The organism is Zeaxanthinibacter enoshimensis (assembly GCF_004362865.1).
Lineage (GTDB): Bacteria > Bacteroidota > Bacteroidia > Flavobacteriales > Flavobacteriaceae > Zeaxanthinibacter > Zeaxanthinibacter enoshimensis.
In genome coordinates this window covers 230,686-461,371 of record NZ_SNYI01000001.1, presented here as the reverse complement: position 1 = coordinate 461,371, position 230,686 = coordinate 230,686, and the positions used below count along the sequence as shown (strand labels likewise).

The following is a 230,686-nucleotide window of genomic DNA, read 5'->3' as shown; positions in this document are numbered from 1 at the left end:
TAATTTTCCTGCAGATCTTTCACCAGTTCCTTGATCTGGTCGGCGGCGGCAATGGCATTCTTACCTGCTCGTTTTTTTATGTCGAGCATCACCACGTTCTCCCCGAATTCCCTGGCATAGGTGGTCTTGTCTTCTTCGTCAAAGGAAACCGAAGCAATATCTTTCAGGTAAACCGCATTGCCATTCTCTGACTTTACTACGAAATTCTCCAGCTCTTCAGGGTTTTCAATCTCCCCCAGTACCCTGATGGTACGTCTCTGGCTCGCGGTTTTAAGGTTGCCGGCAGACATGGTCATATTCCCGTTGGCAATCGCCTGTATGACATCGTTAAAACTCACCTTGGCGGCCATCATCTTGTAGATATCAACGGCTACTTCTACCTCTTTGTCCTGGGCACCCCGGATATCTACTTTCTTGATCTCTGGCATATCCTCGATCTCGTCTTCCATGTACTCGGCGAATTCCTTGAGCTTCTCTACCGGGTAATCACCGGTAAAATTGATGTTCATGATGGGATATTCCTCTGAGATGTTCAGGTCGAACACGTTGGGTTCTACCTTGGCCCCGTTGAATGTCGGCCAGTCTTCGCTGGCCTTTTCCGCATCTACTTCATCCTTGACCTTCAGTTTAGCCGCTTCCACGGAAATATCCTCGTCAAACTCTACGGTGATGATAGAATAATCTTCCTGTGAAGTGGAGGTGATCTCTACCAGGTTACTGACATTTTTCAGCCTTTCTTCGAGAGGGTCGGTGATCAGCCTTTCAATGTCCTCCGCAGTATTTCCCGGGTAGGGGGTGCTGATATATACCTTGGTCTCCACGATCTCCGGGAAATCTTCCCGAGGTAGTGCATTGTAAGAACTGATCCCGATAAACAGGAACAAGCCGATCATGACATAAATTACCGAAGGGTTATCTATGGACCAGGAAGACAGCCAGAATTCCTTATTAGCATTCTTTTGTTGTTTGCTCATCTATTCCTGGTTTAATAATTCTACTTTCTGCCCATCCTTGACACTGCGCGCACCTTCTTTAATAACCCTGTCCCCGTCTTTTAATCCGCTGAGCACTTCAACTTCACTCCCCTGGGTAAGACCTGTGGTAATGATGGATCTCCTGGCGATAGCGATACCGTTTTCAGGATCGGCGGCGAGGTAGGCATATTGCTCTCCCTGGGCATTTTCCGAGATAATACTCTGGGGAATAAGGATTGCTTCCTCGTTAGTGTAATCATTGATCATTACCCTCGCGGTCAGGTTGGGTTTTATCTTTCCATTCTTGTTAGGAACCGGGATCTCTACCGTGAACGAACGGTTATTGGGATTTATGAAATTACCGGTGGTTCTTACCTGGGTGGAAATGCTGTCTCCAAGTACAGGAAAGTATACTTTTACTTCTTTACCCTCGCTTATGCTCCCTACATAGCGTTCGGGAACTTCTACCTCGATGTACATATCGGAAAGGTTAACGATACGGAAGACTTCGGAGCCGGGTCCGGGAGAAACCACGGTACCCTCATCCTTGATCACATCATCCACGATGCCCGTGAAAGGGGCGCGAATGGTAGCTTTACCCAACTGGCTTTCTGCCTGTGCTACCGCATCTTTTTGTGCTTCATAATTTGCCTTGGCCTGTAGATACTGGATCTCGGAACCGATCTTCTGATCCCATAGCCGTTTCTGTCTTTCAAAAGTTGTTTTAGATAACTCGGCCTGTGTCCGGAGTTGCGCCAGCTGGCTGGACATTCCGCCGTCATCGATACGAGCCAGCAATTGCCCTTTCTGGACCCGTTGTCCTTCCTTGACCAATATCTGGTCCAGCGTACCGGCCATTTCGGGGTATACCAGTACATTCTGCCTGGTCTTTACATCTCCCTGCAATTCCAGGAAATGGTTAAAGGGAGAAACTGTGGCCACTATAGTGGATACCAGGGGATAATTCTCTTCGTCCGAGAGCAGGGCAATGGCAGAATCCAGTTTTTCAATATCGGTTTCCAGCATTCTCTGCTGCTCAGAGATCGAACTGCGACGAGCACGGAGGGTCTCCAGGTCGGCACCGGAGATAATTTCTTCTACCGATTGGTCCTGCTTGTCTCCACATGCAGCGAGCAGCAGAAAAGCAAGTGAGATATATAATACGTTTTTCATGTTGGGTAATTTATGTATCAAAGGTTCAGTATTGTTTCTAGTTCTATTTTTTTGTTGATCACTTCTACCATGGATTGCAGGTATTCCTGCTGGGTGGTGTAAAGTTGAAGCTGGGCCTGCCGCAGTTCAAAACTGCTGGCAATCCCTTCCTGGTATTTCACCTGGTTCTTGTGTTCTATTCGTTCCGCCAGGGCCAGGTTACTTTTGTTCGTCTGGTAATTCTCGATGGCCAGGATATAATCGCTCTTTGCTTTATCCAGCTGCAGCCTCAGTTGGGCCGAGGTTTCCTTCAGCTGGTTCTTGGCCTGTTCCAATGCGATCTTGGCTCTCTGGGTGCTCGCACTCCTTTTGAAGGAGCTGAAAATCGGAATACTGAGATCTACTCCAAAAACAGAGGAGTCGAACCACTGCTGGTCGCTGTCTAAAAAAGTAAAATCGTCACTGAATGCGGCTGAGCCATAATTGACAAATGCGTTCAGGGTAGGCAGGGCTCGACTTCGGGCGAGCTTCCACTCGTAGTAACGTTGGTGGTTGAGGTTGTTCACTAACTTATAGTCAACGTTGTTCTCCAGGTTAAATTCACTCTCCAACAGTTCCGGAGAAATACCGGCTGCAACCAGGTCGTCCAGGTCCTCGGTCAGCCCGGTAGGGTGTTCCAGGGGTAATCCCATGACCACGTTCAGCATCTGTAAAGTGATTTCCTGCAGGCGTTCAGCATTTTTCAGCTGGCTCTGTATCGTGGACAGCGTGATCTGTAATTGCTCCACACTCTCTTCATCTCCCAGGCCGTTCTCAAAGATCTTCCGGGTTTCAAAAAGGTTCTTTTCCAGGGTGGCGGCATTCCTGGCGAGAATGTCTGTGCTTTGACGGGCCAGGAGAACATTCCCATAAGCATCAACAACGGCTTTACGCACATCCTGCTCGGTCTTTTCCCTGTTGTTCTGGCTGTAACTGAGAAAAGCCTTGGTCGCCTGAACACCGACAATATAGGACCCGTCAAATATCTGTTGCTTCAGGGTCGCCGTGGCAGAAGCCTGTTGTGGCTGCCCGAATACGATAGGTTGAAACGTGCCGGGTTCCCCTCCGAAAAATTCGGCCGGGATCAGGGAAACAGGTTGCTTTAACTGGTTTTGGTAACTGACACTGCCGCTGATCTGTGGGAGACCCGTAGCAATGGTTTCCCATTTCTGTTTCTGTGCATCTTCAATTTCCAGGGTCGCATTCAGGCTGCTGTAATTGTGCTCAAGAGCAAAAGCGACCGCCTCTTCCAGGGTAAAGGAAGTTGTGGTCTCCTGTGCCTGTAATAACAGTCCGAAAAGAAGGCTGAGTAATAATAGGAGAAATCGCTGCATTTATAGTTGATTAGAATTGATAATTTCATTTAAGATGTTCCGGCCTTTAGGAGTGATTATTCCCCGGAGATGGTATTCCAGGTAGATGTCCATAATTTCCCGGGCAGTGAATAGATCAGCCGGGAACAGGTTAGGATCTTTAATGCTGTTAACTCCCGAAAAATAGATGCGGGCTACGAACTCGATGTTGATGTTTTCGCGGTAGATACCCTGTTCAATGCCGATCTTCAGGTTCTTTACGACGCAATCCTGCATCAGTTCAAATTGTTTTTTGCGAACTGTTTCAAAAATGGCCGGGTAGTATTTCTGAAGTTGATATTGGGGAGAGGACTGTTCATCCTTCAGGTGGGTCATGGCAAATTTCTTGATCTCGTAAAGTTCTTCGATCGGGTTCTTGCCCAGGCTGCATATATGCTCTATTCCTGCAGCGATCTGGTCAAAAAGCTGCATTACACTTTCTTTAACGATCTGGGTCTTGTTGCTGAAATGGGTATAGATCGTTTTTTTCGAGATGCCCAGTTCTTGAGCCAGGTCGTCCATAGTTACGCTCTTGAACCCCCTGCTCAGGAATAACTCCGTTGCTTTATCTAGTATTTTTTCTTTCATAGGAGCGGCAAATATAGGATAGGAAACTACAAAAACAATAAAAGTTTCCCAGGTTTTACAATATGTTAACAAAGAGGCTGATACAGGATTTGGTTTTCATCTTTTTGGTTGCGTCCATTTAATGTATTTTTGAGAAAAATTGCACATTGAAAAGTCTGTTACAATACAAGAGCACTATAGATAATTTCCTGGAGCGCGGGATACAGACCGGGGAACCGGAAGGCTTGTACGAACCAATGCACTACATCCTGGGACTGGGAGGCAAACGCCTCAGGCCTGCGCTGACCCTGATGGCAGCGGAAGCCCTGGGAGGGAATGTGGAGGATTCCATGGAGGCGGCAGTGGCGCTGGAATTATTCCACAACTTTTCCCTGGTCCATGACGACATCATGGACAATGCCCCGGTAAGACGCGGACAGGTTACTGTTCATGAAAAATGGGACCTGGCCACTGGTATACTTTCCGGTGACGCCATGCTGATCCTTTCTTACCAGCTATTTGAGAAATATGAAGCCGGGAAATTTAAATCGCTTGTAACACTTTTCAGCAAAACTGCCCGGGAGGTCTGTGAAGGACAGCAGTATGATATGGAATTCGAACAGCAGGATGAAGTTCCAATCAGTTTGTACCTTACAATGATCGCCAATAAGACCGCAGTGTTGGTTGGTGCAGCCATGAAGATGGGAGCTATCCTGGCAGGGGCATCAACGCAGGTTCAGGAGTCTTGCTATAATTATGGTCTAAACCTGGGGATCGCTTTCCAGTTACAGGATGATTACCTTGATGCCTTCGGGGATCCTAAATCATTTGGAAAGCAGGTAGGCGGTGATATTATTGCCAACAAGAAAACCTATCTCTACCTGAAATCACTTGCGCTGTCTGACCAGGAGCAACGGACAGAATTACAACACTTGTTCTCTATTAAACCGGGTAAATCTGACGCCAAGGTAAAGGCAGTGAAAGATATTTACCTGGAAAGCGGGGCTGCAGACGACATCAAAAGGGAGATAAAATCCTATACCGAAAAAGCATTCGCGCAATTGGAATCTTCCGGGATAAAAGGAGAATCCCTGCAGGCCTTAAAGGCTGTAGGAGAGGAACTGATGTTCAGGACAGTCTAGAACATCCTCCCTAACAGGGCTTGCAGGAAAGGGCGTTTGGGACAGGCTGCTATCACTTGCAGATCCTCAGCAATACTGCTATCCTCGTCGAGGAACTTCAGGATAAGTTCCGGCTTGCATTTGCGGAACATATTTTCAAACAAGCGATGCCCACTGCCATTATGCTTGTCCAGGACATCGAGCAGTAACAGATCGTAATACCAGAAACGATTTCTTTTTGCAAAAGCAGATAGCGGAGATCCTGATTTGAGGAAGGAAACCAACTCTTGAACCTTCTTGTGGGTCCGCATAAAAGTATAGCCGGTACTGGCTTTAGCCCATCCACCCGCCACCCCGATAAAAAGCTGACGGTCCGTATTCCTGGACCAGAACTTATAAGAGGTCATGGGAATCTGCCCTGACTCTGTCTCCCGGATGGTATATTGCCCCGCTTCTAAACGGGTTTCCAGGTAAAGCCGGAGGGCATCCTCGTACTCCTCCTTTGGGAGCAGTTCTTTTGAAAACAAGGTGTATTCTACGAGGGCTTCCCGGTCAGAGAAAGGCAAGACATACATGAAACGGGTATTTCCCTCCTGGGGAATGGAGAAATCCATAAAGGTCGCCGTCCCCGGGTCAAAGACAGGATTTTCCGTATGTACTATCCAGCCCAGGAAGTGTTGTTTTAAAACCGGGTATTGCTGTTGTGAAGACATAGCTTTAACATCCAGGATGCTGTTAAACACTTTCAGACCTCGGTAACTCTGCTTCTCTGTATGAACCCGCACAGCATCTTTTTCCTCCAGCACCGATTGTACTGTCCCGGTGGCAAATGTAATATTGGGGTAGATCTTTAACCTCTCCAGGTATTCCCGGTAAAAATCGATTCCCCGGATCATTTTATAGGTATAGGGGCTTAGGTCTAGTTGCTGCCCTCCATGCTGGCTGCCAAAATAAATTTGGTCCCAGTGATTGTGAATTATAGAGTCGAACTCACCTTTTCCTTTTTCCCAGAAACACCAGGTCCGGTCATTGGCATCTTTTTCACGTTTATCCAGCAGTAAGATCTGCTTATCCCGGAAATAGGAGTCTTTACCCAGCGCGTCGGCCAGCAGCAGCCCGGCAGCACCGGCCCCGAGAATGATCATGTCATAAGTATCCATAGGCAAAACGCACAATCTCAAAGGTACAAAGAAGAGCTGTATAGAATGGTAAAACAAATTATGATTGACCGAATCACCCCTGTATTGTTACCATACCCGGCAGAAGTCCATCGAACCCCCGGAACACAAATCATTTTTAGGCGATTCTAAAAATTTGTTTTATGAATGAAAAATGTATTTTTGTATAAATTCTAAAACCAAGTGACGCATTCCGAGGAAAATTACCTGAAGGCCATATTTCACCTTTCAAGACAGGGGACGGGCACCATATCGACCAATGCGATTGCCGAGCAGATGGATACCAAGCCATCCTCGGTAACCGACATGCTGAAGCGGTTGGCGGATAAAGGATTAGTCAATTATAAGAAGTACCAAGGCGTGTCCCTGACAGAGAGTGGTCGCTACAGCGCCCTGGCGATCATACGCAAACATCGTCTCTGGGAGGTTTTCCTGGTTGAGAAACTTGATTTTACCTGGGATGAAGTTCACGAGATCGCGGAGCAGTTAGAACATATAAACAGTGAAAAACTGATCGACCGCCTGGATGCATTACTGGGGCACCCAAAATTTGATCCCCACGGTGATCCCATTCCCGGGAAGAACGGGGAATTCAAGGAAAGGGATAAAGAACTGCTCAGTAAACTGCCGGTAGGCAGCAAAGGGGTATGTGTGGGAGTAAAGGATTCCTCCGCGACCTTTCTAAAATTCCTGGATAAGAACAGCATTGCCCTCGGACAGCAGATCGAAGTGCTGGACAAGGAAGAATTTGATAATTCTATGCACATCCGGATAGGGGAAGAGCAGCTGCTGGTTTCACATCAGATTGCCTCTAACCTCTACCTAAAACCTTCAGAAGACTCATGAACGTTATTATAGATTATTTCCAATCCATCGATCCTATTCTCGCCGCTTTCCTGGCGACACTCTTTACCTGGATCCTGACCGCTGCAGGGGCAGGGCTGGTCTTCTTCTTTAAAACGATGAACAGGGCCGTACTGGATGCCATGCTTGGCTTTACAGGGGGTGTCATGGTTGCTGCGAGTTTCTGGAGCCTGCTGGCGCCGGGTATCGAGATGAGCGAAGGCGAGGGGTTCGTAAAAGTAATTCCGGCTGCCGTTGGGTTCTTAATGGGAGCGGCTTTTATTTTCGCCCTTGACAAGGTATTGCCTCACCTTCATATCAACTTTAAGGAAAGTGAGAAGGAAGGGATAAAGACCCCGTGGAGGCGGACAACCCTGCTTACCCTGGCAATAACCCTTCACAATATCCCGGAAGGCTTAGCAGTAGGGGTACTGTTCGGGGGAGTGGCTGCTGGTTTTGAAGGTGCCAGTATAGGTGGTGCAGTAGCCCTGGCCCTTGGTATCGGGTTGCAGAATTTCCCGGAGGGATTCGCGGTGGCCATGCCCTTAAGGCGGCATGGTTTAAGCAGGTTCAAGTGTTTTGCCTACGGGCAGGCCTCGGCCCTGGTCGAGCCGATCGCGGCAGTGCTTGGAGCCTGGGCCGTACTAACCTTTGAACCCATCCTACCCTATGCGCTGTCTTTTGCGGCAGGGGCAATGATCTTTGTCGTAGTGGAGGAGGTGATCCCGGAAACCCAGCAGGATAAGTATACAGACCTTGCTACCATGGGGTTCATCGGGGGCTTTATTATAATGATGACCCTGGATGTTGGGCTTGGGTAATCTTCTGACGATAAGGCGCATTTAATTATTAGCTATATTTAAAGCAAAAACTAAAGGTGCTGTATCTGCGTTACTTTTTTGGGATTACCATATTCATTTTATCCTGTTCTAACTCGGATAGGTTGGAGCACAGTGATGATCAGGTTATCGATCCACCCCGGGATTTCCGTCAGGATATGCGTGATCTGGTTCAGAATATCAGTATGTATGCTAAGAATGTAAACCCTGATTTCTCAGTGGTGCCGCAGAACGGTATTGAACTCGTTACTACCTCAGGGAATCCGGATGGTACGGTGGAAACAGGTTATCTCTCCAGTATTGATGCCAATGGACAGGAAAGCCTGTTCTACGGTTACCGGAGTGATAATAAGGCGTCTCCACGAAAAGAAACCGAGTACACCATGGAGTTGTTAGAGATCTCGGCTGACTACGGGAATACAATCCTTGTCACTGATTATGTTTCTACTCCCTCAAAAGTATTAGACTCTTACGAAAGGAATGCCCAGCTCAACTTTACCTCCTATGCAGCAGACAAGCGGGAATTGTCTTCTATTCCTGACTTTCCGCGCCCGATTTATGGAGAGAATGCAGACTCCGTTAATCATTTGCGTGAGGCGTCTAATTTCTTGTACCTGATCAATTACCAGGAATTTTCATCTAAAAGTCAATTGCTGGATAGCCTTGGGAATACTAATTACGATATACTGATCCTGGACTTATTCTTTAACGACACTGACGCTTTGGATTTAAATGATCTGGAGTTTTTAAAGCAGAAAAAGAACGGGAGTAAACGGATCGTACTCTGCTATATGTCCATAGGAGAGGCCGAGGACTATCGTTATTATTGGTCGCCGGAATGGAAGACTAACCCACCGGAGTGGTTAAGAGCCGAAAATCCTGATTGGCCTGGAAATTACAAAGTACAGTATTGGAATCCCGAGTGGCAGGAAATTCTTTTTGGAAGTCCGGCAGCCTATCTGGACAGGATTTTGGAATCAGGATTTGATGGAGTTTACCTGGACATCATAGATGGATTCGAATATTTTGAGAATAATTGAGTAAATATTCCAAATTATTTTATGTTATTTTTTCAGTCTTTAAGTGCAGTTTACAGATTATCTTGGCCGTTAGGCTAATTCCTTTACTCTCAGGGTGGTTTCAAGGAATTTTCGAGTTAAATTAGGAGTAGAGCCTATAACCATCAGACTTGAAAAGACCAATTTCCATTTTACTCATAACGGAGGGAACATATCCCTTTCATGCCGGGGGTGTTTCCACCTGGGCTCACCAGTTATGTGAGAAAGTGAAGCATGCGGAATTTTCAGTGTATTCCATTAATGCGGGCGTGGAAGGTTTGCAGGGATTCCAGCTCTCCGGTAAGGTTAAGGAACTGGTCCAATTGCCTATGTGGGCCCCCGATGAACCGGGGGATTGTATGACCTTCCAAGGGTCATACAGTCAAAGAATAGTTCGAAAAGAAGCGACCGGCGAAGGGGCGGTCTCAGCAGGTTTTATACCTTCATTTAAAAATTTTTTAAAAGCTGTCCTTGTCGGGCACCAGGACCAGGAGCTACTGGACCAGTACTTGTACGGGATGTGGAGTTATTTCCGCGAGTTCGATTACAAGGATACCATGACAAGCCGGGCAGTCTGGGAATGTTATAAGGAGACCGTGTCCGTAGCGCTTCCGGAAGAGGAATCCCAAATGATCACTTTGGAAGATCTCACAACAGGCATGAGATGGTTATACCGTTTTATGATGCCTATCTCTCTTGAACCTCCCAAGGTAGATATTGCCCATATGACTATTGCAGGTATTGCATTGTTCCCTGCTCTTTCACTTAAGTATCGTTATAATACTCCACTTGTACTTACGGAACATGGAGTTTATATACGTGAACGATTAATATCTCTTGGGAATTCTAATTTTAGCCCCTTCCTTAAAAAGCTTTTGATTAACCTCTCGGAAACCCTCACGCGCTTGGTGTACCATCATGCCGATATAATTACTACAGTGAGTAAGTTCAATATCCGCTGGGAAAGATACTATGGGGCACATCCCGATAAGATCCGGATAATCTATAACGGCGTTGATACCGGAATTTTCAAGCCCAGGCCAAAACCACCACACTTACAGCAGGTTCCTACAGTTGTTGCAGCAGCGAGAATCTTCGAATTGAAGGATATAAAAACAATGATAAAAGTCTGTTATGAAGTAAGGAAAAAAATCCCTGAAGTTCATTTCCTCGTGTATGGGAACAAAGATGCTGTACCACAATACACATTGGAATGTGAATCCTTGGTGCAGAAACTCGGGGTTGAAGATAATTTTTCTCTGAAAGGATTCCACCCCTCTCCGGAAGCAATCTATTGCGAAGGTGATATTTCTATACTCACTTCCATTTCCGAAGGGTTTCCTTATACCGTCCTGGAATCCATGTCTTGTGGTGTTCCAGTGGTTGCCACGGACGTCGGTGGTGTGTCAGAAGCCCTGGATCTTGATTCCGGGTTTTTGTGTAAACCAAGGGACCATATAGCACTCGCTGACCGGGTCATTAGGCTACTCGAAAATAAAGAGCTCAGGAGAAGCATGGGGATAAATGGGAGGAATCAGGTCCTGAAGAAATTTACCATCGATCATTTTACCCAGGCTTTTGAATGTGCCTATTTGTCTATGACAGAGAATAAATATACCCAGGCCATCCCCGGGTCAAAAGAAATGGTTGCCAGGTATGGGAAGAAAGGAACTTAATTTTCTGGAGCTACTTGCCCTGCTGAAAGAGAGAATAGGACCACCTGCCAATTTGATGGTCGTCCTGGCTACTCTTGAATCCTATGGATTCCAAGATGAAGATGCCCAGCAGAAATACGGTTACAGGAGTCTTTATGCCCTGGCAGATTCCCTCTTCGATGATCTAACCATTCGCAAAACGGAAGATTCAGAATCTCTGAAAAGAGATCTCTCAAAAAAAGATAAACTTTCATTGTATCCTGTCTCGGATTATATGTGGGTGAAGACCAATTTGTTCCTGAAACACTATCCCCGCGGTTTGTTTTATCTCCTGCCGATATTCCTTCAGGTGGCAGCGATTGTAGTGTTTGGATATTCCTTATGGGCTTACCTAAGTTTCAATATCATTCAATCTACAGCTGTTGTTCTGGGGGTAATATTAGGATTAGTTATTTCAGGAGGATTCATACAGGTGATCGGGCACCAGGCTTCATTTTACTGGCATAATGAGGAATTTGCCAAAACAGAAAGGGTGATCTGGCAACTACTTAAGACGGCATTTTTCGGATACCTGTGCTGCTTTCTGATAATCGGCCTCATTAATTTCATTTTTAGCTTTTATCCGACCTATTTTGTTGGGGTAGTATCGATGTATTCTATTCTGATCGGAATTCTGCTATTGATCTGTGCCCCCTTTCATACGATTGAAAAAAGATGGGTTATATCATTGATAATTAGCCTGGCCACTCTCTTTGCAATTATTTTAAAACTATATACCGATCTGCACATCTACCTGACTCACTGGTTAGGAATAAGTTCAGGTATAATTGCTGGATTAGTTATCCTGCAATTCTTCTTTAAGCACAAAAAGAAAAGCAAAGTTCAAAAAGATTCTTTTGTTAACCCCCAGATGATCGTGGCAAAGAATTACAGGTTATTTGTTTACGGTACTTTGCTGTATATTTTGATTTTTACAGACCGCATACTAGCATGGTCAGCTGATACCGGTATTACGCATGATTATCTGTTGCTTTATGAAAAACAGTATGAAATTGGAATGGACCTGGCAATAATTATCTTCTTTCTGCTTGCTGGGGTAATGGAGTATGCTGTTGCATCTTTCTGTCGATTTATGAATAGAGGGCAGGAAGTGACCAAAATGAAGGATATCACAGCTTATAATGCACAGTTTATTGGTATATATAAGGAGCACTTAATTTGGTTATTTATTACAGCTATCGCTGCTGCCTGGGTAGTTTTCCTCCTTATAGACAGGCCATGGGGTTACTATGCGGTTTTCGGAGAACCTTTGCCTAGTATGAGCCTATGGGTATGTATCTTAGGGGGGGTAGGATATTTCTTTCTTGCCTGGGGAATGCTCAATGCACAATACCTTTTTACCCTTAAACAACATTCTGCCCCTTTGAAAGTACTTATCCTGGCCGTTCTGGTCAATTTCATTACAGGAATTGCATTTAGCAGGTTTATCAGTTTCGAGTATAGTGTATTGGGAATGCTCCTGGGCGCTATGATTTTCGCAGCAGGTACTTATCTGCAATGCATGAAGTTCTTTAAAACTCTGGATTATTACTATTATGCGGCTTATTAAGATCCTATACTTGTGCACGACTTCGGTTGCACTTACTCAACAAGATGATCCCCAGGTCTCCCCCCGGGAAGAACTGTATGTCTGCTATGGTAAGATTCCTGTTGAACAGATCAGTGGTTATAAATTAGTTGTCGTTGAGGCAGCTCATTATAGTGGTACTGAGGTAAAGGCTTTAAAACAGCAGAATGAGAAAGTAATTGCTTATATCAGTCTGACGGAAGTTAACAGACATGCACCTTTTTTCAATGAGATGACGCCTTACCTGCTAGGTAAGAACCCAAATTGGAATAGCTATTATTTAGATATTGCGAGTTCAGGAGTAAGGCACGCGATAATTTCCTTGGCACTTACCTATAAAGCGAAAGAATTTGATGGCTTGCTATTAGATACTCTGGATAATGCTGGTCCCTGGGGTCCATTAAACCATTTAGAGGAAGCTTTACATTCGTTGGTAAGGGAATTGGCCGAGCAATGGAGTTCTCCCTATTTGATACAGAACGGGGGGCTGTTCCAGAAAACATTACCCACTGAAGGAATATTACTGGAATCGGTGGTAAGTAGCTATGATTTTAAAACTAAGATTTATACTATCCGTCCCGCTGCAGAGCAGGAGAAATTGTTAAATTCTCTTGAGAAAATTGAAAAAGACGTTTTTCTGCTGGAATATGCCGATACGCAGTTGAAACGTAGTGAGATATCTGAAACCTTGAAGAAGAGGAAGATACCTTATTCTATTGCTAACATAGAGTTACAGGGGGTCCCTGTTTTTAAAGAAAACCCTAAGCAATGATAGACCCTGTACTCATAGGACCCTTGAAATGTTTTTTATTGCTGGCCGCTTCCGCGTTAGTCTATAGTCTTGTACATAAACGGGCAGTATTTTCTGGGAAAAAGGATCTGAGAATGCGAAACGCTATTCTTATGGGGTCTTTTTTGCCTTTTATCGTGTTTGTCCTTTTTCTATTTCACCTCTACGACAAGTTTATCATATTGGTGATCATTACAGGAGCAATACTAACTCCGGCCAATTTTTGGAATAGCAGAAGAATATCTGTAGCCGCACAATTTAGAAGTTGGAAAAGAAATACGCTCTTAAAGATCATTTCTATTCAGCAGGGGGGCGGAAAAAACTACCTACAAGGGTTAAAAGATGTATTTACTGTCAAAAAGGGCTGGGATGCAGGAATTTTATTAATGTGGATAGGGGCATTCATCACCCTGTTCTCGCGTTACCATATCCGGGAAAGTGACAATTATACGCTTTCGGAACTTTGGTTGGAAAATCTGAAAATGGTCCGGGGTATTAATGAGGGAACGTGGTATATAGGAAACAATATTATACCTGCAGAATTGTTCCTTGTTAATTTATATCACAGGCTTACCGGGATAGGGGAAGAGATGGCTTTACATACATTCGGGTTGATTGAGAATTTCCTGATAGCCATATTATTATTTTGGTGCGTTGCTAAAATCTCGGCTTCCCGTTACCTGATTCCATTTATAGCAGTTCTGTTTTACGCATTAGCATATCCTCTTCTACCGATCAATATTTCACTGTTCTTGGAACATAATTCGCTCAACCTGGCAATTTGCCTGGTATTAGCTTCGCTCATTTTTCTTATCTATCCTTCCACGATGTATAAGAATAACCGGAAATACTTTGGCAGTCTTGTTTTGATCTTCGCAGCTACAAGTATTTTTCACTTGTTCACTGCTCTGATCGTTATTCCGTTAATACTGTTGTGTACTGTACTCTTCATCAAAAAGCGGAATTTACAATATGTTGGCAGTGCTGTACTGGCATGGCTCACTGCATTATTTATCATTAGCCTTGTGTATGCTGGAATATGCTGGACAATGCATTGGTCATTCTATGAATTCATCATGAAAGAAATGATTACTGTAAATGCCTATCAAGATCTCTCCCACCTCTGGGTGCCAGTAGACGACTTGTTTAACTTGTATCGTTGGTTATTTTACATTACACTTTTTTTACTTGCTGTAATATGGTGGAAAAAAAAATATATCCCAAGGGCTTTACTTATCTCCGCCACTGCATCCATTATTATGATTGCATTACCGAGCCAGGAACTGCAATTCCTGGACCAAGCTATGTTGTTTCAACTCACGAGTATCTTCCTCGTATTAGCAGGGGCAAGTTTCCTGGGAGCCATTCAACAATTAACTCCGAAGCCGGAAAGATCTCAGGGGATGTTATATCCATTGGGCTTAGGCGTAATGGGACTGATAGTGATGTTTGCCAGTATCTTCACTCTTCCAGTAGAAAAGTCAACCCATCACACATTAAATAAGGAACTGTTAGGGGTCTACGAAGACCTGTCAACCTCACACCTGCCCTTCACGTATGCCGTAGTAAATGCCAACTATGGGCTAAATCTCAGTATTTCAGAACATCATTTTATAAGTTACTCCAGTTTTCTGGATGGTTATAAAGAAAAAGACTCACTGTATTATCATTATAGATCAGATACAAAATATCTTAAAAACAATCCAGGCCTGATCCTTCCAGAGAGTGTATTTGTAATTATCACTGATTCTTCAGATGAAAATTATTCTGACCGCCTGATGACTTCCAAAGTTGATCGTATAGCAATTGAAGAAATATTGAAAGAACTTAAGAACAGGGGACGAACAGTCAGGGAGCATTTCAGCGGTTCATATCTAAAGGTGTTCGAAATTATTAATACCCCAAGGGCATCGGAGGTTCAACAAATGGTTATAGGATGATGAAAGGGATAATTAAAATATTAAAAATCGCGGTAGTGTTCTTCCTGATTACAGCTTGTCAGAGTGGTTTGTACACATTCGAGGAAGGTTTTGGCATACCCCAACGAAGTAAGGAACAGCCATTGGTTCATTTCATCATGGACCAGGATCCTGTAAAAGAGGATGACCTTTCCCACTTCATAAAGACATTGGATTACGCAAAGATTCCGTTGATACATAGTTCGGTACCTGAAATGAATAGATCTCCACGAATTGGTAAGGCAACCAGGGTTATATGTCTGGGCGAAACCTGGGATCTGAGCCAGGCGGTAATCGACAGCATTACAGTATTTGTAGCAAGGGGAGGAACTTTACTTGTTGCAGAGCGGAACTGGGATGAACGGATGGCATTTTTACTGGGACTTACCCCGGATTTCGATCTGCGAATTGATGATAAAGCCAGTGGAATGTTTTTTAAGTCCGATATCCTGCCCGGTTTTAAAGGCAAGAATGCACCCCATTTCGGAACAACCCATAAAGGACTGGCGAGCAATAATTTTAAAAATGATGTGAGGGTGCTGGCTACTGCAGCCAATGACAAAACCTTTCCCTTGATCACAGAAAACCTTTTGGGTCATGGTCGAGTACTCCTGTATAATTCTGTGAACAAATTTGGTAAACCGGGACGTGGTATCTTCTTCAGTATGTTGCTGAACGGATTAGAGGGGGTTCCTTACCCTATAGTGAATACTGCAGCGATCTTTTTGGATGATTTTCCTGCACCCTTATATGAAATTGATAAAGAGCCGGTGAAAAGCGAAATGGGCAAAAATGTTGCGGAATTCGTAACAGATACCTGGTGGCCGGATATGAAAAAAATAGCTAATGAACATGGTATTAAATACACGGCTTATGTCACATTTGATTATAACCGGCGGGTGAACCCACCGTTTATGTTCACGGAATGGGATCGAAATATGTTCCAGCGGAATGGAACGACCCAGTCCAAAAGTACTTGGTTGGGACATGATATACTTGCATCGGGGCACGAACTGGGATTTCACGGTTATAATCATGTCTCGTTACTAGCAGGAGATTGGAAGAGGGAGGAGAACATATTGGCCGGGCTGGAGGCAGCAAAGAAGAAATGGATAACTCTTGATTTTGGCTCTCTGCCAGTCTCTTATGTGCCTCCATCGAACTATATAGATAGCCTCGGGGTGATTTCTCTGAGTAAGGCTATGCCTAGTCTTAAATATATTCAGAGTACCTATCTGGGAGATTTCGAAGAAGGAGGAGACCGGGAATTTGGCCCGGAACCCTGGAGTGGACATTTCTTTTCCTTTCCCAGGATTAGTAGTGGGTTCATCTTTAGTCAGGAAGATTCTTTCCAGATCGCGTCAATGTTCTTGTATACAGGTGTATGGACCCATTTTGTGCATCCTGATGATGTATATCAGATTCCTGACATGAAGAACATTCAAACAGCGGGCGACTTTGATTTAAGGAACCCTAACCGTCTGAATTGGAGAAACGGGAGTGGGAAGAAAGGGATGTTAGACGTATTTATAGAAAATTTAGAAGCAATTAAAAAAAGGCAGCCACTCATGAGATTCATGACGGCTACCGAGGCTGCCCGGCAAACAGCTCATTGGCGTTATGCCTATTTTGAGCATTTAATGTTCGAAGATCTTTATACCGTGGCAAGTGATTATTACAACGATGATCCATCACATGAACAGTTTTGGTCATTATTTGCCAGAAATAATAACCAACCCGAATTAGAGCGATTTTTGGTGGATCAGGGAGCATCATTCAAAAAAACTCCCTTTTCAGATGGTCATCTTTATACCATAAAAACACAAAAAGCATTTCTATCTGTTCAGGATATCCATAAAATATCAGGTTATAAAGGTGTAAAGGATGCTCTGGCACCAATGGTATGGAGCTGGCGTGATAAATTTAACCAATCCAGGGAGAAAATTCTTCCGATAAAGCTCAGGATCGGAAAGTATGTGCAGACCGGTAATATTGTCGAGGCGATAAAATTATTGGAGAACCATATCCGCAATGGAGAGGGTGTCACCGATGAACACTGGAAAGAATACCTGAAATATCTACAATGGCAGGACAGGGGCCCCGAGGTGTACCACCTGCTCGAAGAAACTTATCGCATACAACCCAGCGCCGAAGTAGTAGCTCTGGCAAAACAAATTGATACAATTGAGGCTTATCCTACAACGGAATTTCATAAGAAATGGCTTAAGAGACAAATTGACTGGAAACTGGCCGGTGAAAAAGAGTTATTGGAATATCTGGAGCTTTTTAAAGCGGCAGATGAAAAATTTTATGTTGCACAAGTGCATAAAGAATTATTAAAGAATTTTTACACCCCGAAACGGCAGTTATCCCTTGTAAAACATTTGCTGGATTATGAAATGGAGGAGCTCTTTGATGTGCTCCAGGATATATCTCCTTGTTCTGATTTGTACAAAGAACTCTCCTATGGAATTGCCTGGGCTTATGCGCATCGGAAGGATTATGATAGAGCGCTGGATTGGGCAGAATGCACCTCGGCCATTGACCAGGATTCACGAAATTTCTGGATTATGCAGTCCGGGGCCTTACTTGCATTAAAAGAATCAGATATTGCAGTGTATTTTGACCTCCTGTTAACTAACGAACCTTTAAAAGCGGCTGAAGAATTAAGGACATTCAAAGGTTGCTTGCCCGAATTGGAGCCCTTGGCATCAAAGATCGCCACTACCCTTGCAAATTACGGGCATTATCAAAATGCTGTCTCCTGGGCTCCATGTGCCATGAAAATCCCCATAACAGATTTATTACTATGGCACTACGAGGTTGGAGATATGCCTCAGACCCGGGCCATATACAGTGACCATATTAAGAAGTATCCTGACGACGTTGCGGTGAAACAGGTAATGTCTGAAATTCTCCTGTATAAGGGGGAAGTTAGTGCTGCAGCGGCCATAGGAGAATCTCTAATCCCTGGTAAAGAGTACCAGGCAGTAAAACATAGCGTTAATAAGTCGGTCCGCAGCCTGGATCTGAATAATAAACGGGAAATACTCAAATTACACCCTTCCATCCTGTATGCAAAAACCAAATCGGATATCCTGGCAGAGGTCCGTGCGGAAAGAGGTAATTCATTGGTGTTTCGCGCTGATGCTATGAATGATAAATTGGATCCTACTGTCCTTACTTTTAAAGCGGGCTATGACCTTATAGACAGAAAGTTTAATATCCACTCAGTGAATGCTATAAGGAATTATGCATATCCTATTAATTTTATTGCAGATAACAAACAGAATACCGGCAGTGTTCTGATGGGTCTCGAGTATGAATTCATGAGTCGTTACAGAAATGAAAGATCCTATAAATTACTGGGGAGGTTAGAGAATGATGAAAGAGGTAAAACTTTCTTTCATCTTGGAGCCAGCCTGGATATGAATAATAAAGAAAATTTTCATGGATATTCATTGAAATACGCTCCCGTTCAGACCGGCCCCGGTTACAATACCGGGATCTATAGGTTGCACGCACAAACACATCACCAATTTAAAATCACAACAAGATTGATGCAGTCCGTATCCCTTGAAGGAAGTTATTATACAGATGAGGTGCAGGGAGCAGAAATAGTCTCCAGATCTAGGTTTTCGATTATTAAACAAAAAAATTGGACGCTTGGACCGCTGGCTGAATTTTCCTATTCACTTGCTTCCTCGGACCGGAGGGATGGTTTTCCGTATTGGATTGCTGATAACCGCTTATTTGCAGGTGGCGGGATGCAACTTGACATAGGAAAAATGGGAGATGGTCTCTTCGTGGAAGCCTCCGCATCGCATTTCTATGAAAACCAAGGTGAACCGAGCTTCGAGCGATATACGGGAACGGTCCATATGAGAATCAAGAAATATACCATTCTTAATTTATCTGCTGAAGTATACACCATTCCCCGATTCTTTTCTAACTCCTTTGGCTTTGGTTTAATTCATAACCTTAAATAGTAGGTTGTAGATAGCATTGTATTTATGTAAGTTTAGTGTTTGTAATAAAACTTTCTATACATGCACCTGAGATTATTCTTCCTTGTTGGCCTGCTGAGCCTTTTTTGTAACGGGCAGGCAGAAAAACCGGCTTTTTCATATTCCAATGTTTTTGATCTTCAGTATGTGACCGATCCCCAGATCTCACCGGATGGAGAAAAGATAGTCTACCGCCGTATGCGGATGGATATCATGAATGACCGGGCGGTGGGAGATCTCTGGATAGTAAATAGCGATGGGAACAAACATCAGAAACTTACATCGCGGGATACCAACGAGTCCAGTCCCCGCTGGTCCCCATCGGGAGACCGGATAGCTTTTGTAAGCAGCAACGATGAAGGATCGGAACTGTTTATCTATTGGACGGACAGCGGCCGGGTCGCACGGATCTCACAATTGCCATCTTCTCCGGGTTCTATCAGCTGGTCTCCTTCAGGAGAGGAAATAGCATTCACCATGTTCGTGAAGACAGATGCCCCGGTGATCGCCAAAATGCCTAAAAAGCCGGAAGGGGCTAAATGGGCGGAAAGCCCGAGGATAACAGACCGACTTTACCATGAGGCCGATGGTCGGGGCTATATAGACCCGGGTTTCAGCCAGATCTTCGTGATTCCTGCCCTCGGCGGACCGGCAAGACAGGTGTCTTCCGGGGATTTCCAGCATCGCAGCAGCCTTTCCTGGTCCCCTGATGGCAAGACCATCTATTTTTCTGCCAACCGGAATGAAGACTGGGAGTACGATTTCAGGAACAGCGAAGTCTATGCACTAACCCTGGCAGACGGGTCGATCAGGGCACTGACCGATAAACCCGGGCCGGACCATGACGTACAGGTGTCCCCGGATGGCAAGTATATCGCCTATGTGGGTTACGAGGATAAAGTGCAGACCTACCAGGTACGAAAGGTCAGGATAATGGACACGAGTGGGAACCCCGTTTCAGAACTCGCTGTTGATCTTGACCGGAGCATTGACCAGCTTATCTGGGCTGCCGATAGTAAAGGTCTTTATATTGGATACGATGACAAGGGAAACAGCAAGATCGGGTACCTGTCCCTTGATGGGAAGGTCCGGAAGATCGCGGATAACCTGGGAGGGACCTCTATTGGTCGCCCGTATGGCGGAGGTTCATTCAGCGTTTCAGAGAAAGGAGATATTGCGTATACCTACACCACCCCGGAACATCCGGCCGAGTTAGCTTTGGTAGCAAAGGGAAAGGCCGTTAAGAAATTAACCTCCCTCAATAAGAGCCTGATGGAATCAGTAGCGCTGGGGAAAGTGGAGGAGATCTGGTATACTTCTTCCTTTGACCAGAGAAAGATACAGGGCTGGATCGTATATCCGCCCCATTACGACCCATCCAAAAAATACCCATTCATGGTAGAGAATCACGGGGGTCCAATAGCAAATTACGGGGATAGATTTTCTGCGGAAATGCAGCTCTATGCCGCGGCAGGATATATTGTATTCTATCCCAATCCCAGGGGAAGCACCAGTTACGGGGAGGAATTTGGTAACCTGCTCTATCACAATTACCCGGGGGAAGACTATAACGACGTGATGGATGGGGTGGATTATTGTATCGCCAAAGGAATTGCTCATGAAGACCAGCTCTATGTCACCGGGGGTAGTGCCGGGGGAATCATGACGGCCTGGATCATCGGGAAAAATGATCGTTTTGAAGCAGCGGTAGTTGCCAAACCCGTGATGAACTGGATCAGCAAAACTTTAGTGGCTGACAACTATTTTGGATATGCCAATACCCGGTTCCCGGGGCAGCCATGGGAAAATTTTGAGGCCTACTGGAAATTTTCTCCTCTTTCTCTCGTTGCTAACGTAGAAACCCCGACCATGGTCATGGTTGGGATGGATGATCTGCGTACTCCACCGAGCGAAGCCAAGCAATTGTACCATGCTTTAAAGCTCAGGAAAATTGAAACGGTACTGGTAGAGATCCCGGGGGCAAGTCATGGCATTGCCAACAAGCCCAGTAACCTGATCACCAAAATTGCCCATACCGTGGCCTGGTTTGATAAATATGCCAAGCCAGGAAATGAAGAGTAGGGGACGTTATCATCCGTAAAGCCATAATTTTCGTAATTAAAAAAGATGAAAGGGAAAAAGATACATTGGGGTTGGAACGTACTGATTGTCGTTACAATACTTATATGTATTGCTGCTTTTATAATCCATTATAAGAACTGGGTTCGCGTAAAACCGGAAAAACTCACTGTACTGTCGGGCATCTATTACCGGGAACTGCCGTTTGCCGACCTGGACAGTGTTGCAATGGTGGATCGGCTTCCTGAATTGGAACGAATTCACGGCTTTTCGGCCTGGAGTGTGGAAAAAGGTATTTTCCTTGATTCTATTCACCCGGATAACGAGATCAGCGTGTTCGTAGATAACCTGAGGTATCCTAAGATCAGGTTGGTGCACAAGGATTCGTTACTGATGTACCTGAATTTCAGGGACACGGTGGAAACCCGTAAATATTATGATTACCTGCTGGATAAATTAGCAGCAGCCGAAGTTGAATTGCCTGTTGAAGATTAACTTTTTAATATTTGAACAAATAAAAATTCCCTCTTATGAGAATTTTGGTCCCAATTCTGTTCCTGCTTCCCTTTACCCTGTTCTCACAGAACAAGATCTCTATCACGGTTGATGGAGTTAAGACCTCTAACGGGCATATCAGTGTGGCGGTTTACGATAAGTCGGAAAGTTTCCTGAAGTTTGACCGGGTCTTTAAGAGTGACAGCACCCGGGCCAAGAAAGGCATCACGAAGATAGATATTGATAATCTTCCTCCAGGGGAATATGCCCTGGCCGTTTTTCACGATGAAAACGGGAATAATCACCTGGACACCAATTTCCTCGGCGTTCCTACAGAGCCATTTGCATTTTCAAGGGGGAAGATGAGAACCTTCGGCCCTCCGAGTTTCAAGGATTGTGTCTTGAGTATCCGGTCAGACCAGGAAGTTCATATCTCGTTCTGATACCTACTGTCTGGTAGTGATAATAATAACGCCATTGGCACCCCTGGATCCATAGAAGGAAGCATCTGAGCCGGTGAGTGCCTCTATACTTTTAATATTGACATTCTCCACAAGCCCGTTGAGGGATGAAAAGGAATTACCCACAGTATACCCATCCAGAATATAAAGTGGTTCAGAAGACCGCGCCGTACTTATCTCAGAAGTGGCTTTTACAAATACGGGAACACCATTCCGGATGATTACCCCCGGTAACCTCCGTATTTGCTCGATCAGGGGAACGGTCATCCGGTTCTTCCCGGAGAGCGTCTCTTTTACCCCTGTATTGCTGCCCGCCGTACTTTTACTGTTTCCACAACCGGTAAGAACAATTAATAGTAGCACAGAGAACAATAGAAAGCTTTGAATAATCTTCATATACATAGTTTTGTATTAATAGTCAAATTCCATGCCTAAGCCGGGGGAAGAGTCGCCGGAACTATCCGGCAGGAATTGTATCTTGCTCAAAAATGGCAATATGATATTACTCGTGCAGGTTACAGCCGCACTCCTGGGCATGTTAGGAGTTGTCTTTGGCGCTTTTGGGGCACATCGCCTGAAAAACCGGCTGGATGCAACCGCGATGAAGAATTTTGAGACAGGGGTGAAGTACCAATTCTACCATGCCCTGTTGCTGTTAATGTTAGGCTTTAACCTTGGGTTCAATTCGCCCATGGAGACTTATATGGCATACTGTTTTATAGCAGGAACCATCCTTTTTTCATTCAGTATTTATGCTTTAGCGCTGGGAGCCCGAATTGGAAAGGACAGGAATTATCTCGGGATCGTTACGCCCATCGGAGGTTTACTGCTGGTAGCAGGCTGGGGCTTATTACTCTACTCTTTTGTGGATCACATTGTATAAGTCAGTGACAACCACAGTTGTTGTCCCCGCATTTACTGTTCCTTTTCTTAGAAGCAAAAACAGATTTCGGAAGAAAGAATTTACGGGTGAGGTATGCGGCCGAAAGGCCTACTACTACATACATTAAAATCGTCTGTATCACAATATTTTATTTTAAGATTTGATAAGCGATCAACGCTACAATATACGCAAAAAGGCTCATAAATACCAATTGATACATGGGCCATTTCCAGCTGTTGGTCTCCCTTTTTACAATGGCCAGGGTACTCATACACTGCATGGCAAAAGCATAAAACAACAACAGGGATATTCCCGAGGCCAGGTTAAATAATGGCTTCCCGGTATCGGGCCAGCGCTCTGCGGCCATCCTGTTCTTGATGGTCTCTTCTTCATCGCTTCCCACACTGTAAATAGTGGCCAGGGTGCCTACAAAGACCTCCCGGGCTGCAAAAGATGTAAGTACAGCAATACCGATCTTCCAGTCATACCCCAGGGGTTTAACAATGGGCTGGATAGCTTTTCCCAGGTAACCAATATAAGAGTGTTCTAATTTATAACTTGCAATCTCCTGTCCTATGACTCTTTCCTGGAGATCGTCCCGCTTTTCTTCCACAGCCAGGTCGATCACCATGCGGTTCGCAGCGGGAAGACTGTCCCGGAGTTGCCGGCTGTAGGACTCCAGTTTTTCATCGATATAGGCTTCGCTGGGGTCAGATAATCCCTTTTCGGCGATGCGCTCTGTTACAATGCTTTCGGCGTTCTGGAAATCATCAGAATAGCCATTGGAGCCCAGGAACCATAGTACTATGGAAATAGCGAGAATGATCTTACCCGCACCGTACACAAAGCTCTTGGTCTTTTCGACCACGGTATAAAAAACATTCTTGAACAGCGGGATCTTGTAATTAGGCATTTCTACCACGAAGAAAGACCTGCTCCTGATGTTGAGTACCTTGTTGAGGATCATGGCGGATAAGATCGCAGCAGCAAAACCAATAAGGTAGAGCGACATCAGCGCCAAAGCCTGGTAACCCAGTCCGAACAACCGTCCTTCCGGGATCACGAGGGCGATGATGATGAGGTAGACCGGTAACCTGGCAGAACAGGTTGTAAAGGGAGTGACCAAGATTGTGATCAGTCGCTCTTTCCAGTTCTCGATGTTTCGGGTAGCCATGACCGCCGGGATGGCACAGGCTGTCCCGGAGATCAGGGGAACCACGCTCTTCCCGCTGAGTCCGAACGGTCGCATGACCCTGTCCATAAGGAAAACCACCCGGCTCATATAACCCGATTCCTCGAGCAGGGCAATAAAAAGGAAAAGGAAAGCGATCTGGGGGATGAAGATCACGATGCCTCCAATCCCAGCCAGTATCCCTTCGGCGATAAGGTTGGTAAACACTCCCGGGGGGAGGGTATCCTTAACCCATTCGCTTGCGGCAGCGAATTGTTCATCGATAAAGTCCATGGGGTAACTGCTCCAGTCATATATTGCCTGGAAGATCAGCAATAGGATCATGAAGAAGATGACGTAACCAAATACCTTGTGGGTAAGAATTTTGTCCAGGGTAGCCCTGAAACCTTTTGCCGCTTGCAGGTCTACCTTATAAGTCTCCTTAAGGATCCCGTTGATAAACTGATACCGCAGTATGGTTTCCTTCTGCTGCAGGCGCTTTAATTCTGATTTTGATTTAATATCAAAGGAAGTCTCCTCTTTAAATCGTTTTTTCTGGATAGGCATGAAGTTTACATCCTGGGTGATGACCAGCCATAGCTTATACAGGTCTTCATTGGGGAAAGTCTTCTTCAGCCTTTCAAAATAATCGGGAGCGATCAGGGAAGCATTAACATTGGGCTCCCTGCTCAGGTTCTTGTAATCCGCGATCAGTTCTTTGATGCGCTCTATTCCTATATTCTTACGCGTACTGACCAACGCGATCTTGGTGTTCAGCTTCTCCTCCATCAGCTCGATATCCAGGCTGATACCTTTACGGGACATGCGGTCGGCCATGTTGATCACGAGGATAGCAGGAATCTTTAAGTCTTTGATCTGGGTGAAGAGCAAAAGGTTCCGTTTCAGGTTTTCCACATCGCTCACTACCACGGCAACATCCGGGTAATCCTTATCATTTTTGTTCAGCAGTAATTCCACCACCACACTTTCGTCCAGCGAGGTGGTATTAAGGCTGTAGGTACCCGGCAGATCAAGGATGTGTGCTTTAACTCCCCTGGGGAGTTTGCAGATACCCTCTTTTTTTTCCACGGTGATACCCGGGTAATTCCCGACTTTCTGTTTTAATCCTGTAAGCTGGTTAAAGACGGAGGTTTTACCGGTATTCGGGTTGCCAATAAGGGCTACATTGATGTTTTTACTCATCGGGCCGAGAAGTCTTCTAGGAGATCCAGCGCTATATGGCGGGCCACTGATCTGCGGATGGCGATATGCGAACCGTTGACATTGATGTAGAGGGGGTCCCTGAAAGGGGCTTGTTGTACTAACTCCACTTCGTTCCCGGGCAGGCACCCCAGTTCCAGAAGTTTAATGGGAAGTATATCCATGGCAAAATCCTTGATAATGCCTCTCTCTCCACGTTTCAGATCTGCGACAGTGATTTCCAATTCTTATTTAGATTGAATTTAATTAAGGGCAAAAATACAGGAAAAAGATGAAGTTACACGCCAATTTAGCTGAAAAGTCTGCATGAAGCAGCTAAGGATCAGCATGAATTAGTCATCATAGCTCTCCCGGAGAATTTCTACATCGGCCAGTAAGCGTTCCATATCTTCCTTTTTGGTGCCATCGTAGGTGCCCCTGATCCTTCTTTCTTTATCCACCAGGACAAAATTTTCGGTATGTATCATGTCAAACGGGCCTCCATCGCCATCCTCCTGGACCACGAGGTAAGATTTCCGGGCCAGCTCATAGATATCTTTTTTAGGGCCTGTCAGCAGGTTCCATTTCTCATCGATCACCCCGTTTTCCAGGGCATAGGCTTTTAACCTTGGTACAGAATCGATCTCCGGGGTAACGGAATGGGAAAGAAGCATTACGTCTTCCTGTTCTTTGAGTTCTTCCTGCAGATCTGCCATATTCCTGGTCATGATGGGGCAGATACTGGGACAGGTGGTAAAGAAAAAATCAGCGATATAGATCTTGTCCCTGTAGTCTTCCTGTGTGATGGTCTTGCCATTCTGGTTCAGCAGGGAGAAATCGGCAATTGTATGGTATTTGCGAACCAGTTGTATGCTGCTGTCTACAAGCTTGGCATCAAAATCGGTGGGCTGGTATACCGGCAGGGTTTGTTCAGGTTTCAGTGCACTGTAGAAGAGCGTGACGATGATCGCAGAAAGCAATAACATCACCAGGGCAAAGGTCTTGTATTTGGAAAAAAACTCCCGCATGATAATTTTTTACAAAGGTACAGCAGCACGAAGTAAGGGTCAAAATTCTTTTCAAACTACGGCTGCCAAATGTTTCATAAAATCCCTGTATGTATAGATTTTATGCTTTTGTAAGCGGGTGTAAAAGTGTACTTTTGTGCGTTAAAATATAAAAACCATTCCATGGGATTGTTCACACAAATTGTCATGTTCGTCTTAATCATCTCTATTCTGGTGATCCTTCACGAACTCGGACATTTTCTGCCAGCTAAATATTTTAAGACCAAGGTGGAGAAATTCTACCTCTTTTTCGATGTCAAATTTTCGCTGATCAAAAAGAAGATCGGGGAAACGGAATACGGGATAGGCTGGTTGCCCCTGGGGGGATATGTGAAGATCGCCGGTATGATCGACGAGAGTATGGATACCGAGCAGATGGCCAAGGACCCTGAGCCCTGGGAATTCAGGAGCAAGCCGGCATGGCAGCGACTGATCATTATGCTTGGGGGAGTAACCGTTAACTTCCTCCTGGCCTGGTTGATATATTCTGCCTTACTTTTCAATAATGGCGATACTTATATTCCGGCAGACAGTCTTAAGTACGGGATACAGGTAGACAGTGTGGGTGAAAAATTAGGATTACGGACCGGGGACCAGATCCTCGCAGTGGATGGAAAAAGAACCAAAAAGTTCAATGAGGCCACCCTGGGCATTATCCTTGGGGATGAAGTTACGGTGAAGCGAGACGGGCAGGAGATGACCATCCCTCTGTCTGATGAGGGGAAGGCCGAGGTCTTTGCCACCCAGGGGCGGAATTTCATGACTTACAGGACCAAGGCCCGGCTGCTCGAGATCGTGGAGAATTCTGCAGCCAGTAAGGCAGGCCTGCAGGCAGGCGATGAGATCGTCGGTATAAACGGGGAGCCGGTACAGTATGTACAGGAATTCATGCAGGTGGTAGGATCTTCACCGAATAAGGAGCTTACCATAAGTTACAAACGTGATGGCAGGGTGCAGCAGACCAGCCTGGTAGTTCCGGAAGAAGGGAAGATCGGGGTGTACCTGGATTTTGACGACCTGCGCGTTACCGAGGAGTACGGATTCTTTGAAGCCATTCCGGCCGGTTTTTCAAGATCTATCCAGGTACTGACAGACCAGGTAAAACAATTCAAGGTTATCTTTAACACCAGTACGGGAGCTTACAAGCAGGTAAAGGGACCAATCGGGATCGTTGAAATGATGCCGGAGAGCTGGAACTGGACCTTTTTCTGGAATTTCATGGCGATGTTCTCTGTATGGCTTGCCTTTTTAAATGTACTGCCGATCCCTGCATTAGACGGGGGCCATGTGATGTTCCTGTTGTACGAAATGATCTCTGGTCGAAAGCCCAGCGAAAAAGTACTGGAAACCGGGCAGATCATCGGTTTCGTGATCCTGATGGGGCTTATGGCGGTAGTTTTTGGTAACGATATCTGGAACATCATCAAGAAGTTTTTATAGGGTCTAAAAATTTAATTTTTTATTGGGGGATTATATAGAAACTCCTATATTTGCAACCTCAAAAATGAGGAAACACTCCTCCTTAGCTCAGTTGGTTAGAGCATCTGACTGTTAATCAGAGGGTCCTTGGTTCGAGCCCAAGAGGGGGAGCATAAACAGAAAAAGCCACCGCGAAAGCAGTGGCTTTTTTTTATGGAGTTATTTCCGGGTTATTTAGTGGATAAAATAGCTCAAGGGGTTAGAGTCCCGCACCTGCGGGATTAATCAGAGGGTCCTTGGTACGAGCCGCGCCCTGGTCCCGGGAGCGGGGCCATCCGGGAAAAGCAGATGCTTTTTTTATGATATTTTATATTTACATATTGTACTCAGAGACTTCAGACAAGTATTATGTAGGTTCTAGTCAAGATCCATGGAATCGCTTAGTGCAACATAATCAAACCTCCTTAACCACATTTACATCTAAGTATAGGCCATGGATCCTGAAGGCTGTGTTTAGAACTAATCTCGGTAGGGGCGATACGCAAATATTGGAACGATTTATCAAACGCCAAAAAAGCAGAACATTACTCGCCAAGATGATTGACCCCGATTTTATTCTTGTGGGCAGATTAGCGAAGTTGGTTAGAGTCCCGCACCTGCGGGATTAATCAGAGGGTCCTTTGTTCGAGTCGCGACCTGGTCCCGGGAGCGGGGCGATCCGGGAAAAGCAGTGGCTTTTTTTATGGAATTATTTCCGGGTTTATTAGTGGGTAGAATAACTCAGTGGGTTAGCGTCCCGCACCTGCGGGATTAAGCAGGAGGTCCTTAGTTCGAGTCACGCCCTGGTCCCGGGAGCGGAGCGATCCGGGAAAAGCAATGATTTTATTATGGAGTATTTCATATATATTATTCAATCTGAGATTACTGAATCTTATTATATAGGGTATTCATCTGCTCCATACAGGAGATTGAAGGAACATAATGAAGCTACTTTCAATACTTTTACTTCAAAATATAGACCTTGGATTTTAAAAGCATTATTCAATGTTGGCCGAGACAGGGGAGTAGCTGAGAATTTAGAGTGATTTATTAAAAATCAAAAAAGTCGATCCTTATTAGAAAAGTTGATTGATCCGGACTTCACTCCTTTTGGGAAATTAACTCAGTTGGTTAGAGTCCCGCACCTGCGGGATTAATCAGAGGTCCTTTGTTCGAGTCGCGCCCTGGTCCCGGGAGCCGAGCGATCCGGGAAAAGCAGTGGCTTTTTTTTATGGAGTTATTTCCGGGTTTGTTCACTAGTGGGTTTGTACACTGCATGCTTCCTGCAGTGAACCCGTTTATCTTGAGATCGGGGTGGGGTTAAGAACCCCTATTTCTTATCCCTGGAAATTTGATCCTTGTGAAATTGATGACTCAATTTGCCACATGTTTAATGATCTGAAACGTCTGGATCTGTTCTCCCTGGAAAATGGTGCGGTATAAAAATGAGGATATCTCCGGGATATAGGAATATCCGTAATTGGACCATTCGTGGGTGCCCTCCGGGTCTATCACACATAAAAAAGGATTTTCATTGGTGCGAAATTTTTCCGTTATCGCCAGTGGTCCGGATAATATAAGATAGCCTACGTTGGTGGGTCCGCAACTCCGGTGCGGTCCTTTCCCAACCAGCAGTGTCCGGTCTTTTTCACCATGCATCATCACTATCGGTACCGGTTTCTTGGACCGGAGGTATTCCGAATCGAGCATCGCCCCGGAGAAACTGATGGCTCCGACAAAATTGGTGTTGCGGAATTCAATATCCCGGAATTCGTAATGAGACCTCATAAAAAGTGCATTCAGGATGGTGGAAGCTCCTGCACTGCTGCCTGCCAGGATCACCTGGTTAAGATCGATCTTAAGATCTACTTCCCGGGAATGTAGAAATTTCAATGCCTTTCCAAGATCCTGCATTGCGGCACGGTAGGTTGCAATCTTCTCAGGCACCGGACAATCACAGCCAAATGATTTGTTCTTGCGTGTTAAGCGGTAACTGAGCGATACCACTGCATAACCTTTTTCAGCCATGGCGGTACAGAATTTCTGTTCATCCCGGCCATTTCGACTTCCCTTGGCGAAACCTCCTCCGTGCATCAGGATGATCAGCGGTTTTTGGGTCACTTTATCTTTAGGGGCATAATAAAAATCTAGTTTTAAGGTATCCGAATAGGTGTAGGTGCGCGTGTTGATAACTTCGAAGACCTTGTCCATATAACGGGTCTGGCCACGAACCGTAGCTATGGTCAGGCAACATCCTATCAGGAACAAGAGTAAATTATGTCTGGATATCATTATTACATTCTGGGCCCACAACTGCGAGCATTATCCTGTATCATTTTTTTATGGGCAACACGATCCTGGAAGCATATTTCCGGCTGTGATGAACTTTATTGTGGGCAGTTACCCCCTCCGATTCGTCAAAATTGTCACCCCCGGTGTTGAGGTTCCGCGCAAAACGCGGGAAATTACTGCTGCTCACCTCGATGCGGATCCTGTGGCCTTTTTCGAAATAATTAGAGGTGGCCATATCCGGGAGCCTCAGTTCATAGACCTTGCCTTCCTCCATGAATACTTCCTTGTCATATCCTTCACGATAGCGCGCTCGCTGTATGGTCTCGTCCAGGTTATAAGCGCGACCATCAGGATAAACATCGATCAGTTTAATGGTGAAATCAGTGTCTTTTGCATCTGAGGATACATATAAGGTAGATTCGATAAATCCGCTGACCTCCATCCCTTCCGATAAGGGTTCGGAGGTATAGACCAGGATATCCTCACGGGTTTCCATTTCCTGCTGGTCAAATGCTCCTCCCTGTATCGCATTGCCGGTACAGCATACATTGCCCCCATAAGAGGTTACAGGGTTAAGCGGATCGTAAGTAAAACTGTCCGGGCTGTCCGTGCCCGACGGTTTTCTTGTACTCAGGGTACCATCACCATTCAGGGTGTTGGCTTTTCCTCCGGATTCCAGGTAATAGGTCTTTGATTTCACATGTTCCGGGGGCCAGGTTTCGGCTGCCTGCCAGATATTCTTGCCCATAGTATAGTACTGAACCCGGGGGGTCTTTTCCTTAAAGTCGTTATCTGCGCCTTTCAGCCATAGATCAAACCAGGCGTAGATCTGATCTTCGTAATTAAGCCTGGCATCACCTACAGAACGCTCGCCGACTATCGTATTTTCGGTTGCCCGGGTATAGGCGCAATGCAGGGTAGGAGCTATGACCAGGTACTGGTTATCCCGCGCCTCTTCAGAAGTTGCATTTTTCCTCAGGTGCCTGAATAATTCCAGGTTGGGGCTTATGGATACATCATACCAGGAGGCAAACCAGAAACTGGGAATATCAAACTCCATCGTATCATGGTAGAGTCCACCTTCATACCAGGCCGGGTCGTTGGGTTTACGCCTCACCATTTTATCAAAGATCTCCTTTTTCCCGTTCATGTTCTTAAGCATGTCCGTAATCGGTAAATGCCACAGGGCCTCAGACATATCCACTTCCGGGTTATCGGGTGCCAGGTCGTAATACCTGGAAATCCTCAAGAGGTCTTCCTGTGTGGCTCCTTCCGGGATACGCGGTTTGTAGATATCGTGTTCAACACCGTATAACCAGGCGAAGAACAGCAGTTGTTCCGCACCGCCGCGATACCAGTTTCCCTGCTCTGTGAAATCCCCGACTGTACCTATTCCTGCGCCAAAGCCTTGTGGGACCATCGCGGCATGGGAAGGATGGTCCAGGGCTGCTACCGCCATCTGCCATTCCGCGGTGGAAGAACAACCAAGGGTTCCAATTTTTCCATTAGACCATTCCTGTTCGGTGAGCCAGCTAAAGGCATCGTAACCATCGGTAAGCGGTACCCCCAGGATGTCCCATTCTCCTTCCGAGAAATAGCGACCTCTTTCATTCTGCACTACGTAAGCATAACCTCTCTTGACGGCCTGCAACGCACTTTTGATATGACGGTCTTTGAACTCACCTTCCTGCCAGGAGTCAAAATTGTAAGGCGTCCTGGAAAATATGACCGGTACTTTTTCTTCCGTCTTCGGGCGGTAAATATCAGTGGCCAGCCGGATTCCGTCGCGCATCGGCATCATTACTTTTTGTTCTACAACGGCAATAGCAGTCAGTTCCTTTACCAGTGGGTTATCTTCTGGCAGGTTATGCTGAGCGGTGGAACTAAATATTCCGAGTAGAACGAATGAAAGGAAAAAGAGTAAGATGTGGCGGCGATCAATAATTTTCATATGGGTAAATTTCCTCTAAAACTACAACAATTAGAGATAATACCGGGCCTGTAAAAAAGGGTTGGTGACTGGTTTTTATTTTTTTGGTTACGGAGATCCTGCAGCTGATAAACTAAGAATCGGATCATTCCCTCGTAGGATGGAAAATCCCCAGGAGAATGGACAATGTTCCGGCAATGCCGACAAAGGCAAGGGTAATTGGGAGCCAGCCCATGCCTTCCAGGATCCACTGGTAAACAGCCATAATAACCAGGTAGATGAAATAGAAATGCCAGAATATCTTCTGGTACCATCTTCTTTTAGCCGGACTGAGATCGTATATCGTCATCATAGTCGAATGCAACAGGGTAATGACTATGAAAACAATGATAAAAAGCAGCAGTCCTTTTGCCATGTGTATAGCTCTCTTGAGGTTAATTTAAAGTTAACTTATTTTGGTAAGGTAATTTCCCGGACAATATCGGGAATTATATTGATTCATCAGTTCATTCCTATTCTCCAAGAGAAAATAGTTTACGATCCGGGCAATAAATATTCCACAGAAAATAAATTACCTTTAAATCTTGATCCTCTAAACCTGCCCTACAGTGAATAAGGACCTGTCCTACGGTTGATCGCCTTTAGGTGACGGATCTAAAGCATTAGCCTTCGTCGGGAATATTTGGAATTCCGTTACGCTCCAAGATCAGGCGTTAAGCCATAAATTTCTTCAAAAGAGAACGCTATATCTGCTAACTTTAATCAAATTATTGAAACATGCAAAAACCGAATAAAAGGTTAGTGGGGCAGACCTGTATCGTCACCGGAGCCAATTCGGGCATCGGTAAAGCTGTGGCCCTGGCACTGGGCCAGGATGGGGCTAATGTAGTGGTCAATTATCACTCACGGCCCGAGGATGCCGAGGAGATCGCCCACCGGATAAGTAAAGACAACATCAGCGGGGAGGCAATTGCCATTAAATGTGATGTCTCTAAGGAAGACCAGGTGCAGGCCATGTTTAAGAAAACCATAAAACATTTCGGGACCGTGGATATCTGTGTTCCCAATGCGGGTCTTCAACGGGATGCTCCGCTGCACGAAATGACCCTGGAGTACTGGCAGGAAGTGATAGATGTTAACCTTACAGGACAGTTCCTCTGCGCCAGGGAAGCGATAAAAGAATTCCTGAAAAGAGGTATGCGCCCCGAAATTTCGAAATCGCTTGGTAAGATCATCCACATGAGCTCTGTTCACCAGATCATTCCATGGGCCGGGCATGCTAATTATGCGGCTTCCAAGGGTGCCATAGTGATGCTGATGGAGAGTATATGCCAGGAATACGCCTCACACAAGATCCGCTGTAACAGTATTGCCCCGGGAGCGATCAAGACCAAGATCAATCAATCGGCCTGGGAATCGGAAGAAGCGTTGGAAAAACTTCTTAAGCTGATTCCCTACCAACGCATCGGAGTGCCCGAGGATATCGGCAGCGCCGCGGCCTGGCTCGCTTCAGACGAATCAGAATATATTAATGGAACCACGATCTATGTAGACGGGGGAATGACCTGCTACCCCGGGTTCACCACAAACGGATAGGAAACATGACCGAACAAACCGAAGAAGACCTGCGGATACAGGCATATAATGAAGGTAAGGAAGACTGGTTACACTGGGGACCTTACCTCAGCGAGCGGCAGTGGGGAACCGTTCGGGAGGATTATAGCGCTAATGGGGATGCATGGGGGTATTTTCCCCATGACCACGCACGAAGCCGGACCTATCGCTGGGGAGAAGATGGGATGGCCGGAATCTCTGACCGCTACTGCAATATCTGCTTCGGGATCGCTTTATGGAATGGAAAGGACCCCATCCTCAAGGAAAGATTATTCGGACTGACCGGTCCGCAGGGAAACCATGGAGAGGATGTTAAGGAGCTGTATTATTACCTGGAAAATACCCCCAGCCATTCCTATATGAAACACCTCTATAAATACCCCCAGGCAGAATTCCCGTATGCTGCCCTGGTGGCTGAAAATAGTAAGAGAAGCAGGGAAGAACTCGAATACGAATTGCTGGACACCGGGATTTTTGACAAGGATGCTTATTTTGATGTGTTTACTGAATACGCCAAGCAAGGTCCCGAGGATATCCTGATCCGGATCACTGTGACCAACCACGCCGCGAAGTCGGCTCCTATCCATTTACTGCCCACCCTTTGGATAAGGAACTTCTGGAGTTTCCGCGAAATGGAGGTCAAACCCCAGATCCGCCTTGATAAGAATTCCGGGGAGGTCGTTAACATATCACATGAATATGTTGGGGATTACCAACTGTACTTTGAGAAGGCAGACCGATTGCTTTTTACCGAAAACGAGTCCAACAGGGAACGGGTTTACGGGGATAAGAATAATCACCCGTTTAAAAAAGATCTTTTTCACGACGCTGTTACACAGGGAGATTATACCCTGGCAACAAGGAACAAGCAAGGTACCAAGTTTGCACCGCAATACGTACGGGAGCTGGCTCCGGGTGAAAGTTGTACGATTCGCCTGCGATTAAGTAAGGAGAGCATAGATGACCCGTTCGGGTCCGGCTTTGAAGCTGTGATGGAGGGGAGACGGAGTGAATGTGATGATTTTTACAGGAAGATCGCTGTTAAATGCACGGACGAGGAATTCCGGATCCAGAAACAGGCCTTTGCCGGGATGCTGTGGACCAAGCAGTACTATAATTATGAGGTTGAACGATGGTTAGAAGGGGATAAGAAAAATTCTGTACCGCCCCCGGAGCGATGGTATGGCCGCAACCACAGTTGGAAAACACTGAGGAGTCACGATATTATGTTGATGCCCGATGCATGGGAATATCCCTGGTATGCGGCCTGGGATTCTGCGTTTCACTGTGTTACCATGGCTATGATCGACGCGGAATTTGCCAAGAAACAGCTGTTGTTGTTTACCAAGGAGTGGTATATGAAACCCAATGGGCAGATCCCTGCCTATGAATGGTCTTTCAGTGATGTAAATCCTCCCGTACAGGCCTGGGCTGCAATAGAGATCTACCAGATAGACCGGCGTAAGACCGGGAAAGGAGATATTAAATTCCTTAAGAGGATGTTCAATAAACTGGCCCTGAATTTTACCTGGTGGGTCAACCGACTGGACAGCAGCCAGAAGAACGTTTTTGAAGGAGGCTTCCTGGGATTAGATAATATAGGAGTGTTTGATCGCAGCAAGGGAATCCCCGGGGGAGGGATCCTGGAACAGGTAGACGGAACCTCATGGATGGCACTGTATTGCCTGAACATGCTGGAGATGAGCCTCGAGATCGCTATAGAGGATGATGCCTACGAAGACATGGCGACCAAATATTTTGGACATTTTATCTTCATTGCAGAAGCCCTGAATACCCGAAGCCGGGAAAATGAAGGTACCTGGGATGAGGAAGAAGGATTCTTTTATGATAAACTGATATTGCCGGACGGACGCTTTGTCCCCATCAAGGTGCGTTCTATTGCCGGGATGTTATCCCTGGCTGCCGTGCTGTGTATCAAGAAGCAAACATTAGATAAGCTTCCTAAATTCAAAGCCAGTGTCGGCTGGTTTAAAAGGTACCGGCTGGAAACCATGAAATTCCCTGTAATACAGGAGTACGTAGAAGGGGATGACCTCCTGCTCTCCCTGGTGCCTAAGGACCGGATGCCAATCCTGGTAAAAGTTTTACTCGATGAATCCGAGTTCCTGAGTCCCTACGGGATTCGCTCGCTCTCCAAAAAACACGAGGAACCATACTCGATTGATATTGAAGGCACTACCTATAGTATTAATTATGAACCCGCGGAATCATCTGTGCCTCTTTTTGGTGGCAATTCAAACTGGCGGGGACCGGTCTGGTTCCCCATGAACTATCTTTTTATCAATGCCCTGAGAGAGTATTATTCCTATTGCGGGGAGGATATGAAATTCCAGTACCCAACAGGCGCAGGGGAAGAACTGGACCTGCATCAAATCGCACACAGGATCAGTAAAAGACTAGTGCGCATTTTCAAGACAGATACACAGGGATCCCGGGCTGTTAATGGCCTGCACCAGGAACAATACCAGAAAGAACATTTCAGGGACTATATTTTATTCTATGAATACTTCCACGGGGACAACGGTCGTGGAGTGGGAGCTTCTCATCAAACAGGATGGACGGCCCTGGTGGCTAACCTGATCGCGGATATTCACAAGGGCAGTTAAATGCAATCCTGTATTTTTGGAAAAACGATTTTTCACATGGATACATTTGCCGGCCGGGTAAATCATTTCAACAGTGTGCTTAATCCACAACTGTCGCTGCCAAGGGATATCAGGATAATGAATCCTTTCAGGGAAAACCCGGAGATCCTCGGGATTTCGGAGAAGTTTTATAATAAATACTATAACGATGATAAAGAACGGACTCTTATTCTCGGCATAAACCCCGGAAGGCTGGGTGCGGGAGCAACCGGTATCCCGTTTACCGATACCAAGAGACTGGCCACTGATTGCGGGATCCGGATCGATTCCTTCAATTCGCACGAACCTTCATCAGTTTTTGTATACGAGGTGATCCGGGCGTACGGAGGGCCCGGGGAATTCTACAAGGATTTCTTTATCAATTCCATGTACCCCCTGGGGTTCGTGATCCGCAATAAGAAAGGCAACTGGGTAAATTGCAATTATTACGATTTCCCCGATCTGTACGAAGCACTGAGAATCCCTATCACTGATCACCTTAAGGAAATGATCAACCTGGGGATACGGCAGGATAAATGCTTTGTGCTGGGAAAAAAGAATGCAAAGTTCCTGCAGGAGATCAACAAAGAGGAGCAGTTGTTTGGTGAACTGGTGGTGTTTGACCACCCCAGGTACATTGCCCAGTATAAATCCAGGCAGACTCCCCTCTATATTGACCAGTACCTGGAAGCCCTTTCCAAATAATTTGGATTAGACCCCAGGCTTATTTAAAGATATTGACAAACTCTTCGTTCCGGGAATTCCTGAAACCCCTGTACATGCCTTTGGTATTAAAGGGCATAACGATATTTCCCTGAAGGTCTATTCCAATGAGTCCGCCTTTCCCACCCATTTTGGGCAGAACGTGCATGACCACATGTTCCGAGGCTTCTTTCAGGGATTCATGTTTATGGAGCATCCGGGCGGATACTTCATGAGCCACTACTGCCCGGATAAAAAATTCCCCATGACCGGTACAGGAGATCGCACAACTGTTATTATTGGCATAGGTGCCTATCCCTACCAGGGCGCTGTCCCCGATCCGACCGTATTTCTTATTGACCATCCCACCGGTTGAGGTGGCTGCTGCGAGATTCCCCTTTTTATCCAGGGCTACGGCACCCACGGTTCCGAATTTCTTGTTCAGTTCCTCGTCATGGTCCAGGCTTACCTGGTCTTTAGAAGCCACTCTTTGCCATTGCTTGTAGCGGTATTCGTCGTAGAAATAGTCTTTGGGAGCAAATTCGAGACCCTGTTCCCTGGCGAATTCCCGTGCCTGGGGGCCACTGATGATCACATGTTTTGAGTGCTGCATAACGGCCCTGGAGAGCAGGATGGGATTCTTTATGCCGCTGACCCCGGCTACTCCACCTGCCTTTAATTTCTTACCATCCATAATGGCAGCGTCCATCTCGTGTTCACCCTCATGGGTGAAAACCGCACCCCTGCCCGCATTGAACAGGGGACTGTTTTCCATTACGATAACGGCTTCGGTGACAGCATCCAGGGAGGTTCCTCCTTTGTGCAAGGTAAGATACCCCACGGTATAGGCCCGTTTAAGGACCTGCCGGTAGGCTTCGGCCTTCCATTTGCTCATGTTGGTCTTGGAAATGGTTCCGGCTCCTCCGTGAATGGCTATTCCGTAATTTTTCATACTACTGCCAGGCGTTTCTTATTGCGTTTCCTTGGTGTTGATAAGATATCAAACAATTCCTTAGGGTCTACATTCAGGCTGTTAAATACCGGGATATCTGTGTATTCGCTCAATTCCCTTATATGTAGGGGAGAACTTGAACAAACGCCGGAAATTGCATCAGGTACCAGGCCGAACTTATTTTTCAGAACATGCAGTCCTCCAATCGCACCGAAAGAATCAGCGGCGCAGAAGATCAGTTTATGGATACGTTCCCTAACCGCCGGTGACTGTAATAACATGGCGGTTTCACGCTGGTTGATCCCATCAGCAAATTCCACCACCCAGTAGTTATCTTTATTGTTGGCGTATTTCAGGTCCAGTTTATTAAAGATATCCAGGATTTCCTCCTCCTCGATGAGATAGGTGGAAGGATAGCCCAAGAAAGTAAAATCTGAATAATGCGCTGCGCCTGCATCGTTCATACTCAGGATATCCTTAAGACTTGCGGTCCCGGTCACCTTGGATGCTCTGACTTCCTTATCATGTACGGACAGTGCATAAACACATGCAGTAGCGGCAGCACTTTTGCCCGCGTTCATAGCTGTCCCGATATTCAGGATGAGTTTGGCTCTCGGCGATTTCTTCTCCGTAGCCTTAGGGTTGATCAGGCTGTAATCCCTTGTGTTGATCACTTTACCTTCATTGTCACAGGCGTAGCCCAAAGGTTTGATCCGGGTAGGGGAGATCACCATCCCGCTTTTGGACAGCACCTTTCCCACGAGCCCCGAACGGGCAAGGAGATCAACGCCGGTAAAATCACTCTCGGAAGGGACGATTCCCTCGTAATAATCGGGGGCATAACGGTTGCCGAAGACAAAGATAGCGTGGGTGCCATGGTGAATGGTATGGATACGCCCCTCTTTATTTTCCAGTGATTTATGCTGGCCGATAGTTTCTACAACCCCGTAGAGTACATCCCCTACTTGTGGGGGGCGGTCTATGGCCTTGTAACGTTTAATGGCTTTACGGGGCACAGAATAGGCTGCGCTGGGCATGGTAAAACCCTTGTGTATTTTTTTCATAAGATGGATAGAATTAGAGATAAAAATTCCCGTGGGGGATCCTTGTATTATCAGTGAATTATTGGTGCTCAGAATTTTAAAAAAGCGGGCGAATATAGTGTATAAAATGATTCGCAGGCAGCATTGGTAAAAAATTTGGCATTTTTTTAATCCGGCCCCGGTAATGCCTTTATTCTGCGTGAATTACCCAGGGGTCTTGGATTCTATTGAGAACTGTTTTACCTTGGTGAGCAGCCAATATAAAACCTAAGCTGTATGATAAATTTTTTGTTCCGTTTTACCGTATGTTACCTGCTCTTCATTTCTTTTCTTTTTGGTCAGGATAATATAGTACCTGAAGACCGTATCGCTGAAATGGGGATCAGTTTAAAAGATCCGGGCACCCCCTCGGCAAATTTTGTACACGTAGTCCGTAGCGGGAACCTGTTATTCCTAGCCGGCAAAGGTCCCCGGGATGAAGAGGGTAATACCATTACCGGGAAGCTGGGTTCGGAACTCACGGTAGAGCAGGGGTACGAAGCAGCTAAAAGGGTAGGGGTTGCCCAGTTGTCCGTGCTTAAAGCTGAACTGGGTGACCTTGGTAAAGTGAAACGTATTGTAAAGGTATTGGGAATGGTAAATGCTCATTCTGAATTTACTGAGCATTCTTCCGTTATCAACGGTTTTTCCGACCTGATGGTAGCCGTTTTTGGGGAAAAGGGGAAACACGCCAGGGCGGCCGTTGGGATGGGCTCACTGCCCGGAAACATCGCGGTGGAAGTTGAATTGATCGTGGAAGTCGAACCCGAATAGGAAAGCGGCAGAGAAATTATCCCGGACAGTTCTTTGCACTTGGAAAAAAATCTTATTTTTGTGCTCCCATTTTAGCGGCCTCGTAGTTCAATGGATAGAATAGAAGTTTCCTAAACTTTAGATGCAAGTTCGATTCTTGCCGAGGCTACAGATAAACACAAAACGCCTTTGCGATCAGCAAAGGCGTTTTTTATTACCGTTAAGCCGGGGAGATCAGTTTACTGATCAGTCCCGGCGGCGGTAATAAATACGGCTATGAAATAGCCGGTGTTTTGTATTTTCAGGATGAGCTTCATTCAAGAACAGCGTAGCTATCTCTTGCCCTGCGTTAGGGTGTTATTTTCAGGTCATTCCCGGCGGCGGTAATAAATACGGCTATGAAATAGCCGGTGTTTTGTATTTTCAGGATGAGCTTCATTCAAGAACAGCGCAGCTATCTCTTGCCCTGCGTTAGGGTGTTATTTTCAGGTCAGTCCCGGCGGCCGTAATAAATACGGCTATGGTATAGCCGGTGTTTTGTATTTTCAGGATGTGCACTGGGTAACAACAGCGACGCTGTCGTAGGGTTTGTAACTTAAACTTAGGGTTAATAAAATGAATCTAAACCAAATTACTATTCCTTCATTGGATCTGACAGTATCAATCCCTTTTTACGAAAAACTGGGATTAAAGTTAATTGTGAAATCACTTCCGGAGTATGCAAGATTTGAATGCCCAGATGGAAATTCGACTTTTTCAATTCACCAGGTAAAGAAACTGCCAGAAGGAGAAGGGATATTTGTTTATTTCGAATGTGAAAACCTTGATGCACAAGTTGAAGAATTAAAGGAAAAAGGAATTGAATTCGACCAAGAACCTACCGATCAAAGGTGGCTGTGGAGAGAGGCCAGGTTGAAAGATGTTGATGGTAACCAGCTGGTACTTTATTTTGGGGGTGAAAACAGGCTAAATCCCCCCTGGAGAATACAAAACTTACAATAGCATAAAATTTATAGCAACTAAATATAGTATTTGGTTAAAGCATAAATATAGGGAGTGCCTAAATATAGGGAGTTCCTAAATATCTTCAGCCAAGCAGCTTATCCTCCTCAGCAGCATATTGGTATATTTAAAGCGGAGCGTTTGAAAAAAAATGCATCAAAAAAGCCTTGCCACATTCAAAAGATTCAATAATTTTACACCCGGTTAACAAACCAAAGGCGGGAGTAGCTCAGTTGGTAGAGCGTCAGCCTTCCAAGCTGAATGTCGCCGGTTCGAACCCGGTCTCCCGCTCAAAGCACAGCCCCAGGCTGTGCTTTTTTTATGTAGTCAATTGGTACACCAATGCGTCGAGTGTTTCTGTAACCATATCGGGGTAAATTCCGCCTGGGTACAGTACCTTCCCCTCCCTTTTTAAAAATCCCGTTTTGCATCCTGCGCGCTGGGCGCCGAGGATATCCCAGGCATGGGCTGCTACCAGCATGGTCTCGGAAGGCTTATATCCCTCACTTTGCAGGACGTAGTTATAAGTTTCCGGGTGAGGTTTAAATTTCTTTACTGCCTCCACACTGTAAAAAACATCAAAATATTCCTCCAGCCGGGCATGCTGCATCTGTTGTTTATGGGTCCGGAGCCCGCCATTGGTCAGGGTAACCATTCTATAACCCGATTCTTTCAGTTTCTTCAATGCGGCGGGAACTTCGGGATGTGGGGGTAAAGCGCTGATATGTCCAAGTAGTTGGTCAGCTTCTTCCCTATGCAGATCTTTACCCAGGTTTTGAAAGGTCATCTCCAGGGTATGCTTACCGATTTCACCAAAATCCCTGTAAGGACCGCTCAGGCTTTCGGCCATGGCAAATTGGAGTAATGTTCTAAACCAGTTTTCAAAGGCGCCTGGCTCCCCTGCAGCAGTATTAATAGCAGATTTCATTGCAGAGAGGTCCAGGAGGGTTTCATTCACATCAAATACAATGAGTCGTGGTTTTTTCATTATTAAGGATTTAAGCCTACAAGATAAAATAGTCCTGCTCTTCTCCCGGGGAGGATAAGCATATTTATTGCCCTGATAAGCAATGGGAAAGCTAAACTTCCTTACCTAAAATATGTCCTTGCCATAGGGCAAACCTAAAATCTTCTTTACCTTCGTAAGAAACGACCCAAGGATGGAAAAGACTGCTATAAAAAATGTCTTTGTTGAAGGAGCGATCAGCCCCGAGTTCATAGCCCGATCGATTGCTAAACACCAGTCCAAGACCGGCATAGGTGCCCATGATATATTCCTGGGCCAGGTCAGGGCGGACGAGATCGGCGGGAAGACCGTCACTGCTATAGACTACAGTGCTTACGAACAGATGGCCAACCGGGTATTCCACGAGATCAAAGAGACGGCTTTCCGCGATTTTGAATTGAGCTGCCTCCATATTTATCACAGTATCGGGAGAGTAAATACCGGCGAGATCTGTCTCTTTGTATTTGTTTCATCGCCCCATCGCAAGCCGGTTTTCCAGGCCTTGCAACAGGTGGTCGAGGAAATTAAGGCCAAGGCACCGGTGTTCGGGAAAGAGTGTTTCGAAGACGATTCTTATCAATGGAAAGTAAATAAGTAATACAAAAATGGTAGATATTACAGCAAAAGACAGTACCCTCAGGACCGCTTTGGCACAGGCCGTGGTAAAGGTGGGCTCCATGGAAACAATCGAAGCTATCGAAAAAGGGAAAGTCCCGAAGGGGGATGTCTTTTCCATGAGTCGCGCTGCAGGGTTTCTCGGGGTGAAAAATACAGCTTTACTTTTGCCGGACTGCCACCCGTTGCCCATAGAACATACCCGGATAGATTACGAGATCTCCGGACTTGAGATCCGGGTGCTGATCACTGTGAAAACCCATTATAAGACCGGGGTAGAGGTTGAAGCCATGCATGGGGCCAGTGTTGTTGCACTGAACATGTACGATATGCTCAAGCCTATCGATAAGAACGTGGAAATTCTGAATATCAGGCTGCTCGAGAAGACCGGGGGTAAATCAGACATTAACCGTACCGCCTGAACTTCATTCCCATTTTGCCCAAATCTCGTAAAGAGGCTCCCCCCTGCTGTTTAATCCTGTGTGGTGCCAATCCTTCCCTTTAAGTTCATAGTTAAAATCGAGCCGTGCTCCCACACGCTCTGGATCCCTTGAAAAGTAACGGATCATTTCCATATACTTCCCATCCTTTGCCCGGTAGGTTCCCCCTCCGGTTCCAAAGAATTCAAATGTCCGGCTATTAAAAGCGATCCACTGGAAATATCCATCCTGTAAGATTTTAAGGGTCTTCCGTGGATTTGATGGTCCCCGTCTCTCCTGTCCTTCGTCCGGTCCCCTGGTTGCAAAGAGCCACGCTCCGTCCAGGGCCTGCTCTTTAGACTTGACCTTTTGAAAAGACAGGGGTAGTTCCCCTTCAAAATTCAGATTACCTTCCCTTAAGCGGAAAGGGATAGCCCGCTTTTCTATACCGTCATTCGCGTGGTTAGAGTTGAAATCGAGGTCCCATTCTATAACGCCATCTTCAAGGCTAAAGGGACCGCCCAGGGTTTTTATGAATTTTGGCGGGTTAAGCTCGTAAACACTGTGAACCATATACGCCCCTGTAATTTTCAGTTCATGGATGATACTGTCCCCGGATTGCTCCTGTTTTGCAAAATAGACCCCGGGATTGACCTGTGCCTGTACTGAAGCGGAAAAAGTTGAAAAAACCAGCAGGAAGATAAAGTTGTAAAAGCCTTGACAACTATGGATTCTGCCTGTATTTTTGGAGGTGTGCTGTTTCATGATCATGGATTAATAACTAGTTCATATGGATGCAGGAATATTCCCGGGTAAAGTGGTGGTTAAATTTTTTTCAATTTAAGCTTTTTTCCATTTTTTTTGATTTCATTTACGCCCCGAAATCGGGATTCCCTTTGTTTTTTTATAATTTAGGGAAATGAGTGTTTGCCAGTCTATTGAACAATAGTATTCTTTAAGTGGATACCGGGAATAAATAGCGGGGCGCCCAACGATAAAGGTTGGTCCATGACCGATCATTAAAAATTTTAATAATGCTTCCCGGGTTTCCGGTGGGAAATGAAGATGGAGGTGAAAGGAAATAAAAAATACTATGAACGTCAAGTACAGCGATCTGATAGATCAGACCTATTACTTTCCCCAGGAGGAGTTCCGCCTGGAAGAGGATAACTTGTTATTCCACGACATCCCTTTACAGAAACTGATCGAAAAATATCAGAGTCCGCTCAAATTCACATACCTGCCTAAAATTTCTACCAACATCCAGAATGCAAAGGGCTGGTTTGCGAAAGCCATCGAGAAACACGGCTATAAGGGCAAGTATTACTACGCTTATTGTACCAAAAGCTCACATTTCCAGTACGTACTGAACGAAGCGCTGAAGAATGATATCCATATAGAGACTTCCTCGGCCTTTGATCTGAATATAGTACAGAACCTTAAAGCCGAAGGCAAAATCAAGGATGATACCTTTGTTATCTGCAATGGCTTTAAAAGGTCACAGTATGTGGAGAATATTGGTAAGCTGATCAATAACGGCCACCGCAACTGTATCCCCATCATCGATAACTATGAAGAGATCGATTTGCTTTCAGAAGTGATCGACGGGGATTATAAAGTAGGGATCCGAATCGCGTCCGAGGAAGAGCCAAAATTTGAGTTCTATACCTCCCGTCTCGGGATAGGATACAAGGACATAGTTCCCTTTTACGAAAGACAGATCAAAGAGCATTCGCAGGCCACCCTTAAAATGCTACACTTCTTTATCAATACCGGGATCAAGGATACCGCATACTATTGGAACGAATTACATAAATGTCTCCGGGTATACGTTCGCCTCAAGAAGATATGTCCTTCCCTGGACAGCCTGAATATCGGCGGAGGGTTTCCGACCAAAAATTCCCTCTCCTTTGAATATGATTACGGGTATATGATCGATGAGATCGTAAACCAGATCAATATTACCTGTAAGGAAGCTGATGTTGAAGTGCCCAATATCTTTACGGAGTTCGGGAGTTACACCGTGGGAGAAAGCGGGGGTGCCATTTACCAGGTGCTCTACCAGAAACAACAGAATGACAGGGAGAAGTGGAATATGATCGATTCATCTTTCATCACCACCCTGCCTGATTCCTGGGCCATCAACAAGCGTTTTATACTATTGCCTATCAACCGTTGGCATGATGAATATGAACGGGTTCTGCTCGGGGGTCTTACCTGCGACAGTGATGATTATTACAACAGCCTGCAGGACATGAATGCCATTTACCTCCCCAAGTACAGGCGGGACAAACCGCTTTACATCGGGTTCTTTAATACCGGCGCCTACCAGGAATCAATTGGTGGTTTCGGAGGATTACAGCATTGCCTGATCCCACATCCCAAGCATATCCTGATAGACCGGGACGAAGACGGGAACTTAGTAACAAGTGTATTTAGTGAACAACAGAAGGCAGAAGAACTGCTTCAAATTTTAGGTTATGAAAACAACTCGGAATTACGCCGGGATCCCGGAAGAATTCGCTCAACTGGAGAAAGCCAAAGTAGTATTAATACCTATACCCTATGACGGAACCAGTACCTGGGGTAAAGGAGCAGACAAAGGACCTGATGCTTTTCTCGAAGCATCGGAGAACATGGAGCTGTATGATATAGAAACAGAAACAGAGGTATATAAACAGGGTATTTACCTGGCTCCTCCAATCGAAGAGGATTCCAGCCCGGAAGCCATGGTGAAGGCAGTTTACTCGACCACCAAGGACTATATCAAGCGCAATAAGTTTGTTACCCTCTTTGGGGGCGAGCATTCCGTGTCTATAGGAAGCATCCGGGCATTCAATGAATGCTTTGACGATCTGACCGTATTACATATAGATGCACATGCGGATCTGAGGGAATCATACGACGGGACACCTTATAACCATGCCTGCGCAGTATACGAAGCCAGCCAGACCACGAACCTGGTGCAGGTAGGTATACGCAGTATGGACAGTATTGAGACCACGATTATGGATAAGGAAAAGACATTCTTTGCCCATGAAATGGTGAATGATGAATACTGGATGGATAAAGTGATCGATCTGCTGACCGACCAGGTCTTTATCACCTTTGATCTCGATGCACTGGATCCTTCTATAATGCCCTCAACAGGAACCCCTGAACCGGGAGGTCTATTTTATTACGAGACCTTGGATTTCCTTAAAAGAGTATTTGAGGAAAAGAATGTAGTTGGTTTTGACATAGTGGAATTATGTCCTAACCCACAGGAGAAATCCTCCGACTTCCTTGCAGCCAAGCTCTATTATAAAATGTTGAGCTATAAATTTGAAGAAGAGGCTGTTGAGGATGATTATGACAATACTTATATTGCCGGGAGCGGTTCCGGCAATACGATAAAAAAGTTTACCGATAATGACGAAGAATAAAGGAGAGATCACCCGATTCATGGAGCGCTACTACCTGCATTTTAATGCAGCTTCTGTAGTAGATGCTGCCAAAGCGTATGAAGAGCAACTGGACAAGGGAGCCAAAATGCTGGTTTCCCTGGCCGGGGCCATGAGTACCGCTGAGATCGGGAAGATCTTCGGGGAGATCATCCGTAAGGACAAAGTACAGATTGTTTCCTGCACAGGAGCCAACCTGGAGGAAGACATTATGAACCTCGTAGCCCATTCCCATTATAAACGGGTACCCAATTACCGAGACCTGACCCCCCAGGACGAGTGGGAATTACTGGAAAAGGGACTGAACAGGGTGACAGATACCTGTATTCCTGAAGAAGAGGCCTTTCGCCGGATACAGGAACATATCGTTAAGATCTGGAAAGATGCAGAAGCTGCGGGTGAGCGTTATTTCCCCCATGAATATATGTATAAACTGCTGCTGTCCGGTGTTCTGGAGGAACATTACGAAATTGATGTAAAGGATTCCTGGATGTACGCTGCTGCTAAAAAGAACCTGCCTATTGTCTGCCCGGGATGGGAAGACAGTACCATGGGTAATATATTTGCCTCCTACGTGCTGAAGGGAGAGCTGAAAGCCAGTACGGTAAAATCCGGGATCGAATACATGACCTTCCTGGCCGACTGGTATACCGATAACTCTGAGAACGGGATCGGTTTCTTCCAGATCGGAGGAGGAATCGCCGGCGATTTCCCGATTTGCGTAGTACCGATGCTCTACCAGGACATGGAACGGACAGATACTCCTTTCTGGAGTTATTTCTGCCAGATCAGTGATAGTACCACCAGTTATGGCTCTTATTCCGGTGCTGTTCCGAACGAGAAGATCACCTGGGGCAAGCTGGATCTGGATACCCCAAAATTTATTATCGAGAGCGATGCAACTATTGTAGCGCCATTAATTTTTGCTTATCTTTTAGATATGTAACTATGGACAATTTAAAAAGAGTAATTGTAGATTTTAAGAAACTTACCCCCGAGGTGCTGAAACTACTGGTAGAGCGATATCCGGACGGGTATGACGATCGTAATATCATAACTTTTAAAAATGCCCAGGGAGAAAGGATCCAGGCCGTTGAGGTGCTGACCGAGGACACCAAATACCTGGTCAAGATCAGCCAGAAACTGGAGATCACCATGGCGAATTATGACGAGGAAGATTACGAGGATTACGATGAAGACGATCCGGAAGCTATTCCTGACTTCGAGGTCCAGGATGAAGATTCCGAAGATTCATAATATATATTCCAGGAGATTAAAGCAGCCGGCCGGGAACTTGCAGAAAAGTGACCGGTGCTGCTCTTCCCGGGAAGGACAACTTAAACCATCCAGCAATGAAAAACTTTCCTTTCCACCTATCCCTTCCTTGTTATAGTATCAGTAAGACAAGGGAATTCTATGTCGAAACCCTGGGCTTGACGACCGGGCGGAACACCACTTCCTGGGTTGATATAGACCTTTTCGGGAACCAGGTCACCTTCACCAAGACAGGTGCTTTTAACTTCGCTTATAAGTCCTATAAATTTGGAGATTCTGTATTGCCGGCTTTCCACATCGGGGTGGTGGTCGACTCCGCTACCTGGGATGCCCTGCATAAAAAACTGAAGCAAAGTTCAGCAGAGATTACCCTGGAAGGCAGCTTCCTCAAAGACAAAAAAGGGGAGCATAAATCCTTTTTTATCGAAGATCCCAATGGCTACATGGTAGAGTTCAAATGCTTTGCAAAACCGGACGATATCTTCGCCCTCTGAAATTACTTTAAGTTCGTCAACATTTCCCGGGTGGTTTTCTCCAGGTCGAATTCCGGGGACCAGCCCCAGTCTTTCTGTGCCTCGCTGTCATCAATGCTGCTGGGCCAGGAGTCGGCAATAGCCTGCCTGAAATCAGGTTCATAATCGATTGAAAAGCCGGGAATGTGTTCCCTGATACTTGCCGCCATATCGGCCGGACTGAAACTCATGGCAGCAAGGTTATACGAAGACCGCACCCTGATCTGTTCCGCATCGGCATCCATAATGGCCAGGGTAGCCCTGATCGCATCATCCATATACATCATTGGGAGACGGGTCTCTTCGGATACAAAACAGCTATACTTACCTTCTTTAATAGCCTGGATATAAATATCAACCGCAAAATCGGTTGTTCCCCCGCCAGGGGCCGTTTTCCAACTGATCAGGCCGGGATACCTGATACTCCTGACATCCACCCCGAATTTTTTGTGGTAATAATCGCACCAGCGTTCCCCGGATTGTTTGCTTACCCCGTATACCGTACTGGGTTCCATAATGGTGTGCTGCGGCGTATTTTCTTTAGGGGTATTTGGGCCAAAGACGGCAATACTGGACGGCCAGAATACTTTCCCGATCTTCTTATCCTTTGCAAGGTTGAGCACATTAAAGAGCGAATTCATATTCAGGTTCCAGGCCCGCATCGGGAATTTTTCCGCTGTGGCACTCAGCATAGCGGCCATCAGGTATACTTCTTCTATCTCGTAATGCATTACCACATCTTCCAGTGCCCCGTAGTTGGTAGCGTCCAGCATTTCAAATGGTCCGGATGCCATCAGTTGTGCACTGCCTTCTCGGATATCGCTGGCGATGACCTGTTGATTTCCGTAACGTTCCCTGAGTGCCAATGTGAGTTCAGTGCCGATCTGTCCGCAGGCACCAAGTATGAGAATAGATTTATGCATGTTGTAATTATTGATAGGGCCCAAAGATAGCCTTTATTAAAATTTGTACCTTCGTTCCATGCCAAAGATATTGCTGATTTTCCTGTGTCTTCTCTCGCTGTTGAGCTGTAGGGAAGGAGAAGAAACCACCTTGCCGCAGCGGGAGGAATTTACTGTTTTTTCCGCGGATTCACTTCCCCGGGTTATCCCTGTAAACAAAGAGGTGGAAGGGATATTACTGAACTGGCCGGAGTTCCGGGAGCTTGAAAATGCTTTCCAGCGTGTTTACCAGGCGGAGAACCGGGAAGACCTTGCCCTGAACATCGATGAGCTGATCGAAAAACAGACCGCCCTGGAGGGTGCTGACTATCCTCCGAAATTTGATACCCCTAAAATAAAAAGCAGGCAAAAAGTGCTCAAAACCTATATCCTTAAAGTAAAAGGCGCTTTAATATACAGGCAAGACCTGGTAGAACCAACTGTGGATATGCTGGAGGCGTATAACGCCATGCGTAGCCAATTTGAAGTAATCGTGAATAATAAACTGGAAAACGAATTGATCCTTGATGAATAGAATTGTATTAATACTCGCCCTTATCCTTCTGAGCTGTGGCCAGCTGATTGCCCAGGAAAAACCGGAAGAAAATATTAACAACGTGCTGGACAAATGGCACCTGGCGGCAGCCCGGGCAGATTTTGATTCCTACTTTGAATTGATGACCGATGATGCTGTATTTATCGGCACCGATGCCACTGAACTTTGGGGGAAGCCGGCTTTTAAAGAATTTTCCAAACCCTATTTTGACAGGGGGAAAGCCTGGAATTTTACCTCCCTGGAACGCAATATTTACCTGGGAGCTGATGGCAACTTTGCCTGGTTTGACGAATTACTGGATACCCAGATGAAAATTTGCCGCGGCTCCGGGGTGCTGAAAAAAGAAGACGGTCAATGGAAAATTGCACATTACGTCCTCTCTATCGCCGTCCCCAATGAAGTCGTAGACGAGCTGGTACAGTTAAAGCAGGAAAAAGACAGCCTGCTTACAGAGCAGCTGCGTAAATCCCGGAAAGAATAGTTATTCCTCGGGGTTTTCTGCTTTTTGTTTCCTCGATAAGAGCGCCTGCTTGCTCAGGCTCGCCAGGTTAAAGTTAGGATCGATGGCCAGAGCTTCATCCATAAGGGCGATCGCCTTATCGATGTTATTCTTATTCATATTGTACTGTACGAGTCCTTTAAGGTGCAGAAACGCAGCTTTCAGAGGTACCTGGTAGGGCTGTTGTCTTTCATAAAATGCATACATCATATCATCAGTGGCATTCGCAATCCCGTAAGTGATGTATTCCAGCGCTTCACCATCCCCGCCGGTTTGGATCCTGAGATCCGCAATTTCGTACGCCAGGTATGGGTCAGCCTCACGATTATAAAGGATCCGGTACTGCTCTAATGCCCGTTTAGGCTGGTTAAGCGCCTTCAGTGAAATGGCTTTAACCTGTACGGCCAGGTCAGAAGCGTTCTCATCATTCTCTATCCCAATAGTATTCAGGGCCTGCATATGCTGGTTGTTGTTGGCATAAACATAGGCCAGGGTGTCCCGGCGCTCCTGGCTGGGGGCCAGGATATTCAGGTGGGTAAGGGCATTGATGACCCCGTTGATGTCTCCCTGTAATTTCATTTCGTTGTAAAACTCCTCGTAGTGATCTTTTAGATCTGAAGTGTTCTGGGCGTACGCACTAAAGCTTAGAGCCAGCATTAAGCCGAATAGTATCCTTTTCATTTACCTGAATTTTGTGGGCCAAAACTATTATTTTTTTTAATAAGTCTGCCTCAAAAACCGTTTAAATCGTTAGGGTTCAATGAAAAAAGGATGCCTTGTGGGCATCCTTGTTACTTTATTCGTTTTCCCGGCCCTCAGACCATGGTTAAAGGAACCTCCTTATTTGCATGCGAACGCAGCAGCCAGGCGTAGAAAGAAAGGCTGTTCCTGTCGCTCTCGATGCAGGAATTCAGAAACTCCCGTAAATTCCGGAACAGGATATTGGCATGGAGTAAAGGCAGCTTCACGTTAACCTCTTTAGGGTCGTAAGCGCCGTCATCCATTACGATGTCCATGGCTATCCTTTTCCTATGGTAGTCGATCTTTACATCGGTCGCATTATAATGTTTTTTAATAATCACTTCGTGCAGGCACTTGTCCCTTTCCGTGGCGTTTCCCCGTTTGCAGCTTTGATCGATCAAAGCCTTGGTATCTGTAAGTATTTTCCCTTTTATATTTAATCTTTCCATGATGTTAGTAGAATTTGTGATTCAATTAAATTTACGCAAGAATCATCAGGAAGGCCGTAAAACCGGGGCTTATTTAAGATTTAAACGCCCGGTTTGTTGTGAAAGTGTATAAAAGTGTGGTGAACTAGCTGAAAATAGATGTCAAAAATACGTACGTATTATAAGGAAAATACTTACAATCTACCTGTTTTCCTGGTTTTCCCTCTGCAGAGGGCTGGTATTCAGGAGGTAAAAGATTTCGTTTCAGGGCTTCTGAACGGTAGTATTCCTGTTTTGTCGGATGTTCTGGTGCAACTCCATTTATAATTACATCCCAGTGATCTTTATGAATAATGAACTGTAACAGCGAAACAGCATCGGTCTGATGGATCAGGTTCACAGGGTGATGCCCATTGCGGAGATCGGTTCTTCCGGCCAGCCGCGAGACCGGGTGTCGGTCTTCGCCTATCAGCCCGCCAAAGCGGATGATAGTGGTTCTTAAGTCCGGATCTTCGCGGAACAGGTTTTCCGCAGCCAGTAACTGCCTGCCTGATTCGGTCTGTGGGCTGGGAGGACTATTTTCATCCAACTGGCCTTCCTGGTCGCCGTAGACCGAAGTGCTGCTGGCAAAAATGATCTTTTTTACCCCGGATTCCCTGACTTGTACTCGCAGGTGCTCCAGCTTATGCAGGTAATTCTCACCTTCCTTTCCCCTGAGCCTGGGGGGCACGTTAATAACGAGAATGGATACCCCCCGGAGGAATGCCTGGATGTCCCCTTCAATTCCTCCGGGACTCAAGCGGATCAGAAAAGGGGTGATCCCTGCTTTATCCAGGGATTCTAACTTATCCTCAGAAGTAGTGCTTCCATGTACAGTATACCCGTCTTTCAGTAAAGCCTGGGCCAGGGGAAAGCCAAGCCACCCACACCCCAATACCCCAATGGTCTTACTCATAGCGTACCTTTTTCATGATCACCGTAGCATCGTTTATTACAAATGGCATGGGAATCTCGTTTTCCGGCCTAGAAGGTACAGAGAATTCCGGGTGGGATAACAGGTCGTTCGCCGATTCAAAGAACGAAAGTTCCAGTACGGTGTTAGCAGGCAGGCTTAGCTCCAGTTGAGTAACATCATTCTCACTGATATAATGGGTCAGCAACCGGTTGCCCCGTTTGCCCAGGTATTCCTTTTCCAGGGTCACCCCGTTGACTTTAGCGCTGTTTAACCGGATTGGATTTGTGTAAATGTCTAACCGGTTTACAGCCCTTTGGGGGCGGTATAGAATTTTGAGAATTCTCTCTCCGCCTACCATCGTGTCCTTTAATTTTTCTACCTGGGGGACAGCCAGCTTCTTTACCGGTGCCGTGGCGATCTTGCTAAAAGTTGAATTGTATTTACTCCGGAAGACCGGAATATCATCCTGATCCTTCCCTTGTTCCTTCTGGAAATACGAACTATTCCAAGGGCTTAAACGGTGATTATAACTAGCCCAGTAAGCTTTTTCAGAATCAGCATCAAGAAGGTATACCAGGCTGCTGGGATGCGGTTGCTCCTCAGAATACCCTGATCTGAAATGGGCCGAGGTCATCATGCCCAGGAATAGGATAAAAGCGAGGAACGCTAATTTCCGGCTCAACCTGATACTGCCGAAAAATGGCAACATCAGATAAAATAATAAAGAGGTAAACAAGGTAGTGGTCACCAGCATTTTTAATCCCAGGCCTACTGGGAGGGCCTCAATAAAGGGAGTCAGTATCCAGATAGCCGGGATACATAATAATGCTAAAACAAGCGGGTCGGATTCCTTTGGGTGCAATACCACGAAGAAACCTGCCAAGAGTGCATAGACCGGCAAAACAAAAAAGGCTGCCCCCGCGAGGAAGTAGGAAAGGGCTCCACATAAGAGCAACCAGACCAGAATGGCGGCAGGAAGTTTATTAGCGACAGAGATCTTATCAAATTGGGCGTAGACGCCGAAACAAACCGCAGATGCCAGGGCGGCCATTGACCCGATATACCAATACCCATTATAGGGGAACCCCTGTAATATGTCCCGGTAATCCGGGTAAAGCAATAGTAGAAAAGACCAGATAAAATACCCTGTGGCGATATTAATGACCAGTGAGATCAGTGCCGGCAGGAATCCTTTGGCTATTGCGCCCCAGGAGAGTACTTTTTTATGGAATCCGTACCATAACAGTGCTGTAAAGATGAGCACAGCAATGACGAACATGGACCAGATCCACGAATAGGGATAGGTGATAAGTCCAAGGAACGGGATATTCATATAGACCAGGTCGCGGTCATCACCCAGGGCCGGGAGCTCCGAGTTGCCCAGGTGATAGAGCAGGGGAAGAAGGTAGCTTCCCTGGTGTGCAAGGGAGGCAGGATCTAACCTGTCATAGCGGTCGAGTGCGGTGTGGTAATTAAAATGGTCGTCGATGAAAGCAAAATTATACCCCTGTATTCCTCCATCTTCCCTGAACACGGTAAGATCTGTATCATTGGGCAACAACTTGTATACGCTGTAAGCGAGGGAATTGGCAGCCGGGTAGCCAGGATCGGCTTGCATGAACCCCTCGATAAGTGACCGGTTGCCTCCGTTGGTCTCCAGGAACATATAGGAGGGTCCCCCGCTGCCCCTGGCCTCGAAATTAAGTGCCAGGCCAACATCTTTTGCCCACGGATGCTGGTTGACAAAAAGGTCGGCTCCGTTCAGTCCCAATTCTTCGGCATCTGTAAATAAGACTATAATATCATTACCGGGGATATTTCCTGTTCCAAGGTATGCTCTCAGGGATTCCAGGATAGCAGCCACACCGCTTGCAGCATCACTTGCTCCCAGAGAGGAATGTGGGTTACTGTCGTAATGTGAGAGTAGCAAGAGCGCCTGCCCATCTCCTGATCCTTCAAGGCGGGCAATAATATTGGTAGCCCTGCTCAGGTTCCCCGAGTCTCCGGCCGTATAGCCTTGTTGTAATACCGGCTGCATCCCAAGCGCTTCTAATTGCTGAAGCAGGTAACTGCGGACCTCTTCGTGGGCCGGGAAACCAACGGCATGAGGCTCTTTACTCATCGCTTTTACATGTTGCAGTGCCCGTGCTGTGGAAAATTCTGTTTCGGAAGCCGAATTCCCATAGGATTCTGAAGGCATTCGTGTGTGGAAAACCGCGAGGAAAGCCAGTAAAAGCAGGAAGAGACTGAGCAAAGGAAGATATCGCTTCATTCTTGTCAAATTATTCGATAAAATTATAAAATTATGACAGTCTTTAGGTGTTTGGCGACTTTATTTAAATTATCCGCAGAATTTACCTATATTTAAAATTAACCGATTTACAAACAGACGACTATGGGAATCAAAAGTTTTCAGGGCCGGAGGGCCAAACCCGACACGAAAAAAGAATACGATGCCCCCATCCTGGTGGCAGATTATATGACCACTAAACTAGTCACTTTCAGACCTGACCAGTCTATCCTGGAGGTAATGGAACTATTTGCTAAACATCATATTTCCGGGGGACCTGTGCTGGATGACAATGGATTTTTAGTGGGTATCATCTCTGAAGCTGATTGTATGAAACAGATATCCGAAAGCAGGTATTTTAACCAGCCTATACTCGATAAGAACGTGGAGCGCTTTATGACGGAGAAGGTAGAGACCATTGAGCATGATATCAGCATATTTGACGCTGCCGGCATTTTCCATAAGAATAACAGGCGCAGGTTACCGGTGATGAGAGAAGGATTACTGGTAGGGCAGATCAGCCGGAAAGATATAGTGATCGCCGCATTGAAATTAAATTCCCACAATTGGAAATAACGAAATTACTTTTTATACCAGGACCCGGCTACCAGGCCGGGTTCTTTGTTTATTATACCAGCCTATTCCCTCTTTACGATCATAAAATAATCATTATCAAGAGGGAGGTAGCCCAGATCGTACAGGAAAAAATAGGTTGTTCCTTTTTTAGTGGTATACAGGTGGGTGATATATTCAAAGTTGAACCCTTTATCCAGTAATCTTGATTTGGATGTCCTGGTCTTCCCGTCTTTGAGCGGGAAACTATCAAGGACCCTGTAATTCTTGCGCAAGCGGTTGTTAATATTCCGCAACAGGTTTTTGGAATCCTTGTTCAACTGATTGTGATACGCATTGCGGCAGTAATCCGAACAGAATATTTTATCCGCCCTGCCTGTAACCGGCTCATTACACTCCCTGCATTTTCTTCTCACCATGATACTAAAATAAACCCCCAGAATGCCAAAATCATGCAGTAGCCCGAGCTGGCCGGCCTGGTGAAAAAGATCAATTATCTGTTTACAAATAATTACAAAGGAATATAGACGTAAGTAAGTGCGTCGGAGACAAGTATCCGGCCCCGGGTATCCTAGGTTTGTATGGTCGGGAAGGTCCTGATGGCAATAGACGTATTAATTTAAAAAACAGAGTGATGAACGCATTAAGAAACAAAGTGCAGTTGATTGGTAACCTGGGCCAGGATCCGGAGATCGTAGCCCTGGACAACGGGAGTAAACTGGCAAAATTTTCAGTGGCCACGAATGAAATCTACAGGAACGGGAAAGGAGAGAAAGTAACGGAGACACAATGGCACCAGGTAGTGGCCTGGGGCAAGACCGCTGAAATAGTTGAGAGTTATCTTCATAAGGGCAGCGAAGTAGCCGTGGAAGGTAAACTGATGCACCGTAGCTATGAAACCAAGGAAGGTACCAAGCGTTACGTGACGGAAGTGCGCTGTAACGAGTTGCTGATGCTGGGTAAAGCCTGAAGATCTCCCGGATTTGGGCTCCTCCGGGAGCCCTTTTTTTATATGAAAATGTGTCCTGTGAAATAGTGTTATGGGATTCATCTACCGAGGCCTGAGGTCAATGATAATAGGGGTTAACAGTATTTTAACTATAAATTTCACCTCCAGAGGCGTATAGGCCAAGAACCCTTTTTATATAGCACACTTTTTGAAGACAGGCTTGGTATTTTTGTAATGCAGTTCAGGAGGAATCCCCCGCTTTTTCCGGAAGTCCTTTCACCCACGGGGTGATCGTTCAAAAACCGGAAAAACAGTCCAAATTACAGGTTTTTATCTCGAGGTGTAATTTATCGGGCAACAGTGGTATTTCGACTCGATTTGCATCGATAAATCGCTGATTTTTTGTAACTTATATAAACATCTTTTGCCATCATGAACTACCGTGTATCCAAATACAGAAACAACTTCCGACCCTTGCGGTATATCGCATGGATGTTGTTTTTTGTGCTATTGGTTGCACCGGCCAAGGTTGATGCACAGGCGATCCGGAGTGAAGCGCCTACGGAAGATTTTTACAGGGAACGTGCTGCTGCAGATGCAGAACTGGAACACCAGCTCCGTTGGAAATATGAAGAAGACGAAAAAGACTTCTGGATGGACCAGCGCAACTTTGAGAACGATCTGAAAGCAGAGGATCCCCTCAACTACCACGTTTATATGACCGGTAAAAGACTGGCCTATGATTACCAGGAAACACAATGCACTGCAGCCTGCAATCACGGCAAGATCTACAAGGCACAATCTGACCTCTACCTGCAGTATAGTGAAGGAAGTGAAAATCTTGCAGACGCGGTCAACGGCGAAGGCAAAACTCCTGTCGTGGCTTCCGGGCATGAACGCCGCTAATCTATAATCATTTCTGTTTGTTCTTACTTCCTGGATCTCAAATATTTACGTTTTTTATTAAGCATCTTAGTAGGGTTTCGGCTCCCTTGATTGTTCTTAATACAACAGAATCTAAAATGTTGTAACCATGAATAAGAGCACTCCATTTAAAAGTTTCCTCCTCTTTATTTTAATTTTTGCTGGCTACCAGTCTACCGCAGTGGCCCAGGAACAGACCGAAGAAGACCGGCTATCGTACTACGAGCAAAGAGGCCGGGAAGATGCGGCATACGAGCAGACACTCAATACCAAGGAAGAGGCAGACGAAGCTGATTTCTGGGAAGACCAGGAAGCCTATGAAAAAGAACTTAAGTCCAGGGATTCCAAAGCACACAGGGCGTATATGAGAGGTAAACGTGATGCCTATAAAGAACACTATGCACATTGTGATCATCACTGCCATCACGGCTCACATTATTACAGCCACGCTTCTTTCTATTACCATGGCTATTACAGGTCTTATGACAGGCCATCGAGAACCAGGATAAATACAGGGGTCCGGATCGGTACTCCCAGTGTGAGAATCGGACTGTAACCAAAAAATCGCCCTTGCGGCGATTTTTTTATGAAGCAGGTTTATATTAGGCATAAGGGCCCATTAACTTGTCGCTATACTATTTTTTGGAATTGTTCACTTCCCATTCAGAAGCTGATGACCACTCCTACATTTCCAGGTCCGAACTGCAGGTCCCAACTCAGTTGTTTGTCCTCCTCAGTGTATTTCTTATCGTATCGCCTGTCGAGATACCGATCAATAGATTCTACGGTGACTATACTGAGAGCAACCCCGAAGGCAATATCGCTTAACCAGTGCTGCTGGTCCCACAGGCGGCTCGCCCCCGGAACAAGTCCGATGGCATAAAAACCTGCTTTTACCCAGGGGCTTTTAAATTGCTTGGCTATAGCATAGGCATTCGTAAAGGCTAGGATGGTATGACCCGAAGGAAACGAATGAAAATTCCTGGAACTGTTAAAAGGGTCAAAGGTGTCTTTACCCAGGCCGCTTACCGGCCTTGCACGGCCTACAACCGATTTCGCGACCTGTTGCAGGACTCCTGCGGCACTGGCAGAAGCAATCAGTAAGACCCCTGTTCTCCTCAGTTTTTCATCCTTGGCAATTAAGCCGGCCAGGTAGACCCCGGAAGTCAGAAGGTAATTATTCTCCGGACTGCCGTATAATTCGCCGTAGTCACGGACGAATTTAGGAATACTCTCTCTTTGGATGCTTACGAAACGCGAGGTTTCATCATCCACAAGATAGATAAGACCGGTGCCCGCGGTAATACCCCCCAGGGTAAGCCATTGCTTCTTTTCCCAATGTAAAGGCCTGCTGTAGGCAAAACCAATACCCCGGAAGACACTCCCAACATCGTAGGTCAGCATCTTCCAGCGGGTGTCCTGTAACTCGGTAGAGTCCTTCTGCGCAAGGACAGCTCCCGACAAGAACAAGGAAACCAGCAGTAGCAGGGATGTTTTTGCTATTCCTTTCATTAGTTGATCGTTGTCCCGTTACCTACTCCGGCTTCGGCAGGAGATACAAAAACCAACTTGCCTTCTGAATTTTCTGTCATCAGGATCATACCCTGGCTCTCTACCCCGCGCAGTTTCCTGGGGGCAAGGTTCACCAGGACGGTAACTTGTTTCCCGATGATATCTCCGGGATCAAAACTTTCAGCAATACCCGAAACGATGGTCCTGACATCCAGTCCTGTATCTACTTTCAGCACCAGTAATTTCTTTGTCTTAGGCATCTTCTCTGCTTCGAGTATGGTCCCTACCCGGAGATCAAGTTGGGAAAAGTCTTCAAACTGAATAGTGTCTTTCTGTGGTGTCACTGCGGTTTCTTTGTTTTCGTTTTGTTTCCTGGTAGCTTCCAGTTTATCAATCTGTTGCTGTATCTCTTTATCCTCGATCTTCCTGAACAACAGTTCCGGACTTCCCAGCTGGTGACCTGGAGGCAACAGTTCCTGGATGGAATTCGTTGATATCCATAGGTTGTTTTCAGCATCCCGGTCTTCAAAATTCAGCATCCTCCTGAGGGCTGTGGCGGTAAACGGCAGGAAAGGCTCTGAAAGCACCGCCAGGCCGGCTGCGACCTGAAGGGCCACGTACATAATTGTTTTAACCCGTTCTTCGTCTTCTTTAATGACTGTCCACGGTGCCTCGTCTGCCAGGTATTTGTTCCCACTCCTGGCCATATTCATCAGCTCCTGGCAGGCTTCCCTGAAACGATACCTCTCCAGGGAATCGGTCAGGGTTTCCGGGAAACTATCCAGGGTTGCCAATACTTCTTTATCTGTTTCCGTCAGGCTTGTCGGTGCCGGAACTACTCCGTTGTAATATTTCTGGCTGAGTACCAGGACCCGGTTGATGAAATTCCCGAAAATTGCCACCAGTTCGTTGTTATTCCGGGCCTGGAAATCCTTCCAGGTAAAATCATTGTCCTTGGTTTCCGGGGCATTCACCGTAAGTGTATACCGAAGGACATCCTGCATATCCGGGAATTCCTCCAGGTATTCATGTAACCAGACAGCCCAGTTCTTACTGGTGGAAAGCTTCTGTCCTTCCAGGTTCAGGAATTCATTTGCCGGGACATTGTCGGGCAGGATAAAGGATCCGTGCGCCTTCAGCATGGCAGGGAAGATGATGCAATGGAATACAATATTATCCTTCCCTATAAAATGAACAAGCTTGGTGTCTTCATCCTTCCAGTAGGTCTCCCAGTTCTTCCCTTCCCGGGCAGCCCACTCCTTGGTTGCGGAGATATACCCGATCGGGGCATCGAACCATACATATAATACTTTGCCATCGGCACCTTCCACGGGAACGGGGATACCCCAGTCCAGGTCACGGGTTACTGCCCTTGGTTTTAAGCCTTCATCGATCCATGATTTACACTGCCCGTAAACATTAGGCTTCCAGTCGTGTTTGTGTGATTCCAGTATCCATTCGCGAAGAAAGGGTTCATAGCGGTCTAAAGGAAGAAACCAATGTTTCGTTTCTTTCAGGCTGGGAATGGCGCCACTCAGGGTAGATTTTGGATTGATGAGATCTGTCGCATTCAGGGATGAACCACATTTTTCGCACTGGTCACCGTACGCTTCCTCGTTCCCACACTTTGGACAGGTCCCGGTTACGAATCGGTCGGCCAGGAATTGCCCGGCCTGTTCATCGTATAGTTGTTCCGTGGTCTCCTCGATAAAATCTCCTTCTTTATACAGTGCTTTAAAGAAATCTGATGCCGTTTCATGGTGAACCTCGGCCGATGTCCGGGAGTAATTGTCGAACGAAATCCCGAAATCCTCAAAAGACTTGGCAATGATCCCATGATACTTATCGATAAGTTCCCTCGGACTGATACCTTCCTTTTTTGCTTTCATGGGGATGGCAACACCGTGTTCGTCACTTCCGCACACAAAGGCGACATCCCGGCCTTTAAGACGAAGGTAGCGGCTGTAAATATCTGCAGGTACATATACCCCTGCCAGGTGACCGATATGGATGGGACCGTTGGTATAAGGTAAGGCTGCTGTAATCGTGTATCTTTTCGGGCTTTTGGACATCTAATTTGGATTAAGCCACAAAAATAACCAATTTTTCAGGCCTTGGAACAAGCGGGAGGATGAATTTAAAAACCCCCTTGCATGCGCGGGTTCTGGGGGAAACTTTTGCGCAGCGCGGGGGATTTCATTGCCAGGTAGGAAGCTGTCAGGAAATCAGTACCGATTTAGACATTTTGCGGTCCTGTACCTGTATCCTGTAAATATATTTCCCGGTAGCCAGGCCCATAGGCATCCGTTCCCGGATATCTATCTCTGCCGTACCCTCGAACATGAATTCATTGTATATGGTCCCAACATTCTGTCCAAGTATATTGTATAGCTGAATATCCACATGGGCACTAAAAGGCATTTCCACGTAGATCCTTGGAGAGGACGAATTCGGGTAAAAAGGTTTGTGTACAATAGAATCCAGTAACTCCGGGCTCGCAGCTTCCTCTGTGGGTTCTTCAGGAGTGGGGGGAACAGGCGGGTCATCGTCATAGGCTATGTCCGGGAAGTGGACCCCACTGCAATTAAAGCCAAGATTCACCGGGGCATAGGGATGATCCAAAAGGTGTTGTTCTACCAGGGGAATAGGTACACAGAGCCATTCGGCCAGTACGGTAGCATAAAGATCCCTGAAATCCATGGTGTATTCAAGATTTCCCCTGCTGTTAGGGGCATCAAGGCTGGGGTGTTCTCCCACGAAAGCACTGCCCTGCAAGCCTGAACCGAAAAACAGCGTAGGTGCCGCTTTGCCGTGGTCGGTTCCATTGGAACCGTTTTCGTAGATACGCCGGCCGAATTCTGAAAAGGTCATACTAAGTACCTTTTCATCCTGTTGCGTAAAGGCCAGGTCTTCGTAAAAATTATGAACCGCTATAGAGAGGTTAGACATCAGTCGCTCGTGTGCGAGGGGTTGGTTGCCATGGGTATCAAAACCGCCCAGAGAAATCATGTAGACCTTGGTTCCCAGGTTGCCTTTGATCAGCCGGGCAAGGAGAGCCAGTTGCCTGGCAAAACCGTTATCCTGGTACTCTACCTGGTTCTGTCCTCTTTCGTATGCTTCGTGAATAAGCCCCGAGTACTCATAGGTGGTATTGGCCACACCCCTGAGGAATTTTAGCTGGTCCCCGTACATACAATCGTTAAACAGGGAAGGGTCCAGGCTGTATTGTACCCCTGTTTCAGCGATCTGCTCCAGTTGATCAATATTTGAAGTGACAAAGGCGTAGTTGGTCTCTTCTCCTTCAAAGATAAGACTGCCAAAATTTCCTATCTGTATCGCGGCTGGGGATGCCGGGGGATTGATCAGGTAATCCGGGTAAAGGTTTTCAAAATAGCGACCCATCCAACCGGTATCCAGCCCGCTGAATCCCGTGGTGGTCAGGTCGGTATTGGCATAAATGTCTGATCCAGTAAAGTGGGAAAGACTTTGATTCTCATAGCCAACCCCATGAACCGCTTTGAACTGGCCGTTGCCCCACATAGACTCCAGCGAGTTCATATAGGTGGGGATCCCAAAATCGTCAGTCAGTTTAAGGACCTTACTTTCAGGAATATAAATATTAGGCCTGGCATTGGCATACAGATCGTATTGCTGAATGGGGATAACGGTGCTTAAACCGTCGTTTCCGCCCGAAAGACGGATAAGAATGAGGATATTATCAGATTCTGCATTGGCAATGGCAGACGTAAGGGGCGATGGGGCAGAGGCCGAAAGCAGGTTGCTGCCTAACATCATGGATCCGGAACCGGCAATCCCTAAGGCCTGTAAAAAGGAGCGCCTGCTCCATTTCTTATGTTCTGCATCGTGGGCCTCTTTGTTCTTATTGGGGTGGTGGGGATGATTACACATGGCAGGCTTATTTAAGTTGAAATTCGGGTTGTCTGGAGATATGCATCAGGAGAAGAAATACCTGTTGAGGGACTTCCGGGCTGATCGATAACATCCACAGCCCTAGTCCGCCCGGAATATAGTCAGGCCCGTAGTAATTCTCGGGAACGTCTTCGATCTTAAAAACGGACAGGGCGTTTTCAAAATCCTGTGTCGTGAGAAGTCCTTTTGGGAGCAGGTGATCCACAATGGCCTGAACTACAATTTGCGGATTGCTGGTATTACTCTCGGCACTTCCCACTGCAGCAACGGCATAGGCTCGGAACTGTTCAGCGTCGGCCTGGAAAGCTGCCTGCAGGAATACTTCTACGGTAAGCCATCGGCCGATCAGGAAATTGGTGTTGATCCAGCTGCGATCCCGCTGCCACCCGGCTACGTCCCTAGGGTCAAACAGGGATTGCCCCAGGAGTCTGCTGGCATCTACTACGTTAACCAGGACGCTGTCGTCATAAGAGAAGCCGGTCTCGTTCAGCATGTTGAGGTAAATGTCAAAGGGACTTTTGATGATGACACCCAGGGCTTCCTCGTCAAAGAAATGCTGACTTTTAAAGAGTTCAGAAAGAACGGGTGCAAGCTCAAAGTTGTTGGCCAAAAATGTGGAAGCCATGCCCGAGATAATGGATTGTGCATTTCCTGCGTCATCAGCACTGTCAGGGTGGACAAAGAATTCGTAAAGTTTTTTGCAGATAAAATCAGCAATTTGCTGGGACCTTTCATCAAACAGGATATCGATCACATCGTCATATCCCCAACTACCTGTCCTGCCGAGGATGGTTTTTGTGCCGGCATCAAACCGGGCAGAATTAAAGGTAACCGCGGTGCATCCAACCTCGCCACGTTCCACATAGCCGGTCAGTGCCCGGGCAGTTTCTACTATATCCTGCTCCGTGTACCCGTTTCCTTCGCCCAGGGTGAAAAGCTCGTAGAGTTCACGTGCATAGTTCTCGTTGGGGTTATTGCCATTATTGTACACACCATCCAGGTAGTACAGCATGGCACTGGTAAGCCCTATCTCGCTGACAAAGGTTTTAAAGTTACCAATGGCATTGCGTTGAAGACAGTTCACATATTCATAGAGAAAAGAATTACACTCGTAAATATCTATCTCGGTAACAAAATGATTGCTCCAGAAAAAACTGAGACGATCCCGGAGGTTGTTGTCCAGTAAGGCGCGGGTATAGCTTACCGCCCATTCCTCACGTTGTGTGCGGACCAGCTGCCCGGCCGCATCATCGTCTGCAGGATAATTGTCACGGTTCCAGTTGGCCCAGGTGGGTGCCGCCAGGGGAGGCATTGCTAGGGCTTCAGCTATAAGGTTGTCTACCAGGCCGGCGGCATTCTGCCCCGTCGCCTGGTCTATTGTTTGTTTTGAGGCACTGAAACCAAGCCTTCGGTACAGGTGTGCCGCCCGGGTCGCATCCAGGGGCGTTGTGTAGGGGGCTAAGGTCGCAGTATTACAATTAATAAAGTACTCCATAGAATCTCGGGCTTTAAGAATCTTCATGTGTTTAGGATGGAATGAATTCTTAATGCGTTGAGTATTGAGTTTTTAAGGCAATACGCGTATCTTATGGTATAGAGCGAACGAAAGTACCATCTTAGTATATAATGAGTCGATTAAATGCTTGTTTTTTCGACGAACTGCCAAGGTTTTTATCGTTTTAACAATTTTGAGACAGCAAAACAGGGAAATAGGGAAGCGTGCAGAAGCCAGGGCGGTGACGTACCTGGAAAAAAAAGGGTATACCATCCTGGAAACCAACAATTACTACAAGAGGGCGGAGATCGATATCATCGCAAGGAAAGCGGGGGTGCTTGCCGTAGTGGAGGTAAAATTCCGGAGTTCTGATTATTTCAGGGAAACAGTTGCCACGGTAACCTCTAAAAAGATAAAATTGATGGTCATGGCCGCAGACCATTATATACAGCAAAACGAACTGGACCTGGAGACTCGTTTTGATATCATTACCTATCTGGAAAAATCAGGCAAAACAGAAATGCAGCACCTCGAGGACGCTTTTTATCATTTTTAAATATTTGTTTTATTTATAACAAAAAGTTATTTTTGGCTTTTTACTAATATGCCCATGAAAACCATTTCATCTGTCGTAGAGCAGTATATCAAGAAAAAGCCTTTCCTCCAGAGTGCCCTCGCCCAGGGAATCATTAATCTGACATCGCTATCCAGGATCGTGAAACCCGAGATCGAGGAGGAGCTAGGCAAGGAAGTTCGGAATGGGGCGATCGTAATGGCGCTGAAACGCCTCTCCGGGGATATGGAATTCCGGGCCACCCACAGGATCATCAAAGTGCTCAAGGAGATCGGGGAGATAACCGTCCGTTCTTCCCTGACAGATTTTACTTTCCTGGTGTCGGATAGTATCCTGGAGAATCAAACCGAGCTACTCGAAACGGTTAACAGGAATAAAGATGTATTCTATACCTCTTCCAGGGGGGTAAACGAACTGAATATAGTGGTCAGCAATACGCTGGACGATACAGTGGAACAATTATTCAAGAACGAGAAGTGCACACAGAAATCTGAGAACCTCTCCTCTATCACGGTAAAACTGCCTGCAGAAAATACCCAGGTGCCGGGGATCTACTATTTTATTTTCCAGCGACTTGCCTGGGAAGGGATCGTCCTCTATGAAGTGATCTCCACCACCAACGAATTCACCATCCTGGTAAATGACGACCAGGTTGATGTAGCCTTTAAAACGATAAAGGATCTGAAAATGCTCTAACCGGCAGTGCTTGCCATTGCACTGGCCTCTAATGGCCTGATAGCCTGCAGGGCCTTTGAGATGGTGGGAACCTTGTCAAAGACCAGCAACAGCCGCAGTCCTTTCCGGGTTTCTTTTTCCTTGATCTTGCATTGCTGGGAATGGGATTGTACAAACTGCAGTACACTTGTAAACCTGTCAGATTGGTAAAAGCCCGATTGCTGGTCCGCGATGAAGTAACCGATCAGTTTTGACTTTTTCATCACTACCTTTTCCAATCCGATCTCCTTGGCGATCCATTTGATCCTGACCGAGTTCAACAGGTCGTCTACCTGGGCAGGGATTTCTCCAAACCGGTCGACAAGTTGCTGTTCAAATTCGGCCAGCGAAGATTCGTCTTCTATATTATTTAACTGGGTATACAGGTTCAGACGTTCGGTGGTACTGTTTACATAATCGTCGGGGAACAGCAATTCAAAATCTGTATCGATCTGTACGTCTTTGACATAATCGCGCTTAGGACCTTCCACTTCTTCGTACAGATCCTTGAACTCATTTTCCTTGAGCTCGTCGATAGCTTCGGCCAGGATCTTCTGGTAAGTCTCAAACCCGATATCATTGATAAATCCACTCTGTTCTCCTCCCAGCAGATCACCGGCACCGCGTATCTCGAGGTCTTTCATGGCGATATTGAACCCGCTGCCCAGTTCGGTGAACTGTTCCAGGGCCTGTATACGTTTCCTGGCTTCAGAGGTCATAGCCTCGTAGGGTGGGGTTATAAAATAGCAGAATGCTTTTTTATTGCTACGACCTACACGACCCCGCATTTGGTGCAGGTCGCTCAGTCCGAAATTGTTGGCATTGTTAATAAAAATGGTGTTGGCATTGGTGACATCAAGCCCGCTTTCCACAATGGTAGTAGAAACCAGTACATCAAATTCACCATTCATAAAAGCCAGCATCAGGGTTTCCAGTTTCTTACCTTCCATCTGCCCGTGGCCCACACCGACCTTGGCATGCGGAACCAGTCGCTGTATCATTCCTGCTACTTCCTTGATGTTCTCTATCCGGTTATGGATAAAATATACCTGCCCGCCTCTTTCAATCTCGTAACTGATAGCATCCCTGATGGTTTCTTCGTTAAATCCGATCACCTGGCTCTCTATGGGGTAGCGGTTAGGAGGGGGGGTATTGATCACTGACAGATCCCGGGCGGCCATAAGGCTGAACTGGAGGGTCCTTGGAATAGGGGTGGCCGTCAGCGTCAGTACATCTACATTTTCCTTTATCGATTTCAGTTTATCTTTGACGGATACCCCGAACTTCTGTTCCTCGTCCACGATCAGTAGTCCCAGGTCCTTGAATTTCACCTGCTTGTTCACCAGCTGGTGCGTACCTATTACAATATCTACTTTGCCTTCTTTCAGGCGTTCAAGAACATCTTTCTTCTCTTTTGCCGTCCGGAAGCGGTTCAGGTAATCCACGGTCACCGGCATCTCTTTCAGGCGTTCCGCGAATGTACGGTGATGCTGGAATGCCAGGATGGTAGTGGGTACAAGTACAGCTACTTGTTTCCCGTTGTCAACGGCTTTAAAAGCGGCGCGGATCGCTACCTCCGTTTTACCGAATCCTACGTCCCCGCATACGAGTCGGTCCATAGGTCGTTCGCTCTCCATATCGCTCTTAATGTCGTCGGTAGCTTTGCTCTGGTCGGGGGTGTCTTCGTATATGAAGGAAGCCTCTAGTTCGTGCTGCAGGTAACTGTCCGGGTGGTACTGGTAACCCTTTTCCAGGCGGCGTTTGGCATATACCTGGATAAGATCGAAAGCGATCTTCTTTACCCTGGACTTAGTCTTTTGTTTCAGGTTCTTCCAGGCTGCAGATCCCAGCTTATAGATCTTGGGGCTTGTTCCGTCCTTGCCGTTATACTTAGAGATCTTGTGTAGCGAATGTATGCTGACGTAGAGGATATCTCGGTCACTGTACTGCAGTTTGATCGCCTCCTGCATTTTTCCCTCTACCTGTATTTTCTGCAGGCCACCAAATACTCCTATCCCGTGGTCGATGTGGGTAACGTAATCCCCAATCTCTAATTTGTTCAGTTCCTGCAGCGTTATGGCCTGTTTCTTGGCATAGCCGTTCTTCAGGTGGAATTTGTGGTAACGTTCAAAGATCTGGTGATCGGTGTAACAGGCTACTTTAAGCTCATCGTCAACAAAACCCTGGTATATCGGGAATACGAGGGTCTGGTAATGCACGTGCCCGTCTACTTCTTCAAAAATATCGTGAAGGCGTTTGGCCTGCTGTTCTGAAGCACAACAGATGTAGTTCTGGTAACCTTTCTCATCATTCTCGTTGAGGTTAGCAATGAGGAGGTCAAATTTCTTATTGAACGATGGCTGGGGTTTGGTCCGGAATTCAACCTCGGTCATTTCCTGGCCCAGTTCTTCCCATTCGGCCTTCATACTTTTAGTCTCTCCCGGGGTGGCATCCCCGAACTGCAGGTGTTTAAATTCCCTTAGTTCTTTTTTGAGCAATTGCGAATCCAGGAATAATTCCGCCGGCGATAGTCGACGTACTTCCCCCTGCTGTTCCCGGAACGATGCTTCTGCTTTCTTGTAGAAATCATCAATCCGTTCAAATACGGCCTGGGGCCTCTGGATCATGATCACGGTCTTATCCGATATATACTTCAGGAAGCTTACCCGTGATTCTGTGAGTTGTTTATGTTCAACATTGGGAATTATGGTGATCTTCTTTGCGGGTTCCGTGGAGAGTTGTGTCGCAACATCAAAGGTCCGTATGCTGTCTACTTCGTCCCCAAAGAATTCTATACGGTAGGGCTCGTCATGGGAAAAAGAGAAGACATCTACAATCCCTCCCCTTACAGAGAATTCACCGGGTCCCGATACAAAGTCCACCCGCTGAAAATGGTATTCAAAAAGGACCTCGTTCAGGAAATCCAGCGACAGCTGGTCTCCTATTTTTATTTTAAGGGTATTCTTGTCCAGTTCTTTCCTCGTGACCACTTTTTCGAACAACGCATCCGGGTAGGAGACTATGATCGCCGGTTTCTTCCGGGAATTGATGCGGTTAAGGACCTCAGCTCTCAGCAGAACGTTGGCGTTGTCTGTTTCTTCGATCTGGTAAGGTCTCCTGTAGCTGCCGGGGTAGAATAATACCTCGTTCTTCCCTACCATGAGTTCAAGGTCGTTCAGGTGGTAAGCCGCTTCCTCCTTATCGTTAAAGATCAGCAGGAATGGGAGGTCGCTCTCTTTGTAAAGTGCGGCTGTAAGGAAAGATAAAGAAGACCCGGTTAATCCCTTGACCCTTATGGGGTGTGGCGGAAGGCCAATAGCATCCTTCAGCATCCCGACTTCGGGCGACTGGCGGTATAATTCCTTGATACTTGATTGGGTCAACGGAGAAAATTTGTGCAAATATAACTGCTAGGCAAGGGCTTCCAAAGCCCTATATCATAATTTTATGACTTGATCCTCAGCAATCGCGAATACTTCGTTATCATTTTTCTGTTCCAGGGTGTGCATCCCGGTGAAAGTGCCAAAGGCGGGCAGGATCATCTGCCGAGGGCTTTTAAAGAAACAGGGTAACCTCATGGATTGCCTGCCTTCACCACAAATTCTGACAGCAGGGTGGATGTGGCCGGCAAAATTGAAAAATCCTTCCCGCTCTTCCGGGTGATGGGTCAGCAAAAACTGACCGATGAGCAGTTCCGGGACCACCTTAATGTCCAGGGCTTCATATTTCAAGGGGGAGATGATGTCGTGATTACCCGCTACCAGGATTATCTCTGCACTGGTACGTGAAACCCATTCCCTGAAAAGTTCCCATTCGCTATTCAGATGAGAATGGAAAAGATCGCCCAGGAAACAAACTGTTCCTGGGAGGAAGTCTTGCAGGGTGGAATCGAGTAACCGGAAATTAGCGGCAATTGCTTTTTGTGGTACTGCGGCCCCATATTTGCGAAAGTGCGAAACTTTGCCAAGATGCACGTCACTGATAAGCAGCATCGATTGCTCTTTCCAGTAAAGGGCACCGCTGGGGTGAAGTTCAAAATTGGACTGATGGATATTTAGGGGGCGGGTCATGCGGCAAAATTATGGCAGAATGGGGAACCCTGCAACCCTAATCCGGGAACGGTTTTATCCAGGTCATTTCTGGAGTTTAGCAATCATCCGCTGGATGCGGTCGGCCAGTTTTTCGCTCGATAATTTTTCCCGCAACCCATCCGTGATAATAGGGAAGGAGAGTGGAGTAGGTTGTTTGCAGGCTTTCCACACTACCTGTTGCCCTGCTATCCGCTCCAGGGCTATGCGTAGCCTGCCCTCCTCCAGCTGGTGTTCAAAAGTCTCCCTGAATGCCTGTTGAAACAGCAGGTTGTCGGGCTCGTAATCCCGGAAAACATCAAAGAGCAGCTGTGAATTACTTTGCAGGTGTTTCATTTTAATCCCTTTATTGGGATAGCCGGTAAATACCATCCCACTGATCACCGCGATATCCCTGAACTTCCTCCTTGCCATCTCGGTAGAATTAAGGCTGTTCTGCAGGTCCTCATGCATATATTTTGTGGTGAAAAGATCATTGTCCAGCACTTGCTGCATGTCTACAGGCTGGTCAGAAAGCAGTTCAAAACCATAGTCGTTAAAGGCCAGGGAAAAAGTGATGGGACTCAGCAAGCTGATCCTGTAACTCAGTAAACTCCCCATGGCTTCGTGCACAAACCTGCCTTCAAAGGGATAGAAAAGATGGTGGTAGCCGTCCCTGGTCTTGAAGGTTTCTATCAGGAACTCACTGGGCTTAGGTACAATACTCTCTTTCCGCTGTCTTTTGAAAAGAGATTCCAGGGCGCGGATCTCCTCTGACTGCTGCCCGGCGGGTTCCCCTGCCGTATAAAGTGCTTCCCGGAGCAACTCGGACATCTGGGAGGTCAGGGTAAGCCTGCCGCCCATCCAGCTGGGAGTTTTAGTGGACTTGGCTTTTGAATTCCGAACCATGGCCTGCATTTCCTTGACCCGGATAAATTCGAGCGTCCTTCCGGCGAAGGTAAAGACATCGCCGGGCGTCAGTTTGGAGATAAAAGATTCTTCAATGGTACCGATGTATCCGCCTTTCTGGTATTTTACAGAGATCTGGGCATCCCCGACAATGGTTCCGATCTGCAGGCGGTGGCGCATAGCAACCCCCCGGTTGGTCACTTTAAAGACCCCGTCTTCTACTTCTACCTTTTTGTATTCATCGTATGATTGCAGGCTCTGGCTACCCATTACCAGGAAATTCAGCAGCCATTGCCACTGTTCCTCGGGCAGGTCCTGGAAACAAAAGGTACTCCGGACTTCGGGAAAGATCTCGGCCGGCTTAAACCCGTCGGATACGGCCAGGGTAGTCAGGTACTGCAGTAAGACATCAAAGCTGTACAGGAAAGGCAGCCTGTCTTCAACCGTTTGAGTTGCCACGGCGGCTTTCAGGGCAGAAGCTTCTACAAGTTCAAGTGCATGTGTAGGAAGGAAATAGATCACACTTTCCTGACCGGGCCTGTGGCCGCTTCTTCCGGCCCGCTGCATAAAACGGGCCACTCCCTTAGGCCCCCCGATTTGTACCACTGTTTCAACCGGGGCAAAATCAACCCCGAGATCCAGGCTGGAGGTGCAGACCACCGCTTTAAGGCGTTCATCCCTTATGGCTTCTTCCACCCAGATCCGGGTTTCTTTGCCTATACTGCCATGGTGCATAGCCATCAGGCCGGCCAGCTCCGGGTGTTTCTCCAGCAGTCTCTGGTACCAGATCTCGCATTGTCCCCGGGTATTAGTGAACAGCAGGGTAGTCCGGCTGCGATCTATGATCGGCATAACATCTTCCATAAGATGTAAACCCAGGTGACCACGCCAGGGGAAATTATCCATCTTCTCGGGAATGATACTCTGTACGCGGATTTTCTTTGGAATATTTGCGCGTATAAGCACGGAATTCATAAGGGCTTCGGAACCGGGTCCCAGCAGTACTTCCCTTGCCTGTTCCAGGTTGCCGATAGTGGCGGATATACCCCAGATCCGGAGTCGGGGAGCGACTGTTTTCAGGCGGGAAAGACCAAGCTCAATCTGCACCCCTCTCTTGGTTCCCAGCAGTTCGTGCCATTCATCTACCACTATGGCTGAACAATTCCGGAATTGTTTGTCGTAGCCTTTGGAGGCCAGCAATAACTGCAGGCTTTCCGGGGTGGTAATAAGCAGGTCGGGCATGTCTTTTTTCTGTCTCGCCCTTTCTTTTACAGAGGTATCCCCGCTCCGGATACCAACGGTCAGTGGTGTGCCCAAATCCCTGATCACCCGTTCGGCAGACTGTTTGATCTCCAGGGAGAGTGCCCGTAGCGGAGTGATCCAGACCGCTTTTAAACCTTTTGGATGTTTTTTCTGGTAATCGGGATTGTCTTTAAGATATTGTAATACGATAGGGAACCACAATGCATAGGTCTTACCGCTCCCCGTGGGAGCATTCAGTAATCCGTGTTTGCCTTCAAGGAAAGCTTTCCATGCCTTGGTCTGGAAAGGAAAAGGTTTCCATTGCTGCTGCCGGAACCAGTTTTCCGCAATCGTATACAGCTCCTTATCCTGTTTTGTTTTACTGATCGCCATCAGGGGATAAGGTTTTTAAGATCATCCAAAGTGTTGGCCTCCTCAATATTCTTATCTTTTCTCCACCTGAGAATCCTCGGGAATCGGGTAGCTACCCCGCTCTTATGCCGCGATGATTCGGCAATTCCCTCAAAGGCGATCTCGAATACATGGTGGGGAGTTACACTGCGGACCGGGCCAAATCGCTCCAAAGTATTCCTTTTGATCCAGGCATCTACCTTGCGGAATTCTGCATCGGTTAATCCCGAGTAGGCTTTTGCAAAGGTGACCAGTTCCCGTTCCCCGTCTTCTCTCTCATCCCAGAGGGCAAAGGTATAGTCGGTAAAGAGGTTACTTCGTCTTCCATGCCCCCGCATGGCATAGGTCAGGACGGCATCTACGGTCAGGGGTTCTACTTTCCATTTCCACCAGTCGCCTTTTTTTCGTCCTACCAGGTAAGGAGAATGATTGTGTTTTAACATCAGCCCCTCACTTTTTACCGCCCTGGAGTGTTCCCTGGCTTTTGCCACAGCCTCCCATGACTGCAGTTGCAGCACCTCAGAAAGGTGGAGGGGTAGTCCTTGCTCCCTGGCGGTGATAATTTCAGGACTTTGGAGCAGGTTTTCCAGTAGTTTCCGTCGTTGGGAATAAGGCAGTTGACGGATGTCCTTGCCCTCCCATTCCAGCAAATCGTAAACTTTCAGGATCACAGGAACTTTCTTTAGCAGGGCGGCGGTGATATTTTTCCTGCCGATCCTGGTCTGCAACATATTAAAATCGCCGATCTCCCCATCCGAATAAGCAAGTATTTCCCCGTCAAATACTGTACCGTCAGGGATGAGTCCTATGAACTGTTCAAATTCCGGGTAGCGGTCTGTTACCAGTTCTTCTCCCCTGGTCCAGGTAAACAAGGTACGCTGGCGGATGATGACCTGTGAACGAATTCCATCCCATTTGTATTCGGCAGACCAATCCTCGATATTACCGAGATTCACTACATCACCCTCGAGGGCATATGCCAGGTAAAACGGGTAAGGCCGGGATAACCGGTCACCTTCTTTCTCTTCGAGAATTAGTTCCCTGAAACTGGTTTCTGAAGGATCCCAGTTTCCCATGAGTTTGTAGGCCAGCAGATCTTCCTCCAGACCGGTGGACTGAGACAGGGCTCTGGTCATCAGTTTCTGGCTGACCCCGATCCGGAAACCCCCGGTAATAAGTTTGGTAAATACAAAGCGCTGGTAATAATCCATCCGGGTCCAGTGCGTAACCAGGTATTCTTTTTTCTCCTCGTCGGTGCGTGCTTTCAGCCAGATCATATCCTCCAGGTACTGATGCAGTGGCTTATCAACAGTGTCCTCCCCGGGAGGGGCCACCAATGCTATGGTCTCGGCAAGGTCCCCGACGATATGGTAACTTTCTTCAAAGAGCCAGAGCGGGATGTCGGCCAGCTCGGAAGCCCATTCCCGGAGTAACGTGGTATTCACGGGCCTTGGGGGTCTCCTGTGCGAAAGAATTGCTATTGCCCAGACTTTATCTGCGTCGGTCGCGGTATTAAAATACTCGGCCAGCGCGCTTACTTTTAAGGTAGTCTTGTTGGTGCTGTCCAATGTCTTAATAAGAGCGGCAAAATCTTTCATCAGTGATAATTAAATAAATAGCGTATCAGTTTTGATCGTTCCCTGCAGGGTTTTCCCTGTCTTCTTCAGTACTGCTATTTCCCATTTCGGCTAATTCACCTTCGTACTGAGTCTCAGCCGTACGTGCATCATAGCCTTGTTCGCAAAGATACCGGGCAAAGATCTCTGAATACCCATGGGTGCAGATGACCTTTTCTGCCCCGCTGGCTTTAATGCTAGCCAGTAACCCCTGCCAGTCACAGTGATCACTGAGGACAAAGCCCCTGTCTACGGCCCTGCGTCTCCTGGCTCCCCTGAATGCCATCCATCCACTTGCCGTGGCAGAGACATACGGCACCATTTTCCTGATCCACGGGCTGCCATGTGCACTTGGCGGGGCTAAGACCAGGTTGCCGGCCAATTCCTCCTTTTTAGTTTCCCGGGTAATTCGTACTGTAGGGGGTAGAGGGGTTATTTCCCTGATCACCTGGTTCATATTTTCGATGGCGCCATGCGTGTAGATCGTTCCCACCTCTGTGTCCAGGTGCTTTAGCAGTCTTTGTGCTTTTCCCAGGCTGTACCCGAATAAGACTGATGTTTTCCCTTCGGCTTTATTTTGGGACCACCATTCATTGATATCGCGAAAAACTTCTGCCTGGGGCAGCCATTTAAAGGCAGGAAGTCCAAATGTACATTCGGTTATAAAAGTGTGGCAGGGTACATTTTCATAAGGCGTGGAAAGGCCGTCATTCTCTGTCTTATAATCCCCTGAAAAAACCCAGACCTCACCTTTATACTCGACCCTTACCTGGGAAGACCCCACGATATGCCCGGCAGGATGAAGGCTGAACTGCACCCCGTTCCGTGAGAAGGTTTCACCCCATTCTACTCCGTTTACAGAAATTTCTCCGAGACGATGGCGGATGATGGGGACATTTTTATGGTGGGTGATATATTCACCATGGCCATAGCGACTGTGATCGGCGTGCCCATGGGTGATGATGGCACGCTTTACGGGTTTCCAGGGATCCAGGAATATATCGGCCTGGGCACAATAAATACCGGTATCTGTAAATTCCAAAAGGGGACTTTTCATAGCAGCATGAAAATAAGCAATAATTATGTATTGCCCGGAGAACCGGGACATGGGCCTGGGTGCCTGGCCCGTTGTTTTATAAAAGACCTTCTGCATTGAGAAATTTTCACCCGGCCTTCTGGTTCCTATAGTTTAAAATTGAACAAGAGGTAAAGGGGACAGATCTATTTCGTCTTTCACCTACTAATTTATTCAATGAATTCGGCGGGCAAGACTGGTAAAAAATTTATATTTACCTCGTTAAAATACAGCGAATATGGGATTTTTAGATTTGTTTGACAGTGGATTCAGACGACGCAACCAGGATCATTTTGCGGCGATTGTAAGGGTGGCAATGAGTGACGGAATAATCTCCGGGCAGGAAAAAATGTTCCTGGACCGGTTGGCAGCCAATCTCTATATTTCTGAAGATGATTATAAGCGGATCCTGAAAGATTACGCGTCCCACCCGATAAATCCACCTAACAGTTATGACGAACGTTTGGAAAGGCTATATGACCTGGCCAGGATGGTATACGTGGATCACCACCTGGGGGACAAGCAGACCGCCATGCTCAAGCGTTTTGGAGTAGGACTTGGATTTACTCCTGCCAACGTTGGCTATGTAGTGGATAAAGCGCTGAAACTGGTGCAGGCCGGGGTAGACCTGGAAACCTTCACCAAGGAGATAAAGTATATGAACCGTTAAGGTTTTATACTCCTAGTTGTCTTTTGATTGGGCATGCAGCGCCATGAATTCCTCTGCCTTTTCGACCATTTTCCTGCTGCCGCAGAAAAAAGGAACCCGTTCGTGTAACTCGGTGGGCTGAATTTCCAGTATTCTTTTGAATCCATCGCTGGCTTTACCTCCTGCCTGCTCCGCCAGGAACGCCATAGGATTGCATTCGTACAGCAACCGCAGTTTCCCGTTAGAAGCCACGCTGCTTTTCGGATACATATAGATGCCCCCTTTGATCATATTCCTGTGGAAATCGGACACCAGGGATCCTATATACCTCGAAGTATATGGTCTGTCATCTTCCTCTTTCTGGCAATACTTGATATAATCCTTGACCCCTTGCGGAAAATGGGAATAATTTCCTTCGTTGATAGAATAGATATTACCTGTCTCCGGGTATTGCATATCGGGATGTGAAAGGTAGAAGGTTCCGATAGCCGGGTTCAGGGTAAAACCGTTCACCCCGTAACCTGTGGTATAGACCAGCATGGTAGAAGTCCCGTAGATAATATAGCCGGCAGCAACCTGGTTGACCCCGGGTTGCAGGAAATCCTCCATGGTCACCGGGCTCCCGATAGGGGTAACACGGCGATAAATAGAGAAAATGGTTCCCACAGATACATTTACGTCGATGTTCGAGGAGCCATCCAGCGGGTCGATCAGCACCACGTACTTATTCTGGTTCTGTTGGTTGTTGCTGTTGACCTGTATAAAATGGTCTTCTTCTTCTGAAGCTATCCCGCAAACGATCTCCCGGTTTTTAAGGGTCTGAATAAACTTATTGTTGGCCAGGACATCTAACTTCTGCTGTTCTTCTCCCTGGATATTAGTATCCCCTACGGCTCCCAGGATGTCTATTAGTCCGGCTTTATTTACTTCGTGGTTTACCACTTTTGCCGCCAGTCGGATGGCGTTTATAAGTTTAGATAGTTCTCCGGAGGAGTACTGGAACTGTGCCTGGTGTTCGATTATAAATTCACCAAGGGTTTTGTTCTTCTTATCCATTCAGGCTTGTTTATTTTGGGCACAAATATCGGGTATTTTGTGAAACTACATCGTTTTCGCCGGATTAAGTTTTTTTCAGAATATAACTTTGTGTTATGTTTGTAACAATTATGAGTTATACCATACGCGAAGCAAAACGTTCAGACGTTCCTGCCATCCTCAGGTTGGTACAGGAACTGGCTGAATATGAGAAAGAACCGGAGGCAGTAGAGGTCAGTGTACAGCAAATGCAGGAAGATGGATTCGGGAGTTCCCCGAAATTCCACTGTTTTGTAGCGGAAAGTGAATCGGGGATCATTGGAATGGCCCTGGTCTATCCCCGCTACTCTACCTGGAAGGGCACCGTTCTGCACCTGGAAGACCTCATCGTTACGGAACAGGAGCGGGGCAGTGGTGCCGGGACAGCATTGCTCAATGCCGTAGTAAAATATGGGTCCTCGTTAGGAGTTAAGCGGATCAGTTGGGAAGTGCTGGATTGGAATGATCCGGCCATAGATTTCTATGAAAGCAAAGGTGCCAGGGTCATGCGAGACTGGGATGTGGTGCAATTGGATGAAGAGGGGATTAAAAATTACATGGACAAATTATGAGGGTATTTAAATTTGGTGGGGCATCGGTAAAAGATGCAGATGGAGTTCGGAACCTGTTAAAAGTTTTGGAAACAACGGGTCATGACAACATCTTCCTGGTGGTTTCTGCCATGGGAAAAACAACCAATGCCATGGAAAAGGTAGTCGATGCCTATTTCCGCGATAAAGATTCGGTAGCTGCTGAACTGGCAGGGGTGAATGATTATCACCAGGAGATCATCCGGGATCTTTTCCCCGCGATGAATCATACCATCTACAAGCAGGTAAAAGCTTTGTTTGACGAGGTCCAGGGCTTTCTGATGTGGAATAAGTCGCCCAAATATAATTTCGTGTACGACCAGGTTGTCGGCTACGGGGAATTGATCTCTTCCACTATTGTCAGTGCCTTCCTTAATGAGTCGGGCATCACCAATACCTGGATAGATGTCCGCGATTATATTAAGACAGACTCTAACTACCGCGATGTGAACGTGCAATGGGAAAAGACCCAGCAACGTGTGAGCGAGCGAATAGAAAAAGGTAAACTTTACATTACCCAGGGATTCCTGGGGAGCGATGATAACAATTTCACGACCACCCTGGGCAGGGAAGGTTCTGATTATACGGCGGCCATCCTCGCTTTTTGTCTCAATGCCACCTCGGTCACCATTTGGAAGGACGTTCCCGGGGTGCTCAATGCAGACCCCCGCTACTTTGAGAAAGCCGGCCTGTTGAACCGGATTTCTTACCGGGAGGCCATTGAGCTGGCGTTCTACGGCGCATCGGTCATTCACCCTAAAACCTTGCAACCTTTGCAGCGAAAAGAAATTCCTTTGTATGTAAAGTCGTTCCTGAAACCCAGGGACCCGGGTACCATGGTAGGCAAAGGTGAAGGTATAGAGCCCGAAGTACCTTGTTTCATAGTAAAGAAGAACCAGGTGCTGATGCGCCTTTCTTCCCTGGATTTTTCATTTATAGTAGAAGACAGTATTGGTGAGCTGTTCAAATTACTGCATGACCATAAAATGAAAGTAGACCTCATACAGAATTCTGCGATCAGTTTTTCGGTCTGTGTAGATAATAAGTTCGGGCGCCTGCCGGAGCTGTTAGAGCAGTTACAGGGGAAATTCAAGATTACCTGTCATGAAGATGTCTCTCTTTATACCATAAGGCATTTTGATGCCGAAGCGATCGAATCCCTGCAGAACGGTAAAGAAGTACTGTTGGAGCAGCGCGGGAAGGAAACCATACAATTAGTGGTAAAATAGGCAGCTATTCTCAAATTGTAGTATACTTAGGAAAGCTCTTATAGTGATTTTCCTATATTTACTGATGAAACAGTAACAGCAATCAATGGGTCTAGTCACCGCCAAAGAAGTAGCCAAAACCATTAACCTGGATCGGTATGGATTCGTCGGAACCTTTATGGGTTGGTTATTGATGAAGGTCACCCGGATCTCTACGATTAACAGCTTCTACGACAAACACAAGCACTTGCCCGGCCCTGAATTCCTCGAGGCCATCCTGGAGCACTACCAGATCAAGTTTGAAGTGCCGGAAGAAGATTTTAAGAGACTACCCAAAGAAGGGGCATTTATTACCATCAGTAACCATCCCCTTGGAGGGATAGATGGGGTTCTCCTTTTAAAATTATTATTGCAGAACCGCGAAGATTATAAGATCATTGCCAATTTTTTACTGCACCGGGTTGAGCCCCTGGCGCCTTATATCATGCCGGTAAATCCTTTTGAGAGTCATAAGGAGGCGAAAAGCAGTGTGGCGGGATTCAAAAGTGCACTTACCCATCTGAGGGGCGGCCACCCCCTGGGTATCTTCCCTGCAGGGGAGGTATCTACTTACAGGGATGGAAAACTGATCGTTGACAGGCCGTGGGAAGAATCGGCCATTAAGCTGATCCGTAAAGCCGAGGTGCCCGTGGTGCCCATTTACTTTCATGCCCGGAACAGCCGCCTGTTCTATTACCTCTCCAAGATCGATGATGTCTTCCGAACAGCTAAGCTGCCGTCCGAGTTAACTTCCCAGCGCAGCCGCTCTATAAAGGTGCGGATCGGGCACCCGATCTCGGTAAAAGTACAGCAGGAACAGCAGAATCTCGAGGAATTTACGGACCTGCTGAGAAGAAAGACATATATCCTCTCTAATGCCTACGAGAAAGAAAGGCTGATCGATAAAGTACCCACCACCTTGAAGATCCCTAAACCTCCAAGGAAAATTGCTTCGGCTATCCGCAAGGAAGTGATCCTTGGGGAAATTGAGAAACTCAGAGAAAAGGATTGCCGCCTGCTGCAAAGCAAGAATTACGAGGTTTTCTTTGCCCAGGAAAAAGACATGCCATTTATCGTCCAGGAGATCGGAAGACAGCGCGAAGTAACCTTCAGGGCCATAGGGGAGGGGACGAATAACGCGGTAGACCTGGACAGGTTCGACTCCTTTTACTACCATCTTTTCCTCTGGGATGACGACGCACAGGAGATCGTCGGTGCTTACCGGATGGGGCTTGGCGAAGAGATCTTTGAAAAATATGGGATAGATGGGTTCTACCTGCAAGACTTGTTCCGCTTTGAACCGGAACTCTATAAGATGATGTCCCAATCCATTGAAATGGGGCGCGCTTATATTGTAAAGGAGTACCAGCAAAAACCCATGCCTTTGTTCCTGCTCTGGAAAGGGATAGTACATACTACCTTACGCTTTCCCAACCACAAATACCTTATCGGGGGAGTCAGCATCAGCAACCAGTTTTCCAATTTTTCCAAATCCCTGATGATAGAATTTATGAAATCTAATTACTGGGATCCCTATGTGGCACAGTATGTTCGGCCTAAGAAAGAGTTTAAGGTCAAACTTAAGGATGCCGATAAGGAATTTGTCTTTGATGAAACGGAGGCTGACCTGAATAAATTTGACCGTATCATCGAGGAAGTAGAGCCGGGTGCGCTGAGGTTACCCGTGCTGATCAAAAAATATATCAAGCAGAATGCTAAGGTCGTAGCCTTCAACGTAGATCCATTATTCAATAATGCAGTAGACGGGTTGATGTATATCAAGATTGCTGATCTTCCTGAAAGCACGGTAAAACCCGTGATGGAAGAATTCCAGGCAGAGCTGGAGAGGAAACTATCAGAAAATAACGATGCTTGATGCAATTCCGAGCTTTCCGGACATGTGGAGCGATATACTTTTCAGCCTAATCAATGCCTACCTTGGTGCTTCGTTTTTCAAAGACCAGGTTGTCATACCAGGTTCCTTTTAGTTTAGCCACCTTTTCCCTTCTGCCGACCAGGCGGAAACCGAGCTCTTCATGCACATGGATACTGGCCTTGTTCTGTTGGAATATCCCGGATTGTAAGGTCCATATACCGTGCTCTTCACTTGCCCTTACCAATTCGGCCAAAAGCTTACGACCAATGCCCTTGCCCCTGGCTGTATTGCGGACATAGACACTTACTTCGGCCACCCCTTCATAAACACAGCGGCTGGATACCGGGGACAAGGCGGCCCATCCCTGGATCTCTTGATCAATTTCAGCGATTATTCTGCAGAAAGCAAGGTGTTTTTTATCCCAGGTTTCATAAGCCGGTACCGCGGTTTCAAAAGTGGCGATCCCTGTAGCTATGCCTTGCCCGTATATTTCAGCCACCTCTTCCCAGTCTCCTGCTTTCATGCTACGTAGTTCCATGGCCAATAATTTTAACAGCAGCCGCTGCCGGGTTCGCAGGTCTCTTGCTCTGGGGTGTTGCTTTCCACCGGGATGCCACAGCTTTCTTTGGCTTTGCAGTCTGTCAAAGTCACCCCAAGCTGCATCCTTAATTCGGAAGCCCCGATCTCAAAAGAGTTCACATGCAATTGGGCGGTGTGGAATTCCTGGTTTCCGTATTCAAATTTCAGGACTGCTTCCCGGTCCATTTTGCGTAAACGGTCTACTTTCTTCAGGATACCATTTGCTTTATATACACTAAGGTATTCGGTTTTCCCAAGTTCGGAAGGACTCTCCCACAATTGTATGACCGTCTCGTTCCATCGGTCAGTCCCTGTACCGCAGTCCACAGAATCGACTATAATATTCTTGACCTCCGTAATATGGTAATTAGCACCAACCAGTTTCCCGGGAGCATATTCGAACAACAGGCTCTTGTCCGGGTGTTGTCGTAACAGTTCTAAGAATTCTTGAGTTTTCATAATATTCGATTAATTAACAGCAGGAGTTTCCGCCGGTCTCAAAAAATGAATGAAATTCGTCCTGCAGGCTTTTCCATACCTCGGCATTGATGCAGTAACATATCTTCTTTCCTTCCACTTCTCCCTGAATCAGGCCCACCTGCTTCAATTCTTTCAGGTGTTGGGAAATAGTGGGTTGGGCAAGCCCGATCTCTTCGACAATATCATTGCAGATACAGCCTTCCTGCCGGCTGAGGAACTGCAGTATGGCTATACGCGCAGGATGTGCAAGAGCTTTGAACTGCCGTGCGAGCCTGTTCTGAGAGGGTGAGAAGATCTGTGTTTTGGAAATACCCATGTCATATTTATATATTGCAATATTACGATAATAAATTGATCAAAAAAAAGCCGGGTTAAAATTATTGCCCGGCTGTATCTCAGAACCAGGGCTTTCTGCCCACCTGGTACGTATTATAGAATTCTTCATCGGACTTAGTAAGATAAATGATACCTTCAATGAGTCCCACCAATCCCGTTGCCATACAAATAAATGCCCCGACCACCACGCAAGAGAGCACTATTCCTATCAGGGTGATCACTAACAGGATGATCCCTTCTTTCTGGTATCCCAGGATGAATTTATGAATACCGAATCCTCCCAGGATAATTGCGAGAATCCCGGCTACGATCTTCTTGTTATCACCGGTAGCACTTTTAAAACCTTCGGAGAATTCATTCGCCGTTTTCTTAGCTTCTTCCTTGAAACTTTCTGCTGATTCTTTAGCGTCTTTCGCAGCGTCATCTGCAGCTGCCTTCGCTTCTTCAGCCGCTTTTTTAGCCTTATCCTGGTTATCTTCAGACATGGTTTTTTGTTTAGTTGGTTAATAATGAATTAAATGTAGGAAAAAAAACGATTAGAGAAACGCTTTGTCTACAGGTTCCCACAACTCCAGCTTATTCCCCTCAGGGTCCAGGATCCAGCCGAACTTCCCATAATCATATTCTTCGATCTCACCCACGACAGTGACTCCCTCCTTTTTAAGTACTTCCAGTAGTTCAACCAGGTTCTCTACCCTGAAGTTCATCATGAATTGTTTTTTACTGGGCTCAAAATATTTGGTTTCCTGGTCCATCGGGCTCCACTGAGTCATACAGTCATTCCCCTCCTTATCCTTCCACCAGAACGAACAGCCGTAATTGTCTACAGGTAGCCCCAGGTGTTCTTTATACCATGATTTCATCTTATCCGGGTCTTCTGATTTAAAAAAGAATCCCCCTAATCCAGTAACTCTGTTTTTCATTTTTTCCTGTAGTTTTTTATTTGGTTTTCATAGGTAGATATCCATTCCTCTACGCTTACTTTGGAGCACAATTCCCCTATAAGGTCATATGGGATCTGTTCCGGTTTTTTAAAGCGGATACAACTTTTGCCCATATCCAATCTGGAAGGCACCCTGTTCTTATACTCCGCCACCCACCAATCGTGTAATTCCGGGTTGGCATAGATGCCCATATGGTAAAGGGCGAGATTATTCTTCTGGGAGGCGATACTGAGAAACGGTAATGGTAATTGAGGATTTACATGGTAGCCCGGCGGGTATAATTCATGAGGTACCACGTACCCGATCATCCCGTAACTCATTTCTTCCCTGAACCCTTCAGGCAGGTTCTTCAGGATGGTATCGCGAAGCTTGTGCATATATGGTTTACGTTCTTCAGGAATTTCCGCAATATACGCTTCAGGCGTTGTAGCATCTGATGTCATCTTGGTCTTTTTTTTCTTAATAATATTGCCGTTCCCACAGCGACAATTATCCCGGCTGCCATTACAGTCAGGAACATGATAGCCGCCATAAACCCGCTGCCGTAATCCGGAATTTCTCCTTTATAGCCCTGGGTTCGAAGGTTGGAGGAGTACTCAGTGAAGAAGTCAGGGTTGATAAGTGTGAGATAGATGAAATCGGCAATGGCAATTCCGATACCGCTGAAGGTGGCGATCAACAGGCCGACCAGTGTAGCCTTGCGGTACCCGATATGGCCACCTTGTTTTTCATCCCTGAATTTTTTAACCCCCGGATAAATGAAAGCCAGGGAGATCAGGATCACGGAATAACCCACCATTTCCTGGGCACCGAAACTCAGCCCGCTCCCCAGTCCAAGCACGAGTAAGAACAGAATAATTCCTGTAAGCAGCCCATACACGCCGTACCTGATAATAATTGACTTGATCTTCATTGGTTATTTAGTTTTGGTCGCCTGCCGGGTCCCGGTACAGGGGGAAGTCTAAACAAGATACCAAATTTTCACTAAAGCATTCCGGCTATAGCAATAGGATTGGTGGTGTTAGATTTACGTTTGGTTGTGAAAATGTCGATGCACCTTATCCACGATGGTCTGGGCCAGTTTTTCTTTACTTTCCACGGTCCAACCTCCCACATGAGGGGTCAGGAGTACTTTATCGGAAGCAACCAGGTAACGGAATGCTTCGGGCATCTCATCGCCTTGGAATAATTTTTCAAAAGAAGCCTTTTCATATTCCAGGACATCCAGCCCTGCACCTAGTATTTTTCCGGATTCAAGAGCATTGACGAGGTCTTTGGTAACTATACACTTACCCCTGGCGGTATTGATGATCCAGAAGGGATGACGGAAGCCATTGATAAACCGGGAATCAACCATGCCGACGGTATCCGGGGTCTGTGGTACGTGGAGGCTCAGGACCTGGGCTTTGCGTCGCAATTCATCCAGGCTTACCTGCCTCGCATTCTCATCGCCCACACCCGGTTTAATATCGTAACAAAGCACCTCTACCTCAAATCCTTTCAGTTTCCTGGCAAATGCTTTTCCCATATTACCATAGCCTATAATACCCACGCATTTTCCATCCAGTTCCAGCCCGCGATTACCTTCGCGGTCCCAAACACCCTGGCGGACTTCACGATCGGCCTTATTCAGCTTGTTAAATAAAGACAACAACATTCCCAGGCTGTGTTCTCCTACTGCATTCCTGTTGCCTTCCGGTGCGGCGGCGAGGAATACTCCTCTGGAGGTGGCATAAGCGGTGTCAATATTTTCCAGTCCTGCTCCCACCCGCCCGATGAATTTCAGGTTTGTAGCCTTATCCAGGAAGTCACGGTCTATCGTAAACCGGCTGCGGATGATGATACCGTCGTACTGGTGAATCCTGGATTCAATTTCCTCCTTACTGCCTGTATAGTCCTCATGGTTCTCATAGCCCATCTTTGCAAATTCGCTGATCATCAGGGGATGATTTGTATCGAGGTGTAATAATTTCATTGAAGATCAGATTTTGGGGTACTCTGTCACAGTTCGTTCGTCCTTAATATTGCCGGTATGTGAAATGCCGATCTTTTCAAAGAGCAATACCTGCACTTCTTCGTTATTCTTTGTCATAGGACAGTGTTCTATACCTTTTGGAATTACGATAAGTTCTCCTTCCCGCACAACTTCTGTCCGGTCCCTGAACTGCATGTACAGCGTGCCTTTGATCACCTGGAAGAGTTCGTCTTCCTCCTGGTGGGCATGCCAGACAAACTCGCCTTTCAGGCGCGCCAGTAATACCTGCATACCATCCACAACGGCTACCTGGTGGGGATGCCATTGTTTATCAAATTTTTTGAATTTTTCGGATAGGTTAATCGCTTTCATCAACTTCTTTTTTCATGGGTGGCTGATCCTGGATTTTCAGATCAAAAATATCATTCCTCGCATAATGGCCGGTGACGTCAAAATCTAAACTCACTTTCTTTATTTCATCTAAGTCTAACTCTGCAAGGAGTACCCCGCTATCATTCCAAAGGGGTCCTGCAAGGATTTTACCAGAAGGTGATATGATCACACTACCTCCGGGACAAATTTCTTCCGGTGTTTCGGGGAGTAGATCACGGTATTTCCGGGGATACATTTCCCGGGTAAAATACTGGTTACATCCCAGTACAAAGCATCGCCCTTCCAGGGCTATATGTTGCATGCTGCTGACCCAGGAATCCCTCGCATCTGCTGTCGGGGCCAGGTAGATCTGCACACCCTGCTTATACATTGCCATCCTTGCCAGGGGCATATAATTTTCCCAGCAGATAAGTCCGCCTAATTTCCCTACTTTGGTATCAAAGGATACCAGGCTTTCCCCTCCGGCTTCACTCCAAACAACTCTTTCCGTGCCGGTAGGCTTTATCTTCCGGTGTACGCCCAGCAGACCATTTTTGGGGGAAATATAAATCATGGAGCAATAAAGACTTCGCCCTTTAGCCTCGCGCTCTGTAGCGCCGATCACCAGGTAAACTTTATATTTGGCAGCAATCTTTTCCAGCCGTTCCCTGTCTTCATCAAGGGCAATGCTGTTATCGAGGTATTCGGCATAGAGTTCCCGCCCCGCTTCATCCCTGCTCCCAACCGAGGCACCGAAAGTAAATCCCCTTGGGTAACCCGGTATAAAGGACTCCGGGAATAAAAGCAGCCGGCAGCCCTGGGAGGAATATTCTCTCACCAGCTTTTCCAGTTTCTGCAGCGTTTTTTCCTTGTCAAAAAATACAGGTGCATGTTGTATCACTGCTACCTTTACCTTCATACCTGAATAAGATTTTTACCTTCCATTGCGTTGGAAGCTCTAATTTAAGGGATTTCTGTTAGCTTAAATCCCTAAAAGCATCTTGGCAATGGTGAAATAGATCAGGATGCCGAAAATATCATTGCTGGTGGTGATAAATGGCCCGGTGGCAATTGCCGGGTCTATCCCTCTTTTATGAAGAAAGAGCGGGGTGAAGGTACCTATGATTCCGGCCACTATGATCACAGCGATCAGGGAGACGGAAATAGCCAGGGAGGTGATAAAGCTTCCCTGCCAGATCCAGGTAAAAAATAACAGCACCAATGCCAGGATCACCCCATTAAGTGCCGCCAGGAGCATTTCCTTGATCAATCGCTGGCTTATACTGCCTTTGAGGTCGTCATTAGCCAGTCCCTGTACAATAATAGCGCTGGATTGCACCCCTACATTCCCGGCCATCGCAGCAATAAGCGGGGTGAAAAAGAAGAGCAGGGCATGCTGGCTGATCAAATCTTCGAAACCACCCATAATAGCCGCTGCACAGACTCCGCCTAAGAGGCCCAGGAATAACCAGGGAAGTCGGGCCCTGGTCAGTTCCCATATACTGTCATCAGCTTCTACCCCTTGTGAGATACCCGCAGCCATCTGGTAATCCTTATCCGCCTCCTCTTTGATCACATCCACGATATCATCAATAGTGATACGGCCTACCAGGCGTCCTATCTCGTCCACGACCGGGATCGCTTCAAGGTCGTATTTGGACATGATCTTGGCCACCTCCTCGGGTTTTTCATTTACGTTGACCGAATCTACTTTTGGAATGTAGACATCTTTAATATGGGTAGTTGTTGCCGTAGTAAGCAGGTCTTTAAGGGACAACCTCCCTTTCAGTTTATCTTCATCGTCTACCACGTAGATAGAATGAACGCGAGTTACGTTCTCTGCCTGTGTCCTCATCTCTTTGACACAGGTAAGTACATTCCAGTTCTCGTTCACTTTGACCAGCTCTTTGGCCATCAGCCCTCCGGCAGAATTGACATCGTAACGCAACAGATCCACAATATCCTTTGCGTGTTCCCTGTCCTCGATCTCGGAAATAACCTCCTGTATGATTTCATTGGGAAGTTCAGCGACAATGTCTGCCGCGTCATCGGTATCCAATTCCTCGAGCTCCCCGGCGATCTCCTTTGCTGACAGCTTGTTCAGGATCCTCTCCCTTACATCTTCATCCAGCTCGGTTAGCACGTCGGAGGTCTGGTCACTGTCCAGTAATTTGATGAGGTAGGTGGCTTCTTCCGGATTCAGCTCGTTGATGATCTCTGCCACGTCCGCATAGTGCACCTCTTCCAGCAGGGACAGCAGTTCTGCGTCCTTTTGGTTGTCTATCAGCAACTGGATCTCAAGAACCAGTTCATCTGTGAGTTTAAAGGGTGTCATGCGCGATCTTATTGGTAAGCGCTATGAACTCTGCTACTGACAATTGTTCAGGGCGCCGATCAAAGATAGCATCTTCTTTGAGATTATCGGAAAGCTCAAATACTTTTAGACTGTTCCTCAAAGTCTTCCTCCTTTGGTTAAAAGCGGTCTTTACTACCCTGAAAAATAACTTCACATCGCAGTCGAGGGATGGGTCTTCCTTTCGCACCAGTCTCAATACGCCGGACTGTACTTTCGGGGGAGGATCAAAGACCTCAGGATGTACTGTAAACAGGTAAGTGGCATCGTAAAAAGCCTGTACAAGAACAGAGAGAATACCATAGGTTTTGCTGCCTTCTTTTTCGCAAATACGCTGTGCCACCTCTTTCTGGAACATCCCTGAAAATTCAGGGACCTGGTCTCGCCATTCCAGTAATTTAAATACGATCTGGGTAGAAATATTGTATGGGAAATTCCCGGTGATTCCAAAAGGCTCATCTCCGAACAGCTGCCCCAGGTCGTAATTCAGGAAATCCGCCTGGACTACTTTAAAATTCTTGTCTCCGGACAATAATTTGGAATGCTCAAGGGGAAAACTGTGGTTCAGGTAAACGATGGATTCCTCGTCAATATCCATAGCGACTAGCGCAATATCACGTTGCAGGAGGTATTTGGTCATTACCCCGGTACCCGGCCCGATCTCGAGAACATTACGGTAACCATTCAATTCAAGAGTATTCGCAATTTTACCCGCGATCTCTTCGTCTTTAAGAAAATGCTGACCAAGGTACTTCTTCGCTTTAACCGGGCTCTGAGGTTCCTGATCTTTGTAGGTCTTAAATTTCCTGGATGATTTTTTTTTCTGGCCCTTTGCCGACATGTGCATGTGATTTATCGGCTCCCTGTTTCCACATAGAGCCATGCATTAATTCCTGATTTCAGTTTTACCGTTATCCTTTCATAAGATTCCCCCTCGTAGGTATCGGCAATGGTGAGTTCTTCTTCCTTTACGGCCAGGGCATAACCCGGTACAGAATCCTGGGGATTACCTGTCCGTTCAACCACCAGGTACCGGCCATACATCTTCTTTTCCGCGATCCGGTACCCGGGCAATACGTCGGGGGTATTTTCAAGGCTCCGGTGGAACAGGGCTTTCTGTACCCTGTCATCGATCAGGGTTCCATAACTGAAGATGTAATGGATAGAACTCAATGCTGGTGTTCACTGATAATTTCCAATTCTGTCCGGAAAGCCACCACTTTCTCTCCAAATAACCGGCTTACCTCTGTACGCAGCCGCTCCGCATCTTCCCGGTAATATTGCTGCAAGGTATCCTGGTCCGGGGTGGTATACTGGATGGCATAGGTATAGCCCCCGGTCTCCTCGGTCACAAGAACGCGGCACATCCTGGCATTTGTGAATTTGCCGGTAGAAAGTACATCGGGAATATGGGCTTCCTGCATCCATTTCAGCCATTCCCGGTGAGCGCCTGCTTCAACATTTACGGTTACGTTATAGATATACATAATGATATTTTTAATTTACTGGATCTCCCCGCAACATACGGAATTTCTTCCTGGCTTCGGGGAAGTGGTAGCTGTCCTGGTGATTGTAGATGATCTTTTCATATAAGGTCATCGCAATTTCAGGTTTGTTAAAATGTGTACGGTATAGCTCAGCCAGGGCATAAATGGCATCATCAGCCAGGATGTCTATCCCGTAGAATTCGATTATTTTTTCATAATTAAAGCGGGCAGCATCGTAAGACCCGGCCTTTTCCAGGAGTTCTGCCTGTTTAAAAAGGGCTTCGTCCTCGATACTTTCCCCCTTGTGTTGTGTCAGAATCTCATCCAGTAATGCTATGGCTTCAGGATCTTTATTCTGGTATGCAAGCAGATCTGCCCGCGCGTATTTTTTTAACGCTGTCTGGGTGGAATCCTCCAGTGAATTATCAGAGATCAGCAAACTTAATTGCATGGCATCGTTGGCGATCAACTGTGAAGTTGACCCCCGGAGCACCTCCAGTTGCGTCAGGGCCCATTCAAAATCTCCTTTATAAAAGCTGGTCTGTGCTACTTTAAAACGGGCTTCCTGTCCCATCACATCATTTTTCAGGCCTTTTTGTACCTGGGAGTACTGGATAAGGGCTTCATTGAACCTGCGGTCAAAGACAAGGATGTCCGCCAGGGCCATTTTTACATACGCCTGGGCGTATTTAGCCATGGGGATCTCAAGACAATTCTTTAATATGGCAATAGCGTCCCGGGGTTTATCCCTCCTGAACGCCAGGAAATTTGAATAGGCTACCTGTAATTGGAGTGTTTGCCCCTGGTAGCCATATGTTGATTGCAGGGCTTCGAATTGTTGTTCGATGGCATCCAGTTGTTTCGGATCAGCATCCTCCAGGGCAATCTCTATCAGGAATAATCTTGCGTTCAGAATACCCACAGGATCCTTGCTGTTTTTCTCGATATATTCAAAAATCTCACGTGCCTCTTCCTTTGCCTCTTTTTCCAGCGCCAATCTTCCAAGCCCTTCCAAACGTTCCAGGGTGCTGCCTTCTGCTCTCTTATAGATGGCTCTTTCCTGGCTAAAGGCACTTCTGTATTGTTCTTGCTGTACGAACAGCCAGCTGAGTAGTTCATTCCATAGAATGTCCGGTTCCTGTTGCGCTCTCTTCAGTAAAAGTTTTTTCAGGACCTGGTTGTTCTCGTTGTCACCGTCAGAAGTTATGAACTCCTCAACATTCCTGAGCACGTTCGTTTTTGCTGCCCTGCCTTTGGCAACTATGTCCAGGTAAGCACCGAACATGTCTTCTATCTTTCCTTGCTCCCCGTAGATGCGGGCCATCTGGAATTTATAATCGAGCTGCGGATTTAGTTCCATCGCACGGTTATAGGCCACCAGGGCATGGTCCAGCATGGTATATCGCTGGAACCGCAGTCCGATGCCGTACCCGTAATTGGGGTTTTTTTCTATAGTTTCCAGGGCTTTGTCAAAATACCGCTTTGCCTCATCGTGCTTTTCCTGAAGCCGGTAATTATATCCAAGGTCAATATACATGGTAGGGTAGGGCGGACCGGTCCTGATCAGTTCTAACAGGAAATTTTCAGCTTCCTCGTAGCGTTCCAGTTGCTGGTAAGTAGCGATAAGACCCTCGGCGTAATCCGTTCTGCGCGAATTCTTTTCTACGAGTTTCTTATAGAAGATCAGTGCTTTTTCAAACTTCCCTTCATTGAAATACTGTTTCGCCAGGAAATCTTCCTGGGCAGTGCCCACCTGGATCAACAGCAGCGAAATAAGTAGCAGGAGAAATCGCAAAAGCTCTTTTTTCCAAAGATACACAGATTGGACCAAGTGAGTGTTAAATGGCCAAACAGGAAATTACAGTTAAGCTTAATTGATCAGGTCAAAACCGGTATAAGGTACCAGCACCTCCGGTACGCGGATACCTTCCGGGGTCTGGTAGTTTTCCATAATACCCGCCAATACTCTAGGAAGAGCCAGGGCACTTCCGTTCAGGGTATGTGCGAGCCTGGTCTTTTTATCTTCATCCCGGAACCGGAGTTTTAATCGGTTGGCCTGGTAGGTCTCAAAATTGGATACCGAACTGATCTCCAGCCAGCGGTCCTGGGCAGTAGAGAAAACTTCGAAGTCGTAGGTCAGAGCCGAGGTGAACCCCAGGTCGCCCCCACAAAGTCTAAGGATCCTGTATGGCAATTTCAATTCGCGGAGGATGGTTTTAACATGTTCTACCATTCCATCAAGAGCCTGGTATGAATGATCAGGGTGCTCTACGCGCACGATCTCTACCTTATCAAACTGGTGGAGACGGTTCAGGCCTCTTACATGTGCCCCGTAGCTTCCTGCTTCCCTCCTGAAACAGGGAGTATAGGCAGTATACCGTACAGGGAAATCACTGTTGTCCAGGATGGTGTCGCGCATCAGGTTGGTCACAGGAACCTCTGCTGTAGGGATCAGGAAAAGTGGATCTGACGCCAGTTCGTACATCTGTCCTTCTTTGTCCGGTAATTGCCCCGTCCCGAAACCAGAAGCTTCATTGACCAGGTGGGGCACTTGTAATTCGGTGTACCCGGCCTCGGTATTCTTATCGAGGAAATAGGCAATAAGGGCACGTTGTAAACGGGCACATTTCCCTTTGTATACAGGAAAGCCTGAGCCGGTGATCTTAACACCCCACTCAAAATCGATCAGGTCGTATTTTTTTGCCAGTTCCCAGTGGGGAAGGGCATTTTCTCCCAGCACAGGGATGTCTCCTTCCCTGAAAACCTCCTCGTTATCTGTATCGGAGGAGCCGGCGGGAACGCTGTCATGAGGGACATTGGGTATCAGGTAAAGGGCATTCTCCAGATCTGCAGCTGCTTTGGTTAGGCGTTCGTTCAGGCTTTTTGATTCTTCTTTTAGCTCGGACGTCCTCGCTTTCATTTCATTAGCCTTTTCAGTTTCTCCTTTCTTAAAGAGTTCCCCTATGGATTTGGAAAGACTGTTCGATTCTGCTAATACGGCGTCTAACCGGGTCTGCAGGCTCCGGCGTTCTTCATCGAGTTTCCGGACATTCTCCAGAAGGGGAGCGGCATCCAGGTTCCTCTTCTTAAAAGCTTGCTCTAAACTTCCCTGGTCATCTCGTATTACCTGTAATTGTAACATCTTTCCTGATTTTGACGGCAAATTTAGCTTTAATTCCGCTAGAATTCAATCATAACCTGCATCAAATCCATGGCAATGGAACAGTCAACGGGCAGAGGACAGGGAATAAGCGCTAATCTCTCGTTTTGGGTCTTTGAATTTTTAGTTTGGAGGGTAGTATCCACTCGTGATGTCTCAGGTGAGACCATTTCTCCGCAGCGAGATCGGTATTGGGATCGATCAGTCTTCTGAGCGGCCGGCCGTTTACGCTGACCAGGGCATTGGCATATACGGCCACATCTTCTCCTTTGGATGCATATTCATGTTTAAGCCGTTGTGCGAACTGCCAGATAAAATCCGGGTGGGTGGCCAGCATTCTCTTTTGTTTCCGGGTAACATAATCATCGACAGAAATGGCGGTGGATTTTCCATTTGCCTTGTTCACCACCTTGAAGCTTATATTGCCTTTCCGGCTTCGTAACATCATCCTCCAGCTCAACCGGTGTCCTTCTTCCGTCCACAGTACATCATCTTTAAAAAAGTGGTGCCTCACAGGCAGCAGTAACTGTACTGTAAAATAAATTACGCCTGCAGCTAGCATCCAGCAGTGTTTGGAGGGAATCCTGATCTCGTTAAGTGTATAAGCCACTTTCCGTGGGAAGAATAATCTGCGGATAGTTTCCGCCTCAAAAAAGAAGACAGTAAAAGCCAGGGCGAGGTATGGGAAAATACCTATCTGGAATACATAAGAATTGAAGAGGTGAAAAAAGATAGCGCAGATAAATGCGAAAACTCTTGTCCTGTGCCATAGTAAAGCGGGTATGATCAGGAGGTCGAAAGCAATACCAAAAATACGGATAGAATGGATGACTATGGGATGCTGAAGCAGCTCTCCAATGAGCGGGCGCGATTTTTTGGCTGACATCAGCAGTTCGATGAAGGTCGTGTCCAGCCAGTCGGCATAACATTTAGCCAGCGCAGCATAGGTATATACGATCAGCAGTTGCAATACAAAGATCCATTTCACGTAGGCATAAATGGAATCTGTTTTCAATTCCGGGTTACGCCGGATATCCAGCGAGTGACTCCTGCTGGCGGGAAAGAAGCACATCAGGAAAGAGATGAGGATAAGCAGGTAATAATGATTGTTATAGGATGATTTCTGCATCAGGTAAACTCCTGTCCACATAATGGTGAAGGCAATCATGCTCCAGCGATATCGGTAGCCCAGAGTGATCAGGATTCCCAGGGTACCCATTATGAAAAAATAGAAGTACATGCCATTACCAGGCAGGGGTTGCAGCCACTCAAACCCAATAAAAGTGAATGTGAAATCTGGTTCAACCAGGACTCTCCGGATCCACCCTGTCACAATAGCCCCGTAACATTCCAGGCTTATAAGGATACCGAAGAAGATCCTGAAGATGATCAGGGGGGTGTTGTCTATTCTCCGGAACAATAGCCTGTTCAGCATTTATGTGTTGATTATGTCCAGGGAAGTTTTCTTGTCTTCTGCCAGTTGTTTCTTAAGATCGGCCAGAGATTTAAACTTGTGTTCATCCCTGATCCTGTCAAGGATTTCTACTTGCAGCCGCTTTTCATACAAGTCCTCTTCAAAATCAAAGAAGTGGATCTCAATGGTTTTGGAGGTGCCGTCTACGGTGGGATTAAAGCCGATATTCATCATCCCGTATATTGTCTCTTCCCCAAGAATGCTCTTCACCACATAAACTCCGTTCTTTGGGATCAGTTTATAGGTTTCGGGGATATGCAGGTTGGCTGTCGGGAAGTCAAGTTCCCTGCCGAGTCCTTTCCCCTTCTTAACAATGCCGGTAAGCATGTATTCATACCCAAGAAAGGAGTTGGCTGTTTTAATATCTCCGGAGGTTAATGCTTTGCGGATCTTGGTCGAACTGACCGATACTTCATCAATCTCCTGGGCTGAAATTTCTTCGACCTCAAAATCGAGTGCATTTCCAAAGGCGATCAGGTCATTGATATTGGCTGTCCTGTTCCTGCCGAAACGATGATCATAACCTATAATCACCTTTTTAGCCCTCAGATCGTTAACAAGGATATCACGAACAAATGCAGTTGCTGAAAGTCTCGAAAAAGTTTTTGTAAAGGGATGGATGATCAGGTAGTCCAGGCCGATCTTTTCCAGGATCTGAATTTTTTCATCCAGGGTATTCAGTAACTGTATGTCAGCATCTTTCTGCAGTACCATCCTGGGGTGAGGAAAGAAAGTCAGAACGGTAGACCTGAGTTCCTGGGCTTTTGCGGAATTGATAAGTCTTTCAAGGATCCTGCGGTGGCCAATATGCACTCCGTCAAAGGTCCCAATCGTGATGGCGGTCGGGTGCGCTTTATCGTATTTAGAAATGCTTTGGACTGTAACCACCTAAGAAAAAATAAAAAAGACTTACTTTTAAACTCTGAAAAATTCCCTTGATGAACACAAAATTACGGCTTGTTTTATCAATAACCATACTATTTCTTTCCTTTTACGGATCTGCGCAGCAGGGTTACTGGAAACAAGCAGCAGGTGGCATGGAGACTCTGCCGTCCGCAGAACAGAAGGTCAGGGGAGACGATGTTAGAGTTTTTACCCTCTCAGAATCAGAATTCCGGGACAACCTGCAACAATTGAGGACAACCAGGAACAGCAACCTGGTACTTCAGATACCTGGGAAGCAAGGAGAAATGACCCGGTTCAGGGTCCGGGAGAACCCGGTCCTAGCCCCATCGCTTTCTGCAAAATACCCGGGCATACGTTCATTTATAGGGTATAGCCTGGATAATGAACATGAAAGGATAAGGTTCAGTTTCTCTCATAAAGGGTTCCAGGGAATGATCATTGGCGCTGATGAAAAAAAGACGGTATTCCTGGAAAAGGTACGTGGTTCCGCGAATAAATACCTCTTATACAACAGGGACGACCTATCGGATCAGGACCAGGAGTTCCTGTGTTATACCGAGGACGAATTCAGTAAACAGCAGGGGAAGACCTTTAAGTTGGTTGATGAGGGTCAACTTAGGACCTTCCGGATCGCGGTGTCGGCTTCAGGTGAATATACCCAGTACCATGGAGGAACTATCGAAGATGCCCTGGCGGCGATAAACGCTACCCTTACAACCGTGAACGAAGTTTTTGAAACGGATTTTGCAGTACACCTGGAATTGATCGCGGATACAGACCTGGTGATCTATGCTGACCCGGATAAGGACCCTTACGGGGCTAACCTCAATGTAGAGGTGCAGAATACACTGAGCAGCCTGATAGGAGAAGAAGATTATGACGTAGGGCACCTGTTCCACAGGGATAACGACTCGGGTAATGCCGGTTTCATTGGGTCTGTATGCAAGGATAACCAGAAAGGGAGCGCATATTCAGCAGCTTTAGTTCCCCAGGGACCGGTGTACGATCTGGATTTTGTCTCCCATGAACTCGGCCATCAGTTTGGTGCCAACCACACCTGGTCCTTTGAATCAGAAGGAACCCTGGTCCAGGCGGAACCCGGAAGTGGCACTACCATCATGGGTTATGCAGGAATCGTGGCAGGGAACAATGTTCAGCGTAACGGGGATGATTATTTTCATTACTACAGTATACTCCAGGTCATTAATTACCTTAAGACCGTAAGCTGCGGCACCTTGACTGCGCTTACTAACAGTCCCCCGGTCATTACGCCAAGCGGGGATTTTGTAATTCCCAAGTCTACAGCCTTTGTGCTCACAGGAACCGCAACTGATCCGGATCTGAATGATGTGCTGACCTACGCATGGGAACAGATCGATAACGGGGTGGTTACTGCCCTGACCTTTGGGCCGACGAACCCGGGAGGTGCCAATTTCCGGTCCCGTCCGCCTATAACTGACCCTTCCCGGTATTTCCCGCGACTTACTGAGGTGGTCCAGGGAAATCTGACCCAATCAAACCCGGAAATTGATTCGGCCTGGGAAACAGTGTCCAGTATAGAAAGGGAACTGAATTTTGCCCTGACCGTTCGAGATAATGCGGAAGGAGGAGGGCAGGTGGCATCAGACCTAGTAAAGGTTACCGTAAGTAGTGATGCCGGCCCTTTTACTGTGTTGTCACAGGCAAGCTCCCAGGTTTACCAGTCAGGATCCGTACAGACCATTAACTGGGATGTTGCAGGCACCAGTTCAGGGGAGATTAATGCCCAAACTGTAGATATTTTCCTGTCGGTTGATGGGGGACTCACCTATCCTTTCCAATTGGCGGATGCAGTTCCGAACGATGGTACCCACGACGTGCTGTTGCCCGGGGTAGCAACTACAGAGGGCAGGTTTATGGTAAAAGCGGACAACAATATCTTCTTCGCAATAAATGCTGCAGATTTCAGTATCCTGGAATCCCAATTTGTCCTTGCCTTTGATGGCCTAGCGTTTGAAGTATGTCAGCCCGCTGATCTGCAAATCCCTTTCAATTATTATAGTTTTGGCGGATTTAATGAAGAGGTGACCTTCTCAACGAGCGGACTTCCCCCTGAATTGACCTCCGTTTTTACCCCGCCTACTGTGATGACGGATAGCACGGCAGTTACCCTGGATATCTCTAATATTAACGGTGTAGCTACCGGTACTTATCCTTTTACCGTTACGGGAACATCGGCCAGCATATCCCGCAGTATAACGCTTGAGCTCAGGGTGCTGAATAATACCTACGCGGATATCACGCTGAATTCCCCATTAGACGGAGCGACCGGCACCAGTGTGCAAGTACCTTTGGAATGGGCAGCCGACCCGGGTAATTCCAGTTATGAACTGGAAATTGCAACCGATTCGGGGTTTAGCAATATCGTAGAAACAGCCGAAGTAATATTTCCCAGTTATTTGCCACAGAACCTTGTGCCTTCTGAAACTTATTTCTGGAGAGTAAAAGGAAAAAATTCATGTGGGGAAGGTAGTTTTAGTGCAGCTTTCAACTTCTCTACCATTGCCATTTCATGCAAAAGTAAATCGGCTACAGGTCTCCCACTTAATATTTCTGCTTCGGGCACCCCGACCATTACATCAAGCGTGACCTTCCTGGAGGATCTGCCGGTATCTGACGTTGATGTATCCCTGGATATAGATCATACCTTCCTGGGTGATCTTATCATCAGCCTGCAATCCCCCGGGGGTACTACTGTGGTGCTGGTATCAAATTCCTGTGGTGAATTCAGGAATATGGAGGCTGTGTTTGACGACGACGGTGAGACCCTGGTCTGTGGTAATAATCCTGCTATCAGCGGGAGGGTAAAACCGCTGGGTTCTCTTTCCTCTTTTAATGGGGAATCTATAGTAGGCACCTGGACGCTTACCGTATATGACAGTGCCCCGGCAGACGGGGGAGCCTTAAATTCTTTTACCCTGGATATGTGTGTAGAAGGTGAATTCCGTCCCGATGCTGACGGAGACGGCGTTTTTGACGACGGGGATGACCTGTGTCTGGGCACTCCTCCCGGTGTGGAAGTGGATACGGATGGCTGTGCGGTTTATCGTTTACCCCAGGATAATTTCAGGCTAAGTGTCGACAGTGAAAGTTGTATAAACAGTGATGACGGCAGGTTATTCGTTACCGCTGAAGCTATGTTAGACTACCAGGTTACGGTGGTTGGTAACGGCGTAAACGAGTCTTCGTCCTTCACATCGAATTATGAACTGGGTTCGCTGTCAGCAGGGACGTACGAACTTTGTATACAAGCAACGGACGGCCCGATAGAATACGAGGTCTATTGCTTTGAAGCCGTGGTAAGTGAGCCTCTGCCACTTTCCGTATTATCTCAACTGAATGCCGACGGAAGCAGGCTGGATTTGAAGCTGGAAGGGGCAGAACTGTATAATGTGGAAGTGAACGGCCTGATTACGCAGGTTACAACCGATAATTACAGCATAGCCCTGAAGGAGGGTAATAATGTGATAAAAGTATTTACGAATAAATCGTGCCAGGGCGTATACGAAGAAGTGATCTTTGTGCCGGGGCCTGACCTGGTTTATCCAAATCCGTTTTTTAATCAAACGGCTATCTATGTTGGCCGTACACAGGAGAGGACACATCTTTCGATCTTCAATGCGAATGGAAGCTTGCTTAAACAAGGATATTATCCTGTACATGAAGGGGAAGTGGATATAGATCTCAGTGGTTGGCCGGCAGGAATCTACCTGGTTCGTGTTGAAGACCAGCCTAAGCCCAGAACCTATAAAATTGTGAAGCGATGAAACAGACTATAGTGTTCCTGATGGTGATTTTACTGTGGGCATGTGGTAAGGATGATCCCAAACCTCCTAAGCCGGCCAACCTTATCTTCCCTCTTGAAAATTCAGAATGTACCGAGGGCAGAGTGCTCTCGGATCTTACCAGTGAAGTAGAATTTCGATGGGGAGCAGGGTCAAATACCAAGGATTACGAATTAAGGGTAGTAAACTTACTGACCAATGTGGGGCAATCCCTGCGGACAGAGCAGTTATCTGCCAAACTCCCGCTATTAAAGGGCACACCCTATTCCTGGGTGGTCATTTCGAGAAATACTCAGACCGAGGTCAGCGCAACAAGTGCAACCTGGAAATTCTACAATGCGGGAGCTCAAACTAATTACGCCCCCTTCCCGGCAGCAGTCATTAGTCCGAAATCCGGTGCTTCCGTGGTTCGGGATATCAATAATGAGGTAACATTAAGGTGGGAGGGTGCCGATGTGGACAATGATATTTCTTTATTCGAAATATATGTTGCCGAAACTAACCTCCCGGAAGCCCTGGCAGCTTCACTGGGGCCTGCTACATCCAGTTTCAAGGTTTCGGTATCCGCCAATACTGTTTATTACTGGAAAGTTGTGACAATAGACCGGGAAGGGAACCGCTCGGAATCGGGTGTATTTAGTTTTAAGGCACTTTAGTCTAAGTATTGTTGAATTCGTTCATGGTGTTTTTCACCCCTGCCCTGACGAAGGAAAGCAGTAATTCCACGCTCCGGTCGATGCGCTCTGGCAGGGCCTTTGCTTCGTCTTCACCCCATGTTCCGAGGACATAATCTACCTGTTGTCCTCTCTGGAAATCTGATCCAACTCCGAAACGGAGCCTGTTGTAATTGGTGGTCTGCAGGATCTGTTGTATGTCTTTTAAGCCATTATGCCCCCCGTCACTTCCTTTGGTCTTGAGTCGTAATGTTCCGAATGGGAGGTTTAGATCGTCTGTGACTACCAGCACATTTTCAAGGGGGATATTCTCTTTATCCATCCAGTATTTTATCGCTTTGCCGCTGCGATTCATGTAGGTGGATGGTTTCAGCGTGATAATGGTGCGTCCTTTCAGCTTAAAACTCCCTACCTCGCCGAGCTTGGCAGTTTCCATGCTGAATTCTTGTTTTCTTGCCAGGGCGTCAATGATCTGGAAACCGATATTGTGTCTGGTGAGGGCGTATTCTTCCCCTATATTGCCGAGTCCGGCAAAGAGATATTTTTTCATAGTAGTTGAACTTTCTGACCGGGTATTACGCTGCCCGAAAAGTGAATTTAAAAATGAACGCATAGAATTGACCTGATAGGTGCAAAAATAAAAAAGCATCCTGATAACAGGAACAATTCTCATTGCCCGTCCAGGATGCTTTTGGATTGTTAAAGAGGAAGATTATTCCTGTCCTTCAGCAGCAGCTGCTTCGGTAGTTTCTTCTCCTTCTGCGGTAGTTTCCTCACCTTCCAGTCCTTCTTCGTCCTCATCGTCCTCAACTACGATCGCTGCTCTTGCGGTCTTAACCTGAACAACCAGGGTAGAATCTGGGTGAAGAATAGTAAAGTTATCCTGTTTCAGTGATTCCACGGTGATGTATTCTCCGATCTTCAGCTTAGAGATGTCTACGTTGAAGAAATCGGGAAGGTCCTTAGGCAGGGCCCTGATCACTAATTTACGTTTTCTGAATAACAGACGACCACCATTTCGTACTCCGGGAGCGTTTCCTTGAAGCCTTACCGGGATTCTCATAGTCACTTCCTTGTCATCGAATAACTGGTAGAAGTCGATGTGCAGGATCTGGTCAGTAACCGGGTGGAACTGGATATCCTGCATAGCAGCGTGAATTTTCTCGCCGCCTTCCAAATGAATATCAACGGTGTGAGCATTTGGAGTGTATACCAAATCCTTGAACGCAATCTCTTCTGCTGCAAAATGAATTGGTTTCTCCCCTCCGTATACCACGCAAGGAACCATTCCAGCATTACGTAGGGCCTTCGTTGCCTTCTTGCCCACGCTTTCTCTTTCTGATCCTTTAATTGTAATTGATTTCATTGTATATAAATAATAGTTAAAATACGTATTCAGTCTCCGGCGTCCTTATCCTTACATCAGGAATTTAGAAGCGATGGAGGTATTGTGATGTACCCTGTGCATTACATCGGCAAACAGATCAGCGCAACTGAGTACTTTGATCTTTTCGCTTTGTTGTTTCAGCGGAATGGAATCAGTGACGATCAATTCCGATAATTGAGATTTTTCGACCCGCTCATAGGCATTGCCGGAAAGCAGGGCGTGAGTCGTTATTGCGCGAACACTGAGAGCTCCGCGTTCTATCATCAGGTCTGCAGCCTTGGCAAGGGTGCCTGCGGTATCTACCATGTCATCTACCAGGACCACGTTCTTATCCTTAACATCCCCGATCAATTCCATATGGGATATCACATTGGCTTTCGCTCGCTGTTTGTAGCAAATTACCACGTCACTCTCTAACGCTTTGGAATAAGCGTAAGCCCTTTTGGATCCACCCATATCCGGGGAGGCGATCGTCAGGTTATCCAGGTTTAAAGACCTCAGGTAAGGCAGGAAAAGGGTAGATGCGAATAAGTGATCTACCGGCTTTTCAAAGAATCCCTGTATCTGGTCAGCATGCAGATCCATGGTGATGATCCGCGTGGCACCTGCTGCTTCCAGCATTTTGGCTACCAATTTGGCAGCAATGGGGACTCTCGGTTTATCCTTCCTGTCTTGTCTTGCCCATCCAAAATAGGGCATGACAGCAGTAATATGCCTGGCCGAGGCGCGCTTGGCGGCATCGATCATCAGGAGCATCTCCATCAGGTTTTCAGAACTCGGGTTGGTAGACCCGATGATAAAGATCCGGGTACCGCGAATAGACTCCTCGAAAGAGGGCTGGAATTCCCCGTCACTGTAACGGGAAAAAATTACGTTCCCCAGTTCAGCGCCATAAGAGGCAGCGATCTTCTCTGCCAGGGCCATGCTCTGGGTACATCCAAAAATCTTAGGTTCCGGTACTTGATACGGCATACTTAAGGTCTTGAGTTTTACTTCCTTAGAAGTCCTTTTGACAAAGGAGGTGCAAATTTAGGAATTTATTTGTGTTGCTAAAGGAAATAGCGGTTGAATTTTAGTAAGGCAAATAAAATTTTTTATAGTTTTGCAGTCCTGTTTGCCTCGGTGGCGGAACTGGTAGACGCGCTGGATTCAAAATCCAAATTTCGAAAGGCGCAATAAAATATGCCGAAGTGGTGGAATTGGTAGACACGATGGATTCAAAATCCATTGCTCACAAGGCGTGCGGGTTCGATTCCCGCCTTCGGTACGAAAAAAGCTGAGATGAAAATCTCGGCTTTTTTTATGCTCAGGTACAACATAGGTACAACATTTTGTCTTTTTTCAGAACCAAATTGGCTTTAATACTATATCCTTTCATTTGATGCCAAATACTATTTTCTGTATTGAGGATTAATAAATTTTAGGTTATCTCAACCTCTGTACTTCGTAAGAGGGGTTTATTATCATACAATATACACGCAAGGTAAACTCGTAAAATACTTCCATCAAAAGACTACGGCATAAAGCCAACGCTTCTTCCCCTACTCATTTATTCCGTTTCCTTTTGAGCCAAGATTTTATCTTCCGTTTGGTTTCTGCTCAAATATTGTTTAATCAAAAATTTGAGTATTATGACAACAAAAGCGAGTACCACAAAGAAGCGCAGTAGAGCGAAATCTACTGTCAAGAAAGAAGTAAACGGAAAGAAATCATCCGCACTTCAAATTCAGAACTTACCATTGGGTAAAATCAAGCCTGACCTTGAACAGCCGAGAAAGACCTTTAACGAGGATGCGTTAAAGCAGCTTTCTGAGAGTATCGAAAAGCACGGTGTGTTGCAACCGATTACCGTCAGGCAACTAAATGGCCATTACATCATCGTGATGGGCGAACGCCGATATCGTGCAAGTAAATTAGCAGGGAAAAAGACTATACCCAGTATCGTTAGGACTTATGAGAACAATGATATTCTGGAAGTTCAGATTATCGAGAATTTGCAAAGACAGGATGTCGAGCCTACCGAAGAAGCCGAGGCGATTGCTTACCTAAGCGAAAAGTATTCAGCATCTGAAATCGCAAAGCGGTTGGGTAGAACGGATAACTTTATCAGACAACGACTTAAACTGGCTGGATTGATTGATGGTTTTAAGAACTTTGTCCGTAATGGCGAAATGACCATATCATTGGGTGTCGGTGTTGCGCTCTTTGAACCTGAAGAACAGCTAATGATGTTGGAAACAATGGGCGAGGATTTTAGTGCACATCAGATAAACAGGATGATTAAAGACCAGACCTATGACTTGGAAAAAGCATCTTTTGATGTGGCCGACAAAAAATTGGTTCCGAAAGCTGGGTCTTGCGTTGAATGTCCTTTCAACGCGGCAAATCAAGGCAATCTGTTCGGCGATGGTAAAATGGTCTGCACGAAAGCAGCCTGTTTTGAAACGAAGAAAAATAAATCGTTCTTGAACCTGATTGAGAAATCCAAGAAAGAGAACATCTTATTAATTCCTGAAATACGACAGTATTGGGTAGATGACGAAAACAATCAGCTCATTATATCGCAATTGGAAAAGAACGGATTGAAAGTCTATTTACTGGATGATGTTGAAATTTTAGAGAATCCGATTGAGCCAACAATCGAAGCTATTCAGAAAGAGTATCAGCATTATGATTATTCTGAAGATGAATTAAAGGCAGAATTCGATGAAGCTATGCAGGATTATAAAGAAGCATTGGAAAAATTTAATTCAGCAAAAGAAGATGCATATAAGAATGGCATTATGTTTCATCCAGATTCATTCCAGCACAAGGAAATCTTTGTTAAGATTGTTGAAAAATCCAAAAATGATTCTACGGAATATTCTGCACCATTGACCAACAGAAAAATGGCAGATTGTACGCCTGAAGAACAAATCGTAAAAATCAACGAAAGGGAAATCCGTAAGAAGCAAATAGAGAACAACAAGCAGTTTGAAGAAGTTGTGCAGATGATTCGTGAGACCAAATACATTGATACGAAGAAGACACTTTCAAAAGATGAAATGGTCGCATTCTCAATATCGCTATTTGAGAACAATGTGGACTATATGAGTCAACAAAAGTATTTCTCAAAATTCTTAGGGGAAACTTCAAAGATGACCAAAGTTGAAATGGTAGAGAATTTCAAGAAGAAGTTCAAAAAGGAAATCTTCCATAAGTTGATACGGTATATGCTCACAAAGCAAGTGCATTTTGGCGAAAGCAATCACGTCAATAATCTGACGAACATTTCATTTTACAACGCAATGCAGGGATATTACAAATCCAAGATTGTTAGCATAGAAAAGGAATATGCCGACAAAAGGAACAAGCGTGAAGCACGTTTGAAAGAGCGCCTTACTGTTCTTGAAAAGCAAATTGAGGAACTCAACGATTAGCTTTTGTTGTTTGAAGAAGGGTCGGCATTCGTGCTGGCTCTTTTTCTCAATATCTGATTCTGTAAATAAATAGTATATTGACTGTTTGATTAAATACGAAATATGAAAATTAAACTTGGTGTTACATTTGAAGCTTGCTTTCCAAAAGAGAATCGAAAATCTATTGATGAATATTTGAGTGGAATAAGTCGTGATACCTTATTGAAAACAGGTTCTCACTTTCTTGGATTTGATACAGAAAAATCAAAATATAGTGATGTAATCGCCTTTATGAATATGTTCTTCTCGCAAGGTAATCAGAATTTTGCCAATGAAGCATACCAGAATCTCTTGAGCTACGTAGCAGAAGCAGACTATGATATATCTGATTACGAAATTCCGTATGTAGGTAGTAGCCTTCTGTTCTTTGAATATATCTTTGACAATATTTCCGAGGATGTTGAAACAGAAAAGACCAACGAGGAAATGGAGCGTGACATATTTAGAGCTTACCTGCACCTTAATCAGGTCTCATTTACCGATAGGGGAATCGAACAAAAAAAAGCCGATGAAGAATCAGGCTTACAGTTTACTGCTGCTCAAGCAATCCTAATGTTGCAATTTCACAATTATGAATTAATAAACTTTAGAACCGATAAAGTATTTACCTGCCAGTTTCTGCGTGCGGTGTCGTATTTTGAATTTCTTTCTGGTATTGAGCAATGCGGGCCGTTGTTAAATGCCTTTTACAAATATTATGGCGTTGAGAATTACAATGAATACCTACGTCGCCTTTTAGGTATCACTTATTCAGTTTTAATGAAGGATAAGGAAACTCATACAGAGATACATCTCGAAGACCCTGTCCACGAAGATTTTATAGACAAGCATATTCTATCCCCAGATGATATAGCTGCAGAGCTGGATTTTGTGACTTTAAGAAGTAGGCCTCTGTACAAGATTGAAGAATTAAAATACCGTATTATATCGCCATTATTTGTAATAGAAATGATATACAATGGACTATATTTTAGGTTGAAGCTAATCAACGATGAGTTGCCAAATGACCAAAAAGTTAAAGGTTTATATGGCCTTAAAACATACGAATATAGTGAGCAATACGCACTCGATACATTATTAAGAGAAATATTCGGAAAACGATATTTTCAAAAATCAGGAAAGGAACTTGATGAATTGATGGATGGAGCGCCAGACTATTATATCAGAAATGGTAAACGAGCAATGCTATTTGAGTCTAAGGATATATTAATATCTAAAGAATCAAAAACAAGTCCTGATTATACAGTACTTGAAGCCGAGCTCAGGCTAAAGTTGTTTGAGAACGAGAAGGGAAAACCTAAAGCAGTTCGACAATTGGCAACAAATATTGAAATTTTACTCAAAGGTAAAGCAGATTATGACTCACAGTTTCCTTCGAAAAAAGGTATTATCAGGCCGATATTGGTTGTACATTATCGAATGTTTAACACAGCAGGAGCAAATGCCATTCTCAACGGTTGGTTTCGGGATGAACTTGTCAAATTGGAAGAAAATGGTTTAGATATTTCCAGAGTCCAAGATTTGGTTATCATAGATATTGATACACTAATGTTCAATAAAGAAGCTCTTCAATCAAAAAAAATGAATTTATGGGATATCCTATTGGAGTATCAGGAAGATTACCTAAGATTTGAGTTGTCAAAGGCAAAACCGCAACCTCGTTCTGAAGAGGAAGGTATTGCAATGTTAAAGTCATCGTATAAGCCTTTTTCCTTCTTTGTGGACAATAAAGTTGAAAAGCTAAATCTCACGAGAACACCAAAAGAATTATTAGAAAAAGCAGCACCACTATTCCCTGAATAAATAAATCTTAGCTAAAATACCCCTCAGCACATTCCCCTACATTCCACGCTCGCCTGCTGAAAAAGCAGGCAACCACTTCACTTCGGGAAAGAGCTTCACTACATATCTCTTGGACACAATCCCCAATTTCAGCTTTCCATTCCGCTAACCCTTCCCGTCCCGAAACTTCGGGACTGGGAAGGAACACTACATTCCTGAGCCAAAATCGTGAATTAAGTCCGCTTTTCTAATCGGAAAGCCATCGCCTTGATTTTCTTGACAGGATTTTCGGCACGGTCTTCTTGAGCCCTCACTCGAAAATCCTTAAAAACCAAACCGCTGTCTTACACATTTTAAGGGGTTTATAATGGATAAAGCCTTTCTTGTTTTTCGGGGCGTCGAAAAACAGGCACGACATAACCAATTCTAATTTAACCACAGCTACTTATCTCGCTTAACTGTCGGTACGCTCAAACGCAACTGCGTTTAAAAGAATTGCTAATGCCCTTATGGAACTTGTCAAGACTGTACAAGTTTTAGTGAAAAATAAGGTTTCTACTTCCTTGAAATTCCAAGGAATTTACTACGTCGCAAACACACCTGATTTATTCCCAAAAAGTCTTGACAAAACCCACTCTATCCATTGTGCGGTGCACGAAAGAAAAGAACAAACACCCCTTAAAATTTAATCTGTTTTAAATCAATAGGGTAAATATAAATCACTTAAATATTTTATTATGAGTACTATTAGAAATCACGTACAGTTAATTGGAAACGTTGGACAAGAGCCAACAATCACGAACCTTGAAAGCGGTAAGAAAGTAGCCCGCTTCTCACTCGCTACAAACGAGTATTACAAAGACAGCAAAGGCGAAAAGCAAACGGACACCAACTGGCACACCGTAGTGGCTTGGGGCAAGACTGCCGAAATTGTGGAAAAGTTTGTCGAAAAAGGCAAAGAGGTTGGAATTACAGGGAAACTAAAGACCCGAACTTACACCACCGATGATGGCAACCAACGCTACGTTACAGAAGTTGTAGCCGATGAAATCCTGTTACTTGGAAGCAAAGACGACAAGTAATCTTCAAAAACAAAGAGGGCGTTCCTCTCGAAAGTTGCGCCCTCTTTTCATTATTCACACATTTAAATATATGCACAATGAAAGCACAAGTTAACGAAATAAAGATTAGCTACAAAGGCGGGTTAAAATCATCAATGTGGCAGAAAATAAGTAATTCACAAGATGCGGCAGAACTGCTCTTTGAGGATTGGGATAAAGATACAATCGGCATACAAGAAACCTTCAAAGTTGTTCTGTTGAACAACAGCAATAAAGTGAAAGGTGTATATCAACTTTCGCAAGGTGGAATTACAGGTACATTGATAGACCTACGAATTTTGTTTGCCGTCATTTTAAAATCCTTATCGGTAGCTATAATTTTAACGCACAACCACCCAAGTGGAAAATTAGAACCAAGCGATGCAGATAAAAGGTTAACGAACAAGATTAAAAAGGCATCCAAACTATTCGACATTACCATTCTTGACCATTTGATATTTGCACCAGATGGGGATTATTATAGTTTTTCTGATAACGGAATTTTGTAAAATCTAAAGCTATGGTATATCTCAATTTTACAGACTTGAGCGAAGAAGCTCAAAACCGACTTTTGGAAACTTCCAAAGAAGATGTGAAACGAAAATTTGGGGATAGCATTCGCAAATACGTAAAAGAAAATTATGGTTGTTTTGAAACGATGATTGAGGAAGAAGCTCTTCGGAATTTATATTCCTATACATACGTTTTCAATATATAATTTTGGCAATTTTTAAATCAGAACACCTCTGAATTTTTAGAGGTGTTTTTCTATGCAATTAATATATAGTCAAGAAAAAAACGTATCTTTATTTCGCTGAAATTCAGCATTCAATTTTACGTAAGGTTATCCACTTTTCGACTTTCGCCGATAACCGTACACATCGGAAAATAACATATCGGAAAATCATTTTCCCTGAAAATGGCAATCGGCTTTTTAGCCGGATTGTATGGATTTTTGTCACGCTTGCGCGTGACGAAAAGGAATAGCAAGAGGGTAACACGCTGCGCGATGTTTCGGATTCCTTTTCGTTTTCAAATTGCTGATAACCAGCGATTTGAATATGTTTTAAATTCTTGACAATCAACGATTTGCGACAAACGGGCTGGAAACGCCCATTTTTAGGGAAGATTTTGCGACAAATCGGCGAAATATGGACTCATTTACTGGAATTAGATTTAAAAAGGAAACCGCAAAACGTTTCCAAACTTTCTCACGCACATACTTCAAATCGCACACCGAGGCGATGTCCACGATGCTCGATTTTTTCTTCTACAACGAAATATCGCCAAAGGAAAAATTAGGACCAACAGGGCGAACCATCGAAGCTAAATTACTCAAAAGAATCAATGCGGTTATTGCCATAATGCGAGATGTAGAAAAGACACAAACCAAACCTACGGTGGCTATGATTCAGTCCCTTTTTGAGACCGAAGAGCCAACCAAAAAACCGCTGATTGTAGAAAAGAAATATGCGGAAGAAAAGAAGGAAGTCCGTTTTCGAGAAAAGCAAAACACAAGTAATCAACTTTAATTTTTTGAGCTATGTATATCACAATCACACCTCAAAAATTAGGCAACAATTATTCACAAAGTTCAGCTGATTTTGTGGGCTATTTGGAAAAGGAAAATCAAGGTTTGGAACAGCGGGATATGGAACACTTTTTTAACCACTATGGCGATGAGATTTCCGCTGAAGAAGTGGTCAAAGAAATTGATGGAAACACCGCAAAATTAAAAAAGAAAGAACCCAAGTTTTATTCGATTACGGTTAGTCCTTCAAAATATGAATTGCGAAAACTTCAGAACAATAGTCAAGATTTAAAAACCTACACCCGTGAGCTGATGAAAGATTATGTTGCCGGTTTCAATCGGGAAATAAACGGGCGACCTATAACCATCGATGACATAAAATATTATGCGAAAATTGAACACCAAAGAACATTCAAGGGAACAGATTTTCAGATTAAAGAAAACCAACCTTTTGCTACAAAAATTCTTCAGCTGAAAACCGAAATCAGAAACATTCAAGAAGGGCGAGCTGAAGGGAATATTAAAAGGATGGAAAAGGAAATTGCCAAATTGGAACGCCAAGCACCACACCAGCAAAATGACAAACGGATTGTCCAGGGAATGAAAAAGGATGGAAACCAAAGCCATATCCATATCATCGTGAGCAGAAAGGATGCTTCCAATTCGGTCAGTCTTTCCCCAGGAAGTAAACACAAAGCTTCCGAAGTTGAAATGCACGGCAAAAAGGTAAAGCGTGGTTTTGATAGAGATGCCTTTTTCGCGAAAGCAGAAAAAACGTTCGACAAAACTTTTGGCTACAAACGCAACTTTGCCGAGACCTACAAAGCAAGAAAGGATTTTATAAAAAACCCCAACTTGTATTTCGCCGCCTTGATGAAATTACCAGCGAACGAAAAAGCATTAGCGTTTAAAATGATTACCAAATCAGGATTACCGATAGTGCCAAGTATTCCAGTTAGTCAAGCACAAATTGCACTTCGGGTTTTCAAGCGGTTAAGACGTGGTGCAGAAGTGGCAATCAAATCAAGTTCAATAGGAATTTAGGGTATGGAAATAGACAATCTCATAACGATACTTTCAATTATTGCTGTGGCCAGTATCATTTCCTATGCAATGTTTCGAGTGAGCAAGTACGCACTATTCTTGAATTTCACAATGCTTTCTTGCTTGGTTATCTATTTAACCCAAGTGAACGAATTAGTATCGATATTGCTGTATCTGGTCTGCCCGCTAATGCTAATTAATATAGGGTTGTATGTCTTTCTGCATAAAACTGAAACCGTACAGAATGGCGATAGCAAGTACCGAGTCAATTTTGTAACAACCAAAGGAAATTTCAAATTAGATAATATCAAAAGGGGCGCATCCATCATCGGTTCTGCCGGAAGTGGAAAGACCGAAAGTGTAGTATATGGATTTTTAAAACATTTCTGGAAAGAGCGCTTTTGTGGAATCATTCACGACTACAAGGATTTTGAATTAACCGAAATGGCGTATCCGCTTTTCAAGGATAGCGATATTCCGTTTAAGGTCATTTCCTTTGATAAAATCATCCATAGGGTAAATCCTATTGCGCCACGCTATTTAGAGAATGAGGAAAGCGTAAATGAGGTTTCAAGGGTGCTGATTGAAAACCTTTTGGAACAAAGGGAAAGCGGGACTACTGGAACAACAAAATTCTTTAACGATGCCGCTGAAGGCTTGATAGGTGGATTGATTTGGAAACTGAAAACCGACTATCCCAACTACTGTACGCTTCCACATTTGATAGCCATTTATCAAATACTCGATACCGATAGCCTTATCCAATTTCTGGAAACCAACACCACATCGAGAGCAATGGCAGATGCATTTATTAGCGGTAAGGATTCAGATAGACAGACAGCTGGTGTTAAAAGTACTCTGGCAAATGCGCTAAAACGAATTAGTACACAGCGGATTTTTATGGCACTATCCGCAGATGAAGTGCCATTGAATATCAATAGCGAGGAAAATCCTGCAATCATTTCTGTAGTGAACAACCCTAAATATGAAACATCCTATTCGCCAGTAATTGCCACAATCATTCACACCATTACTAAACAAATGAGTGTAAGAAATTCCAAACCGTCATTCCTGTTGATGGAAGAAGCACCAACGATTCGCCTGTTGAATATGCACCGAATTCCGGCAACACTTAGAAGTTATGATATTGCCACCATTTACGTAATGCAGGATAAGATTCAGAACGATATGATGTACGGCGACAAGGCAAGCAAAGCGATTTTGAGCAACCTATCCTACCAGTTCTTTGGCAAAGTCAACGACCCAGACACCGCCAAATACTATGAGCGCTTTTTTGAAATCATCAAAGACCCAACCAAAAGCATCAGCCGAGGCCATAATCTCGATTTTGATACGCGAATCACAACGGGCGAAAAAGAAATCCCGAAAATTAGAGCAGACGTTTTCTTTCGATTAAAACAGGGCGAATTTATAACCTATGCTGATGGTAAGGATAAGAAAGTGCAGTTTAAATTGTCAAGAATTCAGCGGCAGCTTCCTGAAGAATCCAAGCAATTTTCTCAGGCGGATTTAGCGGCTAATTTTGAGCGGGTTTATGATGAGGCGAAGTCTATATTTAGTTAAATTAAAAGCCGTATTTATCCTTTCTAAGTCTAAATGCCTTTTCACCACCTTCCATTACTGAAGTAATTTCGTTTTTTATTTTTTTCCTATCAATTGCGCCTTCAGCTTTTATAACACCTCTGGTTTGCGAGCTTGCATCTTTATAATCACAGCATATTACTAATTCAGCGTCACCATTTACAACTAAGTTGGCGTTATGGCTTGTGAAAATCAACTGTCTTTTCTTTTTAGCATTCCAAATGTTTTTGATTATTGCATCAATCGCTCGGTTATCAATGTCATCCTCTGGCTGGTCTATCAATAAAGGTATTCCTGGTTGATTAAGTAGAACTGTAAGAAGTGCAGTAGCTTGTTGTCCAGCAGATGCATCTCGAAAAGGAATTTCGTCCCCAAGCTCATTATTTGTTGTATAAAAGAATTCTGGATTGAATTCCAATTCCGTTGCTGTTAATTGCAACCAATCATCAGTAGAAATTTTGGATTGAATTTTTAGCTTATGGTCTTCAGAAAATCCTGCTGAATCCAAAATTGGTGTTGCAGGTAAATCTTCTGGATTATCTTCATCCAGCTTGAATTCAGCCAATAGTCGTAGTTCTTCTGAAACAGCTATAAATTGGGTAATAGGGTCTGCTTTACTGCGAATATTTTCCAACAATGCATCTATTCGTTCTTCCCTAATTCTTGTTCCTTCAAGAATAGAACGAAATTTTTCTTTGAAATTTGCAAGATTGATGTTCTTAGTGACTATTGCTTTTATAAGGTTGTTTGACAAATCCGTAAAATTTGTTGCTTGGTCGTTCAAGACACCGACTTTTTCAATGTGTAAGTTTTTCCATTCTTCATTATGGATGTTATAATCAACTTCAGGATTTCCAAGCTTTTTAATAACAGATTTTCTTTCGGCAACTAAACTATTGATTTCAGCCAGACGGTCTTCCAGCTTTTTTATGTTTGATAATTGCTCTTGACTTGATTGAGATTTGCCCTTGGCTGCCTCATATTCAGAATTGAATGCGGCTTCCTTTTTTTCCCATTCTTCAATAATTTCATTGTATGCCTTCAATCCACTTTCACTAAAGACATCCTTTAATTTTTGAACAGCATCGTTGATGTTCTTGAATTTTGAATTGATTTCGGTATCAAGTTTAGCTATTAATTCCTTGTTTTCGACATCTTCAAGGAAAGGCTCAATAGGTTCTGGGTACAACTTCAATAGTTCAAGAAGTTCATCTGTTTTGGAATCAAAAAGGGTCAGTTCAGATTCAGTATTTTCTATAATTGTCTTTTCTAACTCAAATTTTGATTTTTTATCAATCGTTTTTTGGTCGTCTTCCGAAATACCTTTTAAGGATTCACGAATACCCTTAACCTGTCCTTTAATAGAACTACCTTCAATATTAAAATTGGCAATCTCGTTCTGTACCTTTTTCTTGCGCACCAGTTGGTTATAAGCATTTTTTAATTTAAGATTTGTTTCATCTAACTTATATGAGATACGCTCTAAGCTGCTTTTTATAGGTTGCTCTATGAATCGTTTAAGTTCTTCAGTCTTAACACCTACATCACTTAGTTGTTTCTGACTGTATGATTGGATGGGCAGTACCTTACGGATATCCTCTTCACTAACTTTTTGAAATTCCCCATCCCCAATCTTCAAAAGTATTTCCCTGCTTGAAGAATTTCTTTTAACGATATGCCGTACATCATTTTTGACCATTGTTATTCTTACCTCACCGCTAACAGCGGTTAAGGTTTTCTTTATCAGAGTATCTCGACGATTCTGAATGATATCCAGCTCTTGGTAGTTGCCAATTTTTACGGTTTGGTCGCATAGTCCCCATCTGATGTATTCCAATATGGTTGACTTGCCCGTTCCTCTTCCACCTATAAATGCATTATATTGACGATTGAATCTAATATTAAAACTTCCCAAAAATTTTGAGTTTGTAACATCGATTGCTTCAATAAATATTTGTGGCATTTCTGGTTCGGCTTGGGATATTCTGGATTCCTTGGCTAAACACGCCTGTCTAATTGCCTCTGCAGTAGGTTCTGCCCATTTTACCCAAGTAGAATATTTTCCAAACTCACGTCCATCTTCATACCTATTATCAGATGTGGATACAAGACCTATACTTTTATTACCATAATTTACATCACCACCATTAATTTTATTTTGATATCCAGATTCAGACGATATTTCTTTATCGACATAACCGCCAACACAGGGCATTTTAATATAATGCTCTTGGAAACCTTGGCGTATGATTGAATGCTGACCACCTTTACCAACATTTGGAAGAACGATATACCTACCTTTACAATAATTTACTTCATCCAAGATTTTGTGAAGCTGGGAAAGGTTGCTGATGACTTCTTGAGAAATTCTTTGAGTTTGAACTGTCTGTTTATCATATTTGTCTGTAGCCTGAATACCGAGAAAATTGAGAACAGAATTAAGACGTGCATCTTCGAAATCAGCATCAAAAATAATTATGACCTGACTGGCTGGATTGGAAAGACTAAGTTCAATACCCGGAAATACTGTTACAATTTTTTCTGGTTCGCCCATTAATTCGTGTATTTCGTTCTGCTCTTTGGCGACTTTTCTCAAATGCTGGACGAAGACCACATCGTGATGGTCAGTCATTGCGATAGCATTGATTCCAGCACTACTGATTTTATCTAAGTATTCCTTGCAAAATTGTTCGCGATTCTCGTCGATTTGTTGCTTTTCAGCTTCTGATAAATTTGCTATTTGTTCAGCGTTTACACCAAAACGAACACCTGTCCAATTAATATCTCTTGGACTGTGTACTTGAAAATCACATCTATAAAATTTTGCGCCTTTATCCATAAAATATAGTTTTTACAACCACCAAAGGTAATTAACATATTCAGGATTTTAACATTTCAAAGCAGTTTAGTTTTAACAAACATTTTCCTGCATTCGGTATAACTGTAATCTTATTGTAACCGTTTATATCTATTCCCACAATTTAATATCATTATCTTTACTGTCCGATTTTAATTAAATAATGACCGAAACAAACCGCATAGAATACAAACGAGAACTGTCCGATGGACTTGAAAAAGAGGTCATTGCTTTTTTGAACTATCGTGAAGGCGGCATTATCTATATCGGTATTGATAAGGAAGGGAACACTTACGGTCTGGCTGATGCGGATGGCGACCAATTGAAGATTAAGGATAGATTGAAGAACAATATCCGTCCTTCAGCTTTGGGTTTGTTTGATATTGTGAGTGAGGAACGAGATGGTAAAAACATCCTGAAAGTTATTGTGGCGAGCGGTCCTGAAAAACCCTATCATCTCAAAAAATATGGGATGAGTGAAAAGGGTTGTTTTATTCGCTTAGGTTCAGCAGCTGAACCGATGCCACAAAAAATGATTGACGAGCTCTTTGCCAAGCGCACCCGAAATTCCATCAGCAAAATTAAAGCGGGTCGTCAAGATTTAAGCTTTAGCCAGTTGAAAATCTACTACGAGGAATCGGGTCATACCCTTGGTAAAGCTTTTGCAAAGAACTTGGAACTATTGACCGAAAACGGCGCATTCAATTATGCCGGCTATCTCTTGGCAGATAAGAATAACACTTCAATTAAAGTAGCCAAGTATTCGGGCAAAACCCGAACAGACTTGATAGAAAGCAACGAATATGGTCACGAATGCTTAGTAAAAGCGACAAAACAAGTCATTGATAAAATTGCCGTAGAGAACCGAACCAACACAAAAATAACGGCCAAAGAAAGACAACAAGCCAGCCTTTGGAATCCCATCGCATTGCGCGAGGCCATCATCAATGCCTTTGTACATAATGATTATACCAATGAGATTACCCCAAAGTTTGAAATCTTTGCTGATAGAATTGAAATCACATCGGCAGGCGGTCTTCCGGAAGGATTGAGCAAACAGGAATTTTTCGAGGGCTTTTCAGTTCCACGTAACAAAGAACTGATGCGGATTTTTAAGGATTTGGAACTCGTGGAACAATTGGGTTCTGGCATCCCTCGTATTTTGGAACACTATGGCAAAGAGAGTTTTGGCTTTTCAGATAACTTCCTTAGAATGACTTTTAACGCTAAAGAAACTGCTGTTGAAGAAGGTGGTCAAATAGGTGGTCAAATAGGTGGTCTAATGGGTGGTCAAAAAGGTGGTGTAATAGGTGGTGTAATAGGTGGTGTAATTGATGCGACTGAAGCTCTAACTAAAAGACAAAAAGAAGTTCTTAAACTTATTGCGGCTAATCCTTCCATAACCTATAATGAAATAGCTGAAGCTTTGGGTATTAATGAATCTGCTGTTGGTAAGCATATTACAGCTATCAAAAATAAAGGCTTTTTAACGCGTCAAGGCGATACACGAGGTTATTGGGAAATCAATCTCGATAAAAATTAAGAAAAATCTTTTAAAAAGGCCCTTTTTCCCTCGGACCTTTACTGGTCACTTTCCATTGACCGTTTTCCTTAGTCAGTTTAAAAATGCCTGTTTTTCCATCATAGGTCGTGCTGTATTTTACCCAGGCAATTTCGCCATCAACAGCTTCGTCTAAAATTTCTACCTTGATATCTTTATCAGAATCTGGCATCATATTCTGTAAGGTAATCAAACTGGCATAGCCTTCAGAAGTGGTATGCTTTTTTAAAGCTGATTCATCTTTTGAGAAAAAGCTTGACGCAACAACTTTGGCAGTTTCAGAAGGGGATTTTGTTGTGCTTTCTGAACAAGAAAGGAACAACAATACAAGCGAGCAAATGACTAATCTTTTCATAACAGTATTAATTTGGGTTATTGATATATCTATGCGATAGTTTCATTTCTATGTTCCGTTCGCCATCTTTTTCATTCAATTCCAAAATTGCCCTACGGTCATCGGATAATGAAAATTTGGGCAACACATAAACAAATCGAGCCATTTCATTTTCCTTAATCTTGGACGGCAGACTATGTTTATATATCGGTTCTTGATACAGTCGTTGCAATGATTTTCTTTTCCCTTTTTGTCTCGTTTCAATAGACAGGTTCAAGAAATTCAAATCGTAATCCAACGTAGAATTATTTTCAATCTCGATAACGAAATAGAGTTCATCCTTATCAAAAACAATGTTCTCTACGGTCAAGATAATACCTTCGTTTCGTTTCTTGATTCGCGCTATGCGCTGTTTTCTATTGAGAAGATATGAGCAGAATTTCTGGTAATAATAGGTGCTGTTATCTACAAGTTCTTCAGAAGATTCAACAAGAACCGAATCCTTTACAAACGGCTTTTCATTACCGATACTATTGGATAGCGGAATGAAATAATTGAGCTTAGAAAGCTGTTTTTTATACCTTACAATATACGAAAAAATTGAACCATTTCTATTGACTACCAGCAAATTACTTTCCTTCCCAGGTGTTGCTTGAAGAAGCCCAAAATACTGTTCTTTTTCACGGTTGTATGTAAAAACAAAATTGTCTGAACCAGTTATGCCTTGACGGATTGGCTCAGGAAAAAATAGCGCAACGTTTTTGGTATCGTTTGCATAAATAGTGTCGAGTGGTATGGGTTGCTGTTGTGCTTTCGCGGAAGCGGAAATCAACACCGCCAATATTAGGATAAATGTTCTCATAATTTAGGTTTTAGAATTAATCTGTAATTGTTCAATACCGTAACTTTCACGTTTCGGTTGCTTCGCCTTAACACTTTTGTAACACCACCTACTTGCGGTACTGTGGGTATGTTGATATCGCCAATAATATCGTCCAAGACTTCGGTGGTGGCTTCTGCCCGAAAATTGTTCTCTACGTAGATGCCTTCACTACCATCAGACAAATCAAAAGCTTTGAGTTTTGTGGGATGGTGCTTTATGTTTTCAATTTCAATTAAAGCCCGATTAGGCTGAAAGCTGATAAATCCAAACACAGGTGTATTCTTGAGCATCAGCTTACCATTGATGGTAGCAGCTTTGGTCAGGCGCATTCGCAATCTGGTATTCGCTTTTACGACTTGGTCGCCATCCACAACTACGTAAATAGTTTCATCTGTATTTCCGATTATTGAAATTTCATTGGGTTTCGGTGCAGCAGCGAAGAACAACTGATGTTCCAAGCCCAGTTCTTTAGCTTGGATTTTTTGTTCCCGCTTTACTTCAGCAGAATCTATTGTTGATACCACTTTGCGAGCAGTTCTTTTCTGTCCCAAATTTTGGTATCGCTTTTCGGAATATTGAATTTTGCCAGCTTCATAGATACTATCTACGATACGTTCTTTTTCCCGTTCTGGTAAATCTGGGTCGTAAAATCCCAAGGAATCAATCAGCTTTTCATCATAGATGCTGGGTGCATTGTTTTCACGTACTTTTTTCAAGTCGTTAATTGCATCCAGTTTGGAATCATACTCTTTTTGGTCTTTTTCCAAATCGGGAACTAATGTCTGTTTAAGGTTTTCCGTTTCACTTTCATCATCGCCCATTACCATTACCGAATAGGAAATAAGGAATATGAAAATCACGGCCAATACCGCTGCAAATACAATCTTGTTTTTTTCTACTTTCATAAGAGTGAGTTTTTAAGTGCCGATTACCTGCCTGACGGTAGGCAGGTCGGCTCAGTTTTCATCTGATATTTTCTTTAAGGTGTTTTCGAAATAGTTGGTAATCAAAAGTCCGTGTGGATTGTTGGGAAAGTTTCGGTCAACCATAATCAAGTTTCCGGTAGAAACCAGCTCGTAGGTGTCGATTATTGAACCTCTATTGATTTCAAAAATGGTAGTCGTCGTAAAACCATACGAACCATCATTTTCAGATATTCTTGAATCGATGCTCAGTACTTTTTGAACCAATGAATATTGCAACAATCGGTTATAGACACCATCGGCTTTTTTCTGGCGGTAGAGATTGTCCACGGAACTATTGCCCAACCACAACGCCTTTTCCAAGTTCCGTTCGTAATTGCTGGCATCGATGTTATAGAAGTAGTTATGGAACAGATCCAAATGTGCTAAAGCTTCAACCCTAAAATTTTCCTTTTGGGTCACGAGCTTCAGCGGAATGATACTGCCATCGGTATTGATGGCAAAGGCGCTATTGAGCGCTTTTTGATTGGTGTTGAATACCATCCAAACTGAAAATGTACTGGACAGCAACGCACACACAACAACCGCCAAAACGATAAATCGATTCAGCTTTAAGACGTTGTAAATATTCTTGTATGGTGTTTTCATATTTTTGTTTTTAATCTGCCTTAGGCAGTAAATAGTCTGAGAGTGAATGACGTGGCACGTTTATACAGTTTGAATTTCAAGAAAACGATAAATCCAACCGAACCTAACTGAACAACAGGCGCAAAAAAGCCTTGACCTGTATCGGTTCCAAAAAGGTTGACCCAAAAATTGGTGTTGATTTCCGTATAAATGGCATTGATAAATACATTGACCAAAAAGAACGCTGGAACGAGCATATACACGGCTGCATATAATTTGAAGAACGTATAAGCTAACGAACGGAACTTTTCAAAGACTGCAAGGCTAATGACCAAGGGAAAAAAAGTTTGCATTATTCCGAGTAGAAAAAACCGTTCTGCCAAGAATAAGGGGTAGATGAACAAATCCAATATCCAGAGGAACAGGCTAATGATGAATGCAAATATTTTGAATCCGTAAAGCGGTGTGACCAAGGCTTCATACAATAGTGTCATAGCAGCTTGGGCAACCTCTATTATGCTAACGTCCTCTTCAATGGGAATATCTTGCATCTGTAAAGGCAATAAAGCAGGTGCTGTGCCACGATATTGTCCTTCAATAGCCACCAAGATTCCATCGAAAAAGCCTAACACCTGTGTCGAGAATATGACCAAAATGACAATGGCAAAATTCTTGGCAAGTTCGCCTGGACTCAATCCCCAAGTGTAACCATCCTTATCTGCAATGCCTTCATTGTATTTTTTGAGAATGTTGACCAGAAAGAACAGGACAGCGAGCGTTTTCATTCCCGCAATCGTATATTGCGAAAAGTCGCTGGCCTGTATGGTCTGGAAAACGGTATCTATATATTCCAGCCCAATTCCTAAGAGAATGGTCGCCGTCATTTTTAGTATTCGGTTTCTCGGTTATTGACTTTATCCTGCATTTTTCTGAAGGAAATAATATCACGATAGCGTTTTGTTTTTGTAGTGATGTTGGAAACCATTTGTTTGGATTCCTTCTCTTTTGCTTTAAGAATTTCAGCACGTTCGGCATCGCTCATTTTTAGGTAATCGCTGGATAGGACTTCATCGATAAAATCTACCGTGTCCAATGAATTTTGAACTATGGCATCGAAAGATTCCACAACCCTTGAAACTTCATCGGGTTTGATGTAGGGCGAATTCAAAATATCCTGCAAATCATTTTGCATTACGTTGATAAGACGCTGATTATTCTGTCCAATTTCCTCAACTGCTCTCAGTTGCTCAACAACGCTTGATACTTTCTCTATTGCCTCTTTTGCATCTTTTAGGAATTTTACAGACTTAATCATCTGAGCTGTCTGTTTACCTGATTCTATAAGTTGTTTTACCAAACTGATAAAATTGGTGTTGTCATAAGTGGGCATTCCTTGTGCGGTAGCATTACCTGACATAAACAAGGTCAGGGCTACAGTCATTACTAAAATTTTAATTTTTGTTTTACTCATTGTAAAAAAACTGTTTTGGTATTCGTGAATCTTCGATTTCATAATATTATGTTTTAGATGTGAATTGAATTATTGCTTTTTGCATATCGTGATGCTCGTTGTAGAGCTTCATTATTTCTTCATTTTCCTGTCCATCGGTCAAGTAAGCTGCATATACTTCCTTCGGAACTTCGAGACGGAAAATGTTGCTTTCTCTACCTATCTTAATAAACATTTCGGTGTACTTGCGTGGACCGGAAAGATTGTTTTTGATTGATTTCAGTTGGTTAAGGTCGTGGCTGGATAAGTTGAGCCTTTTGACCAGTTCATCATATCCTTTTTCATTGTTCAGACTATAAATGACTTGCGTGTTTTCGAGAATACTCGCAGAAGTTGAATTGTTCGGAAGCTGATTTATGGATTGCAGAATAATCCCAATCGCACCATTTTGTTTACGGATGGCTTGATAGTAGAATTCTACACTTTCCAGTACGTTTTCAAACTTTAGTTGTTTGGCAAACTCATCAAATAGGATGATACCCTTTTCAGCTCTGTTTTTCCAAATCGTTCTTTGGATTGCGGACTTAATGAGCTTGAGCATCACGGACAGGATTTCCTTGTTGTCCTTTACTTCATCCAGTTCAAAAACTATCAAACGTTTGTCCTCGATTTTGTAAGTCTGGTCCTCGCTTACTTCAAACAGAAAACTATATAGACCATCGCCGACATATTCGGACATTACGTGCAAAAAGCTCGTGACATTGAAGTAGTCGGGATGGATTTTTAGGGTGTCCAGAAGGTCTTTCTGATTCCTTTCTATAAAACTGTAAAAACCATCCAACGAGTGATTTTCTGAAGTGCTATCGTAATAATGGCGCAGTATTTTTTTGACCGATACTGATTGTGCTTTGGTCACTTTTAAATCCGAAGCAAATAACTCAAACAAAAAGACGGATAGGTCTTCCAGTCGTTCAGGTGTGAGGTCATTAGTATCACTTATATAAAATGGATTGATACCTAAGTTTTTTCCACTTTCGTAGCGAAGCACGGTGTATTTTTCAGGATAGAGTTTGGCAAATTTGGTGTAGGATCCACCGAGGTCTATGATGACCAAGCGAACGCCGTTCTCAAAATATTGGCGCAATATGTTATTGGCCAAAAAAGACTTGCCCTCGCCTGTTGGCGCAAAAATGGCGAAGTTTCTTGCCTTGATGCGTCTCTTCTTTTCATCCCAAACATCCTTTAAAACAGGAATGTTATGCTCACGGTCATTAAAGATGATTCCGGTGTTATCACTTTTGTAATTGGTGTTATTTATAAACAGACAGAGCGCGTGTTTTAAATCGGTTACATATAAATCGTTGTTTGAGAAATTGGAAGAGAAACAGCAGTAACTATTTAGGATATAATTCTTACGTTCTTCGCCTCTTGGATAATACGGGATGATATCCAATTCCTTAAATTCTGTTTTGATTTTTGAGGTTATTTTATCGAGCTCTTTAGCTTCCTTTGCCCAATAGACAATATTGAGATGACCACGAATAATTCGGGCATTATCATCGGCATTGATTTGGTCGAGAATGTGCTGGATTTTGCCAAGCACTACTTTATTCTGCGAACCAAAATTTGAACTTTTGTTCAGTTCTTCAATTTTCTTATCCAATAGCTTGCGCCACTTCTGTTTGTCATCTAAATACAAAATTTGATTAACAATATGATTTTCGTTAAGCGTAAGCCCTATGCCATCAATAAACCCTTGATGAAACACAAAATCGTCTGAAGTGAATTTCTCATTGGTTTTGCTACTCTGTACACTTTCGCCAAAGCACAGTTCACTATTGATGGCAAGGGCATCAAAATGGTTTTCGCCAATATTGACGTTTGTCTTATCCAGTAAAATATCAGTATCATAGCCTTCATTAAAGCCGTTGAAATAGGAATTAGTCAGTTGTTGTATTTCTTCCGCTTTAAGCGAAACAAAATCCATCTTTCGGCTATTGTTGATAAAGGAAACCGAATCACTTACTGAGTTTGCGAAGCTCTTTATGTTATCATCCAGTTCCTGTACGATACCTTTTGAAACTTTTCTGAAAGGGTTGACATATTTAGGATTGTTGAGCGCCTTATTTTTAGTCAAGATGAAGAACAGATAGCAGCTGTGCTCGATATGTCCACGACCTTTAAAATGCTCGTGGGTAGCTTTTTCCAAAAAGGTGGAATTCGGAAGTTGTTCTGAAGTATAAGATTTCTTCAGGTAGATATCTTGTTTGTGAACAACGGTTCCGACAGGCAATGACTTCAAAGCTTGAAACCAAGCACCGTGCATATCCTCAAAATCCCTTTCAGATAAGGAATAGATTTCTGGTAGATTACCTTTGTAGCACAGAATAACATTGCCGTTGTTGGCAAATACGATATTGTCCTGAATATCTACGATGGGTTGATATGCCGAAAGGTTAATCTTGTTCATAATCGAAGCCTGAATTTCTTTTGTTACTGATAATTTTTGGAAAAGCCTTAGCCATTTGGAATAGTTGCGGATTGTGGGTTATTCTTGTCAAAGCCACATATAGGGAAGCATTGAAGACCAATACACCTATTATTATCCCAAAGCTGAAAGAGAAGATGATGATGAGCAACGAAGCCAAAACGGAAACCATCATTAAGGCAAACAGGGAAATTGGCAGCCCAAATATGACTGCCCTTTTCCTGATGTTTTTATAGACCTCGAACCGTTTCATTTATACTACGATTCCTATTAAGTATGTGAAGATGCCCACAACTGCGCCAGCAATCAAAACAAATACAAGTACTCTGGTAATCCCTTTTTTAAGGTCAGCATTTTCGCCAAAGAAGTGTCCCGCATTAAAAAGGAAGCCTACCAAGAAGATGACACCTAATAAAATTGGAAATATGGTCCTGATGGTATCGCCTACATCGTTAACGGAATCTTCAATGCCACCAATTTGAGCAAAAAGCGAAGTGGATAAGAGCGAAAGAATTGATGCTAAATAGTGTGATTTTTTCATATCGGAAAAGTTTAAATTTTTAGTTCATTTTCGTTATTGGAAATTTACATATATTTGAATATAAATAACTGAAAATCAAATATTTGTGAATAAAATATTATTTGATATAGATTGAATTCTGTTGCTGTTATTTGACATCAAATCCTATGGATTTTTGAAGTGAAGTTGTTGATAACCCGAAAATTGAAAATGAAAAAAGTGCTCAAAAACGTCAGTTTTGTGATTTTGTTTCTAAAAATGTGTGTCATTTTTGGACAAGAAACGGATGCTCAAAAACGAATTGTTATTGACGTTGGACACGGCGGAAAAGATTCTGGTGCAATTGGTATAAATGGCATCCAAGAAAAGGATGTGGTTTTGTCCATTGCAAATGCCATTTTAAAGCTGAATAAAGAAATGGATAAGCCTTTGGATATTTATTTGACCAGGTATAGTGATACGCTTATTTCTTTATCAGACAGAACAAAGCTGGCCGAAGCCTTGAATGCTGATTTGTTTGTGTCTTTGCATTGCAATCATTCCGATAATCCAGATGCGAGAGGTATAGAGGTTTATGCTTCAAGAAAACAAAAGGAATTCTCAAAAGCATCGGTTCTTATAGGTTATCAAATTGAACGAGCCCTTTGTGAAGCCATTGCTTATGAAAGTCGAGGTGTGAAGTTTGCCAACTTTCAGGTACTTGGGGAAACTGTTGAGTATTGCGCCTCATTACTATTGGAATTGGGTTTTTTGAGCAATAAAGATGAAGGCAGCTATATTTTGGATAATAACAATATTGAACGCATTGCACTATCGATATTATTATCCATTCAAAAATCAATAGAATTATGAAAGATATTTTTTTAGAGTTAACGAAGAGCTTGAAGGACATTGTTTTACAATGTGTTTCAGAAGTTATTTTACTGTACAAATCCTTTAGAAGTTAGATTACCTAAGTTTATTATCTACACATTATAAAAAACAATTTATTCAATAGTGTATTTAAGTATTTGCTTAAATAATATAATAATGATATATTTGTGGCCACTTTAAATCAAAAAAGATGAGCTTGGAAATAACCTGTACACGGAACGAAGCAGACAAGAAGCAAATATCGAGATGTAAGGAAACCATAGAGAATTCTTCAGGTAGCTTAGAAGCAATAAGCAAAATTTTGTCTCTTGCGGGAAGCGAGGTACGACTGAAAATTCTATTTCTATTGAACATAGAGAATGAACTGTGTCCTTGCGATATTGCTGACATTCTTGAAATGAGTGTTCCTGCCGTATCCCAACATATCCGTAAAATGAAGGATGCGGGAATTATTACATCGAGACGTGAAGGGCAAACATTGTATTATTCGCTGGTAAAGAGTGAGGACAATGTTTTGAATGGAATTTTCAATTCAATTTCAGCAAGAAAGAAAACAGCTTAGAAAGTTTACATTATGGCACCGAATAAAACTTCAAATACCGCGGCCTATACCGGCATTTTTACCGCAGTTGCAGCATCAATATGTTGTATAACCCCTGTCTTGGCATTAATTGCTGGAACAAGCGGAATTGCATCTACATTCTCTTGGGTCGAGCCATTTAGACCCTATCTTATCGGCTTGACCATTATTGTTTTGGTCTTTGCCTGGTACCAGAAACTACGACCGAAAACACAGGAAGAAATAGATTGCGCCTGTGAAGATGATGCGAAACCATCGTTTTGGCAATCCAAACGGTTCTTATTGATAGTAACACTATTCGCCGCATTGATGCTGGCCTTCCCGTACTATTCCAATCTATTTTATGCACAGCCCGCCAAGGATATCGTCTATGTCTCTCAATCCAATATCAAAAAACAGACTTTTGAAGTCGCTGGAATGACCTGTGCAGGTTGTGAGGCACACGTAGAAAGCGAAGTCAATAAATTGGACGGAATTATTTCTATCAAAGCCAGCTACGAAAATGCTAATACCATAGTGGAATTTGACAAGACCAAAACCGATTTGCCCACAATCCGAAAAGCTATAGAAAGCACGGGGTACAAAATAATAGAATAATGAAGATTCAATTAAAATCTACGATTACCTGTCCAGAATGCGGCCACAAAAAGGCTGAAGAAATGCCAACCACCGCCTGTCAATTCTTTTATGAATGTGAGAATTGCAAAACGGTTCTGAAACCAAAAGAAGGGGATTGTTGTGTATTCTGTTCTTATGGTACTGTGGCTTGTCCGCCGATTCAAGAAAATAAAAATTGTTGTTAAAAAGCCATACCTTAAATTCACTTCCGTTTATCCCCAGCTTTAGTATCAAAAGCAATCAAATTAAAAAGTTCTCGCATTCGGCTACGCACACGATTACCATAGCGTTCTTCCAGTTCTTCAGCATTGAGATTGGTTGTGGCGTGCGTCTTGATTTTGTGTTTGGTTTGTAAGTAAAGCTCGTATCGGGATAAGAGCACTTCGCCCATTACGTTCAAATCCTTTCCGTAGAATCTACCAGATGGTTCCACACCTAAATCATCAAAACAGTAAAATTTGGTATTACCATACTCTTCAACCGTTTTAAACCCAAGATGGTTGAAACTGAAGGTTACATTCCGGCAGGGAATCATTTCGTAAGGTCTTTGTAGTGGAACCAAATGGCGCAACAATTTCATCAAACTGGTTTTGCCGCAGCCAACGGGTCCGGAAAGTAGAATGCCTTTGTCAATGTCAATACCATAAGTCTCACAGTTGTCTTTATCCTTGATGAAGTAGGAACAGAGCTTCAGCAAAATATCCTTGTCTTCATCATATATCCTAAACTTTTCGCCAAACAAAAGTTTGCCTTTGGCATTCAGGTAAATCAAGATTTTTGGAAAATCATAGATCACACTTTTACCATCAAATTTTCCGAGCGAATATTCCACGCCACCTTCGGTTATTTTAGAGGGGTTGTCCATAATCTTTGTTTTTAGTGGTTCGCAAGTTGTCCTTGATTTGGGACGCTTGTTTTTTGTTTGGTTTGTTTTCCTCGTCGAATATTTCGGTTCTGTCCATCCAGTTGATGGCTACGGCTCGCCAATCTCTGATTTCCTTGCCATCGCCAGTTTGCCAATTTCTGGTCTGGTAATGCTCATAGAATTTTTTAGCTTCATCAGCATCAAAACCTTTTTCTTCAAAAAAAATAAAAACGGCCTGCCAGCCCTTTGGTTGTTTTATATAGTTTTCTTGTTTGATATTGTTTGTATTAGATACCAATGCTTGTCCATCTATGGGACGGTGCTGGTTCGCAACCTGTCCATTTTTGGGATGGTGGTGTCCCTCAAGCGGTACACCTCTGGGATGGTACTGTTCCGCAAGCTGTTCTAAAATGGGATTGTACTGTCCCACAACCGGTTCATCGCTTGTCCCAATAATGGCCATCTTTATTTTGCTGCCTTTGTAGGGATTGTTGGAAGGGAAATAGGTTAAGTATTGCCAAGAATCTAACTCGACGATGCATCTGTGATATGTAGACTTAGAACCTATTTTAGCACATCGCATCAAATCGCGACGGTTTACATAAAATTCATCCATAAAGCGGCAACTGTTCCATTCTTGGAATAGCGCCATATACAAACTGATATGGGATGGGTTAAGGCGGTCATCAAAATAGAACTTTTCAAAAGCCGCATTAAGTAGCTTTATATAGTTCATCGCTTAAGAATTTAGACCGTGGTGCACACGGTTGGCATCCATAACTTTTTGAATTTCCTCGGTATCGTAATAGATAATGCCACCCACCTTGGTGTATGGTAATGTGCCATTGATACGAAGATTTTGTAAAGTGCCTGGACTTACTTGTAGCAAGTCCATAACCTCAGAAGATTTGAGGTATTTTTTGAGTTTCCCGCTGGCTTGTCTGGTAAGTAATTGTTTAATGTCATCGAGCAATTCCATTTTGAATTCCCGAAGGTCGTCTGTGGTAATAATACTTGTTGGCATAATAGAACGGTTTTAAAAGAAAGGGACTATCTGGGTTTATGATTTTAAATGATAGTCCCTGACCTGATTTGACTTTCGTTCTACAAATTTGAATAGGTTTATTGGATTTTATTCCCCAGTACGACCGTACTACGGTCAAAATTTAACATTTTGAAATTTGATGGGTTTTGTAGTATTATGGTGCTTCTAAAGTGGAAACGGTGTGCTAAATCATATCAAATTATATGAAGACGCCTTCCAAAATAAAAAGACCGTAGGTCAACCGTAGTACGGTCTTTTGTTAACAGTAAAATAGCTTGTTATTCTTCGCTTTTGTCCATTTCTATCAGTAACGAGGTGGAAAGCTCATCGAGAAATAGTGTCCTACTGTTCTTGCGGTTTTTGATGTCCTGATAGGTTTTGTAGATGTCCTTTGGCTCAATATCGAAAAGCTGTTGCATTTTTTTGGAAACCTGCATTATGGCTTGATTATCCTGTTTGCCCAATCCCTTTGAGCAGAGTGCATAAACGAGTTCAACATAATCTGTATTTGAAAATGGCCAATGTATCTTTTCAATTGGTTTAGCACCATTTAATTTGCCGTTCAATCCTTTCCGAATTCGATGCTTTTTTTCATCCAAATATATCACTAACAAATCATACGCCTTGTATTTGCCAAGTAGCATATCCCTTGGTGTGCAAAACTCTGGGTCTTGAAAGTAAAATTTGGAAGTTGTTATATGGAATGTTTCGAGATAATCTCTGGTGTAGTATTCCTTGTCAAAATGGGTAGCACCGGAATTTACATAACGTCCAAAATCGATATTGTACAGGAAAAAGCGATTTATTTTGCTGATTTTCTTTTTAATCGATTTTAGTTGGGCATCCTTATCGCCCTTTGGAAGTTGAATTTCAAAGGAATGTATTTCTGAAAAGTAGATGAGCCTTATAAGAGGAACCTGCTTTACCTTTTTAAAGAAATTTATTTCATCTTGTATCGTCTGAAATTTAGTGTCAATGATTTCCTTTTTGTAAGAACTCAATAGTTTGCGACAGGCTTTGATGGAAAGATATGCCTGTTCTAAAATATTTCCATTCTGAATTTTAAACTCATCCAGATCCTTTAATAATTTTTTTGATTGTAATTGCGAATTCATAAGCAGGAACTTTAACGTTGTAAACCATAGAAATGGGATTTAGTTGATACGATTTATTGGTGGTTGTCATAGTCCTACAAAATGATGTAAATGAAAGTCACGGAACATAAAATTTGTGGCTCATTGTTGTATTTTAGGGAACTATGTGTAAAGTAGCTTTACTTTGTAATTGTACAAGGAAAACGTGCCGTATATAATTACGGAATAGTCCGTATTTTTCTACGGATTATTTGTTAGGTACTGCAAATAGTGGTTTTTATATAAACTCAATTTACTTACTTTTTCTTCCGAAATCGCTTCAAAAATTCACGCCTATTCTTTACGCCCGTTTTTTTGAAGATATTTGATGCGTGTTTTGATACGGTACTTTCTGCAATGAATAAATCTTTGGCGATGTTTCTGTAGCTTAAATTACTTAAAATTGACAAAGCCACTTCGATTTCTCTACGGGTCAAATCTTCATAGATGATTTTGCGCTCGACCGATTCGTCACGTTGTTTTTTCTTCAACGCAAAGACCTCATACATTCGGTTATTGTTTTCTATGAAGTACAAATACCTATCTGCTTCAATGGCGGTTATGGCAAAGAAAGCCAAGTTCATTACGGTAAATGTTATCCATTGATAGTCGCCGATGACTGTGCAGATAGGTAACAGGGCAATACTTGCTACACTTACCATTGAGAGTTTGTTTCGTCTTACTATGAAAGGATTTGGATTGCTGGGATTCGATATGCGACGATAGAAAATAAACAGAAAAACAAAAGCGACAGCAGATATAGGAATGGTAAATAGAAAACGTGCAGAATTAAGTGAATCTGTCAGGAAATAAGGGATAAGAAACAGCACTACAAAACTCACGCTTGCGAGTATAGCAAGGTTTCTTATGGATGAGTTGAATTTTAAAACGACAATATCGTACTCTTTGTAGAGATAATAAACGATATAAACACACAAGGCGATGGCAACACCATAGGTAATAATATACTGCAAAATAAAAGGACCTGGGAAGTTGTCAATTGGTAAAAAACCACCAGTAGCATTATAAGCAACAAACAAGATTCCGAGGTAGAGGAAACGCCTTAGACTACTACGCGTTTTCTTTCTGGAAAAGTAGAGTGTAAGCAATACTATGAACGTATCTATTAATAGATAGAAAAAAGTCGTCCAATGTATCGAAGTACCAAACATCTATTTTACTACTCATTGCGCTCAAATTTGTTGGTTTCTAAATTCTTGGAAACATTGTTCCAATTAAAAATTTGTCCGTTCATAGCAATATAAACATCCGGTTTTAGAAGCTGTAAAGAGCTAATTGCATACCCTAAATTAAATGGTGCATCTGTCTCTGCAGATGAACCTAATATGAAAGCCCCAACCAAAACGATTGTTTTGTTCAAATTGAGTTTTCCTATATATTTTGCAGTATCTTCCATTGTGAAAGTACCGTGGGTAATCAGTATCTTAGTCGCATTAGTTTCCTTTATCTTGCTCGCCAACAACTTTCTGTCATCATCTGTTATGGCACGACTGTCTTTTTTGAAAACACCTTCTATGGTATATTCAAAATTTATATTTGCTTTATCCAAAAAATCTTCAATCCCTACGTCGGATGACATTATACCACTATCATCAATATAGTCCAGCCCCTCGATTGTGCCACCTGTTGTGAAAATGTGAATCATTGATTAAGACTTATTCTGACTTATAAAGATAGCTTTAATTTATTTGAAACTACTTTCATTTGCTCGGCCGTAATAAGCGTTCTAAGAATCCTGCCACTTCATTTTCTGCAATCTGACGGCATTGAGGATAGCAAGCAGCGCAACACCTACATCTGCAAAAACGGCTTCCCACATTGTTGCGAGACCACCTGCCCCGAGAATGAGGACTATAACCTTTACACCAAAGGCAAGCCCAATATTCTGCCAGACAATTCTTCGCGTTGAACGACCAATTTTAATCGCTCTTGCAATCTTACTGGGTTGGTCGGTCTGTATGATAACATCGGCTGTTTCTATAGCAACGTCGCTACCCAAACCACCCATTGCAATACCTACACCACTTGCTGCCAAAACGGGTGCATCATTAATACCATCACCAATAAATGCAACTTTGGTTTCGGGTTGCTTTTTGAGCTCTTCCACCTCATTCAGTTTATCTTCGGGTAACAACCCACCTTTTGCCCAATCGATGTTCAGCTCTTTTGCAACCTGTTGTGTAATTGAATCTTTGTCGCCTGATAGCATTATGATTTTTGAAATCCCTGCATCTCTAATTTGTTTAATGGCTTGGTGCGCATCATCCTTCAATTCATCTGCAATGGTTACATAACCTGCAAAATTTCCATCAATGGATACCATTACGATGGATTCTACAATACCATCTGTTTCTGAAGGAACTTCTATGTTGTTTGAAGTCATCAAAGCTTTGTTGCCTACCAACACCGTTTTCCCATTAACTGTTCCCTTCAATCCCTTTCCAGCAACCTCTGAAACATCAGTCGCTTCATAATCCGAACCGTCTGCTTTGTATTCGAGAATCGCTTTTGCAATAGGATGGGTAGATTGCTCTTCCATTGCCATCAAGTACTTCATAAATTCGGCTTCCTCAAATGTGATGGAATTGATTTCTTTGATTTTAAAAACCCCTTTGGTAACGGTTCCTGTTTTGTCCATTACGACCGTGTTTACTTGGGTCATTGCATCTAAAAAGGATGCACCTTTAAAAAGAATACCATTGCGCGATGCCGCACCCAAACCGCCAAAATAGCCGAGAGGAATAGAGATGACCAACGCACAAGGACACGAAATCACGAGGAATATCAATGCTCTATATAGCCAATCCCTAAACACGTAGTCATCTACAAAAAAGAAAGGTAGGAACGTAAGTCCGATGGCGAGGAATACAACAATAGGCGTATAAATTCGTGCAAATTTTCTAATGAACAATTCGGTCTTTGATTTTCTGGCAGTTGCATTTTGCACCATATCCAGAATTCGTGCAATGGAACTATCCTTAAATTCTTTAGTGGTTTCAATCTCGATTACACCATCAAGATTTATGCTTCCTGCAAAAACAGTATCACCTTTAGCAATCGTATCAGGTTTGCTTTCGCCTGTCAAGGCAGCAGTATTAAAAGAACCCTTTTCAGAAAGCAGAATACCATCAAGCGGAACTTTTTCGCCTACACGTACCTGTATCTTTTCACCGATTTCAACAGTCTCGGGATTTACTGAAACAAAGTCGCCATCACGATAAACCAAAGCTTCATTTGGTCTTACATCGAGTAAGGCTTTTATATTTCCTTTCGCACGGTTAACGGCCGCATTTTGGAAGAGTTCGCCCACAGCATAAAACAGCATTACGGCAACACCTTCGGGATATTCGCCAATGGCAAATGCACCTAAAGTGGCTATGGACATTAAGAAGAATTCCGTAAAAAAATCACCATTTTTAATACTTTTCCAGCCTTCTCTTATCACCGGAAAACCAACAGGGATATAGGCTACCGTGTACCATACTACGCGAATCCATCCTTTGAAGAAAGGAAACGCATCAAAGTAATCAATAGCGATTCCTGCTATCAACATCACAAAGCTGAAAATAGCTGGTAGATAGGTTCTAAAATTTGAAATTTCTTCAGGGCTGCTATGGTTATGGCCGTCATCGTGACTGTGCTCGCCTGAATGCTTATTAGTGTCTATATCCCGTAGGTTTATTTTTTTCTTTTTCATATTGTAAAATTCTTTAAATTAAGTATGCAACGGAAGTACATTGATTATCCACTACACTTCTCGCAAATACCTTTGAGCACCAAATTGGCATCTTCGGCGACATAACCATCGGGTAAGTTGATATGCGGGATTTTTTGTTCCGTTAAACAAACCGTTTCGTCACAGTTAGTGCAATGAAAATGCAAGTGCAAATCTTGTTCAAGTTCACAGTTGCAACCCGGTTCGCACAATGCAAATTTCGAAATATGGGTGCCATCATCTATCTGGTGTACGATACCTTTTTGCTCAAAGGTTTTGAGGGTGCGGTACAGAGTAGTCCTGTCCGCTTTCGCGAAAACGTTCTCGATATTCGTGAGCGCAACCGCAATTTCTTTTTCGGCCATATACTTATAAATCAATATGCGCATTGCCGTGGGGCGAACCCCATTGTCATTCAATCTTTTTTCTATTTCTTTCATTTCTTATCGATGCTGTTTTTGATTTTTTGTGCCTTGGAAAATGCTTTCAAACCCTCTTTTGCCGCATATGGCACTATCAACAATGCCGCAACGGGGTCGGCCCACCACCAGCCCAGCCATTTCACGAGCAATAGGCCTATTAGTACTACTACGGTTTGATATAGACAGATAAAAGTATCCTTGGCATCTGCAAGCAGAGCAGGGCTATCCAGTTTATGTCCGTACTTTCTTTTGTAATAAATCAAAAATGGATTTACCACTAAGGAAACTATCAGTATACCAATACCCACCGTAGACCAAGATGCCGTTTCTTGACTTATTAATTTTGAAATAGAATCATAGGATATGAAAATGCAGATGAGGGCAAAGGATATTGCGATGACATAAAGGGTTGTCATTTTTCTTTGCTCTACACGCTTTTCATCCAGACCCTTGATTTCGCCGTGCAATCGCCAACCGAGCGTTCCTGCACTAATGACTTCGATGGTGCTGTCCAATCCCCAGCCTATTAATGCTGAACTGTTTGCCGTGAATCCGGCTATAAGCGATACGACCACCTCGATAATGTCATAGATGACATTCCATATCTGAAGCGTTCTTGCTTCCTTTAAATTTTGTTTTCTTTTTTTGTCCATTTTTTAATGTCCTTCTTCCTCGTTTTCCCCTTTTTTCATTTCTGCCATTAAGTAGTAGGCGTTATTAAAGGCATACTTAGTATTTGGTTCTTGTTCCATTAGAAAATCAATGGCAATCCAATCGCCATCGTGAGTTCCTTTTATGATTTCCACGGGCATAAACTTCCAATCCTCGCCTTCCTTTTTTGCTGAAAACACAAAGGACTTTTCGCCATCGGCTGCAATGGCACTTTCAGGAATAGCCGTGGTCATTGTATTGTTGGTTTGGATGCGCCCTTGAATATACATTCCTGGTATCAGGTTGCCTTCCTTGTTCTCGATTTCGGCGTGTACGTGTATCGCTTTGGGGTTCTGCTCAAAAGTTTTTCCTACGGAATAAATTTCCGCTGTCAGTTCCTTTCCCGGAATGGATTGGACATTGAACCGCACGGTTTGTCCTTCCTTTACTTTGTACACATCCTTTTCAAACACCATCAAATCGGCGTGTACGTGATGGGTGTCCACGATTTCCATTAGGTCGGTTTGAGGTTCTACATATTGTCCTGTTTTAACCTCTACTTTTTCCACAAAGCCTTGAATAGGACTTCGTAGCGCAACCCTTTGATAAATAGTGCCATTTCTCACACCTGATGCACTAACATTTAATTGTTGTAATTGTGCTTCCAAACCGTTCACCATACTTCGGGAAGCTTGATATTCCGCTTCTGCTTTTTGGAAATTGGCACCGCTGCCCACACCTGCATCATAAAGAGTTTTTTGGCGTTCGTATTCCTTTTTGAGAAACTGACTGTTACTATATGCATTGAGGTAATCCGTCTGTTTCTGAATAATATTGGGATGTGACAGATAGGCCACCGTCTGACCTTTGTTGACCTTATCGCCCTCGATGACCTCTATAGAAACCACGTTCGCACCCACTACTGTAGTGATGGTCGCTTCATTTTGTGGCGGAACTTCCAATTGACCGTTCGCTTCTACGTATCCGCTCATATTGCGCTGGGCAAGCGTATCGACTTCCATTTGTAGGACATCATACTGTTTAGCAGTAAGTGTTACTATTTCATCTTCTTTAGAGTGATTTTCTTCTGTTTCTGAATGTGTTGCATCATCGTGGTCGCTTTCGGTTTTTGACTCGCCACAACTAATTATTGTCAATGCCATAAGCATTGCGGTAATCGGTATATATTTTAATTTTTTCATCTTTTTAGTTTTGAAAGTATTGTAGTTCAAACAAGGCATCTAAATAATTGTCAAGCGCATCGAGCGCATCCATTTCGGTGTTTATGGCATCACGTATAATCTGCGTGAATGCAGCATAATCCACCGCACCTTCCTTGTAGGCAAGTAACGCACCCTTACGCTGTTCTTCTGCAAGTGGCAGAGCTTTATCCCTGTAAAACTGCCAAGATGTTTTCCATTTTTGATAGGCTTGTACTGCCTGCTGAAATTCAGATTGTAGTTGGCGTTGGGTATAGTCCGCATTTGTCTTTGCGATTTCGCTATCGATTTTAGCGGCTTTGGCTTGACTGCGCTGGGTGCCCGAAAACAACGGGACGGAAATCCCTGCCTGATAGGTATAAAATCCGTTATCGCCATTGACCTGTTGCAATCCACCTTGAAGGTTTAATTTAGGAAGTAGCTCGGCACGAGCGGCATTATAGTTTGCTTCGGCTTCATCGATGCGCCTTTGTGAAAGTTCCAACTCTGGATGTCTTTCTAAATTCGCACCCAATCCCAATACTGCCACCTCATTTTCTTCAAACGAATCTGGTACAGAATAAAAAATGTCAGTTGCCAGCCAGAGATTTAGCTTTTGCAGGGCAATGGCATAATCGCTTTCGGCCTGTTGCAGTTTGTTACTTATTTGCAATGCTTGGTTTTTAGCCGATGAATATTCCAATCTGGAAATGGCTTCTACTTCAAAGTTGAGTTGGATTGCGGTTTCAAACTGTGAATAAATGGAATCCAGCTCGCGGTACAGTTCAAATTTCTGTCGCTGTTGGTATGCCTGCGACCAAGCCTTTTTCACTTCCTGTTCCACTTGCAATTCAGACAGGTCGAGAGCGGTTTCGGCCAAAGCTATTCGTTGTTTTTGAAGTCGCTTTTTTGCACCGATACCCAAGAGGTCTAAATTTTGTTGCCCTACACCAACTAAAGTATATATACCTTGACCATCTGTTATTTCTTCGCCACCCGTAAAAACTTGGGTGTTCCCAAAATCATAAGCAATACCTTTAAGTGCGTTCTGTCGTTGAATTTCCAACTGTTTCGTTTTCAATAACGGATAGTTTTCCTTGGAAATTTCTACTGCTCTTTCCAATGAAACAATTGGTAAAGAATCTTGAGGTTGGACTTGTTGTGCTTTCGCGAAAGCGGAAGTGAATAAAAGGCAGACCACGGCTGTTGCGGTAACAAATTTTGGATTGAATTTCTTCTTCCGTTCCGACCGTTTTTCGACCCATTGGTAAAAGATGGGAAGGATAAAGAGCGTCAGAAGCGTTGATGTTATCAATCCACCGATTACCACGGTCGCCAAGGGTCGCTGCACTTCAGCACCTGCCGAAGCTGATATCGCCATCGGAAGAAATCCTAAAATATCGGTAAAGGCCGTCAGCATAATGGGACGTATTCTGCGTTTTGTACCTTCAATTATTCGGTCTTTTAAATTGGTCACGCCTTCTTCCTTCAATTCATTTAGACCGCTAATCATTACCAGTCCGTTCAGGACGGCAACACCAAAGAGGACGATAAAGCCGACCCCTGCGGAAATACTGAAAGGCATATCCCGAAGCCATAGTGCGAATACACCGCCAATGGTCGCCATCGGGATGGCCAAGTAAATCATCAAGGTCTGCGGAAAGGATTTTAATGCGAAATAAATCAAGATAAAAATCAACAATAAAGCAATCGGGACCACAGTCTGTAATCGCTCGCTTGCTCTTTCAAGATTTTCAAATGCACCACCATACCGAATAAAATAGCCTGGTGGTAATTCAAGATTTGCGTCCAGTTTATCCTTAATCTCGTTAACTAATGATTCCACATCACGTCCGCGCACATTTACACCCACGTAGGTTCTTCGGTTGGTATTGTCCCGGCTTATCTGCATCGGACCTGGTTCGTATTCGATTGTGGCCAGTTCTTGAAGCGGAATCTGCGAGCCGTTAGGCAAATTGATGTACAGATTTCTGATGTCATTGATGTCAGTACGGTTCTGCTCGTCGAGCCGAACCACTAAGTCAAAACGCTTTTCGCCTTCAAAAATGACCCCTGCATATCCACCCGCAAAAGCGGACTGTACCATTGTATTGAGTTGGTCGATACTCACACCATACTGTGCCAGTTTGTTGCGATTGTATTTAATGGTCATTTGGGGCAATCCAGAAGTTGCTTCTGCCCTCATATCGCCTATACCTTCAGTACCCGCTATGATTTTTGTAATCTCATCGGCCTTTGCAGCAAGTACGTCTATATCCTCACCATAAATTTTAATGGCAACATCTTCTCGAATACCCTCTAACAGTTCATTAAAGCGCATTTCGATTGGTTGGGTAAACTCATAATTTACGCCCGGGATAATGCTTACCGCTTCCTTCATTTTATCAATAAGTTCATCCTTATCATCGGCAGACACCCATTCATCTTGGGGTTTTAGAATAACAAATACATCAGCGAAATCCATTGGCATCGGGTCTGTGGGCACTTCGGCCACACCGATACGGCTTACAATTTTCTCAACTTCCGGAAATTCGGCCTTTATGATACGCTCAACTTTAGTAGTGGTCTCAATCGTTTCGCTTAGTGAGCTTCCGGGTTTAAGTATGGTGTGAAATGCAATATCGCCTTCATCCAGTTGGGGAATGAATTCGCCACCCATTCTTGTAAACATAAAAACGGTTAGGGCAAATATGGCGACGGCAATACCCACAATCCATTTTCCCTTGTTTAAAGTCTTGACCAAAAGTGGTTCATACTTCCGCTGTACCCAATGCACGAAACGGTCGCCCCAAGATTTTTTTTCCGTCTTGGGTGGTTTTAAAAATAGTGCGGACATCATTGGAACGTATGTCAGGCAAAGAAACATAGCACCAATCATTGCAAATATGAATGTGAGCGCCATTGGTTTAAACATTTTGCCCTCGATGCCTTCCAAAGCCAGTATGGGCAAGAACACAATTAGAATTATCAATTGCCCAAAGAAGGCGGCATTCATCATTTTCTTTGATGCATTTGCGGCTATCTCATCACGTTTTTCCTTGTTTAAAGACTTCTTTTTTAGGATGTAGCTTCCCATTAAGAATACGCTGGCTTCCACGATGATGACCGCCCCATCTACGATGATACCAAAATCGATAGCACCTAAACTCATCAAGTTCGCCCATACGTCAAAAACGTTCATTAGTATAAAAGCGAACAATAGCGATAAAGGGATAGTCGAAGCCACAATAAGACCACCACGCCAGTTTCCTAAAAGGAAAACAAGTACGAAAATCACGATAAGCGCACCTTCGAGTAGATTGTTACGCACCGTGCCGGTTGTTTCACTTATAAGCTTACTTCTATCCAATAAGGGCTGAATGACAACCCCTTCAGGAAGGGATTTCTGTATTTCGGCCATCCGGTCTTTCACACGTACAATAACCTCGTTTGAGTTTGCCCCTTTGAGCATCATAACAAGACCGCCAACGACCTCACCTTCGCCGTCCTGCGTCAAAGCCCCATAGCGCACGGCAGAACCAAAGCGCACATCTGCAACATCACTTATGGTAATGGGCACACCATTTTCATTTTTGATGACGATTTTTTTAATATCATCAAGGCTTCGCACCAAACCTTCACCTCGAATGAAGTTCGCCTGATGGTTTTTCTCAATGTACGCACCACCTGTATTTTTATTGTTCGCTTCCAATGCTTCGAACACATCGGTAATAGTAAGGCCGATTGCCTTTAATTCATTAGGGTCGACGGCCACCTCATATTGCTTTATTTTTCCGCCGATGGCATTAATTTCTACAACACCAGGCACCATTGCCATTTGCCGTTGCACAATCCAATCTTGCATTGTACGTAAATCGGATAATGAATATTTATCTTCAAATTCAGGTTCTACCTTTAAGGTATATTGGTACACTTCCCCCAAACCTGTTGAAATTGGCCCCATACTTGGCTGTCCAAAACCCTCTGGGATTTGTTCACGTACTTCGGTCAGTTTTTCAGAAACAAGTTGACGCGGTAAATAGGTACCCATATCATCGTCAAAAACGACGGTTACTACGGAAAGGCCAAAGCGGGACACCGAACGAATTTCCTTTACATTGGGCAAGTTGCTCATTGCAACTTCGACGGGATAGGTTACGAATTGCTCAATATCTTCCGTTCCCAGATTAGGGGATTGTGTGATGACCTGTACTTGGTTATTAGTAATATCCGGCACGGCATCAATGGGCACTTGGGTCATACTATATATACCAGCACCAATCAATGCCAGCGTGAGCAGACCGATTATAAATTTGTTATTGATTGAAAAATCAATGATTCTATTAATCATAGATAAGGGTGTTAATTCAGTTGAAATTTTGGTTCTATACATTGAATTAAATGCAATGCACAATGTTGACGAATCCAATAGATGGACACGTCAAAACAGGATATAGTTATCCTATTAAAACTGAATTATGCCTTAGGGGGCTGAAAAAGGGAATGGGGAATATCTTTGCCGAGGTCATCAAAATGGACAAAGAATTCGTGTGGAATAGCAGGCTGTAGCGGTTGAAATGCAACAAGCCCAAAATTTATCGTGTGAACGTGGCAGCAATGACATTGGCAAAAAGGCGAGCATAACTCACAGTCTTGGTCGTGGTCGCCATCAATATCTATTACCGTAACAACTTGGGTGTCATCGGCACTATTTGTCGCATCGCTACAAGGCACTACATTGAGTGCCAAGAAATAAAACGATAAAATGATTGCTACAACTTTCACAATGCAAAGATAAAAATATTTTGGTGCAACTGTGTTGCAAATGATTTTTACAACGAATCAATCACACTTCCGCAAGTCAACATTGCATCGCCATAGTATGGATTTCTTATTTCTTCTTCCATACTTAACCATACCGCACCTTTATTGTTATTTGCCATAGGGCATTTCTGAATGTAATAATTTGTCGAGTTTTCTATGCTCATTGCAATAGGCACGATATTCTCGTTTAGAATGACGAAGTGAGCGCGCTGGTTTTCCAGAATGTCATTGTTTGCAATGGCATCCAGCATCTCAATACTTTTGGTTAAATGTTGTTTTTCCATCGTACCTAAATCATCAGTCGATATTGCTTTTAATTTTTCTGATGTCGCTTTCGCGAAAGCGGAAACTTGACTTGCATCGCTTGCTACAAGGGCATCTTTCATTTTGAGATATGATGGTAATGCTTTGTCGAAATCAGAACTAAACGCATCGCTGAAACTCATTTCCATATCGCCGATCATTGCTGATTCGTCCTGCATCATTTGCTGATTCATCATTGATTTTTTACCCTGTAATTGTGCTGCTGCATCTACCGTGAAAGTTCCATTGGTTACTATTTCATCGCCATTATTTAATCCGGAAGATACTTGGTAAGTTTCGCCAGAGCGATTGCCCAAGGTCACTTCGCGCATTTCAAACACAGGCTCGTTAGGATTGGTTTTAACATATACCAATGAGCGCTCGCCTGTCCATAGTACAGCACTTGCAGGTACGGCAAGTGTATTTTCCATAGTTTGCGTTGCGCCTTTAACCTTACCTGTAACAAACATTCCTGGTTTAAATAGGTCGTCTCTATTTTGAAGGGTTGCACGTACCGTTACCGTTCGTGTCGCATTATTTAAAATTGGGTCAATAAATGAAATTGTTCCCTCAAATTCTTTATTTGGATAGGCATTGGTCGTGATGTTGATTTTTTGCCCAATATTGAACTGTGCTATCTGATTTTCATAAGCATCAAATTCTGCCCAAACCGAATTCAAGTTGCTCAACTTCACAATAGGCTGTCCTTGATTTACATAATCGCCCTGTGCTGCCATTACTTCTGATACCGTTCCGGAAACCGTTGCATAAATCGGAAAGTTCTCACGCACGCTGCCACTTTCCTCAATAGCATTGATTTGTGTATCTGAAAGTTTCCAGTTTTTTAACTTGTTGCGAACGGCTTTGTATAAAGCGGGTTGCGATGCTTTGAGCGATGCTGCGGTAATCAGTTCCTGCTGTGCCGCTACAAGGTCTGGTGCGTAAATGGTTGCCAATAGCTGACCACGGTTTACTTGCTGTCCTTCATAGTTAACGTTGAGTTGTTCTATCCTTCCTTTAAAATAGCTGGATTGTACGGTATTGTTTTCTTCGTTTGCAGCTATTTTTCCCGAAAGGAAAATCATCCCGTCATCATCGCTTGTTTCTGCATTACCCACAATGGTAGTTTGAATATTTGCTAATGCCATAGCATTTTCGGTCATTTTTATCTCGTTTGCTGCGAGACCTTCTGCACCAGTTTCAGCAGGGATTAAGTCCATCCCACATATTGGGCAATCACCAGCTTCGGGTTGCATAATCTGTGGATGCATTGAGCACGTCCACATCTGGTCTGCACTCTCGCCAGAGTGGTCGTGTTGATCAGACATATCGGATATATCCTTATTTGCCATAGTATCACTTGACCCGTTTCCAAAAATGAGCCAGCCTGCGCCCAAACCTATTATTATGGCTATTGCTATATATAAAATGTTCTTATTCATAATCTTATTTTTCGTTTTCTAAACGTTCAATCATTTCTTTCATTTCGGCGATTTCCCTTCGTTGTGCCTTAATGATTTCTTCAGCCAGTTTTTTAACTTCAGGGTCTTCAATATCTGCACGTTCACTTGTTAAAATTGCAATGGAATGGTGTGGTATCATTGCTTTCATCCAAAGTACATCGCCTACGGTTGACTTTTGGTCACGTACGAGTCCTAATGCACTTACAAAGAGAACGATACTTCCCAAGACTATGGCGATATTCTTCTTTTTATTTTGGTACATACCACGCATTGCCACAAACATAATGATGGCCATAGCTGCGATACCAAGGCAGACCATATAAAACCTCGTTAGGCTAAACCAAACGTGGTCCCATTCATAAGTGTTTAAATACATCGTAATGTACATTGCTACAAAAGAGCAAGCGAGCATCGCTACAAAACGTGTGTAATGGTTTTTTGATTTTCCTGAATTTTTGTGTTCGTTTGAATTCATAATTTTTGGTTTTTTTGTTACTAATTATTTAATTTTCTTTTTTAGTTTTCTGATTGATGGGGAACTGATGTACCACAAAACGAAACCGCTTAAGACGGTTATCAACCCCAAAAGTGAAAATGCCCTTAACAACAACGTGTTGAAATTATCCCTTCCCTGATAATCCATTGTATGGGTCATCCAAAGAAAATCAAACCAGCGCCAATCCCTGTGTCTCACCGTTTGAAAAGCGCCATTCTCAACCGCCACATATGCTTTTAAATTTTGTGGTGTCTCATACAAGATTTCATAAGCTGGAAGTGGGCGACCGCGATATTCGTGATGTGGCCCTACAGAATCGACTAATTGAATTTTTGCTATTTCTAAATCGTCCAACATATACCTATTTGCAACTTGTTGTGCCTCTTTTTTAGAAATTCCATTTTTCCTTTGTCCCGTTCTTGCATTATAAAGCTGTGCTTCATTAATCCAATAATAAGGTTCATTTGCGATTTCCAGCAGTTCCAAAGATTGTACGGATTCTTTTGTAGCCAGTTGGGATGTGCCGAGCAAATTATCAAAAGAGGTCTGCACAGGTGCTGCTTTCTTAAAATGGTCGCCGTGTATCTCGTCGATGTCTGTCCAGCTGAAATACATCCCACTAATCGTCCACATCAGAAACTGAATACCTAAAAAAACACCCAAATAGCGGTGTGCTTTTCTAATCCATTTCGCTGTTTTTCTATTTACCATTTTACTTTATTTCAAAAGGAAATTCAATCGTTACTTTTTCCCAACTCATTGAGATTGTTCCTGAAGTCTCTGTTGTTTTGTTTACTTTATACTCTAAATGTTCTTTGATATCTTCAGAAGTTTTAGGTGTTACTTTGAATCGTAATACATCATCATTTTCAGTATAGTCGTCCTTACCGTGTTGGTTCCAATTCCTGTTGAAAATGACAGTCCATTCTTCCTGATTCGGAATTACAAAAAACCCGTATTTTCCAGCTTTCAATTCTTTACCGTCGATTTCTAAATCCTTATTTGTTTCAAGCCAAGTAGCCATATGGGCACCAGCCTGCCAGACTTGGTCGTAAGCCAACAATCCACCGAAAATAATTCTATCCCTTACGCCTGGCGACGAATAATCTATATGGATATGAGCATCACCTATCATAGCCATTGCCGATGTGTGTGGACTTAGGGTTTTTTTGTTCTCAGATTTAGGTTCACTCTGGGTATGATTGTGCTCTGTCTCTATTTTGGTATTATTCTTTTCTTCATTTTTACATCCGCTGACAGCAACTACCAATAGGATTATCAAAATTTTATATTTCATAAGTATTTAATTAGTTAGATTATATGTTTTTACTTTTTAGACGTAATGAGTTGGCAATTACCGATACCGAACTGAAGCTCATCGCCAAAGCCGCAATCATTGGCGATAAGAGTATTCCAAAAAACGGATACAGTAGTCCTGCTGCAATAGGGATACCCAGCGTGTTATAAATCATTGCAAAAAAGAGGTTTTGTTTGATATTGCGCATTACTGCATCACTTAGATTTCTTGCCTTTACGATACCGTGTAAATCGCCTTTCACCAAGGTAATGGCTGCACTTTCAATGGCAACATCCGTACCTGTTCCCATTGCGATACCTACATCACTTTTAGCGAGTGCAGGTGCATCATTGATACCATCGCCTGCCATTGCAACCACCTTGCCTTGCTCTTGTAATTTCTCGACTTCCTGCAATTTGTTTTCTGGTAGCATACTTGCTTGAAAATCGGCAAGGTTAAGCTCATCTGCGACAGCTTGGGCGGTGTCGTGATTATCACCAGTAAGCATAATGACCGCAATTCCCTTATTCTGCAAATCCTTGATAGCTTTTGCACTCGTTTCCTTGATTTTGTCGCCGATAACGACGTAGCCTACAACTTGACCTTCTACAGCGAGATAGGAAACCGTTTTCCCTTGTTTTTGGTAGGATTGTGCCTCGTTTTCCATAGCTTCGGTAAGTGTAGCATTTGCCTGTTCCATCATTTTGGCGTTACCTAAAGCCACTTCTTTATTGTTCACTTCACCTTCAACGCCTTTTCCAGTTACTGCGTTAAATCCATCTGCTTTTAAAAACTCTGCGTTTTGTTCTTTTCCATATTTTACGGTGGCTTCCGCCAGCGGATGTTCACTTTGGCTGTTCAAGGAAACAATGTATTGTAGTACTTCGGTTTCGGTAAACCCCTTCTCAAAAGAACCCACTTTCTCAACTGTAGGTTTTCCTTCAGTTATCGTTCCGGTCTTATCGACAATGAGAGTATCGACCTTATCCATTTTTTCAAGGGCTTCGGCATTTTTAATAAGCACACCATTCTGCGCACCTTTGCCAACGCCGACCATTACAGACATTGGTGTCGCAAGCCCCAAAGCACAGGGACAGGCGATAATTAATACGGCAATCGCATTGACCAAAGCATAAACATAGGCTGGCTCTGGGCCCCAAATTGCCCAAACGGCAAATGTAACAACAGCGATTATAACAACGATTGGCACGAAATATCCCGAAACGGTATCGGCCAACTTTTGGATGGGTGCACGGCTTCGACTGGCATCATTGACCATCTGTATAATCTGTGATAACAAAGTGTCAGACCCAACCTTTTCAGCTTTCATCAAAAAGGACTGATTGCCATTGATAGTTCCGCTACTTACTTTATCATCTACTGATTTGTTTACAGGAATGGGTTCGCCCGTAATCATCGATTCATCTATAGAAGTTTCGCCTTCGGTAATAACGCCATCCACAGGAATCTTATCGCCCGGCTTTACACGCAGAATATCACCCAATTCAATTTCATCGATGGCCACTTCCTGTTCCTCGCCATCAACTACCTTTACAGCCTTGTTAGGTGCCAATTTTAAAAGTTCCTTGACTGCGGAATTGGTCTTGCTATGCGCACGAGCTTCCAGAACCTGCCCAAGCAATACCAAAGTTAGAATGACCGTTGCCGCTTCAAAATAGACGTGAACGGTACCTGCCTCGGTCTTGAATTGGTCTGGGAAAAAATCGGGAACGAGCATCCCGAACACGCTGAACAGCCAAGCAACACCTGCACCGATACCGATAAGCGTAAACATATTTAAGTTCCACGTCTTTATACTGCGGTAGGCACGTTCAAAGAACATCCAAGTAGCGTAGAATACCACAGGGATAGAGAGCGCAAATTGAATCCAATTCCAATAGTTTAATTCTAAAACATCATATAATGGATTGTTGGGCAGCATTTCGGACATTGCAATGATAAAAATGGGCAATGTGAAAGCGACCGCTATCCAGAACTTTTTAAGCAGTTTTTTATAGGTCTTTTCTTCTGCGGATAAATCGGGTTCCATAGGAACTAAATCCATCCCACAAATTGGACAGCTTCCCGGTTCATCCTTAATAATTTCGGGATGCATCGGACAGGTATATTGGGTGTCGGAAGTAGCCGTTAGGTTCACTTCTTCAACCAAATCCATCCCGCAAACAGGACAATCGCCTGGTTTGTCGTAAGTCTTGTCGCCCTCGCAATGCATCGGGCAATAGAACGTTCCCGTTCCTTTGCCTTTGGGTTTATCTACTTTCTTCTTATCGTGGGTATGATGATGTTCCCCATTCTGATGGATGCTGTATTGCCCACCGTTCGTTTTCAGCGCCTCTTGAAATTTTTCGATGGGAATATGGGATTGCATTTCAATGGTCGCTTCGGCTTTTTCTAAATTGACAGTTGCATTGGTAACACCTTCAACTTTAGAGAGCGTTTCTTCTACGTGCGTTCTACAACCATTACAGGTCATTCCGTGTATGTGATAGGTGTGTGTCATTTTATGATTGGCTAAAAATTATTTAACATTTCTGGATGATGAATGTGTTTTAACTATCTGCCATTTATCATCTATCTTCTTAAGGATAGAAGTCGCCACCCCTTTTTTCTTTATAGTTCGGGTATTGCCATTATCATCGGGATTGAGAACTATGGTATAGACGTAAGTTTCGGTAGTAAATGCATAGGGCAAATCTACTTCTGCATCAATTTCATAATCTGAAAATTCAAACTTCTTGAAGTGTCCTAATTCTGGTCCCAAATGGTGTTCTATATAGTGCGCATAGGAACCCTCAACACCACCGGACTCAAAAACTTCCGAGTCGTTTGTGAACAACTCAAAGGTACCTTCAGTCGTTAGGTTTTGCAGCGCATCCTTATAGGTTTTCATTACTTTAAGTACGGCTTGCTTTTCTGTGTTTGTATCTTGTCCGAACACTTGGCTTGTTGCTATTATAATTAATGCGAATATTGTAGTTTTTCTAAGTGCATTCATCCTGTTTGTTTTTAAGGGTTTTTATTCAAATTCATTTATGTCATTATTCATTTTTCTAATATTTTTTATTGTGCCTGACAAGGGAAGGGCTACTAACTAACCAACCATCAACTTTCCCTTCCCATATCAGGACTTTATTCCAAACTGTCTTTTAACGCTGTCATATAATCTATTATCACCCTCTTATCTTCATCTGAAAGAATTGCATCCTTGTGAATGAGTGTATAAGAATCCAATGGCATTTTATCTTCTTCAATTTGGCTTATGATAGACCGAAGTTTACTGTTCTTTCGCCGGTCTGAATATTCTGCCCATTCATTAAAATTAAGTTCGTCCTTACCTTCTTGTATGTGGTCTTCCAGATACCAAGCCGCAGGCTGTATCTTACTATACCACGGATAATCTGTATTATTACTGTGGCAATCGTAGCAAGAAACCTGCAACCGATTTTTTATCGTTGCAGGCACTTGATTTTCGACCATAAAATCACTTTGCGGTACAGTATCGCTCTCGTTCAGGGTTATTGGAAAGAACTGAATCACTATCAATGCCACAAGGGCAAGCCACGCTATGATTTTTATAAACTTCAATTAGTTGATTTCACGCTGTACTTTACCGCATTTCAACATTTTGTCACCGAAATAGGGGTTTCTAATTTCTTCGTTCATACTAAGCCAAGCACCACCCTCATTATTCTTATACATAGGGCAGAATTGCTCGTATATCTTCATCTCAGTTCCGGTAATGGCAACCATATCGGTAACATCCTTGCTTAATATCTTAAAGTGCTCACGTTGGTGTGCCATATCACTTTCTGAAATGTGTTCTGCGTGTTCAATTGCGTCTTCCAAAATATCCTTGAGTTCTTGTTGCTCGTTATCTGAATAGCTCGATGCATCAAAACTGCCTAAAGTGCTTGCCAGCGTGGCACCCAATTGTTTTGCTTTGTCATTATTCGTCTCGACAAGTGCATCTTTTAGTTTAAAGTAGTCTTGTAGGACTGCTTTTGCATCTTGGTTGTCATTCATTGCCATATTGTCTTTGTCATCCATAGATTCTTGGTGCATCTCGTTGCTCATAGGTGCAGCAGGTTCATTTTTGTTTCCATCCTTGCAGGAAACCGTTAACACCATTATAGCAGCAAGTGCCATTGTACCTATTGTTCTTTTTACTGTTTTCATTTTTGTTATTTATTTAAGTTAATAATTGTTCTAAAATCTTAATGAGAGTCCACCACCAGCGCCAAAGCGGTTGTCATAGCTTCCCATTAATGAGAAGTCACGGCTCAATACGTATTCAAGTCCAACTTGCCACGTGGTTTCTTCTTCAAAGTCCTGACCTTCGGGTAATTTGCCGTCCCAGCCAAAGTCCATCTGGTATTCATACTCGCCATAAATTCCAAGGTGGGGAAAAATCATAAAGCCCGTACTAAAACTTATCTGTGGACGCAGTTTGCTGTCAATTCTGAAATCTGAATTAATGAGCAATGGCATTAACCATCGTACACCAGCAATGGCGGTTGTGTTTATTTCTTCAAGGCTGTCCTCACCTTCATTCTCTACATTTACACCACCAAAAACTCGGAAGTAATCATTGAGATAGCGCTCGTAGGTAAACTCGGCTTCCAGATTTTTGTTCCATCCATATTCGCCCCTTAGCGCAAATTGATTTCTGATATTTGTTGCAGTAGCGTAAAGCTCGGTCATATGACTTGCAGCCGTGATTTCGCCCCAAGTGAATATGTGGTCTGCTTCGTTGGTAAGGTTAGTAAGTGGGTAGCCTTCTAATCGTTCGTCACGAGGTGTATCGTAACTGAAAACCCTTGCCATACCGCTCATCATATGATAAAGGATGTGACAATGGAAAAACCAATCACCAGTTTCATCAGCGGCAAACTCAAATACGACTTTTTGCATTGGTGCCACGTTAACAGTATGCTTTAGTGGTGAATACTCACCGTTCTCGTTCAATACTCTAAAGAAGTGGCCGTGCAAGTGCATAGGGTGGTGCATCATCGTGAGATTGTTAAGTGTGATACGCACGACTTCGCCTTGCTCGATTTTTATCTTATCTGTTTCTGAAAGGGGCACACCGTTGATAGACCAGACGTAGCGGTTCATATTTCCTGTAAGGTTGAAAAGCATTTCCTTTACGGGCTTATCGTTTTCAAATTCGGTAGGTTCTTTAGCCCTTAAGTAGTTGTAATTGAACTCGGGATTACCACCCGTTTTCATATTATCGCCTACCACTTTATCTTTTGGCACCATATATCCCATTTTCATTTCGCCCATATCCATACCGCCATCCATTTTCATATTGGCCTTGCCTTTGTTCATCTTCATTTCTGACTTGGACATTTTCATTTTATCATTCTTCATATCCATTTTTGAATGGTCCATTTTATTGTGAGCCATCTTGGTAGAATCCATTTCCATTTCACCCTTTTTCATATTATCATCCATCATAGACATACTATTCATCTGCATTCCGCCCATATCCATTTTGTACTTTTCCATTACTTGAATGGAATCGTTTTTTGAAGGATTAAATTTTGAAGCAGGTGCGCCCATCTTCATACCCATAGACATCATTTGCTTCATATTCTTTATAAGATTAGGTTCTGGAACTACAGGTGCTTCCAGTACATTTCCAGTTCCTATAAATGCCGAAGCTTCGCCAGAACCATCCTGTGCCGTAGCTCTTACTTGAAGTTTTCCACTTTCTGGAATCGTCACTATAAAATCATAGGTTTCGGCAACGCCAATCAAAGTTTTGTTATGTTCTACTGGAACCACATCAAGTCCATCGGCAGATACGAGCATTGGGTCTTCGCCACCAAATGTGAGCCAGAAATAAGACGCTGCGGCTGCGTTTACAAATCGAAGCCTCACGCGCTCGCCGGGCTGAAAATCTGGATATTCCTGTGAAGTACCACCATTGATAAAAAACTTGTCAAAATAATTATCTGAAATAGCCATATCTGGCATACGTTGCCACGCCATCTTTAACTTGGCACCTACTGCGCCTTGGGCAATTAATTTATCCAGACTTTGAACCTGACCTTTTTTAATTAAATACCACTCATTGCCACGCTTCAAATTTTTAAGTTGAGATTGTGGATTTTCATCTACCCAATCCGAAAGCACTAAGACCAAATCTTTGTCATATTCTAAATCGGTTTCCTTTGGATTTATCTGTAATGAACCATACACCCCACGTTGTTCCTGTAACCCAGTATGGGAATGATACCAATAGGTTCCAGATTGTTTCAATGCAAACTTGTATTGAAAGGTTTCCCCTGGACGGATAGGTGGTGTGGTCAAATACGGTACGCCATCGTGGAAATTAGGTAATATCATCCCGTGCCAATGGACAGATGTTTCCACATCCATTTTATTGGTAACGTTGATAATGGCAAACTCACCTTCATTAAACTCAAGATTGGGACCAGGTATTCCACCGTTTATGGTCATTGCCTGCACATCCTTCCCCGTAAAGTTTACGGTTTCATAATCTATGGTTAGGTCATAAATCCGTTCTGGCCAGTTGTCAACATTTTCTTCAGTTTCATTCGCTACCAATTGGGCTTTTGCACCAAAAGTGATAAGCATTGTTAGAAGTAATGTGATTTTATATTTCATAGTTCTTAATTTTATTTGGATAAAATTACCACTGTAAATCAACAGCTTGTGTCATAATTTTGGTTGTTATCTACATAATTTTGTCCAATGTATTCCTAAAATTTTTCTGTTGGGATTTATAAGCTGTTAGGCTCATTCCCGTTTCGCTTTTGAACTGGCCACTTAAATGATTGATATGGCTATAATCAAGCAACTGTGCCATTTCTGTAAAGTTGAGTTCCTTGGCCTGTACCAGTTCCTTTACCTTTTCTATTTTCAATTTGATGAAGTACTTCTCGATGGTAATGCCTTCGGTAATTGAAAAGACCTTACTGATTTTGGAATACTCGTGACCTAATGCATCTGCTAAGTGAGCGGATAATTTCTTATCGAGTTCCAAAGGCAATTCTTGCAATGCCTTTATCAGTTCTACCTTGACCTGCTCTGTGAGTTTTTCTTCGGTACTGCCAATTAGGGAAAATCCATTACTTTCAAGTAAAGTTTTCAATTTTTCGATTTCATCATCGCTCTCGATATCGAGACGCAAACGACCCAATTCGATTTGTAACAATTCGATATTTTGTTTATCCAGTCCATCCCTTAAAACCTTGATGCATCTATCACATACCATATTCTTTATGTAAAAATCCTTGACCATAATTAGTTGATTAAATAGTTAATAATGGCCGATTGTACATAGTACATTTGCACCGACTCGATTTGATTCATCTGAAACTTCAACTGCAATTCCTGAATGTCCAGCACATCATTAAAATCGATAGTGCCAGTTTCATAATTTTTTACCAGAATTTCTTCGGCATCCTGCGCTTGTTTCAGGTTGCGGTCTTGTGTGTCGTATGCAATGCGCGCTTGGTTACGTTGTGATTGTGCTTTCGCGAAAGCGGATTCCAGCACATTCAATCGCTGTTCCCGTTGGGTCTCTATTTCTTGCTGTCGCAGTTCGTTTTGCTTTGAAATGGATTTGTAACGGTTGTTGAAAATGGGGATTGAAACCGAAACCATAGGCATCAACACATCTTTCCCATTATCGCTGAAGTTGACATCGCTACGTTCCGTTACGGGCAGGTAGTCTACACCAAAACCAATCATAGGCAAACTCTCACGTTGGTTGAGCAGTTCGGATTGTGCTACAGATTCATAGAGTTTGTCATATTTGAGCAGTTCGGGATTGAGCGATAGCGCTTCATTGTTGTAAAATGGGTCTTCCTGCGGAATTTCCATTTCTGGAACGACGATAACCGTCATCATCGAATCACGGTTGAGCAGATTGTTAAAAGCCGTTTGTTCTGCTGTAAATTCTTCTTCCAGCACTTTCTTTTGTTGGTGTAATTCATTTTGTCTAATCTGAAGTCGCAACACATCTACGGCACTCGCTTTGCCCACTTCTACAGATGTGAGTGCAAGTCGTTCGTAGGTTTCCAGTAGTTGTATGTTTTCATCCAGTACGGCTTGCTTGGCACGTATGGAATATAAACGATAATAGGATTGTGCAACCGAAAGTGCGAGCTTGCGCTTTGCAATCGTGATATCCACATATTCGGCATCTGCCATTGCGGTGGCATAATTTTCACGAGCGGTAATGGTACCAAACCACGGCAACATCTGTTTTACGCCTATTCGTGCACGTTGCGCACCGACTCTGGTTTCAGGCTCACTCACAAAATAGCCGGCACTCACTTCGGTATTTGGAATCCAGTTGGCTTCATTTACCTTTTCTTCGGCAATATTATAGCGCAGTTCAAAGGCTTGAATTTCTGGATTGTTCGCTTCGGCTTCCTTAATGTAGGATTGTAATTGTTGCGCTTTCGCGAAAGCGGAAACAAACAAGAACACCAGTATATATTTTAATTTCTTCATCTGTTTGCTTTTTTAAGTTGGTATTCCTTTTTCCAGCTATATAAGACTGGCAGTAGGAAATAGGACGTAACATCGATTATCATTCCGCCAAAAATGGGTATCGCCATCGGTATCATTATATCGCTTCCCTTGCCTGTGGATGTAAGTACGGGAAGTAGTGCCAGTACCGTAGTTACAGTAGTCATCAAACACGGACGAATACGTTTACCTGCGGCTTCCAAAGTGGCGAGACGAATGCCCTTTTTATTGTCTGGTTCGTTGCTTTTGAAAGATTGGTCTAAATAGGTGGCCATTACCACGCCATCATCCGTAGCAATACCAAATAGGGCGATAAAACCTACCCAAACGGCTACACTTAAATTGATGGTTTTCATATTGAACAAATCCCGCAGATTTTCGCCAAAAAAGCCGAAATTGAAAAACCAATCTTGTCCGTATAGCCATATCATTATAAAGCCACCAGCAAAGGCCACGGCGATTGCGGTAAACACCATAAGCGATGTGGAAACCGACCTGAATTGGAAATACAAAATCAAGAAAATAACCAGCAAACAAAGCGGTACGACAACCGATAGCGTTTTTTCTGCTCGTAACTGATTTTCATAGGTTCCCGTAAAGCGATAGCTCACGCCTTGTGGTACGACCAGCGAACCGTTATCAATATTTTCTTGAATTAAGGCTTGGGCATTTTCCACCACATCTACTTCGGCAAAGCCATCGAGTTTATCAAACAGCACATAGCCAATTAGAAAAGTATCTTCACTCTTAATGACCTGTGGTCCTTGCTCGTATCGAATTTCAACCAATTCGCCCAGCGGTACGGGACTTCCTTTTTCAACAGGAACATAGATATTATGCAAGTCGTCTGGATTTGCCCGCAATTCTCGTGGATAGCGAACCCGAACGGCATAACGCTCACGACCTTCCACGGTTTGCGTTAGTGGCATACCGCCCACGGCCACTTGAAGGATTTCCTGCACGTCCATTATGGACACCCCATATCGAGCCAATTGGTCTCGCTTAATATCGATGAGCAAGTAGGGTTTGCCCACGATACGGTCTGCAAAGACAGCTTGTTCTTTAACGCCTTCGGCTTGTTTCAAGATGTCTTCCAGTTGCAGTCCAAAATTTTCTATGGACTTTAAATCCGGACCTTTTACCTTGATGCCCATAGGCGCACGCATTCCCGTTTGTAGCATTACCAAACGTGTTTCGATGGGTTGCAACTTGGGTGCAGATGTCACGCCTGGTAGTTTGGTTACTCGAACTATCTCGTTCCAAATATCATCTGGACTCTCGATGTCTGGTCGCCAATTTCGGTAGTACTCGCCATCTTCATCTTCAATCAAGTCTTCGCGTGTGGCAGTAGTTTTTAGCGATATTTCGTCATAGTTGGCATCTTCATCTATCTCGTTGTTCGGATTGATAATGAATTTGTCGTTCTTCAGTACAAACAATCCATCATCATTGACTTTATAGCGTTGTCGTTGGCCAGATGCATTGCGCATATATTCAGATTTATACTGAATGACATTCTCATACATTGAAAGTGGTGCTGGGTCGAGTGCGCTTTCCGTTCTTCCAGCTTTTCCCACCACAGTTTCAATCTCTGGGATGCTTGCCACCGCCATATCCAGCTGTTGCAATACACGTTTGTTTTCTTCAACGCCTGCGTGCGGTAAGGATGTGGGCATCAATAAGAATGAACCTTCATTGAGTGCTGGCATAAATTCCTTACCTGTGTTGCGCATAATGATGATGCCCAACGTGAGCACCGTAGCCGGAATGATTAAGAACAGATATCGGTTCTGAAGTGCCCATCGCAAAATACGCGCATAGTATATCCTAAAAATCGAGAACACACCGAGCAGTCCAAAACAGATGATGGAAACAAATATCAGGTTCATAACAATGCTTCGGTCAAAGCCTAATGGTCGCCAGTATTCTGCTAATAAAACTACGATAGCAATAGATGAAATGATGATGTCAAGCAGGTTTTTGCGCTTTTGCGAAAGCGTACCGCGCATCTTTAAAAATGATGTGATGGCAAAGGCGATTAGAATTAGTCCTAACCAAAAGCCGTAAACGATGGCGAGAATTCCCAATAAAACAAGTGCGCCATTGATGACGTACTGTGTCCGTTCACGCAAATTCGTCTTACGGAAAAGGAATGCCGCAATGGGTGGAATGAGAAACAGCGCAATAATGAGCGATGCCGTGAGTGCCATTGTTTTAGTAAAGGCGAGCGGGCGGAATAGTTTACCTTCAGCACCTATCATTGTGAATACTGGTAGGAAACTGATTATGGTCGTTAAAACTGCCGTAAGGATAGCGCCGGAAACTTCGGCAGTTGCGTTGTAGATGATTTCGTTTGTGGTGTATTCTTTACCGTTTTCATTAAGGCGTAACTTTTCATCTTCCAAGTGCCGTATCATATTTTCGGCGAGTATCACGCCCACGTCCACCATTGTACCGATGGCAATGGCAATACCTGAAAGTGCGACGATATTTGCATCTACATTAAAGAGCTTCATCGTGATGAAAACCATCAAAACGGCTACGGGTAACAACCCTGAAATAAGGATGGATGCACGCAGATTGAAAACCATTATAATAATGACCAAAATGGTAATTAGGATTTCCAAAGTGAGTGCTTCATTGAGCGTTCCCAGCGTTTCTTGTATGAGTTCTGTCCGGTCATAAAATGGTACAATGGTAACTTGCGAAATGCGACCATCTGATAAAGTTTTTGTGGGAAGTCCAGAGCTTATTTCGGCAATTTGCGCCTTGACATTATTGATAACTTCCAACGGATTTGCACCGTAGCGAGCGACTACGACACCACCTACGACTTCGGCCCCTTCCTTATCGAGAATACCACGTCTGGTAGCAGGCCCCAAATGGACGTTAGCCACATCTTTGATGCGGATGGAAGTGAAATTTTCAGAATCTACAACTGCATTTTCAATATCTGCTATGGACTTGACGTAACCCAATCCGCGTACGAGGTATTCGGCTTGATTGATTTCGAGAGTCTGTGCCCCTATATCTTGATTGCTCTGTTTGACGGCTTTAACCACATCGCCCATACTCACATTGTACTGGCGCATTTTTTCTGGGTCAATGTCCACTTGGTATTCCTGAACATAGCCACCAATGGAAGCTACTTCAGAAACACCACTTGCCGATGACAATCCATATTTCACATAGTAATCCTGTATGCTACGCAATTCCTGTAAATCCCATCCGCCAGTTACGTTGCCGTCTTTATCACGACCTTCCAGCGTGTACCAAAAAATCTGTCCCAGACCTGTGGCATCTGGCCCAAGAGATGGATTGACACCATCGGGCAAAAGGTTTGCAGGAAGTGAGTTCAGTTTTTCCAGTATGCGACTGCGCGACCAATAGAACTCGATGTCTTCTTCAAAAATGATGTAGATGCTGGAAAATCCAAACATCGAAGAACTACGAATAGTTTTTACGCCTGGAATACCAAGAAGGGAAGTGGTAAGCGGATATGTGATTTGGTCTTCAATATCCTGTGGCGAGCGACCTTGCCACTTGGTAAAAACAATTTGTTGGTTCTCGCCAATATCAGGTATGGCATCAACGGCAACTGGGTCTGTGGGCAAAAAGCCTGTTTCCCAATTAAAGGGTGCGTTGACGATGCCCCAACCCACAAATAGGGCGAGTAGTAGAACGGCAACAAGTTTGTTTTCTATGAGAAATTTAATGCTCTTATTTAGCATAGCATTTGATTATTAGATAATTGGAATTACGTGTTGCAGAATATGGCAAACACGAGTTTTAGCCCACGACAGCGTAGCTGTTGGGCTTCATTCTGAAAATCTAATAAATCAAATTAAGAAAGTCTGGTGCAGCACTTGCACATCCCGTTTGACAAAGGGTCGCGGGTAATCGTTGAAAGGAACTTCTTCAGATTCGGTTACTTCAAATAAGTTTATATAAGAATAGGTAAAAGCAGCGACGAACGTTTGCTGCTCGAAAGAAAGTGTGTCAAAAGATATTTTAAGGTCGTCTTTGCCTTCCTTTACAATTTGTTGGTCAGTACAACAAGATTTCTCAGTCATTTTAGGATTCTCACAAGTTTTGGTAGGTTGCGCTTTTTCCATTCCGCAACCTTCAGCTTTTGAGAATAAACTGAAATCGACCAAATTGTCCCCACAATAATGCATATCCACAGTAAATGACATAGTAGAGAACATCACTACAAAGGCCATCGAAATGGATAATATTTTATGGAAAGCCTGTTTCATCGTTGCAAAATTACAAAAATTTAACAGTTTTTATTGGGATTAACAGAAATTTAATTTTCTCATTAAGTTTATAGACAACAATTATTTCCAATGTCCAGTTGCAATTAAAAGCCTTTTCATCTTAATGAGTTGGTCTTCATCTTTGAAATATTTATGGTTAAGCATCTTTTTAAGCTGACCAATTGTTTCAGTCGAAGTTAATCCCGTCTTTTCACAAATTTGATGAAACTTTTGAAGTTCCTCTAACTTAAATTTTGCCTTTTCAACAAATTGTTCGCCATTTTCAGATTCTTCATAACTTGATTGAATTTCGAAATGTTTTTCTATTGTTCCTGGCTTTCCAATTATCAACTTCTCAGCATTACTCTGAATGATAGCGTTGGTCGTAAACACATAATCCCTATCGTGAACCATTCTATGAATTATAGTTTGACCATCAGCAATGCTGTTCGGAAAGATTTCCAAATAATATTGAGTATCTAACGGTAAAGTTATTACTGAGTCAGGATTGAAAAGGCCTTCGAATCGCGTTGATTTTATACCACGTATAGATACTGGATTATCGCAGGTAATCAATGGTGCATCTTTATCATTAATTCGATGGACATTTATCGTGCAATCATATTTAAAGTCCACAAACTCTTTCCATTTCTCTAAGTGCTGCACCAAGAATTTAATCCTGTTTCGCTCTTTAAATTCTTGTCTAACTTTATCTATATCCTTTATATTGAACTCGTGTCTTTCTTCTTCAAACGTAAATTTCACCTCGCCATTTTCGTCTGCATACAGTAGCATTCTATCTAAAATTTGGTCAGTAAAGGCATTTTGATGATTAAGAAATCTTGGTGTTCTAAAGTAAAGAGATAGACATACGTATAATACCTGTTTCTTTTGCTCAGGGGTCAATATTTTCACACTTTCATCAACAAGTAGTCTATATATTTTGGGAAATTCTGAATCTACGTGTTCGGCGTAATGGTGTTCTAAATCGTATTTCCTATCAACTTCAGCATTCGGAATTGTGTAAAGATTTTTTTTGAAACAGATACTTTTCGTGCTAATCTTTTCAAGTAGCAAATCGTCTTCAAGTCTATAAGCATCTACTAAATAGTTGCCCTTTTTGGCTTCGACACCAAAATTTTTTAGGTAGGAACGTGGTATGTAGTGTTGTTTGATGGGTTCGTTTTTTGCCATATCTTAAATATTTAATTGTACAGTCCAGGAATATATGTTTTAGGTGTAAGAAAAGGAATTGATAATCTCGCTTGAACGGTTTGATTAAAATTAAAATTTTTGAAATCTGTTATTTCGTAAAAATCGTTTCGTGTGGGTTCAGAATCTAAAGCATAAACAACACCAAATGGTGGGAAGGTAATTTCACCAAGATGATGAAACCCTTTTTCGGTTCTTGCCATTCCCCAGCCATTTCTAACTTGTTTTGTAATGGTGTGGTAAACAAATACTCTCAAGCTATCTGGAAGCGCCCTTGAATCCTTATCCAAAATAAAATCCGCAAGCCCTTCTAAATTTAAAAGTTGGTCGCTTGTATCTATCGCCATAAACATTGCTAAAATCTGTTTGAGAATGTTTAGTGGCTGTAAGGCATATTCAAAAGTAATATCTTTTGATGCCAAAATTCTATGTGTCAGCGCCATCATTCCCATATAGGCGAATTTCTTGTAGCTGTCCCCATAGTAACTACCTGTGAGATTGTTACAAGATTTGCATAAGTAATATCCACCTGCACCTTGATTACTTCGAATTTTTTTACCGTATAGAAAACTTTTTTTGTCGTGAAGATGGACGGACTTTTGAAAGAATACAGGGTTAGAATTGAAGGCACTTTGTGGCGGAACGTGCTCGAACGTCAATTTTGCATACTTACCGCAGATTCTGCAAATTCCTACTTTCTTCAACTAATACTTAGTAATTAAGATTTTTAATTTTCTCAGTTAAACCATCACATTGAATTCTTTCTTTGGCTTCTCGTTCAATCCTTAAACCCAGACCTTTCGTCTGGTTAATATGGTTTGATGTAAGTTGATTGACATAGGCATAGATTATTCCAACTTCCGTATTCATTTTTGTGTTCCAGTCGAAATCATACAGTTCTTTCAATTCTTCAGTTGGTGTTGTTCTAAAGACGAAATTTGGATTTTTATAGTGTCTGCCATCGTCCAGCAATATGACCATAAGAAAGACCCTACTAAAACCTATGTTTATGTAACCATCTGCTTGCTTTGTCCCTTTTTTCTGAACGCTTGTAATCTTGTTGATTTTTGGCGGTTGATTTTCTAAGGATTCTGATTTTACTATTTTACATTCTATGCCAACTGCATTGCTTTCATTGCCTTCTTTGTAAAGAAGGATGTCAATGTCGCCAGGTTTCTTTTTAGGTTCTGTTATTGGTTCTTTCACGCCACAATGATGGATGACAGAGGATGATGAAAATAGATTTTTGAAAAGTATATGTTTAAAGTCGGCATTGCTCATCAACCAATTAATAACATCGTCTTCATTTTCAAAGGTTCTGGTCACGCTTGCACCAGGCTGAGGATTATTCACAAAAAATGAAATTTTTGATGCACCTGTAATAGGTTGTCTATCTGAAATAACAAATTGTGTAACCTCGTATTCAGGCGGTGGTTCTTTTTGAATGAAAGTCCTAATTGTTTTTTTGAGTCTCGCCAGTATTTTCATAAATTAGAATGGCAATATTTGGTCGGTAAATTGCTTGAATATCTCGCTGGCAAGTGTTTTGTTTAAAGCCCTTGCAGCAATTAAATCCCCGAGTTTTGACTTTAACAATTGCCCGAAAGATTTCTTACTTAGCTTGGGAATATCATCTCGTAGCTCATCAAATTCATCAAAAATGATTTGCTGGCCAATTCCCAATTTTTCGACTTCTTTTAGAACACCCTCAATAAGTGCTTTTAACTCTTCATCAGAACTACTAATTTTCGTGTAGTCTGTAACTTGCGCTTTTCTTGACTGTTCTATTGCATACTTTCCTTCCAGCGTAAGTCTGGCGCCTGTATCTTTTGTAGTAATAGTATCAATAAGATTTCTGTTTTCAAGCATTTTGGCATAATCCCAATCTTCGCCGTGATTGTTCAACTTTATACCATTGCCTTCCAGAATCCATTTGATAGAATGATATAATCTGTCATCATAAAGCTCATAGAGTTTGCTAAGAATGAGGTCGAGCCTACCTTCGGTGTCAAGATTCTTGCGTTCTTCTAAATTAATTTCTTCAGCTCTTATTATTGCATCGGAAATGAATAGCATTTTCAAGTAGTAGTCAAGACCATTGATTTCATCTTTTAGGTCTTGAATTATGTTTTTAATCCTTTGGTCAATACCTAATTTCAAGCCAGTATTATAACCTCTTTGGGCTTTGAATTCATATCTAAAGTTTGTATGTTCAGGTTCAAAGGAAGTTTTTACATAGTCTATGACCTCATTTTCCCAACGTTGCTTTTCTTCCTTTAGGCTTTCTAAATCATTTTCAGTTCTTGAAGACCTATATTTTTCGACCAGAGCTTCGCCTTTAGCTTTCTGTTCTTCAATTTTATTTTTAAAATCTATCCATTTGACCTTTAAAACCATACGCAAAAAGTTTAGCTTGTAAAGGTAGAAGAATGAAGTTCTAAAATGTTAAAATTTCTATTTAAGATGTTCACAGCTGGTAAACAATTTGCCTAAAAATTGACAACGCTGTCCAAAGCATCATCTGCATCTTTATGGATGAAATTGGCTTGATATTTTATTGTAGTAGTAACGGATGAATGCCTGTAAAGTTTTTGAAGCATTTTAATAGGAATTTTGTCTTCTGAGATATGGCCAAAGCTGTGTCGAGCTATATGCATAGTTACCTTTTTGGTAATTTTTGCTTTCTTGGCGACCCCAACCAAATATTTATTGAACTTTTTAGTAGCCGTTTTGGTCTTGGCATAGACATCTTTCGCATCTTTTAAATCTGCCTTTTTCATTTCGGGAAAAACGAAATCGTCATTGTCCCGTTTTTCAGATTTGTAATATTCCAATATAGGGAAGACTTTTTCTGGTATTTTGAGAGATAGTAATTTGGAATTTTTATTCATACGGTAGTGAAGTCTATCATCATAAATATCTGACCATCTAATTTTCAGCAAATCGGCAGCTCTGATACCTGCAAAATAGAAACTGAATAACCATACGTTTCGTGCGTGAGTTTCATTTTCAGTAAGATTTTTAGCAGATTCAAACGACTTTATTTCTTTCTTGGTCAATCCTATTTTTTCAGTTTCAGGGAATTTTATCCTAATCTTACCTGAGCCAAATGGATAAAATTTTCTATCAACAACACCCATTTTTATCGCTCTGTTGTATATTGTTCTTATAACAACAAGATTATTAACTATCGACCTTTCAGAGAGATTTAATTTTTTCAAATAAATCTTAAATTTTCTCAAAAAGGCTTCGTCTATTTCTTGAAAGGTCAACTGCTTTGACTTATTAAAGTTTATTACGTGGTTAACACGAGCCTTATCGGTAGACAGTTGAGAGAGCTTTTTATTGGATTCAAGTTCGGAAAGAAAATCTCTTGCAACTTCATAAAAAGTACTCGATTTTGACTCTGAATAGAGTGCTTCTTTTATTTGATTTGCAGAGAAATCTTTTTTATCTGACTGTAAATCTATTAGTGTTTTATTGGCCTCTAATAGCTTGGTGGAAATCAAATTATTTAATCTGTTAGCATTAGTATGGGATTTCCTAACACGTAAGTTCTTCTCATCCCAATCTTTTAAATCTATGTAATGACCAACATAGTGATATGTTGAGCGACGGTTCTTGGTTATGCGGATTGCCAAAGGATAAAGCCCTTCTTTATTTGGTTTCTTTCTTATAACTACTTTTGCATTTGAGGCCATACCATTGAATTTTAGATTATAAAGATAATCAATTTTGGTACAACATAGGTACAACATTTATTGATTTTAAATCATATTAAATGAAATCAATTAATATTAAATATTTATTAATCAGTTGATTATAAGTATATTTAGCTAAATTTACCATCAAATACGCTGGATTCAAAATCCAGTTCTTTCGGGAGTGTGGGTTCGATTCCCACCCGAGGTACAAATACCCTATTCATCAACAATGGATAGGGTTTTTTTATGGTTTTCAGGAACTGGTAGACCTGCCTGCTTGAAATAGTGCTACATGAAACGTGGGATCATTCCCGCCAGAAGTACATTCGCAAGGAACTTAACCGGCCCTTTGATAAGCATTATCTGAATAGATATTCTGAAAAATGAAACGGATACGGGGAAGGTTTTTCATAGCAATTGATTTCCCTTAGCTCTGTAGGCCCGTATCCGTGCCGGGCACTAAATTATATAAAATGTTTAATAAATAATTTAAAAAATTAAACATTAAAGAATGTTTAACAGTACCCGGGGCTCTGCTCCGGCACCCTGGAGATCAGGGTGCATTGTTTACTCCATAGTCATTACGCTAAAACCAATATGGATGTTTCCGGTTTCAAGATCTACGTAAAATTCTCTTTCGGGGCGGGTTCCGTGGCAGGTGTTCTCTGAACAGAAAATGGAACCGCCCGCTAATCTTACCTGGCTGTTTTTAGTAGTGCTCGTAATATCCCAGACATTTCCGATGATATTCACTGTTCCAGCAGGGGAAACTGGTCCCTTCTGATCTGAAATAATTGGGCGCTTATCTTCTTTTACCAGTTCCCAGTATTCCCGGTATGAAGGAAGTCGTACCCCGGCCCATTCACAATATGCTTTTGCATCGTTGTAACTTACCTGCGTGACCGGCATTTCCAGGGAGGCGGGGCGTGATCCATCCGGCAATCTCCAATTGGCGTCTTCAACGACCTTATACCCAAACACACTGGTTTGCACTACGGACCATCCATATTTTTCAGCATCCGAAACATACCCCGTGTCTTCCACAAATGCGGTAAAATCCTGTACAGTCACCGGCTGAAGGGAAGGGGTATGGCCACAGGACCCCAGCAGGGACAGCAGGGCGCCCAGGAATAACGGCATAAACTTACAGTTGGATCTGAAGCGGGACATATTAATCGAGTTTAGCGTTTTCCTCCATATCTTCCCTAAGGTCGAGTTTCCGGAAGGTAGGGAAAGCCAGGCCGGTGGTGATCACGGTAGCGACCGTCATGCAACCCCCAAAGACCACCGCAGTTACGGTGCCCATTAGTTTAGCGGTTAGTCCGCTTTCAAATGCACCCAGCTCATTCGATGAACCAACAAACATTGAATTAACCGAGGCTACTCGCCCCCGCATGTGATCCGGTGTCTTGAGCTGTAAGATGGTCTGCCGGATGATCATGGAAATTCCATCTGTCGCCCCGCTCATAAATAGCGCAAAAACGGATAGCCAGAACCAGGTGGAGAGCCCGAATACGATGATGCTCAACCCGAATCCGAATATGGCCACCAGTAATTTCATTCCGGCTTTCCGGTCCAGGGGGAAATAAGCCGAAGTGAACATGATGAGGAAGGCACCAACCGCCGGGGCAGCCCTCAGTATCCCGAATCCTTCGGCCCCGACCTTCAGGATATCCTGGGCGAAAATAGGTAAAAGGGCAACGGCCCCACCAAATAATACAGCAATCATGTCCAAGGTAATAGCGCCCAGTATCACCTTAGTATTCCATACGAACCTGATGCCCTCGCGCAGACTTTTGCGCATAGGTTCCCCGATTTTAGGATTGAGAATTGGTTTTTTAGGAATTTGGACCAGAAGCAGGAAAGCGATCATAGAACAGGCAGCGATAAGGCACATAGACCAGTGGACCCCAATCAAACTGATGGCAAACCCGGCCACAGCCGGTCCTATTACAGCACCCATCTGCCAGACAGAACTACTCCAGGTAGCAGCGTTGGGATAGAATTTTTTTGGAATAAGCAGGGAAAACAAGGCGAAGATCGTGGGCCCCAGGAAAGCCCGGACAATTCCGCCCAGGAAAACAAGGAAATAAATGGAGTACAGCACAAGGTTTTGTGAAAGCCCCTGGGTGATTTTTGGCCAGGTCAGCAGGAACAGCCCCACGCTGATCACTGAAAACCCAAGGATGCATTTTTGCAATAATCCTTTCTTTTCTTTCTGGTCAACCACGTGACCTGCCACCAGTGCCAGGGAAACCGCAGGGATTACTTCTACAAGCCCGATGATACCAAGGGATAAAGGGTTTTTGGTAAGACTGTACACTTCCCATTCAATCACCACGAATTGCATGGTCCATGCGAATACCATAGCAAATCTTACTCCCAGAAAAATGTTAAACTCCCTGAACCTCAGGGCTGCATAAGGATCATTTTTTCCCATATAGGCAATTAAAGGCGTAAAAATAAGCAACGGAACGACTGCTTGCGCATTTCATCCTGTTTTTAGATGCCGTTCACCGATAAACTTGGTATATATCAGGAAGTATAACCAGATTTGTTGCAGTAGGATTGAGAACCCCCACTGAAAATGAAAACGACTATCTTCCAATTTTTATCCCAGCTCAGCAGTTCTATTAGTATTGAATTTGTAAGCTTTCTGGCCATCCTTGGTTACATTGCTGCTGTGATCCTGGTAATTCTGTTTCGCTAAAAAAACAAGCTGATCGAAACTTTGAAGGGTAAACTCCTGTTTTCCCTGCTCTCCCTGTCTCTTATCCGGTTGCATTTGCCAATCTTGCCATTTATCCGTTTTTCTGTACGCTTAATCAAATAAACCTTTCCACAGGTAGGTAATGGATCCTGTTTTGTTGTTATAGCTAAAAATCTATAATTATGAAAACGATGTTACTTATTAAGGAGATATATATAGAGGGGTTCAGGAACCTGGGACATTTCCTGGTAACCCATTATTTCAAATTTTTCGCCTGGTTCAGTTTTATCATGTACCTGGTTGCGGTCTATGCCTTTGTTTTCAGAGTGAGTACCGGCTTCGCTTTTGACTGAATCTGAATGTTAAATTTTTCATAAGGGTTGTTTTAATAAAACCCCCGGGAACCACTTTCCGTAAGTGGGGGTGTAACAATAAAAACAATTCTATCATTATGAAACTCATCAACATTTTAAGTAAAGCTTCAGTACTCGCAATTTTCTTCATCGGAAGTTCCCTGCTCGCCCAGCAGGATAATATGAGTATGAAACAAGAAACAACCAAAATGGTCGGCGGTGCAGCCATGTACCCCAGTAAGGACATCATCGCTAATGCTGTTAACTCCAAAGATCATACTACCCTCGTCGCTGCTGTTAAAGCTGCCGGTTTAGTAGAGACTTTACAGGGCTCCGGACCTTTTACGGTGTTTGCTCCTTCCAATAAAGCTTTTGATAAATTACCCGAAGGTACAGTGGCTACCTTATTAGAGCCGGAAAATAAAGAAAAACTGCGAGGGGTGCTTACTTACCACGTACTGGCAGGAAAATACAGCGCAGCGGATATTGTTTCAGCTATTGAGAAAGGTATGGGGAAAGCAGAGTTCACCACGGTGAACGGTGCAAAACTCAGCGCCATGTTGAAAGGTAAAAATGTAATGCTGATGGATGCAAACGGCAATAATGCTAAAGTGACCATTGCTGATGTGAACCAATCTAATGGAGTGATCCACGTGGTGGATACAGTAGTACTTCCAGGAATGTAATATTTTGTTTAGCCCAGTTAAAAGCCTCCGGAGTTAACCCGGAGGCTTTTTTTTTTTCTGTGGGCCGGTTTGTCTACTTAACTTTAACATGGATATTTTCCATAAAATTGGAAATATTCCATAAATTAGCTGTCCCATTTCTTTGGTTATGCAAAAGACAATTTTACACCTGGATCTGGATACATTTTTTGTGTCCGTAGAGCGATTGCTTCACAGCGAGTTACGCAATAAGCCTTTATTGGTAGGAGGTACCAGTGATCGGGGGGTAGTAGCGGCCTGCAGTTACGAGACCCGTGGTTTCGGGGTGCATTCCGGTATGCCGATGAAAATGGCCCGGGAACTTTGTCCCGAGGCGGTGGTCATCAGGGGAAATGCCGGCACTTATACCAAACACTCAGAATTAGTGACAGAGATCATCCGGGAAAAAGTACCGCTTTTTGAAAAATCGAGTATAGATGAGTTCTATGCAGATCTTTCGGGGATGGATCGTTTCTTTGGATGTTACCAGTATGCCTCGGAACTTCGCAAGACCATAACACGTGAAACCGGTCTCCCTATTTCCTTCGGACTTTCTGTAAATAAAGTGGTCTCTAAAGTGGCTACGAATGAAGCCAAACCCAATAACCAGCTGAAGATAGACCTGGGCTATGAAAAACCTTTCCTGGCTCCCCTCTCTATCAAGAAGATTCCCATGGTAGGCGATAAAACCTACCAGACCTTGAGAAACCTGGGAATCCGGCAGGTAAAAACCATACAGGAGATGCCGATGGATATTATGCAGCGGGTACTGGGGGCTAACGGGGAACTCATCTGGAAAAGAGCGAACGGGGTAGATCACAGTCCTGTCATCCCTTTCCATGAAAGGAAGTCGATTTCCACCGAGCGCACCTTTGATAAGGATACCATTGATGTGGTCCGGCTTAAAGGAATACTGGTAGCGATGACAGAGAACCTGGCTTTCCAGTTGCGTAGGGGAGAGAAACTCACTGCCTGTATCTCGGTCAAGATCCGCTATTCGGATTTCAACACCTACTCCAAACAGCTCAGGATTCCTTACACCAGTGCAGACCATATCCTGATTCCCCGGATACTGGAACTTTTTAACACCCTTTATAACAGGCGGCTGTTGGTGAGACTGGTAGGGATCCGTTTTAGTAACCTGGTGCCGGGGAATTACCAGATCAACCTGTTCGAGGATACAGAAGAGGCGCTCAACCTCTACGCAGCCATGGACAAGATCCGCGAACGTTTCGGTGATAAAAGCGTATTGCGCGCTGCCGGTATGGGGGCAAAGACTATCGGGAGGATGCAGAATCCCTTTAATGGGCAACCCCCTGTGGTATTGGCACACCGGAAACAATAACTCCTGCTATGTACCTGAACTGCCACACATATTACAGCCTCCGCTACGGGACCTTTTCAGAACTGGACTTGTTGCGGTTGGCGAACGAAAACCAGGTAACCCAGCTGGTGCTGACCGATATCAATAATACGTCTGCCGGACTTAATTTCGTCAGGAAAGCCAGGGAATTTGATATACGACCCTTGTTGGGAATTGATTTCAGGAATGGTGTAGATCCTTGTTTCGTGGGGATTGCAAGAAACAATGAAGGATACCGGCAGTTGAACGACTTCCTATCTGCACAGCTGCACAAGGATAAACCTATCCCGTTCCGAGCCCCTGGTTTTTCAGAGGCCTACGTAATTTATCCTTTTGAAAAAGTAGTGCTGAACGAGCAGGATGAATTCCGTGAAAATGAATTTATCGGGGTCTCCGTAAACGATCTGAGACGGTTGCCTTTTTCCCGGCTGAGGGAAAAGAAAGACAAATTGGTGGTATTACAACCGGTGACGTTTCGCAATAAACGCGACTTTAATGCGCACCGCCTGCTCCGCGCTATTGACAATAATGTATTGCTCAGTAAACTTCCCGGGGATGAAGTAGCTGACGAAAATGAGAAGATGTTTCCCATTGCGAACCTGGCAGCGGCTTTCTCTGAATTCCCGCATATCCTGGAAAACACCGATCGGTTGATGCGATCGTGTACTATCCATTTCGATTTTTCCGAAGAGCGTCAACCCCAGAACCAGCAGACCTACCTGGAATCTCGTGAAGCAGATGAAGCCTTGCTGGAAAGACTTTGCAAAGAAGGTCTGCCATATCGTTACCCCCGGGCCGGTAAAACAGTGAGAGCCCGCCTGGAGAAGGAGATGACATTGATAAAGGAAAAAGGTTTTGTCTCTTATTTCCTTATTAACTGGGACATTATCAGCTATGCCAGGAAACGGGGATTTTTTTACGTGGGGCGGGGGAGTGGTGCCAATAGCATCGTGGCCTACCTGCTCCGGATCACGGATGTGGATCCTATCGAGCTCGATCTCTATTTTGAACGTTTTATAAACCTGTACCGGGTAAACCCTCCTGATTTTGATATCGATTTTTCCTGGAGAGACCGGGAAGAAATGACCCGTTATATTTTTGATCGTTTCAGGCATGTGGCACTGTTGGGAACTTATGTCACCTTTAAGCAGCGGGGAATTATACGGGAACTTGGGAAAGTTTTCGGCTTGCCAAAGGCAGAGATCGATCTCCTCAGTGAAGGACATTTTAATATCTCGCAGCTTGATGAGATGTCCCAGCTGGTATTGAAATACGGTTCGCTTATCAAGGATATGCCCAATTACCTGAGCATACATGCGGGGGGCATCCTGATCAGTGAAAAACCCCTGCATTATTTTTCTGCCACCCATTTGCCCCCCAAAGGTTTTCCCACTACCCAGTTTGATATGGTGATCGCGGAAGATGTGGGGCTGTATAAATTTGATATCCTTGCCCAAAGAGGACTTGCGAAGATCAAGGAGGCACTGGAGATTGCCCGGCAGAATCAACCTGAGACAGCATTGCAGGTAGATATCCACGATGTTAAGAGCTTTAAACAAGATCCGGTCATCAACAACCTTATAAAAACGGCCCAGTGCATGGGGTGCTTTTACGTAGAATCGCCTGCTATGCGGATGTTGCTGAAGAAACTGGAAGTAGATACCTACCTGGGTCTGGTCGCGGCCAGTTCTATCATCCGTCCCGGGGTAGCAAAAAGCGGGATGATGCGCGAGTACATACTGCGGCACAGGGATAAGGAACGGGCACAGAAAGAGGCTCATCCCGTAATGTTACAGATCATGCCGGAAACTTACGGGGTGATGGTCTACCAGGAAGACGTGATAAAGGTAGCTCATTATTTTGCGGGATTGAGTCTGGGCGAGGCCGATGTGTTGCGGAGGGGAATGAGCGGTAAATTTCGTTCTCGGGAAGAGTTTCAGAAGGTACAGGATAAGTTCCTTGAGAATTGTCGTAAGAAAGGATACGATGAAACTTTGATCCAGGAGATATGGAAGCAGGTAGCCAGTTTTGCGGGCTATGCTTTTGCCAAAGGCCATTCGGCCTCCTATGCCGTGGAGAGTTACCAGAGTCTTTTTTTACGGGCATACTATCCGCTGGAGTATATGGTGGCTGTGCTCAACAATGGGGGAGGGTTCTACCGCCCGGAGTTTTACGTGCACGAAGCAAAGATGCTGGGAGCTACGGTGCATGCCCCTTGTGTTAATAAGAGCATGGCGGGCGTTTGTATCTACGGAACGGATATTTACCTCGGTTTCATATACCTGAAAGACCTGGAGTCACGTGTTATGAGCCGTATCCTGGCTGCCCGTTCAGAGGAGGGCCCCTTCGGTTCACTGGAAGATTTCCTGGACCGGGTGCCCATTTCCGTGGAGCAGCTAAGTATATTGATCCGGATTGAAGCCTTCCGGTTTACGGGCAAGAATCAACATGAGCTTTTATGGCAGGCCCACCTTTTCCTTTCCAAAGGCCCCCTGCCGGAACACCCTAAGTTATTTCCGCCCCGGCAAAGGGATTTCCGGATCCCCGATCTGCACACCACTGCGCCGGAACTGGCCTTTACCCAGCTGGAATTACTGGGTTTCTGTCTTTGCAGTCCCTTTTCTCTTTTGAAGGATCCCCCGAGGAATGAAAACACTACCCTGGATCTTCCCCGCCACCTGGATCGCCATATTGATATTTATGGCTACCTGGTGGCCGTGAAGAATACCCGTACCCATAAGGGGCAGAAAATGTTCTTTGCTACCCTGGTAGACCGGGAAGGAGCTGTTTTTGACGTGGTTCTTTTCCCTCCCGTAGCCGCTAAATTCTATTTCCGGGGCCGGGGGATCTATCGTATCTATGGAAAAGTGGTCAGTGAGTTCGGGTTTCTGAGTATAGAAGTGGTAAAGATGCTGAAACAGGATTATATCCAGGATCCCCGGTATGCGGAATTGAAAACGGCAAACCGCTTATTACCTTCTCGTGCTAAACCGGAAGATTAATCTTTTTTTATAAGCCTGATTCTTAAGGATTTGTCGGTATTAACTTGTGAATCTGCTATTAAACACTTGCTTGCAGGGCATTAATTTGTGTGATAACGAACATCCGGGATAAGGTATTCGGGTAATTTTGACGTAGTTCACCGATTATATTCGCCAATACATGTCTGATCTACAGGTATAACACGTATTTCATGTATTTTTGGAAAGAGAATTGCTAATTTTAATTAACTTGATTATGAAAATGACCAAAGCCCCTTATTTACTGATGCTGTTACTTTTGGTTTTTGCCGGGTGCAGTAAGGATGATTCTGCTGCTGATAAAGATCCAGCAGAGTCCAAGGAATATACATTAAGAGCCGTGGGCCCGGATGGTGTGACAGGCAATGTGACCTTCACTCAGAAATCTGACGGTACTACCAGTGCATTCGTTGAGATCAGCAAGTTAGCTGATAAAACTCCTCACCCGGTATTCATTTATTATAACGATGAAGCCAAAGGAGGAGAAGTTGCAATTACACTGAACACAATAGATTGTGATTGCCAGTCGGCTACTACGGAAGTATCTAAATTGGATAACGGAGTAAGAATCACCTACCAGGAACTTATCAATTTCAATGGGCATATTAAAGTGCACCAGAGTGAAACAGATATGGAGAACATCATTGCCCAGGGAAACATTGGGTCTAATGTAAACTAGGTAGATCAGGAAAGATAAGACAAACCCTGCAGGAGACTGCGGGGTTTTTTATTTTCACATATTAATTAACTTTACTGTAGGGTCAGACCTTAAACACGAAATTTTGTCGGTTTACCTGTTCTGCATGCTGCTGCCAGTCAGTGACCAGGATCTTTTTCAGGATCTCAATGAGTTGATGAAAACTATTAGGCTTATTGATATAAAGATTGGCTCCCAGTTTAAAAGTCTCCGAGATGTGATCCTGGGCAGTGGAAGTACTGTAAATGGCTATGATCATTTTATCAAACTCCTGCCTGGACCTGATGTCCTCAAGGCATTGCTTCCCGCTGATAGCAGGCATGTTAAGGTCAAGGAAAAGAATATCAGGTAATACCTCAGGAGGTTCCTCCAGGTAGTCGAGTAGTTCGCCCCCATGTTTAAATGTGATCAACTCAGATTGTGGCCGGATCTGGGCCAGGGCATCTTCGAATATTTCCCGGTCATCCGGATCATCATCGGTCAGGCCTATAAATAGAGGTTGCCGTACCATAAAGCCTTTATGGATTAGTTATTTGTTTGGTTGCCCGGCCGTAGTACCTGGTTTTAATTCTATCGAGCTTCAGAGGTGTTCAACATAGAACCCTGGTAAAAAATCAGGATCTACCCTTACCGGTAGCTTAAAATACAACATAATCTTTAAAAACGTACACAATAGCCGCCTAATTGATAGGCGTTTAGAGGGATTTATGCACTTACTTTCAAAAAAAATAATTCAATTTATAAGATGTATAAAAGGGCTTCCGTCGACTTCTTTCGCCAGGCCTATATTTAATTTTAACAAATCAGACCGGAAAATTCAATCCTTTAGGTAATTCGCTGTCGTTCTTTTTGGTGCAAAACCTCCATTTTAACGGCTTAAATTCTCAATTATAAGCGAATTGATTTATAGATATGTTATTCATCGTCAGACACTAATATTTAACATATTAGCCGTGCCTGTGAATCATTTTTTGTATGACATTTACTTCGCGAAATATAACCCAATCGCTGTTTGACTTATGAAAAATTATACTTTAATTATAGGCATTATTGCCATGTTTGTACTAGGTGCCTGTAGCAAAGACGACGACGCCGCTCAAGCATTCCGTTCCAAGGAATATGTATTGCACCCAGTGGGCACAAGTAAGGTTTCAGGAACTGTAACTGTTACTGAAAAGAAAGACGGTACCGCAAGTGTGCTGGTAGCGCTCAACAATTCCTCGACGGATATTCACCCGGCCTTTATTTATTATAATGACGTGGCTAAAGGAGGCGAAGTTGCGGTAACATTAAAGCCTATCGATTGTGCCTGCCAGTCCAGTACTACAGAGGTCTCTAAATTAAAGAATGGAGTTCGACTAACCTATGATGACCTGTTGCGTTTTAACGGTCATGTACGAGTGCATTTAAGCGACGCCAAAATGGAGACCATCCTCGTACAGGGTAATATCGGTTCTAACGTACAATAAATTGCCTTGAACATCAAACCAACCCCGTAGTTTCCTACGGGGTTTTTTATTTCCGGTCCTGGCCGATTCAACTGACTGGTGGCCCGAACGGGGTATCTGAGCGATAAAGAAAAATGCGAGGATGTAATTTGCTAAAACAAATATTTTATGACACAGTAGTAAGGTCAGGTTTGTAGCCCTGGATCAATTTTAATAGAGCCTTTTCTGATGCTGTGAAAAATTTGTCTGGTCCAGGTTTCTTTTCGGCTAGTTCAAAATATGAACCTATCTTACCGGATTCATAATATTCGGGCAATGCCGGATGCACGTAATATTGCCTGCAAACATTCCTAGTATTTCCAAGCTCGGATGCGGCATCATCATAGGCACAAAGGATATTCTTTTGTTTCTGCTCCATGGATTCCGGAAATTCCATGTTTTTCAAACTTTCAAAAAAAACAAGGGTCGCAGCCCAGGTTCTGAAATCCTTGGCAGTAAATGATTTCCCGCTGATCTCCTGTATATATTCATTGACCTGCCCGCTTTCTATAGCGTGTTTTTCACCATCCTTATCAAAATACTGGAACAGTTCCCAGCCCGGGATTTCTTCACATTGATTAACGAGCCGGACCAATTTCTTATTCCTCAGGGTGACTTTGTGTTTTTTACCGCGCTTGCCTTTAAATTCGAACTTCAGGCCGTCTTTATAGGCTTTTACATGACGATCTCTCAGGGTCGATAACCCATAAGTCTTGTTCTGCCGGGCATATTGTTCATTCCCTATACGGATGTGGGTCTCCTCCATGAGCCTGATCACCAGGGCCAGTACCTTGGTCTTGGTCCAGTTTTCCTGGTCCAGGTCTTCATCTACCTGTTCCCGTATCCCCGGCAAGCTGGCACCAAAGGAAGCCATTTTGTAAAACTTGGTCTGGTTCCTGATCTTTGACCACAGTTCGTGGTATTTATACTGTTTTCTGCTTTTATTATCTTTCCCGATGGCCTGCAGGTGACCGTTGGCAAGATCCGATATCCTAACATCTTCCCATGCGGGAGGTATGACTAACTTGTTTATCCGCTCCAGGTGTTTCTTTAATTTTAAAGGTTTCCCGTTCAGTAGGTAAATGAAGCCCTCAGATCTACGCTTCCGCCTGATAGGCAACTGGTCCTGGTATACATAAACCAAGTTGAATTCCGAGATGACTTTTTCGGGATTCTCCAGGAGTTCGTCTAACAATTCTGTGAATTCAGATTTTTTGGCACACATATTAATTCCCTCCATTATAGATAAAGAGTTCAGCGGGACTGATTAAAAATAAAGTATTCTAATCTTCAGTGCTACTTAAACAGTTTTAAATTGGATGATAATGAATAATTTCTTCCTTCATTTTCCCTCATAAGTTTTCTTAAAGTGTGGAGACCTATGCGGGTAAATACTGTACACGGGCAGGAGGACCATCGATTATTTCCCTTTGAATAGGATTTTCATGGGGTTGATCGGATTCCGATACTATGCCTTGTATTCTTTCTATATCTTTAACCAGCGTTGAAAAGATCATAGACAAAATTTCCATCTGCAAAATGAAAAATCCCAATTTAGCCAGACTTGTTCTTGGACTGTTCTCTTTGATTCTTATTTCCTGCAGTTCAGCCTTTGAAGAGGTAGGAGGAATAGACGGGGATACATCCGGGGAAGGCCCTTCCCTCGAGGAAACCGTCTTTACCGATGTGAGTTACGGAACACACCCGCAGCAGAAATTCGATATTTACCTGCCATCAGAACGCTCTTCTCTAAAGACCAAGGTCATTCTCCTGGTACATGGAGGCGGATGGATAGAGGGAGATAAAGAGAATATGTCTCCTTTTATCGACCTGATAAAAGAGCATCATCCCGATCACGCTATTGTAAATATGAACTATGTATTGGCAGGGATCAGTCCGGCCGTAACCCCTGCCTTCCCTGACCAATTCCTGGATATAGATGCGGTAGTAAAGAAAATAACCGCAGAAAAAGAGCAATACCAGGTCTTACCGCAATTTGGCTTGATCGGGACTAGTGCCGGGGCGCACCTGTCACTGATGTACGATTTTGTATATGACCAGGAAGACCTCGTGAAATTCGTTGTTGATATCGTTGGTCCTACTGATTTCACCGACCCGTATTTCTCTGAAAATCCCAACTTTCAATTGGCGCTGTCCCTGTTCGTGGACCAGGATCAGTATCCTGAGGGAACTGATTACGCAAAAGCTGTCAGCCCGGTTTTTAACGTCAGTTCCTCCAGTAGCCCGGTCGCTTTGTTCTATGGAGAACAGGATCCTTTGGTTCCGTTGTCGAACGGGATTGCGCTCGAGGAGGTATTATCAACCTACGAAATAGAGCATTCTTTTACAGTTTACGAAGGAGGACACGGGGATGACTGGAGTGCAGAAGACCTGGAAGACATACAGGAACAGATTAGCCTATTTATAGAGCTTCATCTCCCGGTTAATAAATAAATCCCGGTTTTAACTATCCAGAATTTCACCGGCTACGTATATAGATACGATACTGTAAGGAAGTTGCAACATAAGGAGCTATAGATATATAGTTCCCGGCAGATATGCACTCTGAATGTAGCAGGTACCTTTTATTCTGTAAATGATGGCCAGACAATTTTCTTTAAATGCGCTTCCTTCGAGCTCATTTCCAACGGGCAGTAAACCAAAGATTGGTTCCCCTATACTTGTAAAAAAAGCTGTTCTCAAAAAAATAGTGCGGCAATATGATCTTGATTACCATGTGCCGGCCACTCTATTTATTGTATTAAACCTGCTGCTTATCTACTCGATGATCTGAATGGGACACCGGGGTTGCAAAATGACTTTGTGTCAAGGCTTCGTGACATTCTATAATACATTTAACAGCCGCTGCATCCAGGTAAAAGGGTTCGGTTTGATCTAATGTCTATCAAATCAATGTAACGGCCTACATTGGTAGCACTCACAAGATTATTCTTAAAACTTATTTTAATTATTACTAGAATAAAGGAGAAGCTTTTCTCCATAAATTAATAGACTATGGATTTGATCGACTTGATCAGTAATACAGATGAATATTTAATCGAACAGGTTACGGCTAACCTTATGCTGACCTATTTAATCCTTTTCGCTATTATTTTTTCAGAATCTGGGATCATTCTATGCCCTTTTCTTCCGGGAGATGGCCTGTTGTTCTCCATTGGGGTAGTGACCGCAGTGACACCTTTGAATATATATATCGTTATCCCCTTTTTATCTCTTGCCGCGATTCTGGGTTACCTATTTAATTATCGCCTTGGTCGCACTTTCGGGCGCTGGATATTAGATAGGGATATAAAAACTATCAGCAAAGCTTATTATAAAACGGAAATCTTTATGACGGACCATGGAGGAAAGGCCGTTATTATTTCAAGGTTTTTTCCCATCGTTCGGACTTACGTACCCTTTGTTGCGGGAGCTGTGCAAATGAATTATAAACTTTTCCGGAGGCAGACGGTTGTCGGGGGTGTCCTCTGGGTTAGTCTTTTCTGCCTTACCGGATTTTTTACCGGGGAAATTCCCTGGGTAAAAGCAAACTATGGGCTCATATTCCTGGGATTAATAATTCTCACTTTACTTCCGTTTCTGTTCAAGGTTTTCAAGATTTTGAGGAGTAGGTAAGCTTTTGCTTTTTATTGCCACATATAACCAGGACAACTAATAAGAAGATATAAACTCATAATTAAACGATAAAAACAATCCGGTAAGAACATGATAAATAATTTTATACTGCAGCATGTCCGTTTGATTGAGCTGGTTGGTGTTCTGATGCGTATTTTCAGCTTTTCACTGGTGAGTTGGATGGGAGACCAAAGTCCGTTTTTGTTTGTCTGGACATTAAACACCCTGGATGCTATTATCCTTTCATGGACCGCAGTTCTCAAGAAAGACAGGGCTTATACTCTTTTAAACGTCTTCTGGATCGGGGTAGGAATGATTGGGATACTCCGGGCAACCGGAATATTATAGTTTGTTGAATTCTATAAGACGGTGATGGGTATACTTAACAGGGCGTTCTAAGGGGTGACCTAAGGGAGAAATCACGCTGATGTATATAGAGTGTGCCTGGACCAAATAAAATAAAAAGCGAACAGGGCTATGGTTCTACTTCCTTGATCGAGCAGGCCCGTGGGTGGGCGTTTAATACGAGACTGGCTTAACGGTTTTCTTGATAAGTTGTTGGTTAACTTCGCTGGTAAGCGAATTTCAAATTTTCTCTTCAAGAGACGGAAAGGTTATAACACATTTCCCTGCCATTAAACATATTAATAAGGTTGGATTAAATTCATTATATTTAATTGATACTACCATAGTTAACTCGGACTGATTAATTTTAAACTAAACAACTTTAAAAATGAGCCGACCAAAATATCTTAGATACATTACCACCGCTTTACTTCTATTTGGATTTATCACTGCAGGCTCTTTAAGTTCCTGCAGAGATCAGAAGAAGAAAGACGGGGAGGAGCAGACCATCGAAGAAGGTGCTGTTTCTGAAGACGAACATCCAACAGGAGAGGAGCATCCTGCTAAAGACGAACACCCAAAAGGGGAGGAACATCCTTCTAAGGAGGAAGGAGAGCATCCAACAGGCGAGGAACACCCGACAAAAGATTCTGTTTCAGGGTAAACTCGATCAGATGGAGGCATTTTTTGTTTCCATATTCCTTTGAAATGAGAAAAAGGTCACGGGGAAGGCAGGGGAATTGCCCACTTCCATAACCGGGTAGGCAAGGAAGTTTATTGCCCCTGCCTTAGGACCGGGATCTATTTGAAGATCGCGCCCACGACTGAATTCTATACGATTGGCCGGATGCCTGCCAAAGTAATAAGTTGCAAGGGCAGTGTATTTATTGGCCTCGCTTATATCAACCGGCCACCACTTGCCTTCAGCATAAAATTCGGCCCAACAGTGATAACCATCAATACCACCTTCATCCCGATCTGACGGAATTGAGGCACCTACCGCAAATCTTGCAGGAATTCCCGCCGACCTGGCCAGGGAAATGAAGAGCGAATGAAATTCTGTACAATTACCAGTTAGGGCATCACAAGCGTAAACTGCGTCACCAGTGCCATATTTCCCGGCCTTCATGTACCGCATATTATCAATGATGTAATCATATAATGCCCTTGCCTGCATAATAGTTCCGCCTGTACGTTTAGCGCCAATAATTGAATCTGCAAGGACCTGGAATCGGTCGCCTACCGGCATCAGGATATTGGCATTTAAATAAGGCGCTGGCGACGAATCTTCCTCGTAGGGCTTCTTCTCAATTCTTTGAACATCGTATTGGATTTGTATTTTCTTCCCACTATGCTCAGGAGAAAATTCCATAAACAAAATGGTATTGCCATTAGTTTTCTCTTCGAGCATTTGATGAGGAACCGGAGTTTGGAGAGATACTAATTCAATATTTTGAAATCGATCGCTTTGTGGGACGGGAATCCACATTTTTGCTGCTTCCTTCATTTCGGGAAGGGTAACCTCGTAATTAAAAATAAAACTATCCTCCCCTTCAATAATGCCCAGTAAATCGGATGAGGCGTTCTCTACGGGGACCCTGTACCAGGTTTTGTCCTTTCTTTGCTTCCAGGTGTATAAAGGTTTACCATTGAGCTTGTGTAGCGTCGTTTCCGTAACCGTCATGCTGCCCGGATCTCCTTTGAGGAAAAAATCAACATCGTAAACATCACCGTTAATGTCGGCGAGGTCTACGCATGCAAAATGACGTTGAGGACCTAAATTAGAAAGGTATTCCGTGTGTACCCGTACCAGTTCCAGCTGTAATATCTTTTCCTCTGTTTCTATGGTAAAATATCCCCCGCCCTCTTCAACTTTACTGGCAATATTGGCTCGAATCCCCGCCTCAATATCAGCAGTGACTACACTCGGAGCCTTGATATCCGCCTTGCCTGGTTTAATATTTTCCTTTTGTTTTATACCGTTATTGCAGGCCACAATTACGAAAAGCGGGAGGAAATAGATGAATCGTGGATATTTCATTCTAGGGTTGGATTATTAGCTTCAGGAATTTACAACAATTCCCTTAAAGTTCCTGCGTGTACCTTCGTCCGCTGTCAAACGGTGAAACAGTGAAACAGTGATGCGGCCCGCCCGAACGTGCCGTCCGGTACGGGCGGGTGATGCGGTGATGCGGGGATGCAGGGATACGGGTTATGCTCTCACACCGTCACACCGTCACGCCGTCAAACGGTTCAGCAGATTAAACGATCCTACGAACCGCGAACTGCAAACTGCGTAGTTCGAATCTCAAACCGCAAACCTCGAATTTACCTGTCGGAGGCTGGCCTCAAACCTCGAACCTCAATCCTCGATCCAGGTACTGTTTACTGCGAACTGCAAAACTGCCTACTGAAAACCGGGGTTCTTAACCCCGCCCCGGTCTTAAGTTATAGTTTTTTACTGCAAAATCCTTTTAGGGGAGATCGTCATGCCGTCACAAAGTCACACCGTCATGCTGTCAAACCGGGATAGAGGTATGCGGGCACACGGGTACATAGGCACATTGGTGGCAAGGGTGACAAAGGTGACAGGGGTGACAAAGGTGACTTTGTGATGGTTCTTTTGAAAACCGCGAACTGCGACCGCGAATTTAACTGCCCGCTCGCCTGAATGATGTAGTCAGGCAGGTGCCGATCGGACCCAATGTCTGCCTCAAACTTCAAACTTCGAACCTCAAACCAGGTAATGTTTACTGCGAAGCGCAAACTGCCTACTGAACTTCGGGGTTCTTACCCCACCCCAGTTACAAGTTAACAGAATACAATGCAAAATACTTGCAGTTTAGTAGGTGATTTTTTTAATAACTACCTCTCATTAACCGACTTCAAACTTCAAACTTCAAACCTCGAACTAAAAGGCTGTGGTCCCAAGGAAAGGTCTTTTTTTATAATGAGTGGATGGATCTAAAAATATTCCAGTAGAGCCAGAATTCCGTTATAGGATATCAGGCAGGCAAAGACCAGTGCAGCAAACAGTCCAATGTTGATCCATATACTGGTAGAATGTCCCTTCATTATCTTTTTATTATTGATCAGGTATAAGATCCCGATGATCACCAGTGGTAGAACAAAGACGTTAAATACCTGGCTCATGATCTGCATTTCTATAGGGTTAGCTCCGAAAACGGGTACGATCAGCGCAAATAAACACGCGATCGCCGTAATGATGCGAAACTGCCTGGAATTGGTATCCAATTCTCCCGACTGGTAATCAGCTACCAGAATAGGAGCAATCAGTAAACAGGGGAATATAGAGGATAACCCGGCACTTAGGGTGCCGCAGAAGAATAAGGTTAATGCGAATTTCCCGGCAACCGGCTCCAGCGTATTTACCATATCCAGCACCTTAGTCACTGGTTCACCCTGGTGGAATAAAGCCCCACACGCAACAGCCATGATAGACCCGCTGATAATAAAAACCAACAGGGCTGCGGTGATGGCATCGTTCTTTTGCTGCCTGCGATTTTCTATGGTCCACCCTTTTCCATTGATAAATAATGGGCGCGACAGGAATGTCGCTGCCGCCATGGTGGTACCGACAAAGGCTGCTACCATCATTTTGCCTCCTTCCACCTGTGGCACCGAAGGGATCAGTCCCCGGACGACTTCCTCAGGAAGGGGGTATACCATAAAAAGTGATACAATAAAGGACAGGCCCATCAGGGTTACAAATATGACCAGGATCTTTTCAAAGAAGGAATATTTACCGACCCATAAAAGGGAATACATGGCGACAATAATAACAATAGCTACGAGCAGCACAGTCTCATACCTCAGGCCGGCAAGGCCGGGAAAATAGATGAGAAAAATCTCATATATAATATTGGCCGAGATGCCAAGGATCCCCATCAGGGAATTCCACTGACCGAAAGATATACCGGCAATTATCAGGATAGCAATTATCTTTCCGGCAGGCATATTCCTTTTAAACCCAAAGAGTGCCGTTTCCCCGGAAACCAGGGTGTAATTACCGTAGACATACATCAGGAGGCCGGAAAATACACAACTGATCAGGAGTACCCACAATAGTTGCATTCCATAGGTACTCCCCGCAACGATCATGGAAGTAACACTCCCGGTCCCTATGGTATAACCAATAGCAAAGATCCCCGGCCCGAAAGCGAGTACGAGAGCGAGTATTTTTTTTAAGAATGAACTTTTACCAGTGGATTCTTTCATTGAGTTATTTCCTCAAATTAGATATCAGCTGTAAAGTGTCCCTCACTGTTTTTTCCAGGGCTTCAAAATCTCTATTAGCCAGCAGCTCCTTACTGATCAGTTTTGAACCTAATCCCACACAGGTTACGCCGGCATTGAACCATTCCCTTAAATTGGATTCTTCTGTACTTACTCCCCCGGTTGGCATCACACTGGTCCATGGTTGAGGACCTTTGATAGCTTTCACGAAACCGGGTCCGTAAAGATCTCCCGGGAAAAGTTTTACGAGCTCACAGCCCAGCTCTTCCGCCCGGTTTATCTCTGTCAGGGATCCGCAACCCGGGGACCACAAGACTTTTCTGCGATTGCATACTACCGCGATATCTTCGCGTAAAGAAGGGGTAACCACGAAGTTGCACCCCATTTGCATATAGAGAGATGCAGCACTGGCATCAGTCACAGACCCCACCCCCATGATCATACCCGGAAGTTCTCGAAGAGCGTACTTATTTAATTCTGAAAAAACTTCAAAGGCAAAATCACCGCGGGCCGTAAATTCCATCAGTCGCGCACCGCCGTCATAACAAGCTTTAAGTACTTGCTTGCCCAGTTCAATATCGGGATGATAAAACAAGGGAACCATTCCCGTTTCCTGCATCGCGTTTATAACTTCTATCCTTGAATAATGTGCCATAATGATCTTATGCTTCAATTAATATTTTATGAAAATCGTATTCTGAGGGGTCGGGAACATAGGTCTTAGCCTGCTCGTAATCGGACTCCTCCAGGTAGTATAGATTCTGAAAACAGAGTTGTACAAATTCGGTTTCTACTTCCACCAGCCGGGGGGCTATCTTACCTTCTTCGTTCTGAATGTCGGAGAGGTAAAGGGGTGTGACCTCGCCCCGGGAATTTGCGGTGACCATGCATCCGCTTTTACCTTCATCAAAAAGTTTTTTCACCCCTAGCCCCAGGAGAGTGCATAAGGTGAGGTCCAATCCAATGGGCCTGCAACAACGCAGTTCGTATCCTAATTCGACCGGCCTGCTTTTAATATCTATTCCCAGCTCTTTTAGTTTCTTTTGTACGAGCATGTTCAGAATATGGGCTTTACTTACATTACCCAATTCCGGATGACCATGGTCATCATACGTAAAATCGATTCCACATTTATCTAATTCCGATTTAGGCATGTTGTGGAAAATACCTTCACTGATCATGGCAACCCCGTAGTGGATATTTTTCAATTTTCGTTTGATCATGGATGAGATGACAAGTCGAACCACTTTATCAAAAGTCACACTGGATCTGCTGAACATTTCCGGAATGATCATCATGGGGAAGTGGCAACTTGCCGCAATACCAAAAGCCAGGTGGCCTGCAGAACGTCCCATAGCGGACATGACAAACCAATTCTGGCTTGTCCGTGCATCCTCGTAAGTGGTATTCCCGATACGCACGCCTTCATCCTTTGCCGAATGGAATCCAAAAGTCGGATTTCGATCGGGTAGGGGCAGGTCGTTGTCTATTGTTTTCGGAACATGGATGTTGGCGATGGAGATATCCTCTTTTTGAAGGAAATTCGTAATCCTGTTTGCCGTCGAAGCCGTATCATCCCCGCCAATACTTACCAGGAGTTTTACATTATTATCTGAAAAAAGACGTTTGTTCAGTTTCTCATCCCTTGGTTTAAACCGGCTCATGATAAGCGTAGACCCCCCTCGACTGAAAATCCTGTCAGCATGGAAGAAATCGAACTCCTTGATCTGAGGCTCCGAACTGAAGATCCCTTTGAAACCTTCATGCAACCCAAGTACCCTATACCCATCCTTTAGAAAAGCCTTGGCAACAGTGCTGATAACCGAATTTATTCCCGGGGCAGGACCTCCCCCGCAAAGAATGAGGATAGATTTGTTCATGCTTTCATGTTTTTGATCATCTTACCTGGCAACCCGGCCGGAGGCGTCCCCTCCCATAAGTTTCTCCACCTCGTCTACGGTGACCAGGTTTGCATCTCCTTTTATGGTGTGTTTCAGGCAAGAAGCCGCTACGGCAAAATCCAAAGCGTTCTGGTCATCCTCGGGATATTTGAGCAGACCGTAAATTAAACCACCCATGAAGGAATCCCCTCCTCCAACTCGGTCCACGATATCAGTGATCTGGTATTGCCGGGTTTCGTACATTTTTTTACCGTCGTACAAGACTCCAGCCCAGGTGTTGTGGGAAGCAGAAATTGAACCTCGCAAAGTGGTGATCACTTTTTTAGCATTCGGGAATTTCTTCATCATTTGCTTACATACAGACAGGAAGGCCTCAGCCTTTACATTGTGTCCTTCTGTTGTAATATCCAATCCTTCAGGTTTAATATTGAAGTGTTTTTCTGCATCTTCTTCATTCCCCAGGATGATATCGCAATAGGATGTGAGTTCTGTCATTATAGCCTCCCGGTCACCTCCGTATTTCCATAGCTTAGCCCGGTAATTGAGGTCAGTTGAGATGGTAACACCCATTTCACGTGCTGTTTTTACAGCCTCCAGGCATACGTCAGCGGCGCTTTGGGAAATGGCCGGGGTAATCCCTGTCCAGTGAAACCAACCTGCTCCTTCAAAAACCGACTTCCAGTCGATCATGCCAGGTTCAATTTCACAGATGGCGGAATGGGCACGATCGTAAACCACTTTACTTCCCCTGCTAACTGCCCCGGTTTCCAGGAAATATATTCCCAAACGATCCCCACCAAAAATAATTTTATCTGTGCCTACGCCTCTTTTTCTCATTTCCATCAGGGCGCATTGACCTATATCATTATCGGGTAAACGGGTTACGAAATCCACAGGAACTCCGTAATTAGCCAAAGAGACGGCTACATTAGATTCACCCCCACCGTAGACCACATCAAACCGGTTGGCCTGGGAAAATCTCAGGAAGCCTTCTGGTGCAAGGCGAAGCATTATCTCGCCAAATGTTACTACTCTTTTCATATGTATATGTATTGTGGTGTTATTGTTGTCTTAACTTATGTCTGATATTATATTCCTAATCCTTGTCCCCCGGTTATCTGTATAGTTTCAGCCGTCAGGAAAGAAGCCTCATCGCTGGCCAGGAAGGAAACAACTTTAGCTACATCCTCGGGTTGTCCTAACCTACCCAGCAGGATATTGTTCTTCCAGGAGGCAAATACTTCCGGTTTTGTCGACTTGATTTGCGCATGGAAAGGGGTGTCTATCGTCCCGGGAGAAACAGCGTTCACCCTGATACCGTATTCAGCGAGGTCTTTGGCCATGGCCCTGCTGATGGCATGAACCCCGGCTTTGGAGGTGCCGTATATTCCCGCTCCCGGCCCCCCGGCATTCCATCCCGCGATAGAGGTATAATTTATTATTGTAGCGTTATCTCCTTTCTTGAGGTAAGGTATGGCCGCCCTTGAAGCAAAGAATACCGAATCCAGGTTCAGGGCCATTACAGACCTGTAAAATTCTGTGGTCATATCTTCAAACCTGGATCTTCCACCCAGGCCACCAGCATTATTGACAAGGATGTCTATTTTTCCGTACTTCTCACCAACAGACTGGATGTTTTTTGTTACTGCTTCTTCATCAGTTACGTCAAAACCACGGTATTCGGCAGTTATTCCTTCTGCTTCAAGCTCCTGCACCCTTTTGGCTCCGGCCTCGTCATCAATACCATTCATTATCACGGTGCACCCGTCCTGACCTAGCTTTTTCGCAACTGCAAATCCAATACCTCCTGTGGCACCTGTGATCACTGCTATTTTTCCGTTTAATTTCATCTCTTATTCTTATTACTGGTTAATGTTAATTCAATTAATTTCTACAGGCTGTACCCGGCGTATCAATACGTAAATAGATAGTATTGCCAGGGGGACCAGTACCGTAATCACCACGAAGGCGGGGGTATAGGAAACTGTGGTAATACGGGGGATAAGCCAGTTCATTATGATGACCGAAACTGCGGCGATGGTCCCGGCCAATCCAGCCAGGGTTCCCACCGAGGGACCTTTAAGCAGATCACTGGAAAGGGTCTGTATATTGCCGATAGCAAATTGGAATCCGAATAGCACTACTCCCACGATATAAATAAAGGTCATGGGGTTGTCTCCTTTTACGAAGAAGATGATACCCATCAGGCCTGCGAATATTAAAATTCCACCGATGAGAATAGATACTTTTCGCGCAAAGTTCAGCGAGTGAGTTTCCATCAGTTTACCACAGAACCATCCACCAGCAATACTACCGACCATACCTCCCAAATAAGAGATCCAGATTGTAGACCCGATCTCTTCAATACTGAAATTGAATTTGGAATGAAGGTAGAGGGGCATCCAGCCTACGAACAGCCACCAGATAGGTTCAATAAAAAATCGTGCGGAAAGCACACCCCAGGATTCCCTGTAACTGAGGATCTGCTTCAGAGACAAACCTTTCTCTTTCTTGGTCTCCTCGACAGGAGCGATACGATCCTTTAGAATCATATCTCTTTCTTTTTCAGTAAGCCACGGATGCTGCTCAGGTTTGGATTTATTTATGAAAAGCCACGGAATGATCCAGAGCAGTCCGACAAGTCCTAATATTATGAATGTAGTCCTCCATCCGAATTGTGCATACAGGAAGGCGATAAGGGCTGGGGCGATCACACTGCCTAAAGAAGCACCGGCATTGAAGATACCCTGAGCAATTGCTCGTTCCTTTATTGGGAACCATTCCCCGTTACTCTTAACAGCCCCAGGCCAGTTCCCGGCTTCACCCAGGCCTAACATGGCTCTGACCAGGGAAAGAGATACAAGCCCCCGGGCAAAAGCATGGAGCACAGCTGCAATAGACCAGAGTGCAATAGAGAATACGAACCCCAGGCGTGTGCCTATCTGATCGTAAAGCTTGCCGGACAAAAATTTTCCGAGCGCATAAGTGACCATAAACACATTGAGCATTACCGCGTAATCAGACTCGTCCATTCCCAGGTCTTTGCCCATTTCTGGCCACATGACTCCGAATGCCGTCCTGTCAATGTAATTGATCACGGTCGCTATACAAATCAGCGTGATGATCCACCAACGTAACCCTTTTATTTTCATATTCAGTCTTTAGTTTTGAGATAGGATCAGCCTGTCCAGAGCGAGCAATATCCTAGACGAATGGCTGGATTTCCCGCGCTGAGTAACTTTTATTTCCAACAAAATACAAGGGTTCCGGGCTTTGGGCCAGGGCAAGGTCAGTTGTATTCTGTCAAGTTATAATTCCCTCCCTTTTATTTAATTGCGCAGCATGTAGCGTGCAATACCTGCTGCGCTTTACTTTTATTCACTTAAGTATTATAACAATACTGGTAAAGGACCCTGAAATGAGTTTTCATTTTTTCCTTAGCTTTTTGCGGGTCCTGTTCTTTGATCGCCAGGAAAATATCTTCGTGTTCCTTAATACCTTTTAAAGCGAGGTTGGAATCACATACATGGTATTTTTCAAAATTGGTGATGATCTCCGGGGTAATGATCAGCATAAAGGTATTTAACGTATTATTCTTACTAGCCTTGGCAATGGCCAGGTGAAATAAAAGGTCTTCCTCTACTGCGTCTTTCCCCTGTAATACTTTTTCCTTATATGCATCAAGAGCATCTTGTATTTTGGTCAGGTCCTCGTCCGTCCTTCGCAATGATGCAAGTCGCACCGTTTTCAGCTCCAGCAGGATCCGGGTTTCCACCAGGCATTTAAAATCGGGTTCCTCCAGCCCGAGAATATCTTCCAGCATTCCACTCATGGCGACACGGCCAATATTGGCTATGAATGTCCCGCTTTGTGGTCGCGACTTGAGGATACCAAAAAACTCGAGTTTATGAATGGCCTCCCTGATATTACTTCTGCTGACCCCAAATTTCTCAGAGAGCATTCGTTCGGATGGCAGTTTATCACCGGGCTCCAGGTTTTTAAATTCAATATAATCCTTGAGTTTGGTAATGATCTCCTTCTGAATTTCAGTATTCTCGTTCTTGTTCAGTAATTCTATCTTCATCTTTAAATTTCCAGATTGGTTTACCAGATTGGTTTGTTAAAATTATGAAATTACTTTCATAAAACCGGATTAGAGACGGGCTTTTTTAAGCAGGGGGGAAACTATTGAGCAACTAAGTGCTCATTAGCCTCCTTACCATGCCTTCCTAACTCAAACAACTAATCATGATTAACCTCTAACTCGTAAAATTTCACTCTTGCAAATGCACCTTCATCCCTGGTCTGTAAATAGTTCCCAGCTTTGAAATAATTTTCAAACACACCCCAGCGGCGTATGTTGGCATCGTCGTATACGAAATATTCATTCTTATTCAGGGATACCACCATTTTCCCCTCAGTAACTTTGATCTCCAGCAGGAACTTCCTGAAGTCCACTTCCTGTTCAAAATTTCTTCCTTCATCATCCGTCCAGGCTTCTTCATGCAGGATTCCTTCTGGTCCGACTCCGCTGAATTTAAGTACTTTGGTCTTGACCCTGATCTTCCCGTTATCCCAATATATCTTTAAAACGGGCGGTGCATTGTTGTCTTTTTGCCCGATGAGGTCCCGTTGTTCATTGGTCAGACGACCGTGGATTTGAGCAATGATCACCCTGTGGTACTTGCCGTCAGTCTGCCTGGACACTTCCTCCATAGCTATCTTCGCTTTCAGTGTTCCGCCCTGGGCAAAGGTCCAGTTTACATTGTCTTCACCAGGCACCATCTGCTCCCGTAATTCTGACCTCGAATACTTGGTATTAGCTGTGGTCGCATCACTTGGATAGGCATAGAATACCAGTGCTCCTGAAACGGAATCATTATACATATAGGGTTTTAAAGTTTCATTGGTTGCATAATCCAGGATCTCAGGTGGTTCTACACTGACCGCACCGCCTTTACCTTCACCGGCAGGAATGGTAACTTTCCAGTGGCTAAGGTCGATCTTGGGCAACTTGTACTTTTTCTCTTCCGGCAGCATTACCGTCTCAATTTCTTCCTGCGGATACGTTTCCACTGAATTGCCTTGACAGTAACATACTAGGGAGTGCAGCACTACTAATAAAATGATATTTAGTAATCTCATAAAACAGAGCTGTATTATCTATTCTCTTCGTTTCTGTTATACACCCAGGTCAATAGTTATATTGTCTAACCTGGCTTCTTCTCCCTGGTTCGTGATAAGAATGGATATGGTTTCATTAGCCCCGGAATTGAAGGGTAAATCTACTTTTACATAAGTGCTTGCAGAATCCTGGTCTGTGCCTTCAAACGATGCGAGGGTAGCACCGGCAACCTCGGCAAGATCTGTGATAGTACCTCCTAATACCGTTAAGGTAATGGAGCCCGGGTTATTAGTTTTCAAGGTATAGTAATATGTTAATACATATTCTGTATTCGGAGTAACTTCCAGTCCGTCCTGGTAGGCAACCCTGTCCCCTGCAGAGGGGAATTTTGCCGCCTGGGCACCTGATTGTACAGGGCTACTAGTGATCTGGATCACTCCCCCGAAATCGTTTCTCCATGAATCTCGGCCATCCCCGGTTCCGTCCGGCAGGCTGTTGTCTTCAAAATCCGCCTCCAGTATTACAGGAATACGGGCCAGGGGAACTTCGGGTTCTACAACTTCCACAACCTGGCTGCTTACATTGGTTACACCAAGTTTATCAGAAGCCGTCAAGGTTACGGTATAGGTGCCTTCCCCCGGGTACGTATTCTGAGCGTCAAGTTCTGTAGAGGAATTTCCGTCCCCGAAATCCCACTCAAAATCAGTAGCACTGGTAGATTGGTTGGCAAAGCTATAAACCATCCAGTTGTCTCCTTCCCCCTGGGAGTAGGTAAAATTGGCCGAAGGAGGTGTTTTATCTTCAAACGAACCCTCTTCTGGCAGGTCGTATTCAAAATCACAAGCCGTTAATAAGACCATGATGATCAGGCCAGGTGTGATAGCACTTAAGTTCAGTTTATTTAATATTGATTTCATAATACAATTTTTAAAATCTTAATAACCGGGATTTTGTTCCAACAGACCATTGCTCAAATTAATTTCTCGTTGAGGTATGGGCAGTAACAGGTCAGTAGCACTAAAGCTATATCCATTGGCATCAGAAAGCGCGGAGAGCGTTTCCTGGGCAACACCAAATCGCAACAGGTCAAAAAAGCGCTGGTTTTCAAACGCCAGTTCTACCCTGCGCTCATCGAGCAGATCCTGCTTGGTGATGCTGGTCACCGGATCGGTTAACCCGGCCCTGTTTCGTACTTGTTGAAATGAATTCAGGGCAGCAGCTGCAGAAGTTTCAGGGCCGCCGGCCATGATGGCCTCCACGTGCATCAGCAGTACATCGGCATAGCGCAGTACGATCCAGTCGTTCCCGGAAAGTGTAGCATCTGAGTCAAAAGTTTTTCCGTCACTGCCACCATCTTCACCATTAGGTAAATATTTCGTCACCTGGTATTGTGTTAATTGGGAAGGATCCTGCCTGTATGAATATTGCGTGCGGTTTCCGCCCTTCTCGTCCAGGATAGCACGGGCCTCATCAGTTACATAATTAACCCCGGAAGTTCTTCCTACTCCGTTCATGAATTCTGCAGAGAAGTCCTGGCTATCGGTCTCTACCCCGGGATTATACCCGATGGCGAAAATGACCTCGTTATTACCTTCATTATAAAAGATATCGTTGAAATTTGACTCCAGGCTAAAGCCACTGTTCATGACACTTTCCAGCAGGGTCTGAGCCTGGGTATAATTACCAAGGGTAAGGTGTACTTTAGCTAATAAAGCCTGGGCTGCAGCCTTTGAAGCCCTGTTGATCTCTCCGTTTTCCAGGTTGGCCACCGCAGTTTCCAGGTCACTGACGATCAGTTCGTAGATTGCTGCAGAAGAGGCCTTGGTGAATGCCGCTTCTTTATCCAGCGGTCCGATCACTTTATCAATCAAGGGTATTTCACCATATAATCTAACCAGGTTAAAGTAGCTGTAGGCCCTGGCAAATTTTGCTTCCCCCTCAAATCTTTCAGCTGCGCTTTCCGACGCATTGGCTAAATTATCCAGCACCAGGTTTGCCCTGTAGATGGTATTGTAGGAACTACGGTAATAATTTTCTACCAGGCCGTTATTGGCGGTAATGGTGTAGCTTTCAAATTGGGCCGCTTCACCTTCCTGGCTCTTTGTCCTGGTGTTATCACTTCTCATCTCCGTGACATAGAACTCGATCTGCACCCCACGTTTATCATTAAGGTTGGTCGAATTCTCGCCTTGAAGGGCATCATAGATTCCGATAACACCGGTCTCTATTTCCTCATCGTTAGAAAAATAGCCCACACTGCTCACAGCAGATTCCGGAACCGGCTGCAGGAAGTCCTCGTCGCAAGAAAGGGTAACTACCGCGAGGAACAAGGCTACTCCTATGTATGTATACTGTTTCATATCTTTTGTCTTAAAACTGATTTTCGTTCTTTATTAAAATTCAATATTTGCTCCAACGGATATGGTCCTGGCAATAGGGGATCCTGCCCTTTGGTAACCGTAGGTGGTAGGGGAGGTATCATTTACCGACTCTGGATTAAACCCGGTATAATCGTCCGCAGTCAGGTACATTAAATTCTGTCCTGTTGCGTATAACCGGAAGTTTGAAACTCCGAGGGTAGAGAGTACATCTTTGGGGAAATTATACCCGATAGTTAAAGTTCTCAGCGCTATATATGATGCATCCTGAATGATGCTGTTTGTAAAGATCTTTTCTTTGATGAAGCCCTGGTCAGGTGTGATTGAAGGATCAAAATCCTGTCCGCTGTTAAAGTGGTTGAAGATATACTGATCACCCATGTTCCTGATCTCTGCTCCATGGCTGCCCTGGAAAAGAAAGCTGAAATCCAGGTCTCCAAATTGAAAGTCATTGGTCACACTCCAGATCAGGTCCGGGTAAGGATCTCCCAGGAGGGTTTTGTCGTCATCGTCGATCAACCCATCCCCATTAAGGTCTTTTACATAAACATCCTGGGCCTGGGCTCCAATAGGATGATAGGGCTCCCGAAGAAATTCCAGTGGAATTTCACGGTCTACTACCCACCCGTAATATGAAGAGATAGGGTTACCGACCAGGTTGATCCATTCCGCAGCTCTTTTATCGTCAACATTTTGGATCTGGCCATTGGCATCTGCAAAATCAGTTAATTCATTTTCATTCATAGAGGCAAGGAAAGTGGTAGACCACCTGAAGTTTTCGGTTGTGACATTTTTGGTGCGTAACTCTATTTCAATACCACTGTTTTTTACCTCACCCAGGTTCACAAGGGCGCTGGAGAAACCGGTTGTGGAAGGTACCGGGTTATTGAGTAACAGCCTGTCACTGGTTCTCTCGTAATAATCTACGGATCCACTGATCCTGTTATTAAAGAACCCAAAATCGATACCGGGGTTGATCTCCTTTAATCGTTCCCACTGCAGGATGGGGTTTTCAATATTCAACGCGATAAAAGCTGTTTGTGGGTTCCCATTCACTATGGCGGAACCAGCTTCAAGCAAGGGTACGGAAGGATACAGGTCGATGATGTCACTGCCTGTGTCTATGTCTTTATTCCCGGTAAACCCGTAACTGACTCTCAGCTTTAGGTTATTGATAAAGTCACTGTCCTTCAGAAAATTCTCTTCAGAAATACTCCAGCCGACAGAGGCTGCCGGGAAATCTCCATATTTCTTATCCACCCCGAAGATAGAGCTACCATCTCTCCTGTAGCTGATAGAGGCAAGATACTTATCTGCGAACGCATAGTTAACCCTTGCGAAGTAGGAGCGGAAACGCTCAGCTAATTTAAAGGAGCCGATATCATTAATGATCGATGCGGCATCCAGTGTTTTCAGCAGGTCTGAAGTGTAGCCAGAGCCTGAGGCGCTGTCACCCTGGTAATCCCATTTTTCAGTGGATGTACCGGCAATAATGGCCACATCATGCTCGCCAAAAACCTTGTCATAGGAGAGATAATTCTCAAAAAGGATATGAATACGGTTTTCATTAGAAAGGGCATAACTGGCTGCCGAGGCCCCATTCCTGTTAGAGAGGACGCCTTGCCACCTGTCCTGGAAAGTATTCTGGTAATCCCCGGATAAACCGGTCCTGAAATTCAGTCCGTCAAGTATCTTATACTGTGCATAGACGCCACCTGCCATTTTGAATTTATAATCGTTTCGATCGCGCTCCAAAACTTTCGCTGCAGGGTTGGTATTGGAGGTATTACTGATATCCTGTAAGACACTACCGTCCCCAAACAGGTCGTAGTTATCAAAGTGACGCTGAATTGCGTAATCCCCTATCTGCACATCCGGATATACGTTACGATCCACATACTGGATAGTATTGGCATCATGGTATACTGGCAGCCATGGGGTTTGTCTCAGGATATCATGGGTGGAACCGTCAAATCGACGTCTCCTGGAATAGGAGGGGGCAAGGTTCCCACCAAAGCTGAGGTTATTGCCGACCTTGGTGTCGATCTTCAGCCTGGCATTATACCTTTTGTAATCATCAGTCAGCAGTACTCCTTCATCGTGAAGGTAGCCCAGGGAAACGCTGAACTTGGTATTTTTACTGCCTCCTCTTGCACTCAAAGAATGGTTTTCAATAACACCCCCGTCAAAGATTATATCCTGCCAATCCCGGTCTACTCCGATCAGTTGTTTATAAAATGTCCGGTTAGACAAGGTTCCATTGGCGGCGATCTCTCTTTCCACCGCGTCTGCTACGGAGAAATAATAGTCTTCGCTCTGCCGGGCTTCCTTGAAACCCATAAAGGTATTGTAGGCAAATTTGGTCTTTCCTTCTTTACCCTGCTTGGTCGTGATCAGTATAACCCCGTTAGAACCCCTGGATCCGTAGATCGCGGAAGAGGCGGCATCCTTTAAAACATCAAAAGATTCGACCTCGTTCATGTCCAGGTTCCCTAGGAAATCACTCTCCACAGGCAGACCATCCACCACAACTAAAGGAGCGGAATCCCCGTTAAGGGAGCCAACCCCCCTGATCCTGATGGTGGGAGCAGAACCTGCCTCACCTTCAGTTGCCGAAATATTTACCCCGGCAATTTGCCCGACAAGGGCGTCGTCTACCCTGGCTACGGCGATCTCATCAAGATCCTCATTGACCACGCTAGATACTGCACCGGTCATGTGTACTTTTTTACGGGAGCCGTACCCGATAAGAACCACCTCATCCAGTTGTTCCGTGTCTTCCTGCAGTACTACATCGATCTGGGCTTGGTCAGCTACAGGTATGGATTGTGTAAGGTAACCGATTGACGAAAAGCGCAGGACATTGCCGGACGCTACCTCGATTGTGTAGTTTCCGTCAAAATCTGTTTGTGTACCCTGTGTTGTTCCAACAACCAGTACGTTTACCCCAGGAACAGGTACATTGTTCACGTCAGTGACGGTACCTGAAACAGTGAGGGAGGTTTGTGCAAATAATTGGATATTGACCAGCAATACCACAATTAAGAGAAGTTTAGTTTTAAAGTTCATCTGTTGTTCAATTAAATTCAAAAGTTGAGTTTAATAGGTAATTCAATCTTGAATTACCTGGCTGTTCCCTTCAATTGCACTACAGCGGCGAATGTTTTGCTGAAATTTGATTACTTTTGAATTCTGCAAATTCGCATGTAAATGCATTTGTCGAGTTACTTCCCTCCGAAAGAAGTAATGATTGAAAAGGATAGGCGTGCACCTATCCTTTTCTTGTTTATAGTGCTTAAGTGTTTCATGTGTAGTGATTATGGTTGGTTAAAAGTTAAGCGAAAACTGGTATTCCATATTGGTTAACCAGACTGGTTTACCAAATATAAGTTATTAGCCTGTTAAAAAAAAATTTATCTGCAGTTTTTTTATGGTCTTTGCCAGGCTCACATTCTGAAGGCCAGATCCTTATCAAACAGAATTGGCAAATCTTAACGAAAAAGACTTCGCAAAGCAGATTGCTAAAAATCTTACCTGCCTTTCTTTCTAGTAGGTGTTTTGCATGGTTAGGGCAAAATCGTTTTAAGATTCAGCTTTAACTGTTATACGGCGGTTTCTGACCAAGGAAATTATTATAGATCTACATATTGTAAACCCCGCCATTGATATCTAGTGTAGCGCCCGTAATAAAGCCATCATATTCGGATGCCAGATATAAAACCGCCCGCGCAACATCGTCGGCATTACCGGCACGTTGGAGAGGTATTCCAGCAGTGGTGGCAATTGCTGATTCCTTTGTCGTGTGTGTATTGTGAAACGAAGTCCCGAGGATAAGTCCCGGGGCTACAGCATTGACCCTAGTCCCTTGTGCTCCCAACTCAGTGGATAGTGCTCTTGTAAAAGTCAGAATAGCCCCTTTACTGGTAGAATATACCAGAGATCCTGGATGGCCACCCTTGCGCCCAGCCAGTGATGCCAAGTTGACAATGCTACTATAATCGTTCTTTGCCAGTTGGGGAGCTGCGGCCCGTGTCACGAACATCATGGAGGTCATATTGATGTCCATAACCTTATGCCAAAAATCGGTCTCCATTTCGCTCAGCATTTTACGGGCCACCAGAGAACCTGCATTATTGATCAATATATCTAAACTACCAAAAGCTTCCACGGTTTTCTCGACCACTACATTTGCATCGGTTTCCTTCGTTAGATCACCGGACAGCGCAATTGCTTTTTGTTCCTTACTAGCTGCGTATTCGCATAATTGATCGGCGGTTTCGGCACTTGAGAAATAATGGATGGCCACATTGGCTCCATAGTCAATAAAGAGTTTGGTGATCGCAGCGCCAATACCTTGTGCTCCTGCTGTCACGAGCACATTTTTACCAATCAATTTATCTTTCATCCTTGCTCATTTAATATGAGAATAGCTATTTGTAAGTTGCCAGGTTATGACTTATCTCCAAAATAAGAGGGTCCTTCACCCGTTAAGAAATCTTCTCTAACCGGGCTAAAGGTGTCAATGAGTTCTCCTTCTTCCAGGCAAATTGCACTATGCAATAAATTTGGTTCAATATAAACGCCGTCACCTGCTTCGACGATTTTCTTTTCCCCATCTATTTCAAATTCAAATTTACCTGAAACACAGTAGGTAGCTTGTGTATGGAAATGCTGATGAGGAGCACCTAATGCTCCTTTGTCGAATTTTACTCTTACCATCATAATCTGGTTATCGTACCCCAAGAACTTTCTTGATACTCCACCTCCTAGTTCTTCCCATTCCATTTCTTTTGTGGTAATGAACTTCTCGCTAAATCGTTTCATAACTTATTTATTGCAGTTTAAAACACAGAGAACCGTTGTGTCAGTAATTGTGCTTATTTTCATATACTTGTTTTAACCGGAATCTGTATTCCTACCTTTTTTTAAGATGTAAGAACTCCTACGTAATTTGAACATTTGACCAACTCAAAATCATTACTTGTTGGGCATGACACCTGGACCAACCGTAGCTTCTCGAAACCACACTTCGGTATAACACCCATTTTCATATTGCTTAGCAATATCACCATCATAGGTTTCTGCACCAGCTGACCAAACCCTATTTGTCTCCGGACTTTTACCGTTAGTTTGGTTATAAGCTCCCTGTTTAAAATAATTTAACTCCCCTTTATAAGCAGTTGCCCTTTCCGTACCATCCTGACCAATGGGTACGAATAATTTTTGCGTTTGTGCCGGCAAGTCTGAACGTTCTATATATTCAGATGCGACCAGGTTCTTGGTAAATGTTTTGGTTTCATGCCCTTCACTGGTGAATGTCAGGTACATAATACCATCATATACATTAATTTCATAACTGAATTCTTCCCCTAATTCAATTCCATCTACCGGTTCTGCAGGTGCCCCATCTTGGCTAGAAGCTGTTACGGACATATCATTTCCCCACACAGCGGTTGAAAAATCCCATCTGTCAGAATTGTCATCTCCGGCGGTGTTGATCTCATAATTCCAGAACACTGATCCCTTGGAGTGGCCCGGAAATTTCTTATAGAATATCTTAAGTGGCTCATTCTCATGCCCTTCTCCACTATGAATTTGTCCAATTACGACTGAGTAAGCGGCAGGGACCCTTGCATCACCCGAAACGGAGACCTGCATAACCTTACAGGTGCCTGTTAATTTACCGCCATCTTCAGGCGTCCAATCTCTTTTTTCATGCAACTCTGTTCTCGTATTACTTGAATTTTTAGAGGTGATGCCAGAATTTGGAGTTTTATAAACTACCCATCGCCTAGTCCCATCAATTACGGTGTAGAAAAAATCCTTATGTTCAAACGCTGTGATATCCTCTACAGTAGTACCATTCCCCAATAATATTTTGAATTTATCCATAAAAGGAATGACTTCATGGGGATATACGGTCTTAGTACTTAAGTCATCATTAGCCTCAAAATACCCTGCATTGGATATGGCCTCATCACTGATAGTAATGTCTGCAGATTTAAACCAAACCTCAGCATAATTACCGTCTGCATATTGTTTTTGAAGATCACCTCCATGAGTTTCGGCTCCTGAGCACCAGACCTTATTAACTTTAGGATCTTTGCCATTGGTTTGGTTATATGTTCCCAATTTAAAAAAAAGCCCTTCGCCAGCATAGGCATTCTTACGTTCTACGCCATCTTGACCGATTGGGAAAAAAAGATTTCGCACTTGCTCCGGAATCTCTGAGCGTTCAGCATACTCAGAAGAAATGAGATTTTTCTTAAAGGTTTTTGTTTCATGGCCTTCACTAGTAAAAGTTAAATGCATCATTCCTTCTTTAATCTCAACTTCGTAGCTGAATTCTTCATTTAAAGCAATACCATCTTCAGGCTCCGGCGGATATGTATTTTCATCGGTACCAACAACGGAGAAATCATAGCCCCAAACAGGATGGGAATAATCCCAACGTTGTGAATTATCTTCACCTTCCGTATTGATTTCGTAATGCCAAAACACGGATCCCTTAGTATGCCCCGGAAATTTTTTATAAAAGATTTTTAACGGTTCATTCTCATGACCATCTGCACTATGTATCTGGCCTACCACTACTGAATGTGTAGAGGCAACCCGGGCATCACCTGTAGCAGACACATTCATTACTTTGAGTGTAGCATTCATTTTGGCCTCGGTCATAGGCGTCCATTTTTTTAATTGGGCCAACTCGGTTCTAGTGTTATTGGAAGAACCATGAGTACTTCCTCCGTTAGGTGACTTAAATACTACCCAATCACCATCATCATCACTTGCGGTATAAAAGAAATCCTGGTTCTCATAATCAGTGGCAGGTCCAACATTAGAACCATCACCCAAGATTAAATTCCAATGCTGGAAAAATGGAATAACATCATTTGCTTTTACCTTTGAGGACTCCCCATCCTCTTTTAGACCGTCCTTTTTTTTATTCATATTCCCACAACTTATGAGAAGTAAGGCAGTCCCAATACTGAAAAAAGTACAAAGGAAGATGGATTTGATTCTTTTAACGATCATGGAATTTTTATTGATTTCTAATAGAGCTATCTTAATGCCAGATAGGCTCTTTTAATTTTAGATTCGATTTTCATAGATTTCATTCAGAAAAAATGAATCTAAAACGTCATTTGCTAAAATTGGTTTACCAGTTTGGTTTACCAAATATAAACATATTCCTGACATTTCCAAATAATTAACATAAAATAGATCAACTCTTTATATGATATCTACTATTAGAATTTGTTTCTGGCTTTATATTAAATTGAACCAGTAAAAATTTATTTTATTCGAAAACTATCTTTTGATAGCCCCGGAGGTATCCCCCTCCATCAGACTTTGCACGTTTTCTAAAGAGACCATATTAACATCCCCCGGAACCGTGTGTTTTAAGGCACACGCAGCAGAAGCAAACGCTATGGCCTTCGCGTCGTTATAATGTAAAAGCCCATAAATAAGACCGGCGGCGAAAGCATCTCCCGTGCCTACACGGTCTATGATGTGGGTAATATTGAGCATGTTGCTGGTCAAATAGGTTTTCCCATTCCACAACTTACCCTGGATCTGGTTATGTGAAGCACTTAAAGTTCTGCGGGTCTTCTTAACCACTTTATTGATATTGGGAAACAGGTTGATCAGTTCGATGGCTAAATCCTGAAATTTATCATTAGGCCGATCCAGTTCAAACATTTCACGAATTCCACGGCTACTGGTAATTACTACGTCACTATGCTCCACCAAAGTGGGGATTACCTCTTGCATGGTTTTCCCGTATTTCCACATGTTACTACGTGAATTTATGTCTCCAGAAACAGGTATCCCCATTTTATTGGCGGCCTTTACGGCCTCCAAACAACAAAAATAAGCGCCTTCCGAGATCGCTGGGGTTATGCCGGTCCAATGGAACCAATCAGCATCCTTTAGCACATCTTCCCAATTGATCATTGACGGTTCTATTAAAGAAAAAGAAGATCCTTCCCGTTCATAAATCACCTCACTGGGCCTATGCACCGCACCTTTTTCCAGAAAATACTTGCCCAGCATTTGATCGCCATAAATAACGTGCTCCGTACTCAGCCAATGCTTACGTAAAAATTGTGTGGCCGCTCGACCGAGGGCATTATCCGGAAAACGGGTCACATGGGCAGCTTTCATGCCCAAATAAGCACATGAAATAGCAACATTTGCCTCACCACCTCCATACACCAAATCAAACGATGAAGCCTGAGAAAATTTCTCATAACCAGGTGGGGACAAGCGCATCATTACTTCACCAAATGTGATTACTTTTTTAGGCATAATTTCTAATACATTAACTTAAGCGGCAGATTTTCTTCCACGATCAATTTCCCTGAATTTTCTATCATATTATCCGAATGTGTATTGTTTTTGGCACCCCATAACCTTGCTACCAGTCTCACATTATTGTTTCTAAACGTATTGCCGGTTATGTTTACATTGATAATGCCATAGGTGTCAATTAAGATGCCGTTTTCCTCTTGGGAACCGCTTTGTGTAAAAGTGCTATTGGTGACTGTTAAATTACCACCAACCGTAGATTCATCATAACCGCCTCGGTAATAATCGATTACATTCTTACTAATATTAGAAAAGGTACAGTCGGCTATAATGACGTTCTCAGCATTATAATCCCCTCGATCATCATCCTCCGCAGAAAGTTCGAGGCCATTCTTACAATTTTGTATCGTCGTGGATCGTATTTTAATGTATTCTGCAAAAGAATGTTTAAAGCCCTTAAGGACATAATCAAAGTTGAATATCTCAGAATCCTTAATGTTTAAATTGTACAAACTGGACATGTTTTCTTTTAAGGGTGCAAATGCATAGTTTTCCCCATTTCCCTCGAGAATTACTGCTATCAGAGAAAGCTCTCCTTTGGGATTCATTTCAAAAGCAGGAGCCCCTGCTTCCCCAAGATATTGTATGGTTGCCTTGTTATCAATGTCTGCAGATCTTATGGTTAATTTCTTGTCAATTTTCAATGTCGATTTCAGTGCATATCGTTCCGCTTTCAATATAATAGTATCGCTGTAGGCGGCGGCTTTGATCGCATTCTGTAGTTCGTCCGATGAACTTACAAGGTGGCTTTGAGCATTCCGCTCATCCGCAGGTTTAGTGGAATACCAAAAGGGTCCATATTGAGAGTCATCCATAATATTTATCTTTTCCTCCGGTTCGCCAGCAATCGCACCGACCGAATTATTCTCAGCCCGTGAATTCCCAAACAAATCCTTTGAAATCAAATCAAATTCGAAACCGCTAAAGCGTTCAAATTCCGATAGATCCTCAGCCGGTATAAAAATGTTGTCATCTAGTTCCGTTAATGAAAACTCTGCTTGCTTCAAGATCGAATCATGTTGAAAAGTAATCCCTTGGCTATTGATTATATTGCTTTTAAAAATTATTCCATCCAGGGAATCATGGGCGACAATGGATGGTTCATCCCTTTTTCTATTAAAGATAAGGTTGTTGGCCACCAAGGTCCTGATAGGTCTTTCCGACCTTATTTCTGAAGCCGGTAACACATCTTTTTGGTCTGTATTAGATCCCACTCCAAATTGCCAGGGCGAGATACAATTGATCCAGGAATTATAGGCCACCACCACATCCGTTACCTGTATGTACCTGTTCAAGGGCGATTTGGGAATTCCGTTCATCACTGCAAGCGGACTCCTGAAAACTTTCCCTTTCAGGTTATAGAAATAATTATTAGTAACCCAATGGCCCGTACCGATTAATCGTACACCGCCAATTTGTTCGGAATTGCTATCTCCGATGAAATAATTGCCATCAACGGTACAGTAGTTGCCGTGTCTTGTGACCAATGAACCTTCACTTTTGTAAAACACATTGTTCCGGAATTCATTGAAGTTTGTTTTACTTGAAATGATTTCAACTTCTCCATTGCATCTATCAAATAGATTGTTGGCCACCAGAGTATAGCTAGGAGCCATAGACGTATAGCTGTTGCCAAGTTGGATGGTTTCCGCACTCGGACCACCTTTGGGGGGTCTGGGACCAAAGTGGTTATTCGTGATCTTGTGATAATTCTTTATGTTCTTATTTCCCTCTAAATCCACCCTTACGGTAGGACCCCTATTGGCCTTACCGGCTATGTAAGAATGAGTCAGCTCATTATGTCGACCTTTAAAGAGTACCCAGAGGTCGGTCTGATTTCTTTGGCCTTTATTGAAATCCAGAATAACACAGTTGGTCACTTTTGAATGATTGGCCACGGTATCCTGGTTGATGGCAAATTCGATAACAGCGTTAGAGGGAGACATGCCATCTGTGAAATACAAACCATCTACAATGAGGTATTCACCGCCAAGTTTTAAATCAGATTTTCCATTTATAAGAACCTTACCAGGAGTTTCTGCTTTGAGAGTAATGGGCCGTTGCTCAGTCCCGTAGCCTACAAATCGTATTTCCACATCGGTCCAATCATTATTGGTCATGATAATTTCATCTCCCGGAGAGGCATTAGATATCGCAGCATTCAATTCAATGATATCGTTTACATAAATATCTTCAGACCTTGAACTTTCGCTACATGAAAACAGTAATAGAACGGTACTTAACAGTAAGAAACTTTTCTGGATCATTTGAAAATATTATAAAGGTGTTATTAATGAACTCACTTAACCAAGAAGATCGCTATATTTTCGGGAGAACTACTTTATCTAACATGGAATACAATTGGTAAACCAGTTTGGTTTACCAAAAATAGCTATATTTGTGAGACTGCCAAATTTTTAAATTACAAACTCCTGAAATTTTAAATTATGGATGATCACTATACGCATTTAAGCAGAAGAAATTTCACCAAACTTTCAGCTTTGGGAATTGGCGGAATTCCATTTGGCAGTTTTGCGTCTTCTATGTTTTCAACCAACAGTCCCGCCAACCTGGATATTCATATTTTCTCCAAGCAACTGCAATTCCTAAATTACGAGGAAATGTCGGAGGCCGCAGCAGATCTTGGATTCCAGGGAATCGATCTCACCGTGAGGGAAAAGGGGCATGTCCTTCCAGAGCAAGTGGCCGATAAACTACCGCAAGCTGTAGCCGCTATGAAGCACTATGGCTTAAACCCCGCCCTGATGACCACAAACGTATTGGATGTCAACAATGAAGCGCAAATGCAGGTATTGAAAAGCGCTAGTCAATCTGGATTCACCCACTACCGCACCGCCTGGCTTTCATACCCTGAGCATAGAAGTATTACAGAAAGCCAGGAAATCTTTGCGGAACAATTAAGACAATTAGGGGCAGTGAACAAGGAACTAGGTCTTATCGGCTGCTATCAAAACCATGCAGGGAACCACGTAGGGGCTCCTATATGGGATCTCCCGAGAATACTGGAAACTGCCAACCCCGCATATTTGGGATGCCAATATGATATCCGGCATGCGGTCGTTGAAGGCGGAAAAAGCTGGGAGCTCGGTTTGAGATTAGTTCACCCCCTGATCAAATCTTTAGTAATTAAAGATTTTAAATGGGGTCGGGAAGGTGGTCGATGGACATTGATCAATACTCCACTGGGAGATGGTATGGTTGATTTTACACGCTATTTCTCACTCCTTAAGAAATACAAAATTGACGTTCCTATATCCTTACATCTTGAATACGACCTAGGAGGAGCTGAACATGGGGCCGACGAAATAACCATTGATAAATCCATTATTTTCAAACACATGAAACAGGATCTCAACTTTATAAGGACGCACTGGGATCGAGCAGAATAATACTAACCAACCTAATACTCCGAGGATTATGAATCCCATTACTGAAAAACTTAAGGGAATAAGTACAGCTACCATAGCTACCTGCCTTTTTAAAAAAGGGCTCCGCAATCAATATATGCAAGGGGTGTTACCATTGAAAAAAATGACAGCCAATATGGTTGGCCAGGCCTATACCCTCCGATATATCCCTGCGAGGGAAGATCTAAATCCCATTGAAGTATTCAAAGACCCAAAACATTTACAGAGGGTAGCTGTAGAAGAGTGCCCGGAAGGTCATGTCCTGGTCATAGACAGTCGTCAAAATGCCCGGGCTGCATCTGCAGGTTCTATCCTTGCCACGCGATTAATGCATCGGGGTGTAGCTGGATTGGTCACCGACGGAGGTTTCCGGGACTCTGATGAAATTGCCGGATTGGATATGCCTTCGTTTCACCAATGTCCATCTGCCCCCACCAATCTGACCCTTCACCAGGCGATCGCGATCAACGATCCCATTGGATGTGGGGATGTGGCCGTATTTCCCGGGGATTATCTCGTAGGTGATAACGACGGAGTAATGGTCATCCCGCAGCACCTGGCAGAAGAGGTTGCGGAAGAATGTACGGAAATGACCTTATATGAAGAATACGTGATTCAAAGAGTGGCCGAGGGGGAGAGTGTCATCGGTTTATACCCCTTAACTTCTGAAGATCAAAAAGCCGCTTTCAATACCTGGAAAGCACGTCGGGACAATACCTTTGATTAACTTCAATAATATTATTTCAATAACGGTCATACCGTCATGCCGTCAAACAGCCCGCCCGCCCGCCTGAATGACTTAGTCGGGCAGGAACGTACCGTCCGGTACGGGCGGGTGATACAGTGATACAGTGATGCAGTGATGCGGTGATGCGGTGATGCGGCCCACTCACCCGCCTGAATGACGTAGTTGGGCAGGTGCCGATCGGATCCAAGACTTGTATCGAACCTCAAATTTACCTGCCGGAGGCAGGCCTCGAACCAGGTACTGTTCACTGCGAACCGTAAACTGCCTACAGACCTCTGGGGTTCTTAACCCCGCCCCGGTTTCAAGATAACCATGTTCACTGCAGGAACCTTGCATCGGGTAAACGGTCATGCCGTCACGCCGTGAAACAGTGAAGCGGTGATGCGGTGATACAAAGTTGTAGTGTTACGTTCACACCGTCAAACCGTGATAGAGGTAAGCGGGAATACCGGTACCCCGGCACATAGGCGTAAAGGATGACAAAGGTGACAGGGGGGACAAAGGTGACTTTGTGATGATTTTTTTGCGAACCGCGAACCGCGAATTTACCTACCCGCCCGCCCGCCTGAATGACGTAGTCGGGCAGGTGGCGATCGGACCCAATGTCTGCCTCAAACTTCAAACTTCGAACCTCAAACCAGGTACTGTTTACTGCGAACTGCAAAACTGCCTACTGAAAACCGGGGTTCTTAACCCCGCCCCGGTTTCAAGATAGCCAGGTTCACTGCAGGAACCTTGCATCGGGTAAACGGTCATGCCGTCACGCCGTGAAACAGTGAAGCGGTGATGCGGTGATACGGTGAAGCGGTGATACAAAGTTGTAGTGTTACGTTCACACCGTCAAACCGTGATAGAGGTAAGCGGGAATACCGGTACCCCGCACATAGGCGTAAAGGATGACAAAGGTGACAGGGGGGACAAAGGTGACTTTGTGATGATTTTTTTGCGAACCGCGAACCGCGAATTTACCTACCCGCCCGCCCGCCTGAATGACGTAGTCGGGCAGGTGGCGATCGGACCCAAGACCTGTCTCGAACCTCAAATTTACCTGCCGGAGGCAGGCCTCAAACCTCGAACCAGGTACTGTTTACTGCAAACTGCCTACAGACCTCCAGGGCTTTTTCCGTTTATTCGCTTCCAAAGCGAGCTTTAAACAGAAAAAGCCCCTTACACTCCGTGTAAAGGGCTTTGATTCTTGCGGTCTGGACGGGACTCGAACCCGCGACCCCCTGCGTGACAGGCAGGTATTCTAACCAACTGAACTACCAGACCGTGGCGTTTAGCGTGTGCAAATATACATTGCTATTTCAATTTGACAAACAATTTTATTCAAAAACCACAAAAAGATTTTGTCACCCGAATTGTTGTCTTTCTATCATAAAGGTATTCAGTACCTTGGCAAATGATTCCCCTACATCAATTTCCACATATTTGATCCGGTACCGGGCGCATTGCAATTTTATATGCTGGAAAAATTCATTCACTTTTCGCTCATAAGCCTCTTTTACGTTATCCGAGTAGAGGTCTATATACTCCCCGGTCTCCACATCCAAAAAGCGCTTTGGCCCGCTTCCGAAGTTAAAACTCACCTCGGTATCCCTATCCAGCAGGTGGAAAACTACTACCTCATGTCTGTTATATTTCAGGTGTCGCAGCGCCTCGAAAAGTTTCTCATCATCCTGACCTGTCTGCCACAGGTCAGTGAACAGGAATACCAGGCTTCTTCTTTTTATTTTTTCAGCGATCTGGTGCAGGTAGGTATAAATTTCAGTCTGTTTGCCCGGTTTCGGTGCATTGACCATTTCTCCTAATTTATCTAAAAGCATCTGCCGGTGTCGCTCGCTTCCCTTATCCGGGGCATAGTAGTGGTAGTTGTCAGAAAAGACACTTAATCCAACAGCGTCCCGCTGCTTCTTTAAAAGTTCCATTAAAGCTGCAATGGCCAGTGCTGCAAAACCCATCTTGTTCAGGTTTTCCAATACTGGTGCCACCATTTCCGGGTAATACATAGAAGCCGAATTATCCAGGATCATATGACACCTGAGGTTGGTCTCCTCTTCGTATTTCTTGGTGTAAAGCTTATCTGTACGGGCAAAGAGCTTCCAGTCAATATGCTTGGTGCTTTCCCCGGTATTGTAAATGGCGTGTTCCGCAAATTCCGCGGAAAACCCGTGAAAGGGGCTTTTATGGATACCACTGATATATCCTTCCACGATCTGCCTTGCCAGGAGCTCCAGGTTAGGAATCAATGCCGCTTTATGTAATTCCTTGGATAGGTCCATAGTACGAATATAAAGAACTTATAGGTGCAAACCGCCCTGTACTATGGGCATAAAAAAATCCGGCCAACTGGCCGGATTCCTCTTTATCATAGCTATTCCGGGTTCTTACAGAACTGCGTCTATAGCATCTGTGTATACCTTCTTAGGGGATACACCTACTTGTCTGTTCACGATTTCACCGTCTTTGAAGACCAATACTGTTGGGATGTTACGCACACCGTACTTGGCAGCGAACTCCTGGTTAGCATCTACATCTACCTTCCCGACGACTGCTTTGTCTTTGTATTCTTCGCTGACCTCATCAATGATGGGGCCTACCATCCTACAAGGACCGCACCAGGCCGCCCAGAAATCTACAACTACGGGTTTATCACTTTTCAATACTACCTCGTCAAAAGTAGCGTCTGTTATTTCTAAAGCCATTTTATCTAGTTTTTCGAATTATGCAAATTTAGTCAATTATTCGCGCTTTTTCTTACTCCATACGAATACATTTTACCTATATAACCATCAATTCTTCCTATCTCTTTAAGAGGCTGTTAACGAGTGTGCTCTGCTCACCAGCTCTTCAGGGCAGACTTCTGACACTCCTGGCGATCAATTCAGTTTAAAAAGAACGTTTTGTTCTTCTAACTGCTGCAGCAGTTCGCTGCTGATTTCCACTTTCTGTTTTCTGCTGCTGAGGTTTACTTTGATCGAATCTTCCATTTCATATATTGAAAAGAAAAGCGGGTGATTTCCCTGGAATGATGATAACGTGTCTTTCAGTTTATGGATGTTGCTTTCCTCGAGCATGTCAATGTCCAGGTTGATAGTTAATTTTTTCGCGTAATTCTCCATGACATCCTGCAGGAGCATAAAGCTGTTAAACTGTATCCTCGGGTCTCCTTTTGCTCCTGTATCCCGGTTGGTCCACCCTTCACGTACAAAAGCTTTGATGTAGATAAAGGAATTGATCATCAGGAAATGGCGGAATTTCAGGTATTCTTCCCCGAAGATCCGGAACTCGAATGATTCATTGTAGTCCTCCACGGTAAATAGTCCCCAGCCCTTCCCGTTTTTCGATACCCTGTGCTGTACATCGGTGATTACACCTGCAAAGGACAGTTCCCGGTTAACATATTCGGGCAGATTCTGGAAGCACGACAGATCGGCATTGCAGAAGGTTTTTACTTCGATCTTAAAATCATCCAGCGGGTGACCGGAGATGTATATTCCCACCACTTCTTTTTCTTTCCTGAGTTTCTCCATAGTTCCCCAGGGCTCGCAGGGAGGCACTTCCGGTTCGGGGATCTGTACCTCACTGGCGCTGCCGAACAGGCTGACCTGTGAAGAATTAGCGCTCTCCTGCGCTCGTGCTCCGTACTTGATCACCTTTTCCAGGAAAGTAATTCCATCACCTTCGTCGTGGAAATACTGGGCGCGATGGGTATCTCCAAACGAATCAAAGCCACCGGCAAGAGCCAGGTTCTCAAAAGCCTTTTTATTTGCAGCCCTCAGGTCTATTCGCTTTGAAAGATCGAAGACGGAACGGAAAGGCCCGTTCTCTTTTCTTTCCTCCACGATGGTTTCTACGGCAGACCTGCCCACTCCTTTAATTGCTCCCATTCCAAAACGGATGGCGTTCTGGTTGTTCACAGCAAACTTATAGTAAGATTCATTCACATCCGGACCTAATACCTCCAGTCCCATTCGTCGGCATTCTTCCATGAAAAAGGTTACCTGCTTTATGTCGTTCATGTTATTGGAGAGCACCGCCGCCATGTATTCTGCGGGGTAGTGTGCCTTCAGGTAAGCCGTCTGGTAAGCAATGTAGGCATAGCAGGTGGAGTGACTCTTATTAAAGGCATAGGAAGCAAAAGCTTCCCAGTCTTTCCATATCTTCTCCAGGATATCCCGGGGGTGTCCTCTTTCCTCCCCGCCATCGAGGAACTTGGGCTTGAGTTTCTCCAGCAGGGCAAATATCTTTTTACCCATCGCTTTCCTCAGGACATCGGCCTCACCTTTAGAGAAGCCCGCGAGTTTCTGGGAGAGCAACATCACCTGCTCCTGGTATACGGTGATACCGTAAGTCTCTTGCAGGTATTCCTCCATTTCCGGGAGGTCATAACTGATCTCTTCCCTGCCATGCTTCCTGGCGATGAAACTCGGGATGTATTCCATTGGCCCGGGCCTGTAAAGGGCGTTCATGGCGATCAGGTCATCAAACACCGTAGGCTTCAGGTCCTTCATGTGTTTCTGCATTCCCGGAGATTCGTACTGGAATACCCCAATAGTCTCTCCCCGCTGGAATAATTCGTAGGTCTTGGTGTCATCCAGGGGGAAATCATCGGGAACCAGGGAGATGCCATGTTTGGCCTTCACGATCTTCACCGTATCCTTGATCAGGGTCAGGGTCTTCAACCCCAGGAAGTCCATTTTCAGGAGTCCGGCACTTTCCACGACCGAGTTATCAAACTGGGTCACATAGAGCTCCGAATCCTTTGCGGTGGCAACCGGGACGAATTTGGTAATATCATCCGGGGTAATGATCACCCCACAGGCATGGATCCCTGTGTTCCTTACAGAGCCCTCCAATATCCTGGCCATGTTTACGGTCTGGGCCTCCAGGTCGTCCCCTTCAGAGAGATTCAGAAGATGGTTCACCTTTTCCATATCATCAGAACGGAACTTCTTCTTCAGCTCAGCCTCGGGGATCCCGAAGATCTTGCCTAGCTTGGACATGGCCGGGATCAGTTTAGCTATACGATCTGCCTCACTTAACGGCAGGTCCAGGACCCTTGCAGTATCCCGGATAGAGGATTTGGCAGCCATGGTACCATAAGTGATAATTTGCGCCACCTGGTTGGCCCCGTATTTCTCTATCACATAATCCATAACTTTGCTCCGCCCTTCATCGTCAAAGTCGATATCGATATCAGGCATGGATACCCTGTCCGGATTAAGAAACCGCTCAAAAAGCAGGTCGTACTTTATCGGGTCTATATTGGTGATCGTTAGGCAGTAAGCAACCACAGAGCCTGCAGCTGACCCTCGTCCCGGACCTACCGATACACCCATGTTCCGGGCTTCGCGGATAAAATCTTCTACGATAAGGAAGTAGCCGGGGTAACCCGAGTTTTCTATGGTCTGCAATTCAAAGTTGAGGCGCTCTTCGATCTCCGGGGTTATCTCCCCATATCGCTTTTTGGCTCCTTCAAAAGTGATGTGACGCAGGTACGCATTTTCTCCCCGTTTTCCCCCGTCTTGTTCATCTTCAGCGACTTTAAATTCTTCCGGGATCTCAAAGGCCGGAAGTAGTACATCCCTCGCCAGGTCGTAAGGTTCTATTTTTTTGACCAGGTCGGCAATGTTGAGGATAGAGTCCGGCAGGTCTTTGAACAGGCTTTTCATCTCCGAGGGAGACTTAAAATAGTACTCCTGGTTGGGGAGTCCGTAGCGGTAGCCGCGACCCTTCCCGATAGGGGTGGACTGTTTTTCACCGTCTTTTACACAGAGAAGGATGTCGTGTGCTTCAGCGTCCTCTTTCTGCATGTAATACGTATTGTTGGTGGCGATAAGCGGGATGTCGTGCTTTTGAGACATGCTGATAAGGACCTGGTTAGCCCTATCCTCATCTTCCTGTCCATGCCGCATTACCTCGATATACAAGTCGTCTCCAAAAACGGATTTCCACCACAGCAGGGCTTCTTCGGCTTGTTTTTCACCTACATTCAGGATCTTGGAGGGTACTTCCCCGTAGGTGTTCCCGGTAAGTACGATAATATCGTCCTTGTACTGTTCCACAATTTTACGGTCTATCCTGGGGACGTAGTAGAAACCTGCGGTATAGGCGAGAGAAGACATTTTGGCGAGGTTATGGTATCCTCTTTTATTCTTGGCCAGGAATACTACCTGGTACCCGATATCTTTTACATTCTTATTTGTGTGGTCTTCACAGACAAAGAATTCACAGCCGATTATGGGGATAAGTTCTTTAGCTTCATCGCTTTCTCCTTCTGCCTGATCTTTGACTGACTTATTGTAGGCCTTGACCTCCCGTACAAAATGGAATGCACCCATCATGTTGGCGTGGTCCGTAATTGCTACCGCGGGCATTCCCATCTCGCCGGCGGTCTGAACCAGGTCCTTTATCTTGATGGTTGATTGCAGTACAGAGAACTGCGAGTGGTTGTGTAAGTGTACGAAAGGAGCCTCTTCCAGGTTTTCGAGGTTTTCCCTGATCTCTTCCTTGGAAATGCTTGGACCTTCGTGGGTCCCTAATTTTTCCGCGATCTTTTTTGAGGCTTTCTTGAGGTTCACATGCCTCAGGCCGATCTTGGGAATTTCGGTGGGATTAACTTCCTCGTATTTTTCATAATACCCGGGAGCTTGCTGCAGTGTTTGGAGGGAGTACTGCCTCCTACGCAGCAGTTCAAGGAAACAGCGGGTTGTTGCTTCCACATCTGCTGTTGCATTATGCGCTTCTGCGAACGGTTCTCCGAAGAGGTGCTGATGTAATTCTGTTAGTGTAGGGAGTTTAAATTTACCACCACGACCCCCGGGGATCTGGCAGAGTTCTGCTGTTACCTCTGTACAGGTGTCCAGGACAGGGAGCTCCTGCAGGGGATTGTCAACCGCTTCCCGGTGGAATTCTGCCCCCATGATGTTCACGTCAAAACCTACATTCTGACCTACAATGAATTTAGCCTGGGCAAGGGCGGTGTTAAATTTTTCAAGGGCTTCCCCGAGCGGGATGCCTTGTTCCCTGGCAAGGTCGGTAGAAATGCCATGAATCTTTTCCGCGTCATAGGGAATATCAAAACCATCAGGCCGGATCAGGTAGTCCTGGTGTTCCACAAGCCGACCCATACTGTCGTGTAATTGCCATGCAATTTGCACGCAGCGTGGCCAGTTATCTGTATCGTGAACAGGGGCATCCCACCGTTTGGGTAGTCCCGTGGTTTCGGTATCAAAAATCAGGTACATGAATACAAGCTTAGAGGTTGAAAAGCAGGCTATAAAATTACATAAACGGGCCCAGCCGGGAAAAGTGAATTGTCAGTAGTTATCAACCAAAAAAAATCCGGGAGTCTAACTCTCGGATTTTTAATCAATTGGTTATCTGTTTATGATCAGGATACCATTTCTTCATAAACCTTGGCCGTATTCAACGCACTTTGAATAGCGTTGCGTTGCTTGGTCAGCAGGTTCCTGGTAGATGGCGGCAAGCTGTACTCTTCATTGGAAAGAATATCGTTGTAATCTTCAAGGCTTGCTTTTTCTCCTCGTTCAACTTCTTCCAGGATGCGTTCGGTATCATCTCCGGACAGGCTGGAAGTGAGATTCATCCAGGTCCTGTGCATGTCACCTTTAAAGCTGCTGCTGCCTTCCTTGACTTCCCCGTATTCTCTCATTTCATTCTCTAATTCCTGGGCAAAGTTCGCACGCTGGCTCACTTTATCATACAGGAACCGGTGAACGGTTGGGGTTTCAATCTTGTCGGCCGCAAGGGCGTATCCCTTTTTGGCATCATATGCTTTTTCTAATAAATCGTTTAATTTACTTGTAATCTTGTCTGAATACTTCATACTATCTATCTTCATTTTTATCTTTCAAAATCAAGCCGTTGATTCTCAACGGCGACTATATATAAGATAAAAGATTATGGCGGAAACACAAGTAAATACGGGGGTTTTGCAAAGATTTAACAGCTGTTCCGGTCAAATGTTAAAAGGAAAATCGTCTTCCGCTCAATTTCTTTTAATTTCATGGGGCACACTTTAATTTTTAGACTTATATTTGCACCCTCTTAAATGTACAGTGTTCTGTGCTTAAAGAACTTGGCAGACCGTAGCCTTCAAAAACGGAATGAAAGAATTAATAACCCTGGGTCGGGCACCCTACAAATTAATGTGATATGCCAGTTAGAATCAGATTACAAAGACACGGTAAAAAAGGAAAACCTTTTTACTGGATCGTAGCCGCCGATGCGCGCGCAAAAAGAGATGGAAAATTCCTTGAAAAATTAGGAATCTACAACCCTAACACTAACCCTGCAACCATAGACATCAATGTAGATGACGCAGTACGTTGGTTGGATAACGGGGCGCAGCCTTCTGAAACCGCTAAAAGGATCCTTTCTTACAAAGGAGTATTGCTGAAGCACCACCTGTTGGGAGGACTTCGTAAAGGGGCTCTTACTGAAGAGCAGGTTGAGGAGAAGTACAATGCCTGGTTAGAAGAGAAAGGTAAATCAGTTAGCCAGAGGGAAGAAGAACTGGAAAAAGCGAAAGCTGAAGCCAGGGCTAAGGCACTCGAGGCAGAAAAAGAAGTAAACGAGAAAAGAGCACAGGCTGCTGCTGAAGCAGAAGCTCCTGAAGCTGAAGTAGCGGGAGACGCCACCGAGGAGACAGAAGCTGTTGAAGAATCTCCAAAACCTGAAGCTGAGGTAGAGCAGTCAGAGGAAGTTCCTGCTGCTGAAGAGACTAAAGCTTCTTCTGAAGAAGAATAAGAATTGCGATGCTTAGTAAAGAAGAATGTTTCTATCTGGGCAAAGTAGTTTCAAAACATAGTTTTAGGGGAGAAGTACTGGTTAAACTGGATACGGACGAACCTGAAATTTACGAAGAAATGGAATCAGTGTTTATCTCTATGGGAGATAGCCTGGTTCCATTTTTTATTGAAAGATCCCTGCTGCAGAAATCCAGCCTGCTGCGAATCCGTTTCGAGGAGATAGACGATGAAGCGGGTGCCGATGCCATCCTGGGGGCCGAATTGTACCTTCCACTTACAATGCTTCCTAAACTGTCCGGCAAGAAATTCTATTACCACGAAGTAGTTGGTTTCAAATTAATAGATGAGGCGATGGGTCCTGTAGGCACGATAAAAGGAATCAATGATTCTGCAGCCCAGGCTCTATTTGTGGCGGAATTTAAAGGTAAAGAACTGCTGATCCCCGTCAACGACGAGATCATCAGCCGGGTAGACCGGGAGAAGAAAGAGATCCACGTCCGGACACCAGAAGGACTCATCGCTTTATACCTGGACTAAACAATACCTCCTCACAGTTACAGCCATAGGTAAATTTTACCTTCTTTTACTATACCAGATATCAATCACCCCTATCAATAACAGTTAAAGACGATGAGCAAGCCATTCCGGTTTAAGCAGTTCAGCCTGCAGCAACAGCGTTCGGCAATGAAAGTCGGGACCGATGGTGTACTGTTGGGCGCCTGGACCTCTGTAGACCATGATCCCCAAAGTATTCTTGATATCGGGGCCGGGACAGGGCTTGTTGCACTTATGCTGGCCCAGCGCTGTGGGGCAGAATTGATAGATGCCATAGAACTTGATGAAGAGGCCTACGAGGAGTGCGTGGAAAATTTTGAAAACTCTCCCTGGGGAGACCGTTTGTTTTGCTACCATGCCGGCCTGGACGAGTTTGTTGATGAGATGGATGAGACCTATGACCTGATCAGTTGCAACCCGCCTTACTTTGAACCGCATAGCGGCAAGGGAAATGGGGACCAGACCAAGGACGAAGCCAGGATGAAAGCGAGGCAGTTTAATTCCCTGCCTTTTTCCGAACTCCTGGCAAGTTGTGCCCGATTATTATCGGAAAAAGGGCAATGTTCATTCGTTATACCCTATTTAGCGGAGGAGGAATTCCTGTCATTAGCAGCCGAAAACAAGCTATGGCCTCTGAGAATATGTCGCGTAAGGGGGAGGGCAGATACAGCCCTGGTCCGAAGCCTGTTAACATTGACTTTCCAAAAGGAAGATCTTATGGTGGAGGAACTGGTCATTGAAAAGGAACGACATATCTATACCGAGGAATACCGCAGGCTCACCGGTGATTTCTACCTGAATATGTAAATTATTTCTCCCTGTTCCTCCATTTCAGCCAGACGTAGAGAGGAACCCCGCTCATAAGGAGGAGGAACCCCCAGAACACGGATTTCTCACCCGTTCCGTAAATACTCCAGAGCGAGTAAATAAATCCAATGCCGGCCAGGGTTACGATCGGCCACCAGGGCGTCTTGGGTACTTTGCGCTTCATCATGATGACCATGAATGCACCGGTGGTAAAAAGATAGGGAACCAGCATACAAACAGTGGTGAGAAGAATAAGGAATTTGAATTGGTCTACCAGGCCTTCGGTAAAATTCATCAGCATCACTAAAGAAGTAAGAATACTTCCGATCAGAACGCCCAGGAAGGGCGTTTCATTTTTATTGGTTTTTCCGAATACCGGGGGAAACAACCGGTCTTTTGCAGCGGCCAGCGGAACCTGCCCCACGAGGAGAATCCAGCCATTCAGAGCGCCAAATGCACTGATGGCAGCTCCTGCAGCAACTACCTGCCGACCCCATTCCCCGGTCATAATTCCCATGGCATCGGCAAACGGGGCCGGGGATATTTCCAGTTGCCCCAAGGGGATCATTCCCATGATCACTACGGTGCTCAATACGTAGAGTAATGTGGTTATCGCGGTGCCAAGCATTGTTGCCCGCGGGATGGTAACTTCTGGGTTACGGATGGTCCCTGATGAAACAGTGGCACTTTCTATACCGAGATAGGCATAAAGGGTCATGCTCGCAGTAATCACAAATGCGCCAAAATTGCTTTCTTCACTGGGATTGAAGGGGGTGAAATTCGCGATATCGAAAAAAAAGAACCCCCCTACGATTACCACAGTGATCGGGGCAATTTTCAGTATAGTGGTCACCAGCTGCATGGCCCCGGAAGACCTTGCGCCTTTAGAATTTATCCAGGTAAGGAACCAGATGGCGCTGAGCCCAGTCCCTACTGCCAGTAACGAATTTTCCCCGAGGATGGGAAAAAGAACGGTCAGGGCACTGACAAAGGCAATGGCAATGGCGGCATTACTCACCCAGATAGAGATCCAGTATCCCCATGCCATCATAAAACCCATAAAATCTCCGAAAGCAATGTGGGTATACGCATACGGACCCCCGCTTTTGTCGCTGATAAGTGTACTGAGTTTACTGAAGATCTTTGCGAGGACCAATGCCCCGAAAGCAGAGGCGATCCATCCCAAGATACTGATGCCTCCGTATGCCGCAAGGGCTGCAGGCATTAAAAATATCCCGGCACCAACCATATTGCCGACGACGAGCGAGGTACTCATCCATAATCCCATTTTCTTTCCTTCCGATGTTTCTGCCATAAAAACCGCCCGGAATAATCGGGATTAATTGGTTACATTTGAGAGGTTTGTTCTCCTAAAGTACAAAATCATTCGGTTATGCTGTACGATTTCTATATCGATCCGGATATCACCAAGGCAAGGACGCTACCGGCTTCTTTCTACCGCGATCCGAAAGTTTTTAAAGCCCTCAAAAATAAAATACTCAGAAGGTCCTGGCAGTGGATTGGCGATGAATCTCTTGTTCCTGGCCCACACCGGGTCTATCCCTTCTACCTGCTCGATGGTTTTATCCCGGAGCCGCTCTTACTCACCAAAGATACCACCGGGGAGGTCTGTTGCCTGAGTAACGTTTGTACCCACCGGGGCAACCTTCTGATCAGCGAACCCTGTAAATCGAGGAAACTGGTCTGTGGTTACCATGGCCGGAGGTTTGCACTGGACGGAACCTTTGAATTTATGCCAGAGTTTGAACAGGCCAAATCCTTTCCTGCGGATTGTGATAACCTGACCAAACTACATCTCTATCATTGGGGCCCCCATCTGTTTACTTCGCTTGATCCCGGCTTCGACCTGCGGGAGATTCTTGCTGTTATGGAAGAACGGATCGGATTTATGGGGATAAAGAATTTTCGTCCTCATAAAGATCGTTCCAATGATTACCTGATAAATGCTCACTGGGCATTGTATTGTGACAATTACCTGGAAGGATTTCATATCCCCTTCGTTCATAAAGAACTGGATGCAGTATTGGATTACGGTAGCTATGATACCTTCCTGTTCGATCATCTTTCACTGCAAATAGGCTATGCTTCCTCTCCCGATGAGCTGGTTTTTGACCTGCCTGAAGGACATGTGGATCACGGTAAAAAAGTGGCGGCATATTACTTCTGGGTGTTTCCTAACCTGATGTTCAATTTTTATCCCTGGGGCTTGTCGGTCAACGTGGTGAAACCGGTAAGTGAGGAAAAGAGTAAAGTTAGCTTCCGGACCTATGTCTATGACGAATCCAAGCTCGACAAAGGTGCAGGTGCCGGTCTTGATACGGTAGAAATGGAAGATGAAGCCGTAGTGGAAAGTGTTCAGAAAGGTGTGCAATCAAGTTTGTATACCCATGGCCGGTTTTCACCCACAAGGGAAAGGGGAGTGCACCACTTTCACATTCTTCTGTCCCGCTTCCTCAGAAGCTGATCCTCGTTTTAAATTCTAACAACCGGGGTTGTATATGTGATATTTCTTTAGCTACCTTTGGGAAAAACCAAGTAATATGAAGCCCGATCTTTTTGAATCTCCTGATTACTTTATGCTGGACGACCTTCTCAGTGAAGAACATAAACTGGTCAGGGATGCTACCCGGCAGTGGGTGAAGCGGAGTGTATCTCCTATCATCGAAGAGTATGCCCAAAAAGCTGAATTCCCAAAAGAATTATTAGGAGGCCTGGCAGAAATTGGTGCTTTTGGTCCTTACATTCCCCAGGAATACGGGGGAGCTGGCCTGGACCAGATCAGTTACGGGCTGATCATGCAGGAGATTGAAAGAGGGGACAGCGGGATCCGCTCCACGGCTTCAGTGCAATCATCCCTGGTCATGTACCCTATTTTTGCCTATGGTACAGAAGAGCAGAAAAAGAAATTCCTCCCCAAGCTGGCAACCGGTGATCTTATCGGTTGTTTTGGATTGACCGAACCCGACCACGGGTCTAATCCCAGCGGGATGGTCACCAATTTTAAGGATAAAGGAGACCACTATTTACTTAACGGGGCAAAACTCTGGATATCCAATTCGCCCTTCGCAGACATTGCCGTAGTCTGGGCAAAGAACGAAGAAGGACGTATTCACGGTCTCATCGTGGAAAGAGGAATGGAGGGTTTCAGTACCCCGGAGACACACAATAAATGGTCATTGAGAGCCTCTGCTACCGGGGAACTTATTTTTGACAACGTGAAAGTGCCCAAAGAGAATTTACTTCCCGGGAAGAATGGGTTAGGAGCTCCCCTGGGCTGCCTGGATTCTGCACGCTACGGTATTGCGTGGGGAGCTATCGGGGCTGCAATGGATTGCTATGACACCGCTCTGCGTTATGCGAAAGAGCGGGTTCAATTCGGGAGACCCATCGCTGCGACCCAGCTGCAACAGAAGAAACTTGCAGAAATGATCACCGAGATCACCAAGGCCCAGTTACTGGCATTCCGTTTGGGACAATTAAAGAATGAAGGCAAGGCCACCACGGCCCAGATCTCTATGGCAAAACGGAACAATGTGGAAATGGCCATCAAGATTGCACGGGAAGCAAGACAGGTTCTCGGGGGTATGGGAATAACCGGGGAATACAGTATTATGCGCCATATGATGAACCTGGAAAGCGTGATTACTTACGAAGGAACTCATGATATTCATTTACTGATCACCGGAGCAGATATTACCGGTATCCCTGCTTTCAGCTAAGGGCATTCCGAAAAATACTGTACTTTGTAGTGATCAACCATCACTGTAGCAAAATATGAGACACCTGTACCTATTCCTCCTGCTGATATTATTTGTCCAGTGTAAAACAGACACTGATAAGAAAGTTGATCAGGCCGTACAGTCCGTACTTACCGAGGTCTCTGAACAACCGGAGATCAAAACCCCGGATGAACTTCTGGGCGACCTTTTTACAGAGGTACAGTTGCACCAGGTGTTCGAGGATGGGAAGACATTCGTGGATTGCACTGCGAAACATCCTTATGATGAAATTGTCTCACGATACAATGAGCAGAAAGATGATCCCGGTTTTGAGCTGGAAGCATTTGTGCTCGAACATTTTGAAACACCACCCCTGATCAGTACGGACTTTAAGTCGGATCCCAACAGGACCCCGAAGGAACACGTGGAAGCGCTCTGGCCGGTGTTAGAACGCAAGGCAGATGATGGGGAAAAGGGAAGCACCCTGCTTCCCCTGCCTGAACCCTATATTGTTCCGGGAGGAAGGTTCCGGGAAGTCTATTACTGGGACAGTTATTTTACCATGATTGGCCTTGCAGAGAGTGGTAAAATGGAGCTGGTGGAATCCATGCTCGACAATTTTGCCTACCTCATAGAAACTATAGGCCATATCCCTAACGGGAACCGTACCTATTACGTCAGCCGGTCACAACCGCCCTTTTTTGCATATATGATCAACCTCTATGCTGCTCACCGCGGGGACGAGGTGTATGAAACTTACCGGGATGCCCTTCGGGAGGAGTACCAGTTCTGGATGAAAGGTTGCAGCGAGAGTTCAGAACCTATCCTCCATTGCGTGCCGACAGAGCAGGGGATCATGAACAGGTATTATGACGCCAGGAATATCCCCAGGCAGGAATCTTATCGTGAAGATTACGAACTGGTAGAGAAGGCCGGGGGAGGTGAAAAGATGTACAGGGATCTGCGGTCAGGTGCGGAATCCGGATGGGATTACAGTACCCGCTGGTTTGCAGATGCCCGCACTATGGCCACCATAGAAACCACGGATATTATCCCCGTAGACCTTAATGCTCTTATGTACGGGATGGAAGCAGTTCTCGTGAGGTCCTTCCCGGAAGACACTGCCTTTGTAAAAGATCTGCAAGACCGAATGGAGGACAGGAAAAATTTTATGACCCAGGTGCTCTGGAACGAGGAAAAGGGAATCTTCTCTGATTATAACTGGGTAGATAAGAAAACAACTTCAGTTAGCTCCCTCGCCACGGTGTACCCGTTGTTCGTAGGAATGGCAACGCAGGAACAGGCTGATAAAATTGCAACTTATATCCGTAATAATTTCCTTAAACCCGGTGGAGTAGTGACCAGTCTGAACCATAGCGGGCAACAATGGGATGCTCCCAATGGATGGGCTCCTTTACAATGGATGACCGTGATGGGACTAGAGCGCTACGGTCATTCTGACCTGGCCAGGACCATTGCCGAGCGCTGGGTCGCCCTCAATGAAAAAGTATATGCGAATACAGGTAAATTCGTAGAGAAGTACAATGTTGAGGATATGTCCCTGGAAGCAGGGGGAGGGGAATATCCCGTACAGGACGGGTTTGGTTGGAGTAACGGGGTATACCTGGGTTTTAAGGCTTACCTCGCTGAAAACTGATACAATTTTTAGATTACAGTTTCTCCCGGATAATATGCTCCATAAATTCTCTCTTTGACAATGCCAGCTCGGTAAACCGGAAGAGGGAATAAGACCTTTCCAGGTTCTGTTCCGGGGAATTCACTTTGTAATAAATATCACCTTCAAGGTAATCTGTCAATGCCCGTAGTCCATGCATAAAAGGCATATATGCCACGGCATTTGGGATTTCCTTTTTTTCTTCCTCGTTCATAAAATCCAGGTGCTGACTTAACCCCTCGATAAACGCAGTAAAATGAGGCTCCGAGAAACCGATGTTCTCCAACTGGCGTTCATCCTCCGGGGCTGTGCTGACTACTGTTCTCAGAGCGTCACCCAGGTCATAATGCAGGTGCCCCGGCATAATGGTATCAAGATCTATAAGGCAGAGAGGTGCATGGTCCCGGGCCGAGAATAACATATTGTTCAGTTTGGTATCGTTATGACACAAACGCAGCGGCAGATCTTCAGAAACCAGTTGTTGCAGGATGGCCGCGGTATGGGTGACAAATCCCAATATGGGTTTAGCCTTTTGCAATCGTTCAGGATCTGCTATTTCCAATGCTTTTTCAAATTGGATAAAACGATACTGCAGGTCATGAAAATCCGGGATCAATACATTGAAAGGAGAAGGATCGGCGTGCTGCAGCAGGGAATGAAATTTGCCAAGCAACCAACCTGCATTTTCGGCGACTTCAAGATTCGGCGGGAGGTCAAAGGCTACACTTCCCTGTATAAAGGACAGAAGGCGCCAATGTTCTGATTGCCCGTCCTGGTAGGATAGTTTGCCCTCTAGGGTAGGGTAGAGCTCAAGCCTGGTATAGTCAGGGGCGGAGAGCAGGGGTAGAACCGCTGCTATATTTTCCATTAGCAACCCGGGCTCTGAAAACACTTCCCGGTTGATCTTCTGAAGTATATATAACTTACCCTCCACATCCCGGACCTGGAAGGTATCATTGATCAGCCCCTGGTTAAGAGGCCTGGCAGAATCAGCCGGGCAATTAGAGAACTTCGAAAATATTTCCTGTATGCCCGGCCTGTCCATGTTTATTGTTCCATATTCCACAAAGGAGAACGGTATCCACCGGTGGCGGTCATCTCCTGTAACAGGGAGACTGCAGATTCTTTGTCCTCAGAGTAGGTCACGCCAAACCACTGGCTTTGTGATGGGATGACCTCTACCGAGATCTCGCCGGCCTGCAGCATTTCCTGGATAACAAAAGGTAAGTAAACCTCGCCTCCCTGGATGTTCTTTTCGTCTTTCAGGAATTCCCTGAAGTCGGATTCGATGTGGCTGAAAATAGAGGGATGGCAGATCCAGAAATTCATGCTCACCATTTCTTCCCCGGTGAATTCTTTGCCGCTTTCATGATCCTTCACGACAGCTCCTTCCTGCTGAAGCTTGGTGCGTTCTTCAACAGATTCGAGCATATGGCCTTTAGTCTTGCAAACTCCCCTGGAAACAGTTCCAAAAGGCGATAAGGTGTCGTTCAGGGTGTAAGCGACCAGCCCATAGTTATCTTTCCCGGCGCCATCCCTGATGAATCTTGCGGCATTCTCAAATGCCTGCTTCCCGTAATAATCATCTGCATTGATCACGGCAAACGAGTTATCGATAACATTTCGTGCCGACCATACAGCGTGGGCGGTTCCCCAGGGTTTGGGGCGTTCGCCACTGTAACTGCTTCCTTCTGGCAGGTCTGATAGTTCCTGTGGGATCACGTCTAATTTAATGTCACCGGGTAAGCGCGGGCTCAGGTAATCTTTTAAATAGTTTACGTTGTCTTTCTGGGTGATGACTACGATGTGTTCAAAACCATTTTCAAGGGCATCATAGATGCTGAATTCCATCAGGAATTCCTCCTTAGGTCCAAAACCGTCAAACTGTTTTAATTTACCGTATCGGCTACCGCGACCCGCGGCCATTAAGAGAAGTGTCATAATATGAGTTTAATGCTAGCAAAAATAGGATTTTCTTGAGGATCGTTGTAGCTGTGCAGGAGATTTTCATAATTTAATAAACTGAAATATTTATCTCATCCGTAATGATTAGCAGGAGAAAATTTGTCAGGAACAGCACCCTGATGGGGGCTGGATTATACGTCCTCCCGGGAATGCTGCAGGCGGGAGTTGCACCCGTAAAGGAGATCCTTAAGGTTGGCCTGATCGGCGTGGGCCTCCGGGGTACCAACCATCTTAAAAATTTATTGGCCCGGGATGATGTCCGGGTAACGGCAATATGTGATATTGATCCCGCACGGATTGCAATTGCCAAAGACCTTTTTGATAAGTCGGCCCCTGTGCCGGCAATCTTTGGGAAAGATGAATACCATTACAGGGAGTTGCTGAACCTGGAAGAGGTAGACGCGGTGGTCATATCAACCCCCTGGCTTTGGCACACCCGCATGGCCGTTGATGCCATGAAGGCCGGCAAATACGTGGGGCTGGAAGTCTCTGCGGCCAATACCCTTGAGGAATGCTGGGACCTGGTTGAGGCCCATGAAAAAAGTGGTACCCACCTGATGCTGCTGGAGAATGTGAATTACCGCAGGGATATTATGGCGGTATTAAATATGGTACGCCAGGATGTATTCGGGGAGCTGGTCCATTTCAGATGTGGTTACCAGCACGATCTCAGGCATGTGAAATTCAATGACGGGAAACAACCCTATGGAGGGGGAGTAGAGTTCGGGGAGAAAGCGATCTCGGAAGCGCGTTGGCGAACCTGGCACTCCGTGAAGCGAAATGCAGATGTGTATCCTACCCATGGGCTGGGTCCCATCGCGGTCATGGCGGATATCAACAGGGGGAACCGCTTACGATCGATCACCTCCACAGCGTCCAAGGGAATAGGCCTGCACAATTACGTAGTAAAGCACGGAGGGGAGGAACATCCCAATGCCAAAGTAAAATTCAAACAGGGAGATGTCATTACCTCTGCCATTGAAACCACGAATGGGGAGACTATCATCGTCACCCACGATTGTAACCTTCCCAGGCCGTATTCGCTGGGTTTCCGGGTACAGGGGGCTAACGGCATCTGGGAAGTAGACGGGAATCGTATATATATAGAAGACAGGTCCCCAGCACACCAATGGGAAAATGCGGAGGAATGGTTAAAGGAATACGATCACCCGCTCTGGAAGAAATATGGAGAATATGCAGAAGGGGCCGGTCACGGGGGGATGGACTTTTTTGTGCTGCACGCGTTCGTAGAATCGGCAAAGGCAGGAATAGCTCCGCCTATTGATGTGTATGATGCGGCGAGTTGGAGCGCTGTGACGCCCCTGTCCGAAACCTCTATAGAAAACAATGGTGCGCCCCAGGAATTCCCGGATTTCACAAGGGGTTTATGGATGAAACGAAAGCCTTATGATTGGATAAAAGATACTTACTGAGATTTATCACTGATATTAGTCATGTCAGTTCCTGCTGGCAGACGTTAACTTAGACCATCTAAACCATGCAAATGAAAACTATCATAGTACCGCTTGATTTCTCAGAACAAAGTGAGAATGCCCTGAAAGTAGCTGCTTCTTTAGCAAAAAAACATGATTCAGAGATCCTGGTCCTCCACATGCTGGAACTGAACCAGGCTATCATTTCTTCCACCGAGGGCTATTACCAGGAACATACCGTATTTCTTCTGAAACTAGCCGAAAAGCGGCTTTCAGAATTTTTAGATAAACCCTTCCTGAAAGGGGTAAAGATCACCCCGGTTATAAAACACTTCAAAGTCTTTAGCGAGGTTAATGAAATAGCAGAAAAGCATGATGCTTCTCTCGTTGTGATGGGATCCCATGGATCGGACGGTTTAGAGGAACTCTTTATAGGTTCTAATGCTGAAAAGGTAGTCCGGCACTCCAAGGTGCCTGTCTTGGTGATCAAAAAGAAAATAGAAGACTTTAAGCCGAAAACCATGGTCTTTGCCAGTGATTTTGAAATGGATAACCTGGCTGCTTTTAAGCGTGCGAAGGATTTTGCATCCCTCCTCAACCTGGATGTCAAACCCTTGTTCGTGAACACCCCTGGGGATGATTTTCTCAGTTCCCGGGAAATATATCAAAAGATTTCTCAATTTCAGCTCGAGGCGAAGAGTGGTGAAGAAGTGGAGATCTACCAGGATTATTCAGTAGAGCAGGGGGTGCTCAATTTTGCGGAAGATTACAATGCAGACATTATTGGAATCTCCACCCATGGGCGGAAAGGATTATCTCATTTCTTTATGGGAAGTATTGGGGAGGATATCGCGAACCATGCGAATATCCCGGTGGTTACTTTCAGGATTTAGGGCCCTCATGGGCTTGGTCACTGATATTAATCAACCCAGGATTAGCATTTAAATTTTACGCTTCAAATAAAATCACCGGGATCTCTTCATCCCGGTTTTTATTTTTCTTACCCACTTGTGATCAGGAAACCAATAACGGATAGTGAAGCTATTCTTTCCTCTTTCCGGCTACATGATTTTGGTCATATTTCCAGATTGTAAAGCCGACTATATTCGTCATTGAATTAACAAACAAACATTCAATGAGCCATTCACGAAAACTCCTGGTACTGGTCCTGTGCCTTGCCTTATTCTCCTGTGGAGAAAAGACTGAAGAAAAGGATAAAGGTTTTAAAGTAGAACGACAGAAGGCTGAACCCGGGGATTCCCAGGAGTTGAGCATGGACACCGGGATTAAAGCTTCCGAACGTGTTGATCTGGAGAACAAAGGGGTAGGGGGAATTACCTCGGTAGACCTTGCTGCGGAAGTAGACCCCACATTGGCAGCTGAAGGTGAAGTCCTCTTTAAACAGTATTGTATGGCGTGCCACAGGGTCGGGAAAAAATTTATAGGTCCGGCTCCTGACGGGATCCTCAAAAGACGTAGCCCGGAATGGGTGATGAACATGATCCTTAACCCGGAGAAAATGGTGAAGGAAGATCCCCTGGCCAAAGACCTTTTAATGGAATTCAACGGCTCTCCCATGGCGAACCAGGGACTAAACGAGGAACAGGCCAGGGCAATCCTTGAATATTTCAGAACCTTAGAATAAAATCCTTATGAAAAATGTACCAACCAACGCCGGACTGATCATTATCCTTTGTGTCGGTCTCTGTACTTCATGTAAAAATGGGGTAAAACAAAACGAAACGAATTCTCCTGCCACTTCCCAGGAGGTAACTCAGACCGGCCAGGCATTTATCGAAGATGATGTTTCCAAACCAACTGTACTGGCCATTGCCCAGGGTTCGGAAGATCACGTTACCCTTGTCGCAGCTGTGGAAGCTGCAGGTTTACAGAACGCCCTGGTCAATGCAGGACCATTAATGGTTTTTGCGCCTACCAACGAGGCCTTTGCTGCACTTCCCGCCGGAACGGTGGAAGATCTTTTGAAGCCTGAGAACAAGGATGCCTTATCTAATATTCTTACTTATCACGTGACCCCCGGAAACTATTCAAAAGACTTCCTTAAAAAATTCAAGAAACTCGGGCAGGCCAACAACCAGAATGTAATGGTCGAGGTAAAAGGGGAAGATGTTTATGTGGGCGGTGCGAAAATTATGGCCAGTATTCCTGCCGGGAACGGGATAGTCCACGTCATAGATAAAGTTATGCTCCCCCCTTCTGAAGAAACAAACAACTAAATACAATACAATGAAAAAAATCATTTATTCAAGTGCTGTCATGCTCTGTAGTCTCGTACTATTGGTAAGCTGTGGTGAAGAAAATTCAAAGAACCGGGGAGCCCTGTCTTCAGGTGCCGCTGAAAAGGTTTATGTTGCCCCGGGAGAATATGACGAATTTTATGCCTTCATCTCAGGAGGGTTCAGCGGTCAACTCTCGGTATATGGTCTCCCTTCGGGCCGACTGTTCAAGGTGATCCCGGTGTTCTCGCAAGACGCGGAAAAGGCCTGGGGCTATAATGAAGAGACCAAGCCAATGTTGCAGACCTCGCACGGTTTTATACCCTGGGATGATTCGCATCACCCTGATATCTCTCAGACGAATGGCGAACTGGACGGCCGGTATGTTTTCATTAACGGGAATAACACCCCCCGGATAGCAAAAATCGATCTCTCGGTATTCGAAACGACAGAGATCATAGAAATACCGAATTGCGCCGGGAACCACAGCTCTGCCTTTGTGACTGAGAATACGGAATACGTAGTAGCCGGTACCCGGTTCTCCGTGCCGATTCCCCAGGCGGATATCTCGATAAAGGACTACAAGGGAAACTTTAAAGGCTCCTTATCCTTTATCAGTGTTGACCCTGAAGATGGCGGGATGGACCTTTCCTTCCAGATCCTGATGCCGGGCTTTGACTACGACCTGGCCCATCCCGGGCGCGGAGCTTCCCATGGATGGATGTTCTTTTCTACCTACAATTCTGAAGAAGCAAGTACCCTTCTCGAAGTTAACGCTTCTCAGAATGACAAGGATTTCATCGCTGCTGTGAATTGGAAGAAGGCAGAAGAATATATCAAAGCAGGAAAATTCACGACTATGCCAGCAAATTATGCCCATAATGTTTATGACGAAAGCACCCATACGGCTACTTCCACGATGAAAAAGGAAGTTCGGGTTTTGGATGCCTCCAGTTTACCAGGGTTGGTGTATTTATTGCCTACTCCTAAATCACCCCATGGGTGCGATGTTGATCCTACCGGTGAATATATCGTAGGAAATGGGAAGTTATCTGCAGACCTGACGGTTCATTCGTTCAAGAAAATGATCGATGCCATAGAGAATGAAAAATTTGACGGGGAGGCCTACGGGATACCTATTTTGAAATTTGAAGATGTGCTGGCGGGTACGGTTAAACAAGCAGGACTCGGACCTTTACATACAGAGTTTGATGGTGAAGGAAATGGATATACAACTTTCTTTATTTCTTCGGAAGTAGTTAAATGGAAAGTCGGAAGTTGGGAAGTCGTAGACCGGCAACCCTGTTATTACTCAGTAGGCCACCTGATGATCCCGGGAGGAAATTCGAGGAAACCGTTTGGCAAGTACGTAGTGGCCATGAATAAGATCACCAAAGACCGTTACCTGCCCACTGGGCCCGAAGTGACCCAATCTGCGCAACTCTATGATATATCGGGAGAAAAAATGGAGTTATTACTCGACTTCCCGACCATAGGGGAACCACATTATGCCGCCGGTATCCCAGCCGACCTGGTAAGGGAGAGGTCCAGGAAGATCTTTAACCTTACAGAGAATAAACATAAGTACGCTACGACAACCGATGCCGATGTAAAAGTGGTACGGAACGGGAAAGAAGTTCACGTCTATATGACGATGATCCGGAGTCATTTTAACCCTGATAATATAGAAGGAATCAAAGTGGGTGACAAGGTGTATTTCCATGTCACGAACCTGGAACAGGATTATGACGTTCCCCATGGTGTAAGTATGATCGGGGCAAATACCTCGGAATTGCTCATTATGCCGGGACAGACCGAGACATTTGTATGGGAACCGAAACAAGTAGGGGTGTGGCCATTCTACTGCACTGATTTCTGTTCCGCACTCCACCAGGAAATGCAGGGATACGTCAGGGTTTCCCCGGCCTCATCAGACCTGGAGCTTAGCTGGTCTTTAGGGGATTAACAGTATACTCAATAGATAACATTGGGGCAGGACTTTACATCTTGCCCCTTTTCTTAAAAAGTTAAATGCTACTATGAAATATTCGAGAATACTGATGTCGTTTGCAGCATTGCTACCCTTGCTTTTATTCGTGTTCCCGCTGTGGAGTATCACCCTGGAAGCGCCCCAATATCCCACACCCCTGGGGATGGATATATACATCAATGATTTTGCGGATAAGAATCCTCATGACATCAAGAATATAAACCTCATGAACCATTACGTGGGAATGAAATATATTCCCGAAGCCATCCCGGAATTCAAGATCTTCCCTGCGGGGATTATCATCACGTCCGTCCTGGGTTTAGCGTTGGCTTTCCTGGCAAATCACAAATGGTTTTTATACTGGGGAATACTGATGGTGTTATTAAGCGCTGCCGGGCTGTATGATTTCTACCTGTGGGAACATGATTACGGGCACAATTTAGACCCCAAAGCGATCATGAAATTCACAAACCCGGATGGCTCAGCCATGGGGTTCCAGCCTCCATTATTCGGAACCAAAAAAATTCTGAATTTCGTGGCACACTCTTACCCGCAATTAGGGGCATTCAGCCTGGGAGTGGGAATCGTGTTGTCTTTTATAGCATACTGGAAAGGACGAAAGGAACTTAAACTGACAGCTGCATAATGAGATCGTCCTCCTACATACTTGTTATATCCCTTGTGTTTTGCCTGGTAGTACAGTCCTGTACTCCCAGACCACGACCTATCAACTACGGAACGGATAAATGTGCCTATTGTTCAATGAGTATTGTGGACCGGCAACGCGCAGCACAGGTGGTTACCAGCAAAGGGAAGATATATTCATTTGACGCCGTCGAATGCATGTTGAACTATGACCGGAATTATGACAAAACCCCGGTGGCCTTATTTCTATGTAATTCGTTTGATAACCCTGGTGTGTTAGCCGATGCCACGGAAGGGATATACCTGATCTCAGACAATTTACCGAGTCCTATGGGTGCATTTTTAACACCATTCCGGGATGCCGCGGAAGCACGAAGGATACAAGGTCAGAAAGATGGAGAGCTATACAATTGGCTCTCCCTTAAAGAACATTTTGATATGGAAATTAAAAACTCCAGATAAGAACCTGCTGCGGGTAATGGTATCCCGGTATGGAAAAATAATTACCATTAATATGTATCGAGTTATCACTTTTTGCATGATTTTATGGAGCCTGGCGGGGATTGCCCAATCAGGCAATCTGCTGGTGGTATGTGAGGATTGTGAGTATAAAACCGTGGCGGAAGCCATCAGGAATGCTGATGCCTATGATACCCTAAGGATAGAGCCGGGGATTTACCGTGAATATAACCTGGTGATTGATAAACCATTGACGTTACAGGGAGTGAATCTCCCCACTATTGATGGAGGGGATATGGGTGAAATTATCACTATACAATCAGACAATGTAACTGTATCGGGAATCAGGGTGATTAATGTAGGGACCAGTTACACTAAGGATTTCGCTGCTGTACGGGCAGTCAAGAGCCGGAACTTTGCTATCCGGGACATGCTGATGGAAAAGTTGTTTTTCGGGATCTACCTAGAGAAATCGGCCCATGGGGTAGTGAGTGGCAATAAGATACTGGGCGATGCGGAAGAAGAATTTAATTCGGGTAACGGGATACAACTCTGGCATTGCGATTCCATAGCGGTAACCGGGAACCACGTGGAAAAGGTAAGGGACGGAATTTATCTAGAATTCTCTGATAACATAAATATTAGTGGTAACACCAGCTCTAATAATGTTCGCTATGGGCTGCATTTCATGTTTTCCAACAACGATCTGTACGAGGGTAACCTCTTCGAGAACAACGGGGCAGGGGTTGCAGTGATGTTCTCAAAAAGGATCGTCATGAAGGGGAATACCTTTAAAAAGAACTGGGGCACAGCGGCTTTTGGACTTCTGCTAAAAGAGATAAATGATTCCGAGATCTATGATAACCGTTTCCTCGATAATACCATCGGGATACAGATAGAGGGAGCCAACCGACTTACATACAGGAACAACCTGTTCAGCAATAACGGGTGGGCACTCAAGGTGCGGGGGGCATGTTATGGAAACAGCTTTACCGCCAATAATTTTCTGAACAATGCTTTTGATCTCTCCTATAACAGTAACCTGAACGATAATGTGTTTAAAGGAAATTACTGGAGTGAATATACCGGATATGACCTGGATAAGAACGGCATAGGGGATGTGCCGTACAGACCGGTAAAACTGTTTTCATATATAGTGAACAGGACTCCCGAAACCATAGTGCTTTTACGAAGTTTTTTTATGGGACTTATCGATTTTTCGGAAAAAGTATCCCCGGTCTTTACCCCGGATAACCTCGTAGATACTCAACCTTTAATGAAACGATCCTTATGATAAAAATTGAAAACCTTCATAAAAAGTTTGGAAAGAATAAAGTTCTGGAAGGCGTGGATATTCACTTTGACCGCGGGGGTATCTATGCTATCCTGGGGCCTAATGGTTCAGGAAAGACGACGCTCATCAAAAGTATTTTAGGGATGGTCCTGCCCGACAAGGGAAGCATTACGGTAAATGGTACTACCATTCCACGCCAATGGACCTACAGGCAACAACTGAGTTACCTCCCCCAGATCGCTAATTTTCCCGGAAATCTCAGGGTCAGCGAGCTCATTTCTATGATCAAAGACCTGAGAGGTCAGGAGGCTAACGAATCCCACCTGGTTCAGTTGTTCGAATTAGAGAAATACCTGGATAAAAGACTTTCAACATTGTCGGGGGGAACCAAACAGAAAGTAAACCTGGTGCTGGCCTTTATGTTCGATAGCCCCCTGTTGATTCTTGATGAACCCACATCCGGCCTGGATCCCTCTTCACTGATTAGTCTGAAACGTATTATCCGGACAGAAAAAGAGATGGGGAAGACAGTTTTATTAAGTTCCCACATCATGCATTTCGTAGAAGAGATTGCCGACGAGATCGTATACCTGCTGGAGGGAAAAATATATTTCAAGGGAAGCCTGGATGCATTAAAGGAGCTGACCGGGGAAGGAAATGTAGAACATGCTATAGCGGCAATTGCAACAACTCAGACCTATGTATAAAATTCTAAAATATTGTTTTTACGACCTGATTCGGAGTCGCTGGAGTTACGTGTATTTTCTTTTTTACCTGCTCCTGGGATTTATGTTGCTTTTCCTGAACAATGATCTCTCCAAGGCCGTTATCACCCTTCTGAATATCATAATAGTACTGGTGCCTTTGATAGGAACTATCTTCGGGATCATGTATTTCTATAATTCCAAGGAATTTACAGAATTACTCCTGGCTCAACCCATTCGCCGGCGCTCTATTTTCCTGGGACTATATCTGGGGGTTGCGGGTTCTCTCTCGGTCAGCCTTGTTTTGGGACTGGGAATTCCGTTTGTCCTGTATGGCTTGATGAAAAGCGGTGTAATCTGGGATTTTGGATTGCTGCTCCTGATCGGCACCGCCCTGAGTTTTATTTTTACAGCCCTCTCCTTTAATATAGCGGTCACCCAGGATAATAAGATCAAAGGTTTCGGGTATTCGGTCTTATTATGGTTGTTTATGGCCGTTATCTATGACGGTTTGTTCCTGCTCTCTCTCATATTTTTCGAGGAATACCCCCTGGATCGGTATTCCCTTGGCGCCACTTTGCTGAACCCTATAGATCTCTCCCGTATCCTGATCCTTTTGAAGCTGGATATTGCAGCTCTTTTAGGATATACCGGTGCGGTATTCAAAGGCTTTTTTGGAACCAATGCAGGTTTTTTGATCGCAATGGCTGTGCTTTCCCTATGGGTGGTATTACCGACAGGAAGAATGATCTTTAAAGCGGAGCGAAAGGATTTCTAAGTGCTAAACAGACTTGGAATCCGTGGTCATCCAGAATTGATCAGTCACCGGGATTTGCTGTAGGGATCCTGGGGATGATTTTCTCAGTTCCCGGGAGATTTATCAAAAGATATCTCAATTTCAGCTCGAGGCGAAGAGTGGTGAAGAAGTGGAGATCTACCAGGATTATTCCGTAGAGCAGGGGGGCTCAATTTTGCGGAAGATTACAATGCAGACATTATTGGAATCTCCACCCATGGCGGAAAGGACTATCTCATTTCTTCATGGGAAGTATTGGAGAGGATATCGCGAACCATGCAAATATCCCAGTAGTCACTTTTAGAATATCATCTAAATAGAATCTATCCAAAATTGATCTGATAAAGGAAGGTCTTTCCTGTCGGATCCAAAAGGGTTAAGGTTGAGTTCGGCAAAGAGATACCAGATGGTAGAAGAAAGAGCCGGAGACATATCGGCATGCTCCCATAGGTAAGCAGCTCCGAATGTAGTACCGAAGTTCACACTATATGGCAAACCTTTTGATCCGGGCAGATAACTGCCTGGCAAAAGATTCTTCTCAATTTCAGATAAAATCTGGTTTCGTTTCCCGCGCTTGCCGGCATTGTCATATGCTACGGCAACTTGCGCTGTTCCTTCTATCCATACTACATCCAGATCTGTATCAAAGCAGTAGCCAGATATCTCAGTCCCCTTCATCGTACTTTCCTGTGTATTGTAATAACGGGACAAATTCTCTAATGACGATTTTGGGAAATCTTCCAATACGAGATATCCCAAGGGATGAAGATCCATCGCATAATTATAACGGGGGTCATCCGAACCGGTCACCAGGTCTCCTGTTTCGCCCTGCCAACGCTCTTTTTCCAGAAAATTGAGAATTCCCTTATGGAAATCATCATATCCCTTAACTGCATGGTAAGCCATAAGTATGCCCTCACTAACCTTATGTATGGGAGTGCCATCGTCATTGTAGCCTCCGCGGATTCCCCCATCCGGGTCTTGTAATTGACGAAGCCAATCCTCAATATCCTGCTGCATGGTGCTATAAGTAGCATTACCGGTCTGCTTTTCATAATAATTTAAAGCGATTAATAACCATGCATTGTCTCCCATCCAAGTACGTGAAGATCGATGGCCGGACACCCTTCTAGACTGAAAAAACCCACCATTTCCAGCATGGAATTCTGTGTCAAGGCGTGCATTGAAATAATCGAAAATGTCTTCGGCACGATCCACTTCACCTGTATGAATAAAGAGAATAGCTGCGAGCGAATTATCATATAAGGAGACAAAATCTGTATACTCAGCACTTTCCAGGAGCCCATTCGGATGTTGCATGCTTTGAACCCATGACAGGACCTCAATTGGTGAATTTGCTGTATTACCTTTTATTTTAGAACCCGAAGTCTTGGCTTCTGTTAATTCAAATTGCATCTCCTGCAGTTCCGGCTGTTCCTTGGTGCATGATGCCAGTATAAGAATAACGGCCAGAACTAGTGGATAAAACGATATCTTCATAGGTGATGGTTTCGGTAATTGATGTAAAAGTAATTATAATGTTCATCCCGGTTGTTACATTACGACCAAAGCACAGTTTGGTCAGATGAAGAACTGCAACTCCTCCGTTTATCCTAATTTCCGGAATTTAATCTGGGCATAAAATTCATGTTGTTATGCAACTACTGCATTTATGGATTCCTGACAGATTGCTTATTTTTATGAAAAAAGTACCCCATGAACATTCCGGTATCAGATCTGAATAGAATAGTAATTATAGGAGGTGGCTTCGCCGGGATCAACCTGGCCAAATCGCTAAAAGGAACAGGGGTCCAGATCGTAATGATAGACCGAAACAATTATCACACTTTTCAACCCTTATTATACCAGGTGTCTACCGGTGGACTGGAACCAGATTCTATTGCCTACCCCATCCGGAAGATCCTTAAGAACCTCGATGATTTTCATTTCAGGTGGGCCGAAGTAGAGCGGATTGACCCGGAGAGAAAATTAGTACACACGAATAAAGGAGATGTGCAGTACGATTACCTGGTGATTGCGACAGGCACAAAGACGAATTACTTCGGGAATGAGAGTTTCAAGGACTATTCCATGCCCATGAAGAGTGTGCCTCAGGCCCTGAACATCCGCAGTTACATGTTGCAGAATTTTGAAAAGGCAGACGACTCTACGGACAAAGAAGAGCGGCTGGCCCTCCTGAACTTCTGTATAATCGGTGCGGGACCAACAGGAGTGGAGCTTGCCGGGGCGTTCGCTGAACTGAAGAAAAACGTTTTTCCCAGGGATTACCCCCATCTGAATGTGGATGAAATGGAGATCCATCTTTTTGAAGGTACAGACCGTATCCTGCCTCCCATGCGGCCAAATTCTTCCAAAAAGTCTTTAGAGTTTTTGCAGAATATGGGGGTGACCGTTCACCTGAATACCATGGTGAAAAGCTATGATGGAACGGTATTGAAGACCAATAATGACGAGGAATTCAGGAGCAGGAACTTTATCTGGACCGCCGGGGTCACGGGGGCGAAGATTCCCGGCCTGCCCGAAGAAGTTTTACTAGAGCGATTTAACCGGTTCAAAGTTAACCGGTTTAACCAGGTAGATGGTTTCGAGGAGATCTTTGCTATCGGGGACATTGCGTACATGGAAACCGATGATTTTCCGAAGGGACATCCACAGGTTGCACAACCGGCCATCCAACAGGGCAAACACCTGGCCTCCAATTTTAAGCGAATGCTCGGTGGAAAAAAGATGGAGCCATTCAGCTATTTTGATAAGGGCACTATGGCTACTATCGGAAGGAATAAGGCTGTGGTTGATCTCCCGAATCGCGGGAGTTTCTCTGGTACCTTCGCCTGGTTGATCTGGATGTTCGTCCACCTGATGGCCCTGGTTGGGTTCAGGAATAAGGTGGTTGTTTTTTTCAACTGGGTTTACAGTTATATCAATTACGATAAAGCGGCCAGGCTGATCGTACGCACCTACACCCGGAAAGGGGAAAGTTGAGGCTTAAGTCGGAGAAGTTAAAAAGCTTTGCTATATTTGCGGTGTTGTGTTGTGCACCTTAGTTGAGGTGCATGGAATGTGCCCGGGAGACCGGCTCAGACCAATGAAAGGCTTTCCAAAAAAATGGGAGGCTTTTTTTCTTTAAAAACCTCCCATAATTCGATGGCGTAGCACAAGTAGTTGTATTATGCCGTATCACGTGGTTGGTGATGGTTCTTCTTATCCTTCACCTGGTGATTGATAGCTTTTCCATGTGTAGCCGATTCGTCGATGGCCTGTTCCTCCAGGCTTTGTTGCTTTTTCTTTTCTATGAGGTTTTCTTTATTGTCTGACATAATTTCTGCGATTTAATTTTAACTGTCTTTTCGTTCTTCCAGGTTGTTCTTCCTTTCACCGCCCTGGCTGTAAAATTTATTCTCTTCGTCCCGGACTTTGTTATTATTGTCCAGGATTGTCTGATTCCCTTTAGGAACATCGAGGTCTTTCCCTGTAAAGTCTACTTTGTTTTCCCGTTGCTGCAGTTTGCGGTCATCCCGGGCGTCCATGCTGAGACCTTTTTTTCCAAGTGCATCCAGGTCTTCCTGGGTCACTTCTGGATTGTAGTCGGCTTTTTTATTCTCTTTATTCTTTTCCATGTTCAGTTCATTTTATACAATGCTTAACTTACGTTTAAATAAGTACTATCCCTTGTGCGAATGCCGTAAA

The 230,686-nt window shown here is 44.3% G+C and carries 209 protein-coding genes and 5 tRNA genes (1 of these 214 cut by a window edge); 89 read left to right on the top strand and 125 right to left on the bottom strand.

Annotation, left to right across the window (positions count from 1 at the left end; all coding sequences use genetic code 11):
- The 4 genes in view from CLV82_RS02080 to CLV82_RS02065 are tightly spaced (at most 17 nt apart) and all read right to left on the bottom strand, a layout consistent with a single transcriptional unit that may run on beyond the window.
- A protein-coding gene (locus CLV82_RS02080; RefSeq protein ID WP_133642637.1) for an efflux RND transporter permease subunit crosses the window boundary here: on the bottom strand, nt 1–974 show its beginning. 2,536 nt of this gene lie to the left of the window's left edge; the window shows 974 of its 3,510 coding nt (coding positions 1–974); its start codon is at nt 972–974; the stop codon falls past the left edge of the window.
- Nucleotides 975–2,147, bottom strand: coding sequence for an efflux RND transporter periplasmic adaptor subunit (locus CLV82_RS02075; RefSeq protein WP_133642636.1), 1,173 nt, complete (start codon nt 2,145–2,147; stop codon nt 975–977).
- 17 nt (nt 2,148–2,164) lie between these two features.
- A complete protein-coding gene (locus CLV82_RS02070; protein WP_133642635.1) occupies nt 2,165–3,499 on the bottom strand; it encodes a TolC family protein in 1,335 nt (444 codons plus the stop codon).
- Entirely contained in the window at nt 3,500–4,105 is a 606-nt protein-coding gene (locus tag CLV82_RS02065; protein WP_133642634.1) for a TetR/AcrR family transcriptional regulator, read from the bottom strand.
- A gap of 146 nt (nt 4,106–4,251) precedes the next feature.
- On the opposite strand from CLV82_RS02065, the gene CLV82_RS02060 reads away from it, so the two are divergent.
- Nucleotides 4,252–5,226 carry a polyprenyl synthetase family protein gene (locus CLV82_RS02060; protein WP_394346153.1) on the top strand — a complete coding sequence of 325 codons (975 nt, stop codon included), beginning with the start codon at nt 4,252–4,254 and terminating at the stop codon, nt 5,224–5,226.
- Here CLV82_RS02060 and CLV82_RS02055 read toward each other — a convergent pair.
- The gene (locus tag CLV82_RS02055) at nt 5,223–6,365 is read right to left on the bottom strand and encodes a lycopene cyclase family protein (RefSeq protein WP_133642633.1); all 1,143 of its coding nucleotides are present in this window, start codon (nt 6,363–6,365) and stop codon (nt 5,223–5,225) included. The two genes, CLV82_RS02060 and CLV82_RS02055, sit on opposite strands and share 4 nt — an antisense overlap.
- Before the next feature lie 201 nt (nt 6,366–6,566).
- Between CLV82_RS02055 and CLV82_RS02050 the strand changes: the two genes are divergently transcribed.
- From CLV82_RS02050 to CLV82_RS02000, 11 genes are all read left to right on the top strand, one after another.
- Nucleotides 6,567–7,229, top strand: coding sequence for a metal-dependent transcriptional regulator (locus CLV82_RS02050; protein WP_133642632.1), 663 nt, complete (start codon nt 6,567–6,569; stop codon nt 7,227–7,229).
- Nucleotides 7,226–8,047 (top strand): ZIP family metal transporter, encoded by an 822-nt coding sequence (locus CLV82_RS02045; protein ID WP_133642631.1) that lies wholly within the window; start codon nt 7,226–7,228, stop codon nt 8,045–8,047. The genes CLV82_RS02050 and CLV82_RS02045 overlap by 4 nt, the downstream gene beginning before the upstream one ends.
- A gap of 122 nt (nt 8,048–8,169) precedes the next feature.
- A complete protein-coding gene (locus CLV82_RS02040; protein WP_243744120.1) occupies nt 8,170–9,105 on the top strand; it encodes an endo alpha-1,4 polygalactosaminidase in 936 nt (311 codons plus the stop codon).
- 149 nt (nt 9,106–9,254) lie between these two features.
- Nucleotides 9,255–10,799 (top strand): GT4 family glycosyltransferase PelF, encoded by a 1,545-nt coding sequence (gene pelF / locus CLV82_RS02035; RefSeq protein ID WP_133642629.1) that lies wholly within the window; start codon nt 9,255–9,257, stop codon nt 10,797–10,799.
- Nucleotides 10,780–12,387: a hypothetical protein gene (locus CLV82_RS02030; RefSeq protein WP_133642628.1), complete on the top strand. Its 1,608-nt coding sequence runs from the start codon at nt 10,780–10,782 to the stop codon at nt 12,385–12,387. Before pelF ends, CLV82_RS02030 begins: the two co-directional genes overlap by 20 nt.
- A complete protein-coding gene (locus CLV82_RS02025; RefSeq protein ID WP_133642627.1) occupies nt 12,374–13,177 on the top strand; it encodes an endo alpha-1,4 polygalactosaminidase in 804 nt (267 codons plus the stop codon). The genes CLV82_RS02030 and CLV82_RS02025 overlap by 14 nt, the downstream gene beginning before the upstream one ends.
- Nucleotides 13,174–15,135 (top strand): hypothetical protein, encoded by a 1,962-nt coding sequence (locus CLV82_RS02020; RefSeq protein ID WP_133642626.1) that lies wholly within the window; start codon nt 13,174–13,176, stop codon nt 15,133–15,135. The genes CLV82_RS02025 and CLV82_RS02020 overlap by 4 nt, the downstream gene beginning before the upstream one ends.
- The gene (locus tag CLV82_RS02015) at nt 15,132–19,142 is read left to right on the top strand and encodes a DUF2194 domain-containing protein (protein ID WP_133642625.1); all 4,011 of its coding nucleotides are present in this window, start codon (nt 15,132–15,134) and stop codon (nt 19,140–19,142) included. Before CLV82_RS02020 ends, CLV82_RS02015 begins: the two co-directional genes overlap by 4 nt.
- A gap of 60 nt (nt 19,143–19,202) precedes the next feature.
- Entirely contained in the window at nt 19,203–21,242 is a 2,040-nt protein-coding gene (locus CLV82_RS02010; protein ID WP_133642624.1) for a S9 family peptidase, read from the top strand.
- A 45-nt stretch (nt 21,243–21,287) separates the two neighbouring features.
- Complete coding sequence (locus tag CLV82_RS02005; protein ID WP_133642623.1) at nt 21,288–21,734, top strand: hypothetical protein; 447 nt, start codon at nt 21,288–21,290, stop codon at nt 21,732–21,734.
- A gap of 35 nt (nt 21,735–21,769) precedes the next feature.
- Nucleotides 21,770–22,177, top strand: coding sequence for a DUF2141 domain-containing protein (locus CLV82_RS02000; RefSeq protein WP_133642622.1), 408 nt, complete (start codon nt 21,770–21,772; stop codon nt 22,175–22,177).
- Between the two features lie 3 nt (nt 22,178–22,180).
- Here CLV82_RS02000 and CLV82_RS01995 read toward each other — a convergent pair whose 3' ends face one another.
- Nucleotides 22,181–22,591 carry a TonB-dependent receptor plug domain-containing protein gene (locus CLV82_RS01995; protein WP_166636655.1) on the bottom strand — a complete coding sequence of 137 codons (411 nt, stop codon included), beginning with the start codon at nt 22,589–22,591 and terminating at the stop codon, nt 22,181–22,183.
- Between the two features lie 100 nt (nt 22,592–22,691).
- Here CLV82_RS01995 and CLV82_RS01990 point away from each other — a divergent pair, with 100 nt between their 5' ends.
- Nucleotides 22,692–23,078: a DUF423 domain-containing protein gene (locus CLV82_RS01990; RefSeq protein ID WP_133642620.1), complete on the top strand. Its 387-nt coding sequence runs from the start codon at nt 22,692–22,694 to the stop codon at nt 23,076–23,078.
- A 148-nt stretch (nt 23,079–23,226) separates the two neighbouring features.
- On the opposite strand, the gene feoB is transcribed toward CLV82_RS01990, so the two are convergent.
- The 3 genes from feoB to CLV82_RS01975 form a co-directional block, all read right to left on the bottom strand.
- On the bottom strand, nt 23,227–25,452 hold the full coding sequence (gene feoB, locus CLV82_RS01985; RefSeq protein ID WP_133642619.1) for a ferrous iron transport protein B: 2,226 nt from the start codon (nt 25,450–25,452) through the stop codon (nt 23,227–23,229).
- Entirely contained in the window at nt 25,449–25,694 is a 246-nt protein-coding gene (locus CLV82_RS01980) for a FeoA family protein (protein WP_133642618.1), read from the bottom strand. The genes feoB and CLV82_RS01980 overlap by 4 nt, the downstream gene beginning before the upstream one ends.
- Nucleotides 25,695–25,802: 108 nt before the next feature.
- Complete coding sequence (locus tag CLV82_RS01975; protein ID WP_133642617.1) at nt 25,803–26,477, bottom strand: SCO family protein; 675 nt, start codon at nt 26,475–26,477, stop codon at nt 25,803–25,805.
- A 162-nt stretch (nt 26,478–26,639) separates the two neighbouring features.
- On the opposite strand from CLV82_RS01975, the gene rseP reads away from it, so the two are divergent.
- From rseP to CLV82_RS01955, 4 genes are all read left to right on the top strand, one after another.
- Nucleotides 26,640–27,956 (top strand): RIP metalloprotease RseP, encoded by a 1,317-nt coding sequence (gene rseP, locus CLV82_RS01970; RefSeq protein WP_133642616.1) that lies wholly within the window; start codon nt 26,640–26,642, stop codon nt 27,954–27,956.
- Between the two features lie 76 nt (nt 27,957–28,032).
- A tRNA-Asn gene (locus tag CLV82_RS01965) sits at nt 28,033–28,106 on the top strand.
- A 188-nt stretch (nt 28,107–28,294) separates the two neighbouring features.
- Entirely contained in the window at nt 28,295–28,603 is a 309-nt protein-coding gene (locus tag CLV82_RS15010; RefSeq protein ID WP_394346156.1) for a GIY-YIG nuclease family protein, read from the top strand.
- A 219-nt stretch (nt 28,604–28,822) separates the two neighbouring features.
- Complete coding sequence (locus CLV82_RS01955; protein ID WP_133642614.1) at nt 28,823–29,020, top strand: GIY-YIG nuclease family protein; 198 nt, start codon at nt 28,823–28,825, stop codon at nt 29,018–29,020.
- Nucleotides 29,021–29,348: 328 nt separating this feature from the next.
- On the opposite strand, the gene CLV82_RS01950 is transcribed toward CLV82_RS01955, so the two are convergent.
- From CLV82_RS01950 to CLV82_RS01940, 3 genes are all read right to left on the bottom strand, one after another.
- The gene (locus CLV82_RS01950) at nt 29,349–30,266 is read right to left on the bottom strand and encodes an alpha/beta hydrolase (RefSeq protein WP_133642613.1); all 918 of its coding nucleotides are present in this window, start codon (nt 30,264–30,266) and stop codon (nt 29,349–29,351) included.
- Nucleotides 30,267–30,306: 40 nt separating this feature from the next.
- On the bottom strand, nt 30,307–32,217 hold the full coding sequence (locus CLV82_RS01945; RefSeq protein WP_133642612.1) for a CocE/NonD family hydrolase: 1,911 nt from the start codon (nt 32,215–32,217) through the stop codon (nt 30,307–30,309).
- 124 nt (nt 32,218–32,341) lie between these two features.
- Nucleotides 32,342–32,611, bottom strand: coding sequence for a hypothetical protein (locus tag CLV82_RS01940; protein ID WP_133642611.1), 270 nt, complete (start codon nt 32,609–32,611; stop codon nt 32,342–32,344).
- Between the two features lie 362 nt (nt 32,612–32,973).
- On the opposite strand from CLV82_RS01940, the gene CLV82_RS01935 reads away from it, so the two are divergent.
- Genes CLV82_RS01935 through CLV82_RS01925 form a run of 3 tightly spaced genes read left to right on the top strand, consistent with a single transcriptional unit; the run spans nt 32,974 to nt 37,160 of the window.
- Entirely contained in the window at nt 32,974–33,792 is an 819-nt protein-coding gene (locus CLV82_RS01935) for an SDR family oxidoreductase (protein WP_133642610.1), read from the top strand.
- Between the two features lie 5 nt (nt 33,793–33,797).
- On the top strand, nt 33,798–36,437 hold the full coding sequence (locus CLV82_RS01930; RefSeq protein ID WP_133642609.1) for an MGH1-like glycoside hydrolase domain-containing protein: 2,640 nt from the start codon (nt 33,798–33,800) through the stop codon (nt 36,435–36,437).
- A 36-nt stretch (nt 36,438–36,473) separates the two neighbouring features.
- Nucleotides 36,474–37,160, top strand: coding sequence for a uracil-DNA glycosylase family protein (locus CLV82_RS01925; RefSeq protein ID WP_133642608.1), 687 nt, complete (start codon nt 36,474–36,476; stop codon nt 37,158–37,160).
- Between the two features lie 19 nt (nt 37,161–37,179).
- Here the strand turns inward: CLV82_RS01925 and CLV82_RS01920 are convergent, their stop codons facing one another.
- Both CLV82_RS01920 and CLV82_RS01915 read right to left on the bottom strand, forming a co-directional pair.
- The gene (locus CLV82_RS01920; protein ID WP_133642607.1) at nt 37,180–38,109 is read right to left on the bottom strand and encodes an isoaspartyl peptidase/L-asparaginase family protein; all 930 of its coding nucleotides are present in this window, start codon (nt 38,107–38,109) and stop codon (nt 37,180–37,182) included.
- On the bottom strand, nt 38,106–39,173 hold the full coding sequence (locus CLV82_RS01915) for a hypothetical protein (RefSeq protein ID WP_133642606.1): 1,068 nt from the start codon (nt 39,171–39,173) through the stop codon (nt 38,106–38,108). The genes CLV82_RS01920 and CLV82_RS01915 overlap by 4 nt, the downstream gene beginning before the upstream one ends.
- A 255-nt stretch (nt 39,174–39,428) precedes the next feature.
- Between CLV82_RS01915 and CLV82_RS01910 the strand changes: the two genes are divergently transcribed.
- The 4 genes from CLV82_RS01910 to CLV82_RS01895 all read left to right on the top strand — a co-directional run bounded on the left by CLV82_RS01910 (nt 39,429) and on the right by CLV82_RS01895 (nt 41,237).
- Nucleotides 39,429–39,965: a RidA family protein gene (locus CLV82_RS01910; RefSeq protein WP_133642605.1), complete on the top strand. Its 537-nt coding sequence runs from the start codon at nt 39,429–39,431 to the stop codon at nt 39,963–39,965.
- A 76-nt stretch (nt 39,966–40,041) separates the two neighbouring features.
- Nucleotides 40,042–40,113: transfer RNA gene (locus tag CLV82_RS01905), tRNA-Arg, on the top strand.
- A 446-nt stretch (nt 40,114–40,559) separates the two neighbouring features.
- Nucleotides 40,560–40,946 carry a VOC family protein gene (locus CLV82_RS01900; RefSeq protein ID WP_133642604.1) on the top strand — a complete coding sequence of 129 codons (387 nt, stop codon included), beginning with the start codon at nt 40,560–40,562 and terminating at the stop codon, nt 40,944–40,946.
- A 218-nt stretch (nt 40,947–41,164) separates the two neighbouring features.
- Nucleotides 41,165–41,237 (top strand) — tRNA-Gly (locus CLV82_RS01895).
- Nucleotides 41,238–41,265: 28 nt separating this feature from the next.
- Here CLV82_RS01895 and CLV82_RS01890 read toward each other — a convergent pair.
- Nucleotides 41,266–41,934: a haloacid dehalogenase type II gene (locus CLV82_RS01890; RefSeq protein ID WP_133642603.1), complete on the bottom strand. Its 669-nt coding sequence runs from the start codon at nt 41,932–41,934 to the stop codon at nt 41,266–41,268.
- A gap of 172 nt (nt 41,935–42,106) precedes the next feature.
- Here CLV82_RS01890 and CLV82_RS01885 point away from each other — a divergent pair, with 172 nt between their 5' ends.
- Nucleotides 42,107–42,550 carry a molybdenum cofactor biosynthesis protein MoaE gene (locus CLV82_RS01885; protein WP_133642602.1) on the top strand — a complete coding sequence of 148 codons (444 nt, stop codon included), beginning with the start codon at nt 42,107–42,109 and terminating at the stop codon, nt 42,548–42,550.
- A gap of 7 nt (nt 42,551–42,557) precedes the next feature.
- Nucleotides 42,558–42,989 carry a cyclic pyranopterin monophosphate synthase MoaC gene (gene moaC, locus CLV82_RS01880; protein WP_133642601.1) on the top strand — a complete coding sequence of 144 codons (432 nt, stop codon included), beginning with the start codon at nt 42,558–42,560 and terminating at the stop codon, nt 42,987–42,989.
- Nucleotides 42,990–42,992: 3 nt separating this feature from the next.
- On the opposite strand, the gene CLV82_RS01875 is transcribed toward moaC, so the two are convergent.
- Complete coding sequence (locus CLV82_RS01875) at nt 42,993–43,751, bottom strand: hypothetical protein (protein ID WP_133642600.1); 759 nt, start codon at nt 43,749–43,751, stop codon at nt 42,993–42,995.
- A gap of 328 nt (nt 43,752–44,079) precedes the next feature.
- Between CLV82_RS01875 and CLV82_RS01870 the strand changes: the two genes are divergently transcribed.
- The 5 genes from CLV82_RS01870 (at nt 44,080) to CLV82_RS01850 (ending at nt 48,198) form a co-directional block, all read left to right on the top strand.
- Nucleotides 44,080–45,555 carry a type III PLP-dependent enzyme domain-containing protein gene (locus CLV82_RS01870; RefSeq protein WP_133642599.1) on the top strand — a complete coding sequence of 492 codons (1,476 nt, stop codon included), beginning with the start codon at nt 44,080–44,082 and terminating at the stop codon, nt 45,553–45,555.
- Nucleotides 45,467–46,411 carry an agmatinase gene (speB, locus tag CLV82_RS01865; protein WP_133642598.1) on the top strand — a complete coding sequence of 315 codons (945 nt, stop codon included), beginning with the start codon at nt 45,467–45,469 and terminating at the stop codon, nt 46,409–46,411. The genes CLV82_RS01870 and speB overlap by 89 nt, the downstream gene beginning before the upstream one ends.
- Entirely contained in the window at nt 46,398–47,375 is a 978-nt protein-coding gene (locus CLV82_RS01860) for a deoxyhypusine synthase family protein (RefSeq protein WP_133642597.1), read from the top strand. The genes speB and CLV82_RS01860 overlap by 14 nt, the downstream gene beginning before the upstream one ends.
- Before the next feature lie 2 nt (nt 47,376–47,377).
- Nucleotides 47,378–47,686 carry a hypothetical protein gene (locus tag CLV82_RS01855; RefSeq protein ID WP_133642596.1) on the top strand — a complete coding sequence of 103 codons (309 nt, stop codon included), beginning with the start codon at nt 47,378–47,380 and terminating at the stop codon, nt 47,684–47,686.
- Nucleotides 47,687–47,781: 95 nt separating this feature from the next.
- Complete coding sequence (locus CLV82_RS01850) at nt 47,782–48,198, top strand: VOC family protein (RefSeq protein ID WP_133642595.1); 417 nt, start codon at nt 47,782–47,784, stop codon at nt 48,196–48,198.
- 2 nt (nt 48,199–48,200) lie between these two features.
- Here CLV82_RS01850 and CLV82_RS01845 read toward each other — a convergent pair whose 3' ends face one another.
- Nucleotides 48,201–49,139 carry an NAD-dependent epimerase/dehydratase family protein gene (locus tag CLV82_RS01845; protein WP_133642594.1) on the bottom strand — a complete coding sequence of 313 codons (939 nt, stop codon included), beginning with the start codon at nt 49,137–49,139 and terminating at the stop codon, nt 48,201–48,203.
- A 58-nt stretch (nt 49,140–49,197) separates the two neighbouring features.
- Between CLV82_RS01845 and CLV82_RS01840 the strand changes: the two genes are divergently transcribed.
- Nucleotides 49,198–49,692 (top strand): hypothetical protein, encoded by a 495-nt coding sequence (locus tag CLV82_RS01840; RefSeq protein ID WP_133642593.1) that lies wholly within the window; start codon nt 49,198–49,200, stop codon nt 49,690–49,692.
- A complete protein-coding gene (locus tag CLV82_RS01835) occupies nt 49,685–50,194 on the top strand; it encodes a nuclear transport factor 2 family protein (RefSeq protein ID WP_133642592.1) in 510 nt (169 codons plus the stop codon). Before CLV82_RS01840 ends, CLV82_RS01835 begins: the two co-directional genes overlap by 8 nt.
- Here the strand turns inward: CLV82_RS01835 and CLV82_RS01830 are convergent, their stop codons facing one another.
- From CLV82_RS01830 to CLV82_RS01815, 4 genes are all read right to left on the bottom strand, one after another.
- Nucleotides 50,195–50,893: a hypothetical protein gene (locus tag CLV82_RS01830; protein ID WP_133642591.1), complete on the bottom strand. Its 699-nt coding sequence runs from the start codon at nt 50,891–50,893 to the stop codon at nt 50,195–50,197.
- A gap of 134 nt (nt 50,894–51,027) precedes the next feature.
- Nucleotides 51,028–51,402, bottom strand: coding sequence for a hypothetical protein (locus CLV82_RS01825; RefSeq protein WP_133642590.1), 375 nt, complete (start codon nt 51,400–51,402; stop codon nt 51,028–51,030).
- 124 nt (nt 51,403–51,526) lie between these two features.
- A complete protein-coding gene (locus CLV82_RS01820; protein ID WP_133642589.1) occupies nt 51,527–52,336 on the bottom strand; it encodes an SDR family oxidoreductase in 810 nt (269 codons plus the stop codon).
- Complete coding sequence (locus tag CLV82_RS01815; RefSeq protein ID WP_133642588.1) at nt 52,329–54,608, bottom strand: M28 family peptidase; 2,280 nt, start codon at nt 54,606–54,608, stop codon at nt 52,329–52,331. Before CLV82_RS01815 ends, CLV82_RS01820 begins: the two co-directional genes overlap by 8 nt.
- Before the next feature lie 123 nt (nt 54,609–54,731).
- Between CLV82_RS01815 and CLV82_RS01810 the strand changes: the two genes are divergently transcribed.
- Nucleotides 54,732–55,202, top strand: coding sequence for a CBS domain-containing protein (locus CLV82_RS01810; protein ID WP_133642587.1), 471 nt, complete (start codon nt 54,732–54,734; stop codon nt 55,200–55,202).
- 62 nt (nt 55,203–55,264) lie between these two features.
- Here CLV82_RS01810 and CLV82_RS01805 read toward each other — a convergent pair whose 3' ends face one another.
- Nucleotides 55,265–55,618, bottom strand: coding sequence for a hypothetical protein (locus CLV82_RS01805; protein WP_133642586.1), 354 nt, complete (start codon nt 55,616–55,618; stop codon nt 55,265–55,267).
- Between the two features lie 215 nt (nt 55,619–55,833).
- On the opposite strand from CLV82_RS01805, the gene CLV82_RS01800 reads away from it, so the two are divergent.
- The 3 genes from CLV82_RS01800 (at nt 55,834) to CLV82_RS01790 (ending at nt 57,628) form a co-directional block, all read left to right on the top strand.
- Nucleotides 55,834–56,169 carry a single-stranded DNA-binding protein gene (locus CLV82_RS01800; protein ID WP_133642585.1) on the top strand — a complete coding sequence of 112 codons (336 nt, stop codon included), beginning with the start codon at nt 55,834–55,836 and terminating at the stop codon, nt 56,167–56,169.
- A gap of 411 nt (nt 56,170–56,580) precedes the next feature.
- Entirely contained in the window at nt 56,581–57,054 is a 474-nt protein-coding gene (locus CLV82_RS01795) for a hypothetical protein (RefSeq protein ID WP_133642584.1), read from the top strand.
- Between the two features lie 127 nt (nt 57,055–57,181).
- Nucleotides 57,182–57,628, top strand: a complete 447-nt coding sequence (locus tag CLV82_RS01790; RefSeq protein ID WP_243744119.1) for a hypothetical protein — start codon at nt 57,182–57,184, stop codon at nt 57,626–57,628.
- A 107-nt stretch (nt 57,629–57,735) separates the two neighbouring features.
- On the opposite strand, the gene CLV82_RS01785 is transcribed toward CLV82_RS01790, so the two are convergent.
- The 4 genes from CLV82_RS01785 to CLV82_RS01770 all read right to left on the bottom strand — a co-directional run bounded on the left by CLV82_RS01785 (nt 57,736) and on the right by CLV82_RS01770 (nt 64,009).
- A complete protein-coding gene (locus tag CLV82_RS01785) occupies nt 57,736–58,584 on the bottom strand; it encodes a phosphatase PAP2 family protein (RefSeq protein WP_133642583.1) in 849 nt (282 codons plus the stop codon).
- On the bottom strand, nt 58,584–60,656 hold the full coding sequence (metG, locus tag CLV82_RS01780) for a methionine--tRNA ligase (protein ID WP_133642582.1): 2,073 nt from the start codon (nt 60,654–60,656) through the stop codon (nt 58,584–58,586). The genes CLV82_RS01785 and metG overlap by 1 nt, the downstream gene beginning before the upstream one ends.
- Before the next feature lie 145 nt (nt 60,657–60,801).
- Nucleotides 60,802–62,493, bottom strand: a complete 1,692-nt coding sequence (locus CLV82_RS01775; protein ID WP_133642581.1) for a DUF1501 domain-containing protein — start codon at nt 62,491–62,493, stop codon at nt 60,802–60,804.
- Nucleotides 62,494–62,500: 7 nt separating this feature from the next.
- The gene (locus tag CLV82_RS01770; RefSeq protein WP_133643433.1) at nt 62,501–64,009 is read right to left on the bottom strand and encodes a DUF1800 domain-containing protein; all 1,509 of its coding nucleotides are present in this window, start codon (nt 64,007–64,009) and stop codon (nt 62,501–62,503) included.
- Between the two features lie 193 nt (nt 64,010–64,202).
- Between CLV82_RS01770 and CLV82_RS01765 the strand changes: the two genes are divergently transcribed.
- Nucleotides 64,203–64,565, top strand: a complete 363-nt coding sequence (locus CLV82_RS01765) for a YraN family protein (protein ID WP_133642580.1) — start codon at nt 64,203–64,205, stop codon at nt 64,563–64,565.
- Nucleotides 64,566–64,619: 54 nt separating this feature from the next.
- Complete coding sequence (locus CLV82_RS01760) at nt 64,620–65,279, top strand: aspartate kinase (RefSeq protein ID WP_133642579.1); 660 nt, start codon at nt 64,620–64,622, stop codon at nt 65,277–65,279.
- On the opposite strand, the gene mfd is transcribed toward CLV82_RS01760, so the two are convergent.
- The 5 genes from mfd to CLV82_RS01735 all read right to left on the bottom strand — a co-directional run bounded on the left by mfd (nt 65,276) and on the right by CLV82_RS01735 (nt 74,599).
- Entirely contained in the window at nt 65,276–68,629 is a 3,354-nt protein-coding gene (gene mfd / locus CLV82_RS01755) for a transcription-repair coupling factor (protein ID WP_133643432.1), read from the bottom strand. The two genes, CLV82_RS01760 and mfd, sit on opposite strands and share 4 nt — an antisense overlap.
- A gap of 105 nt (nt 68,630–68,734) precedes the next feature.
- Nucleotides 68,735–69,367: a ligase-associated DNA damage response endonuclease PdeM gene (pdeM, locus tag CLV82_RS01750; protein WP_133642578.1), complete on the bottom strand. Its 633-nt coding sequence runs from the start codon at nt 69,365–69,367 to the stop codon at nt 68,735–68,737.
- 63 nt (nt 69,368–69,430) lie between these two features.
- On the bottom strand, nt 69,431–71,908 hold the full coding sequence (locus CLV82_RS01745; protein ID WP_133642577.1) for a ligase-associated DNA damage response DEXH box helicase: 2,478 nt from the start codon (nt 71,906–71,908) through the stop codon (nt 69,431–69,433).
- On the bottom strand, nt 71,908–73,524 hold the full coding sequence (locus CLV82_RS01740) for an ATP-dependent DNA ligase (RefSeq protein ID WP_133642576.1): 1,617 nt from the start codon (nt 73,522–73,524) through the stop codon (nt 71,908–71,910). Before CLV82_RS01740 ends, CLV82_RS01745 begins: the two co-directional genes overlap by 1 nt.
- A 25-nt stretch (nt 73,525–73,549) precedes the next feature.
- On the bottom strand, nt 73,550–74,599 hold the full coding sequence (locus tag CLV82_RS01735) for a ligase-associated DNA damage response exonuclease (RefSeq protein WP_133643431.1): 1,050 nt from the start codon (nt 74,597–74,599) through the stop codon (nt 73,550–73,552).
- Nucleotides 74,600–74,855: 256 nt separating this feature from the next.
- On the opposite strand from CLV82_RS01735, the gene CLV82_RS01730 reads away from it, so the two are divergent.
- Nucleotides 74,856–75,287, top strand: a complete 432-nt coding sequence (locus CLV82_RS01730; RefSeq protein WP_133642575.1) for a tellurite resistance TerB family protein — start codon at nt 74,856–74,858, stop codon at nt 75,285–75,287.
- 12 nt (nt 75,288–75,299) lie between these two features.
- Here the strand turns inward: CLV82_RS01730 and fbp are convergent, their stop codons facing one another.
- A complete protein-coding gene (gene fbp, locus CLV82_RS01725; RefSeq protein ID WP_133642574.1) occupies nt 75,300–76,322 on the bottom strand; it encodes a class 1 fructose-bisphosphatase in 1,023 nt (340 codons plus the stop codon).
- A 110-nt stretch (nt 76,323–76,432) separates the two neighbouring features.
- Between fbp and CLV82_RS01720 the strand changes: the two genes are divergently transcribed.
- The 3 genes from CLV82_RS01720 (at nt 76,433) to CLV82_RS01710 (ending at nt 80,053) form a co-directional block, all read left to right on the top strand.
- Nucleotides 76,433–76,912, top strand: coding sequence for a GNAT family N-acetyltransferase (locus tag CLV82_RS01720; protein ID WP_133643430.1), 480 nt, complete (start codon nt 76,433–76,435; stop codon nt 76,910–76,912).
- Nucleotides 76,909–78,159 carry an aspartate kinase gene (locus tag CLV82_RS01715; RefSeq protein ID WP_133642573.1) on the top strand — a complete coding sequence of 417 codons (1,251 nt, stop codon included), beginning with the start codon at nt 76,909–76,911 and terminating at the stop codon, nt 78,157–78,159. Before CLV82_RS01720 ends, CLV82_RS01715 begins: the two co-directional genes overlap by 4 nt.
- A gap of 85 nt (nt 78,160–78,244) precedes the next feature.
- Entirely contained in the window at nt 78,245–80,053 is a 1,809-nt protein-coding gene (locus CLV82_RS01710) for a GNAT family N-acyltransferase (protein ID WP_133642572.1), read from the top strand.
- A gap of 46 nt (nt 80,054–80,099) precedes the next feature.
- On the opposite strand, the gene CLV82_RS01705 is transcribed toward CLV82_RS01710, so the two are convergent.
- The 18 genes from CLV82_RS01705 to CLV82_RS01620 all read right to left on the bottom strand — a co-directional run bounded on the left by CLV82_RS01705 (nt 80,100) and on the right by CLV82_RS01620 (nt 94,101).
- A complete protein-coding gene (locus CLV82_RS01705) occupies nt 80,100–80,591 on the bottom strand; it encodes a GNAT family N-acetyltransferase (protein ID WP_133642571.1) in 492 nt (163 codons plus the stop codon).
- A gap of 11 nt (nt 80,592–80,602) precedes the next feature.
- Nucleotides 80,603–81,091 (bottom strand): DUF6428 family protein, encoded by a 489-nt coding sequence (locus CLV82_RS01700; protein ID WP_133642570.1) that lies wholly within the window; start codon nt 81,089–81,091, stop codon nt 80,603–80,605.
- Nucleotides 81,092–81,104: 13 nt separating this feature from the next.
- The gene (locus CLV82_RS01695) at nt 81,105–81,428 is read right to left on the bottom strand and encodes an ArsR/SmtB family transcription factor (protein ID WP_133642569.1); all 324 of its coding nucleotides are present in this window, start codon (nt 81,426–81,428) and stop codon (nt 81,105–81,107) included.
- Between the two features lie 79 nt (nt 81,429–81,507).
- Nucleotides 81,508–81,933: a TM2 domain-containing protein gene (locus tag CLV82_RS01690; RefSeq protein WP_133642568.1), complete on the bottom strand. Its 426-nt coding sequence runs from the start codon at nt 81,931–81,933 to the stop codon at nt 81,508–81,510.
- Nucleotides 81,934–81,984: 51 nt separating this feature from the next.
- The gene (locus CLV82_RS01685) at nt 81,985–82,371 is read right to left on the bottom strand and encodes a VOC family protein (RefSeq protein ID WP_133642567.1); all 387 of its coding nucleotides are present in this window, start codon (nt 82,369–82,371) and stop codon (nt 81,985–81,987) included.
- Nucleotides 82,368–82,835, bottom strand: coding sequence for a DUF1801 domain-containing protein (locus CLV82_RS01680; RefSeq protein WP_133642566.1), 468 nt, complete (start codon nt 82,833–82,835; stop codon nt 82,368–82,370). The genes CLV82_RS01685 and CLV82_RS01680 overlap by 4 nt, the downstream gene beginning before the upstream one ends.
- A complete protein-coding gene (locus CLV82_RS01675; protein WP_133642565.1) occupies nt 82,832–83,305 on the bottom strand; it encodes a DUF4199 domain-containing protein in 474 nt (157 codons plus the stop codon). The genes CLV82_RS01680 and CLV82_RS01675 overlap by 4 nt, the downstream gene beginning before the upstream one ends.
- Before the next feature lie 114 nt (nt 83,306–83,419).
- Nucleotides 83,420–84,367 (bottom strand): 2-hydroxyacid dehydrogenase, encoded by a 948-nt coding sequence (locus tag CLV82_RS01670; RefSeq protein ID WP_133642564.1) that lies wholly within the window; start codon nt 84,365–84,367, stop codon nt 83,420–83,422.
- Between the two features lie 6 nt (nt 84,368–84,373).
- Nucleotides 84,374–84,739 (bottom strand): cupin domain-containing protein, encoded by a 366-nt coding sequence (locus CLV82_RS01665; protein WP_133642563.1) that lies wholly within the window; start codon nt 84,737–84,739, stop codon nt 84,374–84,376.
- Entirely contained in the window at nt 84,726–85,658 is a 933-nt protein-coding gene (locus CLV82_RS01660; protein ID WP_133642562.1) for a carbon-nitrogen hydrolase family protein, read from the bottom strand. Before CLV82_RS01660 ends, CLV82_RS01665 begins: the two co-directional genes overlap by 14 nt.
- Nucleotides 85,659–85,721: 63 nt before the next feature.
- A complete protein-coding gene (mgtE, locus tag CLV82_RS01655; protein WP_133642561.1) occupies nt 85,722–87,074 on the bottom strand; it encodes a magnesium transporter in 1,353 nt (450 codons plus the stop codon).
- Nucleotides 87,061–87,933, bottom strand: a complete 873-nt coding sequence (gene rsmA, locus CLV82_RS01650) for a 16S rRNA (adenine(1518)-N(6)/adenine(1519)-N(6))-dimethyltransferase RsmA (RefSeq protein ID WP_133642560.1) — start codon at nt 87,931–87,933, stop codon at nt 87,061–87,063. Before rsmA ends, mgtE begins: the two co-directional genes overlap by 14 nt.
- An 11-nt stretch (nt 87,934–87,944) precedes the next feature.
- On the bottom strand, nt 87,945–88,265 hold the full coding sequence (locus tag CLV82_RS01645) for a gamma-glutamylcyclotransferase family protein (protein ID WP_133642559.1): 321 nt from the start codon (nt 88,263–88,265) through the stop codon (nt 87,945–87,947).
- The gene (locus CLV82_RS01640) at nt 88,262–88,579 is read right to left on the bottom strand and encodes a DUF4286 family protein (RefSeq protein ID WP_133642558.1); all 318 of its coding nucleotides are present in this window, start codon (nt 88,577–88,579) and stop codon (nt 88,262–88,264) included. The genes CLV82_RS01645 and CLV82_RS01640 overlap by 4 nt, the downstream gene beginning before the upstream one ends.
- Before the next feature lie 10 nt (nt 88,580–88,589).
- Entirely contained in the window at nt 88,590–90,374 is a 1,785-nt protein-coding gene (locus CLV82_RS01635) for a tetratricopeptide repeat protein (RefSeq protein WP_166636654.1), read from the bottom strand.
- Between the two features lie 75 nt (nt 90,375–90,449).
- Nucleotides 90,450–91,721, bottom strand: a complete 1,272-nt coding sequence (gene serS, locus CLV82_RS01630) for a serine--tRNA ligase (protein WP_133642557.1) — start codon at nt 91,719–91,721, stop codon at nt 90,450–90,452.
- Between the two features lie 112 nt (nt 91,722–91,833).
- Nucleotides 91,834–93,174, bottom strand: a complete 1,341-nt coding sequence (locus CLV82_RS01625; protein ID WP_133642556.1) for an HTTM domain-containing protein — start codon at nt 93,172–93,174, stop codon at nt 91,834–91,836.
- On the bottom strand, nt 93,175–94,101 hold the full coding sequence (locus CLV82_RS01620; RefSeq protein WP_133642555.1) for a bifunctional riboflavin kinase/FAD synthetase: 927 nt from the start codon (nt 94,099–94,101) through the stop codon (nt 93,175–93,177).
- Nucleotides 94,102–94,151: 50 nt separating this feature from the next.
- On the opposite strand from CLV82_RS01620, the gene CLV82_RS01615 reads away from it, so the two are divergent.
- A complete protein-coding gene (locus CLV82_RS01615) occupies nt 94,152–97,925 on the top strand; it encodes a reprolysin-like metallopeptidase (protein ID WP_133642554.1) in 3,774 nt (1,257 codons plus the stop codon).
- The gene (locus CLV82_RS01610; protein ID WP_133642553.1) at nt 97,922–98,599 is read left to right on the top strand and encodes a hypothetical protein; all 678 of its coding nucleotides are present in this window, start codon (nt 97,922–97,924) and stop codon (nt 98,597–98,599) included. Before CLV82_RS01615 ends, CLV82_RS01610 begins: the two co-directional genes overlap by 4 nt.
- A gap of 1 nt (nt 98,600) precedes the next feature.
- Here the strand turns inward: CLV82_RS01610 and pth are convergent, their stop codons facing one another.
- From pth to CLV82_RS01595, 3 genes are all read right to left on the bottom strand, one after another.
- A complete protein-coding gene (gene pth, locus CLV82_RS01605; protein ID WP_133642552.1) occupies nt 98,601–99,230 on the bottom strand; it encodes an aminoacyl-tRNA hydrolase in 630 nt (209 codons plus the stop codon).
- A 99-nt stretch (nt 99,231–99,329) separates the two neighbouring features.
- On the bottom strand, nt 99,330–99,983 hold the full coding sequence (locus CLV82_RS01600; RefSeq protein WP_133642551.1) for a 50S ribosomal protein L25/general stress protein Ctc: 654 nt from the start codon (nt 99,981–99,983) through the stop codon (nt 99,330–99,332).
- Between the two features lie 51 nt (nt 99,984–100,034).
- Nucleotides 100,035–100,976 (bottom strand): ribose-phosphate pyrophosphokinase, encoded by a 942-nt coding sequence (locus CLV82_RS01595; RefSeq protein WP_133642550.1) that lies wholly within the window; start codon nt 100,974–100,976, stop codon nt 100,035–100,037.
- 212 nt (nt 100,977–101,188) lie between these two features.
- Here CLV82_RS01595 and CLV82_RS01590 point away from each other — a divergent pair.
- From CLV82_RS01590 to CLV82_RS01550, 9 genes are all read left to right on the top strand, one after another.
- Nucleotides 101,189–101,271, top strand: a tRNA-Leu gene (locus tag CLV82_RS01590).
- 364 nt (nt 101,272–101,635) lie between these two features.
- The gene (locus CLV82_RS01585) at nt 101,636–103,423 is read left to right on the top strand and encodes a ParB/RepB/Spo0J family partition protein (RefSeq protein WP_133642549.1); all 1,788 of its coding nucleotides are present in this window, start codon (nt 101,636–101,638) and stop codon (nt 103,421–103,423) included.
- A 102-nt stretch (nt 103,424–103,525) separates the two neighbouring features.
- Nucleotides 103,526–105,265: a hypothetical protein gene (locus tag CLV82_RS01580; protein ID WP_133642548.1), complete on the top strand. Its 1,740-nt coding sequence runs from the start codon at nt 103,526–103,528 to the stop codon at nt 105,263–105,265.
- A 716-nt stretch (nt 105,266–105,981) separates the two neighbouring features.
- On the top strand, nt 105,982–106,326 hold the full coding sequence (locus CLV82_RS01575; RefSeq protein ID WP_133642547.1) for a single-stranded DNA-binding protein: 345 nt from the start codon (nt 105,982–105,984) through the stop codon (nt 106,324–106,326).
- Nucleotides 106,327–106,403: 77 nt separating this feature from the next.
- Complete coding sequence (locus CLV82_RS01570; protein ID WP_133642546.1) at nt 106,404–106,853, top strand: JAB domain-containing protein; 450 nt, start codon at nt 106,404–106,406, stop codon at nt 106,851–106,853.
- Nucleotides 106,854–106,864: 11 nt separating this feature from the next.
- Complete coding sequence (locus CLV82_RS14885) at nt 106,865–107,062, top strand: hypothetical protein (RefSeq protein ID WP_072316413.1); 198 nt, start codon at nt 106,865–106,867, stop codon at nt 107,060–107,062.
- Nucleotides 107,063–107,495: 433 nt separating this feature from the next.
- The gene (locus CLV82_RS01560; RefSeq protein ID WP_062054296.1) at nt 107,496–107,876 is read left to right on the top strand and encodes a BfmA/BtgA family mobilization protein; all 381 of its coding nucleotides are present in this window, start codon (nt 107,496–107,498) and stop codon (nt 107,874–107,876) included.
- An 11-nt stretch (nt 107,877–107,887) separates the two neighbouring features.
- Nucleotides 107,888–108,919 carry a MobB family relaxase gene (gene mobB, locus CLV82_RS01555; RefSeq protein ID WP_133642545.1) on the top strand — a complete coding sequence of 344 codons (1,032 nt, stop codon included), beginning with the start codon at nt 107,888–107,890 and terminating at the stop codon, nt 108,917–108,919.
- Between the two features lie 3 nt (nt 108,920–108,922).
- Nucleotides 108,923–110,503 (top strand): type IV secretory system conjugative DNA transfer family protein, encoded by a 1,581-nt coding sequence (locus CLV82_RS01550; protein WP_133642544.1) that lies wholly within the window; start codon nt 108,923–108,925, stop codon nt 110,501–110,503.
- A 1-nt stretch (nt 110,504) separates the two neighbouring features.
- On the opposite strand, the gene CLV82_RS01545 is transcribed toward CLV82_RS01550, so the two are convergent.
- The gene (locus tag CLV82_RS01545; RefSeq protein ID WP_133642543.1) at nt 110,505–113,360 is read right to left on the bottom strand and encodes a TrlF family AAA-like ATPase; all 2,856 of its coding nucleotides are present in this window, start codon (nt 113,358–113,360) and stop codon (nt 110,505–110,507) included.
- 181 nt (nt 113,361–113,541) lie between these two features.
- On the opposite strand from CLV82_RS01545, the gene CLV82_RS01540 reads away from it, so the two are divergent.
- Nucleotides 113,542–114,921: an RNA-binding domain-containing protein gene (locus CLV82_RS01540; protein WP_133642542.1), complete on the top strand. Its 1,380-nt coding sequence runs from the start codon at nt 113,542–113,544 to the stop codon at nt 114,919–114,921.
- Nucleotides 114,922–114,931: 10 nt separating this feature from the next.
- On the opposite strand, the gene CLV82_RS01535 is transcribed toward CLV82_RS01540, so the two are convergent.
- From CLV82_RS01535 to CLV82_RS01505, 7 genes are all read right to left on the bottom strand, one after another.
- Entirely contained in the window at nt 114,932–115,294 is a 363-nt protein-coding gene (locus tag CLV82_RS01535) for a hypothetical protein (protein WP_133642541.1), read from the bottom strand.
- A gap of 7 nt (nt 115,295–115,301) precedes the next feature.
- Entirely contained in the window at nt 115,302–116,135 is an 834-nt protein-coding gene (locus tag CLV82_RS01530) for a DUF4138 domain-containing protein (RefSeq protein ID WP_133642540.1), read from the bottom strand.
- Nucleotides 116,132–117,061, bottom strand: coding sequence for a conjugative transposon protein TraM (gene traM, locus CLV82_RS01525; protein ID WP_133642539.1), 930 nt, complete (start codon nt 117,059–117,061; stop codon nt 116,132–116,134). Before traM ends, CLV82_RS01530 begins: the two co-directional genes overlap by 4 nt.
- A 51-nt stretch (nt 117,062–117,112) precedes the next feature.
- Nucleotides 117,113–117,727, bottom strand: a complete 615-nt coding sequence (locus CLV82_RS01520; RefSeq protein ID WP_133642538.1) for a conjugal transfer protein TraK — start codon at nt 117,725–117,727, stop codon at nt 117,113–117,115.
- A 20-nt stretch (nt 117,728–117,747) separates the two neighbouring features.
- The gene (locus tag CLV82_RS01515) at nt 117,748–118,590 is read right to left on the bottom strand and encodes a hypothetical protein (RefSeq protein WP_133642537.1); all 843 of its coding nucleotides are present in this window, start codon (nt 118,588–118,590) and stop codon (nt 117,748–117,750) included.
- Between the two features lie 2 nt (nt 118,591–118,592).
- Nucleotides 118,593–119,147, bottom strand: a complete 555-nt coding sequence (locus CLV82_RS01510; protein WP_445227710.1) for a conjugal transfer protein — start codon at nt 119,145–119,147, stop codon at nt 118,593–118,595.
- Nucleotides 119,148–119,223: 76 nt separating this feature from the next.
- Complete coding sequence (locus CLV82_RS01505) at nt 119,224–121,626, bottom strand: TraG family conjugative transposon ATPase (protein WP_133642535.1); 2,403 nt, start codon at nt 121,624–121,626, stop codon at nt 119,224–119,226.
- A 110-nt stretch (nt 121,627–121,736) separates the two neighbouring features.
- Between CLV82_RS01505 and CLV82_RS14680 the strand changes: the two genes are divergently transcribed.
- Complete coding sequence (locus CLV82_RS14680) at nt 121,737–121,880, top strand: hypothetical protein (RefSeq protein ID WP_166636653.1); 144 nt, start codon at nt 121,737–121,739, stop codon at nt 121,878–121,880.
- Nucleotides 121,881–121,897: 17 nt separating this feature from the next.
- Here CLV82_RS14680 and CLV82_RS01495 read toward each other — a convergent pair whose 3' ends face one another.
- Complete coding sequence (locus CLV82_RS01495) at nt 121,898–122,185, bottom strand: hypothetical protein (protein WP_008610937.1); 288 nt, start codon at nt 122,183–122,185, stop codon at nt 121,898–121,900.
- 189 nt (nt 122,186–122,374) lie between these two features.
- On the opposite strand from CLV82_RS01495, the gene CLV82_RS01490 reads away from it, so the two are divergent.
- From CLV82_RS01490 to CLV82_RS01475, 4 genes are all read left to right on the top strand, one after another.
- On the top strand, nt 122,375–123,016 hold the full coding sequence (locus tag CLV82_RS01490; RefSeq protein WP_133642533.1) for an N-acetylmuramoyl-L-alanine amidase family protein: 642 nt from the start codon (nt 122,375–122,377) through the stop codon (nt 123,014–123,016).
- A gap of 211 nt (nt 123,017–123,227) precedes the next feature.
- The gene (locus CLV82_RS01485; protein ID WP_008610939.1) at nt 123,228–123,599 is read left to right on the top strand and encodes an ArsR/SmtB family transcription factor; all 372 of its coding nucleotides are present in this window, start codon (nt 123,228–123,230) and stop codon (nt 123,597–123,599) included.
- Between the two features lie 12 nt (nt 123,600–123,611).
- On the top strand, nt 123,612–124,214 hold the full coding sequence (gene merTP / locus CLV82_RS01480) for a mercuric transport protein MerTP (protein WP_008610940.1): 603 nt from the start codon (nt 123,612–123,614) through the stop codon (nt 124,212–124,214).
- On the top strand, nt 124,214–124,420 hold the full coding sequence (locus CLV82_RS01475; RefSeq protein ID WP_008610941.1) for a GDCCVxC domain-containing (seleno)protein: 207 nt from the start codon (nt 124,214–124,216) through the stop codon (nt 124,418–124,420). Before merTP ends, CLV82_RS01475 begins: the two co-directional genes overlap by 1 nt.
- Nucleotides 124,421–124,437: 17 nt before the next feature.
- Here the strand turns inward: CLV82_RS01475 and CLV82_RS01470 are convergent, their stop codons facing one another.
- The 33 genes from CLV82_RS01470 to CLV82_RS14675 form a co-directional block, all read right to left on the bottom strand.
- Nucleotides 124,438–125,100, bottom strand: a complete 663-nt coding sequence (locus CLV82_RS01470) for an ATPase (RefSeq protein ID WP_008610942.1) — start codon at nt 125,098–125,100, stop codon at nt 124,438–124,440.
- Nucleotides 125,084–125,836, bottom strand: coding sequence for a hypothetical protein (locus tag CLV82_RS01465; RefSeq protein ID WP_133642532.1), 753 nt, complete (start codon nt 125,834–125,836; stop codon nt 125,084–125,086). Before CLV82_RS01465 ends, CLV82_RS01470 begins: the two co-directional genes overlap by 17 nt.
- A gap of 3 nt (nt 125,837–125,839) precedes the next feature.
- Nucleotides 125,840–126,124 carry a helix-turn-helix domain-containing protein gene (locus CLV82_RS01460; protein WP_047550478.1) on the bottom strand — a complete coding sequence of 95 codons (285 nt, stop codon included), beginning with the start codon at nt 126,122–126,124 and terminating at the stop codon, nt 125,840–125,842.
- Nucleotides 126,125–126,423: 299 nt separating this feature from the next.
- Nucleotides 126,424–127,260 carry an RteC domain-containing protein gene (locus CLV82_RS01455; RefSeq protein WP_133642531.1) on the bottom strand — a complete coding sequence of 279 codons (837 nt, stop codon included), beginning with the start codon at nt 127,258–127,260 and terminating at the stop codon, nt 126,424–126,426.
- 275 nt (nt 127,261–127,535) lie between these two features.
- Nucleotides 127,536–128,318 carry a helix-turn-helix domain-containing protein gene (locus CLV82_RS01450; protein WP_225597574.1) on the bottom strand — a complete coding sequence of 261 codons (783 nt, stop codon included), beginning with the start codon at nt 128,316–128,318 and terminating at the stop codon, nt 127,536–127,538.
- A gap of 140 nt (nt 128,319–128,458) precedes the next feature.
- Nucleotides 128,459–128,944: an asparaginase domain-containing protein gene (locus CLV82_RS01445; RefSeq protein ID WP_133642529.1), complete on the bottom strand. Its 486-nt coding sequence runs from the start codon at nt 128,942–128,944 to the stop codon at nt 128,459–128,461.
- Nucleotides 128,945–129,025: 81 nt separating this feature from the next.
- Nucleotides 129,026–130,996 (bottom strand): heavy metal translocating P-type ATPase, encoded by a 1,971-nt coding sequence (locus tag CLV82_RS01440; RefSeq protein ID WP_133642528.1) that lies wholly within the window; start codon nt 130,994–130,996, stop codon nt 129,026–129,028.
- A 44-nt stretch (nt 130,997–131,040) separates the two neighbouring features.
- The gene (locus tag CLV82_RS01435) at nt 131,041–131,454 is read right to left on the bottom strand and encodes a Fur family transcriptional regulator (RefSeq protein ID WP_133642527.1); all 414 of its coding nucleotides are present in this window, start codon (nt 131,452–131,454) and stop codon (nt 131,041–131,043) included.
- The gene (locus CLV82_RS01430; RefSeq protein ID WP_133642526.1) at nt 131,451–132,089 is read right to left on the bottom strand and encodes a cation diffusion facilitator family transporter; all 639 of its coding nucleotides are present in this window, start codon (nt 132,087–132,089) and stop codon (nt 131,451–131,453) included. The genes CLV82_RS01435 and CLV82_RS01430 overlap by 4 nt, the downstream gene beginning before the upstream one ends.
- A 3-nt stretch (nt 132,090–132,092) precedes the next feature.
- Nucleotides 132,093–133,289: an efflux RND transporter periplasmic adaptor subunit gene (locus tag CLV82_RS01425; RefSeq protein ID WP_133642525.1), complete on the bottom strand. Its 1,197-nt coding sequence runs from the start codon at nt 133,287–133,289 to the stop codon at nt 132,093–132,095.
- A 4-nt stretch (nt 133,290–133,293) separates the two neighbouring features.
- Nucleotides 133,294–137,637, bottom strand: coding sequence for a CusA/CzcA family heavy metal efflux RND transporter (locus tag CLV82_RS01420; RefSeq protein WP_133642524.1), 4,344 nt, complete (start codon nt 137,635–137,637; stop codon nt 133,294–133,296).
- Nucleotides 137,638–137,762: 125 nt separating this feature from the next.
- Entirely contained in the window at nt 137,763–138,071 is a 309-nt protein-coding gene (locus CLV82_RS14960; RefSeq protein ID WP_133642523.1) for a DUF6660 family protein, read from the bottom strand.
- 47 nt (nt 138,072–138,118) lie between these two features.
- Nucleotides 138,119–139,855: an efflux RND transporter periplasmic adaptor subunit gene (locus CLV82_RS01410; protein WP_133642522.1), complete on the bottom strand. Its 1,737-nt coding sequence runs from the start codon at nt 139,853–139,855 to the stop codon at nt 138,119–138,121.
- Between the two features lie 4 nt (nt 139,856–139,859).
- Nucleotides 139,860–140,351 (bottom strand): DUF305 domain-containing protein, encoded by a 492-nt coding sequence (locus CLV82_RS01405; RefSeq protein WP_133642521.1) that lies wholly within the window; start codon nt 140,349–140,351, stop codon nt 139,860–139,862.
- Nucleotides 140,352–140,375: 24 nt separating this feature from the next.
- Nucleotides 140,376–141,083, bottom strand: coding sequence for a PepSY domain-containing protein (locus CLV82_RS01400; RefSeq protein WP_133642520.1), 708 nt, complete (start codon nt 141,081–141,083; stop codon nt 140,376–140,378).
- 1 nt (nt 141,084) lies between these two features.
- The gene (locus CLV82_RS01395; RefSeq protein WP_133642519.1) at nt 141,085–141,669 is read right to left on the bottom strand and encodes a DUF2911 domain-containing protein; all 585 of its coding nucleotides are present in this window, start codon (nt 141,667–141,669) and stop codon (nt 141,085–141,087) included.
- 19 nt (nt 141,670–141,688) lie between these two features.
- Nucleotides 141,689–144,190, bottom strand: a complete 2,502-nt coding sequence (locus CLV82_RS01390) for a heavy metal translocating P-type ATPase (protein ID WP_133642518.1) — start codon at nt 144,188–144,190, stop codon at nt 141,689–141,691.
- Between the two features lie 18 nt (nt 144,191–144,208).
- The gene (locus CLV82_RS01385) at nt 144,209–144,685 is read right to left on the bottom strand and encodes a nuclear transport factor 2 family protein (RefSeq protein WP_133642517.1); all 477 of its coding nucleotides are present in this window, start codon (nt 144,683–144,685) and stop codon (nt 144,209–144,211) included.
- 134 nt (nt 144,686–144,819) lie between these two features.
- Nucleotides 144,820–145,275, bottom strand: a complete 456-nt coding sequence (locus CLV82_RS01380; protein ID WP_133642516.1) for a heme-binding domain-containing protein — start codon at nt 145,273–145,275, stop codon at nt 144,820–144,822.
- A complete protein-coding gene (locus CLV82_RS01375; RefSeq protein ID WP_133642515.1) occupies nt 145,276–145,866 on the bottom strand; it encodes a DUF3347 domain-containing protein in 591 nt (196 codons plus the stop codon).
- Nucleotides 145,867–145,896: 30 nt separating this feature from the next.
- Nucleotides 145,897–148,326, bottom strand: a complete 2,430-nt coding sequence (locus CLV82_RS01370) for a multicopper oxidase domain-containing protein (RefSeq protein WP_133642514.1) — start codon at nt 148,324–148,326, stop codon at nt 145,897–145,899.
- A 70-nt stretch (nt 148,327–148,396) separates the two neighbouring features.
- A complete protein-coding gene (locus tag CLV82_RS01365; protein ID WP_133642513.1) occupies nt 148,397–148,963 on the bottom strand; it encodes a helix-turn-helix domain-containing protein in 567 nt (188 codons plus the stop codon).
- A 2-nt stretch (nt 148,964–148,965) separates the two neighbouring features.
- Complete coding sequence (locus CLV82_RS01360; protein ID WP_133642512.1) at nt 148,966–150,183, bottom strand: TolC family protein; 1,218 nt, start codon at nt 150,181–150,183, stop codon at nt 148,966–148,968.
- Entirely contained in the window at nt 150,180–153,932 is a 3,753-nt protein-coding gene (locus tag CLV82_RS01355) for an efflux RND transporter permease subunit (protein WP_133642511.1), read from the bottom strand. The genes CLV82_RS01360 and CLV82_RS01355 overlap by 4 nt, the downstream gene beginning before the upstream one ends.
- 108 nt (nt 153,933–154,040) lie before the next feature.
- Entirely contained in the window at nt 154,041–154,460 is a 420-nt protein-coding gene (locus CLV82_RS01350; protein WP_133642510.1) for an HYC_CC_PP family protein, read from the bottom strand.
- An 81-nt stretch (nt 154,461–154,541) separates the two neighbouring features.
- Nucleotides 154,542–155,654 carry a DUF4238 domain-containing protein gene (locus CLV82_RS01345; RefSeq protein WP_133642509.1) on the bottom strand — a complete coding sequence of 371 codons (1,113 nt, stop codon included), beginning with the start codon at nt 155,652–155,654 and terminating at the stop codon, nt 154,542–154,544.
- Between the two features lie 11 nt (nt 155,655–155,665).
- Complete coding sequence (locus CLV82_RS01340) at nt 155,666–156,376, bottom strand: hypothetical protein (RefSeq protein ID WP_133642508.1); 711 nt, start codon at nt 156,374–156,376, stop codon at nt 155,666–155,668.
- A gap of 7 nt (nt 156,377–156,383) precedes the next feature.
- Complete coding sequence (locus CLV82_RS01335; RefSeq protein WP_133642507.1) at nt 156,384–157,160, bottom strand: hypothetical protein; 777 nt, start codon at nt 157,158–157,160, stop codon at nt 156,384–156,386.
- Between the two features lie 3 nt (nt 157,161–157,163).
- Entirely contained in the window at nt 157,164–158,069 is a 906-nt protein-coding gene (locus CLV82_RS01330) for a hypothetical protein (RefSeq protein WP_133642506.1), read from the bottom strand.
- A gap of 92 nt (nt 158,070–158,161) precedes the next feature.
- A complete protein-coding gene (locus tag CLV82_RS01325; protein ID WP_133642505.1) occupies nt 158,162–159,373 on the bottom strand; it encodes a site-specific integrase in 1,212 nt (403 codons plus the stop codon).
- 570 nt (nt 159,374–159,943) lie between these two features.
- Nucleotides 159,944–160,546: an SUMF1/EgtB/PvdO family nonheme iron enzyme gene (locus CLV82_RS01320; protein WP_133642504.1), complete on the bottom strand. Its 603-nt coding sequence runs from the start codon at nt 160,544–160,546 to the stop codon at nt 159,944–159,946.
- Between the two features lies 1 nt (nt 160,547).
- On the bottom strand, nt 160,548–161,816 hold the full coding sequence (locus CLV82_RS01315) for an MFS transporter (protein WP_133642503.1): 1,269 nt from the start codon (nt 161,814–161,816) through the stop codon (nt 160,548–160,550).
- A gap of 171 nt (nt 161,817–161,987) precedes the next feature.
- Nucleotides 161,988–162,161: a hypothetical protein gene (locus CLV82_RS14675; protein WP_166636652.1), complete on the bottom strand. Its 174-nt coding sequence runs from the start codon at nt 162,159–162,161 to the stop codon at nt 161,988–161,990.
- A 107-nt stretch (nt 162,162–162,268) separates the two neighbouring features.
- Here CLV82_RS14675 and CLV82_RS14670 point away from each other — a divergent pair, with 107 nt between their 5' ends.
- The 5 genes from CLV82_RS14670 (at nt 162,269) to CLV82_RS01295 (ending at nt 168,205) form a co-directional block, all read left to right on the top strand.
- Nucleotides 162,269–162,439 (top strand): DUF6747 family protein, encoded by a 171-nt coding sequence (locus CLV82_RS14670; RefSeq protein ID WP_166636651.1) that lies wholly within the window; start codon nt 162,269–162,271, stop codon nt 162,437–162,439.
- A 98-nt stretch (nt 162,440–162,537) separates the two neighbouring features.
- Complete coding sequence (locus CLV82_RS01310) at nt 162,538–163,125, top strand: fasciclin domain-containing protein (protein ID WP_133642502.1); 588 nt, start codon at nt 162,538–162,540, stop codon at nt 163,123–163,125.
- A 148-nt stretch (nt 163,126–163,273) separates the two neighbouring features.
- Nucleotides 163,274–164,488, top strand: a complete 1,215-nt coding sequence (locus CLV82_RS01305; protein ID WP_133642501.1) for a DNA polymerase Y family protein — start codon at nt 163,274–163,276, stop codon at nt 164,486–164,488.
- A gap of 8 nt (nt 164,489–164,496) precedes the next feature.
- Complete coding sequence (locus tag CLV82_RS01300; RefSeq protein WP_133642500.1) at nt 164,497–167,508, top strand: DNA polymerase III subunit alpha; 3,012 nt, start codon at nt 164,497–164,499, stop codon at nt 167,506–167,508.
- 235 nt (nt 167,509–167,743) lie between these two features.
- A complete protein-coding gene (locus CLV82_RS01295) occupies nt 167,744–168,205 on the top strand; it encodes a hypothetical protein (protein ID WP_133642499.1) in 462 nt (153 codons plus the stop codon).
- 82 nt (nt 168,206–168,287) lie between these two features.
- Here the strand turns inward: CLV82_RS01295 and CLV82_RS01290 are convergent, their stop codons facing one another.
- Nucleotides 168,288–168,734: a response regulator gene (locus CLV82_RS01290; protein WP_133642498.1), complete on the bottom strand. Its 447-nt coding sequence runs from the start codon at nt 168,732–168,734 to the stop codon at nt 168,288–168,290.
- Between the two features lie 544 nt (nt 168,735–169,278).
- Between CLV82_RS01290 and CLV82_RS01285 the strand changes: the two genes are divergently transcribed.
- Entirely contained in the window at nt 169,279–169,692 is a 414-nt protein-coding gene (locus CLV82_RS01285; RefSeq protein WP_166636650.1) for a hypothetical protein, read from the top strand.
- Between the two features lie 145 nt (nt 169,693–169,837).
- Here CLV82_RS01285 and CLV82_RS01280 read toward each other — a convergent pair whose 3' ends face one another.
- Complete coding sequence (locus CLV82_RS01280; RefSeq protein ID WP_243744116.1) at nt 169,838–170,950, bottom strand: DNA topoisomerase IB; 1,113 nt, start codon at nt 170,948–170,950, stop codon at nt 169,838–169,840.
- A 299-nt stretch (nt 170,951–171,249) separates the two neighbouring features.
- Between CLV82_RS01280 and CLV82_RS01275 the strand changes: the two genes are divergently transcribed.
- The 4 genes from CLV82_RS01275 to CLV82_RS01260 all read left to right on the top strand — a co-directional run bounded on the left by CLV82_RS01275 (nt 171,250) and on the right by CLV82_RS01260 (nt 174,355).
- Complete coding sequence (locus tag CLV82_RS01275) at nt 171,250–172,164, top strand: alpha/beta hydrolase (RefSeq protein ID WP_133642496.1); 915 nt, start codon at nt 171,250–171,252, stop codon at nt 172,162–172,164.
- A 561-nt stretch (nt 172,165–172,725) separates the two neighbouring features.
- Nucleotides 172,726–173,346, top strand: a complete 621-nt coding sequence (locus tag CLV82_RS14995) for a VTT domain-containing protein (protein WP_133642495.1) — start codon at nt 172,726–172,728, stop codon at nt 173,344–173,346.
- Between the two features lie 90 nt (nt 173,347–173,436).
- Nucleotides 173,437–173,694 carry a hypothetical protein gene (locus CLV82_RS01265; protein WP_208107960.1) on the top strand — a complete coding sequence of 86 codons (258 nt, stop codon included), beginning with the start codon at nt 173,437–173,439 and terminating at the stop codon, nt 173,692–173,694.
- A 385-nt stretch (nt 173,695–174,079) separates the two neighbouring features.
- Nucleotides 174,080–174,355 carry a hypothetical protein gene (locus CLV82_RS01260; RefSeq protein WP_133642494.1) on the top strand — a complete coding sequence of 92 codons (276 nt, stop codon included), beginning with the start codon at nt 174,080–174,082 and terminating at the stop codon, nt 174,353–174,355.
- Nucleotides 174,356–174,361: 6 nt separating this feature from the next.
- Here the strand turns inward: CLV82_RS01260 and CLV82_RS01255 are convergent, their stop codons facing one another.
- The 17 genes from CLV82_RS01255 to CLV82_RS01175 form a co-directional block, all read right to left on the bottom strand.
- Nucleotides 174,362–175,732, bottom strand: a complete 1,371-nt coding sequence (locus CLV82_RS01255) for a transglutaminase-like domain-containing protein (protein ID WP_133642493.1) — start codon at nt 175,730–175,732, stop codon at nt 174,362–174,364.
- A 923-nt stretch (nt 175,733–176,655) separates the two neighbouring features.
- Nucleotides 176,656–177,930 (bottom strand): Nramp family divalent metal transporter, encoded by a 1,275-nt coding sequence (locus CLV82_RS01250; protein WP_133642492.1) that lies wholly within the window; start codon nt 177,928–177,930, stop codon nt 176,656–176,658.
- 4 nt (nt 177,931–177,934) lie between these two features.
- On the bottom strand, nt 177,935–178,603 hold the full coding sequence (locus tag CLV82_RS01245; protein ID WP_133643426.1) for a bifunctional 4-hydroxy-2-oxoglutarate aldolase/2-dehydro-3-deoxy-phosphogluconate aldolase: 669 nt from the start codon (nt 178,601–178,603) through the stop codon (nt 177,935–177,937).
- Between the two features lie 7 nt (nt 178,604–178,610).
- Nucleotides 178,611–179,828 carry a 6-phosphofructokinase gene (locus CLV82_RS01240; RefSeq protein ID WP_133642491.1) on the bottom strand — a complete coding sequence of 406 codons (1,218 nt, stop codon included), beginning with the start codon at nt 179,826–179,828 and terminating at the stop codon, nt 178,611–178,613.
- 21 nt (nt 179,829–179,849) lie between these two features.
- Nucleotides 179,850–180,890 carry a sugar kinase gene (locus CLV82_RS01235; RefSeq protein ID WP_133642490.1) on the bottom strand — a complete coding sequence of 347 codons (1,041 nt, stop codon included), beginning with the start codon at nt 180,888–180,890 and terminating at the stop codon, nt 179,850–179,852.
- 47 nt (nt 180,891–180,937) lie between these two features.
- Nucleotides 180,938–181,699: an SDR family NAD(P)-dependent oxidoreductase gene (locus CLV82_RS01230; protein WP_133642489.1), complete on the bottom strand. Its 762-nt coding sequence runs from the start codon at nt 181,697–181,699 to the stop codon at nt 180,938–180,940.
- A gap of 30 nt (nt 181,700–181,729) precedes the next feature.
- A complete protein-coding gene (locus CLV82_RS01225; RefSeq protein WP_133642488.1) occupies nt 181,730–183,001 on the bottom strand; it encodes an MFS transporter in 1,272 nt (423 codons plus the stop codon).
- Between the two features lie 230 nt (nt 183,002–183,231).
- Complete coding sequence (locus tag CLV82_RS01220) at nt 183,232–183,933, bottom strand: FadR/GntR family transcriptional regulator (RefSeq protein ID WP_133642487.1); 702 nt, start codon at nt 183,931–183,933, stop codon at nt 183,232–183,234.
- Between the two features lie 158 nt (nt 183,934–184,091).
- The gene (locus tag CLV82_RS01215) at nt 184,092–184,994 is read right to left on the bottom strand and encodes a polysaccharide lyase family 7 protein (protein WP_133642486.1); all 903 of its coding nucleotides are present in this window, start codon (nt 184,992–184,994) and stop codon (nt 184,092–184,094) included.
- Nucleotides 184,995–185,030: 36 nt separating this feature from the next.
- The gene (locus tag CLV82_RS01210) at nt 185,031–185,891 is read right to left on the bottom strand and encodes a PKD domain-containing protein (RefSeq protein WP_133642485.1); all 861 of its coding nucleotides are present in this window, start codon (nt 185,889–185,891) and stop codon (nt 185,031–185,033) included.
- Nucleotides 185,892–185,909: 18 nt separating this feature from the next.
- Entirely contained in the window at nt 185,910–187,334 is a 1,425-nt protein-coding gene (locus tag CLV82_RS01205; protein WP_133642484.1) for a RagB/SusD family nutrient uptake outer membrane protein, read from the bottom strand.
- A gap of 33 nt (nt 187,335–187,367) precedes the next feature.
- Nucleotides 187,368–190,421 carry a SusC/RagA family TonB-linked outer membrane protein gene (locus CLV82_RS01200; protein ID WP_133642483.1) on the bottom strand — a complete coding sequence of 1,018 codons (3,054 nt, stop codon included), beginning with the start codon at nt 190,419–190,421 and terminating at the stop codon, nt 187,368–187,370.
- 571 nt (nt 190,422–190,992) lie between these two features.
- On the bottom strand, nt 190,993–191,757 hold the full coding sequence (locus CLV82_RS01195; protein ID WP_133642482.1) for an SDR family NAD(P)-dependent oxidoreductase: 765 nt from the start codon (nt 191,755–191,757) through the stop codon (nt 190,993–190,995).
- Between the two features lie 44 nt (nt 191,758–191,801).
- Nucleotides 191,802–192,176: a cupin domain-containing protein gene (locus CLV82_RS01190; RefSeq protein WP_133642481.1), complete on the bottom strand. Its 375-nt coding sequence runs from the start codon at nt 192,174–192,176 to the stop codon at nt 191,802–191,804.
- 153 nt (nt 192,177–192,329) lie between these two features.
- Nucleotides 192,330–194,303 carry a polysaccharide lyase family 7 protein gene (locus CLV82_RS01185; protein WP_243744115.1) on the bottom strand — a complete coding sequence of 658 codons (1,974 nt, stop codon included), beginning with the start codon at nt 194,301–194,303 and terminating at the stop codon, nt 192,330–192,332.
- 360 nt (nt 194,304–194,663) lie between these two features.
- Nucleotides 194,664–195,665: a sugar kinase gene (locus CLV82_RS01180; RefSeq protein WP_133642479.1), complete on the bottom strand. Its 1,002-nt coding sequence runs from the start codon at nt 195,663–195,665 to the stop codon at nt 194,664–194,666.
- Between the two features lie 5 nt (nt 195,666–195,670).
- Entirely contained in the window at nt 195,671–197,992 is a 2,322-nt protein-coding gene (locus tag CLV82_RS01175; RefSeq protein ID WP_133642478.1) for a chondroitinase-B domain-containing protein, read from the bottom strand.
- A 180-nt stretch (nt 197,993–198,172) separates the two neighbouring features.
- Here CLV82_RS01175 and CLV82_RS01170 point away from each other — a divergent pair, with 180 nt between their 5' ends.
- Entirely contained in the window at nt 198,173–199,135 is a 963-nt protein-coding gene (locus tag CLV82_RS01170; protein WP_133642477.1) for a sugar phosphate isomerase/epimerase family protein, read from the top strand.
- Between the two features lie 28 nt (nt 199,136–199,163).
- Nucleotides 199,164–199,880 carry a ribonuclease activity regulator RraA gene (locus CLV82_RS01165; protein WP_133642476.1) on the top strand — a complete coding sequence of 239 codons (717 nt, stop codon included), beginning with the start codon at nt 199,164–199,166 and terminating at the stop codon, nt 199,878–199,880.
- Between the two features lie 1,219 nt (nt 199,881–201,099).
- On the opposite strand, the gene CLV82_RS01160 is transcribed toward CLV82_RS01165, so the two are convergent.
- The 5 genes from CLV82_RS01160 to CLV82_RS01140 form a co-directional block, all read right to left on the bottom strand.
- Nucleotides 201,100–201,173: transfer RNA gene (locus CLV82_RS01160), tRNA-Asp, on the bottom strand.
- A gap of 80 nt (nt 201,174–201,253) precedes the next feature.
- The gene (locus tag CLV82_RS01155) at nt 201,254–202,183 is read right to left on the bottom strand and encodes a DUF58 domain-containing protein (protein WP_133642475.1); all 930 of its coding nucleotides are present in this window, start codon (nt 202,181–202,183) and stop codon (nt 201,254–201,256) included.
- Nucleotides 202,184–202,288: 105 nt separating this feature from the next.
- Nucleotides 202,289–202,606 (bottom strand): thioredoxin, encoded by a 318-nt coding sequence (trxA, locus tag CLV82_RS01150; protein WP_133642474.1) that lies wholly within the window; start codon nt 202,604–202,606, stop codon nt 202,289–202,291.
- Between the two features lie 174 nt (nt 202,607–202,780).
- On the bottom strand, nt 202,781–207,151 hold the full coding sequence (dnaE, locus tag CLV82_RS01145; RefSeq protein ID WP_133642473.1) for a DNA polymerase III subunit alpha: 4,371 nt from the start codon (nt 207,149–207,151) through the stop codon (nt 202,781–202,783).
- Between the two features lie 146 nt (nt 207,152–207,297).
- Nucleotides 207,298–207,753 (bottom strand): ferritin-like domain-containing protein, encoded by a 456-nt coding sequence (locus CLV82_RS01140; protein ID WP_133642472.1) that lies wholly within the window; start codon nt 207,751–207,753, stop codon nt 207,298–207,300.
- Nucleotides 207,754–208,082: 329 nt separating this feature from the next.
- On the opposite strand from CLV82_RS01140, the gene CLV82_RS01135 reads away from it, so the two are divergent.
- The 3 genes from CLV82_RS01135 to CLV82_RS01125 all read left to right on the top strand — a co-directional run bounded on the left by CLV82_RS01135 (nt 208,083) and on the right by CLV82_RS01125 (nt 210,040).
- Nucleotides 208,083–208,676: a 30S ribosomal protein S16 gene (locus CLV82_RS01135; RefSeq protein ID WP_133642471.1), complete on the top strand. Its 594-nt coding sequence runs from the start codon at nt 208,083–208,085 to the stop codon at nt 208,674–208,676.
- Nucleotides 208,677–208,684: 8 nt separating this feature from the next.
- Complete coding sequence (gene rimM / locus CLV82_RS01130; RefSeq protein WP_133642470.1) at nt 208,685–209,215, top strand: ribosome maturation factor RimM; 531 nt, start codon at nt 208,685–208,687, stop codon at nt 209,213–209,215.
- Nucleotides 209,216–209,308: 93 nt separating this feature from the next.
- A complete protein-coding gene (locus CLV82_RS01125) occupies nt 209,309–210,040 on the top strand; it encodes a tRNA1(Val) (adenine(37)-N6)-methyltransferase (RefSeq protein WP_133642469.1) in 732 nt (243 codons plus the stop codon).
- Between the two features lies 1 nt (nt 210,041).
- Here the strand turns inward: CLV82_RS01125 and CLV82_RS01120 are convergent, their stop codons facing one another.
- Nucleotides 210,042–211,355, bottom strand: coding sequence for an amino acid permease (locus tag CLV82_RS01120; RefSeq protein ID WP_133642468.1), 1,314 nt, complete (start codon nt 211,353–211,355; stop codon nt 210,042–210,044).
- A gap of 78 nt (nt 211,356–211,433) precedes the next feature.
- On the opposite strand from CLV82_RS01120, the gene CLV82_RS01115 reads away from it, so the two are divergent.
- The 3 genes from CLV82_RS01115 (at nt 211,434) to treF (ending at nt 215,437) form a co-directional block, all read left to right on the top strand.
- Nucleotides 211,434–212,525 carry an aromatic ring-hydroxylating oxygenase subunit alpha gene (locus CLV82_RS01115; protein WP_208107959.1) on the top strand — a complete coding sequence of 364 codons (1,092 nt, stop codon included), beginning with the start codon at nt 211,434–211,436 and terminating at the stop codon, nt 212,523–212,525.
- Between the two features lie 76 nt (nt 212,526–212,601).
- Entirely contained in the window at nt 212,602–213,780 is a 1,179-nt protein-coding gene (locus CLV82_RS01110) for an acyl-CoA dehydrogenase family protein (protein WP_133642467.1), read from the top strand.
- A 55-nt stretch (nt 213,781–213,835) separates the two neighbouring features.
- The gene (treF, locus tag CLV82_RS01105; RefSeq protein WP_133642466.1) at nt 213,836–215,437 is read left to right on the top strand and encodes an alpha,alpha-trehalase TreF; all 1,602 of its coding nucleotides are present in this window, start codon (nt 213,836–213,838) and stop codon (nt 215,435–215,437) included.
- Between the two features lie 13 nt (nt 215,438–215,450).
- Here the strand turns inward: treF and CLV82_RS01100 are convergent, their stop codons facing one another.
- A complete protein-coding gene (locus tag CLV82_RS01100) occupies nt 215,451–216,521 on the bottom strand; it encodes a phosphotransferase enzyme family protein (protein WP_133642465.1) in 1,071 nt (356 codons plus the stop codon).
- Complete coding sequence (locus CLV82_RS01095) at nt 216,503–217,396, bottom strand: nucleotidyltransferase family protein (RefSeq protein WP_243744114.1); 894 nt, start codon at nt 217,394–217,396, stop codon at nt 216,503–216,505. The genes CLV82_RS01100 and CLV82_RS01095 overlap by 19 nt, the downstream gene beginning before the upstream one ends.
- Nucleotides 217,397–217,500: 104 nt before the next feature.
- Between CLV82_RS01095 and CLV82_RS01090 the strand changes: the two genes are divergently transcribed.
- The 10 genes from CLV82_RS01090 to CLV82_RS01045 all read left to right on the top strand — a co-directional run bounded on the left by CLV82_RS01090 (nt 217,501) and on the right by CLV82_RS01045 (nt 226,960).
- Complete coding sequence (locus tag CLV82_RS01090; RefSeq protein ID WP_133642464.1) at nt 217,501–218,853, top strand: Gfo/Idh/MocA family protein; 1,353 nt, start codon at nt 217,501–217,503, stop codon at nt 218,851–218,853.
- A gap of 71 nt (nt 218,854–218,924) precedes the next feature.
- Nucleotides 218,925–219,746 (top strand): universal stress protein, encoded by an 822-nt coding sequence (locus CLV82_RS01085; protein WP_133642463.1) that lies wholly within the window; start codon nt 218,925–218,927, stop codon nt 219,744–219,746.
- A gap of 242 nt (nt 219,747–219,988) precedes the next feature.
- Nucleotides 219,989–220,498, top strand: coding sequence for a c-type cytochrome (locus tag CLV82_RS01080; protein WP_133642462.1), 510 nt, complete (start codon nt 219,989–219,991; stop codon nt 220,496–220,498).
- Nucleotides 220,499–220,505: 7 nt separating this feature from the next.
- Complete coding sequence (locus CLV82_RS01075; RefSeq protein WP_133642461.1) at nt 220,506–221,090, top strand: fasciclin domain-containing protein; 585 nt, start codon at nt 220,506–220,508, stop codon at nt 221,088–221,090.
- 10 nt (nt 221,091–221,100) lie between these two features.
- Entirely contained in the window at nt 221,101–223,056 is a 1,956-nt protein-coding gene (gene nosZ, locus CLV82_RS01070) for a Sec-dependent nitrous-oxide reductase (protein WP_133642460.1), read from the top strand.
- Between the two features lie 73 nt (nt 223,057–223,129).
- On the top strand, nt 223,130–223,726 hold the full coding sequence (locus CLV82_RS01065) for a hypothetical protein (RefSeq protein WP_133642459.1): 597 nt from the start codon (nt 223,130–223,132) through the stop codon (nt 223,724–223,726).
- Complete coding sequence (locus CLV82_RS01060; protein ID WP_133642458.1) at nt 223,726–224,187, top strand: nitrous oxide reductase accessory protein NosL; 462 nt, start codon at nt 223,726–223,728, stop codon at nt 224,185–224,187. Before CLV82_RS01065 ends, CLV82_RS01060 begins: the two co-directional genes overlap by 1 nt.
- 76 nt (nt 224,188–224,263) lie before the next feature.
- Nucleotides 224,264–225,478: a nitrous oxide reductase family maturation protein NosD gene (locus tag CLV82_RS01055; protein WP_243744112.1), complete on the top strand. Its 1,215-nt coding sequence runs from the start codon at nt 224,264–224,266 to the stop codon at nt 225,476–225,478.
- Nucleotides 225,475–226,185 carry an ABC transporter ATP-binding protein gene (locus tag CLV82_RS01050; protein WP_133642456.1) on the top strand — a complete coding sequence of 237 codons (711 nt, stop codon included), beginning with the start codon at nt 225,475–225,477 and terminating at the stop codon, nt 226,183–226,185. Before CLV82_RS01055 ends, CLV82_RS01050 begins: the two co-directional genes overlap by 4 nt.
- The gene (locus CLV82_RS01045) at nt 226,178–226,960 is read left to right on the top strand and encodes an ABC transporter permease (protein WP_133642455.1); all 783 of its coding nucleotides are present in this window, start codon (nt 226,178–226,180) and stop codon (nt 226,958–226,960) included. The genes CLV82_RS01050 and CLV82_RS01045 overlap by 8 nt, the downstream gene beginning before the upstream one ends.
- A 330-nt stretch (nt 226,961–227,290) precedes the next feature.
- Here CLV82_RS01045 and CLV82_RS01040 read toward each other — a convergent pair whose 3' ends face one another.
- Entirely contained in the window at nt 227,291–228,478 is a 1,188-nt protein-coding gene (locus CLV82_RS01040) for a hypothetical protein (protein ID WP_133642454.1), read from the bottom strand.
- Nucleotides 228,479–228,694: 216 nt separating this feature from the next.
- Here CLV82_RS01040 and CLV82_RS01035 point away from each other — a divergent pair, with 216 nt between their 5' ends.
- Nucleotides 228,695–229,981: an NAD(P)/FAD-dependent oxidoreductase gene (locus tag CLV82_RS01035; RefSeq protein WP_133642453.1), complete on the top strand. Its 1,287-nt coding sequence runs from the start codon at nt 228,695–228,697 to the stop codon at nt 229,979–229,981.
- 185 nt (nt 229,982–230,166) lie between these two features.
- Here the strand turns inward: CLV82_RS01035 and CLV82_RS14665 are convergent, their stop codons facing one another.
- The gene (locus tag CLV82_RS14665) at nt 230,167–230,316 is read right to left on the bottom strand and encodes a hypothetical protein (RefSeq protein WP_166636649.1); all 150 of its coding nucleotides are present in this window, start codon (nt 230,314–230,316) and stop codon (nt 230,167–230,169) included.
- An 18-nt stretch (nt 230,317–230,334) separates the two neighbouring features.
- Nucleotides 230,335–230,616, bottom strand: coding sequence for a hypothetical protein (locus CLV82_RS01030; RefSeq protein WP_133642452.1), 282 nt, complete (start codon nt 230,614–230,616; stop codon nt 230,335–230,337).
- Nucleotides 230,617–230,686 lie beyond the last annotated feature (70 nt).

Coding starts and splice junctions, on each gene's coding strand:
- CLV82_RS01885 (WP_133642602.1), top strand. CDS start 42,107: ATGGAAAAGACTGCTATAAAAAATGTCTTTGTTGAAGGAGCGATCAGC.
- CLV82_RS01535 (WP_133642541.1), bottom strand. CDS start 115,294: ATGAAAAGATTAGTCATTTGCTCGCTTGTATTGTTGTTCCTTTCTTGT.
- CLV82_RS01060 (WP_133642458.1), top strand. CDS start 223,726: ATGAGATCGTCCTCCTACATACTTGTTATATCCCTTGTGTTTTGCCTG.
- CLV82_RS01570 (WP_133642546.1), top strand. CDS start 106,404: ATGAAAGCACAAGTTAACGAAATAAAGATTAGCTACAAAGGCGGGTTA.
- rimM (WP_133642470.1), top strand. CDS start 208,685: ATGCTTAGTAAAGAAGAATGTTTCTATCTGGGCAAAGTAGTTTCAAAA.
- serS (WP_133642557.1), bottom strand. CDS start 91,721: ATGTTACAATTACAGGTAATACGAGATGACCAGGGAAGTTTAGAGCAA.
- CLV82_RS01665 (WP_133642563.1), bottom strand. CDS start 84,739: ATGAAAGCGATTAACCTATCCGAAAAATTCAAAAAATTTGATAAACAA.
- CLV82_RS01465 (WP_133642532.1), bottom strand. CDS start 125,836: ATGAACTATATAAAGCTACTTAATGCGGCTTTTGAAAAGTTCTATTTT.
- CLV82_RS01365 (WP_133642513.1), bottom strand. CDS start 148,963: ATGGTCAAGGATTTTTACATAAAGAATATGGTATGTGATAGATGCATC.
- CLV82_RS02030 (WP_133642628.1), top strand. CDS start 10,780: ATGGGAAGAAAGGAACTTAATTTTCTGGAGCTACTTGCCCTGCTGAAA.
- CLV82_RS01945 (WP_133642612.1), bottom strand. CDS start 32,217: ATGAAAATTATTGATCGCCGCCACATCTTACTCTTTTTCCTTTCATTC.
- CLV82_RS01385 (WP_133642517.1), bottom strand. CDS start 144,685: ATGAATGCACTTAGAAAAACTACAATATTCGCATTAATTATAATAGCA.
- CLV82_RS01695 (WP_133642569.1), bottom strand. CDS start 81,428: ATGGGTATTTCCAAAACACAGATCTTCTCACCCTCTCAGAACAGGCTC.
- CLV82_RS01080 (WP_133642462.1), top strand. CDS start 219,989: ATGAGCCATTCACGAAAACTCCTGGTACTGGTCCTGTGCCTTGCCTTA.
- CLV82_RS14670 (WP_166636651.1), top strand. CDS start 162,269: ATGAAAACGATGTTACTTATTAAGGAGATATATATAGAGGGGTTCAGG.
- CLV82_RS01505 (WP_133642535.1), bottom strand. CDS start 121,626: ATGAACAAGATTAACCTTTCGGCATATCAACCCATCGTAGATATTCAG.
- mgtE (WP_133642561.1), bottom strand. CDS start 87,074: ATGACACCCTTTAAACTCACAGATGAACTGGTTCTTGAGATCCAGTTG.
- CLV82_RS01550 (WP_133642544.1), top strand. CDS start 108,923: ATGGAAATAGACAATCTCATAACGATACTTTCAATTATTGCTGTGGCC.
- CLV82_RS01850 (WP_133642595.1), top strand. CDS start 47,782: ATGAAAAACTTTCCTTTCCACCTATCCCTTCCTTGTTATAGTATCAGT.
- CLV82_RS01390 (WP_133642518.1), bottom strand. CDS start 144,190: ATGACACACACCTATCACATACACGGAATGACCTGTAATGGTTGTAGA.
- CLV82_RS01410 (WP_133642522.1), bottom strand. CDS start 139,855: ATGAATAAGAACATTTTATATATAGCAATAGCCATAATAATAGGTTTG.
- CLV82_RS01240 (WP_133642491.1), bottom strand. CDS start 179,828: ATGAACAAATCTATCCTCATTCTTTGCGGGGGAGGTCCTGCCCCGGGA.
- CLV82_RS01860 (WP_133642597.1), top strand. CDS start 46,398: ATGACGAAGAATAAAGGAGAGATCACCCGATTCATGGAGCGCTACTAC.
- CLV82_RS01050 (WP_133642456.1), top strand. CDS start 225,475: ATGATAAAAATTGAAAACCTTCATAAAAAGTTTGGAAAGAATAAAGTT.
- CLV82_RS02005 (WP_133642623.1), top strand. CDS start 21,288: ATGAAAGGGAAAAAGATACATTGGGGTTGGAACGTACTGATTGTCGTT.
- CLV82_RS01405 (WP_133642521.1), bottom strand. CDS start 140,351: ATGAATTCAAACGAACACAAAAATTCAGGAAAATCAAAAAACCATTAC.
- CLV82_RS01110 (WP_133642467.1), top strand. CDS start 212,602: ATGAAGCCCGATCTTTTTGAATCTCCTGATTACTTTATGCTGGACGAC.
- CLV82_RS01120 (WP_133642468.1), bottom strand. CDS start 211,355: ATGGCAGAAACATCGGAAGGAAAGAAAATGGGATTATGGATGAGTACC.
- CLV82_RS01795 (WP_133642584.1), top strand. CDS start 56,581: ATGAACTACCGTGTATCCAAATACAGAAACAACTTCCGACCCTTGCGG.
- CLV82_RS01845 (WP_133642594.1), bottom strand. CDS start 49,139: ATGCATAAATCTATTCTCATACTTGGTGCCTGCGGACAGATCGGCACT.
- CLV82_RS01065 (WP_133642459.1), top strand. CDS start 223,130: ATGAAATATTCGAGAATACTGATGTCGTTTGCAGCATTGCTACCCTTG.
- CLV82_RS02000 (WP_133642622.1), top strand. CDS start 21,770: ATGAGAATTTTGGTCCCAATTCTGTTCCTGCTTCCCTTTACCCTGTTC.
- CLV82_RS01030 (WP_133642452.1), bottom strand. CDS start 230,616: ATGGAAAAGAATAAAGAGAATAAAAAAGCCGACTACAATCCAGAAGTG.
- CLV82_RS02045 (WP_133642631.1), top strand. CDS start 7,226: ATGAACGTTATTATAGATTATTTCCAATCCATCGATCCTATTCTCGCC.
- CLV82_RS01475 (WP_008610941.1), top strand. CDS start 124,214: ATGAAGATTCAATTAAAATCTACGATTACCTGTCCAGAATGCGGCCAC.
- CLV82_RS01925 (WP_133642608.1), top strand. CDS start 36,474: ATGGATACATTTGCCGGCCGGGTAAATCATTTCAACAGTGTGCTTAAT.
- CLV82_RS01640 (WP_133642558.1), bottom strand. CDS start 88,579: ATGTATATCTATAACGTAACCGTAAATGTTGAAGCAGGCGCTCACCGG.
- CLV82_RS01825 (WP_133642590.1), bottom strand. CDS start 51,402: ATGGAAAGATTAAATATAAAAGGGAAAATACTTACAGATACCAAGGCT.
- CLV82_RS01260 (WP_133642494.1), top strand. CDS start 174,080: ATGAGCCGACCAAAATATCTTAGATACATTACCACCGCTTTACTTCTA.
- CLV82_RS01345 (WP_133642509.1), bottom strand. CDS start 155,654: ATGGCAAAAAACGAACCCATCAAACAACACTACATACCACGTTCCTAC.
- CLV82_RS01375 (WP_133642515.1), bottom strand. CDS start 145,866: ATGAAAACAGTAAAAAGAACAATAGGTACAATGGCACTTGCTGCTATA.
- CLV82_RS01745 (WP_133642577.1), bottom strand. CDS start 71,908: ATGGCGATCAGTAAAACAAAACAGGATAAGGAGCTGTATACGATTGCG.
- CLV82_RS01470 (WP_008610942.1), bottom strand. CDS start 125,100: ATGGACAACCCCTCTAAAATAACCGAAGGTGGCGTGGAATATTCGCTC.
- CLV82_RS01595 (WP_133642550.1), bottom strand. CDS start 100,976: ATGCCGTATCAAGTACCGGAACCTAAGATTTTTGGATGTACCCAGAGC.
- CLV82_RS01425 (WP_133642525.1), bottom strand. CDS start 133,289: ATGAAAAAATTAAAATATATACCGATTACCGCAATGCTTATGGCATTG.
- CLV82_RS01935 (WP_133642610.1), top strand. CDS start 32,974: ATGCAAAAACCGAATAAAAGGTTAGTGGGGCAGACCTGTATCGTCACC.
- CLV82_RS01575 (WP_133642547.1), top strand. CDS start 105,982: ATGAGTACTATTAGAAATCACGTACAGTTAATTGGAAACGTTGGACAA.
- CLV82_RS15010 (WP_394346156.1), top strand. CDS start 28,295: ATGATATTTTATATTTACATATTGTACTCAGAGACTTCAGACAAGTAT.
- CLV82_RS01055 (WP_243744112.1), top strand. CDS start 224,264: ATGATTTTATGGAGCCTGGCGGGGATTGCCCAATCAGGCAATCTGCTG.
- CLV82_RS02065 (WP_133642634.1), bottom strand. CDS start 4,105: ATGAAAGAAAAAATACTAGATAAAGCAACGGAGTTATTCCTGAGCAGG.
- CLV82_RS01625 (WP_133642556.1), bottom strand. CDS start 93,174: ATGCTGAACAGGCTATTGTTCCGGAGAATAGACAACACCCCCCTGATC.
- CLV82_RS01530 (WP_133642540.1), bottom strand. CDS start 116,135: ATGAGAACATTTATCCTAATATTGGCGGTGTTGATTTCCGCTTCCGCG.
- CLV82_RS01395 (WP_133642519.1), bottom strand. CDS start 141,669: ATGAAATATAAAATTTTGATAATCCTATTGGTAGTTGCTGTCAGCGGA.
- CLV82_RS01510 (WP_445227710.1), bottom strand. CDS start 119,147: ATGACTGTAGCCCTGACCTTGTTTATGTCAGGTAATGCTACCGCACAA.
- CLV82_RS01830 (WP_133642591.1), bottom strand. CDS start 50,893: ATGAAAAGGATACTATTCGGCTTAATGCTGGCTCTAAGCTTTAGTGCG.
- CLV82_RS01335 (WP_133642507.1), bottom strand. CDS start 157,160: ATGAAAATACTGGCGAGACTCAAAAAAACAATTAGGACTTTCATTCAA.
- CLV82_RS01285 (WP_166636650.1), top strand. CDS start 169,279: ATGTTTGTACTAGGTGCCTGTAGCAAAGACGACGACGCCGCTCAAGCA.
- CLV82_RS01730 (WP_133642575.1), top strand. CDS start 74,856: ATGGGATTTTTAGATTTGTTTGACAGTGGATTCAGACGACGCAACCAG.
- CLV82_RS01155 (WP_133642475.1), bottom strand. CDS start 202,183: ATGGACCTATCCAAGGAATTACATAAAGCGGCATTGATTCCTAACCTG.
- CLV82_RS01305 (WP_133642501.1), top strand. CDS start 163,274: ATGCAAAAGACAATTTTACACCTGGATCTGGATACATTTTTTGTGTCC.
- CLV82_RS01855 (WP_133642596.1), top strand. CDS start 47,378: ATGGACAATTTAAAAAGAGTAATTGTAGATTTTAAGAAACTTACCCCC.
- CLV82_RS01740 (WP_133642576.1), bottom strand. CDS start 73,524: ATGAAAGATTTTGCCGCTCTTATTAAGACATTGGACAGCACCAACAAG.
- CLV82_RS01420 (WP_133642524.1), bottom strand. CDS start 137,637: ATGATTAATAGAATCATTGATTTTTCAATCAATAACAAATTTATAATC.
- CLV82_RS01205 (WP_133642484.1), bottom strand. CDS start 187,334: ATGAAACAGTATACATACATAGGAGTAGCCTTGTTCCTCGCGGTAGTT.
- CLV82_RS01760 (WP_133642579.1), top strand. CDS start 64,620: ATGAAAACCATTTCATCTGTCGTAGAGCAGTATATCAAGAAAAAGCCT.
- CLV82_RS01940 (WP_133642611.1), bottom strand. CDS start 32,611: ATGGCAAAAGGACTGCTGCTTTTTATCATTGTTTTCATAGTCATTACC.
- CLV82_RS01720 (WP_133643430.1), top strand. CDS start 76,433: ATGAGTTATACCATACGCGAAGCAAAACGTTCAGACGTTCCTGCCATC.
- CLV82_RS01355 (WP_133642511.1), bottom strand. CDS start 153,932: ATGCTAAATAAGAGCATTAAATTTCTCATAGAAAACAAACTTGTTGCC.
- CLV82_RS01805 (WP_133642586.1), bottom strand. CDS start 55,618: ATGGTGAGAAGAAAATGCAGGGAGTGTAATGAGCCGGTTACAGGCAGG.
- CLV82_RS01125 (WP_133642469.1), top strand. CDS start 209,309: ATGAGCAAGCCATTCCGGTTTAAGCAGTTCAGCCTGCAGCAACAGCGT.
- CLV82_RS02025 (WP_133642627.1), top strand. CDS start 12,374: ATGCGGCTTATTAAGATCCTATACTTGTGCACGACTTCGGTTGCACTT.
- CLV82_RS01310 (WP_133642502.1), top strand. CDS start 162,538: ATGAAACTCATCAACATTTTAAGTAAAGCTTCAGTACTCGCAATTTTC.
- CLV82_RS01990 (WP_133642620.1), top strand. CDS start 22,692: ATGATATTACTCGTGCAGGTTACAGCCGCACTCCTGGGCATGTTAGGA.
- rseP (WP_133642616.1), top strand. CDS start 26,640: ATGGGATTGTTCACACAAATTGTCATGTTCGTCTTAATCATCTCTATT.
- CLV82_RS01085 (WP_133642463.1), top strand. CDS start 218,925: ATGAAAACTATCATAGTACCGCTTGATTTCTCAGAACAAAGTGAGAAT.
- CLV82_RS01680 (WP_133642566.1), bottom strand. CDS start 82,835: ATGACATCAGATGCTACAACGCCTGAAGCGTATATTGCGGAAATTCCT.
- CLV82_RS01220 (WP_133642487.1), bottom strand. CDS start 183,933: ATGAAGATAGAATTACTGAACAAGAACGAGAATACTGAAATTCAGAAG.
- CLV82_RS01495 (WP_008610937.1), bottom strand. CDS start 122,185: ATGAAAAAATCACACTATTTAGCATCAATTCTTTCGCTCTTATCCACT.
- CLV82_RS01790 (WP_243744119.1), top strand. CDS start 57,182: ATGAATAAGAGCACTCCATTTAAAAGTTTCCTCCTCTTTATTTTAATT.
- CLV82_RS01955 (WP_133642614.1), top strand. CDS start 28,823: ATGGAGTATTTCATATATATTATTCAATCTGAGATTACTGAATCTTAT.
- CLV82_RS01615 (WP_133642554.1), top strand. CDS start 94,152: ATGAACACAAAATTACGGCTTGTTTTATCAATAACCATACTATTTCTT.
- CLV82_RS01040 (WP_133642454.1), bottom strand. CDS start 228,478: ATGAAGATATCGTTTTATCCACTAGTTCTGGCCGTTATTCTTATACTG.
- CLV82_RS01600 (WP_133642551.1), bottom strand. CDS start 99,983: ATGAAATCAATTACAATTAAAGGATCAGAAAGAGAAAGCGTGGGCAAG.
- CLV82_RS01290 (WP_133642498.1), bottom strand. CDS start 168,734: ATGGTACGGCAACCTCTATTTATAGGCCTGACCGATGATGATCCGGAT.
- mfd (WP_133643432.1), bottom strand. CDS start 68,629: ATGCTGAAGGATGCTATTGGCCTTCCGCCACACCCCATAAGGGTCAAG.
- CLV82_RS01325 (WP_133642505.1), bottom strand. CDS start 159,373: ATGGCCTCAAATGCAAAAGTAGTTATAAGAAAGAAACCAAATAAAGAA.
- CLV82_RS01195 (WP_133642482.1), bottom strand. CDS start 191,757: ATGAAAGATAAATTGATTGGTAAAAATGTGCTCGTGACAGCAGGAGCA.
- CLV82_RS01315 (WP_133642503.1), bottom strand. CDS start 161,816: ATGGGAAAAAATGATCCTTATGCAGCCCTGAGGTTCAGGGAGTTTAAC.
- CLV82_RS01540 (WP_133642542.1), top strand. CDS start 113,542: ATGACCGAAACAAACCGCATAGAATACAAACGAGAACTGTCCGATGGA.
- CLV82_RS01115 (WP_208107959.1), top strand. CDS start 211,434: ATGCTGTACGATTTCTATATCGATCCGGATATCACCAAGGCAAGGACG.
- CLV82_RS02015 (WP_133642625.1), top strand. CDS start 15,132: ATGATGAAAGGGATAATTAAAATATTAAAAATCGCGGTAGTGTTCTTC.
- CLV82_RS01930 (WP_133642609.1), top strand. CDS start 33,798: ATGACCGAACAAACCGAAGAAGACCTGCGGATACAGGCATATAATGAA.
- CLV82_RS01490 (WP_133642533.1), top strand. CDS start 122,375: ATGAAAAAAGTGCTCAAAAACGTCAGTTTTGTGATTTTGTTTCTAAAA.
- CLV82_RS01545 (WP_133642543.1), bottom strand. CDS start 113,360: ATGGATAAAGGCGCAAAATTTTATAGATGTGATTTTCAAGTACACAGT.
- CLV82_RS01210 (WP_133642485.1), bottom strand. CDS start 185,891: ATGAAATCAATATTAAATAAACTGAACTTAAGTGCTATCACACCTGGC.
- treF (WP_133642466.1), top strand. CDS start 213,836: ATGAGACACCTGTACCTATTCCTCCTGCTGATATTATTTGTCCAGTGT.
- CLV82_RS01250 (WP_133642492.1), bottom strand. CDS start 177,930: ATGAAAGAATCCACTGGTAAAAGTTCATTCTTAAAAAAAATACTCGCT.
- mobB (WP_133642545.1), top strand. CDS start 107,888: ATGTATATCACAATCACACCTCAAAAATTAGGCAACAATTATTCACAA.
- CLV82_RS01175 (WP_133642478.1), bottom strand. CDS start 197,992: ATGATCCAGAAAAGTTTCTTACTGTTAAGTACCGTTCTATTACTGTTT.
- CLV82_RS01820 (WP_133642589.1), bottom strand. CDS start 52,336: ATGAGTAAGACCATTGGGGTATTGGGGTGTGGGTGGCTTGGCTTTCCC.
- CLV82_RS01950 (WP_133642613.1), bottom strand. CDS start 30,266: ATGATATCCAGACATAATTTACTCTTGTTCCTGATAGGATGTTGCCTG.
- metG (WP_133642582.1), bottom strand. CDS start 60,656: ATGTCCAAAAGCCCGAAAAGATACACGATTACAGCAGCCTTACCTTAT.
- CLV82_RS01225 (WP_133642488.1), bottom strand. CDS start 183,001: ATGAAAATAAAAGGGTTACGTTGGTGGATCATCACGCTGATTTGTATA.
- trxA (WP_133642474.1), bottom strand. CDS start 202,606: ATGGCTTTAGAAATAACAGACGCTACTTTTGACGAGGTAGTATTGAAA.
- CLV82_RS01075 (WP_133642461.1), top strand. CDS start 220,506: ATGAAAAATGTACCAACCAACGCCGGACTGATCATTATCCTTTGTGTC.
- CLV82_RS02055 (WP_133642633.1), bottom strand. CDS start 6,365: ATGGATACTTATGACATGATCATTCTCGGGGCCGGTGCTGCCGGGCTG.
- traM (WP_133642539.1), bottom strand. CDS start 117,061: ATGAAAGTAGAAAAAAACAAGATTGTATTTGCAGCGGTATTGGCCGTG.
- feoB (WP_133642619.1), bottom strand. CDS start 25,452: ATGAGTAAAAACATCAATGTAGCCCTTATTGGCAACCCGAATACCGGT.
- CLV82_RS01230 (WP_133642489.1), bottom strand. CDS start 181,699: ATGAAATTAAACGGAAAAATAGCAGTGATCACAGGTGCCACAGGAGGT.
- CLV82_RS01185 (WP_243744115.1), bottom strand. CDS start 194,303: ATGAATAAAAAAAAGGACGGTCTAAAAGAGGATGGGGAGTCCTCAAAG.
- speB (WP_133642598.1), top strand. CDS start 45,467: ATGAAAACAACTCGGAATTACGCCGGGATCCCGGAAGAATTCGCTCAA.
- CLV82_RS01735 (WP_133643431.1), bottom strand. CDS start 74,599: ATGAAAAGTCCCCTTTTGGAATTTACAGATACCGGTATTTATTGTGCC.
- CLV82_RS01890 (WP_133642603.1), bottom strand. CDS start 41,934: ATGAAAAAACCACGACTCATTGTATTTGATGTGAATGAAACCCTCCTG.
- CLV82_RS01265 (WP_208107960.1), top strand. CDS start 173,437: ATGATAAATAATTTTATACTGCAGCATGTCCGTTTGATTGAGCTGGTT.
- CLV82_RS01660 (WP_133642562.1), bottom strand. CDS start 85,658: ATGAAGGTAAAGGTAGCAGTGATACAACATGCACCTGTATTTTTTGAC.
- CLV82_RS01975 (WP_133642617.1), bottom strand. CDS start 26,477: ATGCGGGAGTTTTTTTCCAAATACAAGACCTTTGCCCTGGTGATGTTA.
- CLV82_RS01515 (WP_133642537.1), bottom strand. CDS start 118,590: ATGACGGCGACCATTCTCTTAGGAATTGGGCTGGAATATATAGATACC.
- merTP (WP_008610940.1), top strand. CDS start 123,612: ATGGCACCGAATAAAACTTCAAATACCGCGGCCTATACCGGCATTTTT.
- CLV82_RS14995 (WP_133642495.1), top strand. CDS start 172,726: ATGGATTTGATCGACTTGATCAGTAATACAGATGAATATTTAATCGAA.
- nosZ (WP_133642460.1), top strand. CDS start 221,101: ATGAAAAAAATCATTTATTCAAGTGCTGTCATGCTCTGTAGTCTCGTA.
- CLV82_RS01870 (WP_133642599.1), top strand. CDS start 44,080: ATGAACGTCAAGTACAGCGATCTGATAGATCAGACCTATTACTTTCCC.
- CLV82_RS01915 (WP_133642606.1), bottom strand. CDS start 39,173: ATGAAAAAAATACACAAGGGTTTTACCATGCCCAGCGCAGCCTATTCT.
- CLV82_RS01430 (WP_133642526.1), bottom strand. CDS start 132,089: ATGGACAAAAAAAGAAAACAAAATTTAAAGGAAGCAAGAACGCTTCAG.
- CLV82_RS01580 (WP_133642548.1), top strand. CDS start 103,526: ATGAAAATTAAACTTGGTGTTACATTTGAAGCTTGCTTTCCAAAAGAG.
- CLV82_RS01140 (WP_133642472.1), bottom strand. CDS start 207,753: ATGAAGTATTCAGACAAGATTACAAGTAAATTAAACGATTTATTAGAA.
- CLV82_RS01715 (WP_133642573.1), top strand. CDS start 76,909: ATGAGGGTATTTAAATTTGGTGGGGCATCGGTAAAAGATGCAGATGGA.
- CLV82_RS01810 (WP_133642587.1), top strand. CDS start 54,732: ATGGGAATCAAAAGTTTTCAGGGCCGGAGGGCCAAACCCGACACGAAA.
- CLV82_RS01280 (WP_243744116.1), bottom strand. CDS start 170,950: ATGGAGGGAATTAATATGTGTGCCAAAAAATCTGAATTCACAGAATTG.
- CLV82_RS01190 (WP_133642481.1), bottom strand. CDS start 192,176: ATGAAACGATTTAGCGAGAAGTTCATTACCACAAAAGAAATGGAATGG.
- CLV82_RS01560 (WP_062054296.1), top strand. CDS start 107,496: ATGGACTCATTTACTGGAATTAGATTTAAAAAGGAAACCGCAAAACGT.
- CLV82_RS01840 (WP_133642593.1), top strand. CDS start 49,198: ATGCCAAAGATATTGCTGATTTTCCTGTGTCTTCTCTCGCTGTTGAGC.
- CLV82_RS01300 (WP_133642500.1), top strand. CDS start 164,497: ATGTACCTGAACTGCCACACATATTACAGCCTCCGCTACGGGACCTTT.
- CLV82_RS01710 (WP_133642572.1), top strand. CDS start 78,245: ATGGGTCTAGTCACCGCCAAAGAAGTAGCCAAAACCATTAACCTGGAT.
- pdeM (WP_133642578.1), bottom strand. CDS start 69,367: ATGACCCGCCCCCTAAATATCCATCAGTCCAATTTTGAACTTCACCCC.
- CLV82_RS01045 (WP_133642455.1), top strand. CDS start 226,178: ATGTATAAAATTCTAAAATATTGTTTTTACGACCTGATTCGGAGTCGC.
- CLV82_RS01035 (WP_133642453.1), top strand. CDS start 228,695: ATGAACATTCCGGTATCAGATCTGAATAGAATAGTAATTATAGGAGGT.
- CLV82_RS01170 (WP_133642477.1), top strand. CDS start 198,173: ATGGATGATCACTATACGCATTTAAGCAGAAGAAATTTCACCAAACTT.
- CLV82_RS01455 (WP_133642531.1), bottom strand. CDS start 127,260: ATGAATTCGCAATTACAATCAAAAAAATTATTAAAGGATCTGGATGAG.
- CLV82_RS14675 (WP_166636652.1), bottom strand. CDS start 162,161: ATGCAACCGGATAAGAGACAGGGAGAGCAGGGAAAACAGGAGTTTACC.
- CLV82_RS01350 (WP_133642510.1), bottom strand. CDS start 154,460: ATGAAACAGGCTTTCCATAAAATATTATCCATTTCGATGGCCTTTGTA.
- CLV82_RS01690 (WP_133642568.1), bottom strand. CDS start 81,933: ATGTCTGAAGATAACCAGGATAAGGCTAAAAAAGCGGCTGAAGAAGCG.
- rsmA (WP_133642560.1), bottom strand. CDS start 87,933: ATGTCGGCAAAGGGCCAGAAAAAAAAATCATCCAGGAAATTTAAGACC.
- CLV82_RS01090 (WP_133642464.1), top strand. CDS start 217,501: ATGATTAGCAGGAGAAAATTTGTCAGGAACAGCACCCTGATGGGGGCT.
- CLV82_RS01835 (WP_133642592.1), top strand. CDS start 49,685: ATGAATAGAATTGTATTAATACTCGCCCTTATCCTTCTGAGCTGTGGC.
- CLV82_RS01800 (WP_133642585.1), top strand. CDS start 55,834: ATGAACGCATTAAGAAACAAAGTGCAGTTGATTGGTAACCTGGGCCAG.
- CLV82_RS01245 (WP_133643426.1), bottom strand. CDS start 178,603: ATGGCACATTATTCAAGGATAGAAGTTATAAACGCGATGCAGGAAACG.
- CLV82_RS02075 (WP_133642636.1), bottom strand. CDS start 2,147: ATGAAAAACGTATTATATATCTCACTTGCTTTTCTGCTGCTCGCTGCA.
- CLV82_RS01440 (WP_133642528.1), bottom strand. CDS start 130,996: ATGAAAAAGAAAAAAATAAACCTACGGGATATAGACACTAATAAGCAT.
- CLV82_RS02020 (WP_133642626.1), top strand. CDS start 13,174: ATGATAGACCCTGTACTCATAGGACCCTTGAAATGTTTTTTATTGCTG.
- CLV82_RS01275 (WP_133642496.1), top strand. CDS start 171,250: ATGAAAAATCCCAATTTAGCCAGACTTGTTCTTGGACTGTTCTCTTTG.
- CLV82_RS01360 (WP_133642512.1), bottom strand. CDS start 150,183: ATGAAGAAATTAAAATATATACTGGTGTTCTTGTTTGTTTCCGCTTTC.
- pth (WP_133642552.1), bottom strand. CDS start 99,230: ATGCGTTCATTTTTAAATTCACTTTTCGGGCAGCGTAATACCCGGTCA.
- CLV82_RS01435 (WP_133642527.1), bottom strand. CDS start 131,454: ATGAAAGAAATAGAAAAAAGATTGAATGACAATGGGGTTCGCCCCACG.
- CLV82_RS01910 (WP_133642605.1), top strand. CDS start 39,429: ATGATAAATTTTTTGTTCCGTTTTACCGTATGTTACCTGCTCTTCATT.
- CLV82_RS02070 (WP_133642635.1), bottom strand. CDS start 3,499: ATGCAGCGATTTCTCCTATTATTACTCAGCCTTCTTTTCGGACTGTTA.
- CLV82_RS01215 (WP_133642486.1), bottom strand. CDS start 184,994: ATGAGATTACTAAATATCATTTTATTAGTAGTGCTGCACTCCCTAGTA.
- CLV82_RS01095 (WP_243744114.1), bottom strand. CDS start 217,396: ATGACACTTCTCTTAATGGCCGCGGGTCGCGGTAGCCGATACGGTAAA.
- CLV82_RS01320 (WP_133642504.1), bottom strand. CDS start 160,546: ATGTCCCGCTTCAGATCCAACTGTAAGTTTATGCCGTTATTCCTGGGC.
- CLV82_RS01400 (WP_133642520.1), bottom strand. CDS start 141,083: ATGGTAAATAGAAAAACAGCGAAATGGATTAGAAAAGCACACCGCTAT.
- CLV82_RS01585 (WP_133642549.1), top strand. CDS start 101,636: ATGACAACAAAAGCGAGTACCACAAAGAAGCGCAGTAGAGCGAAATCT.
- CLV82_RS01330 (WP_133642506.1), bottom strand. CDS start 158,069: ATGGTTTTAAAGGTCAAATGGATAGATTTTAAAAATAAAATTGAAGAA.
- CLV82_RS01610 (WP_133642553.1), top strand. CDS start 97,922: ATGAAACAGACTATAGTGTTCCTGATGGTGATTTTACTGTGGGCATGT.
- CLV82_RS01670 (WP_133642564.1), bottom strand. CDS start 84,367: ATGAAATTATTACACCTCGATACAAATCATCCCCTGATGATCAGCGAA.
- CLV82_RS01460 (WP_047550478.1), bottom strand. CDS start 126,124: ATGCCAACAAGTATTATTACCACAGACGACCTTCGGGAATTCAAAATG.
- CLV82_RS01485 (WP_008610939.1), top strand. CDS start 123,228: ATGAGCTTGGAAATAACCTGTACACGGAACGAAGCAGACAAGAAGCAA.
- CLV82_RS01700 (WP_133642570.1), bottom strand. CDS start 81,091: ATGAAAACTCAAGAATTCTTAGAACTGTTACGACAACACCCGGACAAG.
- CLV82_RS01445 (WP_133642529.1), bottom strand. CDS start 128,944: ATGATTCACATTTTCACAACAGGTGGCACAATCGAGGGGCTGGACTAT.
- CLV82_RS01235 (WP_133642490.1), bottom strand. CDS start 180,890: ATGAAAAGAGTAGTAACATTTGGCGAGATAATGCTTCGCCTTGCACCA.
- CLV82_RS01370 (WP_133642514.1), bottom strand. CDS start 148,326: ATGAAATATAAAATCACATTACTTCTAACAATGCTTATCACTTTTGGT.
- CLV82_RS01995 (WP_166636655.1), bottom strand. CDS start 22,591: ATGAAGATTATTCAAAGCTTTCTATTGTTCTCTGTGCTACTATTAATT.
- CLV82_RS01770 (WP_133643433.1), bottom strand. CDS start 64,009: ATGGAGTACTTTATTAATTGTAATACTGCGACCTTAGCCCCCTACACA.
- CLV82_RS01255 (WP_133642493.1), bottom strand. CDS start 175,732: ATGAAATATCCACGATTCATCTATTTCCTCCCGCTTTTCGTAATTGTG.
- CLV82_RS14665 (WP_166636649.1), bottom strand. CDS start 230,316: ATGTCAGACAATAAAGAAAACCTCATAGAAAAGAAAAAGCAACAAAGC.
- fbp (WP_133642574.1), bottom strand. CDS start 76,322: ATGGATAAGAAGAACAAAACCCTTGGTGAATTTATAATCGAACACCAG.
- CLV82_RS01900 (WP_133642604.1), top strand. CDS start 40,560: ATGAATCTAAACCAAATTACTATTCCTTCATTGGATCTGACAGTATCA.
- CLV82_RS01685 (WP_133642567.1), bottom strand. CDS start 82,371: ATGAAAAACAGAGTTACTGGATTAGGGGGATTCTTTTTTAAATCAGAA.
- CLV82_RS01875 (WP_133642600.1), bottom strand. CDS start 43,751: ATGAAACAGCACACCTCCAAAAATACAGGCAGAATCCATAGTTGTCAA.
- CLV82_RS01920 (WP_133642607.1), bottom strand. CDS start 38,109: ATGAAAAATTACGGAATAGCCATTCACGGAGGAGCCGGAACCATTTCC.
- CLV82_RS01200 (WP_133642483.1), bottom strand. CDS start 190,421: ATGAACTTTAAAACTAAACTTCTCTTAATTGTGGTATTGCTGGTCAAT.
- CLV82_RS01785 (WP_133642583.1), bottom strand. CDS start 58,584: ATGAAAGGAATAGCAAAAACATCCCTGCTACTGCTGGTTTCCTTGTTC.
- CLV82_RS01675 (WP_133642565.1), bottom strand. CDS start 83,305: ATGAAGATCAAGTCAATTATTATCAGGTACGGCGTGTATGGGCTGCTT.
- moaC (WP_133642601.1), top strand. CDS start 42,558: ATGGTAGATATTACAGCAAAAGACAGTACCCTCAGGACCGCTTTGGCA.
- CLV82_RS01165 (WP_133642476.1), top strand. CDS start 199,164: ATGAATCCCATTACTGAAAAACTTAAGGGAATAAGTACAGCTACCATA.
- CLV82_RS14885 (WP_072316413.1), top strand. CDS start 106,865: ATGGTATATCTCAATTTTACAGACTTGAGCGAAGAAGCTCAAAACCGA.
- CLV82_RS01295 (WP_133642499.1), top strand. CDS start 167,744: ATGAAAATGACCAAAGCCCCTTATTTACTGATGCTGTTACTTTTGGTT.
- CLV82_RS01705 (WP_133642571.1), bottom strand. CDS start 80,591: ATGGAACTACGTAGCATGAAAGCAGGAGACTGGGAAGAGGTGGCTGAA.
- CLV82_RS01775 (WP_133642581.1), bottom strand. CDS start 62,493: ATGTGTAATCATCCCCACCACCCCAATAAGAACAAAGAGGCCCACGAT.
- CLV82_RS01520 (WP_133642538.1), bottom strand. CDS start 117,727: ATGAAAACACCATACAAGAATATTTACAACGTCTTAAAGCTGAATCGA.
- CLV82_RS02010 (WP_133642624.1), top strand. CDS start 19,203: ATGCACCTGAGATTATTCTTCCTTGTTGGCCTGCTGAGCCTTTTTTGT.
- dnaE (WP_133642473.1), bottom strand. CDS start 207,151: ATGTACCTGATTTTTGATACCGAAACCACGGGACTACCCAAACGGTGG.
- CLV82_RS01180 (WP_133642479.1), bottom strand. CDS start 195,665: ATGCCTAAAAAAGTAATCACATTTGGTGAAGTAATGATGCGCTTGTCC.
- CLV82_RS01815 (WP_133642588.1), bottom strand. CDS start 54,608: ATGAAGCGATATCTTCCTTTGCTCAGTCTCTTCCTGCTTTTACTGGCT.
- CLV82_RS01135 (WP_133642471.1), top strand. CDS start 208,083: ATGCCAGTTAGAATCAGATTACAAAGACACGGTAAAAAAGGAAAACCT.